Source organism: Streptomyces canus (genome assembly GCF_001514145.1).
In the GTDB taxonomy this organism is placed as follows: domain Bacteria; phylum Actinomycetota; class Actinomycetes; order Streptomycetales; family Streptomycetaceae; genus Streptomyces; species Streptomyces canus.
Genome location: NZ_KQ948658.1, coordinates 675,274 through 901,589, shown reverse-complemented (window position 1 = coordinate 901,589; position 226,316 = coordinate 675,274). Strand labels below are relative to the sequence as shown.

209 protein-coding genes, 1 tRNA gene and 5 pseudogenes (1 of these 215 running past the window's edge) are annotated in these 226,316 nt (G+C 71.0%); 114 read left to right on the top strand and 101 right to left on the bottom strand.

Going from position 1 to position 226,316, the window contains the following annotated elements:
* A protein-coding gene (locus tag AQJ46_RS13490; protein WP_059205781.1) for a DUF4260 family protein crosses the window boundary here: on the bottom strand, window positions 1-87 show its 5' end (the start). The gene continues 357 nt to the left of window position 1, outside the view; only the first 87 of its 444 coding nucleotides appear in the window; the start codon lies at window positions 85-87; the stop codon falls past the left edge of the window.
* Between the two features lie 89 nt (window positions 88-176).
* Window positions 177-1,604 (bottom strand): RNB domain-containing ribonuclease, encoded by a 1,428-nt coding sequence (locus AQJ46_RS13485; protein WP_059205780.1) that lies wholly within the window; start codon window positions 1,602-1,604, stop codon window positions 177-179.
* 77 nt (window positions 1,605-1,681) lie between these two features.
* Here AQJ46_RS13485 and yaaA point away from each other — a divergent pair, with 77 nt between their 5' ends.
* Together yaaA and AQJ46_RS13475 are read left to right on the top strand one after the other, a co-directional pair.
* On the top strand, window positions 1,682-2,464 hold the full coding sequence (gene yaaA, locus AQJ46_RS13480; protein WP_059205779.1) for a peroxide stress protein YaaA: 783 nt from the start codon (window positions 1,682-1,684) through the stop codon (window positions 2,462-2,464).
* A gap of 99 nt (window positions 2,465-2,563) precedes the next feature.
* Window positions 2,564-3,199 carry a bifunctional 4-hydroxy-2-oxoglutarate aldolase/2-dehydro-3-deoxy-phosphogluconate aldolase gene (locus AQJ46_RS13475; RefSeq protein WP_059205778.1) on the top strand — a complete coding sequence of 212 codons (636 nt, stop codon included), beginning with the start codon at window positions 2,564-2,566 and terminating at the stop codon, window positions 3,197-3,199.
* On the opposite strand, the gene AQJ46_RS13470 is transcribed toward AQJ46_RS13475, so the two are convergent.
* The 3 genes from AQJ46_RS13470 to AQJ46_RS13460 are packed head-to-tail and all read right to left on the bottom strand — an operon-like array spanning window position 3,182 to window position 5,931.
* Window positions 3,182-4,339, bottom strand: a complete 1,158-nt coding sequence (locus AQJ46_RS13470) for a bifunctional RNase H/acid phosphatase (protein ID WP_059205867.1) — start codon at window positions 4,337-4,339, stop codon at window positions 3,182-3,184. The two genes, AQJ46_RS13475 and AQJ46_RS13470, sit on opposite strands and share 18 nt — an antisense overlap.
* A 12-nt stretch (window positions 4,340-4,351) precedes the next feature.
* On the bottom strand, window positions 4,352-5,095 hold the full coding sequence (locus AQJ46_RS13465; RefSeq protein WP_208616930.1) for a zinc ribbon domain-containing protein: 744 nt from the start codon (window positions 5,093-5,095) through the stop codon (window positions 4,352-4,354).
* Window positions 5,092-5,931: a Nif3-like dinuclear metal center hexameric protein gene (locus tag AQJ46_RS13460; RefSeq protein ID WP_059205776.1), complete on the bottom strand. Its 840-nt coding sequence runs from the start codon at window positions 5,929-5,931 to the stop codon at window positions 5,092-5,094. The genes AQJ46_RS13465 and AQJ46_RS13460 overlap by 4 nt, the downstream gene beginning before the upstream one ends.
* A 197-nt stretch (window positions 5,932-6,128) precedes the next feature.
* Here AQJ46_RS13460 and AQJ46_RS13455 point away from each other — a divergent pair, with 197 nt between their 5' ends.
* Together AQJ46_RS13455 and AQJ46_RS56195 are read left to right on the top strand one after the other, a co-directional pair.
* The gene (locus AQJ46_RS13455; RefSeq protein WP_059205775.1) at window positions 6,129-7,400 is read left to right on the top strand and encodes a hypothetical protein; all 1,272 of its coding nucleotides are present in this window, start codon (window positions 6,129-6,131) and stop codon (window positions 7,398-7,400) included.
* 97 nt (window positions 7,401-7,497) lie between these two features.
* Complete coding sequence (locus AQJ46_RS56195; RefSeq protein ID WP_086724430.1) at window positions 7,498-7,650, top strand: hypothetical protein; 153 nt, start codon at window positions 7,498-7,500, stop codon at window positions 7,648-7,650.
* Between the two features lie 57 nt (window positions 7,651-7,707).
* Here AQJ46_RS56195 and AQJ46_RS13450 read toward each other — a convergent pair whose 3' ends face one another.
* Genes AQJ46_RS13450 through AQJ46_RS13440 form a run of 3 tightly spaced genes read right to left on the bottom strand, consistent with a single transcriptional unit; the run spans window position 7,708 to window position 10,644 of the window.
* Window positions 7,708-8,652 (bottom strand): 3-oxoacyl-ACP reductase, encoded by a 945-nt coding sequence (locus tag AQJ46_RS13450; protein WP_059205774.1) that lies wholly within the window; start codon window positions 8,650-8,652, stop codon window positions 7,708-7,710.
* A gap of 8 nt (window positions 8,653-8,660) precedes the next feature.
* On the bottom strand, window positions 8,661-9,737 hold the full coding sequence (locus tag AQJ46_RS13445) for a Zn-dependent alcohol dehydrogenase (protein WP_059205773.1): 1,077 nt from the start codon (window positions 9,735-9,737) through the stop codon (window positions 8,661-8,663).
* 31 nt (window positions 9,738-9,768) lie between these two features.
* Window positions 9,769-10,644 (bottom strand): MaoC/PaaZ C-terminal domain-containing protein, encoded by an 876-nt coding sequence (locus tag AQJ46_RS13440; RefSeq protein WP_059205772.1) that lies wholly within the window; start codon window positions 10,642-10,644, stop codon window positions 9,769-9,771.
* 276 nt (window positions 10,645-10,920) lie between these two features.
* Between AQJ46_RS13440 and AQJ46_RS13435 the strand changes: the two genes are divergently transcribed.
* From AQJ46_RS13435 to AQJ46_RS13420, 4 genes are all read left to right on the top strand, one after another.
* Complete coding sequence (locus AQJ46_RS13435; RefSeq protein ID WP_107117251.1) at window positions 10,921-11,826, top strand: ABC transporter ATP-binding protein; 906 nt, start codon at window positions 10,921-10,923, stop codon at window positions 11,824-11,826.
* Complete coding sequence (locus tag AQJ46_RS13430) at window positions 11,826-12,542, top strand: ABC transporter permease (protein WP_059205770.1); 717 nt, start codon at window positions 11,826-11,828, stop codon at window positions 12,540-12,542. The genes AQJ46_RS13435 and AQJ46_RS13430 overlap by 1 nt, the downstream gene beginning before the upstream one ends.
* Before the next feature lie 14 nt (window positions 12,543-12,556).
* Window positions 12,557-13,912, top strand: coding sequence for a sensor histidine kinase (locus AQJ46_RS13425; protein WP_059205769.1), 1,356 nt, complete (start codon window positions 12,557-12,559; stop codon window positions 13,910-13,912).
* 121 nt (window positions 13,913-14,033) lie between these two features.
* Window positions 14,034-14,666, top strand: coding sequence for a response regulator transcription factor (locus tag AQJ46_RS13420; protein WP_059205768.1), 633 nt, complete (start codon window positions 14,034-14,036; stop codon window positions 14,664-14,666).
* Between the two features lie 13 nt (window positions 14,667-14,679).
* Here AQJ46_RS13420 and AQJ46_RS13415 read toward each other — a convergent pair whose 3' ends face one another.
* From AQJ46_RS13415 to AQJ46_RS13405, 3 genes are read right to left on the bottom strand one after another with little or no spacing between them, the layout of a single operon-like run.
* Window positions 14,680-15,480 (bottom strand): hypothetical protein, encoded by an 801-nt coding sequence (locus AQJ46_RS13415; RefSeq protein WP_208616920.1) that lies wholly within the window; start codon window positions 15,478-15,480, stop codon window positions 14,680-14,682.
* Entirely contained in the window at window positions 15,480-16,019 is a 540-nt protein-coding gene (locus AQJ46_RS13410; RefSeq protein ID WP_059205766.1) for a SigE family RNA polymerase sigma factor, read from the bottom strand. The genes AQJ46_RS13415 and AQJ46_RS13410 overlap by 1 nt, the downstream gene beginning before the upstream one ends.
* A gap of 51 nt (window positions 16,020-16,070) precedes the next feature.
* Window positions 16,071-17,504, bottom strand: coding sequence for an MFS transporter (locus AQJ46_RS13405; RefSeq protein WP_059205765.1), 1,434 nt, complete (start codon window positions 17,502-17,504; stop codon window positions 16,071-16,073).
* A 136-nt stretch (window positions 17,505-17,640) separates the two neighbouring features.
* Between AQJ46_RS13405 and AQJ46_RS13400 the strand changes: the two genes are divergently transcribed.
* The 6 genes from AQJ46_RS13400 (at window position 17,641) to AQJ46_RS13375 (ending at window position 23,828) form a co-directional block, all read left to right on the top strand.
* The gene (locus tag AQJ46_RS13400; protein WP_059205764.1) at window positions 17,641-19,374 is read left to right on the top strand and encodes an MFS transporter; all 1,734 of its coding nucleotides are present in this window, start codon (window positions 17,641-17,643) and stop codon (window positions 19,372-19,374) included.
* 504 nt (window positions 19,375-19,878) lie between these two features.
* Entirely contained in the window at window positions 19,879-20,532 is a 654-nt protein-coding gene (locus AQJ46_RS13395) for a class I SAM-dependent methyltransferase (protein ID WP_059205763.1), read from the top strand.
* A gap of 22 nt (window positions 20,533-20,554) precedes the next feature.
* Window positions 20,555-21,457, top strand: a complete 903-nt coding sequence (locus AQJ46_RS13390; RefSeq protein ID WP_059205762.1) for an N-acetylmuramoyl-L-alanine amidase — start codon at window positions 20,555-20,557, stop codon at window positions 21,455-21,457.
* An 85-nt stretch (window positions 21,458-21,542) separates the two neighbouring features.
* A complete protein-coding gene (locus tag AQJ46_RS13385) occupies window positions 21,543-22,379 on the top strand; it encodes a DUF5336 domain-containing protein (protein ID WP_059205761.1) in 837 nt (278 codons plus the stop codon).
* 104 nt (window positions 22,380-22,483) lie between these two features.
* Window positions 22,484-23,494 (top strand): LLM class F420-dependent oxidoreductase, encoded by a 1,011-nt coding sequence (locus AQJ46_RS13380; RefSeq protein ID WP_059205760.1) that lies wholly within the window; start codon window positions 22,484-22,486, stop codon window positions 23,492-23,494.
* 40 nt (window positions 23,495-23,534) lie between these two features.
* Window positions 23,535-23,828 (top strand): hypothetical protein, encoded by a 294-nt coding sequence (locus AQJ46_RS13375; protein ID WP_059205759.1) that lies wholly within the window; start codon window positions 23,535-23,537, stop codon window positions 23,826-23,828.
* A 15-nt stretch (window positions 23,829-23,843) separates the two neighbouring features.
* Here the strand turns inward: AQJ46_RS13375 and AQJ46_RS13370 are convergent, their stop codons facing one another.
* From AQJ46_RS13370 to AQJ46_RS13360, 3 genes are read right to left on the bottom strand one after another with little or no spacing between them, the layout of a single operon-like run.
* Window positions 23,844-24,914, bottom strand: coding sequence for a prenyltransferase/squalene oxidase repeat-containing protein (locus tag AQJ46_RS13370; protein ID WP_059205758.1), 1,071 nt, complete (start codon window positions 24,912-24,914; stop codon window positions 23,844-23,846).
* Window positions 24,911-25,645, bottom strand: coding sequence for a class I SAM-dependent methyltransferase (locus AQJ46_RS13365; RefSeq protein ID WP_059205757.1), 735 nt, complete (start codon window positions 25,643-25,645; stop codon window positions 24,911-24,913). The genes AQJ46_RS13370 and AQJ46_RS13365 overlap by 4 nt, the downstream gene beginning before the upstream one ends.
* Window positions 25,639-27,039 (bottom strand): glycosyltransferase family 4 protein, encoded by a 1,401-nt coding sequence (locus tag AQJ46_RS13360; protein ID WP_059205756.1) that lies wholly within the window; start codon window positions 27,037-27,039, stop codon window positions 25,639-25,641. The genes AQJ46_RS13365 and AQJ46_RS13360 overlap by 7 nt, the downstream gene beginning before the upstream one ends.
* Window positions 27,040-27,200: 161 nt before the next feature.
* Between AQJ46_RS13360 and AQJ46_RS13355 the strand changes: the two genes are divergently transcribed.
* The gene (locus tag AQJ46_RS13355) at window positions 27,201-27,881 is read left to right on the top strand and encodes a TetR family transcriptional regulator (RefSeq protein WP_059205755.1); all 681 of its coding nucleotides are present in this window, start codon (window positions 27,201-27,203) and stop codon (window positions 27,879-27,881) included.
* Window positions 27,882-27,891: 10 nt separating this feature from the next.
* On the opposite strand, the gene AQJ46_RS13350 is transcribed toward AQJ46_RS13355, so the two are convergent.
* Both AQJ46_RS13350 and AQJ46_RS56190 read right to left on the bottom strand, forming a co-directional pair.
* Window positions 27,892-28,755, bottom strand: a complete 864-nt coding sequence (locus tag AQJ46_RS13350) for a tetratricopeptide repeat protein (RefSeq protein ID WP_059205754.1) — start codon at window positions 28,753-28,755, stop codon at window positions 27,892-27,894.
* A 13-nt stretch (window positions 28,756-28,768) separates the two neighbouring features.
* Window positions 28,769-28,942, bottom strand: coding sequence for a hypothetical protein (locus AQJ46_RS56190; RefSeq protein WP_167368210.1), 174 nt, complete (start codon window positions 28,940-28,942; stop codon window positions 28,769-28,771).
* A gap of 182 nt (window positions 28,943-29,124) precedes the next feature.
* On the opposite strand from AQJ46_RS56190, the gene AQJ46_RS13345 reads away from it, so the two are divergent.
* The gene (locus AQJ46_RS13345) at window positions 29,125-32,700 is read left to right on the top strand and encodes an NACHT domain-containing protein (protein WP_059205753.1); all 3,576 of its coding nucleotides are present in this window, start codon (window positions 29,125-29,127) and stop codon (window positions 32,698-32,700) included.
* Between the two features lie 241 nt (window positions 32,701-32,941).
* Here AQJ46_RS13345 and AQJ46_RS13340 read toward each other — a convergent pair whose 3' ends face one another.
* Window positions 32,942-33,175 carry a ferredoxin gene (locus AQJ46_RS13340; RefSeq protein WP_059205752.1) on the bottom strand — a complete coding sequence of 78 codons (234 nt, stop codon included), beginning with the start codon at window positions 33,173-33,175 and terminating at the stop codon, window positions 32,942-32,944.
* A 6-nt stretch (window positions 33,176-33,181) separates the two neighbouring features.
* Window positions 33,182-34,639, bottom strand: a complete 1,458-nt coding sequence (locus AQJ46_RS13335; protein WP_059205751.1) for an aldehyde dehydrogenase — start codon at window positions 34,637-34,639, stop codon at window positions 33,182-33,184.
* 168 nt (window positions 34,640-34,807) lie between these two features.
* Here AQJ46_RS13335 and AQJ46_RS13330 point away from each other — a divergent pair, with 168 nt between their 5' ends.
* Window positions 34,808-35,833 (top strand): MBL fold metallo-hydrolase, encoded by a 1,026-nt coding sequence (locus tag AQJ46_RS13330; RefSeq protein WP_059205750.1) that lies wholly within the window; start codon window positions 34,808-34,810, stop codon window positions 35,831-35,833.
* A 104-nt stretch (window positions 35,834-35,937) separates the two neighbouring features.
* Here AQJ46_RS13330 and AQJ46_RS52115 read toward each other — a convergent pair.
* The 3 genes and pseudogenes from AQJ46_RS52115 to AQJ46_RS13315 form a co-directional block, all read right to left on the bottom strand.
* Window positions 35,938-36,197, bottom strand: a pseudogene (locus tag AQJ46_RS52115) (IS630 family transposase); the annotation flags it as partial.
* 30 nt (window positions 36,198-36,227) lie between these two features.
* The gene (locus AQJ46_RS13320) at window positions 36,228-37,067 is read right to left on the bottom strand and encodes an NmrA family NAD(P)-binding protein (protein WP_059205748.1); all 840 of its coding nucleotides are present in this window, start codon (window positions 37,065-37,067) and stop codon (window positions 36,228-36,230) included.
* Window positions 37,064-37,492, bottom strand: coding sequence for a nuclear transport factor 2 family protein (locus AQJ46_RS13315; protein WP_059205747.1), 429 nt, complete (start codon window positions 37,490-37,492; stop codon window positions 37,064-37,066). The genes AQJ46_RS13320 and AQJ46_RS13315 overlap by 4 nt, the downstream gene beginning before the upstream one ends.
* 93 nt (window positions 37,493-37,585) lie before the next feature.
* Between AQJ46_RS13315 and AQJ46_RS13310 the strand changes: the two genes are divergently transcribed.
* Entirely contained in the window at window positions 37,586-38,188 is a 603-nt protein-coding gene (locus AQJ46_RS13310; protein WP_059205746.1) for a TetR/AcrR family transcriptional regulator, read from the top strand.
* Window positions 38,189-38,473: 285 nt separating this feature from the next.
* Here AQJ46_RS13310 and AQJ46_RS13305 read toward each other — a convergent pair whose 3' ends face one another.
* Window positions 38,474-39,451 (bottom strand): hypothetical protein, encoded by a 978-nt coding sequence (locus tag AQJ46_RS13305; protein ID WP_059205745.1) that lies wholly within the window; start codon window positions 39,449-39,451, stop codon window positions 38,474-38,476.
* 582 nt (window positions 39,452-40,033) lie between these two features.
* On the opposite strand from AQJ46_RS13305, the gene AQJ46_RS13300 reads away from it, so the two are divergent.
* From AQJ46_RS13300 to AQJ46_RS13270, 7 genes are all read left to right on the top strand, one after another.
* Entirely contained in the window at window positions 40,034-41,587 is a 1,554-nt protein-coding gene (locus AQJ46_RS13300) for an alpha/beta hydrolase (RefSeq protein WP_059205744.1), read from the top strand.
* 495 nt (window positions 41,588-42,082) lie between these two features.
* Entirely contained in the window at window positions 42,083-43,258 is a 1,176-nt protein-coding gene (locus tag AQJ46_RS13295; RefSeq protein WP_059205743.1) for a prenyltransferase/squalene oxidase repeat-containing protein, read from the top strand.
* Window positions 43,255-43,884 carry an SCO2322 family protein gene (locus AQJ46_RS13290; protein WP_059205742.1) on the top strand — a complete coding sequence of 210 codons (630 nt, stop codon included), beginning with the start codon at window positions 43,255-43,257 and terminating at the stop codon, window positions 43,882-43,884. The genes AQJ46_RS13295 and AQJ46_RS13290 overlap by 4 nt, the downstream gene beginning before the upstream one ends.
* Window positions 43,877-45,052 (top strand): energy-coupling factor transporter transmembrane component T, encoded by a 1,176-nt coding sequence (locus AQJ46_RS13285; RefSeq protein ID WP_059205741.1) that lies wholly within the window; start codon window positions 43,877-43,879, stop codon window positions 45,050-45,052. The genes AQJ46_RS13290 and AQJ46_RS13285 overlap by 8 nt, the downstream gene beginning before the upstream one ends.
* Window positions 45,049-46,779: an ABC transporter ATP-binding protein gene (locus AQJ46_RS13280; RefSeq protein ID WP_059205740.1), complete on the top strand. Its 1,731-nt coding sequence runs from the start codon at window positions 45,049-45,051 to the stop codon at window positions 46,777-46,779. Before AQJ46_RS13285 ends, AQJ46_RS13280 begins: the two co-directional genes overlap by 4 nt.
* Window positions 46,776-47,585, top strand: coding sequence for an ECF transporter S component (locus tag AQJ46_RS13275; protein ID WP_059205739.1), 810 nt, complete (start codon window positions 46,776-46,778; stop codon window positions 47,583-47,585). Before AQJ46_RS13280 ends, AQJ46_RS13275 begins: the two co-directional genes overlap by 4 nt.
* A gap of 285 nt (window positions 47,586-47,870) precedes the next feature.
* Window positions 47,871-48,290 carry an aggregation-promoting factor C-terminal-like domain-containing protein gene (locus AQJ46_RS13270; protein ID WP_059205738.1) on the top strand — a complete coding sequence of 140 codons (420 nt, stop codon included), beginning with the start codon at window positions 47,871-47,873 and terminating at the stop codon, window positions 48,288-48,290.
* Between the two features lie 13 nt (window positions 48,291-48,303).
* Here the strand turns inward: AQJ46_RS13270 and AQJ46_RS13265 are convergent, their stop codons facing one another.
* A complete protein-coding gene (locus tag AQJ46_RS13265) occupies window positions 48,304-49,554 on the bottom strand; it encodes an alpha/beta hydrolase family protein (RefSeq protein WP_059205737.1) in 1,251 nt (416 codons plus the stop codon).
* A gap of 103 nt (window positions 49,555-49,657) precedes the next feature.
* Here AQJ46_RS13265 and AQJ46_RS13260 point away from each other — a divergent pair, with 103 nt between their 5' ends.
* Window positions 49,658-50,356: a YoaK family protein gene (locus tag AQJ46_RS13260; RefSeq protein WP_059205736.1), complete on the top strand. Its 699-nt coding sequence runs from the start codon at window positions 49,658-49,660 to the stop codon at window positions 50,354-50,356.
* Window positions 50,357-50,384: 28 nt separating this feature from the next.
* On the opposite strand, the gene AQJ46_RS13255 is transcribed toward AQJ46_RS13260, so the two are convergent.
* The gene (locus AQJ46_RS13255; RefSeq protein ID WP_059205735.1) at window positions 50,385-51,218 is read right to left on the bottom strand and encodes an alpha/beta fold hydrolase; all 834 of its coding nucleotides are present in this window, start codon (window positions 51,216-51,218) and stop codon (window positions 50,385-50,387) included.
* 106 nt (window positions 51,219-51,324) lie between these two features.
* On the opposite strand from AQJ46_RS13255, the gene AQJ46_RS13250 reads away from it, so the two are divergent.
* Both AQJ46_RS13250 and AQJ46_RS55430 read left to right on the top strand, forming a co-directional pair.
* Window positions 51,325-53,568 carry an XRE family transcriptional regulator gene (locus tag AQJ46_RS13250; RefSeq protein WP_059205866.1) on the top strand — a complete coding sequence of 748 codons (2,244 nt, stop codon included), beginning with the start codon at window positions 51,325-51,327 and terminating at the stop codon, window positions 53,566-53,568.
* Between the two features lie 45 nt (window positions 53,569-53,613).
* Window positions 53,614-53,826 (top strand): hypothetical protein, encoded by a 213-nt coding sequence (locus AQJ46_RS55430; protein WP_159064021.1) that lies wholly within the window; start codon window positions 53,614-53,616, stop codon window positions 53,824-53,826.
* Here AQJ46_RS55430 and AQJ46_RS13245 read toward each other — a convergent pair.
* A complete protein-coding gene (locus AQJ46_RS13245; protein WP_059205734.1) occupies window positions 53,810-54,979 on the bottom strand; it encodes a steroid 3-ketoacyl-CoA thiolase in 1,170 nt (389 codons plus the stop codon). The genes AQJ46_RS55430 and AQJ46_RS13245 overlap by 17 nt on opposite strands.
* 241 nt (window positions 54,980-55,220) lie before the next feature.
* On the opposite strand from AQJ46_RS13245, the gene AQJ46_RS13240 reads away from it, so the two are divergent.
* Entirely contained in the window at window positions 55,221-56,459 is a 1,239-nt protein-coding gene (locus AQJ46_RS13240; protein WP_059205733.1) for a cytochrome P450, read from the top strand.
* 310 nt (window positions 56,460-56,769) lie between these two features.
* On the opposite strand, the gene AQJ46_RS13235 is transcribed toward AQJ46_RS13240, so the two are convergent.
* Complete coding sequence (locus tag AQJ46_RS13235; RefSeq protein ID WP_059205732.1) at window positions 56,770-58,776, bottom strand: bifunctional glycosyltransferase 87/phosphatase PAP2 family protein; 2,007 nt, start codon at window positions 58,774-58,776, stop codon at window positions 56,770-56,772.
* A gap of 312 nt (window positions 58,777-59,088) precedes the next feature.
* Here AQJ46_RS13235 and proP point away from each other — a divergent pair, with 312 nt between their 5' ends.
* On the top strand, window positions 59,089-60,453 hold the full coding sequence (gene proP / locus AQJ46_RS13230) for a glycine betaine/L-proline transporter ProP (protein ID WP_059205731.1): 1,365 nt from the start codon (window positions 59,089-59,091) through the stop codon (window positions 60,451-60,453).
* Window positions 60,454-60,539: 86 nt separating this feature from the next.
* On the top strand, window positions 60,540-61,211 hold the full coding sequence (locus AQJ46_RS13225; RefSeq protein ID WP_057615190.1) for an O-methyltransferase: 672 nt from the start codon (window positions 60,540-60,542) through the stop codon (window positions 61,209-61,211).
* Window positions 61,212-61,221: 10 nt separating this feature from the next.
* Here the strand turns inward: AQJ46_RS13225 and AQJ46_RS13220 are convergent, their stop codons facing one another.
* From AQJ46_RS13220 to AQJ46_RS13205, 4 genes are all read right to left on the bottom strand, one after another.
* On the bottom strand, window positions 61,222-61,614 hold the full coding sequence (locus tag AQJ46_RS13220; RefSeq protein WP_020116060.1) for a hypothetical protein: 393 nt from the start codon (window positions 61,612-61,614) through the stop codon (window positions 61,222-61,224).
* Between the two features lie 157 nt (window positions 61,615-61,771).
* A complete protein-coding gene (locus AQJ46_RS13215; RefSeq protein WP_404828426.1) occupies window positions 61,772-62,239 on the bottom strand; it encodes a hypothetical protein in 468 nt (155 codons plus the stop codon).
* Window positions 62,240-62,455: 216 nt separating this feature from the next.
* Window positions 62,456-63,151, bottom strand: a complete 696-nt coding sequence (locus AQJ46_RS13210) for a hypothetical protein (RefSeq protein WP_059205729.1) — start codon at window positions 63,149-63,151, stop codon at window positions 62,456-62,458.
* An 87-nt stretch (window positions 63,152-63,238) separates the two neighbouring features.
* The gene (locus AQJ46_RS13205) at window positions 63,239-65,281 is read right to left on the bottom strand and encodes an MDR family MFS transporter (protein ID WP_059205728.1); all 2,043 of its coding nucleotides are present in this window, start codon (window positions 65,279-65,281) and stop codon (window positions 63,239-63,241) included.
* Window positions 65,282-65,439: 158 nt separating this feature from the next.
* Here AQJ46_RS13205 and AQJ46_RS13200 point away from each other — a divergent pair, with 158 nt between their 5' ends.
* Complete coding sequence (locus AQJ46_RS13200; protein WP_059205727.1) at window positions 65,440-66,384, top strand: peptidoglycan-binding domain-containing protein; 945 nt, start codon at window positions 65,440-65,442, stop codon at window positions 66,382-66,384.
* Between the two features lie 63 nt (window positions 66,385-66,447).
* On the opposite strand, the gene AQJ46_RS13195 is transcribed toward AQJ46_RS13200, so the two are convergent.
* Both AQJ46_RS13195 and AQJ46_RS13190 read right to left on the bottom strand, forming a co-directional pair.
* Window positions 66,448-67,116: an HAD-IA family hydrolase gene (locus AQJ46_RS13195; protein WP_059205726.1), complete on the bottom strand. Its 669-nt coding sequence runs from the start codon at window positions 67,114-67,116 to the stop codon at window positions 66,448-66,450.
* A gap of 156 nt (window positions 67,117-67,272) precedes the next feature.
* Entirely contained in the window at window positions 67,273-67,860 is a 588-nt protein-coding gene (locus tag AQJ46_RS13190) for a TMEM165/GDT1 family protein (RefSeq protein ID WP_059205725.1), read from the bottom strand.
* 346 nt (window positions 67,861-68,206) lie between these two features.
* On the opposite strand from AQJ46_RS13190, the gene AQJ46_RS13185 reads away from it, so the two are divergent.
* From AQJ46_RS13185 to AQJ46_RS13165, 6 genes and pseudogenes are all read left to right on the top strand, one after another.
* Window positions 68,207-68,851, top strand: coding sequence for an HNH endonuclease family protein (locus tag AQJ46_RS13185; protein ID WP_057615205.1), 645 nt, complete (start codon window positions 68,207-68,209; stop codon window positions 68,849-68,851).
* Window positions 68,852-68,922: 71 nt separating this feature from the next.
* Window positions 68,923-70,602, top strand: a complete 1,680-nt coding sequence (locus tag AQJ46_RS13180) for an alkaline phosphatase D family protein (protein ID WP_059205724.1) — start codon at window positions 68,923-68,925, stop codon at window positions 70,600-70,602.
* Window positions 70,603-70,802: 200 nt separating this feature from the next.
* Window positions 70,803-71,117 (top strand): annotated as a pseudogene (locus tag AQJ46_RS54175) (FAD/NAD(P)-binding protein); the annotation flags it as partial.
* Window positions 71,118-71,843: 726 nt separating this feature from the next.
* Window positions 71,844-73,427, top strand: a pseudogene (locus AQJ46_RS54170) (FAD/NAD(P)-binding protein); the annotation flags it as partial.
* An 87-nt stretch (window positions 73,428-73,514) separates the two neighbouring features.
* Window positions 73,515-73,964, top strand: a complete 450-nt coding sequence (locus tag AQJ46_RS13170) for a DoxX family protein (RefSeq protein ID WP_057615210.1) — start codon at window positions 73,515-73,517, stop codon at window positions 73,962-73,964.
* A gap of 221 nt (window positions 73,965-74,185) precedes the next feature.
* On the top strand, window positions 74,186-74,749 hold the full coding sequence (locus AQJ46_RS13165; RefSeq protein ID WP_107117250.1) for a DedA family protein: 564 nt from the start codon (window positions 74,186-74,188) through the stop codon (window positions 74,747-74,749).
* A 377-nt stretch (window positions 74,750-75,126) separates the two neighbouring features.
* Here the strand turns inward: AQJ46_RS13165 and AQJ46_RS13160 are convergent, their stop codons facing one another.
* A complete protein-coding gene (locus tag AQJ46_RS13160; RefSeq protein ID WP_057615221.1) occupies window positions 75,127-75,357 on the bottom strand; it encodes a DUF2277 domain-containing protein in 231 nt (76 codons plus the stop codon).
* 117 nt (window positions 75,358-75,474) lie between these two features.
* Here AQJ46_RS13160 and AQJ46_RS13155 point away from each other — a divergent pair, with 117 nt between their 5' ends.
* On the top strand, window positions 75,475-76,389 hold the full coding sequence (locus tag AQJ46_RS13155) for a ketopantoate reductase family protein (protein WP_059205865.1): 915 nt from the start codon (window positions 75,475-75,477) through the stop codon (window positions 76,387-76,389).
* A gap of 40 nt (window positions 76,390-76,429) precedes the next feature.
* On the opposite strand, the gene AQJ46_RS13150 is transcribed toward AQJ46_RS13155, so the two are convergent.
* Entirely contained in the window at window positions 76,430-76,942 is a 513-nt protein-coding gene (locus AQJ46_RS13150; protein ID WP_059205722.1) for a GNAT family N-acetyltransferase, read from the bottom strand.
* Window positions 76,943-77,102: 160 nt separating this feature from the next.
* Here AQJ46_RS13150 and AQJ46_RS13145 point away from each other — a divergent pair, with 160 nt between their 5' ends.
* On the top strand, window positions 77,103-78,089 hold the full coding sequence (locus AQJ46_RS13145) for an alpha/beta fold hydrolase (RefSeq protein ID WP_059205721.1): 987 nt from the start codon (window positions 77,103-77,105) through the stop codon (window positions 78,087-78,089).
* Here the strand turns inward: AQJ46_RS13145 and AQJ46_RS13140 are convergent.
* Together AQJ46_RS13140 and AQJ46_RS13135 are read right to left on the bottom strand one after the other, a co-directional pair.
* Window positions 78,047-78,643 carry a dihydrofolate reductase family protein gene (locus AQJ46_RS13140; protein WP_225887313.1) on the bottom strand — a complete coding sequence of 199 codons (597 nt, stop codon included), beginning with the start codon at window positions 78,641-78,643 and terminating at the stop codon, window positions 78,047-78,049. The genes AQJ46_RS13145 and AQJ46_RS13140 overlap by 43 nt on opposite strands.
* Window positions 78,644-78,720: 77 nt before the next feature.
* Window positions 78,721-79,908, bottom strand: a complete 1,188-nt coding sequence (locus tag AQJ46_RS13135) for an MFS transporter (protein WP_059205864.1) — start codon at window positions 79,906-79,908, stop codon at window positions 78,721-78,723.
* 201 nt (window positions 79,909-80,109) lie between these two features.
* On the opposite strand from AQJ46_RS13135, the gene AQJ46_RS13130 reads away from it, so the two are divergent.
* From AQJ46_RS13130 to AQJ46_RS13120, 3 genes are all read left to right on the top strand, one after another.
* Window positions 80,110-80,793, top strand: a complete 684-nt coding sequence (locus AQJ46_RS13130) for a hypothetical protein (RefSeq protein WP_225887312.1) — start codon at window positions 80,110-80,112, stop codon at window positions 80,791-80,793.
* 33 nt (window positions 80,794-80,826) lie between these two features.
* Entirely contained in the window at window positions 80,827-81,375 is a 549-nt protein-coding gene (locus AQJ46_RS13125; RefSeq protein ID WP_059205719.1) for a YciI family protein, read from the top strand.
* A gap of 62 nt (window positions 81,376-81,437) precedes the next feature.
* Entirely contained in the window at window positions 81,438-82,403 is a 966-nt protein-coding gene (locus AQJ46_RS13120; RefSeq protein WP_059205718.1) for a YihY/virulence factor BrkB family protein, read from the top strand.
* A 232-nt stretch (window positions 82,404-82,635) separates the two neighbouring features.
* On the opposite strand, the pseudogene AQJ46_RS59455 reads toward AQJ46_RS13120, so the two are convergent.
* Window positions 82,636-82,722: pseudogene (locus tag AQJ46_RS59455) on the bottom strand (DUF6003 family protein); the annotation flags it as partial.
* Between the two features lie 31 nt (window positions 82,723-82,753).
* The gene (locus tag AQJ46_RS13115) at window positions 82,754-83,179 is read right to left on the bottom strand and encodes a DUF6003 family protein (RefSeq protein WP_059205717.1); all 426 of its coding nucleotides are present in this window, start codon (window positions 83,177-83,179) and stop codon (window positions 82,754-82,756) included.
* 225 nt (window positions 83,180-83,404) lie between these two features.
* Here AQJ46_RS13115 and AQJ46_RS13110 point away from each other — a divergent pair, with 225 nt between their 5' ends.
* Together AQJ46_RS13110 and AQJ46_RS13105 are read left to right on the top strand one after the other, a co-directional pair.
* Entirely contained in the window at window positions 83,405-84,721 is a 1,317-nt protein-coding gene (locus AQJ46_RS13110; protein WP_059205716.1) for an MFS transporter, read from the top strand.
* A gap of 51 nt (window positions 84,722-84,772) precedes the next feature.
* A complete protein-coding gene (locus AQJ46_RS13105; protein ID WP_059205715.1) occupies window positions 84,773-85,111 on the top strand; it encodes a hypothetical protein in 339 nt (112 codons plus the stop codon).
* 46 nt (window positions 85,112-85,157) lie between these two features.
* On the opposite strand, the gene AQJ46_RS13100 is transcribed toward AQJ46_RS13105, so the two are convergent.
* Window positions 85,158-85,229 (bottom strand) — tRNA-Val (locus tag AQJ46_RS13100).
* 235 nt (window positions 85,230-85,464) lie between these two features.
* On the opposite strand from AQJ46_RS13100, the gene AQJ46_RS13095 reads away from it, so the two are divergent.
* The 7 genes from AQJ46_RS13095 to AQJ46_RS13065 all read left to right on the top strand — a co-directional run bounded on the left by AQJ46_RS13095 (window position 85,465) and on the right by AQJ46_RS13065 (window position 91,724).
* Entirely contained in the window at window positions 85,465-86,235 is a 771-nt protein-coding gene (locus AQJ46_RS13095) for a DUF4097 family beta strand repeat-containing protein (RefSeq protein ID WP_059205714.1), read from the top strand.
* Between the two features lie 80 nt (window positions 86,236-86,315).
* Complete coding sequence (locus AQJ46_RS13090) at window positions 86,316-87,689, top strand: hypothetical protein (protein WP_059205713.1); 1,374 nt, start codon at window positions 86,316-86,318, stop codon at window positions 87,687-87,689.
* 140 nt (window positions 87,690-87,829) lie between these two features.
* Entirely contained in the window at window positions 87,830-88,018 is a 189-nt protein-coding gene (locus tag AQJ46_RS13085; RefSeq protein ID WP_059205712.1) for a hypothetical protein, read from the top strand.
* Between the two features lie 13 nt (window positions 88,019-88,031).
* Window positions 88,032-88,745 (top strand): hypothetical protein, encoded by a 714-nt coding sequence (locus AQJ46_RS13080; protein WP_059205711.1) that lies wholly within the window; start codon window positions 88,032-88,034, stop codon window positions 88,743-88,745.
* A complete protein-coding gene (locus AQJ46_RS13075) occupies window positions 88,742-89,716 on the top strand; it encodes a DUF6895 family protein (RefSeq protein ID WP_059205710.1) in 975 nt (324 codons plus the stop codon). The genes AQJ46_RS13080 and AQJ46_RS13075 overlap by 4 nt, the downstream gene beginning before the upstream one ends.
* Window positions 89,713-90,633 (top strand): DUF6895 family protein, encoded by a 921-nt coding sequence (locus tag AQJ46_RS13070; protein WP_059205709.1) that lies wholly within the window; start codon window positions 89,713-89,715, stop codon window positions 90,631-90,633. The genes AQJ46_RS13075 and AQJ46_RS13070 overlap by 4 nt, the downstream gene beginning before the upstream one ends.
* Window positions 90,630-91,724 (top strand): serine hydrolase domain-containing protein, encoded by a 1,095-nt coding sequence (locus tag AQJ46_RS13065; protein WP_059205708.1) that lies wholly within the window; start codon window positions 90,630-90,632, stop codon window positions 91,722-91,724. Before AQJ46_RS13070 ends, AQJ46_RS13065 begins: the two co-directional genes overlap by 4 nt.
* A gap of 38 nt (window positions 91,725-91,762) precedes the next feature.
* Here AQJ46_RS13065 and AQJ46_RS13060 read toward each other — a convergent pair whose 3' ends face one another.
* Together AQJ46_RS13060 and AQJ46_RS13055 are read right to left on the bottom strand one after the other, a co-directional pair.
* Window positions 91,763-93,127, bottom strand: a complete 1,365-nt coding sequence (locus tag AQJ46_RS13060; RefSeq protein WP_059205707.1) for a carbohydrate-binding protein — start codon at window positions 93,125-93,127, stop codon at window positions 91,763-91,765.
* Window positions 93,128-93,305: 178 nt separating this feature from the next.
* Complete coding sequence (locus AQJ46_RS13055) at window positions 93,306-94,931, bottom strand: alkaline phosphatase D family protein (RefSeq protein WP_059205706.1); 1,626 nt, start codon at window positions 94,929-94,931, stop codon at window positions 93,306-93,308.
* A gap of 102 nt (window positions 94,932-95,033) precedes the next feature.
* On the opposite strand from AQJ46_RS13055, the gene AQJ46_RS13050 reads away from it, so the two are divergent.
* Both AQJ46_RS13050 and AQJ46_RS13045 read left to right on the top strand, forming a co-directional pair.
* Window positions 95,034-95,258, top strand: coding sequence for an FmdB family zinc ribbon protein (locus AQJ46_RS13050; RefSeq protein WP_053850450.1), 225 nt, complete (start codon window positions 95,034-95,036; stop codon window positions 95,256-95,258).
* A 57-nt stretch (window positions 95,259-95,315) separates the two neighbouring features.
* Entirely contained in the window at window positions 95,316-95,948 is a 633-nt protein-coding gene (locus AQJ46_RS13045; RefSeq protein WP_057615259.1) for a DedA family protein, read from the top strand.
* Here AQJ46_RS13045 and AQJ46_RS13040 read toward each other — a convergent pair.
* The 3 genes from AQJ46_RS13040 to AQJ46_RS13030 are packed head-to-tail and all read right to left on the bottom strand — an operon-like array spanning window position 95,923 to window position 100,391.
* Window positions 95,923-96,747 carry an HAD family hydrolase gene (locus tag AQJ46_RS13040; protein ID WP_059205705.1) on the bottom strand — a complete coding sequence of 275 codons (825 nt, stop codon included), beginning with the start codon at window positions 96,745-96,747 and terminating at the stop codon, window positions 95,923-95,925. The two genes, AQJ46_RS13045 and AQJ46_RS13040, sit on opposite strands and share 26 nt — an antisense overlap.
* The gene (locus tag AQJ46_RS13035) at window positions 96,747-99,203 is read right to left on the bottom strand and encodes a phosphoribosyltransferase (RefSeq protein WP_059205863.1); all 2,457 of its coding nucleotides are present in this window, start codon (window positions 99,201-99,203) and stop codon (window positions 96,747-96,749) included. The genes AQJ46_RS13040 and AQJ46_RS13035 overlap by 1 nt, the downstream gene beginning before the upstream one ends.
* A 24-nt stretch (window positions 99,204-99,227) precedes the next feature.
* Complete coding sequence (locus AQJ46_RS13030) at window positions 99,228-100,391, bottom strand: HpcH/HpaI aldolase/citrate lyase family protein (protein WP_057615263.1); 1,164 nt, start codon at window positions 100,389-100,391, stop codon at window positions 99,228-99,230.
* A 175-nt stretch (window positions 100,392-100,566) separates the two neighbouring features.
* Here AQJ46_RS13030 and AQJ46_RS13025 point away from each other — a divergent pair, with 175 nt between their 5' ends.
* Complete coding sequence (locus tag AQJ46_RS13025) at window positions 100,567-101,364, top strand: TerD family protein (protein WP_059205704.1); 798 nt, start codon at window positions 100,567-100,569, stop codon at window positions 101,362-101,364.
* A 6-nt stretch (window positions 101,365-101,370) separates the two neighbouring features.
* On the opposite strand, the gene AQJ46_RS13020 is transcribed toward AQJ46_RS13025, so the two are convergent.
* The 6 genes from AQJ46_RS13020 to AQJ46_RS12995 form a co-directional block, all read right to left on the bottom strand.
* A complete protein-coding gene (locus AQJ46_RS13020; RefSeq protein ID WP_057615266.1) occupies window positions 101,371-102,108 on the bottom strand; it encodes a TerD family protein in 738 nt (245 codons plus the stop codon).
* Between the two features lie 89 nt (window positions 102,109-102,197).
* Window positions 102,198-103,346, bottom strand: a complete 1,149-nt coding sequence (locus AQJ46_RS13015; protein WP_059205703.1) for a DUF475 domain-containing protein — start codon at window positions 103,344-103,346, stop codon at window positions 102,198-102,200.
* 125 nt (window positions 103,347-103,471) lie between these two features.
* The gene (locus tag AQJ46_RS13010) at window positions 103,472-104,047 is read right to left on the bottom strand and encodes a TerD family protein (RefSeq protein ID WP_057615269.1); all 576 of its coding nucleotides are present in this window, start codon (window positions 104,045-104,047) and stop codon (window positions 103,472-103,474) included.
* A 126-nt stretch (window positions 104,048-104,173) separates the two neighbouring features.
* On the bottom strand, window positions 104,174-104,749 hold the full coding sequence (locus AQJ46_RS13005) for a calcium homeostasis/redox stress adaptation protein (RefSeq protein ID WP_007381726.1): 576 nt from the start codon (window positions 104,747-104,749) through the stop codon (window positions 104,174-104,176).
* Between the two features lie 96 nt (window positions 104,750-104,845).
* Window positions 104,846-105,304 carry a peroxiredoxin gene (locus AQJ46_RS13000; RefSeq protein WP_059205702.1) on the bottom strand — a complete coding sequence of 153 codons (459 nt, stop codon included), beginning with the start codon at window positions 105,302-105,304 and terminating at the stop codon, window positions 104,846-104,848.
* A gap of 110 nt (window positions 105,305-105,414) precedes the next feature.
* Entirely contained in the window at window positions 105,415-105,846 is a 432-nt protein-coding gene (locus AQJ46_RS12995; RefSeq protein WP_020116104.1) for a DUF3052 domain-containing protein, read from the bottom strand.
* Between the two features lie 343 nt (window positions 105,847-106,189).
* Between AQJ46_RS12995 and aceE the strand changes: the two genes are divergently transcribed.
* Both aceE and AQJ46_RS12985 read left to right on the top strand, forming a co-directional pair.
* A complete protein-coding gene (gene aceE / locus AQJ46_RS12990; protein WP_059205701.1) occupies window positions 106,190-108,922 on the top strand; it encodes a pyruvate dehydrogenase (acetyl-transferring), homodimeric type in 2,733 nt (910 codons plus the stop codon).
* 80 nt (window positions 108,923-109,002) lie between these two features.
* A complete protein-coding gene (locus tag AQJ46_RS12985; protein ID WP_059205862.1) occupies window positions 109,003-109,740 on the top strand; it encodes a potassium channel family protein in 738 nt (245 codons plus the stop codon).
* Between the two features lie 763 nt (window positions 109,741-110,503).
* On the opposite strand, the gene AQJ46_RS12980 is transcribed toward AQJ46_RS12985, so the two are convergent.
* On the bottom strand, window positions 110,504-110,815 hold the full coding sequence (locus AQJ46_RS12980) for a hypothetical protein (protein WP_057615275.1): 312 nt from the start codon (window positions 110,813-110,815) through the stop codon (window positions 110,504-110,506).
* A gap of 259 nt (window positions 110,816-111,074) precedes the next feature.
* Window positions 111,075-112,691 (bottom strand): MFS transporter, encoded by a 1,617-nt coding sequence (locus tag AQJ46_RS12975; protein ID WP_059205700.1) that lies wholly within the window; start codon window positions 112,689-112,691, stop codon window positions 111,075-111,077.
* A 66-nt stretch (window positions 112,692-112,757) separates the two neighbouring features.
* Between AQJ46_RS12975 and AQJ46_RS12970 the strand changes: the two genes are divergently transcribed.
* The 3 genes from AQJ46_RS12970 to AQJ46_RS12960 are packed head-to-tail and all read left to right on the top strand — an operon-like array spanning window position 112,758 to window position 115,580.
* Window positions 112,758-113,393 (top strand): TetR family transcriptional regulator, encoded by a 636-nt coding sequence (locus AQJ46_RS12970; protein ID WP_059205699.1) that lies wholly within the window; start codon window positions 112,758-112,760, stop codon window positions 113,391-113,393.
* Window positions 113,394-113,447: 54 nt separating this feature from the next.
* A complete protein-coding gene (locus AQJ46_RS12965) occupies window positions 113,448-114,665 on the top strand; it encodes an alpha/beta hydrolase (protein WP_059205698.1) in 1,218 nt (405 codons plus the stop codon).
* A 57-nt stretch (window positions 114,666-114,722) separates the two neighbouring features.
* Window positions 114,723-115,580 carry a DUF4429 domain-containing protein gene (locus AQJ46_RS12960; RefSeq protein ID WP_059205697.1) on the top strand — a complete coding sequence of 286 codons (858 nt, stop codon included), beginning with the start codon at window positions 114,723-114,725 and terminating at the stop codon, window positions 115,578-115,580.
* Window position 115,581: 1 nt separating this feature from the next.
* Here AQJ46_RS12960 and AQJ46_RS12955 read toward each other — a convergent pair whose 3' ends face one another.
* Both AQJ46_RS12955 and AQJ46_RS12950 read right to left on the bottom strand, forming a co-directional pair.
* On the bottom strand, window positions 115,582-116,598 hold the full coding sequence (locus AQJ46_RS12955; protein ID WP_059205696.1) for an aldo/keto reductase: 1,017 nt from the start codon (window positions 116,596-116,598) through the stop codon (window positions 115,582-115,584).
* Entirely contained in the window at window positions 116,595-117,059 is a 465-nt protein-coding gene (locus AQJ46_RS12950; RefSeq protein WP_057615289.1) for a MerR family transcriptional regulator, read from the bottom strand. The genes AQJ46_RS12955 and AQJ46_RS12950 overlap by 4 nt, the downstream gene beginning before the upstream one ends.
* A gap of 97 nt (window positions 117,060-117,156) precedes the next feature.
* Between AQJ46_RS12950 and AQJ46_RS12945 the strand changes: the two genes are divergently transcribed.
* Both AQJ46_RS12945 and AQJ46_RS12940 read left to right on the top strand, forming a co-directional pair.
* Window positions 117,157-117,627 (top strand): GNAT family N-acetyltransferase, encoded by a 471-nt coding sequence (locus tag AQJ46_RS12945; protein WP_059205695.1) that lies wholly within the window; start codon window positions 117,157-117,159, stop codon window positions 117,625-117,627.
* Window positions 117,628-117,646: 19 nt separating this feature from the next.
* Window positions 117,647-118,462, top strand: a complete 816-nt coding sequence (locus AQJ46_RS12940) for a serine hydrolase domain-containing protein (protein WP_059205694.1) — start codon at window positions 117,647-117,649, stop codon at window positions 118,460-118,462.
* Here the strand turns inward: AQJ46_RS12940 and AQJ46_RS12935 are convergent.
* Window positions 118,459-119,112 (bottom strand): pirin family protein, encoded by a 654-nt coding sequence (locus AQJ46_RS12935; protein ID WP_059205693.1) that lies wholly within the window; start codon window positions 119,110-119,112, stop codon window positions 118,459-118,461. The two genes, AQJ46_RS12940 and AQJ46_RS12935, sit on opposite strands and share 4 nt — an antisense overlap.
* A gap of 80 nt (window positions 119,113-119,192) precedes the next feature.
* On the opposite strand from AQJ46_RS12935, the gene AQJ46_RS12930 reads away from it, so the two are divergent.
* The 5 genes from AQJ46_RS12930 to fabF all read left to right on the top strand — a co-directional run bounded on the left by AQJ46_RS12930 (window position 119,193) and on the right by fabF (window position 124,122).
* Window positions 119,193-120,398, top strand: coding sequence for a PucR family transcriptional regulator (locus AQJ46_RS12930; RefSeq protein WP_059205692.1), 1,206 nt, complete (start codon window positions 119,193-119,195; stop codon window positions 120,396-120,398).
* A gap of 89 nt (window positions 120,399-120,487) precedes the next feature.
* The gene (locus tag AQJ46_RS12925; protein WP_059205691.1) at window positions 120,488-121,411 is read left to right on the top strand and encodes an ACP S-malonyltransferase; all 924 of its coding nucleotides are present in this window, start codon (window positions 120,488-120,490) and stop codon (window positions 121,409-121,411) included.
* Between the two features lie 16 nt (window positions 121,412-121,427).
* Window positions 121,428-122,423 (top strand): ketoacyl-ACP synthase III, encoded by a 996-nt coding sequence (locus AQJ46_RS12920; protein WP_059205690.1) that lies wholly within the window; start codon window positions 121,428-121,430, stop codon window positions 122,421-122,423.
* A 77-nt stretch (window positions 122,424-122,500) separates the two neighbouring features.
* Complete coding sequence (locus AQJ46_RS12915; protein ID WP_007381745.1) at window positions 122,501-122,749, top strand: acyl carrier protein; 249 nt, start codon at window positions 122,501-122,503, stop codon at window positions 122,747-122,749.
* Between the two features lie 101 nt (window positions 122,750-122,850).
* Window positions 122,851-124,122 carry a beta-ketoacyl-ACP synthase II gene (gene fabF, locus AQJ46_RS12910; RefSeq protein ID WP_059205689.1) on the top strand — a complete coding sequence of 424 codons (1,272 nt, stop codon included), beginning with the start codon at window positions 122,851-122,853 and terminating at the stop codon, window positions 124,120-124,122.
* Between the two features lie 65 nt (window positions 124,123-124,187).
* Here the strand turns inward: fabF and AQJ46_RS12905 are convergent, their stop codons facing one another.
* Window positions 124,188-124,682: a DUF3145 domain-containing protein gene (locus tag AQJ46_RS12905; protein ID WP_057615313.1), complete on the bottom strand. Its 495-nt coding sequence runs from the start codon at window positions 124,680-124,682 to the stop codon at window positions 124,188-124,190.
* A gap of 251 nt (window positions 124,683-124,933) precedes the next feature.
* Here AQJ46_RS12905 and AQJ46_RS12900 point away from each other — a divergent pair, with 251 nt between their 5' ends.
* Together AQJ46_RS12900 and AQJ46_RS12895 are read left to right on the top strand one after the other, a co-directional pair.
* On the top strand, window positions 124,934-125,818 hold the full coding sequence (locus AQJ46_RS12900; RefSeq protein ID WP_059205688.1) for an SGNH/GDSL hydrolase family protein: 885 nt from the start codon (window positions 124,934-124,936) through the stop codon (window positions 125,816-125,818).
* A 10-nt stretch (window positions 125,819-125,828) separates the two neighbouring features.
* Complete coding sequence (locus AQJ46_RS12895; protein WP_059205687.1) at window positions 125,829-126,800, top strand: aldose epimerase family protein; 972 nt, start codon at window positions 125,829-125,831, stop codon at window positions 126,798-126,800.
* A 73-nt stretch (window positions 126,801-126,873) separates the two neighbouring features.
* Here the strand turns inward: AQJ46_RS12895 and AQJ46_RS12890 are convergent, their stop codons facing one another.
* Window positions 126,874-129,303: a beta-glucosidase gene (locus AQJ46_RS12890; RefSeq protein WP_059205686.1), complete on the bottom strand. Its 2,430-nt coding sequence runs from the start codon at window positions 129,301-129,303 to the stop codon at window positions 126,874-126,876.
* A 104-nt stretch (window positions 129,304-129,407) separates the two neighbouring features.
* Between AQJ46_RS12890 and AQJ46_RS12885 the strand changes: the two genes are divergently transcribed.
* A complete protein-coding gene (locus AQJ46_RS12885) occupies window positions 129,408-129,989 on the top strand; it encodes a TetR/AcrR family transcriptional regulator (RefSeq protein ID WP_059205685.1) in 582 nt (193 codons plus the stop codon).
* A gap of 3 nt (window positions 129,990-129,992) precedes the next feature.
* On the opposite strand, the gene AQJ46_RS12880 is transcribed toward AQJ46_RS12885, so the two are convergent.
* Both AQJ46_RS12880 and AQJ46_RS12875 read right to left on the bottom strand, forming a co-directional pair.
* Window positions 129,993-130,316, bottom strand: coding sequence for a YrdB family protein (locus tag AQJ46_RS12880; RefSeq protein ID WP_059205684.1), 324 nt, complete (start codon window positions 130,314-130,316; stop codon window positions 129,993-129,995).
* 11 nt (window positions 130,317-130,327) lie between these two features.
* Window positions 130,328-130,717, bottom strand: a complete 390-nt coding sequence (locus AQJ46_RS12875; RefSeq protein ID WP_059205861.1) for a RidA family protein — start codon at window positions 130,715-130,717, stop codon at window positions 130,328-130,330.
* A 58-nt stretch (window positions 130,718-130,775) separates the two neighbouring features.
* Here AQJ46_RS12875 and AQJ46_RS12870 point away from each other — a divergent pair, with 58 nt between their 5' ends.
* Complete coding sequence (locus tag AQJ46_RS12870) at window positions 130,776-131,732, top strand: LysR family transcriptional regulator (protein ID WP_059205860.1); 957 nt, start codon at window positions 130,776-130,778, stop codon at window positions 131,730-131,732.
* A gap of 75 nt (window positions 131,733-131,807) precedes the next feature.
* Entirely contained in the window at window positions 131,808-133,055 is a 1,248-nt protein-coding gene (locus tag AQJ46_RS12865) for a C15 family peptidase (protein WP_059205683.1), read from the top strand.
* On the opposite strand, the gene AQJ46_RS12860 is transcribed toward AQJ46_RS12865, so the two are convergent.
* The 3 genes from AQJ46_RS12860 to AQJ46_RS12850 are packed head-to-tail and all read right to left on the bottom strand — an operon-like array spanning window position 133,003 to window position 135,178.
* The gene (locus AQJ46_RS12860) at window positions 133,003-133,485 is read right to left on the bottom strand and encodes a GNAT family N-acetyltransferase (protein ID WP_059205682.1); all 483 of its coding nucleotides are present in this window, start codon (window positions 133,483-133,485) and stop codon (window positions 133,003-133,005) included. The genes AQJ46_RS12865 and AQJ46_RS12860 overlap by 53 nt on opposite strands.
* The gene (locus AQJ46_RS12855) at window positions 133,469-134,290 is read right to left on the bottom strand and encodes an EI24 domain-containing protein (protein WP_059205681.1); all 822 of its coding nucleotides are present in this window, start codon (window positions 134,288-134,290) and stop codon (window positions 133,469-133,471) included. The genes AQJ46_RS12860 and AQJ46_RS12855 overlap by 17 nt, the downstream gene beginning before the upstream one ends.
* Window positions 134,291-134,314: 24 nt before the next feature.
* On the bottom strand, window positions 134,315-135,178 hold the full coding sequence (locus AQJ46_RS12850; protein WP_059205680.1) for a hypothetical protein: 864 nt from the start codon (window positions 135,176-135,178) through the stop codon (window positions 134,315-134,317).
* Window positions 135,179-135,353: 175 nt separating this feature from the next.
* Between AQJ46_RS12850 and AQJ46_RS12845 the strand changes: the two genes are divergently transcribed.
* Both AQJ46_RS12845 and AQJ46_RS12840 read left to right on the top strand, forming a co-directional pair.
* The gene (locus tag AQJ46_RS12845; RefSeq protein WP_059205679.1) at window positions 135,354-137,894 is read left to right on the top strand and encodes a M14 family zinc carboxypeptidase; all 2,541 of its coding nucleotides are present in this window, start codon (window positions 135,354-135,356) and stop codon (window positions 137,892-137,894) included.
* A gap of 9 nt (window positions 137,895-137,903) precedes the next feature.
* Complete coding sequence (locus tag AQJ46_RS12840) at window positions 137,904-139,055, top strand: serine hydrolase domain-containing protein (RefSeq protein WP_059205678.1); 1,152 nt, start codon at window positions 137,904-137,906, stop codon at window positions 139,053-139,055.
* Window positions 139,056-139,130: 75 nt separating this feature from the next.
* Here AQJ46_RS12840 and AQJ46_RS12835 read toward each other — a convergent pair whose 3' ends face one another.
* Entirely contained in the window at window positions 139,131-139,550 is a 420-nt protein-coding gene (locus AQJ46_RS12835; protein ID WP_059205677.1) for an organic hydroperoxide resistance protein, read from the bottom strand.
* Between the two features lie 96 nt (window positions 139,551-139,646).
* A complete protein-coding gene (locus AQJ46_RS12830) occupies window positions 139,647-140,645 on the bottom strand; it encodes an NADP-dependent oxidoreductase (protein ID WP_057615349.1) in 999 nt (332 codons plus the stop codon).
* A 91-nt stretch (window positions 140,646-140,736) separates the two neighbouring features.
* Between AQJ46_RS12830 and AQJ46_RS12825 the strand changes: the two genes are divergently transcribed.
* Complete coding sequence (locus AQJ46_RS12825; RefSeq protein ID WP_059205676.1) at window positions 140,737-141,171, top strand: MarR family winged helix-turn-helix transcriptional regulator; 435 nt, start codon at window positions 140,737-140,739, stop codon at window positions 141,169-141,171.
* Between the two features lie 48 nt (window positions 141,172-141,219).
* Here AQJ46_RS12825 and AQJ46_RS12820 read toward each other — a convergent pair whose 3' ends face one another.
* The 6 genes from AQJ46_RS12820 to AQJ46_RS12795 form a co-directional block, all read right to left on the bottom strand.
* On the bottom strand, window positions 141,220-142,251 hold the full coding sequence (locus tag AQJ46_RS12820) for an SCO2400 family protein (RefSeq protein ID WP_059205675.1): 1,032 nt from the start codon (window positions 142,249-142,251) through the stop codon (window positions 141,220-141,222).
* A gap of 146 nt (window positions 142,252-142,397) precedes the next feature.
* Window positions 142,398-143,429, bottom strand: a complete 1,032-nt coding sequence (gene yjfF / locus AQJ46_RS12815) for a galactofuranose ABC transporter, permease protein YjfF (protein ID WP_059205674.1) — start codon at window positions 143,427-143,429, stop codon at window positions 142,398-142,400.
* Entirely contained in the window at window positions 143,429-144,514 is a 1,086-nt protein-coding gene (locus tag AQJ46_RS12810; protein WP_059205673.1) for an ABC transporter permease, read from the bottom strand. The genes yjfF and AQJ46_RS12810 overlap by 1 nt, the downstream gene beginning before the upstream one ends.
* On the bottom strand, window positions 144,511-146,049 hold the full coding sequence (locus tag AQJ46_RS12805) for a sugar ABC transporter ATP-binding protein (protein ID WP_059205672.1): 1,539 nt from the start codon (window positions 146,047-146,049) through the stop codon (window positions 144,511-144,513). Before AQJ46_RS12805 ends, AQJ46_RS12810 begins: the two co-directional genes overlap by 4 nt.
* Before the next feature lie 151 nt (window positions 146,050-146,200).
* On the bottom strand, window positions 146,201-147,202 hold the full coding sequence (locus AQJ46_RS12800; protein ID WP_059205671.1) for an ABC transporter substrate-binding protein: 1,002 nt from the start codon (window positions 147,200-147,202) through the stop codon (window positions 146,201-146,203).
* Between the two features lie 123 nt (window positions 147,203-147,325).
* On the bottom strand, window positions 147,326-148,345 hold the full coding sequence (locus tag AQJ46_RS12795; protein ID WP_059205670.1) for a LacI family DNA-binding transcriptional regulator: 1,020 nt from the start codon (window positions 148,343-148,345) through the stop codon (window positions 147,326-147,328).
* A gap of 468 nt (window positions 148,346-148,813) precedes the next feature.
* Between AQJ46_RS12795 and AQJ46_RS12790 the strand changes: the two genes are divergently transcribed.
* The 8 genes from AQJ46_RS12790 to AQJ46_RS12755 all read left to right on the top strand — a co-directional run bounded on the left by AQJ46_RS12790 (window position 148,814) and on the right by AQJ46_RS12755 (window position 159,186).
* Window positions 148,814-149,974 (top strand): mandelate racemase/muconate lactonizing enzyme family protein, encoded by a 1,161-nt coding sequence (locus tag AQJ46_RS12790; RefSeq protein ID WP_059205669.1) that lies wholly within the window; start codon window positions 148,814-148,816, stop codon window positions 149,972-149,974.
* Complete coding sequence (locus AQJ46_RS12785) at window positions 149,971-150,975, top strand: zinc-dependent alcohol dehydrogenase (RefSeq protein ID WP_059205668.1); 1,005 nt, start codon at window positions 149,971-149,973, stop codon at window positions 150,973-150,975. The genes AQJ46_RS12790 and AQJ46_RS12785 overlap by 4 nt, the downstream gene beginning before the upstream one ends.
* Before the next feature lie 122 nt (window positions 150,976-151,097).
* Window positions 151,098-152,066: a glycosyltransferase family protein gene (locus AQJ46_RS12780; RefSeq protein WP_059205667.1), complete on the top strand. Its 969-nt coding sequence runs from the start codon at window positions 151,098-151,100 to the stop codon at window positions 152,064-152,066.
* A gap of 147 nt (window positions 152,067-152,213) precedes the next feature.
* Window positions 152,214-153,320: a multiple monosaccharide ABC transporter substrate-binding protein gene (chvE, locus tag AQJ46_RS12775; protein ID WP_059205859.1), complete on the top strand. Its 1,107-nt coding sequence runs from the start codon at window positions 152,214-152,216 to the stop codon at window positions 153,318-153,320.
* A gap of 41 nt (window positions 153,321-153,361) precedes the next feature.
* Window positions 153,362-154,912, top strand: a complete 1,551-nt coding sequence (gene mmsA, locus AQJ46_RS12770) for a multiple monosaccharide ABC transporter ATP-binding protein (RefSeq protein WP_059205666.1) — start codon at window positions 153,362-153,364, stop codon at window positions 154,910-154,912.
* Complete coding sequence (gene mmsB / locus AQJ46_RS12765; RefSeq protein ID WP_059205665.1) at window positions 154,909-156,153, top strand: multiple monosaccharide ABC transporter permease; 1,245 nt, start codon at window positions 154,909-154,911, stop codon at window positions 156,151-156,153. The genes mmsA and mmsB overlap by 4 nt, the downstream gene beginning before the upstream one ends.
* The gene (locus AQJ46_RS12760; RefSeq protein ID WP_404828425.1) at window positions 156,059-157,267 is read left to right on the top strand and encodes an aldose epimerase family protein; all 1,209 of its coding nucleotides are present in this window, start codon (window positions 156,059-156,061) and stop codon (window positions 157,265-157,267) included. Before mmsB ends, AQJ46_RS12760 begins: the two co-directional genes overlap by 95 nt.
* Before the next feature lie 269 nt (window positions 157,268-157,536).
* Entirely contained in the window at window positions 157,537-159,186 is a 1,650-nt protein-coding gene (locus AQJ46_RS12755; protein ID WP_059205663.1) for a pyridoxal phosphate-dependent aminotransferase, read from the top strand.
* Between the two features lie 10 nt (window positions 159,187-159,196).
* On the opposite strand, the gene AQJ46_RS12750 is transcribed toward AQJ46_RS12755, so the two are convergent.
* From AQJ46_RS12750 to AQJ46_RS12705, 10 genes are all read right to left on the bottom strand, one after another.
* Window positions 159,197-160,630 (bottom strand): family 43 glycosylhydrolase, encoded by a 1,434-nt coding sequence (locus AQJ46_RS12750; RefSeq protein ID WP_059205662.1) that lies wholly within the window; start codon window positions 160,628-160,630, stop codon window positions 159,197-159,199.
* The gene (locus tag AQJ46_RS12745; protein ID WP_059205661.1) at window positions 160,612-161,568 is read right to left on the bottom strand and encodes an arabinan endo-1,5-alpha-L-arabinosidase; all 957 of its coding nucleotides are present in this window, start codon (window positions 161,566-161,568) and stop codon (window positions 160,612-160,614) included. The genes AQJ46_RS12750 and AQJ46_RS12745 overlap by 19 nt, the downstream gene beginning before the upstream one ends.
* Before the next feature lie 127 nt (window positions 161,569-161,695).
* Window positions 161,696-163,051 carry a DUF3500 domain-containing protein gene (locus AQJ46_RS12740; protein WP_059205660.1) on the bottom strand — a complete coding sequence of 452 codons (1,356 nt, stop codon included), beginning with the start codon at window positions 163,049-163,051 and terminating at the stop codon, window positions 161,696-161,698.
* An 87-nt stretch (window positions 163,052-163,138) separates the two neighbouring features.
* A complete protein-coding gene (locus AQJ46_RS12735) occupies window positions 163,139-163,669 on the bottom strand; it encodes an SUKH-4 family immunity protein (protein ID WP_059205659.1) in 531 nt (176 codons plus the stop codon).
* Window positions 163,670-163,706: 37 nt separating this feature from the next.
* The gene (locus AQJ46_RS12730; RefSeq protein WP_225887311.1) at window positions 163,707-164,261 is read right to left on the bottom strand and encodes a hypothetical protein; all 555 of its coding nucleotides are present in this window, start codon (window positions 164,259-164,261) and stop codon (window positions 163,707-163,709) included.
* Complete coding sequence (locus AQJ46_RS12725; RefSeq protein WP_057615394.1) at window positions 164,254-165,063, bottom strand: hypothetical protein; 810 nt, start codon at window positions 165,061-165,063, stop codon at window positions 164,254-164,256. Before AQJ46_RS12725 ends, AQJ46_RS12730 begins: the two co-directional genes overlap by 8 nt.
* Window positions 165,060-165,764: a WXG100-like domain-containing protein gene (locus AQJ46_RS12720; protein ID WP_059205658.1), complete on the bottom strand. Its 705-nt coding sequence runs from the start codon at window positions 165,762-165,764 to the stop codon at window positions 165,060-165,062. Before AQJ46_RS12720 ends, AQJ46_RS12725 begins: the two co-directional genes overlap by 4 nt.
* A 550-nt stretch (window positions 165,765-166,314) precedes the next feature.
* On the bottom strand, window positions 166,315-166,770 hold the full coding sequence (locus AQJ46_RS12715; RefSeq protein WP_059205657.1) for a hypothetical protein: 456 nt from the start codon (window positions 166,768-166,770) through the stop codon (window positions 166,315-166,317).
* Between the two features lie 77 nt (window positions 166,771-166,847).
* A complete protein-coding gene (locus AQJ46_RS12710; RefSeq protein WP_059205656.1) occupies window positions 166,848-167,192 on the bottom strand; it encodes a DUF1330 domain-containing protein in 345 nt (114 codons plus the stop codon).
* Between the two features lie 96 nt (window positions 167,193-167,288).
* Complete coding sequence (locus tag AQJ46_RS12705) at window positions 167,289-168,251, bottom strand: helix-turn-helix domain-containing protein (protein WP_079072253.1); 963 nt, start codon at window positions 168,249-168,251, stop codon at window positions 167,289-167,291.
* A 176-nt stretch (window positions 168,252-168,427) separates the two neighbouring features.
* Between AQJ46_RS12705 and AQJ46_RS12700 the strand changes: the two genes are divergently transcribed.
* Genes AQJ46_RS12700 through AQJ46_RS12690 form a run of 3 tightly spaced genes read left to right on the top strand, consistent with a single transcriptional unit; the run spans window position 168,428 to window position 170,797 of the window.
* Window positions 168,428-169,273: an SDR family oxidoreductase gene (locus tag AQJ46_RS12700; RefSeq protein ID WP_059205655.1), complete on the top strand. Its 846-nt coding sequence runs from the start codon at window positions 168,428-168,430 to the stop codon at window positions 169,271-169,273.
* Window positions 169,274-169,284: 11 nt separating this feature from the next.
* Complete coding sequence (locus AQJ46_RS12695; RefSeq protein WP_059205654.1) at window positions 169,285-169,767, top strand: nitroreductase family deazaflavin-dependent oxidoreductase; 483 nt, start codon at window positions 169,285-169,287, stop codon at window positions 169,765-169,767.
* Between the two features lie 49 nt (window positions 169,768-169,816).
* Window positions 169,817-170,797 (top strand): aldo/keto reductase, encoded by a 981-nt coding sequence (locus tag AQJ46_RS12690; RefSeq protein WP_059205653.1) that lies wholly within the window; start codon window positions 169,817-169,819, stop codon window positions 170,795-170,797.
* Window positions 170,798-171,296: 499 nt separating this feature from the next.
* On the opposite strand, the gene AQJ46_RS12685 is transcribed toward AQJ46_RS12690, so the two are convergent.
* Window positions 171,297-171,602, bottom strand: a complete 306-nt coding sequence (locus tag AQJ46_RS12685) for a hypothetical protein (protein ID WP_059205652.1) — start codon at window positions 171,600-171,602, stop codon at window positions 171,297-171,299.
* Window positions 171,603-171,748: 146 nt separating this feature from the next.
* Here AQJ46_RS12685 and AQJ46_RS12680 point away from each other — a divergent pair, with 146 nt between their 5' ends.
* Complete coding sequence (locus tag AQJ46_RS12680) at window positions 171,749-172,525, top strand: intradiol ring-cleavage dioxygenase (RefSeq protein ID WP_059205651.1); 777 nt, start codon at window positions 171,749-171,751, stop codon at window positions 172,523-172,525.
* A gap of 44 nt (window positions 172,526-172,569) precedes the next feature.
* Here the strand turns inward: AQJ46_RS12680 and AQJ46_RS12675 are convergent, their stop codons facing one another.
* From AQJ46_RS12675 to AQJ46_RS12660, 6 genes and pseudogenes are all read right to left on the bottom strand, one after another.
* A complete protein-coding gene (locus tag AQJ46_RS12675; protein ID WP_057615416.1) occupies window positions 172,570-173,220 on the bottom strand; it encodes a DUF4360 domain-containing protein in 651 nt (216 codons plus the stop codon).
* Between the two features lie 166 nt (window positions 173,221-173,386).
* Window positions 173,387-173,962 carry a hypothetical protein gene (locus AQJ46_RS12670; RefSeq protein ID WP_059205650.1) on the bottom strand — a complete coding sequence of 192 codons (576 nt, stop codon included), beginning with the start codon at window positions 173,960-173,962 and terminating at the stop codon, window positions 173,387-173,389.
* Window positions 173,959-174,213: a hypothetical protein gene (locus AQJ46_RS12665; RefSeq protein WP_059205649.1), complete on the bottom strand. Its 255-nt coding sequence runs from the start codon at window positions 174,211-174,213 to the stop codon at window positions 173,959-173,961. Before AQJ46_RS12665 ends, AQJ46_RS12670 begins: the two co-directional genes overlap by 4 nt.
* Window positions 174,195-174,323, bottom strand: a pseudogene (locus AQJ46_RS57200) (RNA polymerase subunit sigma-24); the annotation flags it as partial. The pseudogene AQJ46_RS57200 and the gene AQJ46_RS12665, both read right to left, overlap by 19 nt.
* Before the next feature lie 53 nt (window positions 174,324-174,376).
* On the bottom strand, window positions 174,377-174,529 hold the full coding sequence (locus tag AQJ46_RS55425) for a hypothetical protein (protein ID WP_159064020.1): 153 nt from the start codon (window positions 174,527-174,529) through the stop codon (window positions 174,377-174,379).
* 19 nt (window positions 174,530-174,548) lie between these two features.
* The gene (locus AQJ46_RS12660) at window positions 174,549-175,007 is read right to left on the bottom strand and encodes an RrF2 family transcriptional regulator (protein ID WP_059205648.1); all 459 of its coding nucleotides are present in this window, start codon (window positions 175,005-175,007) and stop codon (window positions 174,549-174,551) included.
* Window positions 175,008-175,117: 110 nt separating this feature from the next.
* Here AQJ46_RS12660 and AQJ46_RS12655 point away from each other — a divergent pair, with 110 nt between their 5' ends.
* Both AQJ46_RS12655 and AQJ46_RS52095 read left to right on the top strand, forming a co-directional pair.
* Window positions 175,118-178,105 carry a glycoside hydrolase family 35 protein gene (locus AQJ46_RS12655; RefSeq protein ID WP_059205647.1) on the top strand — a complete coding sequence of 996 codons (2,988 nt, stop codon included), beginning with the start codon at window positions 175,118-175,120 and terminating at the stop codon, window positions 178,103-178,105.
* Window positions 178,106-178,155: 50 nt separating this feature from the next.
* Window positions 178,156-179,925 carry an endo alpha-1,4 polygalactosaminidase gene (locus tag AQJ46_RS52095; protein WP_079072232.1) on the top strand — a complete coding sequence of 590 codons (1,770 nt, stop codon included), beginning with the start codon at window positions 178,156-178,158 and terminating at the stop codon, window positions 179,923-179,925.
* Window positions 179,926-179,943: 18 nt separating this feature from the next.
* Here AQJ46_RS52095 and arfA read toward each other — a convergent pair whose 3' ends face one another.
* Genes arfA through AQJ46_RS12625 form a run of 5 tightly spaced genes read right to left on the bottom strand, consistent with a single transcriptional unit; the run spans window position 179,944 to window position 185,603 of the window.
* The gene (arfA, locus tag AQJ46_RS12645; protein ID WP_059205646.1) at window positions 179,944-181,464 is read right to left on the bottom strand and encodes an arabinosylfuranosidase ArfA; all 1,521 of its coding nucleotides are present in this window, start codon (window positions 181,462-181,464) and stop codon (window positions 179,944-179,946) included.
* A gap of 21 nt (window positions 181,465-181,485) precedes the next feature.
* Window positions 181,486-182,451 (bottom strand): arabinan endo-1,5-alpha-L-arabinosidase, encoded by a 966-nt coding sequence (locus AQJ46_RS12640; protein ID WP_059205645.1) that lies wholly within the window; start codon window positions 182,449-182,451, stop codon window positions 181,486-181,488.
* 10 nt (window positions 182,452-182,461) lie between these two features.
* On the bottom strand, window positions 182,462-183,322 hold the full coding sequence (locus AQJ46_RS12635) for a carbohydrate ABC transporter permease (protein WP_059205644.1): 861 nt from the start codon (window positions 183,320-183,322) through the stop codon (window positions 182,462-182,464).
* Window positions 183,319-184,257 carry a carbohydrate ABC transporter permease gene (locus AQJ46_RS12630; protein WP_057615438.1) on the bottom strand — a complete coding sequence of 313 codons (939 nt, stop codon included), beginning with the start codon at window positions 184,255-184,257 and terminating at the stop codon, window positions 183,319-183,321. The genes AQJ46_RS12635 and AQJ46_RS12630 overlap by 4 nt, the downstream gene beginning before the upstream one ends.
* On the bottom strand, window positions 184,254-185,603 hold the full coding sequence (locus tag AQJ46_RS12625; protein ID WP_059205643.1) for an extracellular solute-binding protein: 1,350 nt from the start codon (window positions 185,601-185,603) through the stop codon (window positions 184,254-184,256). The genes AQJ46_RS12630 and AQJ46_RS12625 overlap by 4 nt, the downstream gene beginning before the upstream one ends.
* 179 nt (window positions 185,604-185,782) lie before the next feature.
* On the opposite strand from AQJ46_RS12625, the gene AQJ46_RS12620 reads away from it, so the two are divergent.
* The 3 genes from AQJ46_RS12620 to AQJ46_RS12610 are packed head-to-tail and all read left to right on the top strand — an operon-like array spanning window position 185,783 to window position 189,091.
* The gene (locus AQJ46_RS12620; protein WP_079072231.1) at window positions 185,783-186,373 is read left to right on the top strand and encodes a toxin-antitoxin system, toxin component family protein; all 591 of its coding nucleotides are present in this window, start codon (window positions 185,783-185,785) and stop codon (window positions 186,371-186,373) included.
* Entirely contained in the window at window positions 186,370-187,662 is a 1,293-nt protein-coding gene (locus AQJ46_RS12615; RefSeq protein WP_225887310.1) for an MAB_1171c family putative transporter, read from the top strand. Before AQJ46_RS12620 ends, AQJ46_RS12615 begins: the two co-directional genes overlap by 4 nt.
* 25 nt (window positions 187,663-187,687) lie before the next feature.
* Window positions 187,688-189,091: an NAD(P)/FAD-dependent oxidoreductase gene (locus AQJ46_RS12610; RefSeq protein ID WP_225887322.1), complete on the top strand. Its 1,404-nt coding sequence runs from the start codon at window positions 187,688-187,690 to the stop codon at window positions 189,089-189,091.
* Here AQJ46_RS12610 and AQJ46_RS12605 read toward each other — a convergent pair whose 3' ends face one another.
* The 4 genes from AQJ46_RS12605 to AQJ46_RS56185 form a co-directional block, all read right to left on the bottom strand.
* Window positions 189,092-189,940, bottom strand: a complete 849-nt coding sequence (locus tag AQJ46_RS12605) for an SMP-30/gluconolactonase/LRE family protein (RefSeq protein ID WP_059205641.1) — start codon at window positions 189,938-189,940, stop codon at window positions 189,092-189,094. It lies immediately after the preceding gene.
* Window positions 189,937-190,710, bottom strand: a complete 774-nt coding sequence (locus tag AQJ46_RS12600) for an IclR family transcriptional regulator (protein WP_059205640.1) — start codon at window positions 190,708-190,710, stop codon at window positions 189,937-189,939. The genes AQJ46_RS12605 and AQJ46_RS12600 overlap by 4 nt, the downstream gene beginning before the upstream one ends.
* Before the next feature lie 240 nt (window positions 190,711-190,950).
* Window positions 190,951-192,174, bottom strand: a complete 1,224-nt coding sequence (locus AQJ46_RS12595) for a PucR family transcriptional regulator (RefSeq protein ID WP_057615449.1) — start codon at window positions 192,172-192,174, stop codon at window positions 190,951-190,953.
* A gap of 3 nt (window positions 192,175-192,177) precedes the next feature.
* Complete coding sequence (locus AQJ46_RS56185) at window positions 192,178-192,330, bottom strand: hypothetical protein (protein ID WP_167368209.1); 153 nt, start codon at window positions 192,328-192,330, stop codon at window positions 192,178-192,180.
* Between the two features lie 203 nt (window positions 192,331-192,533).
* Here AQJ46_RS56185 and AQJ46_RS12590 point away from each other — a divergent pair, with 203 nt between their 5' ends.
* The 10 genes from AQJ46_RS12590 to AQJ46_RS12545 all read left to right on the top strand — a co-directional run bounded on the left by AQJ46_RS12590 (window position 192,534) and on the right by AQJ46_RS12545 (window position 204,480).
* Window positions 192,534-193,523, top strand: a complete 990-nt coding sequence (locus tag AQJ46_RS12590) for a DUF3068 domain-containing protein (RefSeq protein WP_059205639.1) — start codon at window positions 192,534-192,536, stop codon at window positions 193,521-193,523.
* Between the two features lie 193 nt (window positions 193,524-193,716).
* Window positions 193,717-194,898, top strand: coding sequence for a glycosyltransferase family 4 protein (locus AQJ46_RS12585; protein WP_059205638.1), 1,182 nt, complete (start codon window positions 193,717-193,719; stop codon window positions 194,896-194,898).
* A complete protein-coding gene (locus AQJ46_RS12580) occupies window positions 194,895-195,635 on the top strand; it encodes a class I SAM-dependent methyltransferase (RefSeq protein ID WP_059205637.1) in 741 nt (246 codons plus the stop codon). The genes AQJ46_RS12585 and AQJ46_RS12580 overlap by 4 nt, the downstream gene beginning before the upstream one ends.
* Entirely contained in the window at window positions 195,632-199,825 is a 4,194-nt protein-coding gene (locus AQJ46_RS12575) for a DUF3367 domain-containing protein (protein WP_059205636.1), read from the top strand. The genes AQJ46_RS12580 and AQJ46_RS12575 overlap by 4 nt, the downstream gene beginning before the upstream one ends.
* Window positions 199,822-201,213: a hypothetical protein gene (locus tag AQJ46_RS12570; RefSeq protein WP_059205635.1), complete on the top strand. Its 1,392-nt coding sequence runs from the start codon at window positions 199,822-199,824 to the stop codon at window positions 201,211-201,213. The genes AQJ46_RS12575 and AQJ46_RS12570 overlap by 4 nt, the downstream gene beginning before the upstream one ends.
* The gene (locus tag AQJ46_RS12565) at window positions 201,210-201,947 is read left to right on the top strand and encodes a class I SAM-dependent methyltransferase (RefSeq protein ID WP_059205634.1); all 738 of its coding nucleotides are present in this window, start codon (window positions 201,210-201,212) and stop codon (window positions 201,945-201,947) included. Before AQJ46_RS12570 ends, AQJ46_RS12565 begins: the two co-directional genes overlap by 4 nt.
* Before the next feature lie 23 nt (window positions 201,948-201,970).
* Entirely contained in the window at window positions 201,971-202,876 is a 906-nt protein-coding gene (locus AQJ46_RS12560; RefSeq protein WP_059205633.1) for a hypothetical protein, read from the top strand.
* Window positions 202,873-203,082, top strand: coding sequence for a Trm112 family protein (locus tag AQJ46_RS12555; RefSeq protein WP_057615464.1), 210 nt, complete (start codon window positions 202,873-202,875; stop codon window positions 203,080-203,082). The genes AQJ46_RS12560 and AQJ46_RS12555 overlap by 4 nt, the downstream gene beginning before the upstream one ends.
* Window positions 203,079-203,912 carry an FkbM family methyltransferase gene (locus AQJ46_RS12550; protein ID WP_059205632.1) on the top strand — a complete coding sequence of 278 codons (834 nt, stop codon included), beginning with the start codon at window positions 203,079-203,081 and terminating at the stop codon, window positions 203,910-203,912. The genes AQJ46_RS12555 and AQJ46_RS12550 overlap by 4 nt, the downstream gene beginning before the upstream one ends.
* Complete coding sequence (locus AQJ46_RS12545) at window positions 203,887-204,480, top strand: hypothetical protein (protein ID WP_404828423.1); 594 nt, start codon at window positions 203,887-203,889, stop codon at window positions 204,478-204,480. Before AQJ46_RS12550 ends, AQJ46_RS12545 begins: the two co-directional genes overlap by 26 nt.
* A gap of 7 nt (window positions 204,481-204,487) precedes the next feature.
* On the opposite strand, the gene AQJ46_RS12540 is transcribed toward AQJ46_RS12545, so the two are convergent.
* Window positions 204,488-205,102: an O-methyltransferase gene (locus tag AQJ46_RS12540; protein ID WP_059205630.1), complete on the bottom strand. Its 615-nt coding sequence runs from the start codon at window positions 205,100-205,102 to the stop codon at window positions 204,488-204,490.
* A 4-nt stretch (window positions 205,103-205,106) separates the two neighbouring features.
* Window positions 205,107-206,174, bottom strand: coding sequence for a MerR family transcriptional regulator (locus AQJ46_RS12535; protein ID WP_059205629.1), 1,068 nt, complete (start codon window positions 206,172-206,174; stop codon window positions 205,107-205,109).
* Window positions 206,175-206,297: 123 nt separating this feature from the next.
* On the opposite strand from AQJ46_RS12535, the gene AQJ46_RS12530 reads away from it, so the two are divergent.
* Window positions 206,298-207,167 (top strand): ATP-grasp domain-containing protein, encoded by an 870-nt coding sequence (locus tag AQJ46_RS12530; RefSeq protein ID WP_059205628.1) that lies wholly within the window; start codon window positions 206,298-206,300, stop codon window positions 207,165-207,167.
* 38 nt (window positions 207,168-207,205) lie between these two features.
* On the opposite strand, the gene AQJ46_RS12525 is transcribed toward AQJ46_RS12530, so the two are convergent.
* A complete protein-coding gene (locus AQJ46_RS12525; protein WP_059205627.1) occupies window positions 207,206-207,913 on the bottom strand; it encodes a FadR/GntR family transcriptional regulator in 708 nt (235 codons plus the stop codon).
* A gap of 209 nt (window positions 207,914-208,122) precedes the next feature.
* On the opposite strand from AQJ46_RS12525, the gene AQJ46_RS12520 reads away from it, so the two are divergent.
* The 4 genes from AQJ46_RS12520 to AQJ46_RS12505 all read left to right on the top strand — a co-directional run bounded on the left by AQJ46_RS12520 (window position 208,123) and on the right by AQJ46_RS12505 (window position 213,726).
* Window positions 208,123-209,484 carry an SLC13 family permease gene (locus AQJ46_RS12520; protein WP_059205626.1) on the top strand — a complete coding sequence of 454 codons (1,362 nt, stop codon included), beginning with the start codon at window positions 208,123-208,125 and terminating at the stop codon, window positions 209,482-209,484.
* A gap of 37 nt (window positions 209,485-209,521) precedes the next feature.
* Entirely contained in the window at window positions 209,522-210,967 is a 1,446-nt protein-coding gene (locus AQJ46_RS12515; RefSeq protein WP_059205625.1) for an acyl-CoA synthetase, read from the top strand.
* Window positions 210,960-212,516, top strand: a complete 1,557-nt coding sequence (locus AQJ46_RS12510) for a carboxyl transferase domain-containing protein (protein WP_059205624.1) — start codon at window positions 210,960-210,962, stop codon at window positions 212,514-212,516. Before AQJ46_RS12515 ends, AQJ46_RS12510 begins: the two co-directional genes overlap by 8 nt.
* A gap of 172 nt (window positions 212,517-212,688) precedes the next feature.
* Window positions 212,689-213,726, top strand: coding sequence for a rod shape-determining protein (locus AQJ46_RS12505; protein ID WP_057615484.1), 1,038 nt, complete (start codon window positions 212,689-212,691; stop codon window positions 213,724-213,726).
* Between the two features lie 48 nt (window positions 213,727-213,774).
* Here AQJ46_RS12505 and AQJ46_RS12500 read toward each other — a convergent pair whose 3' ends face one another.
* On the bottom strand, window positions 213,775-214,404 hold the full coding sequence (locus AQJ46_RS12500; protein ID WP_059205623.1) for a ScbR family autoregulator-binding transcription factor: 630 nt from the start codon (window positions 214,402-214,404) through the stop codon (window positions 213,775-213,777).
* A gap of 131 nt (window positions 214,405-214,535) precedes the next feature.
* Here AQJ46_RS12500 and AQJ46_RS12495 point away from each other — a divergent pair, with 131 nt between their 5' ends.
* Window positions 214,536-215,672: a Gfo/Idh/MocA family protein gene (locus AQJ46_RS12495; protein ID WP_059205622.1), complete on the top strand. Its 1,137-nt coding sequence runs from the start codon at window positions 214,536-214,538 to the stop codon at window positions 215,670-215,672.
* A gap of 153 nt (window positions 215,673-215,825) precedes the next feature.
* Window positions 215,826-216,293 carry a hypothetical protein gene (locus AQJ46_RS12490; protein ID WP_059205855.1) on the top strand — a complete coding sequence of 156 codons (468 nt, stop codon included), beginning with the start codon at window positions 215,826-215,828 and terminating at the stop codon, window positions 216,291-216,293.
* A gap of 21 nt (window positions 216,294-216,314) precedes the next feature.
* Here AQJ46_RS12490 and AQJ46_RS12485 read toward each other — a convergent pair whose 3' ends face one another.
* Window positions 216,315-217,229, bottom strand: coding sequence for a DUF4231 domain-containing protein (locus tag AQJ46_RS12485; RefSeq protein ID WP_059205621.1), 915 nt, complete (start codon window positions 217,227-217,229; stop codon window positions 216,315-216,317).
* A gap of 206 nt (window positions 217,230-217,435) precedes the next feature.
* On the opposite strand from AQJ46_RS12485, the gene AQJ46_RS55420 reads away from it, so the two are divergent.
* The 5 genes from AQJ46_RS55420 to fxsT all read left to right on the top strand — a co-directional run bounded on the left by AQJ46_RS55420 (window position 217,436) and on the right by fxsT (window position 226,065).
* Window positions 217,436-217,609, top strand: coding sequence for a hypothetical protein (locus AQJ46_RS55420; protein ID WP_158013118.1), 174 nt, complete (start codon window positions 217,436-217,438; stop codon window positions 217,607-217,609).
* A gap of 181 nt (window positions 217,610-217,790) precedes the next feature.
* Complete coding sequence (fxsBH, locus tag AQJ46_RS12480; protein WP_059205620.1) at window positions 217,791-219,956, top strand: radical SAM/SPASM protein FxsBH, inactivated beta-hydroxylase extension form; 2,166 nt, start codon at window positions 217,791-217,793, stop codon at window positions 219,954-219,956.
* Complete coding sequence (locus tag AQJ46_RS12475; RefSeq protein WP_059205619.1) at window positions 219,949-220,725, top strand: aminoglycoside N(3)-acetyltransferase; 777 nt, start codon at window positions 219,949-219,951, stop codon at window positions 220,723-220,725. Before fxsBH ends, AQJ46_RS12475 begins: the two co-directional genes overlap by 8 nt.
* Window positions 220,726-220,819: 94 nt before the next feature.
* A complete protein-coding gene (locus tag AQJ46_RS12470; RefSeq protein ID WP_159064019.1) occupies window positions 220,820-222,148 on the top strand; it encodes a TIR-like protein FxsC in 1,329 nt (442 codons plus the stop codon).
* On the top strand, window positions 222,145-226,065 hold the full coding sequence (gene fxsT, locus AQJ46_RS12465; RefSeq protein ID WP_059205618.1) for an FxSxx-COOH system tetratricopeptide repeat protein: 3,921 nt from the start codon (window positions 222,145-222,147) through the stop codon (window positions 226,063-226,065). The genes AQJ46_RS12470 and fxsT overlap by 4 nt, the downstream gene beginning before the upstream one ends.
* Window positions 226,066-226,316: the final 251 nt, after the last annotated feature.

Here is a 226,316-nt window from a genome sequence, read left to right as displayed (position 1 = left end):
CGTACGGCGGACGACAGTGAAGACGCGGCCACCCCGACCCCGGGCGTGCGCAACGGGTGCGGCTGTGGCTGTGGCGACAGTGCTCATGATCCCCTCCGACAAGCTCGGCTAACGTCGTTAGCCAGAACAGTATGGCTAACGACGTTAGCCGTCAAGAGGTCCTCCACCGAACGCGGTCACGCAGGAGCGAACCGCACCTTCGCCCCTCCCGGACCCACGGGATCGGCCTGGGTGAGCCTGACCCTCAGCCGCTCCCCCAGCTCGACCCCCGCCCCCTCCACCCGCCCGATCACCGCCGGTGTCTCCAACTGCACGGTCCCGACCGCCGGTCGGCGTTCCTCCACGTCCACCACGCAGCCGTCGAACACCTCCCCCACCCGGTCCTTCAGCAGCGCCGCCTCAACGATGTCGACGCACTCCCGTTCGGCCGTCGCGGCGAGGCGGCCGCCCTCGGCCATCTCGCGGGGCAACGCCTCGAAAGCCGCGAGCACCCAGTCCGGTACGGCCGTCCCCGCCACCGCCGCCAGGCAGATCTCCGATGCGTACCGGTCGGCCAACCGCCTCAGCGGGGCCGTGCAGTGGGCATAGGGGGACGCCACCGCCGCATGGGTGGTGATGGCCGGCAGGACCCCGTCCCGGAAGACCGTGTAGCCGGCGCCGCGCAGCAGGGTCGTGCACTCCTGGAGGAAGGCCGCGTGGTGGGGGATCCGCGGGTCCAGGGAACGCACCAGCGCCGCGTACGACACATGGTGCGGCCAGTCGATGTGCAGGGCGTGGGCGGTACGGCGCAACCGTCCCACCGCGCCGTCCGGGGCGGCGGGCAGGGTGCGGAGGACGCCCGTGCCGTACGCGAGCATCAGGTCGGCCGCCGCCATGCCGGTGAGCAGGGAGATCTGGGCGTTCCAGCCGTCGGCGGGAACCCCGGCGCGGTACGTCAGTTCGTACGTGCCGTTCCGCTGGACGATCTCCTGCTCCGGCACGTTCAGCGAGATGCCGCCGCGCTCCACCTCCAGCCGTTCCCGGAGCTCACCGACCTCCTTGAGCAAGAAAAGTGGCTCGTCGGCGGTGCCCGAGTCGATCGCCTTCTGCACGCCCTCGTAGTCGAGCCTCGCCCGGCTGCGGACGAGGGCGCGGCGGACGTCGGCGGCGGTCGTACGGCCGTCCGCGTCGAGGTCGATCGTCCACAGGGCGGCCGGGCGGACCTGGCCCGGGAGGAGGCTCGCGGCACCCTCACTCAACACCGGCGGATGCAACGGAATCCGGGCGTCCGGGAAGTACAGGGTCAGCACGCGCCGGTGCGTCTCCGCGTCCAGCGCCGATCCGGGTACGACGAAGGCGGCGACGTCGGCGATGGCGTACCGGACTCGGTAGCCGGTGCCCCGTCGGGTCAGGTGCATCGCCTGGTCGAGGTCGGTGGAGCCGGGTGGGTCGATGGTGAAGAGGGGGATGTCGGTGGCGTCGTCGTACGCCTTCAGGAGAGGCGGCCGTTCCGCCTCCGCCGTCACCCCGGGTGGGAAGCCCGACGGCACGCCGAGTTCGGCGCGCAGGGCCGTGAAGGCGCTCCTGAAGAGGGCGTCGGTCACGCGTATGCGGCGACGGGGCATACAGCGAGCGTAGGACCGGGACCACCGAGGGGCACGCCGTACGCTGTCTCGGAGCTCAACCGAAGGAGATCGATCCCGTGCTTGTCCTGCTGCCTCCCTCCGAAGGCAAGGCGTCCTCCGGTCGTGGCGCCCCGCTGAAGCTGGAGACGCTGTCGCTGCCGGGGCTCACCGAGGCCCGTGCGGCGATCCTCGAGGAACTCGTCGAGCTGTGCGCCGGGGACGAGGAGAAGGCGCGCGAGGTGCTGGGGCTGAGCGAGGGACTGCGCGGCGAGATCGCGAAGAACACCGAGCTCAGGACCGCGGGAGCGCGGCCCGCCGGGGAGATCTACACGGGTGTCCTCTACGACGCCCTCGACCTGGCTTCCCTCGACGCGGCCGCGAAGAGGCGTGCCGGGCGTTCGCTGCTCGTGTTCTCGGGGCTGTGGGGAGCGGTCCGGGTGACGGACCGGATTCCGTCGTACCGCTGCTCGATGGGCGTGAAGCTGCCGGGGCTCGGAGCGCTGGGCGCGCACTGGCGTGCGCCGATGGCCCCTGTGCTCAACGAGGCCGCGGGGAACGGGCTCGTGCTCGATCTGCGGTCCTCCGCGTACGCGGCCGCGTGGAAGCCGAAGGGTGAGGTCGCGGGGCGGACGGCGACCGTACGGGTGCTGCACGCGCCGACGCGGAAGGTCGTCAGCCACTTCAACAAGGCGACCAAGGGGCGGATGGTGCGCAGTCTGCTGTCGGCGGGGATCGCGCCCAAGGACCCCGCGGAGCTGGTGGAGGCGTTGCGGGAGCTGGGGTACGAGGTGGAGGCCGAGGCGCCTGCGAAGGCGGGGGCGGCCTGGTCACTGGATGTACTGGTGGACGAGGTTCACTGAGCCCCCCCCCCAGACTCTCCCCAGACTCCCCCCAGACAGTAGATTGCAGCATGCGCAACGCCCTTTGCGCATGCTGCACACCGCGGGCAGGATGACGCCATGGCCCCCTCGCCCCTGGACCTTGCCCCCGTCGTGCCCGTCGTCGTCATCGAGGACGCCTCCGACGCCGTACCGCTCGCACGCGCCCTGGTCGCCGGAGGGCTGCCCGCGATCGAGGTGACCTTGCGGACGCCGGTCGCGCTGGACGCGATCCGGGCGATCGCCGGGGAGGTGCCGGAGGCCGTGGTGGGTGCGGGGACCGTCATCACGCCGGAGCAGGTGACGCAGACGGTCGCCGCCGGTGCGCGCTTCCTCGTCAGCCCGGGCTGGACGGACGTACTCCTGGAGGCGATGCAGGCGTCCGGGGTGCCGTTCCTGCCCGGGGTGTCGACCACCTCGGAGGTCGTGGCGCTGCTGGAGCGGGGTGTGACGGAGATGAAGTTCTTCCCGGCCGAGGCCGCCGGCGGTACCGCGTATCTGAGGTCGCTCGCCGGGCCGTTGCCACAGGCGCGGTTCTGCCCGACGGGGGGCATAGGTTCCGCCAACGCGCCCGACTACCTGGCCCTCCCCAACGTCGGCTGTGTGGGCGGCACTTGGATGCTTCCGGCGGACGCGATCGCCGCGCGGGACTGGGGGCGGGTGGAGGCACTGGCCCGCGAGGCCGCCGGGCTGAAAACGCTAGGGGCGCAGGTGTGAGGTGTCGTTGAGGAGCCGCACGCTCGCGTTGCCGTCGGCGTAGTACGCGACCGCCGACATGGACGCCGCCGAGAGTTCCATGCGGAACAGGGACTCGGGCGGGGCGCCAAGGGCGAGACGTACGAACGTCTTGATCGGGGTGACGTGGGTGACGAGCAGGACCGTGCGGCCCGCGTACGCCGCGACGAGCTTGTCCCTGGTCGCCGCGATCCGGGTCGCCGTGGCCGCGAAGCTCTCGCCGCCGCCGGTGGGTTCGGCCTCCGGGTCGGAGAGCCAGGTGTTCAGGTCGTCCGGGTAGCGCTCGCGCACCTCGCCGAAGGTCAGGCCCTCCCAGGCACCGAAGTCGGTCTCGATCAGGCCGTCCTCGACCGTCACCTCGATGCCAAGACGCTCGGCCACGGCGGCGGCGGTCTGCCTGGTCCGGGTGAGCGGCGAGGCGAGGATGTGCTGGATCGTGCCTCGGCGGGCCAGGGCTTCGGCGGCCCTCTCGGCCTGTTCCCTGCCCACCGCGGAAAGAGAGGGATCCGTACCGCCGCTCCCCGAGAACCGCTTCTGGGGGGTCAGCGGCGTCTCACCGTGACGCAGCAGCACGAAGGTGGCCGGCGCCCCCATGTCGGCGGGCCCCCAGCCGGAACCGGCGACTGCCGTGGCGGCACGCACATCAGCCTCGGCCTTGGCGGCACCGACAGCCTCAGCGCCGGCAGCAGGAGACAGCTTCCGTACCGAACTCGCCGATGCCCCCGAGTCCATCGCCTCGTTCGCCAGCCGATCTGCCCGCTTGTTCTGCTCGCGCGGGATCCACTCGTACGTCACCCGCCCCGGCGGAAACACCCGCCCCGCCTCCAGAGCGAGCGGCTTCAGGTCCGGGTGCTTGATCTTCCAGCGACCCGACATCTGCTCGACGACGAGCTTGGAGTCCATGCGGACGTGCACGGTGGCGGACGGGTCCAGGTCGTGCGCGGCGCGCAGGCCGGCCAGCAGACCGCGGTACTCGGCGACGTTGTTCGTGACGACGCCGAGGTACTCGTACGTCTCGACCAGCGTCTCCCCCGTCGCCGCGTCCAGCACCACGCTGCCGTAGCCGGCGGGGCCGGGGTTGCCCCGCGAGCCTCCGTCGGCCTCGACGATGAACTCCCGCACGTCCACTGCTCCTTACAGGCCGGACTCGGACGTGCGCACCAGGATGCGGCGGCAGTTCTCGCAGCGCACCACGGTGTCGGGTGCGGCCGCCCGGATCTCGTTGATGTCGGTGATGGCCAGCTCCTGGCGGCAGCCCTGGCAGGTGCGCTGGTACAGCTTCGCCGCACCGATGCCGCCCTGCTGCTCGCGGAGCTTGTCGTAGAGCTTGAGCAGGTCGGCGGGGACGGTGGCGGAGATGACCTCGCGCTCCTTGGTCACCGAGGCGATCTCGCCGTCCAGCGACTCGAGGGCCGCGTCCCGGCGGGCGGTGGCGTCCTCGATCTTCGCCTGGACGGAGGAGACCCGCCCGGTCAGCTCGGCCACGCGCTCCTGCGCGGACTCCAGGCGCTCCATGACCTCCAGGACGATGTCCTCGAGGTCGCCCTGGCGCTTGGCGAGGGAGGTGATCTCGCGCTGGAGGTTCTCCAGGTCCTTGGGCGAGGTCACGGCTCCGGAGTCCAGCCGCTGCTGGTCGCGGGTGGCGCGCTGGCGCACCTGGTCCACGTCCTGCTCGGCCTTGGTCTGCTCGCGGGCGGTGTCGCTCTCCTCGGTCTGGGCGGCCACGAGGAGGTCGCGCAGCTGGGTGGCGTCCTTGGTGAGCGACTCGATCTCGGCGTGCTCGGGCAGCGACCTGCGCTTGTGGGCGAGCTGCTGGAGGCGGACGTCGAGGTCCTGGACGTCGAGAAGTCGGATCTGGTCGGCGGGCGCGGCGTTCAGTTGGGGGCTCCAGGTGAAGGGGAGTGGCTGGTCCAGGGGTCGGTGACCGTCCTGGAGACGTGCACGCGCAGGTCCCAGCCGTGGCGGTCGGAGATCTCGTCGAGCTGGGCGGCGGCCAGCTCGCACCAGGGCCACTCGGTGGCCCAGTGCGCCGCGTCGAGCAGCGCGAGAGGACTGTGGGCGCGAGCCTCGGACACGGGGTGGTGGCGGAGGTCCGCGGTGAGGAAGGCGTCGACGCCGGCCGCGCGGACCTGGTCGAAGAGGCTGTCGCCGGAACCGCCGCTGACGGCGATCGTGCGGACCGTGGCCTCGGGGTCGCCGGCCACGCGGATGCCCTGCGCGGTGGCGGGCAGGCGTTCGGCGGCCCGCGCGGCGAGCTCGCGGACGGTCATCGGGGGGTCGACCTCGCACACCCGCCCCAGCCCCCGGCGCCCCGACGTGTCCGTCGGGTCCGGCACCAGCGGCCCTACGACCCGGAGGTCGAGCGCACCGGCGAGCGCGTCCGAGACGCCCGGGTCTGCGCTGTCCGCGTTGGTGTGGGCGACGTGCAGCGCGATGTCGTTCTTGATGAGGGTGTGGACGACCCGGCCCTTGAAGTGTGAGGCCGCCACGGTCGTCGTGCCCCGGAGGTACAGCGGATGGTGGGTGACCAGCAGGTCCGCGCCCAGCTTCACCGCCTCGTCGACGATCTCCTGGACCGGGTCGACGGCGAAGAGGACCCGCGTGACCTCCTGGTCGGGTTCGCCCACGACGGTGCCGACCGCGTCCCAGGACTCGGCCCGCTCGGCGGGCCACAGGTTCTCCAGCGCGGTGATGACTTCAGACAGACGGGGCACGGGGAAAGGCTACCTGCCTGGTCTGTCCTGCTGAACCTGTGCCGCCGGTCGACGAGAACCCGTGCCCCGGCGAGCACAGTCGCCTCGGTTTCCTCAGGCGAATCGTTCCTGGGCCACCCCTTTGTGTGAAGGGGAAGCGCGGCCGTCCCACGCCTGTGCGTGCGAAAACTACCTTCGTGGCCGGAGGTGACCGGACGATGACGGCCTGTGCCATCGAACCCGCGGCGGCGAACGACGACAACGAGGACGGGCAGACCCCGCGGACGGAGTGCGCGATCGCCGAGAACGGGAACGAGAACGGGAAGACGCCGCGGACCGAGTGCGTGATCACCGTCGACGGCTCCTACGCGGCCCGTCTCGCGCAGGACGGCGGCTCCTGGTTCCCGGAGCGCTGGACGCTGGACGGCCCGGAGCCCTACGCGGTGCCGCTGCCGGGCAATCAGCCCGAGGAGCCCGGCACCGAGGTGCAGCCGATGGGTGACGGGCGGGTGCTGATCAGGCGGTTCGCGGACGGGCGGCACAACTTCTCGCTCCTCTACCCGACCGGCCCGACGACCGGCGAGCTGCTACTGGGCGCGGTCGAGTGCCCGGAGGAGGGGGCGGTCCTGCGGCTGCTGCCGCCGGCGCCGGGCGGTGAGAAGGCGTACGCCCTCGCCGTGGGCCCGCGCTCCAGTGCCGTGTGGCTGGTGGCGGGCGGTGCCTTCGGCCCTGAGCACCTCGCGGAGATCCCGGGGCGCTGCTCGGGCGGGGTGTGGCTGGACCGGACCGGGCGGATGCTGGCCCTGGACCGGGAGCTCGGCGGGCGGACGAAGGCGGTCGTGGTCGATCTGGGGCGCGGCGGGGAGGTGTCGCCGCTGCTGCAGATCGCCGACGGCAGCGATGACCGGCTGCTGCTGGCCGACCCGGACAGCGGGCTGCTGCTGATCTCCTCGGACGCGCCCTCTCCGGGGCGCGCGCGGCTGGGCTGGGGGGTGCTGGGCAGCACGTTCCCGGTGCGGTTCCCGGAGTGCCTGCGGGTGCCGGACTGCACGGTGACGCCGTTCGCGATCCAGCCCGGGCAGGTGCTGACGCCGGAGAGCTGCGGGGTGGCACTGCGGATCGACGGCCCGACGGGCGGCTGGGTAGGGGTGTGGCGGCCCGCCGCACGGCAGGTCCAGCATCTGGCGGGGCCCGAGGGGTGGTTGGCGGGTTCCGGGCTGTGGACCGAGGCCGGTGAACTGCTCCTGCCGTACGCGACGGCCAACGCGCCGTGCGGGGTGGCGCGGTGGGCGGCGGCACCGAGGAGCGGGGCCCTCACCGGGGAGGCGGAGGGCCCGGGGGGAACGGGGGCGGGGGACGCCGGCCCGGAGGATCCGGAGAGCGGCGGCGGTACGGCCGTGCCGTCGCCCGAACCGGGTCCTCCGGAGCCTGCCGTGGCACGTCCTGTGCCCTTGCAGCAAGCCCCGTTGGGCAATCTTGTAACGAAGTAGTGCCGGTTGGCCCGGCCGCCTGGATTCGGCCCTGTGTGTGCCGGTTAAACTCGCCCCGCTGTAAAGAAAGATCATGTTGACGGGGTGAATTTCTTCCATGAGCGACGCCAGCACGAACCAGTCGACTGCAGACGTCCAGGAGTCCACGGGCCACGGTAAGCACCGGGGTCCGGTCTCGGTCCAGGACAGCGAGACGGCCCCGCGTGGCCGACACCGCAAGTCGGTCGAGCAGACCGAGGCCGCGGCCTGAGGGCAGACGACGACACACGGCCCGCTCCCCCGCTCGGGGGAGCGGGCCGTTGCGCGTCTACTCCCTCTTGAGTCCCAGCACTTCGGCCGCCGCGAACGTCTCCTCCGCCGGCCGCCGCGCGTAGTGCGGGGTGAGCAGGGCGTCCAGTTCGTCGTAGGTGAAGGTGTCCTGCTTGCTGTCGAACTTGGCCTGCACCCGCGGCCGTTCGACGACCACGACCATCCCTCCGTGGACGACCATCAGCTGGCCGTTGACGCGCTCGGCCGCCGGTGAGGCCAAGTAGCCGACAAGCGGGGCGACATGCTCGGGGGCGAGGGGATCGAGTCCCGCCTCGGGCTGCTCGAGGCCGGCGAAGACGTCCTCGGTCATCCGGGTGCGGGCGCGCGGGCAGATGGCGTTGGCCGTCACGCCGTACTTGGCGAGCGCGAGGGCCGTCGAGGTGGTGAGCCCGACGATTCCGCCCTTGGCGGCCGCGTAGTTGGGCTGTCCCGCCGACCCGGCGAGGAACGCCTCCGAGGAGGTGTTCACGATACGGCCGTACACCGGCCCGCCCGCCGCCTTGGACCGCTCCCGCCAGTGGGCGGCCGCGAACCTGGTCGTGTTGAAGTGGCCCTTGAGGTGGACCCGGATCACCGCGTCCCACTCGCCCTCGGTCATGGAGAAGACCATGCGGTCGCGCAGGATGCCCGCGTTGTTGACGAGGATGTCCAGCTTGCCGAACTCGCCGATCGCCAACTCGACGAGCCGAGCGGCCTGTTGGTGGTCGGCCACGTCCCCGGTGTGGGCGACGGCCTGTCCGCCCGCGGCCCGGATCTCGTCGGCGACCTGCTCGGCGGGGCCCTCGGAGGCCTCGCCGGAACCGTCCCGACCCGGCTGTCCGTAGTCGTTGACGACCACGGCAGCGCCGAGCCGGGCCAGCTCCAGCGCCTCGGCCCGGCCCAGCCCCCGGCCGGCGCCGGTGACGATCGCCGTGAGCCCTTCGAGGGGCAGTGGCTCGGTCATCGCGGCCCTCAGATCTCGATGCACGTGCGGAGCGAGGCCCCCGTGCGCATCTGGTCGAGCGCCTCGTTGATCTCGCTCAGCGGCACCCGGTGGGTGATCAGACGGTCCAGGTCGACGCGGCCGGCCCGCCACAAGGCGATGGTGCGCTCGTAGGAGCGCAGGACATCCCCGCCGCCGTACATGGACGGCAGGATGCGCTTCTCGTCGAAGAACAGCTCGAACATGTTGAGCTGGAGGAAGTCGTCCATGGCGCCCGCGCCGACGACGACGAGGGTGCCGCCGCGCCGGGTGGTCTCGTACGCCGTCCTTGCGGTCGCCGACTTGCCGACGACCTCGAAGACGTAGTCGAAGCCCTCGCCCGCGGTCACCTGCTGTTTGGCGTCGGCCAGTTCGTCCGGGGAGACGGCCCGGGTGGCGCCGAACTCGAGGGCGGCCTCGCGGCGCGAGGCGACCGGGTCGACGGCGACGATCTCGGCGGCGCCCTTGAGACGCGCCCCCTGGATGGCGGAGATGCCGACACCGCCGCAGCCGATCACGGCGACCGACGAACCGGCCTCCACGTCCGCGGTGTTGAGCGCGGCGCCGAGTCCGGTGGTGACCCCGCAGCCGATCAGTGCCGCGATGTCGAAGGGCACATCGTCGGGTATCGGCACCGCGCAGCCCGCGTCGACGACGACCTCCTCGGTGAAGGTGCCGGTGCCCGCGAAGCCGAACACATCGCCGCCGGGGCGCCGGAAGTTGGGGGTGCCCGCGTTCATGAACCCGGCCAGGCACAGCTCGGTCTGGCCGCGCTTGCAGGCGGGACAGGCACCGCAGGCGGGCAGCCAGCAGACGACGACCCGGTCGCCGGGCTTCAAGTGGCTGACGCCTTGCCCGACTTCGAGGATCTCGCCCGCGCCTTCGTGTCCCGGGACGAAGGGCGCCGGCTGCGGGAGGACCCCGGCCATCGCGGACAGGTCCGAGTGGCACAGTCCGGTGGCCCGGACCCGGATCCGTACCCTGCCGGGCCCGAAGCCCACCGCCTCGACGTCATCGAGGACTTCGAGTTTTTCCTGGCCGATCTCGTGCAGTACGGCTGCGCGCATGGTGCGGCTCCCCTCGTACGGCGTTCTGGGTTCAGGAGTGTTCGACGATGGTGTCGGTGAGGACGGGCGCGTCGTCCCGCTCGACCGCGCTGACGGCGACCCGGGTGGACTCCGGGGTGTGCCACATGCGGATCCGCAGGGTCTCCCCCGGGTACACGACCCCGGCGAACCGGGTGACATACGACCGCACCCGGGTCACGTCCCCGCCGAGCAGTGTGTCGACGACCGCCTTCAGCGTGATGCCGTAGGTGCACAGCCCGTGCAGGATGGGCCGTTCGAACCCGGCGACCTTGGCGAACTCCGGGTCGGCGTGCAGCGGGTTCCAGTCGCCGGAGAGGCGGTAGAGCAGGGCCTGGTCCTCGCGGATGGGGCGCTGCACGGTCCGGTCGGGCTCGCCGGCCGGGGGGTCTAGGCGGGCGGAGGGGCCTCGGTCGCCACCCCAGCCGCCTTCCCCCCGTACGAAGATCTGGGCGTCGTTGGTCCACAACGGGCCCTCGGCGTCCGCGACGTCGGTCCGCATGACCAGGACGGCCGCCTTGCCCTTGTCGTACACGGCGGCGATGCGGTTCGTGGCGGTCGCGGTGCCCTGGACGGGGAGGGGACGGTGGATGGTCAGTGCCTGGCCGCCGTGCAGGACCTTGGCGAGATCGACGTCGATGCCGGGCATGGACAGTCCGCTGATCACTCCCGGCGACCCCGAGCCGGCCACCGTGGCGAAGCTCGGCAGGACGTGCAGCCGGGATTCGAGGGTGTAGCGCAGTTCGTCGGGATCGGTGGCGGGGCTGGGCTTGTCAGGATGCGAGCCCGCCCCGATGCCGAGGTGGTAGAGCTGGACGTCCTTGGAGTTCCAGGAGATCTCGCCGGTCCGGGGCTCGGCGGCGAGGGCCTTGGCTGCGTCGATGGGCATACGGCTCCTGACAGTGGCGGATCCGACCGTGGCGGAGTCAAGACCTCGGTACGGCCGTCCGCACCGTCGGCCGCACCGAGGTCGTCGCGGGCCGATCTAGAACGCGTTCCAGTCCGGCGCCCTCTGTATAGCCGAGCTCAGCGGACTTGTGAAGGCTCCTGACGGGGTGTCAGGTGGGTCCGGTTGTTCGGGCCCGACACCCGTGACATTTGTCCTGCCCAAGTCCGTACAAGCGCATCTGCCGGGCGGGCGCCCCCGATTCGTAGCGTCGTCGGTATGACACAGGGGACAGAAGCGGCCGTGGCCTTCCGGGGCACGGTCAAGACCTTCGGCGCCGTACGCGCCGTCGACGGGATCGACCTGGATATCGCGCCCGGCGAGACCGTCGCGCTGCTCGGCCGCAACGGAGCCGGCAAGTCGACCACGATCTCGATGCTGCTCGGCCTGAACGAGCCCGACGCGGGCACGGTACGGCTCTTCGGCGCGGCCCCTTCCGACGCGGTGCGGGCCGGCCGGGTGGGCGCGATGCTCCAGGAGGCGCGGGCGGTCCCGCGGGTCACCGTGCGGGAGCTGGTCGCTTTCGTGGCCGGCCGCTACCCTGCGCCGCTGCCCGTGACCGAGGCCCTGGAGCTGGCCGGGATCACCGAGTTGGCCGGGCGGCGGGTGGACCGGCTCTCCGGCGGCCAGACCCAGAGAGTGCGGTTCGCCGTCGCGCTCGCCGGGAACCCCGCGCTGATCGTCCTGGACGAGCCCACCGCCGCCCTGGACGTGGCGGCACGGCACGCCTTCTGGGCCTCGATGCGGGGGTATGCCCGCCGCGGCCACACCGTCCTCTTCTCCACCCACCACCTGGAGGAGGCGGACGCGTTCGCCGACCGGATCCTGGTCGTCGACCGGGGCCGGATCATCGCGGACGGCACGGGCGAGCAGCTGAGACGGGCGGCGGGCGGCAGCCTCGTCGCCGTGGACCTGGCGGGCCGGGACCGCGAGGGCCTGGCGCTGTTACCGGGGGTGCGGTCGGTGGAGGTGCGGGGTGGGCGGGCCCTGCTGCGTACCGACGACTCCGACGCCACGGTGATCGCCCTGGCCGAACTGGGGGCGATCCGCGGCCTGGAGGTCGCCCCGGCCTCCCTGGACGACGCGTTCCTTGCACTGACCTCGCGCGTCCCGGAGGCGGTGTGATGCTCGACTACATACGGCTGGAGGTCCGCCGGACCCTGCGGGACACCGGCTTTGTGATCGGCGGGATCGCGATGCCCGTGATGATGTACCTCCTGTTCACCAACCTCGGCACTGACGAGTCCGGCTGGAAGACCGGCGCGATGGTGGGCATGGCCGCGTACGGCGCGGTCGGCTCGGCGCTGAACACCGGCGGCGGGGTCGCCGAGGACCGGGCGATCGGCTGGCTGCGGCAGCTGCGGGTGACGCCGATGCCGTCGCACCAGGTGGTGCTCGGTCGTGCCCTGACCGGTTCGGTGACCGTACTTCCGGCGATCGTGGCGGTGCTCGCGGCGGGCGGCCTGGTCAACGGCGTACGGCTCGCCGTGTGGCAATGGGCGGCGATCGCGGTGCTGCTGTGGCTTGGCTCGGTGCCGTTCACCCTGCTGGGGCTCGGCAACGGCTACCGGCTGACCGGGCAGACCACCGGCGTGGCGAACATGGTCTGCAACCTGGGGCTCGCGGTGATCGGCGGCCTGTGGTTTCCCGTCACCCTCTTCCCGGGCTGGCTGCGCACGCTGTCCGCGTACACCCCCACAGGCCGCTTCGCCCAGCTCGGCGGTTCGGTCGCGGCGGGCCACGCGCCCACGGCGGGCGCGGTCCTCGTGCTGGGACTGTGGCTGCTGCTGTTCGGTTCGTACGCTGTCCTGTCGTACCGGCGGCACGCCGGGAACCTCTGAGCGGAGGAACGGTCATGTTCTGGTCGCGCAAGCTCTCGTGCCGTGTGGACGAGATCCGCGAGGCGGCCCGCCAGGGGCGGGAGCACCAGCGGTACTACCAGGCGAACAAGAAGCGCCTCAACGCCGAGTACAAGGCCGCGCAGCAGGCCGGGGAGGTCCACACGAAGGCGGGCCTGGGCAGCGGGTTCGGTCTGCTGCCCTGGCTGCTGATGGGGATGGGCGCCTTCTCCAACCTCTTCCAGGGCGAGGCCCCCAACCCGTGGATCGGCGGCCTGGGACTGCTCACGTTCAACTCGCTCTACATCTACGTCGCCTTCCGCGCCTTCCACAAAAAGACCCGCGACGCGATCTCCACTCGGGTGGCCCTGGTGCTGATGGGACTGGTCACCTGCGGTCTGGCGATGGGGTACGGCGGCAACTGGCTGCTGTTCTTCCCCCTGTTCGGGCTCGCGACGGGCGCGGTCGTGCGGCTGCCTCACCTGCGGTGGGTGGGCGCGGTGGTGACCGTGGTCGCCGGCGCGGCCTCCGTCTTCCGCGACGGCTGGGGCGGACTCGACACCGCGTACGCCACCTGGATCTCCACGATGGTGACGGCCGCGATCATGTCCCTCTCCGAGGCGGTACGGCAGTTGCGGGAGGCCCGCGAGGAACTGGCCCGGCGTGCGGTCGAGGAGGAGCGGCTGCGGTTCTCCCGCGATCTGCACGACCTGCTCGGGCACACGCTGTCGGTGATCGTGGTGAAGTCGGAGGCGGCCCGGCGCCTCGCCCCCCGCGATCTGGACGCGGCGCTCGTCCAGGTCTCCGACATCGAGTCGGTGGGCCGCCAGGCACTCACCGAGATCCGCGAAGCGGTGACCGGCTACCGCGAGGGCAGCCTCAGCACGGACCTCGACCGGGCCGCCTCGGCCCTGCGCGCCGCGGGCATCGAGCCGGTCGTCCACCGCTCCGGCCAGCCGCTCGCCGCCCAGACCGAGGCCCTGCTGGGCTGGGTGGTCCGCGAGGCGGTCACCAACGCGGTACGGCACAGCGGGGCGGAGCGCTGCGAGATCTCCGTGCGGGGCTCGGCGGAACGGGTACGGCTGCGGGTCTGGGACGACGGCCGGGGAACGGCAGCGGCCACGGCGCCGACCGTGGGTGAGTGCGGGGATGAGAACGCCGGCACGGTGTCCATCCCGGTCGTCGGCGGCACCGGTCTCAAGGGGCTCGCCGAGCGGCTGGCCGCGGCCGGTGGGTCGTTGGAGGCAGGTCCGGGGCCACGGGGCGGATTCGTGGTGCGGGCCGAGTTGCCGGTCGAGTCGGTGACGCCGGAGCGGCCGGGGGAGCCGGCGGGGGCGGTGTGCGGGGCCCGGATCGATGAGGCGGCCAGGTGACGGCGTACGGGTCCGTCCCCTCTTCTGATCTTTCTGTTCTCAAGGATCCTGCGCGTCGGCGCAACGAAGTCACACCCCCACCGCTCCCGCCCGCGCGCCCTACTCTTGGGCCGTGAACGAGATGCCCCGGGAGCACCGGGCCGCCAAGTCCATCCGTGTGCTGCTCGCCGAGGACCAGGGCATGATGCGCGGGGCGCTCGCGCTGCTGCTCGGGCTGGAGCCGGACATCGAGGTCGTGGCCCAGGTCGCGGCCGGGGACGCGATCGTGGACGCGGCGCTCCTCCACCGCCCCGACGTGGCGCTGCTCGACATCGAGCTGCCGGGGATGAGCGGTCTGGACGCCGCCGCCGAACTGCGCGACCAGGCGCCGGACTGCCGGGTGCTGATCCTGACCACCTTCGGACGACCCGGCTACCTCCGCCGGGCCATGGAGGCGGGCGCCGCCGGTTTCCTCGTCAAGGACGGTCCCGTGGAGGAGCTGGCGGTCTCGATCCGCCGGGTGCTGACCGGCGAGACCGTGATCGACCCCGCCCTCGCCGCGGCCGCCCTGAGCGCCGGCCCGAACCCCCTCACCGCCCGCGAGTGCGATGTCCTCAAGGCGTCCACGGACGGCGCGACGGTCGCCGACATCGCCCGCCGGCTCCACCTCTCCGAGTCCACCGTCCGCAACTACCTCTCCTCCGCCATCGGCAAGACGGGCACCCGCAACCGGATGGAGGCGGTACGGGCGGCCCGGCAGCAAGGGTGGTTGTGAGGCCGGCGGTTCCCTACCCGATCACCTCCGCGGTCTTGTACTCGGTGCCCTTCGGTGCCACGCACACGAACCAGTTGTAGGGGGAGCCCGCCGCCGACCGGATCGCCGGGACGTCGGTGCCGGTCGCGGAGCCGGCCTTCTCCACCACCGTCGCCGTCTCGTTCGTCCAGGTGCAGTTGACGCGCTGGGCGGTCTTGGCGATGTAGCCGATGACGAGACGGACGTCCGCCTTGGCGTCGGGCCGGAGCGGGAGCGAGCCGGAGATGAGGTCCGTGCCGGTCATGGTGTCCGAGGCGGGGACCGTGTTCTCCATGATCTTCGTCGTCTTGTCGCCGTAGCCGCGGTACACGAAGTACGTGATCTTGCCGATGAGGTCGGAGGCGTTGTGGGCGTCCGGCGGGGTCTCACCGCGCAAGGCCATGGCGGCGCGCTGGGCCTCGGCCTGCTTCTCGTCGCGCGGGGCGGACCAGACGTCGATCAGGACCCGCCACTTACTGCCCTGGTCGGTACCGGTGGCCAGGGTGGTCTGCAGGACCCTGGACGGGTCGGCGTCGACCGGGACGAGCGGCTGGGTCGCCACCTGGCCCCCGTCCCCGCCCGGCAGACCCGCCACCGCGAGGGTCGCCGAGGACCCCGCGAGCACCAGTGCCGTGGCCGCGGCCACCGCCCAGCGGCGGGCCCGGCGCCTGCGGCCACCGCGGAGCACCGCCTGGTAGGGGGCTATGCCGATCTCCACCTCGTCGGCGGCGTCGGCCAGCAGGAGGGCGATGTCGCTGTCACGCATGTCGTGGCTCGTCTCCCGGTTGGTGCTCATCACTTCCGCCCTCCCTGCGTCGCCATGTCGGCCAGTCCGGGTATGGCGCGAAGTTTCGCGATCCCCTTGGCCGCGTTGCTCTTCACCGAGCCGACCGAGCAGCCCATCGCCTCGGCCGTCTGTGTCTCGGTCAGGTCCTCCCAGTACCGCAGGACCACCGCCTCCCGCTGCCGGGGCGGCAGTTGGGCCAGCGCCGTCAGCAGGGCACTGCGGTCGTCGGCCTGGGCGATGCGGTCACCGGTGTCGGCGATCTCGCGCACCAGGCCCGAGTCGTCCCCCCGCGCCAGGAACTCCCTGAGCTTCCTGCGGTGCTTGCGTGCGTGCGCGTTGATCATCACGCGCCGTACATACGCCTCCGGATCGTCCGCCGAGCCGACCCTGCGCCAGGCCACATATGCCTGTTCGAGCGTCGACTGGACCAGGTCCTCCGCGGCGTGCTGCTCCCCCGTGAGGAGAAATGCCGTCCGCATCAGCCGCGGCCAGCGGCCGATGACAAAGCTCTGGAACTCCTCGTCCCGAGCCTGTTTCCGATCCCCCATGGGCACCTCCTAGATGTCTGAAGGAGTCCATGAGCCGCCCGGACCGTTGCCTCAGTTCGCGGAGATCTTTCTCGGCAGCCAGGCCAGCATCAGCACCACCCCGCAGAGCAGCAGCCCCGTCCCCACCCGGAACGCCAGCGCGTAGCCCTCCGTCAGCGCCTCCGGCGAGGCCACACCCCCCGTCCGCGCCGCCGCCAGCGTCGACAGGACGGCGAGCCCCAGTGAGCCGCCCATCGTGCGCGAGGTGTTGACCAGTCCCGACACCAGCCCGGCCTCACCCGGCGCCGCCCCGGACGTGGCCAGCGAGGCGAGCGGGGTCACCGCGAGGCCGGCGCCCAGCATCATCAGGATCCCGGGACACATGATCGCGGTCACATAGGCGCCGTCCGCGGTCATCGTCGACTGCCAGGCGAACCCGGCGACCGCGACCGTCGTGCCGAGCACCGCCACCCACCGCGCCCCGAGCCGGCGCATGAAGAGCGGGGCGAGTTTCGAGCCGACCACGATCGCCAGCGAGGTCGGGATCAGTGCGGCTCCTGCGGCCAGGGGTGAGTAGCCGAGGACGTTCTGGGCGTAGAGCGTCATGAAGAACCACATCGAGAACATCGCGGAGCCGCTCAGGAACATCGCCGCGTTCGCCGACGCCACCGCCCGCACCCTCAGCAGCCCGAGGGGCATCAGCGGGGCGGCCGTACGGGACTCGACGAGGAGGAAGCCCCCTACCAGCGCGAGCCCGGCGGCCAGCGGGAGCAGGGTGGCGGCCGCCGTCCACCCCTCGGCCTCGGTCTGCGAGATGCCGTACGCCAGTACCGCCAGTCCCCCGGTGACCAGCAGCGCTCCCGGCAGGTCGAGGCGCCGCCCGTCCCCGCTGCGACTCTCGGTCAGCCACAGCAGCGAGCCCAGCAGGACCAGCGCGCCGACGGGCACGTTGATCAGCAGCACCCAGCGCCAGGACAGGGTGTCCACCAGGAGTCCGCCGACGAATCCGCCCGCGGCGCCGCCGCCCGCGCCGACGGCCGTCCAGGTGGCGATGGCCCGGGCCCGGGCGGCCCCCTCCGGGACGGCCGAGGTGACGATGGTCAGCGTCGCGGGCGCCAGGACGGCCGCGCCCAGCCCCTGCACGGCCCGCGCGATCAGCAGCTGGGCGTCCCCCTGGGCCAGCCCGCCGGCCAGCGAGGCCGCCGTGAACAGGCCGAGGCCGACCAGGAACATCCGCTTGCGGCCGTAGAGGTCACCGGCCCGGCCGCCGAGGAGCATGAACCCGGCGAAGGCGATGGAGTAGGCGTTCACGACCCACTGCAGGCCGGACTCGCTCATGCCCAGGTCGGCGCGCATGGACGGCAGCGCCACATTGACGACGGAGACGTCGAGCACGACCAGGAACTGGCCCGCGCAGGCCAGCGCCACCACCAGCCAGGCGGGCGGCGCCGACCGGGGACGGCGGGGTCTTCGGGCGACTTCAGCGGCTTCGAGCATGGCCGTCATGCTCTCAACCCGGCTCCGCTTCCCCAAGAGAATATAAAGAAATCGTTAGTACGCCGAAGCATCGGAATAGTTGCCCATGCATACGTAGTTCAAGCCACACGTAACCCGATCTTCCAGGCCCGGAGGCCTCGCACACATGACGCACACGCCGACCGACCAGCCCACCCGGAGAGCGTCCGGCGCTGTCGTCCCGGTGCTCGCCTTCGCGGGCATCGTGGTCGCGGTGATGCAGACCCTGCTCGTCCCGGTCATCAAGGACCTGCCGCAACTGCTGGACACCGCGCCCGCCAACGCCACCTGGGTCCTGACGTCCACCCTGCTCTCGGGCGCCGTCGCCACCCCGATCATGGGCCGCCTCGGCGACCTGTACGGCAAGCGCCGCATGCTCATCCTCAGCCTCGCCGTCATGGTCGTGGGCGCCCTGGTCAGCGCCCTCACCAGCGACCTGCTCACGATGATCGCCGGCCGCACCCTCCAGGGCTTCGCGATGGGCGCGATCCCCCTCGGCATCGGCCTCATGCGGGACATGCTGCCCCGCGAGAAGCTCGGCTCGGCCATGGCCCTGATGAGCTCCTCGATCGGCGTCGGCGGCGGCCTCGCGCTGCCCCTCGCGGCACTGATCGCCCAGCACGCCGACTGGCACGCCCTCTTCTACGGCGCCGCGGGCATCGGCGCGCTCGCCATCGCCCTCACCCTCCTCGTCGTTCCCGAGTCCCCGGCGCGTGCCGAGGGCACCTTCGACGTCCTGGGCGCGATCGGCCTCTCCGCCGGCCTGGTCCTCTTCCTCCTGCCGATCACCAAGGGCAGCGACTGGGGCTGGTCCTCCGGCACCACGCTCGGCCTGTTCGCCGCGTCGGCCGTCGTCCTCCTCCTGTGGGGCGTCATGGAGCTGCGGGTCAAGGCCCCCCTGGTCGACCTGCGCACCACCGCCCGCCCGGCGGTCCTCTTCACCAACCTGGCGTCGATCATGGTGGGCGTCTCGTTCTACGTCGTCTCGCTCGTCCTTCCCCAGCTGCTCCAGCTCCCGAAGGCGACCGGCTACGGCCTCGGCCAGTCGATGGTCGTCGCGGGCCTGCTGGTCGCTCCGCTGGGCCTGACGATGATGGTCACGGCGCCCGTCTACGCCCGGCTGTCGGCGAAGTACGGCCCCAAGTTCACCCTCATCCTCGGCATGCTGATCATCGCGATCGGCTACGGCGCCGGGCTGGGCCTCATGAGCGCGGCCTGGCAGAGCCTCGTCATCGCGGTGGTCCTCGGCGCGGGCATCGGGCTCGCCTACTCCTCCCTGCCCGCGCTGATCGTGGGCGCGGTCCCGGCCTCGGAGACGGGGGCGGCGAACGGGCTCAACACGCTGATGCGCTCCATCGGTACGTCCGTGTCCAGCGCCGTGATCGGCATGGTGCTGGCGAACACGGCGAACAACGTCGGGGGCGTCGCGATACCGACCATGCACGGGTTCCGGGTGTCCTTCCTGATCGCGACCGGCGCGGTGGCGGTCGGGCTGCTGATGGCCCTGTTCCTGCCGAAGCCGAACCGGGCGCCGCAGCTGCGTGCGAGCAGCGAGGAGGACGCGGTGATCGAGCGGGCCGACGAGGTGCTGCGTGGCTTCCGTGGCCGCGTCCTGGACGCCGCGGGCACGCCGGTGCCCCGGGCCAAGGTCACGTTGATCGACCGGCGGGGGCGGCAGGCGGGGGCGACCCTGTCCGGTGACGACGGCACGTACGTCCTCACCGTCCCCGCCCAGGGCGCCTACGTCCTCGCCGCCCGCGCCACCGGCCACGGCCCCCTGGCCTCCTCGGCCACCCACGCGGGCGACGACCGCGCGATCGACCTCGACCTGGCCCTGCCGGGCGAGACGGTCACCGCCTGACCGACACGAAGCCGGTACGCATCCCCGCCCACCCCAGGGCGGGGATGTGTCGCGTCGGGGGCGCACGGAAGGACGTAGGACCGAACAACCCACCGCCGCACTCGGCAGCGCCCTCGGAAACGGCCGCGATGCCGGGCCTCGGCCCCGGCCCGCACGACGGCCGGGCCGACCGGGACAGGCGCCCGTCCGACCGACGCCCGCCCGGCGTCCGGTGCCGGGACGACGACCTACAGCCGCCAGGTCCGGACCGGCGTACGCCGTCAGGCCCTCGCCCAGCACACGTCCTGTCGACGGCCGTGAACCCGGCCTCGGCGTAGGCGTCAGCCGTCTGCCAACCTGGCGCCGAGCGGCACCGGAACACCCACACCACGCCTCGTACGTTACGTTCCCCACCCCCTGTCCCCCGCCCGCCGAAGGGTGCGGCAGCATGGGGCGTCCGGAGAGGCGTGCGGCGGCATGGCGGTCGTACGACGTCTGCCCACACGTACGACCGAGAGGAAACCCATGGCCGCGGCCGCACCCAAGCCCGAGATCCTCGCCGCCTTCGAGGCCGCCAAGGGGTTCATGCCCCTGGGTGAGGGGCTGGCCCTCCATGAAGCCGCTCTGGACGCCGGGCGGCTCGGGCTGCCGCTCCTGGAGGTCGGTACGTACTGTGGCCGGTCCGCGATTCTGCTGGCCGACGCGGCCCGGGAGGCCGGGGTCACCGCGCTGACCGTCGATCACCATCGCGGCAGCGAGGAGCAGCAGCCGGGGTGGGACTACCACGATCCGGAGACGGTGGACGCCGAGCTCGGGCTGATGGACACGCTGCCCACCTTCCGCAGGACCCTGCACCGGGCCGGGCTGGAGGAGCACGTGGTCGCCCTGGTCGGTCGTTCTCCCCAGATCGCGAAGATCTGGGGCTCCCCTCTCGGCCTGGTCTTCATCGACGGCGGCCACACCGACGAGCACGCGAACGCCGACTACGAGGGCTGGGTCCCCCACGTGGCCGAGGGCGGCCTGCTCGTCATCCACGACGTGTTCCCCGAGCCGGAGGACGAGTTCACCGGGCAGGCGCCCTACCGGGTCTACCTCCGGGCCCTCGCCTCCGGCGCCTTCACCGAGGTCTCGGCGACCGACTCGCTGCGGGTGTTGCGGCGGGTGCGGGCGGGGATCTGAGAGCGCGGTTAGAGTCGCAGACGTGTCGTACGCAGGCCCTGAACTCGATTCCCCCCAGCCCCGCCGCCCCCGGCGCCGCCCGCTGACCCTCGCCCTCGCCGTGCTCGTGCCGGGTGCGCTGCTCGGGTGGCTGGTGTACGCGGGGGTGAGCGGGGCGGCCGACGGCGGCGGGACGACGGCCGCGGCGAGTCCGCGGGCGAGCGCTCCGCCGACTGTCTCCTCCACCACCGCCGAGGACAAGAAGCCGCTCGGCTCGCTCCGGGGCAAGGTCGTCGTCATCGACCCCGGACACAACCTCACCAACTTCCGGCACACGGCCGAGATCAACCGCAAGGTGGACATCGGTACGAACCGCAAGGAGTGCGATACGACGGGGACGTCGACCAACGACGGTTACGCGGAGGCGAAGTTCACCCTCGACGTCGCCCACCGGCTGCGCACGCTGCTGGAGAAGCACGGCGCGACGGTGAAACTGACCCAGGACGGCGACCGGCCCTACGGCCCGTGCGTGGACGAGCGGGCCAGGATCGGCAACAGCGCGAAGGCCGACGCGGTGGTGTCGATCCACGCGGACGGCGCGAGCGCCGGGCAGCGCGGCTACCACGTGATCCTTCCCGGCCGCGTCCACCAGGGCATCGCCGACACCCGTGGGATCGTCGCCCCTTCCGCCCGACTCGGCGAGCGCATCGCGCACGACTTCGGACGCGCGACGGGCACGAACCCCTCCAACTACATCGGCGACGGCACCGGACTGGACACCCGCACCGACCTGGGCGGCCTCAACCTCTCAAAGGTTCCCAAGGTGTTCATCGAATGCGGCAACATGCGCGACAGCAAGGACGCGGCCCTGCTCACGAACGGGGCCTGGCGACAGAAGGCCGCGCAAGGAATCTCTGACGGATTGGTGAGTTTCCTGCGCGGGTGAGGATCAGTGCGCTGATCCCGTCGTACGCTCCGCCGGGCGGACGATAGGGTCTACCGACGACGAGACGACCTACGAAGGACTTGAAGTGAATATCCGCTCCCTCACTCGAGGCGACGGCGTGGTGATCGGTGCAGCGGTGTTGCTGTTCATCGCGTCGTTCCTTGATCTCTACTCGGTCGACGGAGCCCCCGACGACGCCGACCTGCCCAGCGCCTGGGCGAGCGGCCCGGTCGTGATGGGGGTTGTCCTCGCGGGCATCATCGGCGCCGTTCTTGTCGTTCTGTCGCGCGGCCTGCCGCAGCTGCCCAAGGTGGCGGGGCTCGACCTCGGCCAAGTCGGTGCCGCGTTCACGGTGTTCGCCGCCTGGAGCGCGCTCGGGAACGTGTTCGACCCGCTGAGCGCCGCGGACTACGGCTCCAGTGCGGACACGGTCAGCGCCGGTATCGGACTGATCCTCGCTCTCGTCGCCACCTTGGTCATGGCCGCGGCCGCCGTCGCCACCCCGCTCGTCCCCGCGCTCCAGGCCGGCCTCGTCCCGGCCCCCAAGCCGCCCCAGCCGCAGCCCTACGGCGCCCAGCCGCCCGGTGGTTACGGCTACCCGGGTGCCCAGCAGCCGGGGCAGCAGCCCGGGCCGCAGGGTCAGCAGCCCTACGGCGGTCAGCCGCAGCCGGGGCAGCCGTTCGGCGCGCAGCCCCAGCCGCAGGCCCCGCAGCCGCCGGCCGCGGAGTTCTCGCCGTTCTGGTTCGCCGTGCCGGTGCCGCGCCCGCTGTTCGCGGAGGACGGTTCGCCGACGCCGATCGCCGAACTCGCGCCGGGCACCTGGTACCTGGCCGTCGAGCAGCGCGGTCCGGGTCTGGTCGCCCAGACGCAGGACGGCCGTCGTGGCGTGCTGCAGGACACGAGCGGCATCCAGCGCGGCTGAGCCCTTCGAGGTCGTAGGACGGCCCCTCGCCCCTTCCGGGCGGGGGGCCGTTGCCGTACATTCGCGAGCGCTCCCACGGATCTGACGTGTCGTCAGGAGGCGTCGTGCGACTCGGTCTTGCGCTCGGCTACTGGGGCCGCGGCCCCGACCCCCGCCATGTGCCGCTGGCCCAGGAGGCCGAGCGGCTCGGCTATCACTCGGTGTGGACGGCCGAGTCGTGGGGGTCGGACGTGTTCACACCGCTCACCTGGATCGCGGCGCGGACGTCGACGATCAGGCTGGGTACGGCCGTTGCCCAGATGGCCGCCCGCTCCCCCACCACGACCGCCATGCACGCCCTCACTCTGGACCATCTCTCCGGCGGGCGGGTCATGCTGGGCCTCGGGCTGTCCGGGCCGCAGGTCGTCGAGGGCTGGTACGGCCGTCCGTTCCCCAAGTCGCCGCTGACCGCGACCCGGGAGTACGTCGACGTCGTACGGCAGGTCCTCAGGAGGCAGGCGCCGGTCGAGCTGGACGGCCGCTTCCACTCCCACCCCTACCGGGGGCCGGAGGGCACCGGGCTCGGCAAGGCGCTCAAGCCGATCACCCATCCCCTGCGCGCCGATCTGCCGATCCTGCTGGGCGCCGAGGGGCCGAAGAACATCGCCCAGACGACCCGGATCGCGGACGGCTGGCTGCCGTTGTACTGGTCGCCGAACCGGCCCGAGGTCTACGAGACCTCGCTCGCCGAGGCTCCGGAGGGCTTCCTCGTCGCCCCCATGGCGCAGGTGCGGGTCTGCGACGACGTGGCCGAAGGGCTGCTGCCGGTCAAGACGATGCTGGGCTTCTACATCGGCGGAATGGGCCACGCGGCCCGTAACTTCCACGCCGATCTGATGGCCCGCATGGGGTACGAGGAGCAGGCGCGCAGGATCCAGCGGCTGTTCCTCGAGGGCCGCCGCGAGGAGGCCGTGCTCGCCGTGCCGGACGCCTTCGCCGACGAGATCTCCCTGGTCGGACCGCGCGAACGCATCGCCGAGCGGCTGGAGTCGTGGCGCAAGGGGCCGGTGACGGACCTGCTGGCGCTGGCCCCGGACCAGGAATCGCTGCGGGTGCTGGCGGAACTCAACGCGTGACGCCAGGTTTCGCCGGGGAATTCGCGGCCATTCGAACACCATGTCCGCTCATACGCGACGTGGTGCCAACTCAGCCGGGACGGTCATAGCGGTCGTCGCCGACATCATGGCCCTCATTCTGGGCCTGTGGATCCTGATGTACCTGCTGGACGCCAACCGTGCGAACGACTTCGTGCAGTTCATCCACGACGCCGCTCGCTGGCTCGCCGGCTGGTCCTACGACCTCTTCACCTTCGACGAGGCCTGGGCCCGGGTGGTCGCGGGCTACGGTCTGGCAGCGGTGGTCTACCTGTTCGTGGGCCACGCCATCGCCAACCGGGCCCACCGTCACTGAGACCCGACCGGGTTCTCAGGCGCAGCAGTCCGGGTCGAGGCCCAGCGGCAGGCGCTCCCCGCCGAACACCGTGCAGGTGGCTTCATGGCCGCCCAGCGCGGCGACGGCGAGCAGCAGTGATCCCGCCGTCCACGTGGTCAGCTCCTGTGGCCACACCGCCCCGTCCTCGAACACGTAGCCGGTCCAGTACAGGCCGCTCTCCGGGTCCCGCAGATGCTGGATCGACTGGAGGATCTCCAGCGCCCGGTCGGACTCGCCCGTCGCCCACAGGGCCAGGGCGAGTTCGGCCGACTCCCCGCCCGTGACCCACGGGTTGGGGACGACACAGCGCACCCCGAGGGCGGGCACGACGAACCGCTCCCAGCCCTCCTCGATACGGGACTTGGCCTCCGCGCCGGTCAACGCCCCGCCCAGGACCGGGTAGTACCAGTCCATCGAGTAGCGGTCCTTGTCGAGGAAGCGTTCGGGGTGCCGGCGGATCGCGTGCCGCAGCGCCCCGACCGCCAACTCCCAGTCCGGCTGGGCCTCTTCGCGCTGTTCGGCGATCGCGAGGGCGCACCGCAGCGCGTGGTGGATCGAGGAGGATCCGGTGAGCAGCCCGTCGGTGAGGGCGCTGCCGTCGTCCTCCCGCTTCCATCCGATCTGCCCGCCCTGCTGCTGGAGTTCGAGCACGAACTCCATCGCCGCGTACACCGTCGGCCACATCCGGTCGAGGAACATGTCGTCGCCGGTGGACAGATAGTGGTGCCACACTCCTACGGCTATGTAAGCGACGAAGTTCGTCTCGCGGCCTCGGTCGGTGACCTGCGCGAAGTCCCCGTCCTGGTACGCCGCGTACCAGGAACCGTCCTCGTTCTGGTGCCGTGCGAGCCATTCGTAGGCCCGCTCGGCCGCCTTGTGCTCGCCCGCCGCGTCCAGCGCCATCGCGGCCTCGGTGTGGTCCCACGGGTCGAGGTGATGTCCGCGGAACCACGGGATCGCCCCGTCCTCCCGCTGTACGGCCAGGATCCCGGCGACGGTCGCGGCGGCCTGCTCGGGGGTGAGGACCCCGGGCAGGACGAGGTGTTCTGTCCGGGGAGTGGTCACTTCGCGTCCACCCGCGGAAGGTGCGGCTTGGTCGCGTAGGCCACGAAGCTCTTGCCGATCAGCGGGTTCAGTGCCTGCTCGGCGACCCGGGTGGCCAGCGGCTTCTTCATGATGTCCCAGACCAGCAGCTTGTGGTACGCCTGCACCGGCAGCGCCTTGTCGTTGTCGACGCCGAACGCGCACTTGAGCCACCAGTACGGGGAGTGCAGGGCGTGCGCGTGGTGGGTGCCGTACGGCTTGAGGCCGGCCTCGCGGATCTTCGCGAGCAGTTCGTCCGCCTTGTAGATGCGGATGTGGCCGCCCTCGACCTCGTGGTAGGCGTCGGACAGCGCCCAGCAGACCTTTTCGGGGCCGTAGCGCGGGACGGTGATGGCGATCCGCCCGCCCGGCTTGAGCACCCGGACCATCTCGGCGAGTACGCCCTTGTCGTCCGGGATGTGCTCCATCACCTCGGAGATGATCACGACGTCGAAGGACTCGTCGGGGAAGGGGAGGGCCAGGGCGTCGCCCTCCATCGCGGTGGCGGTGGCCCCTTCCGGTGCCTCACCCGCCTCCTTCATCGCCGTGAACCACTTCGCGACCTCGCGGATCTCCTCGGCGTTCTGGTCCAGCGCCACGACCTGCGCGCCGCGCCGGTAGCACTCGAACGCGTGCCGGCCGGCCCCGCAGCCGAGGTCCAGGACGCGGTCGCCCGGCGCGAGCGGGAACCGGGAGAAGTCGACGGTCAGCACGTGGCCCTGCTTTCGGGATAGACACCGGTGTCTGTGGTCGGGGGTGCGAGCTCGACACCCTGAGAGGCCGCGGAGCGGCCGGGAAGCGTGGTGGCGGAGCCGGCGATCGCCTCGCGGTACCGGGCAACCGTGCCCTCCGCGGCCTTCGCCCAGGTGAACTTCGCCAGTACCCGCTCACGTCCGGCCCGGCCGAGTCGCGCCCTCAGGTCCGGGTCGCCCAGGAGACGGCTCAGGGCGGTCGCCAGTGCGCCCGGGTCCCCCGGCGGGACCGCCAGGCAGGTCTCGCCGTCGCGCCCCGCGACCTCGGGGATAGCGCCGCCCGTCGTGGCGACCAGCGGAGTGCCCGTCGCCATCGCTTCCGCCGCCGGGAGTGAGAAGCCCTCGTAGAGCGAGGGCACGCAGGCGACCTCCGCCGAGCGGACGAGGTCGACCAGTTCGGCGTCCGAGATGCCCTTGACGAAGTCGACGGCGCCTTCGAGGCCGTAGCGCTCCATGGCCTGGGCGACCGGGCCCTCGGCCGGCCGCTTGCCGACAACTATGAGGTGCGCCCCGGGGTGTTCGGTGCGGACCTTCGCCAGCGCCTCGACGAGGAAGACGAGGCCCTTGAGGGGGACGTCCGCGCTGGAGGTCGTGACGATCCGGCCCGGCACCACGCGCACCGACGGATCCGGCGAGAACTGGTCGGTGTCGGCGCCGATGTGGACGACGTGGATGCGGTCGTCGCGCACGCCCAGGTGGTCGACGATCTCCTGGCGGGAGGTGCCGGAGACGGTGAGCACGGACGGCAGGCGGCGGGCCACGCGCTTCTGCATCCGGGTGAAGGCGTACCAGCGGCGCTTGGACAGCCGCTGCCACCGGCCCTCGGCCGCGTCCAGCTCCAACTGCCGGTCCACGGTGATGGGGTGGTGGATGGTGGTCACCAGCGGAGCGCCGACATCGCCCAACAGGCCGTAGCCGAGGGTCTGGTTGTCGTGGACCACGTCGAACTCACCGCTGCGGGCCCGGAGATGACGTCGGGCCCGCAGGGAGAAGGTGAGCGGCTCGGGGAAGCCGCCGGTCCACATCGTGGCGACTTCCAGGGCGTCTATCCAGTCGCGGTACTCGTCGCGTTTCGGGGTGCGGAACGGGTCCGGGGAGCGGTAGAGGTCCAGGCTGGGCAGCTCGGTCAGGCTCAGACCGTCGTAGCCCGGATCGAGTACGGGGTACGGCTGGGAGCCGATGACCTCGACGCGGTGGCCGAGGCGGGCCAGTTCGCGGGAGAGATGGCGTACGTAGACACCCTGGCCCCCGCAGAACGGGTTCCCTTTGTAGGTGAGGAGCGCGATACGGAGCGGTCGCTCGCCGTCGGCGGCCGGGCCCTCAAAGGCCCCTGCCTGACTGGCCTCAGCGGTCACTCTGAGCCCCCTTCTGCCTGCACTGTCCCGCGAGATTACGACGAGAAGGTAATCTAGAACAAGTTTCAGACTTGATCGTTCAGGAGGCTCTGAATCTACCGGCAGGTAGGGGTCCTGTGAGCGGTGGATCGGGTGATTCACGCCACGGCCGGCACCCTGGCATGCTGAGTGATCACACATCCTCACGGACTGTCACGGAACCCAAGGTGGACAAGGTGGCCAAGCCCGCCAGAGTGGAAGCCGGCATCGCACGACCCGACGCACCGCCGCTGACCGAACGGCAGGAGGCGCGGCGCCGCCGCATCCTGCACGCGAGCGCGCAGCTGGCGAGCCGCGGCGGGTTCGACGCGGTGCAGATGCGGGAGGTCGCGGAGTCCTCGCAGGTGGCGCTCGGCACCCTCTACCGGTACTTCCCCTCCAAGATCCATCTGCTGGTCGCCACCATGCAGGACCAGCTGGAACACATGCACGGCACGCTCCGCAAGAAGCCGCCGCAGGGCGAGGCGGCGGCCGAGCGGGTCGCGGAGACCCTGATGCGGGCCTTCCGGGCGCTCCAGCGCGAGCCGCACCTGGCGGACGCGATGGTCCGTGCGCTGACCTTCGCGGACCGCAGCGTGAGCCCGGAGGTCGACCAGGTCTCCCACCAGACCACGCTGATCATCCTGGACGCCATGGGGCTTGAGGACCCGACGCCCGAGCAGCTCTCCGCGGTCCGCGTCATCGAGCACACCTGGCACTCGGCCCTGATCACCTGGCTCTCGGGCCGGGCCTCCATCGCCCAGGTGAAGATCGACATCGAGACCGTGTGCCGCCTGATCGACCTCACGGAACCGCGGTCCTAGCGCCCCGGCGCTAGCCGACGGCCGCCAGTCCGCTCCAGCTCCGGCCGATCGCCGTCTCCCCCGCCCACCGCTCCAGCAGCCGCCGGGCCTCCTCCTCGGGGGCCGCGAGGGAGACCTGCTGGGCGCCGGCGTCGACGGCGCGCTCCTGTTCGTGGGTGCCCTCACTGCAGCAGGCGCACAGCATGCGGACGCCGCTCGCCGGTTCGGCGCCGAAGCCGTGGTCGGTGAACAGCTCCAGGAGTGCCTCCAGGTCGGCCTTCTCGCCCGCGGCCACCGTGACCTCCAGGGTGGGCAGTTCGGACGCCTCGAAGAGCAGGAGTTCGTCGAAGACGGTGTACGTCGAACCCTCGACGACCCGCTCGCCCTTCGGTTCGCCGTCGTGGACGACGATCTCGCCGTAGCGCCGTCCGCCCGTGACGGGCACGCTGACGACCCGGCCGCGGGTCGGGCACAGCCGCTCGATCCAGACGACCTCGCGCTCGCCGCCGGTGTCGAGGCGCACGCAGGCGTACCCGAGGCGGGCGTCGATCTGCCCTTCCCCGTCGGGGAGTTCGATGCCGAAGCCGCTCCACGCGTCCCGTGCCGTCGCCCAGTCCCGCTGGATCGTGGCCGCGATGCCGAGGTTCCAGTACGCCGGGTCGCCCTCGCCGCGCGGGGAGCGGGCCGCGGCCTCCCGGCCCAGCTCGTACGCCTTGGCCCAGTTCCGCAGGAACTTGTGGGCGAGCGCGGCGTCGTACCACCACACGGCGCCGGCCTTCAGGTCCGGGAAGTGCGCGAGCACCCGCTCGTACAGCTCGGCGGCGCGCAGCCACTCCTCGGCGTCCCAGGCCGCACGCGCCTGCATGATCAGCTTCCTGGCCTCGGACTTCTCCACGCCTGCCCAGCGCTCACCGGTTCCTCCAGCGTCGCAGCGCGCCGAGCAGCTGGGTGAGGACCTTGAGGGCAGCGGTACGGCGGGCGGGCCGACGGGACCATACGGCAGGGAGGACGACCCCGACGTAGAAGGCGAGGAAGATGAGGGCGACGAGCAGGACGGGCATCTGAACGGCCTGAAAGGGCATGGGGTTTCCTCCGGAACGGGGCCAACGGCCAACTGCTTGCGCCATGACCTTCGCGCCCGGGAACACCGTCCCGGACGAACCCCGACTCACCCCGAACTCCCGGCGGATCACGCAGGTCAGGCCGTACGCTTCGGAGACGTTCGCCGAACCGCACCGAAGGGTTGGGAGAGTTGGCCACACCGATGACTGGTCCGGTCGCGGACTTCTGCGTCGCACTGGGCCGTCTCGTGAGTGACTGCCGCATACCGCAGCGGGACATCGCCGCCGCGCTGGGGCTGAGCATCAGCTCGGTCTCGGAGCTGCTCGGCGGGCGGCGACGCAAGGTTCCGGACTGGGGTGTCGTCCGGACGATCGTCAGGCTGTGCGCCGAGCAGAACACGGGTGGGGGGGCGGCACCGTCGGGCATGAGTCTGGATGTCCGGTGGTGGAAGAGCCGGCATGCGGAACTGGAGCGGACGGCGGAGAAGGCCAGGGAGCGGGTCGCGGGTGTTCCCGCTCCCGTCGCTTCCGGACCGCCCTCGGTCCCGATGCCCGACGCCATGGCCTGCGCCGGCATGGACGTCCAGGAGGCGCTGCACCTGCTGACCGAGGGGCGCGTGGAGGCGACGGTCGCGGTGGACGCACTGCTGAGTGTGCCTCAGGGCGAGCGGAACCCGCCCAGGCTCCTGACTGGTCTGCTGGCGGATTTCCCGGACCGTGTGCGAGCGGCCCAGGGTGTCCGACGCGCCGCTCTGATCCAGGCCACGCGCGTGGTGCTGACGGCGGCCGTTGTAGTGCGGAACTCGGGTCCCGCGAAGGTCCACAGCAAGATCTATGACCTGACGGAGGGCGGACATCCGCCGCACGCTCCCGTGCTGGCGGACCTCAGCGGCCTCACGGACAACGAGCGGTCACGGATCGTCAGCGACTACGTCCGGCTGTCCACCCCCTTGGCCAGGTCCTGTCCCGAATTCGCGCTCGGTGCGGGTCTTCCGGGCGTCGAACCGAGCGGCGAGGCCAACACCACAACCGGCCTGGCCGGATTGGGGAACCTTCTGTCGCAGTTCGCCGGCGAGGACGGGCTCCCCACACCCCACGGGTCACTCCTCCGCAGCCCGATCGCCGTCCTCGACTCCCCAGGACCTGCGCTGCCCAGCCTCGCGGAGGGTTACATCACACCGCGCTTCCGGCTGGTCCCCGACCTCCGGGGTACCGGACCCGGGATCGCCTCGGACAAATGGTGGGACGATCAGCCGCTGCACGACGACATCGAGCGATTCCTCGCCGCGCACCTCCTCGGTCTCCCTGCCCTGCTGGCACCGCTCGTCGTGCTCGGCCACCCCGGAGCGGGCAAGTCACTGCTCACCAAGCTGCTGGCGGCCCGGCTCCCGGCGCGTGAGTTCCGCCCCTTGCGGGTGGAACTGCGGTACACACCGGCCGAGTTGGACATACAGGGCCAGCTGGAGCACACGCTGAAGCACCTCACCGGTCGGGAGGTGAGCTGGCCGGACTGGTCGGAGCAGGAATCCGGCCCGATCCCGGTGGTCCTGCTGGACGGCTTCGACGAACTGCTCCAGGCAGGTGCACAGAAGCTCGGTCAGACGCGCCAGTGGGGCTACTTGCAGGAGGTCGAGGAGTTCCAGAAACGGGAGGCGGCGCAGGGCCGCCCACTGATCGTGATCGTGACGAGCCGCACCGTGGTCGCCGACCGGGCGGATGTGCCCGCCACCAGCCAGGTCATACGCCTGGAGCCCTTCGACGAGTCGGAGATCGACCGCTGGCTCGACGTCTGGAACACCACGAACACGGGCTACTTCGCCCGACACGCGCTGCTACCGCTGACTCCGGAGGTCGTGCTCCCCCACCGAGACCTGGCGGCCCAGCCCCTGCTGCTGCTCATGCTGGCGCTGTACGACGCGGTCGGCAACGCCCTGCACTCGCTGCGGGACCGGGACATGACCCGCACGCAGCTGTACGACCAGCTGCTGACGGAGTTCATCCGCCGCCAGGTCGACAAGGACGGCCCACTGCCCCCGGCCGAGGCGGCCACGGCCGTCGACCGCGAGGTGCACCGCCTGTCCGTGATCGCGGTCTCCATGTTCCACCGCGGCGCCCAGTCCGTCAGCGAAAAGGAAGCCGACCGGGCTCTGCGGGCACTCGGTGTGGCGGACGACGGCTTGGGGCTGCTGTTCGGCCGGTTCTTCTTCGTGCACGAGGCGCAGGCCGTGGTGACGGAAGAGCGGCTGCGCAGCTACGAGTTCATGCACGCGACCTTCGGCGAGCATCTGGCGGCGCGGCGGATCGAGGGGGCGCTCCGGCGGCTCGTCGACGGCGGAGGCCCGTGGGACGACGGAGAGTTGTACGCGCTTCTGTCCTTCGCCCCGCTCACCGACCGGGCCCAACTCGTGCAGAACCTGCGGGACATGTTGACGACGTGGCCGAGGGACCGTAGGCACAGCGGTCTGCTGCCCGCGCTCCTCAGCCTGTTCCGCGCGGTCTCGTGGGGCCCCGAGCACCGCACCGACGTCGACTACGCCCCGGTCCGGGTGCGCAGGAGGTACCGGGAAGCGGTGTACGAGATGAACCTCGTGATCATCGCGGTGGTGGTGGCGGGCGAGGTACACGTGTCGGACCTCTTCGCCGACTCCCTCGCCCCCACGGCCGAATGGCGCAGGCATGCCCTGGGCTGGCAGGCACAGTTGTCCGTGGGGTCGTGGGCGGCGTTGACCTCGGCCCTCACGCCCGAGCGGTGCTGGCGTGGCCCGGTGAAGTACACGGCAGACGTGGACCTGCGCCTCACCACGCGTCCGGCGTCACTGGTCGACCACGCCCTGAACTGGGCTATTGGTGTGTCGCCGCCCGAGACCTCCAGATCCTTGTCGGACCGGCTGGAGGAGCGGCTCTCCGACACGCCCGTCCCCCAGCTGATCAGGCAGGTCCGTTTCGTCGGCGATCGTGACACCGAACAGTTGCTGCACATCAGCTACCCGATGCTGCTCCAGTTTCCAAGCGCCATGTCCGCGTTCAGGCCCATGCCCGGCAACCTGTGCCACTCGGCGGCGCATGCGCTGATCGCCCTGCTGACCCGCGACGTGTACGAGCCAGCGGAACTACCCGGCCTCTACCTGGAGTGCCTGCGGTACGTCGGCGGCGCGCTGGAGTTCGAAGAGCGCGGCCCCTATCTGGAAGCCGTACTGCGCCAGCTGGTCCACGACGCGTCCGCCCTGACGGACGAAGCCCTCGCGGAGATCATCGACGAGTTGCGCGCGACGTACGACGTTGATGCGGTACCTCTCACCAGGACCGCTTACCAGGCGCTTCTGCTTTTCCTCCGCCACGCTGTGAACCGCAGCAGTCCCCACCTGGCCGAGCCTCTCGACAACATTCGCCCGATGCTCTCCACAGGCGACCGCCTCGGAGCGTTGGAAGGGCTCCTGGAACTGATTCACCTGAGCCACTCCACCCATACCTGGCGCTGGTCAGGCAGCCCCCCTTGGGGCATCACCGACCACCTCGACGACCTGCTGGAAAGACTCGACCTCCCCACCACAGCCACCACCCACCCCACCGCTCTCATAGACCTCCTCCGCCTCGCGGCGGAAATAGGCCTGGACGACTGGCTCGCTACCCGCACCCCGGAGATCCTCGCCGCCCTCCCACCCCACGCCATCGGCCTCCTCCGCCCCTCGGACCTCCCCCGTCTGCGCGCAGCCCTCCCGGAGGGCGCGTACGCCGAGCAGTTCGACGAGGTGGAGCAGGCGTGGCGGGGGCGCGAATGACCTACGAGACGGGTTCCCTTCGCCGGCATGGTCCGGATCAGGTTCTTGGGGTCGCCGTCGAGCCTTCCCGCTGCTCTTCGGCCTCTCAGCCCTACCGTCGACGTCGGCCCCGGCGGAAGCCTGCGCTTCTCGCCCGAGTCGGCTACGTCGGTCGGACTCCCTCACTCGCCTCGTAGGCCTATGTCCAGAGTAGAACTCTCGTCCGGGAATGAACCCCCTCAAACCAAGATTTTCCCGGCCCCTAGTCCTCCGGCGGGAACACCGGCTCCCCGCTCCCCAGCAGCGAGATCATGATGGCCTCCACCGGGCAGTTCTCCGCCGCCGCCAGGATCTTCTCGTTGGCGTCGGTCTCCGGGTCGGCGGGGTGGGACTGGCGGGCGGTGTCCAGGCGGAAGCCGTCGGGGGCGGTGTTCACACACTGCGCGGAGCCGATGCACAGGGAGCGGTCGACCTCGACGTGCCAGCGGTCTCCCATCGCCGCTCACCCCTCCCAGCCGGCCGGCAGGTGGATCATCTTGTGCTCCAGGAACTCGCCGTAGCCCTCCGGGCCGAACTCCCTTCCCAGACCGGAGTTCTTGTAGCCGCCGAAGGGGCCGAGCATGTCGAGGCTGAAGGTGTTGACGTTGTAGGTGCCGGTACGGACCTGGCGGGCGACCTCGATGCCGCGCTCGACGTCGGCCGTCCACACACTGCCCGACAGGCCGTAGTCGGAGTCGTTGGCGATCTTCACCGCCTCGGACTCGTCACCATAGGGAAGGAGACAGATCACCGGTCCGAAGATCTCCTCGCGCGCGATCCGCATCGAGTTGTCGACGTCGCCGAAGAGGGTCGGCTCGACGTACCAGCCGCGCTCCAGGCCCGCCGGACGCCCGCCGCCGGTGAGGATCTTGGCGCCCTCCTCCTGGCCGATGCGGATGTAGTCGAGGTTGCGGCGCTGCTGGCGCTCGGCGACCAGGGGGCCGACCTGGGTGGCGGGGTCGAGCGGGTCGCCGACGACCAGTGCACTCGCCGCCGCGGCAAGGGCCTCGGCGAACTCGTCGTAGCGGGAGCGGGGCAGCAGGATGCGGGTCTGGGCCACGCAGGCCTGTCCGTTGTTCATCCAGGCGGACGGGACGATCCCGGCGACGGCCGCCTCGACGTCCGCGTCCGGGAGGACCACGGCCGCCGACTTGCCGCCCAGCTCCAGGGTCACGCGGGTGAGATTGCGGGCGGCGACCTCCATGACGCGCTTGCCCGCGCCCACCGAGCCGGTGAAGGAGACCTTGTCGATCCCCGGGTGCCCGACCAGGTACTCGCTCACCTCACGGTCGGCCGGGAGGATGGACAGGACGCCCTCCGGCAGCCCGGCCTCCTTGGTGATCTCGGCCAGGATGTACGCGTCCAGCGGCGACTCGGGCGACGGCTTGAGCACCACCGTGCAGCCGGTGAGCAGCGCGGGCGCGAGCTTGGCGGCGGCGACGAACTGCGGGACGTTCCAGGGCACCACGGCCGCCACGACCCCGACCGGCTCGCGGCGCACGAGGATGCGGCCGAGGACTCCGTCGCGTGTCTCCTCGTACGTGAAGTTGCGTGCGACCGTGATCGCCGAGTCCCAGACCATCATCGCGCCGAGGGCCTGTGCGAGGACGCTCCAGGAGTACGGGGAGCCGTTCTCGGAGGAGATCACGCGGGCGATCTCCTCGTGCCGGACCGCGATGGCGTCCTTGATCCTCGTGACGACCTCGATGCGCTCGTCGAGCGACATCCGCGGCCAGGGTCCCTCGTCGAAGGCGGTGCGTGCGGCGGCGACCGCCGCGTCCACGTCCGCGCGCGAGGCGTGCGGCACCCGTCCGATGACCTCCTGGGTGTGCGGGGAGATCACCTCGATGACGTCCTTGCCCAGGGGGTCCGTCAACTCCCCGCCGATGAACAGCTGTCCGTGTTCCACGAGCTCGGTCATGGCGACTGCCTCCCCGGGGCGACTTACTGACGATCCATCAGATACGGAACTGATACCAGTTCTACTGGGAGGAGTCCACGGGCCGCACACCGCGACTGTTGGTGACCTCGGGCTACCGTCGAAACTCGTTCTAGTTATAGTGACGGGAACGCGGTGATTGGGGTGCTCATGGCGCAGGTGTACGACCATGGTGGCGGCGTCCGGTCCGTTCAGGTGCCCATCCCCGACAATCCGCTCGGCCACACGCTCGTGTACGTCGTCGAGACCGACCGGGGACCGGTGCTGGTCGACACCGGCTGGGACGACCCGGACTCCTGGGACACCCTCGCCGAGGGGCTGACCGCGTGCGGGACCGGCGTGGGCGAGATCCACGGCGTGGTCATCACCCACCACCACCCCGACCACCACGGCCTGTCCGGCAAGGTGCGGGAGGCGTCCGGGGCCTGGATCGCGATGCACGCGGCCGACTCCGCGATCGTGCGGCGCACCCGCGAGACCCGCGCCGAGCGCTGGTTCTCCTACATGACGGCCAAGTTGGTGGCCGCGGGCGCCCCCGAGGACCACGTGGCCCCCCTGCGCACCGCACGCCGCCGCGAACTGCCCGGCTTCTCCCCCGCGTTGCCCGACCGCGAGATCGTCCCCGGCGAACTCCTCGACCTCCCCGGCCGCAGGCTCCGCGCGATCTGGACCCCGGGGCACACGCCCGGCCATGTCTGCCTGCACCTGGAGGAGGAGCACCCCTCCGGACTGCCGGGGCACGGGCGGCTGTTCTCCGGCGATCATCTGCTCCCCGAGATCACCCCGCACATCGGCCTGTACGAGGACCCGGACGACGCCACCGTCACCGACCCCCTCGGCGACTACCTCGACTCCCTGGAACGCGTCGGGCGCCTCGCCCCCGCCGAGGTCCTCCCCGCCCACCAGCACGTCTTCACCGACGCGAGCGCCCGCGTGGGGCAGTTGCTCGCCCACCACGAGGAACGCCTCACCGACCTGCGCTCCCTCCTCGCCGATCCCCTCACCCCCTGGCAGCTCGCCGAGCGCATGGAGTGGAACCGGCCCTGGGACCAGATCCCCTACGGATCACGCAACATCGCGGTCTCGGAGGCCGAGGCGCATCTGCGGCGGCTGGTGAAGCTGGGCCGCGCGGAGGCGGTGACGGGGAGCGACCCGGTGACGTACATGGCTGGCTAGTGCTGTGACCGGGAAGGTTCACCGGGGCCGAGAGCGGCGAGGGAGCGGATGAGCCGCTGGAGCGGATCGGGCAGCCCGTGCGCGAGGCGTGAGAAGGTCGCGGGGTTGTCCAGGGTGACGTAGATCGGGGCGCCGTCCGGGCGGGCCGCGCGGATCGGCCGGAGGCCGACCAGGGTGTTGCCGGCACCCTTCCTGCGCCGGTTGACGCCCCCCAGGGTGTCGTCGCCGATCGAGTAGCAGCCGTGGAAGTACCGCACTCCGTGGGTGCGGTGACAGGTCGCGGGGTGTGCCGCTCGGGATGACCGGCGAGTGCCCAGCCAGAGCCTCGGCGCACCTCGGGTCGGCACGGTCTCCGACCCGTGGGTGCGGGTGTCCCCCTCGGACGCCCCGCTCCTCAAAGCATTTCCTGCTCGACGAAGGCACGGAAGCTGCGCGGTGGGCGGCCGGTGAGGCACTCGACGGTGTCGGTGGTGCGGTTCTCCGCTCCCTCGGCGATGGCGAGGTCCATGCCGGCGAGCAACTCGGCGAACTCGGCGGGCATCCCGGCGGCCAGGCGGTCGCGCATCTGCTCGTAGGTCAGCTGCCGATGGGTGACGCTCCGGCCCGTGACCTCCGAGAGGACCGCTGCGACGTCGCCGTAGCTCAACGCCTGCGGCCCGGTGATGACCAGGTCGGTGTTGGGGGCCTGAGGGGTGGTCAGGGCGTGCACGGCGACCGCGGCGATGTCGTCGGCGTCCACGAACCCGACACGACCCTCGCCGGTGGCGGTCAGCAGGGTTCCGTCCTTGCGGATGCTCTGCGCGTGCGGGTGGTCGCCGGTGAAGTTCTGCATGAACCATGAGGGCCGCAGGACCGCCCACGCGTCGAACAGGCCGGGAAGGGCCTGGTGGACCTGCCCTACGGCTGGACCTCCGGAGGGGATCGCCGACGCGCTGAGCAGCACCACGCGGCGCAGCCCGGCTGCGCGGCCCCGCCGGAGGAAGGGCAGCATGACGGCGGCCGGCTCCCGGGAGCCGAGCGGCGGAATGAGATACAGGCGGTCCACGCCGTCGAGGGCTTCGTCGAACGTCGCAGGGTCGTTCCAGTCGAATCGGACGGCCGGAGCGCCGCCCACCTCGGTGGCCTGCCGGCCGGCGGCCCTGACAGGGTGCCCAGCCGCCACGAGCCGGGAGACGACACGGCTGCCGGTGGTGCCGGTGGCTCCGATGACCAGGGTCGTACCGGGCGTGCTCATCGGCTGCTCCTCGTGAAGTCGCTCATGGATTCCTGGAGCACCACGAGCGGGTTCCAGTAGTCGCGGTAGCGGGTGATCCTGCCGTCCTCGACGGTCACCACGGCGATGTACGTCATGTCGTAGGGGCTGCCGGTCTCCACCAGCCGGCCCACCGCACGCATCTCGACCACGATGGTCTGCGCGGCAGTGGTCTGGTGTATCTCCACGTACGGGAAGTCGTGGAGGTCGATGTGGTCGGGGTAGCCGCGCATGTAGTCGGCGATCGCGGCTTTGCCCTCCAGCCGCTTGGGCCAGCCGTCGGGCGCGAACGGGAACTCGAAGACCCCGTTGTCGTCCCAGAGGTCGATCCAGGCGGCGATGTCCTTGTCGAGCAGCAGTTTCAGGCCGTGGCGGTACAGGTCCGCCGGTGCCGTATGCGTGGGCATGAGTACTCCGTCCCGTAAGATGCGGACCGTGGGTCCGGTTCACTTCGACGATACGGACCCGGGGTCCGTTTTGCAATCGGAGGAAGAAACCGCATGCCCGAACGCAGGCCACGCAAGGACGCAGTGCGCAACCGGGCGGCCGTCCTCGCGGCGGCCGACAGCCTCTTCGCCCGCTGCGAGAGCCCGGAGGCCGTCACCATGGCCGACATCGCGGCAGCGGCCGGCGTCGGCAAAGGGACGCTCTTCCGCGCCTTCGGTGATCGCACCGGCCTGATCCAGGCGCTGTACGCGGAACGGCTCGAACCGGTCAGGAACGCCGTCGAAGCGGGGCCGCCGCCCCTGGGCCCCGCCGCCCCGCCGCTGGAGCGCGTACCCGCCCTGCTCGACGCGCTCCTGTGCTTCAAGCTGGACAACCGCCACCTCGCCCTGGCTCTGGAGGAGACCGGCAGCGGCAGCCCTTACCAGGCCGAACACTACGAACGGTGGCACAGCACGCTTCAAGCCGTACTGGAACGGATCCCCGGTCTCACCGACAGTGCCTTCACCGCTCACGCACTGCTGGCCGCCACCCGCGCCGACCTCGTCGAACACCTCGTCGGCCACCAGCACATGCCCCGGGAGCAACTGCGGGCACACCTCGCGGCCTTCACCGCCAGAATCCTTCAGCCGCGTGCGGCGACGGGGGCAGTGGGCTGAGCGCCCAGGACTGCTTTGTCCAACACGTTCCGCGCCCGTTCGCGTCCGGCAGATTAGGTGAGTTGCTGCCTGGCACCGGTCCCCAGGAACGGTTCGCGAAAGCGTCAGGCTTCAGGAACGACTTCTTCGACCGCCTGACCGCGCGCGGGGACACGCTGTTCGAGCTGACCGACGCGTTTGTGCGCGCGGACAGGCCAGTGACCACGCCGGTAGACCTCGCGCTGACGGCCGCACACCGGCGCGGGCACGGCGTGAGGCCGGCCGGTCCCGAGGCGTTGACCGCCTTCAACCTGCCGGGTGCGGTGGTGCGGGCGGCTTCGGAGCGCCGGGCCAACGGACGGGATGGCCGCCGGGGCCGTCAGTGAGCCAGGATCCGTCGCCCAGGGGCACCAGCTCGTACGGGTTGCTCACCTCGACGGCGAATTCGCCGCTGAGCGTGCCTGTGCGTACGTCAATCAGGTGGTGGCGGAACCACTCCTCCTCGTCTTGGCTCTCACCGCCCAGGGTGACAACGGCCGTGTCATCGGTCAGGTAGCCGCCGCTCCATTCCACGAAGCACTCCTCCGGGTCGTACCCGAAGGCCTCGACGGGGAGGGTGAAGAGCACGTTCCCGTTGGGGTGGTCGTGAAAGGTGACGTCCGCCTGATCGTGGTCGACGGTCATGAACTGCTGCCCGGACGGCGCCAGGTCGATCAGGCAGCGGTCCGACCACGGGTACGTCACGAACTCCGGCTGGCTGTCGATGGCACCCGTACCCCGGATGATGACGGAGCCGTCCTGGCCCTCACCGATGTCGAGGTAGACGCTGCCGTCCGCGGGGTGCACGTGGTGGCTGGCGCCGTGCCCGACCGTCGCCAGCTCCCGGCGGGCGAGGATCACACCGTTCTCGGCGTCGTGTACGACCCACTCGTCTCCGCCCCCGCGTCCCGCCATCGCGTCCGGCCGGTAGACCCACACCGTTCGGCCGTCCAGAGACAGCGCACAGCCAGGCCGGTGGCCATGGCGTACGTCAGAGTGCGGCTCGAATTGCGAAGACCACACCAGGTCGCCGGCACGCGTGAGGCAGATGACACCGTTCAGCGTCGTGTACACGACCTGGTCCAGATCGTGCCGGACCGCCGACTCCACGACCTCGTCGCCGGCCCGCGGCTGGAAAATCGCGGTGGGCTCCAGCGTCCCGCGGGCACTGGAGTCCACGACGTAGGCATGGATCTGGCCGTCGCGGTGGCGCGTGACGACCTTCGGTGGCGGTGCAGGAATCATCCGCTGAGGTTAACTCCCAGGTCAGGCCGCCTGATATTCCGGGGGCGCGCACGCCGAATCTGGTATCGCAGGCCCATATCGCGCTCAGTCTCATGAACAAACCCTCGTGGCGCAGCATTTCGCGGCAGACGGCAAGGGTTCGTTCACAGCTTCTGACGGCTGACGGGGTCAGCCTGAGTACCGCATCGCCCTTATGTCGCAGCTCCAGTCGAGTAACCGCGCCGGCCGGAACGGCACTCGACCCTGCGCACACCAGCAACACCATGTATCGCCAGGCAGTGCGTACCGCCGGGCTGACCGGGCTGAAGGAGATGGCAGCCGATCTCCGGGAGCAGCTTCAACTGCCGCCTCCGCTGCGGTCCCACCAGTCGAGGTCCCGGGCGCGGGGTGCGACGGAGGGAGGGTGTCAAGGCGGCGCCAGGCGTCTCGCGAGTGTCTGGGCTATCCGGAGACGGCTCGCCAGTTGGAAATTCGCCTGTCGGAGACGGCTTGTACTCTGCATTCATTCGACGATCGGACGATCACGGACACGGACAAGCGGGCACGGGGCGGGCGTCCAGGGGCGGGAGCGCGGGGATTTCGATGAGTGACGCACATCCGATACGAAGCCGCAGAACGGGCCTTTCGGTCGGTGCGCGGATTATCGCCGGGGTCGTCCTCGCCGCGATCGGGGCCGTCGGCGCCTGGCTCCAGCACGACGCTCCCGGCCGGAGTGCGGAGCCGCGTACGGAGTTCACCGCGAACAACCCGCCCGCCGGTCTGCCCACCGCGGTCACCACCGGCCAGCACCTCCACTGGTCCCGCTGCACCTCGCCGCCCACCGCGCGCACGGGCTACGACTGCGCCGCCATGAAGGCCCCCCTCGACTACCGGAAACCAGATGGCAGGACGATTGACGTCGCCCTGATCCGCCGTAAGGCCACCGGCCCGAACGCCCGGCGCATCGGCTCGCTCGTCCTCAACTTCGGCGGCCCCGGCGTATCCGGCGTGAGCGGATTACCCGAACGCCTCAACCAGTACAAGCCGCTCCTCGACCGCTACGACCTGGTCTCCTTCGACCCGCGCGGCGTTGGCGCGACCATCCCCGTGCGCTGCGGCAAGAACGCGGACGACACCGGCTACGACGGGGCCGACGCCTGCGCCGAGCACTCCGGGGCGCTCCTCCCGTACATCGGCACCTCGCACACCGCGCGCGACCTCGACCTGATGCGCTACCTCCTCGGCGACGAGCGGCTGCACTACTTCGGCGTCTCGTACGGAACGGCGCTCGGCGCGGTCTACGCCCACCTGTACCCGTCGCACGTCGGACGGCTCGTCCTCGAAGCGTCCGTCGATCCGACCGAGGACCTCAACGAGGAACAGGTGTCGCAGGTCAAGGCGGTCCAGGCGGCGTTCGACCGGTTCGCTGCGCACTGCGCGGCCCGTATCCGCCACTGCCCGACGGGCGATGGGCCCGAGGAGGCCGCGCGACGCATGGCGCGCCTGGCCGACCGTCTGGAGAAGACGCCCGCCCCGGCCGGCGGCGGAAGGAACCTCGACGCCGACGACCTCGCGTACACCGTCAGTGACTATCTCGACCTCGGCACAGACGGCTGGTCGCCGCTCGCCAAGGCGCTCACCGCTCTGATCGACCACAACGACGGCGGTCCGCTGAGCAAGGGCGCGGACGACATCGGCTCCGCCGACCGCGCAGCGACCCCGCGCGACAGCAGCCGCGCCGCCCTGATCGCGATCACCTGCGCGGACTCCAGCCTGCGTCCTGGCTTCGAACGCCTCGACAGGGACAAGGCCCGCATCAAAGCCGCCTCACCCGTCTTCGGCGCGGCCTGGTCCACTGGCGTCTACCTCTGTTACGACTGGCCGTTCGACGGCGAGCGCGCCACGCCCCAGGTGAATGCCGACGGCGCGGCCCCCGTCCTTGTGGTCGGCGGTACCGGCGATCCGACTACCCCGTATCCCGGCGCCCGGCACATGGCCCGCGCCCTGGGCGACGGTGTCGGCGTGCTCCTGACGGCCGAGGAGGAGGGCCACGGCACATACCCGCAGAACCGCTGCGTCGCGGAGGCGGTCGGCACATACCTCCGCACGGGCCGCACTCCGGCCGTGGGGACGGTGTGCCGGGGCAGCATGTCCTGAGGCCCGCACGGATCCGCCGGGCGGTCGTCGGCACACTGGTTCGTTCGCAGGGGCCCTGGGCGTGCACCACCACACCGCCCGGTCCGAGACCGCCTTTTGGGTGGGTGCCGGTGCGGTGGTCGGGGCAGAGCGGCCGGACGATGCGCAGGCGGGTTGCGAGGTCGCTCCGGACGGCCTCGGCCACAGAGACGTGCATCCCCGGCGCACGCTCTCCTGCCGTTTCTGCCCCTCCTGGTCGGTCAGTCTGCTCACCGGTATCGAGGCTCCCCTGGCCGGCCCTCAGCCGCTTCCCTACGGGCGAGTACAGTAGCCAGGTCGTCATCACATGCCGTACGGGGGGAAGCCGGTGCAATTCCGGCGCTTTCCCCTTCCCCAGTGCCCCAAGGGCCTGGGAGACCGGCCGGTGCGCGGCACCGTCGAGGTATACGGAGCCGAGCCGCCCGGGGTCCTCCCGCGCTGTCCGGCTCTCCGCAGGGAGAAGGGCATCCGCCGATCATGAACGTCCGCCGCAGCGCCGCGGTCCTGGCCGCCACCGTCGCCATCGGCACGGCCACACCCGCCGTGGCCGCCGCGCCGTCTCCGTCACCGTCCCTGCCCTCGGGGCTGTACGGCAGCAGCGACCCCACGTACGACGGGGTCTGGCGGCAGTCGCTCACGCTCATCGCCCTGTACCGGGTGCACGCGGAGCCCGCCGCCGCGGCCGTCGACTGGCTGGCCGGGCAGCAGTGCGAGAGCGGGGCGTTCCCGGCGTTCCGCGCGAACCCGGCCAAGGCCTGCGACGCCAAGCTGATGGTCGACACCAACAGCACGGCCGCCGCCGCGCAGGCCCTGTCCGCGGTCGGCGGGCACGGCACCGCGGTCACGAAGGCGGTGACCTGGCTGAAGTCCGTCCAGAACAAGGACGGCGGCTGGGGCTACACCCCCGGCGGGGCCAGCGACGCCAACTCGACGTCAGTTGTCATCGGCGCACTCATGACCCAGCACACCCCGGTCTCGACGATCCGCAACGGCGCGAAGTCGCCCTACGACGCCCTGCTGAAGCTGTCCCTGCCGTGCGCCGACGGAGGCGCGTTCGCCTACCAGCCGGACAAGAAGGGCAAGCTCACGGCCAACGCGGACGCGACCGCGGCGGCCGTCGTCGGTGCGCTGGGCCAGAGCATGGTCTCGGTGAAGGCCGGCGACAAGAAGAACGCCGCCTGCACCGACGCGGCCCGCCCCACTCCGGGGGACGCGGCGGCCAACGGCTCGGCCTACCTGGCGAAGGCCGTCGCGAAGGACGGCCACCTGACGTCCGCCCTGCCCGGCTCCGAGAACCAGCCCGACTACGGCAACACGGCCGACGCGGTCGTGGCGCTGGCCGCGCAAGGCGGGACGGCGGCGGCCTCGGGTCCGCTGCGCTGGCTGGAGCGGAACTCCGCGAAGTGGGCCGAGCAGAACGGCCCGGCGGCATACGCCCAGCTGATCCTCGCCGCCGAGGCGGGTGGCGCCGACCCGAGCGACTTCGGCGGCACGGACCTGGTCAAGCAGCTGACCGCGACGGGACCGGCGCCGGTCACCGCGTCCCAGGACGACTCCGACACGTCCGTCTGGTGGATGGTCGGCGCGGGTCTCGCCGCCGGCGCGGGCGTCGGCTTCCTGCTCAGCAGCCGCAACAAGAGGAAGCAGCCGTGACCCGGCGGGCACTCCTCCTGTCCCTCCTGGCGGGCCTCCTCCTGGCCACCGCGAGCCCGGCCCACGCCGCCGGGTACCGCTACTGGTCCTTCTGGGACCGCACCGGCTCGACCTGGACCTACGCCACCGAGGGCCCCTCGACGGCGGTCCCCTCCGACGGCGACGTCCAGGGCTTCCGCTTCGCGGTGAGCGAGGACTCGGCGGACGCGGACACGCCCCGCGGGACGGCGTCGTTCACGGCGATCTGCGGGGACACGGCGGCGCGGGACGGCCGTAAGCGCGTGGCCCTGGTCCTCGACTTCGGTACGGCTTCGGACGCCCCGTCCGGCGAGACGCCCCCGGCCCGGCGCACCGAGTGCGCGGTGGTACCCCGCGACGCGACGACGGCGGAGGCCCTGGCGACGGCGGCCAAGCCGCTCCGCTACAACACCAACGCCCTGCTGTGCGCGATCGCGGGGTATCCGGAGACGGGGTGCGGGGAGCAGGTGACGGGAGCGACGAAGCCGGCGCCCGCCGAGAAAAAGCAGGACGACGGCCCGTCGGTGGGCCTCTGGGTGGGAGCGGCGGGCGTGGTGGCGTTGGGCGCGGCGGCGGTATGGCAGGCGAGGCGCCGCCGGCATGCGTAACGCACCCGCGCGGCCTGCCGGCGGTCGTGCCGCCGCCCCGAAAACGGGCGGCACCCGGCCGACGCCGACGAGCGCACCCGCCCCGGCTCAGGTCCACCGCCCCGCGCCCCTGCACCCCGGCGCCTGGTGGCTGTGGGCCCTCTCCCTCGGGACAGCGGCCACCCGCACCACCAACCCCCTCCTCCTCGCCCTCCTCATCACCACCTCCGCGTACGTGGTGGCGACCTGCCGCCGGACCACTCCCTGGTCCCACTCCTACGCCGCCTTCGTCAAACTCGCCCTCGCCGTCCTCCTGGTCCGTCTCCTCTTCGCGATCACTCTGGGCTCCCCCATTCCCGGCACGCACGTGCTCGTCACCCTCCCCGAACTCCCCCTCCCCGACTGGGCGCAGGGCATCCGGCTGGGCGGCAGGGTCACCGCGGAGTCCCTCGTCTTCGCCCTCTACGACGGCCTGAAACTGGCCACCCTCCTCATCTGCGTGGGCGCGGCGAACGCCCTCGCCAACCCGCACCGCCTCCTCAAGTCCCTCCCCGGCGCCCTCTACGAACTCGGCGTCGCCGTGGTGGTGGCCCTGACCTTCGCCCCCCATCTCATCGCCGACGTCCAGCGCCTCCGTTCCGCCCGCCGCCTCCGGGGCCGCCCGGACTCCGGCATCCGCGGTCTCCTCCAGGTCGGACTCCCGGTGCTGGAGGGCGCGTTGGAGCGCTCGGTCGCCCTCGCCGCGGCGATGGACGCCCGCGGCTACGGCCGTACGGCCGAGGTCCCGCCCCGAGTCCGCCGTACGACCACCGCGCTCACCCTCGGCGGCCTGCTCGGAGTCTGCGCGGGAACGTACGGACTGCTCACCGCCGAGGGCGGCACGTACGGCATCCCCGTCCTGCTCGCCGGACTCGCCGCCGCCCTCGCCGGTCTGCGTCTGGGCGGCCGCCGCACCCCGCGCACCCGTTACCGCCCGGACCGCTGGGACGTCCGGTCCTTCCTGGTCGCCGGTTCCGGCGCGGCCGTGGCGGTGGCGATGTTCCTCGCAGGCGCCTCCGATCCGGCGGCCCTGCACCCCGGCGTGGTGCCGCTCGTCGCGCCCACCCTGCCTCTGCTGCCTGCCGCGGCCGTCCTGCTCGGCCTGCTGCCGGCCTTCCTCGCCCCCACTTCCAAGGAGCCGTCGTCGTGATCCGCTTCGAGGATGTCTCCGTGACGTACGACGGTGCAGCCGAACCCACCGTCCGGGGCGTCGACTTCGAGGTGCCGGAGGGTGAACTCGTGCTGCTCGTGGGCCCGTCGGGGGTCGGCAAGTCCACGATCCTCGGCGCGGTCAGCGGGCTCGTCCCGCACTTCACCGGCGGCACCCTGCGCGGCCGGGTCACGGTGGCCGGCCGCGACACCCGTACCCACAAGCCGCGCGAACTGGCCGACGTGGTCGGCACGGTGGGCCAGGATCCGCTGTCCCACTTCGTCACGGACACCGTGGAGGACGAACTCGCCTACGGCATGGAGTCGTTGGGCCTGTCGCCGACGGTGATGCGCCGCCGGGTGGAGGAGACCCTGGACCTGCTGGGCCTGGCGTCCCTGCGCGACCGTCCCCTGGCCACCCTCTCCGGGGGCCAGCAGCAGCGCGTGGCGATCGGCTCGGTCCTCACTCCGCATCCCCGGGTCCTGGTCCTGGACGAACCGACGTCGGCCCTGGACCCCGCGGCCGCGGAGGAGGTCCTCGCCGTCCTCCAACGACTGGTCCACGATCTCGGCACCACGGTCCTCATGGCCGAACACCGCCTGGAACGCGTCATCCAGTACGCCGACCAGGTCGCCCTCCTGCCCGCCCCCGGGGAGGCACCGGTCTTCGGCACCCCGGCCGAGATGATGGCCGTATCCCCGGTGTACCCGCCGGTGGTGGACCTGGGCCGGCTGGCGGGCTGGTCCCCGCTACCCCTGACGGTCCGCAACGCCCGCCGCCAGGCAGGACCTCTACGGGACCGACTCGCCGCACAGGCACCCGCAGCCGCCGACGGCGAGACCGCCCCGCAGGGGCCACCCGCACCCGACGACGAAAGCCGCACGTGTGGTGCGGGTGGGAACAGCATCCCGGCCGAAGGCCGGGCATTCCGCCGCTGGCGTCCCCGCCGCAGTCGCCCCACGCCCAGCACGACCCACCTCACCGCCGAAGTCCAGGCCCTCTCCGTCCGAAGAGCCCGCGTCCAGGCCCTGCGCCACATCGACCTCACCGTCCACCCCGGCGAGACCATCGCCCTCATGGGCCGCAACGGCGCCGGCAAGTCCACCCTCCTCAACGCCCTGGTAGGCCTCGTCGAACCCTCCACCGGCACCGTCCGCGTAGGCGGCGCCCAGCCCCACCGCACCGTCCCGCAGGACCTCGTACGCCGCGTGGGCCTCGTACCCCAGGAACCCCGCGACCTCCTGTACGCCGACACGGTCGCCGCAGAGTGCCGAGCCGCGGACACCGACGCCCACACAACACCCGGCACCTGCCGCGCCCTCGTAGAAGACCTCCTCCCCGGCGTCACCGACGACACCCACCCCCGCGATCTCTCCGAAGGACAGCGGCTCGCCCTCGCCCTCGCCGTGGTCCTGGCCGCCCGCCCGCCCCTCCTGCTCCTCGACGAACCGACCCGCGGCCTGGACTACGCCGCGAAGGCCCGCCTCGTCGATCTGCTGAGGGAACTCGCCGCCGGCGGCCACGCGATCGTGCTGGCCACACACGACGTGGAACTCGCCGCCGAGCTCGCCCACCGGGTGATCCTGCTGGCCGAGGGCGAGGTGATCGCCGACGGCCCGGCGGCGGACGTCATCACGGCCTCCCCCTCCTTCGCCCCGCAGGTCAGCAAGATCCTCGCCCCTCAGCGGTGGCTCACGGTGACCCAGGTTCGAAGGGCCCTGACATGACCCGAGCCGTACGCCTCGGCCCCCGCTCCCTGCTCACCCTCGCCCTGGTCAGCGCCGTGGGTGTCGTCGCCTTCGGCTGGCCCTTCCTCGCCCCGCCCACCTCCCGGGTCGGCACCCACACCCAGGACGCCCCCTGGCTCTTCGCCGGACTCCTCGTCCTCCTCGTCGCGGTGGTCGCGGCGGCGATCGCGGAGTCGGGCCTTGGCCCCAAGGCCGTGGCCATGCTCGGGGTACTCGCCGCGACCGGCGCCGCACTCAGACCGATCGGCGCGGGTACGGCCGGCATCGAGCCGATGTTCTTCCTGATGGTGCTCAGCGGCCGGGTTCTCGGCCCCGGCTTCGGCTTCGTGCTCGGCAACGTCACGATGTTCGCGTCCGCCCTGCTCACGGGCGGGGTGGGTCCGTGGATGCCGTTCCAGATGCTGGCGATGGGCTGGTTCACGATGGGCGCGGGCCTGCTGCCGGGCGCTGAGCGGACGAGGGGCCGGGCCGAGGTCCGCCTCCTCGCGGCGTACGGCTTCCTCGCCGCGTTCGCCTATGGCACCGCCATGAACATGGCCGGCTGGCCCTTCATGGGCGCCCTCGCCTCGAATATCGCCTTCGACCCGAACGCCGGCGTCCCCGCCAACCTGGCCCGTTTCGTCACGTACTGCCTGGCCACGTCCCTGGGCTGGGACCTCGGCCGGGCCCTGGTGACCGTCGTCCTGACGCTCGCCCTCGGTCCGGCCCTCCTCAGGGCGCTCCGCCGGGCCACCCGGCGCGCCGCCTTCGAGGCCCAGGTCACATTCGAGGCGCTTGAGCGGTGAAGCACCCCACATGACCCAGGTCACCTACTAATGGGAACAGTAGGAGCATTTCAGACATAACACCCACCCTGCACCCCTTCTGACCTGCACTTTGAGAGCCAGGTCACACGGATACCCTTTCCCGGCGATTCGACCACAACTAGTAAAAGGGGTCATTGCGGACGCCTTCCGGGCCTGTTTCTCTGGACCACGTCGCACGGCGCCGACAAGCCCACGGGCCTCGGCGCCGCCGCATGTCCCCCGGGTCTGCGAGCGGCACCCACGTCCCCGAAGAAAAGGTTCTCCGTGTCCGTCTCCCGCATCGCCCGCCGCATCTCTTCCCCCAAGAAGGCCATCACCACCGTCGCGTTGGCCGCCGCCACCGCCGGCCTGGTCCTGACCGCGGCGCCGGCTCAGGCGGCCACCACGAACTCGCCCGCCCAGGCCAAGGCCATCGCGCACAAGATGATCCCGAACGCCGCGCAGTACGCCGCGTTCAGCAAGATCGTCGAGCACGAGAGCGGCTGGGACGTCGACGCCATGAACTCCTCCTCCGGCGCCTACGGCCTGGTCCAGGCCCTGCCCGGTTCGAAGATGGCCGCCGCCGGCTCGGACTGGAAGACCAACGCCAAGACCCAGATCAAGTGGGGCCTGGACTACATGAACTCCCGCTACGGCAGCCCGACCGCCGCCTGGTCCTTCTGGCAGGCCAACGGCTGGTACTGAGCCACCGCGCGCATCACCCCCGGACGCCGTCGAAGAACCGCACCACCTGCGGTGCCGACACGGCGAGGGAGCCGAAGTGATCCACGGCTCCCTGATCGACCACCCGCACCCTCGCTCCCTGACCTGCGAGGGTGCGGGCGCATGTCCGGGTGTTGCCGATGGGCACGTCGGTGTCGCCGGCACCGGCGTACAGCCGCACCGGCACCTCCGGCTTCCAGTCGCAGGTGTGGTCGGCGGCGCGCATCGCGTCCAGCACGGCGCCGGACGGATGCCGCAGACGCTCGTAGAAGGCGGGCGTGAGCAGCTGCTTCACCGAGGGCGCGAGTCCCCTGACGACGTCCTCCTCCTCGTGGCGTCCGTCGAAGAGGCCCTCGACCCGGCTCGCGTACGGTGCGCGGAAGACCTCGGACGGGTCCTTGTAGAGGGGGTGCAGTCGGTTCTGCGCGACCAGCCAGTAGGAGAGGTAGAGGACCCCGCTGATGTCGTTGACCCGGCCGTCGAACAGCGCGGGCATCTCCTGGCCCTCGCCGTCGTACGGGCCGCTGACCGGCGCCAGCGCCTTCAGCCGGAAGTGCCGGTCGGCGCCCCCGTCCAGCACCTTGCCGAGCGCCATCGCGACCTGGCCGCCCTGCGAGAAGCCCGTCACGTACACGTCCCCGGTGAGCGGACGCGCGAGCCGGTCCGCAGCCGTCCGCGCGGCGCGCAGCATGTCGAGGGAGGCGGTCACCGACGAGGCGGTGTCCATGTACGGATGCCGGCCCGGGCCCCTGCCGAGGCCGAGGTAGTCGGGGGCGGCCACGGCACGGCCCGCGCTCGCGTTGAGATACGACGGGACCCGCCCGAAGTCCTCGCTCGCCGAGGGCGCGTAGTCGCGGTGGACCATCGTGCCGTGGGTGTCGGAGACCAGGTCGAGGCGGTGGCCGCCGCCCTTGGGGAGCGTCAGCAGCCCCGTCGCGGTGGTGGGTGCACCCTGCGGGTCGACGGTCCGGTACGTCAGCCGGTATGCCCGTACGCCGTACTGCACGGAGTCCGTGGCCACGTCCCGCCCGTCCAGGAACGCCCGGACGGCCCCCGCGTCCCGGTCGGCGACCGGGGTGACGGAGACCAGCTCCCCGCGCCCCGTCCGGTGCGCCTGCTCACCGGTGGCAGCTGCCACCGGCGCCGCGGCGAGCGCGGCCAGCAGCAGGGCTGCCGCTCCGGCGAGCCCCCGCCGCGTGCGCCAACTCGCCCGTGTTCCCTGGGATGTGCGCGTCTCATCACTCATGTGCTCGACGCTAGGGACGCGCAGGTCATGCCGGCATCCGAGAGTCCCCCGCATCCGTGGTGGACTTGAGTGCACCCTGCCCATGCGGCCGCCCGGAGACTCGATGAGCGAACAGAGCAGCACCGACCCGAAGACGGCCGGCGATCCCGAGGCGCGCGGACTGCGCCTGGTGGTTGTGCTGTTGGGGCTGACGGTGGTCAGTGGACTGATCGACGCGGTCAGCTATCTGGGCCTGGAGCACGTCTTCACCGCGAACATGACCGGCAACGTGGTCGTGCTCGGGTTCGCCGCCGCCGGGGCGCCCGGCTTCTCGGTGGCGCACACACTGACCTCGCTGGGGTCCTTCGTCGTGGGCGCGGCGGCGGGCGGCCGGGGCACCGTACGGCTCGGCGGTGGCTCCCGGCGTACCTGGGTCCGGCTCACGCTCGCCGCCGAGGCGGTGCTGCTGGGGATCACGGCGGTGGTCGCCTTCGCCGCGCCCGGCGCCACGGCCACCGCCTACACCCTCATCGCCGTCACGGCCTTCGCCATGGGCCTGCGCAACGCCACGGTCCGCAAGCTCGGCGTCCCTGACCTGACGACGACCGTGCTGACCATGACGCTGACCGGCCTCGCCGCCGACTCCCGGGCCGGCGGCGGCCACGGCATCCGTTCGCCCCGCCGTACGGCGTCCGTGATCGCGATGGTCGCAGGGGCCACGCTGGGCGCGTGGCTGGTGCTCCATCACGGCCTCGGGATTCCGCTGGCGATCTCGGCGGGGCTGGTGGCGGTGCTGGCGGTGGTCGCCTCGGGGCGCGAGTGACCCCCTTTTTCAAGAGCTGTCCGAAGCGCTACTTGGCCAGGAAGGACAGCAGCGCCGCGTTGACCTCCTCCGCGTACGTCCACAGCAGACCGTGCGGCGCGCCCTCGATCTCGACGTACTCGGCGGAGGGCAGCAGCGCGTGGAAGGGCCGCCCGGTCGCGTCGATCGGCAGGATGCGGTCACCGGTGCCGTGCACGATCAGCGACGGTACGTCTATCTTCGCCACGTCGGCCCGGAAGTCGGTGATCCAGGTCGGTACGCAGGCCACCGAGGCGTGCGCCGAGGCCCCCGCGGCGACGTTCCAGCTGTTGCGCACGGCCGCCTCGCTGATCCGGCTGCCCAGCGTCTCGTCCAGGTTGTAGAAGTCCTGGTAGAACGCGTCGAAGTAGGCGTACCGGTCCTTGGTGACCGCGTCCAGGATCCCGTCGAAGACCGCCTGGTCCACGCCGGTCGGGTTGTCATCGGTCTTGAGCAGGAAGGGCTCGAGCGAGGCCAGGAAGACGGCCTTGGCGACCCGCCCCGAACCGTACCTGCCCAGGTAGCGGCCCACTTCACCGGTGCCCATCGAGAAACCGACGAGGACCGCGTCGGTCAGGTCCAGGCTGGTGAGCACCTTGTCGAGGTCGGCGGCGAAGGTGTCGTAGTCGTAGCCCGTGGTCGGCTGCGAGGAGCGACCGAAGCCGCGGCGGTCGTACGTGATGACGCGGTGGCCGGCCTCCAGCAGGACCGGGACCTGCTTCTCCCAGGAGTGGCCGTCGAGCGGGTAGCCGTGGATCAGGACGACGGGCTGTCCGGTGCCGTGGTCCTCGTAGTAGAGCTCGATCGGCGCGCTGTTCTCTTCCCCAACGGCGATGTACGGCATGTCGGTTCGTCCTCTCGTAGCGGAGCTCCCAGCTCACCAGGGGCGGCTGGTTCGCGCCAGGCAGAATGACAGGCGGAAGTAGGGAGCGCTTGTTCTCATTGTCATGATGACCAGTCACACTTCCTCTCTCGCGACCCCCTTCGGCGGCACCCTCCGCTCCCTGCGCCGGGCCGCCCGGCTGACCCTGGAGGAGCTCTCCGAGGCCTCCGGAGTCAGCGTCCGCGCGCTCGGCGACATGGAGCGCGGTCGCAGCCGCGGGCCGCAGCGCCGTACCGTCGACGCCCTCGCCGCGGCGCTCGGGCTCGACGGCGAACAGCGCGAGCGCTTGCAGCGGCTGGCCGACGCCGGCCGGGAGCGCGGCGGGGCGCCGACGCCGCCGTATCTTCTCCGGACCGTCCCGGACTTCACCGGCCGGGAGCCGGAGCTCGCGGAGCTGGAGTCCCTGGCCACCGGCACGCGTACGCGTGCCGTGGTGCTCTTCGGGCCGGGCGGACAGGGCAAGACCACGCTCGCCGCGGAAACGCTACGACGCCTGTCCGGCTCCTTCCCGGACGGCTGTGTCTGCGTCCAGCTGCACGGCATGAGCGACTCGCCGCTGCCGGCCGACGAGGCGCTGGTCCTCCTGCTGACGGCGCTCGGTCTTCCGACGGAGCGGATCCCGGTCGACTCCGCGGCCCGCGAGGCCGCCTACCGGGCCGCTCTCGCCACCCGCCGCGCCCTGGTCGTCCTCGACGACGCGGCCGACGAGACCCAGACCAGGCCGCTGCTGCCGGACGCCGAGGGCAGCTTCGTGCTGGTCACCAGCAGACGGCCGCTGGCCGGTCTCGAAGGCGTACGGCGGATCAGGCTCGGCGGGCTCAGCGGCGGGGAGTCGGCGACCCTCCTGGAGCGGATCCTGGGCGCCCCGCGCACCGACGGACAGTCCGAGGCGATCACCCGGCTGACCGAGCTGTGCGGACACCTCCCGCTGGCCCTGCGCATCGTCGGCAACCGCCTCTCCAGCCGACCGAGCTGGACCCCGACCCGGCTGGCGGGCCACCTCGCCGACGAGGAACGCCGGTTGAGCGGACTGGTCGCGGGCGACCTCGCCGTACGCGGCGCTCTCGCCCTCTCCTACGGCCAACTCACCGAACCGCACCGGCTGTTGCTGCGCCGGCTCTCGCTCGTCCCCGGCCATGACACCGGTCCCGACCTCGCCGCCGTCCTGACCGGCGAGGACCCGCTCACCACCGGGGACTCCCTCGACCTCCTGGTCGACCGGGGCCTGCTGGAGGAGACCGCACCCGGCCGGTACGCCCTCCATGATCTCGTACGGCTCTTCGCACGCGAGCGACTCGCCGGCGAGGAGCCCGAGTCGGTGGCCCGGGAGATCCAACCGCGCATGGCGGACTGGTTGTTGAGGTCGGCCTCGGCGGCGGGCCGGCTGTTCGAGGCACCGGGCGCGCCCGAGCCGTGGGCGGGTGAACCCGCCGTCTCCGCCCCGGAGTCCGCCGCGGACGCGGAGGAGTGGCTCGTCGCCGAGCGCTCCAACTGGGCTGGCGCCCTGCCCCTGATGTACGCGGCGGGCCGGCACGCGGAGATCCTGCACACCTCACGCACCCTGTACTGGTTCTCCGACCGCTGGACCCAGTGGCCCGAGTGGCGGACCCTCTTCTCGTACGGCGCCCGGTCCGCGGCCGCCGTCGGGGACCGGGCGGCCGAGGCCCACCAGCTCAACTGCCTCGCCTGGGCCCACGGGGTCGGCGCGTACCAGTACGAACAGGCCGAACACCTCGCCCGCAGAGCACTGGAGTTGGCGACCGAGACCGGCGACGAGGGCCAGCAGGCCTGGGCGTGGTCGTACATCACCGGGGCCCTTCTGAGCCTGGACCGGCCCGCGGAAGCCGCGGAGGCCGCCGCGAAGGCCATCCTGCTCTTCGAGGCCGTCGGCGACACCGCCGGGAAGGCGGTCTCCCAGCGGGTCCTCGGCAAGGCGCTGCGCGAATCCGGCCGTGCCGAGGAGGCGCTGGCCCTGCACCGGGCCCTGCTCGACACCTCCGCCGGGGATGTCCCCGGCCTGACCGAGTTCGTCCAGGCCCTGCTCCGCCACGAGATCGCGAACGATCTGCTGGCCCTCGAACGATGGCCCGAGGCGGCGGCGGCCTACCGCACCGTCGCCACCCCCCTGGCCCGCGGCGACCTCGACCGCTTCCAGGCCCAGGCCCTCACCGGCCTCGCCACGGCCCTGCACCACTGCGGCGAACTCCCCGAGGCTCGCGAACACCTCACCCGGGCCCACGAACTGTTCACAGCGGCCGGCGACACGGCGTCGGCGGCGAAAACGGCGACGACGATCGAGCGCCTCGGGTAGCTCGGCGAGCGGTCGACGACCTCAGCCCGGATCCACCGCCACCCGGTGAGCCGGCGGCGCGACGTCCAGATCCTCCAGGTGGTCCAGATCGAACGGCTCGTCCATCGAGTTGCGGACCTCGATCTCCTGGGCCTCGTGCCGGGTCAGCGGAAAGACGGACTCGCGCCGGGCACCGAGTCGCCGGAGGTCCTCATCCGACGTGTCGACCCCGCCGCCTTCGCCACCTTCGTCGACTGGACGTCTACAAGCGCTGAATGATCGTGCCGGTGGCCAGGCCGCCCCCCGCGCACATCGTGATCAGCGCGAACTCCTTGTCCGTGCGCTCCAGTTCATGCAGGGCCGTCGTGATGAGCCGGGCCCCGGTGGCTCCCACCGGGTGCCCGAGCGCGATCGCACCGCCGTTGACGTTGACCTTCTCCAGGTCCTGCTCGAAGACCTGGGCCCAGCTGAGCACGACCGACGCGAAGGCCTCGTTGATCTCGACGAGGTCGATGTCCCTCAGGGACATGCCCGCCTTCCCGAGCACCGCACGGGTCGCGTCGATCGGACCGTCGAGGTGGAAGTGCGGGTCGGCCCCGACGAGTGCCTGTGCCACGATCCGGGCCCGCGGCTTCAGCTTCAGCGCCCGCGCCATCCGCTTCGACGCCCACATGATCGCCGCGGCGCCGTCGCTGATCTGGGAGGAGTTGCCGGCCGTGTGGATCGCCGTCGGCATGACCGGCTTGAGGCCCGCCAGAGCCTCCATGGACGTGTCGCGCAGCCCCTCGTCCCGGTCGACCAGCCGCCACATGCCCTGCCCGGCGCGCTGTTCGTCCTCGGTGGTCGGCACCTGGACCGCGAACGTCTCCCGCTTGAAGCGCTCCTCGGACCAGGCGACGGCCGCCCGCTCCTGCGAGACCAGACCGAGCGAGTCGACGTTCTCCCGGGTCAACCCCCGGTGGCGTGCGATGCGTTCGGCCGCCTCGAACTGGTTCGGCAGGTCGACGTTCCACTCGTCGGGGAACGGCTTCCCGGGCCCGTGCTTCGACCCCGACCCCAGCGGCACCCGGGACATCGCCTCGACACCGCAGCTGATGCCGACGTCGATGACCCCGGCCGCGACCATGTTGGCGACCATGTGGGAGGCCTGCTGGGACGAGCCGCACTGGCAGTCGACCGTCGTCGCCGCCGTCTCGTACGGCAGCCCGACGGTCAGCCAGGCGGTGCGCGCGGGGTTCATGGACTGTTCGCCGGCGTGGGTGACCGTGCCGCCGACGATCTGTTCCACCGCGTCGGCGGGGATGGCGGTGCGGCCGAGGAGTTCACGGTAGGTCTCGCCCAGCAGATAGGCGGGATGCAGATTGGCGAGCGCGCCGCCGCGCCTGCCGATGGGAGTGCGGACGGCTTCGACGATCACGGGTTCGGCGGCCATGGGTGCGGGTCCTCTCCTCCGAACGGATCCATGGAACTTCCCTGGAACACGCAGAACTAGTACGTGTTCTACTTCGCGCTGCTTTGCAGTCTGCTGACGAGCCGCCCACCACCGCAAGGGTCGTGCACACAATTGAGGGCTCCGTGCCCCTTGCCACTTGTAGAACCCGTTATTACCTTCACGGCAGCTCTGTTCCTGATGGGCCGTCAGAAAGCTGTCGAACGGCTGGAGTGAGTTGCCGATGTCGTGTCCAGCGCTTCCCGACGGGTTCGACTTCACCGACCCCGATCTGCTGCAAAGTCGCGTACCGCTGCCGGAGTTCGCCGAACTGCGCCGGGCCGAACCGGTGCGCTGGATCCCCCAGCCGGGGAACGTCGCCGGCTTCCAGGACGAGGGGTACTGGGCGGTCACCCGGCACGCGGACGTCAAGTACGTCTCCACCCACCCGGAGATCTTCTCGTCGTACCTCAACACGGCGATCATCCGCTTCAACGAACGCATCGATCGCGACGCGATCGACGCGCAACGGCTGATCCTGCTGAACATGGACCCGCCCGAGCACACCCGCGTCCGTGGAATCGTCCAGCGCGTCTTCACCCCGAGGGCCATCCGCGCCTTGGAGGAACGCCTCCGCAACCGCGCCCAGTCGATCGTCGACACCGCGCGCGCCCTGCCCGGTGCCTCCTTCGACTTCGTCACCCAGGTCGCCTGCGAACTGCCCCTCCAGGCCATCGCCGAGCTCATCGGCATCCCGCAGGACGACCGGGCGAAGATCTTCGACTGGTCCAACAAGATGATCTCGTACGACGATCCGGAGTACGCGATCAGCGAGGAGGTCGGCCAGGAGTCGGCCATGGAGGTCATCGCCTACGCGATGAACATGGCGGCCGACCGCAAGCAGTGCCCGGCGAAGGACATCGTCACGACCCTGGTGGCGGCGGAGGACGAGGGCAACCTGAACTCCGACGAGTTCGGCTTCTTCGTGCTGATGCTGGCGGTCGCGGGCAACGAGACGACCCGCAACGCCATCACCCACGGTATGCACGCCTTCCTCACCCACCCCGACCAGTGGGAGCTCTACAAGGCCGAGCGCCCCTCGACGGCGGCGGAGGAGATCGTGCGCTGGGCCACGCCGGTCAACTCCTTCCAGCGCACGGCCACCCAGGACACGGAGCTGGGCGGCAAGCAGATCAAGAAGGGCGACCGCGTGGGCATCTTCTACGCCGCCGCCAACCACGACCCCGAGGTCTTCGAGAACCCGGACGTCTTCGACATCACCCGCGACCCCAACCCCCACCTCGGCTTCGGCGGCGGAGGCCCGCACTACTGCCTCGGCAAGTCCCTGGCGGTCCTGGAGATCGACCTGATCTTCAACGCCATCGCCGACGCCATGCCCAACCTCCGCGCGGCCGGCGACCCCCGCCGCCTGCGCTCGGCATGGATCAACGGAGTCAAGGAGCTTCAGGTCACCCTGAGCTGACCCCTGCCCCGGCGCCCGGGCCGACGGTCCCTCCAGGCCGCCGGCCCGTCCCGGTGCGTGCGGACCGCCCCGCGAGATGCCCGGCCGGGACCCCGGGCACCACACCACGCCGGCCACCTCGGGCAGCGACCCGTCGGCCAACTCCCGCCGCCCGAGCCGCACTTCGGCCGCCTGGGCGACACGCTTCTCCCCGGCCGGGAACTCGACGTCCCCGGCATCGAGCGGTCGTACGGCATCAGCGGCCCCACCGCGACCGGCCACCACGAACCCTCAGCCGCCGAACAACACAAAGCCGCCCCCCGAGAGGCGCTTACCGCTTCACCAGCGCCCGTTCCTCATCGACTTCCGCGGCAGCGGCCACCACCCGAGCCCGCGGCCCCTGGAACACGTACGACAACCCGAACCCACCGGCGACCACCGCCGCACCCCCCACCGCGTCCAGCACCCAGTGGTTGCCGGTGGCCACGATCGCCGAGACGGTGAACAGCGGGTGCAGCAGCCCGAGCCCCTTCATCCACCACCGGGGCGCGATGATCGCGATGACGACCCCGCACCACAGCGACCACCCGAAGTGCAGCGAGGGCATCGCCGCGTACTGATTGGTCAGGGCGGTGAGCGTGCCGTAGTCCGGCTTGGAGAAGTCCTGGACTCCGTGCACGGTGTCGATGACCCCCAGCGCCGGCATCAGCCGAGGCGGTGCCAGCGGATAGAGCCAGAACCCGACGAGGGCCAGCAGGGTCGCGAACCCGAGCGAGGCCCGGGCCCACCGGTAGTCCCCCGGCCGCCGCCAGTACAGAACGGCGAGCACGCTCAGCGGCACCACGAAGTGGAAGGACTCGTAGTAGAAGTCGAAGAAGTTCCGCAGCCAGTCGACCTTGACGACCGCGTGGTTGGCCCAGTGCTCGATGTCGATGTGCAGCCGGCGCTCGATGTCCAGGATCTGCCGGCCGTGCTCCTCGGCGGTGGCCCGCCCCGCGGAGTTGGTTCCGCCGGTGGCCGCGAGTCTGACCTGCTGGTAGGCGGCGTAGGTGACACGAATCAGCAGCAGTTCGAGGAGCAGATTGGGCCGGGTCAGCACCCGCCGCAGGATCGGCAGCAGCGGCACGCCCCGCAGCCGCGCGGGCACCGGCGCCGCGTACGCCGTGGGGATCGGCGTCTGGTAGTACGGCGAGGTCCGCGACAGGAAGGGAATCACCGTGGCGGCGGCGAGCGCGGCCAGCAGCACCACGTTGTCCCGCAGGGTGTACAGCGCCGAGATGTGCGGCAGCATCATCGACGCCGGGAGGGTCATCACCACGACGACGGCCACGGGCCACACATACCGGTCGGAGGCGCGCTTGCCGACCCGCCCGACGACCGCGAGCAGCACCCACAGCAGCTGGTGCTGCCAGGTGGTCGGCGAGACGGCGATCGCCGCGCACCCGGTGATCGCGACGGCGAGCAGCAGCTGGCCGTCGCGGGCGTAGCGCACGGCCCGCCGCAGGCCCAGCGCGGCGACGGCCGCGCCGAGGACCAGGAAGAGGGAGATCTCCAGCGGTCCGGCCACACCGAGACGCAGCAGCATGCCGTGCAGGGACTGGTTGGAGAGGTCGTCGGCGGGACCGCCGAGTCCGGTGCCCGCGATGTGGTGCACCCAGTAGGTGTACGAGTCGTGCGGCATCGCGGCCCAGGCCAGCGCGGTGCCTGCGGTGAAGGTCGCGGCCGTGGTCAGGGCGCCCCGGCGGCGGCCGGTGAACCAGAGCAGGGGCGCGAAGAGCAGGACCGTGGGCTGGAGGGCGGCGGCGAGACCGATGAGCAGGCCGCTGACCCGCTCACCCCGGACGACGAAGCAGGCGACCAGGACCAGCAGGACCGGCATGATGCTGGTCTGCCCGAGGTAGAGCGTGTTGCGCACGGGCAGCGACAGCATGAGCAGGCTGATCGCGACCGGCGCGGCGAGCAGCGAGGTGCGGCGGCCGACCGGCTGGGGGAGGGCGCGGGCGGCGACGAGGCCGAGGGCGACGACCAGGAGCAGCGTGCCGAAGGTCCAGCCCCAGCCGAGAGCCTGTTCGGCGGCCCGGGTGAGCGGCTTCAGGACGAGTCCCCCGAACGGGGTACCGGTGAACTGCGTCGAGTCGTACAGCGAACCCTTCACATGCAGGACGCCGTCCGGACCGACCCAGGTCTCCAGGTCCGTCAGCCGCTCGCCTCTGGGGGTACTGAGGACGACGGCCACCTGTCTGACGGCGAGGACGGCGGCCACCAGCCACAGGGCCAGCCTGGCCGCCCGCAGCCGCGCCTGGACCTCCGTAGTCCCACTGTGCTCCGCATTCGCCACGCCTCGTCGGCCTCGCAATCCCGGTCGTGCCATGCGTCCGAGAGGAAGGACGCAGGCAACCCCCGCTTCACCTGACGTCCGCCTCCATTTGTCCGAATGACGATAGTCCGCGGCGAGTGCCGTCGCTCGGTCAGGGCGCGAGATGGATCACACGGGACGCCGGAAGACGCGTCCCTGACCAGGCACGGGGTACCTGCATACAGCACATTTATGCACGCTCCGCGACCGGGCTTGAGCATTACGTGAACCCGGCAAGTCCACCTATGGTCGCTTTTTGCCCTTGTCCCCGTCGAAAGGCAGGCGAGCGAAGTTTTGCCGAGTGCCCCAGCCCTCACCCATCCTGTCCACGCCCCTCGTGACCCCGGCACCCCCGATGCCGTCGTCGTCGACCCCGCCCTCGTGAAGCGTGCCGTCAAGGCCGCCGCACTGGGCAACGCCATGGAGTGGTTCGACTTCGGCGTCTACAGCTACATCGCCGTCACCCTGGGCAAGGTCTTCTTCCCGTCCGGCAATCCGACCGCCCAGCTCCTGTCGACGTTCGGCGCCTTCGCCGCGGCCTTCCTGGTCCGCCCGCTCGGCGGCCTGGTCTTCGGCCCGCTGGGCGACCGTGTGGGCCGCCAGAAGGTCCTCGCCGTGACCATGATCATGATGGCGGCCGGCACCTTCGCCATCGGCCTGATCCCGTCGTACGCCACGATCGGCGTCGGCGCCCCGCTGCTGCTCCTGGCCGCCCGTCTGGTCCAGGGCTTCTCGACCGGTGGCGAGTACGCGGGCGCGTCCACCTTCATCGCCGAGTACGCGCCCGACAAGAAGCGCGGCTTCCTCGGCAGCTGGCTGGAGTTCGGCACGCTGGCCGGTTACATCGCCGGCGCCGGTCTCGTCACGGTGATGACGGCCCTGCTGTCCACCGAGGACCTGGTGTCCTGGGGCTGGCGGATCCCGTTCCTGATCGCGGGCCCGATGGGCGTCGTCGGCCTCTATCTGCGGCTGCGCCTGGAGGAGACCCCGGCGTTCGCGGCCGAGGCAGAGAAGGCCGAGTCGAGCCGCCCGAAGGTCCCGCTGCGCGAGATGATCACCGGCCAGTGGCGGACCCTGCTGCTCTGCGTGGGTCTGGTCCTGGTCTTCAACGTCACCGACTACATGCTGCTGTCGTACATGCCGAGTTATCTGACCAGCGAGCTCAAGTACGACGAGACGCACGGCCTGCTCGTCGTCCTCGCGGTGATGGCGCTGATGATGGTCGTCCAGCCCTTCGCGGGCGCCCTGAGCGACCGCGTCGGCCGCCGCCCGGTGATCGCCGCGGGCTGCGCGGGCTTCCTGCTGCTCTCGGTACCGGCCCTGCTGCTGATCCGTCAGGGCAGCCTGTTCGCGATCGCGCTCGGCATGGGCGCGCTGGGCCTGCTCCTGGTCTGCTTCACGGCGGCGATGCCCTCCGCCCTCCCGGCCCTCTTCCCGACCCGGGTGCGCTACGGCTCCCTCTCGGTCGGCTTCAACATCTCGGTGTCCCTCTTCGGCGGCACGACCCCGCTGGTGGTGACGGCCCTGATCGGCGCGACCGGGAACATGATGATGCCCGCCTACTACATGATGGCCGCGGCCGTGATCGGCGGCGTGGCGGTGTGGTTCATGACGGAGTCGGCGGGCCGGCCCCTGCCGGGCTCGCCGCCGCAGCGGTAATCCGCTGACAGCGACCGGGTGCCGGACTATATTCGTTAGAGCAACTAGTTAGCCGCTCTAACTAGACATATGAAAGGCACAGGTGCATGAGCCAGTCGCAGCTCTGGGACGACGTCGACGACTACTTCACCACCCATCTGGCCCCGGAGGACGACGTGCTCCGGGCGGCCTTGCGCGACAGCGAGGCCGCCGGCCTGCCGTCCATCGCCGTGACGGCACCACAGGGCAAGCTCCTGCAGCTCCTGGCCCAGATCCAGGGCGCCCGTACGATCCTGGAGCTCGGCACGCTCGGCGGCTACAGCACGATCTGGCTGGCCCGCGCCCTGCCCGCCGACGGCCGTCTGGTCTCACTGGAGTACAGCCCGGTCAACGCCGAGGTCGCGAACCGCAACATCGCCCGCGCGGGCCTCGACAAGATCGCCGAGGTGCGGGTCGGCCCCGCCCTGGAGTCCCTGCCCCAGCTGGCCGACGAGAACCCGCCCCCCTTCGACCTGGTCTTCATCGACGCCGACAAGGCCAACAACCCGCACTACGTGGAGTGGGCGCTCAAGCTCACCAGCGCGGGCAGCCTGATCGTGGTGGACAACGTCGTACGGGGCGGCCGGGTCGCCGATCCCGGCAACCCCGCCTCCGACGTTCAGGGCACCCGCACCGCGCTCGAACTGATCGGGCAGCACCCGAGGCTGAGCGCCACGGCGATCCAGACGGTGGGCAGCAAGGGCTACGACGGCTTCGCGCTGGCGCGCGTGCTGCCGTGACCCGGCACGCTCACACCTCGTGGTAGAAGCCGACGTTGACGCTGCGCGGGGCGGTGCGGTCCCGGATGACGATCTCGCCGTTCCCGCCCCGGGGCAGCGTCACGGAGCCGCCGTAGACCAGCGGCTGCGCGTAGGCCCCGGCCACCAGTTGTACCTCGGACGAGGGATCGGGCTGCGAGCCCTGGAGCCAGGTCACCTGCCAGACGCCCTCGGGCCCGCACAGGAACTCCAGGTGCACCCGGGAGACGAACAGCCAGTCGTCGGGCGTCGCGAGCCGGCACACGGACTTGTCGCGGCCCACCCGCAGCACGGTGCCCGGGTCACTGGGCGCGTCGGCCATCTGCATCCCGGCCGTGGCACCCTCCTCCGCCGCGGTGACGACGGCCATGGTGAGTTCGAGCACGTGCGCTCCTCCTGAAGGGTCCTTGCGCGGCAGCCCCGTTGGCCCACCGCCGCCGCATGATAAATCGCCCGGCACGGCCGTGTCCGGTGCAAGGCACCCAAGACCGGCCTGCCACCCGACTCCGGGCGGCAGGCCGGTCGTACGCATGGACGATGCGTCAGCTGTGCAGCAACCGCTCCGTCAGCTCGCGGTAGTCCCGCAGCGCCAGCCGGAGTTGCTCGGTGTCGCCGACGCCGACGGACTTGTCGTCCCGGCCGCCGTCGCCGGTCTGCCAGGAGTTGCGCAGTGTGCGCCGACGCTGCGTCACCGCATCGGTGAACCGGGCGGCGACCTCCTCCAGCACGTGGTCGGCCTCCTCGACGGCGGACCGGGGCTCGTCCACGAACCCGGCGACGGCGTGCTGGAGCCGCGTGCTGAGCTTGTCGGTCTCCTCGTGCGGCAGCAGCCGGGCCTCGTGGCTCTCGGGGCTCGAGGCCCCGCCCACACCGGTTCCGACGCCACCGACGGTGTCGGAACCGGCGTCCCGCCCCCGCTCGGTCCCACGACCGAGGCCGGAGGCCTTGTCGCGGCCGGGAACCGAGTCGGCGCCGAAGCCGCCCTCGTCACCCCGCCCGGGAGGCGTCATCGCGCCCGGTATGGACTCACGACGCTCCCCACGGCCCCCACGGTCCTCTTCCGCACCACGAGGCACACCCGCCGGGCGTCCCGTCGCGGGCCCCCGGGCGTCCGGTGCCCCGGTCTCGGTGGGGGTCACCATGGGGCTGCGAGCGTCCGAGGGGTCGCCTGTGCTCCGGCCCTTCCGTTCCTCGCCCGCCCCGCTCACGGCATCCGTCATTGTCGCTCAACTCCCCTTCGCGTGACGCCTGTTGAATGCCCACGGCAGATGCCCCCGGCCGTCACTGCGACCGTCGCGGGCCTGGCCCGCGCGCACGTGGGACTCGTCGGTGGGTGTACGGGACTCCTCGCGGCTCCGCGGCGGGCCGACGAGGTCCTCGAAGAGGGCCCGCGCCTCCACCATGGCGGCGCGCATCTCCTCCGTGTTCGTCCGGCCGTCGCCGTCCTGCCCGGCGTCCGTGCGGGCACCCGCCACCGCGTGCACCCGCCGGTAGCCGTGCACGTGGTCCGCGTGGTGCACGGACAGCGCGTTGAACTGTTCCTCGTACTGCCCGCCGTCCGGGAAGCCCCGGTCCTTGGCGAGCTCGGCGAGCAGCCGGTCCGCCTCGGCAACGGCCTCCTGAGGAGAGTCGACGAAGCGTTCCTGGGCGGCCGCCCAGCGGTCCTCGTACCGCTGGCGCTCCGCCGGTTCCAGTGGCTGCTCGCGCAGGGATCCATGCCGCTCGACGCGCTCGGCGAGTTCGCGCTCGGCGGCCTTCTCGTCCCCGTCGTGCCGGGCCACGGCGCGGTCGTACTCGGGCCCGAAGCGTCGCTTCAGGCCCCGGCCGTGCTGCGGGCCCCGGCCACGCAGGGTCAGGACGGCCGCCACAACTACGACGGCCGCCACGATCACGATCAGAGCGATGATCAGGCCTGTTGACATGTCTGCCGGGTTGCCCTGAACCGTTTGTTCAAACCGTCTGCGCATGTGTGGAGGCGGCAATCAGGCCATGACCAGGGAGGCACTTCATCACAACCGGGCCGCGGGCCCCTCGTGCGGCTGTTCCCGGTCGGAGCCGCACAACTCGTCGTTGAGATCCTTCACCAGCTGGGCGAGATCAGTGGGCCGATCGGGTCCCCACCAGTCCCCCAGCAACTCCCCCAACGACGCCTCCCGAGCCGCCGCGAGCCGCGCGGCGACCTCCTGGCCCGGCTCGGTGAGCAGCAGATCAAGCCCCTGCCGCGTCCCCAGCCCCCGCTCCTCCACCTGCCGTGCCCCCTCGATGATCGCGCCCAGCGGCACGGACGTGCGCTCGGCGAGCAGCGCCGGCTCCACCCACCCGTACTTCCGCATCCGCAGCACCAGCCAACTCGCCGCGGGCAACAGGTCGTACCCGGCCCGCGCGGTGATGTCCCGGTAGACCTCCCGCCGCCCCTCCCGGGTCCCGAGCACCGACAGCGCCCGGCACACCTCGTCGTACGACGACCGCTGCACGGGATTGCTGGCCAGCGTCTCCGTGACGTCGGGTGCCGTGACCGACCCCCGCAGCGGGTCCTCCTTGAGGAACCACGCGAGCACGAACCCGAGAAGCGCAACGGGCGCGGCGTAGAGGAAGACGTCGGTGATCGACGAGGCGTACGCGTGCAGTGCCTCGGGCCGCAGCGAGCCCGGCAGCTCCGCGAGCCCCCGGGAATCGGCCTCGAGCCCCGAGACCGAGACGCCGGGCGGCAGTTGAGCGCCCCGCAGGGCCTCGGCCAGCTTGTCCCCGAGGCGGTTCGCGAAGACGGTCCCGAAGATGGCGACGCCGAAAGACGCCCCGATGGACCGGAAGAAGGTCGCGCCGGACGTGGCGACGCCGAGGTCCTCGTACGACACGGCGTTCTGCACGATCAGCACGAGCACCTGCATGACCAGCCCGAGCCCCAGCCCGAACACGCAGAAGTAGAGGCTCATCACCCAGGTGGAACTGCTCTCGTCGAGCCGGTGCAGAAGCAGCAGCCCGAGCGTGGTGACCCCGGTCCCGGCCACCGGGAACACCTTCCAGCGGCCGGTACGGCTGACGATCTGCCCCGACACGGTCGAGGACAGCAGCAGCCCGAACACCATGGGCAGCATGTGCACACCGGACATGGTCGGTGAGACTCCCTGCACCACCTGGAGGAAGGTGGGCAGATAGGTCATGGCCCCGAACATGGCGAACCCGACGATGAAGCTGATGACGGCGGACAGGGTGAAGGTCCGCACCCGGAACAGTTTCAGGGGCAGCACGGGCTCGGCGGCCCGCCGCTCGACCCCGACGAACGCGACCCCCAGCAACACCCCCAGCACCGCGAGCCCGACGATCTGGGGCGACCCCCACGCCCAGGTGTTGCCGCCCAGCGAGGCCACCAGCACCAGGCAGGTGGCGACGGCGGCGATGAGAAAGGTCCCCAGGTAGTCGATGACGTGTTTCGTCGACTTACGGGGAATCCGCAGCACCACGGCGATCACGGCCAGCGCGACCACGCCCACCGGAAGGTTGACGTAGAACACCCACCGCCAGCTCAGATGCTCGGTGAACAACCCGCCCAGCAACGGCCCCAGCACGCTCGTCGCGCCGAACACCGCCCCGAACAGCCCCTGATAGCGACCCCGTTCACGCGGCGGAACGAGATCGCCGACGATCGCCATCGACAGGACCATCAACCCGCCGCCGCCCAGCCCCTGCAGGGCCCGGAACGCGATCAGCTGGGGCATGTCCTGGGCCATGCCGCACAGGGCGGACCCGATCAGGAAAATCACGATCGCGGTCTGGAACAACCGCTTGCGCCCGTACTGGTCCCCGAGCTTGCCCCACAGCGGCGTGGCGGCCGTGGACGCCAGCAGATACGCGGTCACCACCCACGACAGATGCTCCATACCGCCGAGATCGCTGACGATCGTGGGCAGCGCGGTGGACACGATCGTCTGGTCGAGCGCGGCGAGCAGCATCCCGAGCAGCAGGGCCCCGATCGAGACGAGGACGTTGCCGGAGACGTGTTGTTCTTGTTCGTCTCTCACATTCCCCGTCATACCGTGCGGGTGCGCGGCCATGAAGACCTCCTGTGGCTCTCGTTACGTCCATCGTGATCGGTGTGACCGGTTATGGCCTGTTGAGTCCTGTTGGAAGCCGGTATTCCGGGGGCTTCCGAAAGACGGCTGTGGAGGGGGTCTGCATAATCGCTGGAGTTTGTGAGGGGAGGGACGAACACATGGCGGAGTCGAACGGCCATCTGTGCCCGGAGTGCCGGGCACCGAGAGGGGCCGACAACACCCCGTCCTGCGGGTGCACCCAGCGCGCGTCGGACGCATTGCGGGACGCACGTACGGCGGAGGCGGCCGCGGCGGAGGACTTCGATCCGCTACGCATACGGCCGTACGTGGAGCTGGACGACGAGACCGCACCGGTGCCGAAGGCGCCCGCGCCGGACGCCACGATGCCGCTGCGCGTGCCGGCCCCGCCGCCGGCCACCCCGAGCCGCACCGACCTGAACCTGTTCGAGGTGGAGGCCAACGCCTCCGCACCCGACGGGACCGCCGACGGGCCGCCGCGCCGCACCCGACGCCGTACCGTCCTGCTCGCCACCGCCGGGGCGGTCGTGACGGTGGCCGCCGCGGCCGCGTTCGCCGGTGGGATGTTCACGTACGAGTCGCCGGTGCGGGACGAGGCGGCACGGGGGGACGTACGGCCGGCGGTCCCGGATGCGACGACGACCGCGGCGTCGGCGTCCGCGGCCACGGCCGCGGCGTCCGTACGGCCGTCCTCCGCACCCCCGTCCGCCACGGCGAGCGCGAGCCCGTCGGCCTCCCCGTCCCCGTCGAGGTCCAGCGCCTCGCCCAGCCCGTCGCTGTCGACCGAGCCCTCGGCGACCCCGACGGCCTCCGCCGCGACGGAATCGGCGGCCGGGTCCGACGCGGCACGCGAGGCGGCTCCGCAGGTTCTGCGGCGCGGGTCCGAGGGGCCGGAGGTCGTCGAGCTCGAGCTGCGGCTCACCCAGGTGGGGCTGTACGCGCGCAAGGCGAGCGGGCACTACAACGAAGGGGTGGAGGACGCGGTCTCCGCGTATCAGTGGCAGCGGGGGCTTCAGGTGGCGGAGCACGGGGTGTACGACCTGGTGACCCGGCAGCGGCTGGAGTCGGAGACCACTGAGCCATAGGTGGTTTTGCGGGTGCGGGGCGGTGGGGGCTGGTCGCGCAGTTCCCCGCGCCCCTGAAAACTCCTACCTCACGCAGATCTGGAGCATGCCGTCCGCCCGCGCTTCCACCCTCACCCGCGTCAGATCCTCCACCACCACATCCGGCCCGTGCACCGCGGCTCGCGCCCCGACTCCCACGACCCTCATCCCGGCCGCCTTACCGGCGGCGATTCCCGCCCCGGAGTCCTCGAAGACGATGCAGTCGGCGGGCGCGACACCCAGCTCCGCCGCTCCCTTCAGGAAGCCCTCGGGGTCCGGCTTGCTCGCCCCCACGGACTCGGCGGTGACACGGACCTCGGGCAGCCCCAGCCCCGCGGCCGCCATCCGGGCCGTGGACAGCGGGACGTCGGCCGAGGTCACCAGCGCGTGGGGCAGGTCCCGCAGGGCGGCCAGGAACGCGGGCGCCCCCGGTATCGCCACGACACCGTCCATGTCGGCGGTCTCCTCCGCGAGCATGCGCGCGTTGTCCGCGAGGTTCTGCTCCATGGGCCGGTCGGGCAGCAGGATCGCCATCGACGCGTGCCCCTGGCGGCCGTGGACGACCTTCATGACCTCGTCGGCGTCCAGCCCCTGGCGTTCGGCCCAGCGGCGCCAGATGCGCTCCACGACGGCGTCGGAGTTGACGAGGGTGCCGTCCATGTCGAGCAGGAGGGCGCGGGCGGTGAGGACGGTGGGGGCGGCGGTGGCCGTCATCGGCAGCTCCAAGCACAGACGGAAGAGACAAGGTGGCCCCGCCCGCCGGTCAGGGAAAACGAGCGGGAGCCACTTTGTTTCTCCACGGTACAAAATCGGGCGGGTTCCCGCCACCCTCCCCGGAGACCGCCCGGAACAGTTCACTCGCCGTTCAGCTCATCCGGTCACGGCCTCCCACAGGCTCCAGAGCCCGAGCGCCAGCATCAGCAGCGCCGCGACCTTCGTGACGATCTTGAGCGGGACCCGCTTCATCAGGGCCTTTCCGCCGACGATGCCGAGGCCGGCCACCGCCCACAGCGCGAGCACCGCGCCGAGACCGACGGAGAGCGGGTCGTCGTAACGGGCCGCGAGGTTCGCCGTCATGATCTGGGTCAGGTCCCCGAACTCGGCGATCAGGATGAGCATGAACCCGGCCCCGGCGACCTTCCAGAACGACTGGTCCTCGGGCCTGCGGATCTCCGCATCTCCATCGGCCCCGCCCTTCGTCAGCAGCAGGACGGCCGCGCCACCGAGGAAGAGCACGCCCGTCAGCGCCTGCACGATCTGCTGCGGCAGCAGGGTCAGCACGCTGCCGGCCGCGACAGCGAGCGCGACATGCAGCGCGAAGGCGGCGGCGACGCCCGCGAAGACGTAGGAGGCGCGGTAACGGGTGCCGAGGACGAGGCCGGCGAGCGCGGTCTTGTCCGGCAGTTCGGCGAGGAAGACGACGCCGAAGACGACGGCCGTCACGGTGAAGCTGATCAAGGGTCCTCAATCGGTCGGGGCCGCCCCACCGAGAGTGTTCCTGCGAAACGACGCCTCGGCACGGCAGCACACAGTCAGTGCACTACTGGCCGAAGGTCTCGCTGGCGGGCCGCACGCGACCTGCCTCCGGGCGCCGGCTCAGACGAGCTGAGCAGTATGTCGACGGTCCGGCGAAGAGCTACTCCCCTTCAACGCCGTCCATCGTACGTGATCGTTTTCGCCATACATCTTGTCGTGTCATGTACGCGTCACTAACTTCTTACCGAACGCACACCTCCCCGCAACGCGGAGCCGCGAGCATTTCCACGCCCGCGCTCCAACATCCCCGTCCCCCAAGGGAGTTCGCATGTCGAAGTTCTACGCGCGTCGACGGCTCAGCATACTCGGGGCGCTCACCGCCCTCATAGCCTCCGTCGCGGTCCTCAACGGCCCGACCGCCTCCGCCGCCCTCCCCACGCCGGTCAGCGCGGCCACCGCCCGCACCTACCTCGCCTCGCTCACCGTGGCCACCGAGAACCGCACCGGCTACGACCGCGACCTGTTCCCGACGTGGATCACCATCAGCGGCACCTGCAACACCCGTGAGTACATCCTCAAGCGCGACGGCTCGAACGTCGTCACCAACTCCGCCTGCACCGCCACCAGCGGCAGCTGGTACTCCCCGTACGACGGCGCCACCTGGACCGCCGCCTCCGACCTCGACATCGACCACCTGGTCCCGCTCGCCGAGGCCTGGGACTCCGGCGCGAGCGCCTGGACCACCGCCCAGCGCCAGGGCTTCGCCAACGACGTCACCCGCCCGCAGCTGATCGCCGTCACGGACAACGTGAACCAGTCCAAGAGCGACCAGGACCCGGCCGAGTGGATGCCGTCGGTCACCTCGTACCGCTGCACCTACGTCCGCGCCTGGGTCCAGGTGAAGTACTACTACGACCTCTCCGTCGACTCGGCGGAGAAGAGCGCGCTCACGAGCTACCTCGCCAACTGCTGACGATTCCGTAACGGAACCTCCCCGCGGACCTCCGCCGTTCCGTACCGTACGGGGCGACGGAGGAGGATCACGTGGCCGAACTGCGGCTGGGACCACTGCTCAGGTACGTCGACGGCTCGTCCGCGACCGTATGGGTCGAGACGAGCCGTCCGTGCACCGCCGAGGTGCGCTGCTCGGACGGCACCGGCGGCGAGGCACCCACGTTCCAGATCGCGGGCCACTACTACGCCCTCGTCCCGGTCGACGGCCTGGCTCCGGGCACCGAGCGGTCGTACGAGGTGTTCCTGGACGGCACGCGCGTGTGGCCGCTGCCCGACGCCCCCTTCTCAGGGTTTCCGCCGTCCGTCATCCACACGCCCGCCGCCACGGACACCGTCCGCGTCGCCTTCGGCTCCTGCCGCTGGGCCGCGCCCCCGAAGGGCGAGAAGGACCCCGTGGGCCCCGACGCCCTGGACACCCTCGCGGCCCGTATCGCCGCCGAGCCGGAGGGCGAACGGCCGGACGTCCTCCTGCTGCTGGGCGACCAGGTCTACGCCGACGAGACCTCCCGGGCCACCCAGAGCTGGCTGGCCGCACGCCGCGATCTGAGCGACCCGCCGGGCAACCAGGTGGCGGACTACGAGGAGTACACCCACCTCTACTACGAGTCCTGGCTCGACCCCGAGGTGCGCTGGCTGCTGTCCACCGTGCCCAGCTGCATGATCTTCGACGACCACGACGTCATCGACGACTGGAACACCTCCGCCTCCTGGGTCGAGGACATGCGCGAAGTCTCCTGGTGGCGGGAGCGGCTGCTGAGCGGCCTGATGTCGTACTGGGTCTACCAGCACCTGGGCAACCTCCCCCCGGCCGAGCTGGCCGCCGACCCGCTCTACGCCGTCGTACGCCAGTCCCCGGACGGCACCGACGAGTTGCGCGCCTTCGCCTGCCGGGCCGAGGCCGACGCGGCCTCCGTGCGCTGGAGTTACCGGCGTGACTTCGGCCGGGTGCGCCTGCTCATGGTGGACTCCCGCGCGGCCCGCGTCCTCGACGAGGAGAACCGCTCGATGCTGGACCCCGGCGAGGCCGAGTGGCTGCGCGGACAGGTCCTGGAGGAGCGCGCCTCCTACGACCACCTCCTGATCGGCACCTCGCTGCCCTGGTTGCTGCCGCATCTGGTGCACCATGCCGAGGCGTGGGACGCCGCGCTGTGCCGGGGGGACCGAGGGGCGCGCTGGGCCCGGTTCGGGGAGGATCTGCGGCGGAAGGCGGACCTGGAGCACTGGGCGGCGTTCCCGGAGTCCTTCGCTGCGCTGGCGGACCTGATCGCCGAGGTGGGCTCGGGGCCGGAGGCGCCGGCGACGGTGCTGGTGCTGTCGGGGGACGTGCACCACGCGTACGTGGCCGAGCCGAAGTGGCACTCCGGCGGACCGGAGGCCCGCGTCCTCCAGCTCACCTGCTCCCCCGTCCACAACTCTGTGCCCAGCTATATCCGGTTCGGCTTCCGCTTCGGCTGGAGCGCGACCGCGCGGGCGCTCGGGCGGCTGCTCGCCCGGCACGGCGGCTGTGAGCAACCGCCGGTCTCCTGGCGGCACACGGGCGGCCCGTGGTTCGGCAACCAACTCATGACGCTGACGCTGAACGGGCGTTCGGCACGGCTGCGGCTGGACCAGGCGCGGGAGTCTCGCGAGGGACGGACCCGGCTGGTGACGGTCTCGGAGTCCGAACTCACCGGCGGAAGCGGGCGCGAGGCGTCCCGGCTCGCCCGGTAATCGACTCATTCCAGCCCCTTCCGGCTGCTTGTTGTACCCGTGGCACGGGATGCTCGTGATGCATCCCACAGTCCAGGCCCTCCCGGCCCTTCAGGCTCGGCACCCCGTACTCCCGACGGCATGATGAGGCGGACCGTCCGCTTCCGGTGGAGCTCCACGGCTCCGCCACGCGCGCCCCCACACGCCCGGGAGTCCCGCTCTTGCCCGCACCGACCACGGACCACGCGCCCGTCTCCGTCGCCCTGGTCGGCGCGGGACCCCGCGGCACCAGCGTCCTGGAACGCCTCTGCGCCTCCGCCCCCGAACTCCTCCCGCCCGGCGCCCACTTGACGGTCCACGTCATCGACCCGTCCCCACCGGGCCCCGGCCGCGTATGGCGCCCCACCCAGTCCCCCGACCTCCTGATGAACACGGTGGCCTCCCAGGTCACCCTGTTCACCGACGAGAGCGTGGACTGCGCGGGACCGATACGCCGGGGGCCGAGCCTGCACGAGTGGGCGTGCGGGCGGTGGGGGGTGAAGGAGGGGGCGGGGTGCGGTGCCGAGGGGGAGACAGGGCCCGGCACCGAGAAGGAGCCACGACGGCACGCCGGTCCGGAAACCGACCCCGGACGGGCAGGACTTGGCGGGACGCCCGACCCCGGACGGGCAGGACTTGGCGGGACGCCCGACGCCGGACGGGCAGGGCCCGGAGGGAAGCCCGACCCCGGCAGCGTGCCGGGCCTCGACGAAACGTCACGCGCGAGCCACAAGCCCGGAAGCGGCGATGGACGACCGGGAGCGGGCGGGGCGCCCGACTCCGGCCAGGTGGCGGGGTCCGGCACCGAGAAGGAGCCACGACGGCACGCCGGTCCGGAAACCGACGCCGGACGGGCGGGGGTTGGCGGGACGCCCGACCCCGGACGGGCAGGACTTGGCGGGACGCCCGACCCCGGACGGGCAGGACTTGGCGGGACCCCCGACCCCGGACGGGCAGGACTTGGCGGGACCCCCGACCCCGGACGGGCAGGACTTGGCGGGACCCCCGACCCCGGACGGGCAGGACTTGGCGGGACCCCCGACCCCGGACGGGCAGGGCCCGGAGGGAAGCCCGACCCCGGCAGCGTGCCGGGCCTCGACGAAACGTCACGCGCGAGCCACAAGCCCGGAAGCGGCGATGGACGACCGGGAGCGGGCGGGGCGCCCGACTCCGGCCAGGTGGCGGGGTCCGGCACGGATTCGGGGCTTGGCACGGATTACCCGCTCGGGCCCGATGACTATCCGAGCCGTGTTCAGTACGGGCGTTACCTGGAGTGGGTGTTCGCGCGGATCGTGCGGCAGGCACCCGCGGTGGTGAGGGTCGAGGTGCACGCCGCGCGGGCCGTGCGGGTCGATGACGCCGTCGACGGGCGGCAGACGGTGACGCTGGACGACGGGACCGTGCTGTACGGACTGTCGGCCGTGGTCCTCGCGCAGGGGCATCTGCCGGTCGTCGCCGACGCGCCCCAGCGCAGCCACACCGCCCACGCCGAACGCCACGGTCTGCGCCACGTCCCGCCCGCGAACCCCGCTGACGTGGACCTGTCCCGCATACGACCGCACGAGCCGGTGCTGCTGCGCGGCCTGGGCCTGAACTTCTTCGACCACATGGCCCTGCTGACCACCGGCCGCGGTGGCCGTTTCGTCCGCTCGGACACCGGCACCCTGCGCTACCTCCCCTCCGGCGACGAACCGCGCCTGTACGCCGGTTCACGCCGCGGCATCCCCTACCAGGCACGCGGCGACAACGCCAAGGGCCCCTACGGCCGCCACCTCCCCCACGTCCTCACCGACGAGACGATCGCCCGCTTCCGCAAACGCGCCGACTCCGGCGAGGCCCCCGACTTCCTCACGGAGATATGGCCGCTGGTGGCAAAGGAGGTGGAGACGGTCTACTACGAAGCCCTCGTCGAAGACAGGGAGTTCAGGGACCGCTTCCTCGCCACGGACCACCGCTGCCCCGAAGAGGCCGCCGTACTGGACGAGTTCGGCATCCCGCACGCCGACCGCTGGTCCTGGGACCGCATGTCACGGCCGTACACCGGACAGACCTTCACGGACCCCGGCACGTGGCGGAACTGGCTCCTCGGCCATCTGCGCCAGGACGCCACCGAGGCCGCGCTCGGCAACGTCGCCGGCCCTCTGAAGGCGGCCCTCGACGTCCTGCGGGACCTGCGCAACGAACTGCGGCAGATAGTCGACCACTGCGGCCTCGCGGGCCCGTCCCGCCGGGACCACCTGGACCGCTGGTACACGCCTCTCAACGCCTTCCTCTCCATCGGCCCGCCCCGCCGCCGCATCGAGGAACTGACCGCGCTGATCGAAGCGGGCACCGTGGACGTCCTGGGCCCTCGCCTGGAGGTCCGCGAGGCGGACGGCAGTTGGGTGGCCCGCTCGCCCGAGGTGCCGGGGTCCGCCGTACACGTGACGACCCTCATAGAGGCGCGCCTTCCGGAACCGGATCTGCGGCGCACCGCCGACGACTTGCTCGCCCGGCTGCTGAAGACGGGCCAGTGCCGTCCACACACCGTCGACGGTTACGAGACCGGCGGCCTGGACGTCACCCGGCGGCCGTATCACCTGATCGACCGTCAAGGGCGGTCCCACGCAAGGAGGTTCGCCTTCGGTGTGCCCACCGAGGGGGTGCACTGGGTGACCGCGGCCGGCGCCCGGCCAGGGGTGGATTCGGTCACGCTTTCGGACGCCGATGCAGTGGCGAGAGCCGTTCTACGTGCGACGGCGGGCGAAACAGGAGGGACCAGAGAGGCAAACGAGTGGCCAAATGTTGAACTTGCAAGCATAGATTAGGGGCACCTAACGTGGATGACTCACTCGGTTCCATCCCCCTGGGGCGACCCCCCTGTGGGACCGACCCGACCGAAGGAGTCCCCCACAATGACCGGACGCCTGAACAGCGCCCAGCCATACGCCCTCGGCCTCTACCGCATCGTCGTCGGCCTGCTCTTCCTCTGTCACGGCGCCGCTTCCCTCTTCGGTGTCCTCGGCGGCGCCTCGGGCACCGACGGCGGCACCCTCGAAGCGGGCACCTGGCCCGGCTGGTACGCGGCCGTGATCCAGCTCGTCGGCGGCGGCCTCGTACTGCTCGGCCTGGGCACCCGCGTCGCCGCGCTCATCGCCGCGGGATCCATGGCGTACGCGTACTTCAAGGTGCACCAGCCCATGGCCCTGTGGCCCATGGAGAACGGCGGCGAGGCCGCGGCGATGTTCAGCTGGGCCTTCCTGCTGCTGGTCTTCACCGGGTCCGGCGCGTTCGGCCTGGACCGGCTGTTCGCGAAGCGCTCGGCCGAGGAGCGGAAGCCGGCGGCGGAGCCCGTGGCCGTCTGAGGCGAATTGCGTACGGTGCCCTCCCCCGCGTCCGTGGGGGAGGGCACCGGCACGTTCGGACGCGGCAGCCGGGTGAACATGCCGCACCCATCTCATGAGCCCCCCGTGAATCTCCTGTCCCGGCCCAGGCGTACGCTGTATGGCTGTCTACGGGGGAATCACGGGGAGTCGCGGTGCTGGAGAATCTGGGGTTTTTGACCGGCAGTCCATGGATCTACGCCATGGTCGCGCTGTCGGTGCTCCTCGACGTGTTCGTGCCGTTGCTGCCCAGCGGGGTGCTGGTCATCACGGCCGCGACGGCCGCGGCCGCGGGCAGCGCGGCGACCGGCAAGGTCCCGGACGTGATGGCCCTGATCCTGTGCGCGACGACCGCCTCCGTCCTGGGCGACCTGGCGGCCTACCGCCTCGCCTTCCGGGGCGGTGCGCGCCTCGACCGCGCGATCGCCCGCTCGCGTCGTCTCACCACGGCGCAGGAACGTCTCGGCGACGCGCTTTCCGCGGGCGGCGGGGCCCTGGTGGTCCTCGCCCGCTTCGCCCCCGCCGGCCGCTCGGTGGTCTCCCTCCTCGCCGGCACCGCCCACCGCCGAGCCCGTGACTTCCTCCCCTGGTCCGCCCTCGCGGGCCTGTCCTGGGCCGCGTACAGCGTCGCCCTCGGCTACTTCGGCGCCCACTGGCTGGGGGCGACCTGGCTGGCGACGGGGGTCTCGGTAGCGGCGCTGTTCGGGGCGGGAGCGGGAGCGGCGTATGTGATGCGACGACGTCCGGTGACAGCGGAAGCGCGATAGCGGCGGCGGGACGTATGTCGGCTGCGGACCGATGAGGCTGGTCGCCCCCTCGGCGAAGCCGCACCTGAACACAGCACCGCGCCCGGGCAGTTCCAGCCGACCCGGCACAGGACGCGCGTCGGCCACAGGCCGATAGGGGCTGGTCACGCCGCCTCGGCGAGCCGCACGGACACAGCGCCGCGCGCGCCCGCACAGAACGTGCGTCGGCCCGGGGACAGTGAGGGCCGGTCGATGGGGGCTCTGGTCGCGCTCTCGCGGCGGAGCCGCACCTACACACCACCCCGCGCCCCCGGACAGGTCCAACCGAGGCGACACCCGCCCGGCGGCGAGCACGGCCTACCCCGGCCGGAGGCCCCCGCACCCGGCGCCCGCCCAGGTCACCCCGCCTCGCGGCGAGCCGCTCCGCGGACTTCCAGGCCCGCCAGCAACTCCGCCGTGGCCTCCGCGATCACCTCCACGGCCCGTTCGAACACCTCCTGGTTGTGGGCGGCGGGGGCCCGGAAGCCCGACACCTTGCGCACATACTGAAGCGCGGCGGCCCGGATCTCCTCCTCCGTCGCCTCCTCGGGCAACACGGGCGGACGAAGCGTCTTGATACTGCGGCACATACCGACAGTCTCCCTCCCCGAGCGGATCGGCGCTTCCGTCCGCCCGTTCCGAATGTCATGATCCTCGACGAGGCGGCCACCGGTTCCGGGGCCGACCGACGAGAGGAACAATCCGACATGGCGCACGACTCGGCGCACCAGAAACTCACCGTGGCCGTCCTGGGCCCGGGCGGCACCGGCGGCCTTCTCGCCGCCCTCCTCGCCCGCGCCGGACACCGCGTGATCTGCCTGGCGGGCGACGCCACGGCGACCACCCTGCGCACGGCCGGACTCCAGGTCCGCAGCGGCACCTTCGGCGACTTCACCGTCCCCGTGGAGGCCGACACCGAACTGCGCGAACCGGTCGACGCCTGCCTGATCGCCGTCAAGCACACCTCCCTCCGCCCCGCCCTCGACCGCGTCCCGCCCACCGCCCTGGGCGACGGCCTGGTCGTCCCCCTCCTGAACGGCGTGGAACACCCGGACTCCCTGCGCACCCGCTACCGCCCGGACCGGGTCGCCCCGGCGGTGATCCGCGTCGAGTCGACACGGATCGAGCCGGGTGTCATCGAGCACGGCAGCCCCTTCGCCGAGATCGACCTGACCGGCGACGGCGTCCCCCGCGAGCGCCTCGACGCACTGGCCTCCGCCCTGGCCGATGCAGGCCCCAGGACCCGTGTCCTGGACGACGAGTCGGCCGCCCTGTGGGCCAAGATGTCCTTCCTCGCTCCCTTCGCCCTCCTCACCACCCTGCACGGCCTCCCCCTCGGCGAGGTACGCACCCGCCACCGCGAGGAGCTGACCGCCCTGGTCGAGGAGACCGCCGCGGTCAGCGCGGCCTGCGGCGGCCCCGCCGACCCGGCCCAGGCCCTTGCCCGCTACGACGCCTTCCCACCCCGGACGAAGTCCTCGATGCAGCGCGACGCGGAGGCGAGCCGCCCTCTCGAACTGGACGCGATCGGCGGGGCGTTGCTGCGCGCGGCGGACCGGCACGGGGTGAAGGTGCCCGTCGCGACCCGGGTGGTGGGCGAATTGGCGGACGCCACCCGCTGACGGCCCACCCCGACCGCCACCGCCCGCCCTCACGCCCCCCTCAGCCGCCGTCGCCGCCCGTCAGGTCGTACCGCCAGTCGTTCGACGTGAGCCAGTGTCCCTTCGGGTACTCGAACTCGGCCTGTCCGAGCAGCGTGAAGCCCGCCCGGCGACAGACGCTGTTCGACGCGGTGTGGTCCACGCTCGGGAACGCGTGCAGATACCGGTGCTCTCCGGCGGCCCGTGCCTCTTCCACGATGGCGCGGGCCGCCTGCGCGGCCAGTCCCCGTCCCTGGAACTCCGGCAGGATCCCCCACCCGGTCTCCCATATCAGGGAGTCCCGCCACTCGCGCTGCCAGAACCCGACCGAGCCCGCGGTCTCCCCGCCGTCCGCGAACGTGACGCGGTACATCCGCCCCGACGACAGCTCGACGTACCGCCGATGCCGTGCGACGAGCTTCTCCTCGCTCTCCGGCCCGCCCAAGTGATCGGTCATCTCGGGGCTGTTGGTCCGCTCCAGCAGCCAGAAGTCGCCCTCCGCCCAGGGCACCAGCCGCACCTGTTCCGTATCCATGCCAGCCACACTAGGCGCCAGGTCTGACAACGCCCCCGGCCTGCGGTTTTGCCGAACCGGCAACAGACCTCGCGCCATCCCGCCGTACGTTGGCAGGATCGCCGTGAGCCGCAGTCCGTGAGCCGTCACCGCACCGCATCGCCGTACGCACGGAGGACACATGCCGCACCGCACCCACCGTCTGGTCCCCGGTCCCGCCGGCCGGATCCACCTCGTGGAGCAGGGCAGCGGGCCCCTGGTCCTGCTGCTGCACGGCTTCCCGGAGTCCTGGTACTCGTGGCGCCACCAGCTTCCGGTGCTGGCCGCGGCCGGATACCGCGCGGTCGCGGTGGACGTACGCGGATACGGCCGCTCCTCGAAGCCCGAGACGGTGGCGGCGTACCGGATGACCGAGCTGGTGGAGGACAACGCGGCCGTCGTGGAGGCTCTCGGCGAGCGTTCCGCGGTGGTCGTCGGGCACGACTGGGGTGCGACGATCGCCGCGCACTCGGCGCTGCTCAGGCCGGACGTCTTCCACGCGGTCGCCCTGCTGAGCGTGCCGTACACCCCGCCCGGCGGCCCCCGCCCCAGCGAGGTGTTCGCGCGGCTCGGCGGGGAGGAGGAGTTCTACGTCTCCTACTTCCAGGAGCCCGGCCGGGCCGAGCGCGAGATCGAACCAGACGTCCGCGGCTGGCTGGCCGGCTTCTATGCCGCGCTCTCGGCCGACACGATGCCCACGGCCGACGCCCACCTCATGCCCGCCGACCCCCACTTCGTCGCACCCGGCGGCCGGCTCCGCGACCGCTTCCCCGCCGACCGCCTCCCGGGCTGGCTCACCGAGGACGATCTCGACGTCTACGCGGGCGAGTTCGAGCGCACGGGCCTGACCGGTGCACTGAACCGCTACCGCGCGATGGACCGGGACTGGAAGGATCTGGCCGCCCACGCGGGCGCGGCGATCCGCCAGCCCTCTCTCTTCCTGGGCGGCACCCTGGACGCCTCCACCACCTGGCTCTCCGACGCCATCGACGCGTTCCCCAGCACCCTGCCCGGTCTGCGCGGCGCCCATCTCCTAGACGGCTGCGGACACTGGATCCAGCAGGAACGCCCCGAGGAGGTCGGCCGTCACCTGACCGACTGGCTGGCATCGGTCGTGGCCGGTCGGTAGCGCACGTTCACCGTGGCCGCGCGGTCGCCGCCGTTGAGGAGTTCGAGGCGGAGGGGAGCACCGCCGGGGTTGTCGAACAGCCGGATGCCGTCGCCGAGCAGGACGGGCGCGATGTGGAGGTCGATCTCGTCGATCAGTCCGCGTTCGAGGAGTTGGCGGCCGATCGTGGGTGAGAGGACCTCGACGTTCTTGCCGCCGGCAGCCTTGAGCGCGATCCGGACCGCTTCGGCGACGTCACAGCTCAGGAAGGTCACGCCGTCGGCACTCGGCGCGTCCTTGGGGTGGTGTGTGAGGACGAACACCGCTCCCTGCCACGCACCGCCGTAGACACCACCAGCGTCGGGAAAGGCGTCCCAGCCGTCCCGCCCGCCCAGCACGGCCCCGGTCGTTCCGGCGTACTCCTCGACGAGACCGGGCCGGAACGAGAACCCCGTCATCCAGTCCATCCCGTGCCCGGGGCCCGCCACAAACCCGTGCAGCGACATCGTGAAGTGCCAGAGCACCTTGCCCGCGGCGGTCTGCGGCTCCATGTCCGCCGCAGGCCTCGTGTTCACGTGCTGAGGGTTCTCCATGGCTGGTCCTCTCTCAGGGCGCTCCTCGTCCCCCTTGAGACCGGCCCCGCGCGCGAAAGTCATCGCCGGGCCGCCGACGCGCGGGCCTGCCTTCCGGCCGGCCTCGCTCGATGGGCGGCGACGGTCATGACGAGGACGGAGGTGAGCACGATGCCGGCGCCGACGTAGAGGGGTGCGGTGTAGCCGAGGCCCGCCGTGATCGCGAGGCCTCCGGCCCAGGCTCCGAGCGCGTTGCCGATGTTGGACGCGGACACGTTGGCACTGGCGGCCAGGGCGGCCCCGTGCGCGTGGTCGGTGACGCGGGTGATCATGCCGGGCACGCCGGCGAACCCGAATACGCCCATGAGGAACACCAGCACCACCGAGGCCGTGGCGCTGGTGGCGAGCAGCCCGAACACCGCCAGGGTGACGGTGAGCCCGGCCAGGGCGAGGACCAGCGCGCGGTCACGGTCGTGGTCGGCGGCCCGCCCGCCGATCAGGTTCCCGACGACCAGGCCGACGCCGTACACCATGAGCAGCCAGGCGACATCCGCCGAGGAGAAGCCGGAGACCTCGGTCAACGTGTAGGCGATGTAGCTGAACGCGCCGAACATCCCGCCGTAGCCCAGCGCGGTGGCCACCAGGGTCAGCCACACCTGCCCGGACCGGAACGCGCCGAGCTGGGCGCGCAGGCTGGCGGGGGCCGTCGACGGTGTCTGTCCGGCGCGGCTCGGCACGAACGCGACGATTCCCGCGAGCGCGAACAGGCCGATCACGGTGACCGCCCAGAACGCGGCCCGCCAGCCCCAGCGCTCCCCCACCAGCGCACCGAACGGCACACCGAGCACGTTCGCGACGGTCAGCCCGGCGAACATGACGGCCACCGCGCGGGACGCGCGCTCGGGTACGACCAGGCTGCGCGCGACCAGGGAGCCGATACCGAAGAACGAGCCGTGGCACAGCGCCGCGACGATCCGCCCGAGCAGCATCACCGGATAGCTCGGCGCGATCGCGGACAGCAGGTTGCCGAGGACGAACAGGACCACCAGTCCGACCAGGACGTGTTTGCGGGGCAGCGTGGCGGTCGCCGCGGTCAGGGCGATCGCACCGACCGCCACGCTCAACGCGTATCCGGAGATCAGCCGCCCCGCGGCCGCCTCGGACACCGCGAAACTCGCCGCCACCTGGGGCAGCAGCCCCGCGATCAGAAACTCGGTCAGCCCGATCCCGAACCCACCGACGGCCAACGCGACCAGCCCCCTTGGCATCCGCGACCGTCCGATCACCGGGCTATGCACGACAATCCTCAAGATCCGCCTTCATGAACTGACCCTCGCGTCCCGGCCGCGCATCGGTCCATGGACAAAGAAACGACGACGCTTGGACGAAAGCGGGGACGATGTTCACGGTCGAGGAACGGGACCGCCTCCGCGAGCGGCTGCTCGCGCGCGGAGGCCGACGACACCGTCGTGGGCGCCGCCTTCACCGGCTCGTACGCCGTCGGGGAGGGCGACCGCTGGTCGGACACCGACCTGGCCCTGTCCGTGCGCGGCGACCTGACGGCGACGCTGGAGCGGTGGACCGGCTGGCTCTACGACGAACTCGGCGCGCGGCACCACTGGGACCTGCACGTCGGGGCCGGCGTCATCCGGGTGTTCCTCCTGCCGGGCTGGCTGGAGATCGACCTGACGTTCGCCCCGGAGACCGAGTTCGGCCCGCGCGGCCCGCAGTGGCGGACGGTCTTCGGCCGGTCCCGTCCCCTCGAACCCTTCGCTCCCCCGGACGGCGACACCCTGGTCGGCCTCCTGTGGCATCACGCCCTCCACGCGCGCGTGTGCGTCGAGCGGGCCCGCTGGTGGCAGGCCGAGCACTGGATCAGCGCCCTGCGCGAGCACGTGATCACCCTGGCCTGTCTGCGACTCGGCCATCCGGCCGCGCACGCGAAGGGTGCCCACCTGCTCCCCGACGACCTCTCGACCGCACTGGAGACGACTCTCGTCCGCTCGCTCACCGCCGCGGAACTCCACCGCGCCCTGGGCGCCACGGTCGGCGTCGTCACCGCCGAGCTCGAACGCTTCCGTCCCGAACTCGCCACCCGTCTGGCCCCGATGTTCACCGAGCTGACGAACACGCCGTCCGCGAAATGCCGTTGAGATGAGGCCGCCCGTGGACAAGGCTCCGTGGTCATGGAGTTCTTCTGTTACCACCGTGACCGGCCCGGCTCCCTGCCGCTGCGCGAGGAGCTGACGGAAGCGCACTGGTCCTACATGGACCGGTTCGCGGCCGAACTGATCGCCCGTGGGCCGACGTTCGCCGCCGACGGCGAGACGCCGACGGGAAGCGTGCACATCGTCGACCTGCCCGATCCGGCGGCGGCCCGCGCGTTCGCGTTCGACGAGCCCAATTATCAGGCGGGCGCGTACCGGGACGTACTGCTGCGCCGTTGGCGCAATCTGCTGGGCCGCACCATGTGGGACTTCCCCGGCGGCCGGGCCGGTGGCAACCGGTATCTGGTGCTCGGTCTCGGCGCGGGAGAGGCCGTCGACCTCGCCGTACCGGCCGCCAGGGACGACCTGATCGCCTACGGCCCCCTCCTGTCCGACGACGCCGGCGCCTGGCTGGGCACGGCGGCCCTCGTCCGTGCCCCGGACCCGGAACGGGCACGAGCCGTGCTGACCGCGGACCGGTACGCGGCCGTGGAGGTCCACGAGTGGGAGTTCGGCGGGCGACGCTGACAACGCTGGTTCTCGGGGCAACCGCACAGGGACCAGCCGTCCGAGCAAGGAGCGTCCACGCCATGGGTACCGCCGTCCGCGTCCCGCAGACCAGGGACATGATCGGGGACGAGCTCTCCGGAGACGAGGCCTTCACCGCCCTGCGCCACTACGGCGGGCTGCGGCTGCTCACCGACTCCTTCGCGCGGTTCCGTTACGCCGACGGCTTCACGAACGCCCGGGCCCTCGCCTTCCAGGTGGTGCTCGGGCTCGTTCCGTGCACCGTGGCGCTGGTCGGCCTTGCCACGTCGGTGCACACGGAGGGCGTGGGCCGGATCATCGAGCTCACCCTCGGCCGGATCGTGCCGGGCGCGAGCGCCGACATCGTGGAGGACGCCTTCGACGGGACGCGGCGCACCGCGCACGGCGATGTCTGGAGCACGCTCGCCCTGTGGCTCGGTCTGGGTTTCGCGCTGCTGAACCTCGCCTCGGCCATGGGTCAGATCGAACGTGGCGCGAACCGTATCTACGGCATCGAGCGCGACCGGCCCTTCCCGCGCAAGTACGCGCGCGGGCTCGTGCTCGCGCTCGCCGCCGGTCTGCCCCTGGTGCTGGGGTTCGTCGCGCTGGTGGCCGGTGAGGCCGTCGGCGACGCGGTGGCCGAGTCCGCAGGCCGGGACGGGGGCGGGCCGCGCTGGTGGGGTGTCCTGGACCTTCCCGTGGGGCTCGCGCTGGCCTGGGTGGCCTCCGCGGTGATCTTCCGCTGGTCGCCGCGCCGTGTGCAGCCCGGTTACACCTGGCTGGCCTTCGGCTCGGCCGTACATCTGCTGCTGTGGGTGGCGGCCACCTGGCTGCTCGCCCTGTACGTCGAGGAGAGCGGTGCCTTCGGCGCCGTGTACGGGCCGCTCACCGCCTTCATCGCCCTGCTGCTGTGGGCCAACCTCACCGCCGTCGCGCTCTTCCTCGGCATCGCCTTCGCCGCCCAGCTGGAAGCGGCCCGCGCCGGCATCGAGTCGGCCGTCCACCCGGATCCCGGCCCGGGCGTCTGAAGCCAGAACGGTCAGCCCTCCGCCGCCGGGTCCACCCCGGTCAGCTCAACGCCCCGGTGCGGCGGCACCCCGGCGCCCAGCGCAGGCGTACAAGGCCGGACGACCGTCTCGTCGTCAGCCCTCCACGGCCGAGCGGACCGCCGCCGGGTCCACCCCGGTCAGCTCAACGCCCCGGTGCGGCGGCACCCCGGCGCCCGGCGCAGGCGTGCAAGGCCGGACGACCGTCTCGTCGTCAGCCCTCCACGGCCGCGGTGACCGTCGCCGGGTCCACCCCGGTCAGCTCAACGCCCCGGTGCGGCGGCACCCCGGCGCCCAGCGCAGGCGTGCAAGGCCGGACGACCGTCTCGTCGTCAGCCCTCCACGGCCGCGGTGACCGTCGCCGGGTCCACCCCGGTCAGCTCGACGATGCGGTGCGGCGGCACGCCCGCGGCCAGTGCGCGGCCGATCAGGCCGTCCCGGCCGTCCGTGGAGTCGCGGTAGGCGAGCAGCTCCTCCTCGACCCCGGCGAGTGACTCCGGTGCCAGGTGGTGGCGGAGCCGGTTCAGTTCCTCGTCGCTCAGCGGCACGGGCAGCCGCTCGGCCCCCTCGGGCACGGCGGCGGTCTCCTCAGGTGGCAGCAGACGCAGGTGCGGGGAGGTCGCCGTGGTTCCCTGCGCGTCCAGCCACGCGCGCACCGCGGGAGTCTCCATACACGCGAGATCACCGACGGCGGCGGGGGGCACGCCGAGTTGCGCGGCCGCGTCGTCGAGCAGGAACAGATAGGCGTCGTCGGTCATCCTCGGCTCCTTCGCGACACTGACTCCTCAACCTCCTCAACGGGGGCTGATCGACTCCCATTACCCCGCCTCGCCCGGCTAATGTTCTGGTTCGGCGAGTGACCCAAGAGGAGCGAGGACATGCCCGGTCTTCCGAGCGCGCGTTGACGTCCTAGGCCGTCCGGCCTGTCATCGCGTGCTGCCCCTGACGGTGTGGCACAGCAAGCCTTCGATACGAGGTTCTCCGTGCCGTCCCCTTCCTCCGCCGTGTCCGATTCCGGTCGCCCCGCCCCGTCGAGCCTGTGGCGGGACCGTGACTTCCGTCGCCTCTGGGTGGGCCAGACGGCCTCCCAACTCGGCGAACACACAAGTATGTTGGTGTTGCCGCTCTTCGCCGTCCTGACACTCGACGCCACTGCCGGCCAGTTGGGCGTCCTCCGCGCTGTGGGGCAGGCGCCGATCCTGTTGCTCTCGCTCTTCGCCGGCGCGTGGGTGGACAGATGGCGGACCCGCACGGTGATGGTGCTGACGGACGCCGGCCGGACCCTGGCACTGGGCGCCGCCGCCCTGGGCGGTCTTTTCGGCCTGCTCGGCCTGCCCGCGCTGCTCGTGGTCGCCTTCACCGTGGGCGCCCTGTCCGTGTTCTTCGACGTGGCGTACCAGGCGTCTCTCGTGCGGCTGGTGAGACGCGATCAGCTGGTGCGGGGCAACAGCGCGCTCGAGGGCAGCCGGTCCGCGGCGCAGATCGGCGGCCCCGCCCTCGGCGGTGCGTTGGTGTCCCTGTTGTCGGCGCCGATCGCCGCCGCCGGCAGCGCACTGTTCTTCGCGCTGTCGTTCCTGTCGATCCGGCGGATCCGTCGCCGCGAAGTGATCCCGGAGCGCTCGGAACGTCCTCCTGGCATAAGGCGGCGCATTCACGAGGGCCTCCGTTTCGTCGTCGGCGACACCTCGCTGCGGACCGTGTGCCTGGCCTCGGCCGCCTTCCAGTTCTGCTTCGCGGCCATGATGACCGTCTATCTGCTCTTCCTGCCGCGGGAGCTGCACCTGTCGGGCACCGCCGTCGGGCTGGCGCTCGCGGCGACGGGGCCGGGCGCGCTCCTGGGCTCGGTGCTGGCCGCCCGGCTGCCGGGCCGGTTCGGTTACGGCGTGGTGCTCGTGTCCGCGGCGGCACTCGGCGACGGCGCGTTCCTGTGCGTGCCCGCGCTGCACGGCTCCGCCGCGGTGACGCTCCCCGTGCTCCTCGCGGTCGGCTTCGTGTTCGGGACGGGCGGCCAGTTGGTGAACGTCATGGTCATGGCCGTCCGGCAGGCGGCCACCCCGGACGGGATGCAGGGCCGTGCGGCCGCCACGATCACGTTCGTCGGCATGGGGATGACCCCACTCGGCTCCCTGCTCGGCGGTTTCCTCGCGCAGGAGTGGGGGTTGCGCGCCAGCCTCCTGGTGACGGCCGTCGGCATGCTGCTGTCCCCGGTGGTGCTGGCCCTGTCCCCGCTCGCCCACCTGGGGCGGACGCTGCCGGCATGTGCAGGAGAGGGGAGGGACCGAACGCCCCCGTTCGCATGAACCTCCCGAAGCCACTCGCCACCCAAAATCGAACAGGCGTAGCATTGCGGCGTGGCTACGACCTATGACTTTCCGAGTGACCTCCTCGCCGGTCAGGAGGAGCTGCATCAGGTCCGGGCCGAGCTGTCGGCCCTGCTCAAGCGGCTTCCCTGGTCGGTCGCGCCGCTGGACGGCTTCAGCGACAGCACCGGCTGGCGGAAGGTGGAGCGCCCCGCGTCCCCCGGCTGGACCCCCGACGAACAGGCCGAGGTGGAAAAGCTCCGGCAGCGCGAACACGAACTCGCGGTCTTCGTCACCACCCACCGCTTCTGGACGGACGTGGCGACACCGGAACGCGTGGACGCCCGCACCAGGCTGAAGCACGCGTCCCGCGGGCCGGAAGCCGGCTGAACGACGAAGGACCCCGGCCGAGATCGGCCGGGGTCCTCTTCCGGTGTGGGCGCGGACGGTTTCGAACCGCCGACATCCTGCTTGTAAGGCAGGCGCTCTACCCCTGAGCTACGCACCCGAGACAAGTCGACAGCCTACCTTGCCCGGGACCCTGTCCTGCAAACCCTTTGCCGGGGACCCGGCGGAGTCGGAGCAGGAGTCAGGGCAGGCGTCAGGGTTGATACGGGGGAAAACCCCACCCCCGATCCGGGAGCGACCCGGATCCCCCGCGGGGGCCCCGGTCCCTAGCCTCGAACCAGGGTCGCGGACTGCCCGCGGCCGCCCGCTCAGGGCTAGATCAGGGGGAGATCGTCATGGTCCGTTCCGTTCCCGTACGTGCCGCCGCCGCGGCCGGGGTCGTCGCGCTCGTCGTCGCGGGGGCCACCGCCTGCGGCGCCTCCGCCGGGGACGACAAGACCCCCGACCACAAGTCCTTCGCCGTCCATGGCAACACCCTCACCGTCGACTCCGACGACTCGGCGCTGGAGATCGTCGCCGCCGATTCGAACAAGAAGGGCACGGTCGAGGTCACCCGCTGGTTCCAGGGGACCGTCGCCATCGGCAAGGACCCCGAGGTGACCTGGTCGATGAAGGACGACCGGCTGGTGCTGCGCATGAAGTGCAGCGGTGTCATGGCCGACTGCGCCGCCAAGCACCGCATCGAGGTGCCGCGGGACATCAGCGTGAAGGTCCAGGACGGCGACGGCAGTGTGCGGGCCCGTGGGTTCACCCGGCCGCTGAGCATCAGCACCGGCGACGGTTCCGTGCGGGTCACCGACTCCAGCGGGCCGCTGGAGCTGCACACCGGTGACGGCTCCATGAGGGCGGACGTCACCTCCCGCCGCGTCACCGCCCGTACCGGCGACGGCTCGCTCCACCTCGAACTGGGCGCCGTACCGGACCGGGTGGAGACCCGCAGCGGCGACGGCTCCGTGACCGTCGAGCTGCCGAAGGCCACCTACCGCGTGGACGCCAAGACCGGCGACGGAGGGATCGACGTGTCCGTGCCCCGGTCCGACTCCAGCGACCACGTCGTGTCCGCTCAGAGCGGAGACGGCAAAGTCACTGTTCGAACCGCGAACTGATCGGCCCGTGTGTTCGTCCTCTACCGGTGGGAGAATGACACCGGGCACCGCCAGGACGGAACACAGCACGGGAGAGGGATGTGACGGCGACACCATCGCAGCCGTACTCGTCGTCGGTGCCGCGCGCACACCGCCAGGCGCTCAAGGACACCCTCACCCTCGTCGGCCTGCCCCTGCTCGCCGCCCTCGCGCTGCCGGCCTCGTTCGCCGGCGGCGGCACCCGGCGCTGGTTCGGCGGACGGGCGGAGAGCCAGCGGGCCGAGGCGCAGGCCGCGAAGGACGCCGCCGCGGCCGCGTTCTACGAACTGGACACCGCCCAGCGGGATCTGCGGATCTCGATCGAGACCATCACGGCCGTCGACGCCTCCCCCGCCGCCCGGCGGGCGGTCGCCGACTTCCAGGCGGTCAGCGGGCGGATCGACGAGGCCAGTCAGCGCTATATCGAGGCCGTCGACGCCCACGACCTCGACCGGGACGACCTGGAGGCCTCGGCCGCCGCACACGCGCGTACCGAGCTCACCCGGGCCAAGGACGACCTCGGCAACGTCAAGCGGGAGCTGGATCGTTTCGGCGACAGCCTCGGACCGCTGCTCGGCAAGGCCGAGACCCAGCTCGCCCGCCTCGCCCCGGCCGTCGAGCGGGCCCGGCAGGGGCTGCTGGCCGCCTCCAACGCCCTGGACGCCGTACGGGAGTCGGGCCTGACGGCGGACGACCTCGCCGCCCGGCTCGCCGCCCTCGGTCCCGAACTGACCAAGCTCAACCAGGGCGCGGGACAGCACGGCGTGCCGCAGACCCTGGAGCGGGCCGAACGGGTCGCGCGGGAGGCCGAGTCGATCCGGGTGGAGGCCGAGCGGCTGCCGGAGCGGGCCGCGGAGATCGACCACCGGCTCGTCTCCCTGCGCACCCGCGCCGAGGCCCTCACCACCCGCGCGGGCCAGGTCGACCCGGTGCTCAGCGAACTGCGCCGCCGGTTCACGGCCGCCTGCTGGCAGGACCTCCAGCACGTCCCGGACCAGGCCACGGAGAACGTACGGCAGGCCGAGCAGAAGCTCCGCGAGGCCCGCGCCGCGCGGGACGAACAGCGCTGGCCGGACGCGACCTCTCTGCTCTCCACGGTCCGCGCCCTGCTCAACACCACTGACGAGTCCGTCTCCGCCGCCGGCGACCGGCTGCGCCAACTGAACGCCGTGCAGAAGGACCCCCAGCAGGAGATCGACCGCACCCGCTTCGCCATCCGCGACGCCCAGCGCCTCGCCATGAGCGGCCGCACCACCCCCGACCCCAGGCACGCGCGCCCGTTGGACGACTCCGTGGCCCGCCTTGACCGGGCGATCGCCACCCTGGAGGGCAGCCACCCCGACTACTGGCACTTCCTCACCGAGACGGAAGCGGTACGGCAGACGGTGGCGCGGGTCGTCTCCCAGATCCGCGAGGAGCGCGGGGGCTCGCACTGAGAGTGCGTCACTCGTCAACTACTCGCGAGCGGGAGATTGAATCTCGCACGAGATAGACAAATCGCCCCTTTTTGCATAGATCGCTCGAATGGGGTGACATGGAGTGAGACCCGCATATCTCTCATAAAGGAGATGGTGGTATGTCTTCCACCGAGTTCCTGCTCGACGACCTGACCGACGCCCCCGGCATCGACGTAGAAGCGGCTCTCGACCCCGTCGAGGCCGACGGCTACTACCGCGACAGCCGCCAGTGCGCGGCGCTCGCTCTGGTGTCGTCGTCGAGCCAACTCCTGCTCTCGCCTCCGACGCCACGGCCGAAGAAGGGCTGACGGGAGAACCCGAATGGAGCAGTCAGGCACTTCGACCCGCCTCGCGGGCGCGGTGCAGGGCCTCATGTCGGAACTGGTCTCCGCTCTTCGGAGCGGAGACCGCTTCCGGCTCGCAGGCACGGTCGCGCAGGGGAACGGCCCCCGGGCGACCGCCGACCCGGCCCTCGCCGCCGTACGGGTGGTCGGAGCCGATGTCGTCCTGCCGAGCGTCCTGCTGCGCTGCGCGCCCCCCGCCTCGGACGATCTCACCGTGTTCAGCAGGGCCTTGCACGCCTACCCACCCCCCGCCGGTGCCCCTCCCACCTCGGTGTGGAGCCATTGGGCCATGCGGCGGGCGCTCCTGCGGCTGGACGCGTCCCTCGACGGCGCGTCGGGCGACGACACCGAGCCCGAGGCAGCCTGGCTCGACGACGCGCCGTGGCAGTTCCTGACCCACCAACTCGCGGTGCTCGCCCCGCTCGCGCTCCCCGGCGAGGACTGCGCGGTGGCCCGTGCGGCGCGCCGCCGACCGGTCGACGTCGCCCGGGGATTCGTCCGCGCGGTCCGCCGCCGCGACTGGCTCCAGGCAGCCGGAGCGGGACGCTGGCTGGTCCTCCTCGACGAGGTGCCGCAGACGCTGGGCCTGGACCCCGGGCTGGAGTTCGTGGCGCAGATGGGCGGCGAGGACGCCCGCGTGGCGTTCCAGGTCGAGGCCGCTCAACTGATGCGCGCCGGAGTGCCGGTGTGACGGCCCAAGAGGTCGCGGCGACGCGCGAGGTCCGGGCTCTGGGCGCGGCCGCGTTGGCCTGGGTGTCCGCGCACCGCGAGGGATTCGCGCTCGGCGACGACGCGCTGGCCGAGCACGGCAACGTGAACACCACATGGAAGCCCCTCGGCGAACTGGCCCAGGTGTGCGTCTGTGTACGACGGCACACCGATCCGGCCGACCCGCTCCACGTACTGGCGTCCGACCTGCTGTCGTTCGCATGGCAACAGACCGAACGCGGCGCCCTCTTCGTGGAGTTGCAGCGCCTCGAACCCTTCGCGACCTATCCGCTGGAGATCTACGCGGCGTTCGCGTCGGCGGGCCTGCGCCACGCCGGCTACGAGAGCGCCAGCGCGACGGTGGCCGGTACCCGCGGCTGGCACCTGACGGAGCAGGAACCGAACCGACGCATGAGTGTGCTCAACTCCGAGCGCCGCAGCGGCCTCCCGGAACACGAGGACATGCCGCGGGCGCTGCGCCGCACCTGGCTCGCCGGCCTGCCGGAGCCGTGGACGTTCGAACTGGCCGCCGGCTACACGCTCACCCATGTGATCTTCCATCTCACCGACTGGGGCCTGACCCCGCGGGCCGTACCCCCGCCCGTCGCGGCCTACCTCCGGCACTGGCTCGCGCCCTGGCTCGACACCTGTCTGGAGGACGAGCAGTGGGACCTGAGCTGCGAACTGCTGGCCGTGGCGAGCAGTCTGCCCGGCCCGCCGGACCTCGCCCTGTTCCAGGAGGCCTGGGCGAGACTCTCGGTGGCGCAGAACGACTCGGGCGCCGTCCCGGAGGTGGGCGGCCGGGGCAGCCGTACGACTGCACCCGACTTCATCGACTGTTACCACTCGACGCTGATGACGGTCTTCGCCGCCGTGCTGACCGTCAACCGGCTGCGCGAGGCGGCCGCGGAGGCGGAGGCGGCCGTGGCGGACGGACAGGGAGTGCCGGGATGAACCACACGCGTCTCGTCCACCACGTCGGAGTCGGCGCCCTCGAGTGGCTGCACGCCCATCGGGACGGATTCCGGCTGGAGTTGGACGTCGACCCGGAGATCGGCTTCCTGGAACGCTTCAAACCCGTCGGCGAACTGGCGCTCATCTGCAAGGTGTTGTTCCGCGAGGGCGTGGCCGGATCCCGACAGGCCACGCTGGCACGGCAGTTGATCGACCACGCCTGGTGTCACACCCTGGACGGCGGCCGGATGCTGGTGCGCGGACAGCGCGCCGAGCCCCTCTCGCCCATCCCCTTCGAGGTCTACCTGCCCTTCAAGGAGCTGGGCTACAGCAGCCCCGAGGCCGAGCGGGCCTTCCGGCTCAACCAGCGCCTGGACAGCTACGCCGCCCTGGAGATGTCACCGGTCCGGCGCCTGGGCCTGTCCGCCTTCCAGCGCCGCTTCGGCCTGCCGCCCCGGGTGCCGGAGGCCGACGTCGTCGGCGCCACGTGGCTGGGGCGTTCACCCGAACCCTGGACGGTGGAAGGGCACATCGCCTACGACATCACCCACACCGTCTTCCACCTCACCGACTGGGGAGAGAACCCCGACGGTCTGCCCGCCGAGGTCGCCGGCTACCTCGCGGACTGGCTGCCCGCCTGGCTGGACGACTGGCTCGACCTGCAACGCTGGGACCTGCTCGGTGAACTGCTCGTCGTCGATGCCTGTCTGCCCCGCCCCACGCTCGACGAGCGGGCGTGGGAAGGCTTCGCCGCCGCCCAGCAGCCCGACGGCGCGATGCCCGCCGTGCGCACGATGCCGCAGGGCGAACCCGACGAGGTCTTCGACGTCGTCTACCACCCGACGCTGGTTGCCGCCTTCGCCTCCGTCCTGGCCACGTCCCGCGCCCTGACGCAACTGGTGCGCACACCGTCATGACGGTCGGCGCACACCCCGCGCGTCCCGCCCCCTGGCCGGGCCTTCCGCCCGACGTCACCGGCGTGACGTGGAGCGAGGCACCCGGTGACGACGAGGCGGTGCGGCGGCGGCTCGACGAGGCCGTCGACGCCGTGGCCGCGCCCGACGTCGTCTTCGCCCTCTCCCGGCACGGTCGCCGCACCGTGCGCACCGGGGGCACCGCACCGCCCCCGCCCGTTCCCCGCGAACAGCTGCGCTACGAAATGGGCTCGGCCTCCAAGACGTTCACCGGCCTGCTGCTGGCCCATCTGACGCAGACGGGCCGGCTGACCGCGGGCGAGCCCGCCGCCACCCTGCTGGATCCGGCTCGGCGGCCCGGTGACGATCCCGTCACCCTCGCCCACCTGATCACCCACACCTCAGGACTGCCCGCCCTGCCCGCCGACTTCTTCGTCCGGGCGCTGCCGACGTGGCACACCAACCCCTACGCCCGCTATCCGGCCGAGCGCGTGATCGACGCCTTTCTGCGCCACCGGCAACGCCACCGGCCCGGCACCCGCTGGCACTACTCCAACTTCGCCGTCGCCGTCCTCGGCCACGCCCTCGCGGCGGCGACCGCCACCCCATGGGACGAACTGCTCACCGGTCAGGTGCTGGATCCGCTCCGGCTGGGCGGCGCCACGCTCGCGCCGGGTGGCCCGGACACCGATGCCACCGGACACCGCAGGGACGGCACCACGCCCGTTCCGCCGCTGACCGTCGGCGGCTTCCAGGCGGCCGGCGCCGTCCGGGCCACCCCGCACGACCTGCTCACGTTCCTGGAAGCACATCTGGATCCGGCGGGCGGGCCACTGACCGCCGCCCTGCGGGCGGTACGTCGCCCGGTGCTCCGGCGCGGTCTCGGGCACCGGCATGTGCACACGGTGGCCTGGTTCCAGCACCCCACGGAATGCGGTCCGATGTACTTCCACGGCGGGGCGACACTCGGTCAGCAGGCCTTCCTGGGCTTCAGGCCCGACATCGCAACGGCGTTGGCCGCCGTGTGCACCCGCCGCTTCCGCACCGGCGATGCCTTCGTGCCGACCGCGTACTCCCTGCTGGCAGAGATGTAGCGGGCCGACGCTCAGGCATCGCCGACGTCACCGCGTCCTCAGACGCGCTGCCACAGGGCGGGAGCGAGGGCCGGCTGCCACGCGGCCTGCGCCTGATGGGACTGCAGGCACTCGTACGAGACGCCGTCGAGGGTCACCCGCGCGCCCACCTCGTAGACCCGACCCGCGGCCCAGCCACCCGTCTGGCCGTCCTCGGGGGCGGTGGTACCGCTTCCGCCGGTGCTTGTCCTGAGAGTGAGGCCGTAGTTGCTGAGCAGCGGGTTGATCGGCTGGTAGAAGGTCGTACCGCCGCTCGTGCAGTCACCGGATCCCCCGGACGTGACGCCCTGGGCCTGGGCTCCCGAGATGTACGAGCCACCGGAGTCGCCCGGCTCCGCACACACCGACGTACGGGTCACGCCGTCGATGGTGCCCTCGGCGTAGGTGACGCTCGTGTCGTGCTGCTCGATCGTGCCGCAGTGCCAGCCCGTGGTGGAACCGGACCGGCACACCGCGGCGCCCGTCAGGGCCTGCACCGAGCCGGCGGTCTGAACGTCCTGGCCGCCCTCCCCCTTGACGGCGGGCGTGGCGGTCCAGTCACTGTTGACGCCCACCCACGCCATGTCCCGCCCGGGGAAGACGGACGCCTGGAAGGTGCCCTGGGCGACCTGGTTGTACCCGGTGGTCTTCGCCCCCGCCTTCCCGCAGTGGCCGGCCGTAGCGAACCCCTGCTGGGCGCCCTTGGTGACGCCGAATCCCACGGAACAGCGGGCCGTGCCGTCGATGTAGAAGGCGTCACCGCCCCGGATGTCGTACAGGGCACGCGGCTGGTCGGCCGACACCTTGACGTCCACGATCGCGCTGTCGACGCGGGCGGCCGCGATGAGCGTGTTGGCGGCGGCACGGCTCTTCGCCTGCACCGTCACCCGGTTGGTCCGTACGTCGATGTACCGGACCGGCGTGTCCAGGGCCTCGCCGGTCACGGCAGCGTCCAACCTCGCCTTGGCGGTCTTCAGGTCCTGCAGCGGGGTCCTGACGACCACTGGCCGCGCTCCACCGGCCTCGATGGCGGGGCTGTCCGCGGCGTCGGTGGTCGCCACCGTCAGGTCCGCGGAGGTGGCACCGCTCACCCATGCTCCCGCGAAGCGCTGGCCCAGCGCGTTCTGGAGGCGGCCCGCGCGCGTGCCCGCCTCGGCCTCGTTGACCAGGCGCGTCCTGGCCTGATCCTCGGTCAGGCGCAGATCACGCTTCAGCGCCCGCAGGACCGCGGGCGAGGGATTGTTCGCGCCGAGCATCTCGGCGGCGGAAGGCGCGGGTGTCGGCGCCGGGGGCTCGACGGCCGCGGCCGCGGGCAGCGCCGTGAGCACGAGCGCACTGAGCAGCGTCAGCGCGGCACAGCCGGCCGAAGCGTGTCTGTGGACCATCAGGCATCTCCTCGGGTGTGAGTACAAAAGGTCTCGAATCCCTAGGTTTTTCCGATAACCGGACAGTCGATGTCCGCTTCCTGCCCGTTCCACGCATCGGACGACAAGAAAGGGCCGCCCGGCGGAGCACGGGATGCCGACGGGCCGTCACACCGGATACCGGTGCCCCGGCAGTTCCTCAGGCGGGCTGGAGGCCCGGGTTGCCGGCCTCCGTCACGAAGGAAGCGGCGGTGGTGATCGGCGCACCCGGCTTCGTCACGGCGGACACGGTCCTGAAGTCGGCCTGCGCCTGCTGCCGGTCGAGTGTGACCCTCACATAGCCGCGGCGCCCGTCGTAGAACTTCAGATGCGGGTTGGCCTTGAGGTACGTGTCCCAGGTGGGAGGCCGCTCGGCGCCGTCCCGTCCGCTCGTGACCGACGTGGCGGTGAACTCCGCGCCCAGGGTCTTGGAGGCCGGGTCGTCGAAGTCGTCCTTGATGTCGAAGGCGTAGCCGACGTGCACGTCCCCGGTCATCACCACCAGGTTCTCGACCCCGGCCGATTTCGCGCCGTCGAGGATCCTGCGGCGCGAGGCCCGGTAGCCGTCCCAGGCATCCATGGACATCAAGGGCTCCGACGTGAGGTCGAGTTTGCGCTGCGAGAAGCAGACCTGTTGCGGCATCACGTTCCACAGGGCCTGCGAGTCACGCCAGCCGTCGATCAGCCAGCTCTCCTGCTCCGTCCCGGTCATGGTGCGCGCCGGGTCGTCCTGGAGCGGACCGCCGGAGTGCTTGGTGGACGCGTACACCTGGTCGGAGCGGTACTGCCGGGTGTCGAGGATGTCGAACTGGGCGAGAGTGCCCCACTGGAGCCGTCGGTAGAGCCGCGCGTCGGGACCGTTCGGCAACTGCGCGCCGCGCAGCGGCTGGTTCTCCCAGTACGCCCGGTAGGCGGCGGCGCGGCGCAGCAGGAACACCTCCGGCGGATCGTCGTTCTCGCTGATGGCGTTCGCATAGTTGTTCTCGGTCTCGTGGTCGTCCCAGGTGACGACGAAGGGGTGCGCGGCATGGACCGCCCGCAGGTCCGGGTCGCTCTTGAAGAGCGCGTAGCGCAGCCGGTAGTCCTCCAGGGTCATGGCCTCCCGGTTGAAGAGGGCGGGCAGCTTGCGGTCGGTGTAGGCGCGCTGGCCGCCCGTGGCGTTCACGGCGTACTCGTACAGGTAGTCGCCGAGGTGGAAGACCACGTCGACGTCGTCCTGGGAGAGATGGCGGTGCGCCGTGTAGTACCCGTCGTGGTAGGCCTGGCAGGAGACGGCGGCGTAGGTGAGCGACGCGGCGGCGGCCGTGGTGACCGGCGCCGTGCGCGTACGGCCCGTCTCGCTGATCCAGGTGCCGGTCTTGAACCGGTAGTAGTAGACACGGTCGGGCTCGAGGCCCGCGACGTCGATGTGCAGGGTGTGGTGGTACTCGGGGTAGGCGATGTCGACGCCACTGCGGACGGGCGCGCTGAAGCGCTCGTCGAGGGCCATCTCCCACTGGACGGTGACGTACTGCGGGGGCAGACCGCCGTCCGGCTCGAACGGGGCGGGGGCGAGCCGGGTCCACAGCAGCACGGAGTCGGGCAGCGGGTCGCCGGAGGCGACGCCGAGGGTGAACGGATCGACGGCGATCCTCGCCGCGTCGAGTTCGGTGGAGCCCGCCGCGCCCCGGGCCGGCAGGTGGGTGCTGAACGCGAGAGCGGCGGCCGCCGCGGTGACCGTGAGAAAGCGGCGCCGCCCGAAGTGCCGGGCGACGGCGAGCAGTTCGGGATGGTGTCGCACAGCCAAGGGGTCCCCCCAGGGTTGATCGTCGGCAGAGAACCCCCGTATGCTAACCGGACAAAGGTAATAATTAGGGCACCCCGCCGGGCCGCCGGTTAACCTGTGCTCATGCCTCGCTACGAGTACCGCTGCCGGACCTGCGGCGACACCTTCGAACTGAGCCGTCCCATGGCCGAGTCCTCCGCCCCCGCCGACTGCCCGGCGGGCCACGACGACACGGTGAAGCTGCTGTCCACGGTGGCGGTGGGCGGCTCGGCGTCCGCGTCGGCCCCGGCCCCCCAGGCGGGTGGCGGCGGTGGAGGCGGCTGCTGCGGCGGAGGCTGCTGCGGCTGACCGCCGTACGAAGACCGCTTCAGGCTGCCTTCAGGTCCGCCTCCCTAGCGTGGGCCCATGTCAGCCATCGACTGGGTCAACGGCCTCATGGACACGCTCGGCGCGCCCGGTGCCGGGATCGCCATCGCCCTGGAGAACCTCTTCCCGCCCATCCCGAGCGAGGCGATCCTGCCGCTCGCGGGCTTCGCGGCGAGCACCGGCCGGATGAGCCTGGTCGCCGTGCTGCTGTGGACGACGGCGGGCTCGGTGATCGGCGCCCTCGCGCTCTACGGCGTCGGCGCGCTCCTCGGCCGGGACCGCACGGTGGCACTCGCGGCCCGGCTGCCCCTCGTCAAGGTCTCGGACATCGAGCGGACCGAGGCCTGGTTCCTGCGGCACGGCACCAAGGCGGTGTTCTTCGGCCGGATGATCCCGGTCTTCCGCAGCCTCGTCTCCGTCCCGGCCGGCGTCGAACGCATGCCGCTGCCCGTGTTCCTGACGCTGACCACCGTGGGCAGCGCCCTGTGGAACACGGCGTTCGTCCTCGCGGGCCACGCCCTGGGCGCCAACTGGACCCAGGTCACCGACATCGTGTCCGCGTACTCGAAGGTCGTCCTCGCGGTCGCCGTGCTCGCTCTCGTGGCCTTCATAGCCGTACGACTGCTGCGGCGAGGCCGACCGAGCCCTACTGAGGTGTCCGAGCCGTCCTGAGGAGCTCCCGCAGGATCCGCTCCCCCGCCGCGACACCCCGCTCCGGCAGCGCGGTGATCGCCGGAGCCGTCCAGCCCACGTCCGCCAGCTCCCCGTGTCCGGGCCGCCAGCCCCGGTCGGCCGCGAGGAGCAGGTCGGCGTCGAGCAGGGAGTCACCCGCGGCCAGCGTCAGGGAGGCGCCGGTGCGACGGGCCACCTCGCGCATGGCCGCGCTCTTGGTGAGCGGCTTGGGGACGGCATAGATCTTGCGGCCCTGGAGGGAGACCGTCCAGCCGCGGTTCTCGGCCCACACCGCGAGCTCCTTCACCCAGTCCTCGGGCAGCAGTTCACGCTCGACGACGAGGTAGACGAAGAGATCCTCGGCGATCCGGTGCTTGCGCACCCACAGGGGATCGGCCGTCTCCTGGAGGTGCGCGCGGATCTCCTCCAGGGGTGCGCACTCGTCGGCGAGGCGGGCCGTGACGCGGGTGTGCCAGTCGAGGTCGGTGACGCCGTCGACCAGCAGGTGGCCACCGTTCGCACAGATCGCGTACGTGGGCGCGGGGCCCGGCAGGTTGATGCGCTGGTACTGCTTGCGGGTGCGGGTCGTCGTCGGCACGAAGACCGCCGCGTCCCCGAGCTCGGAGAGCAGCCCGGCCGCGGTCTCCGTCATGTACGACAGCGGCCTGCTCTCGTGCACCTCGACGCAGAGCAGCCGGGGCGCCCGCGCGTCCGGCATGGTGAGCGCCAGGGCGGCGGCGGAGTAGATGAGCGTACGGTCGAGGTCGCTCGCCACGAGCACCGGAGGCTGCGTCGGCATCAGAGGGTCACCGCCCTGCCGTCGGCGCCCGTCGCGCCCCGCGTGTACTTGGGGTGGATCAACCCCAGGCAGGTGTACGGGAGTTCGGCGACCTCTTCCACCGGGACACCTCTCTGCTCGGCCAACAGGCGTACGTGGTCCAGGTCGGCGCCCGCCCCGGCCCGCGCCAGGATCTTCCAGGGCACCCGGCGCAGCAGCACCCGCGTGGTCTCGCCGACGCCCGGCTTGACGAGGTTGACGTCGTGGATGCCGTACTCCTCACTGATGCGCTCGACGGCCGCCCAGCCCTCCCAGGTGGGCTCCCGGTCACTGGAGAGGAGCTCCTTGACCTGTGCGCCGACCGCCTCGGCGACCTCCGGGAAGCGGGCGGCGACGGCGTCCAGGAATTCCACCGACACGTCCCCACCGGCGAGTTCGCGGTAGAACTTCGCGCCGTGGAAGTCGTCCGGGCCGACCAGGTCCGCGCGCAGGACCGTGCGCGAAATCAGGCCGGACACCGTGGAGTTGAGACACGCGGAGGGGATGAGGAAGTCCTCGCGGGTGCCGTACGTCTTCACGCACGAGCCCGGGTCGGCGAGTACGGCGATCTCCGGGTCGAAGCCGACGGCACCGCCCTCGGCCTCGAACTGCTTTATCGCTTCGGTCAGTTCACGCGTGATCGCGCCCTTGCCGGTCCAGCCGTCGACGAACACGACGTCGGCGGGGTCGTGGTGTCCGGCCAGCCAGCGCAGGGCGTTGGCGTCGATGCCGCGGCCCCGGACGATCGAGACCGCGTAGTGAGGCAGTTCGAGGCCGTGGCGGAACTGGGCCCAGCGGCGCATCAGGACGCCGACGGGGGTGCCGGCCCGGGCGAGGGAGACCAGGACGGGGCGGGGCGAGCGCTCCTGGAGCACGATCTCCGTCACCGCGCCGACCGCCTGGGCGAGCCTCGCGGAGGACTCCCGCAGGGCCGTCCGGAACAGCTCCTGGTACTGGTCGCTCGGCTGGTACTCCACCGGCAGCGACTCCGCGTAGTGCGCGCCGCCGCTCTGGATGGCCTCCTCGCGCTCCTCGGTCGGCGCCTCCAGCGTGACGTCCGAGAGGTCCTGGAGCAGCCAGCCGACCTCCTCGGGGGCGTACGAGGAGAAGGCGGGGCCGCGGAGGGGCTCGGAGAGCATGGGGAGCCTTTCGGGGGTGTAGCTGGGGACGACGGCGAGGACGACCTGCCGGGTGTGCGCGGCGAGTTGGGCCAGGAGGCCGTCGGGGGCGTGCAGTTCGGGGGTGTCGGCGGTGGAGTCGATCACGGCGACGATCGCGTCGAAACCGGCGCCGGCGACGTTGTACGCGTAGCGGTCGCCGGGACCGTCGGCGGGGGTGTCGTGGGCGGGGAAGACGATCCGGCTGCGGATGGCGTAGCCGGGGTCGTCGACGGCGAGCACCGGTGAGCGGGTGGTGGTGGAGTAGGTCACGTCGACGCCTTCAGCGACCTGTTCGAGTTCTCGGGCGAGTCTCAGGGGGGCGTACATGAACTCTTCGAAGCCGAGGATGTGCACGCGGTGCGCGTCTGCCGGGAGGGCCTCGGCAAGCCTTGCGGCCATGGCGGGGAGGGCGGATTCCAGGCGTATTCGGTGTGCCGGGGTGAATCCGTGGCGGCCTCCGTCCGGGAGGTATCGGGGCCACGAGAGGTCTATGCGGTTGATTGCCGGGTGCGGGCGGGTGGGGGCTGGGCGCGCAGTTCCCCGCGCCCCTGGGTGGGACACCTCATGCCTCGCTACAAGGTCCTGGCCCCTTTCCAGGACCCCCTCCGGCAGGCGTACGGTGCCCGAAGCCGCTGCCACCAGGTCCACCCGCGCGTCGATCTCCCGCGCGAAAGCGTCCAGCCGGCCGGCGTCCTCCTCCGACCGCATGTCCACCAGGGCGACCACCACGTACCGGCTCCGCGGATACCGTCCGTGCAGATCCCTGATCGTGTTCAGGACCGTGTTGCCCGTCGAGAACTCGTCGTCCACGAGGACCAATGGGCCGTCCCCGGCCAGCAGGGCCGGGTCCTCCGGCAACAGCAGATGACTCGTGGCGTGGGAGTGGGACTCCTCGAAGCCGCCCGCCGGGGTCACGCCGGGGACCGGGCGGCGGGTGGAGTGGAGGTAGGGGGCGAGGGCGATGCCGTCGGCGACGGAGTGGCCGAGACCTGTCGCCGTCTCCGCGTAGCCGAGGACGACCGCCCTGGCCGCCTCCTCGTCGCCCAGCAGGTCGCGGACCCTGCGGCCCAGCGCGAAGCCCTGGCCGTAGACCACCGACGGCGACTGCGGGACGTGCTTGCCCAGCACGTTGGAGACCAGCAGATGGGCCCGCTTGGGGTTGCGGCGCAGCGCCAGTCCCAGCAGGTCGGTCAGCCGGCTGTCGCCCACGAGTTCGACGCCGAGCCGGTCGGCGACCCACGTCCCCGACCAGACCCGGTCGTTCACTGCCTTGTTCATGCGTCCCTTGGTGTCCACGGATGGTCAGCCGGAGATTCCGGCGGCGAGCAGCTCCACGAAGCCGATGTCCTCGTTGGCCACCCCGAAGACCTCGGCGCGCAGCAGGGTCCGCTCGGCCCAGGCGCGATGCGGCTTCACTTCATTCATTTTGTTCGTGTACTGCGACCTCAGCACCCCGCCGCCGCCGCGCTCGGGCCGCAGGATGTCCTGCGCGTCACTGAACTCCTCGTGGCTGACCACGGACAGTGCGTGCACGGGCAGCACGTGAGAGGGGTGGATGCAGGTCTTGCCGAGCAGGCCGTTGGCCTGGTCGAGGGTGATCTCGCGCAGCAGGCCGTCCATGGCGTGCTCGATGAGCGCCTCGCGCAGTTCCTCGGCCTGTCCCTCCAGGAAGGGGCTGCGGCGCAGCTGCGGCTTGAACATGCGCTCCTGGACCCGGAAGTACTCCCAGACCGGCCCGGTCACGGTGAAGCCGGTGCCGTCGGCGCGGCCCAGCATGTTCACCACGTCGGCGATCACGGAGGCGACGATCTGGACGTCCCAGGCGGTCATGTCGGGGGCGCGGCGCAGGCCGTAGGAGGAGCAGAAGTCGGTGACGCCGAGGCGCAGCGCCAGGACCCGGTCGCGGTACTTGTCCACCGCGCGCGCGATGCCCTCCAGGGTCTCTACGCGCGTCTCCCGGTAGAGCAGCTCCGGAGACTCCAGCACGGGCATGGCGAAGAGCCGGTGTCCGCTCGCGACCTCGGCGCCGGAGAGTGCCTCCAGGAAGGGGATGCCGCGTTCCTCGGTGAACTTCGGGAGCACGAATCCGGACAGCAGCCGGACGGCGGGGCCGAGTCGTCGTACGAGATCGGGGATCTGCTCGGGGTGGCGGACCCGGATGAAGAGCAGGGGCGGGTCCACCTGCCGGTCCGCGAGGTCCGTGAACTGCCGGACGAGGTTCTCCTCGCCCTCTGCGACGTCGTCGTCACCGATCGAGTCTTCCAGGCACAGCACCATCGAGACCACGCCGCGTCCGGTCTGCTTGACGATGTCGTCGGCGAGCCGCGGCCGCGTGGCCGGACTGTAGAGCGTGGCACCCAGGGCCGCGGAGAGCAGCCGGGCCGAGGAATCCGCGGTGAACTCGCAGGGCTCCTGGTGGAAGAGGCGCTGACGCACCTCAGGGGCGATGTGCCCGAAATGACGCATATGACTCCCCCGTGGCAGTTGTGCCGCCTGTGAACCGATCACAGGTGGCCGGTAATAGTACGTAGGTACCCATGTCCGAGGTTCCCACCGGGCATGAATTTCAGGTAACGCAGACAAACCGCTATCCCGCACCCCCGCGTTGTCGTGACCAGGACCGAGAGGGCAGGATGACCGCATGACGCACGCCATGCTGAAGGGATCGAACGTCCCGCTGGAAGCCACCACGGTACGCGCCGTGCTGCGCTGGGCGCCCGGGCAGGGGGTCCCGGTCGTCGATGCCTCGGCGCTCCTCCTCGGCCCCGACGGTCGTGTGCGATCCGACGAGGACTTCGTCTTCTACAACCAGCCCCGGCACCCCTCCGGGAAGGTCTGGCTCCTCGGCAAGAAGCGCGTCGCCGAGGGTCCCACCGACACGATCCAGACAGATCTGGCCGGTGTCGAGCCCGACGTCAGCCAGATTCTCCTGGTCGCGTCGGTGGACGAAGAGTCGGTGGGCAACCCCACCTTCGGCCGCGTGCAGGGCCTGCGCATCCTGTTGTACGACGCTTCGGTCGCCGACGGCGAGCCGCTGCTCTACTTCGACATCAAGCCGGAGACGGGCGAGGAGACCGCCCTGATCTGCGGCGAGCTGTACCGCCGCGGCGAGGGCTGGAAGTTCCGCGCCCTGGGCGAGGGCTACGCGGAGGGCCTCCAGGGCCTGGCCACCGACTTCGGCATCGTGGTGGACGAGTCCGACTCCGCGGAGACCCCGTCCCAGCCCGAGGCCACGTCGTTCCCCCTGCCCCCGGAGCAACCGGCCCAGTCGGCCACCTCGGTCCCCACCCAGCCGGCCTACGGCTACCCCCAGCAGGCGACCCCGGCGACAGCCCCCGTGGCGGCGTCGGGCTACGGCTACCCGCAGCCGGTGACTCCGGTACCGGCTGCGGCGGAGTTCCGTATGCCTCCGCAGGGGCCGCAGTTCATCGGACGGTAGCGACCCTCACCGGTCCGCCTTGGCCTTGTAACCCCGCCCCCACTGGAGCCCCCACCCGTACAGCCGGTCCAGCTCGCCCTGGAACCCGTACACGAACTGCACCTCGCGCCGCACGATGAGCTCGCCCTTGATGTTCTCGATCATCACGACGGCACAGGAGCGGGCCTGAGGGTGCCGCTCGTCGAGACCTATCTCGATCCGCGGCCCATTGCTCGGGTACAGCGTCACGATGGCGTGCGTACGGTCGAACGCCGGCGTCTGGTCGTAGATGTACACGAAGACCAGCAGCCGCTTGATCTGGTCGCGGTGATCGAGGTTGACGTACATCGTCTCGCCGGACGCCGACCCGAACCGGTCGTCCCCGCTGAGCTTCACGTACGGCGGTGCGTTGACGTCCCCCAGCAGTCCACCGAGCGGTTGGACGACGCCCTTCGTGCCGTCGGCCAGCTCGTACAGGCAGCCCAGGTCGAGGTCGACGTTGACCATGCTCTGGCTGTGGCCGAGGACCTCCGGCGGCTTGAGCGCCTTGAAGGGGTGCCGCAGCAGCGACTCCCGCTGTGAGCCCCCGATGTCGGAGGTCCGCATCCGCCAGGTCAGGTTGACTCGGAGGTTCCCGGTCGCCGCGCCCTGCTTGGTGAGGGAGACCCGGTTGTGCCGCTTGGTCAGTTCGATCGCGTTGCTGGCCGCGCTGCCCGAGTCGAAGTCGACCTCGCGGCCGCCCCGGAGTCCGTCCAAGAAGCCCATTCCCGCCCCCCATGTTCACTTTGGAGAAAACCGGCGGGGCGGCCGGAGGCCGGCCGCCCCGCTCAGAGCGTTCCTCACCAGGAAGGGTGTCACACCCCGGACGAGACCTCAGTCTTCTCGTCCGAGCCCTGGGCTTTTCCCTCGGCGGCCGCCAGTGCCCTGTTGCGGCGCACGGAGGACAGGAAGGACCAGCCGATCAGGAGGACGCCGACGAGACCCGTGATGATCTCGTGGATCTCGTACTGGATGGTGACCATGAGGATCACCGCGAGGGCGCCGATCGCGTAGTGGGCGCCGTGCTCCAGGTAGACGTAGTCGTCGAGGGTGCCCTGACGGACCAGGTACACGGTCAGGGACCGGACGTACATCGCGCCGATACCGAGGCCCAGCGCCATCAGGACGATGTCGTTGGTGATGGCGAACGCGCCGATCACGCCGTCGAAGGAGAACGAGGCGTCGAGAACCTCCAGGTAGAGGAACATGAAGAACGCCGCCTTGCCGGCCATCAGGACCGCCGACTTGGGCTTGCCCTCACGCTCGGCCTGTTCCTCCTCCTCGTGCTCGCGTTCCTCGTCCTCTTCGAGCTTGTCCTCGAAGTAGCCGGAGAGGCCGCCGACGACCATGTAGGTGATCAGACCCGCGATACCAGAGATCAGGACGGTCTGCGCCTTGTCGACATGCGCGCCGCCGTGCTGGTGGGCGTGGGTCGCGAAGGTGAACGCGGTGACCAGCAGGACGACCAGGGCGATGCAGACCGACAGCATGTCGACCTTGCCGAGCTTGGCCAGCGGCCGCTCCAGCCAGGCCAGCCACTTGATGTCCCGGTCCTCGAAGATGAAGTCCAGGAAGATCATCAGCAGGAACATGCCACCGAACGCGGCGATCGCCGGATGCGCGTCGGTGACCAGCTCCTGGTAGTGGTCCTTGTTGTTGAGGGCGAGGTCGACCGCCTCGATGGGCCCCATCTTGGCGCTGATCGCGACGATCACGACGGGGAAGACCAGCCGCATGCCGAACACGGCGATCAGGACGCCGATGGTGAGGAAGATGCGCTGCCAGAAGGCGTTCATCTTCTTCAGGATTCCGGCGTTGACCACCGCGTTGTCGAACGACAGGGAGATCTCGAGGATGGAGAGGATCGCCACGACACCGAAGCCCTCCCACCCCCCGTAGAGGACCGCAGCGACCAAGCCGAGCGCGGTGACCGCGAACGACCAGCCGAAGGTTTTGAGAACCACTGGCTACCCAATCCGTACGTGTACGGGATTCCCCCGTGCCGCACTCGGCTTTACGAAACTTTGAAGCGAAGTGTAGTCGGGCGCCCTCGGGGCCCCACCCTGCCCCGGCTTTTGCTCATATCGCGTTATGAGACGTTGACTCCGAAGTCGAGCGCGATGCCCCTGAGGCCCGACGCGTACCCCTGCCCCACCGCCCTGAACTTCCACTCGCCCTGGTAGCGGTAGAGCTCGCCGAAGATCATCGCGGTCTCGGTGGAGGCGTCCTCGGAGAGGTCGTAGCGGGCCAGTTCCTGGCCGTCGGCCTGGTTGACCACACGGATGAAGGCGTTGCTGACCTGGCCGAAGGTCTGGCCGCGGTTGTCGGCGTCATGGATCGACACCGGGAAGACGATCTTGTCGCACCGGTCGGGCACCTTGGAGAGGTCGACCAGGATCGACTCGTCGTCGCCCTCGCCCTCACCGGTGAGGTTGTCGCCGGTGTGCTCGACCGAGCCGTCCGGGCTCTTGAGCTGGTTGTAGAAGACGAAGTATTCGTCACCCAGGACCCGGCCGCTGCTGCACATCAGGGCGCTGGCGTCGAGGTCGAAGTCGGCTCCGGTGGTGGAGCGCGCGTCCCAGCCGAGTCCGACCATCACCTGGGTGAGGTTGGGGGCGGCCTTGGACAGGGAGACGTTCCCTCCCTTGGCGAGCGTGACGCCCATGTGCTGTTCCCTCCCCGAGAGTGTGCTTCTGTGCTTGTCCTGCACATCCGGCGCCGCACGCAAACAGTGCGGCGCCGGACGAAGAGAGCCGGGGCCGGTCCGAGGGCCTGCCCATGGGACAGGTGCCTAGACGTTGACGCCGAAGTCCTGGGCGATGCCGCGCAGGCCCGAGGCATAGCCCTGGCCGATGGCGCGGAACTTCCACTCGGCGCCGTTGCGGTAGAGCTCGCCGAAGACCATGGCGGTCTCGGTGGAGGCGTCCTCGGAGAGGTCGTAGCGGGCGATCTCCGCCTCGCCGGCCTGGTTCACGACGCGAATGAACGCGTTGCGCACCTGGCCGAAGGACTGCTGGCGGTTCTCGGCGTCGTAGATCGAGACCGGGAATACGATCTTGTCGACGTCGGCTGGGACCGCGGCGAGGTTGACCTTGATCTGCTCGTCGTCGCCCTCGCCCTCACCGGTGATGTTGTCGCCGGTGTGCTCGACGGAGCCGTCCGCGCTCTTGAGGTTGTTGAAGAAGACGAAGTTGGCGTCGCTGGCGACCTTGCCTGCCGCGTTCAGCAGCAGTGCGCTGGCGTCCAGGTCGAAGTCGGTGCCGGTCGTGGTGCGGACGTCCCACCCCAGACCGACGATGACCGCGGTCAGGCCCGGGGCCTCCTTGGTCAGCGATACGTTGCCGCCCTTGCTGAGGCTGACTCCCACGAGTCCTCCATAGGTTTGCTGGTTGAGATGCTGCCGGATCAACGATTCGATCCTAGTGACGGGTTCCCGGACCACGCAGTCCCTGGAGGCGAACAATCACAGGGTGTCGAGCGCCTTGACGTACTCGTTCAGGTCACGGGCGTCCGGCAGGGCGTTGACGACGGTCCAGCGGACCACGCCCTCCTTGTCGATGACGAAGGTGCCGCGCACCGCGCAGCCCTTGTCCTCGGCGAAGACGCCGTAGGCGCGGGAGACCTCGCCGTGCGGCCAGAAGTCGCTCAGCAGCGGGTACTCCAGGCCTTCCTGCTCGGCGAAGACGCGCAGGGTGTGGATGGAGTCGTTGGAGACGGCGAGCAGCTGGGTGTCGCGCTCGGAGAACTGCGGCAGGTTGTCACGCAGCTCGCACAGCTCACCGGTGCACACGCCGGTGAAGGCGAAGGGGTAGAAGAGCAGCACGACGTTCTTGCTGCCACGGAAGTCGGACAGCTTCACGGCCCGGCCGTGGTTGTCCTTGAGCTCGAAGTCGGGGGCCTTTTCGCCGACCTGGATCGCCATCGCGTGGATGTCCCTTCGGGGGGCTGTTCGAGTGACGCAACCACCCTACGCAGCGATCACCACGGGTATGCGGACGGGCCGGTCGCGCCGGCCCGTCCGGTCCCACAGGGCTACTTCTTGGACTTGGCCGCCTTGGGCGTCACCAGCCGGCTGCCGCTCCAGTCCTTGCCCACGCTGACGCTCTTGGAGGCGGACAGGCCTGCCGTCGTCGCGGCTTCGGAGATGTCGCTCGGCTCCACGTAGCCGTCCCGGCCGGTCTTCGGCGTCAGCAGCAGGATCGAGCCGCCCTCCTCGATGTACGTGGTGGCATCCACCAGCACATCGGTCAGGTCGCCGTCCTCGTCACGGAACCAGAGCACCACGGCATCGGCGACGTCGTCGTAATCCTCGTCCACAAGGTCGCTGCCGATGACTTGCTCGATGGCCTCGCGGAGTTCCTGGTCTACGTCGTCGTCGTAGCCGATCTCCTGGACCACCTGCTCGGGCTGGAACCCCAGCCTCACGGCAGGGCTCGTCTCCGCGTGGTCCGCGGTCGCGCTCACGGGTTGCCTCCTGATCATGTCTTGATGAGTGTTCTAGCCACGCGCGTGCGCGAAGCGTTGGCCGTAGTCCACACGGGCGGGACGGATCGCGCAAGTACCCGGCGTTTCAGACCGCCGAAACGGTGACGTTCCGGAACGTGTCGACGCAACTCCAGGCACATCATCGCGGTTGCGTCGTGACGCATGCCACACCTTTCTGCCCTCTTTGCGTGTTTGGGAACCATACCCGGGCCCGGAGCCCCGGGTTACCACGGAGTAGAGATGACGTTTGGCCCCCCGAGGTACACGATGGGGAGCGGTGCAGACGTACAGAAATACGGCCCTCTGACAGGTAAGGAACAGCGTGGCTTCCGGATCCGATCGCAACCCGATCATCATTGGCGGCCTTCCGAGTCAGGTTCCTGACTTCGACCCCGAGGAAACCCAGGAGTGGCTCGACTCCCTCGACGCCGCCGTGGACGAGCGCGGCCGGGAGCGGGCCCGCTATCTGATGCTGCGACTCATCGAGCGGGCCCGCGAGAAGCGCGTGGCCGTGCCCGAGATGCGCAGCACGGACTACGTCAACACGATCCCCACCAGGGCGGAGCCGTTCTTCCCGGGCAACGAGGAGATCGAGCGGAAGATCCTGAACGCCACCCGGTGGAACGCGGCCGTGATGGTCTCGCGTGCCCAGCGTCCCGGGATCGGCGTCGGCGGCCACATCGCCACCTTCGCCTCCTCCGCGTCCCTCTACGACGTCGGCTTCAACCACTTCTTCCGTGGCAAGGACGAGGGCGACGGCGGCGACCAGGTCTTCTTCCAGGGCCACGCCTCTCCGGGCATCTACGCGCGCGCGTTCCTGCTGGACCGGCTCAGCGAGGACAACCTCGACGGGTTCCGCCAGGAGAAGTCGAAGGCCCCGCACGGACTGTCCTCGTACCCGCACCCGCGGCTGATGCCGGACTTCTGGGAGTTCCCGACCGTGTCGATGGGCCTCGGCCCGATCGGCGCGATCTATCAGGCGCGGATGAACCGTTACATGCACGCGCGCGAGATCGCCGACACCTCCAAGTCCCATGTGTGGGCGTTCCTCGGCGACGGTGAGATGGACGAGCCGGAGTCGCTCGGCCAGCTGACCATCGCCGCGCGCGAGGGCCTGGACAACCTGACCTTCGTCGTCAACTGCAACCTGCAGCGCCTCGACGGCCCGGTGCGTGGCAACGGCAAGGTCATCCAGGAGCTGGAGTCGGTCTTCCGCGGCGCCGGCTGGAACGTGATCAAGCTGATCTGGGACCGCACCTGGGACCCGCTGCTCGCGCAGGACCGCGACGGCATCCTCGTCAACCGGATGAACACCACCCCGGACGGCCAGTTCCAGACCTACGCCACCGAGTCCGGCGCCTACATCCGCGATCACTTCTTCGGCGACGACCAGCGCCTGCGCGCGATGGTCGAGGGCATGACCGACGACCAGATCCTGCACCTGGGCCGCGGCGGTCACGACCACAAGAAGATCTACGCGGCGTTCAAGGCGGCCGTGGAGCACAAGGGCCAGCCGACGGTCATCCTCGCCAAGACCGTCAAGGGCTGGACGCTGGGGCCCAACTTCGAGGGCCGCAACGCCACGCACCAGATGAAGAAGCTGACGGTCGACGACCTCAAGGGCTTCCGCGACCGGCTGCACCTGCCGATCTCCGACAAGGAGCTGGAGTCGGGCGCGCCGCCCTACTACCACCCGGGCCGGGACTCGGAGGAGATCCAGTACATGCACGACCGCCGGCTGGGTCTCGGCGGTTACGTCCCGACGCGTGTCGTGCGCTCCAAGCCGCTCGCGCTGCCGGGCGACAAGACGTACGCGTCCGTGAAGAAGGGCTCGGGTCAGCAGTCGATCGCCACGACCATGGCGTTCGTACGACTGCTCAAGGACCTCATGCGGGACAAGGAGCTCGGCAAGCGGTTCGTGCTGATCGCGCCGGACGAGTACCGCACCTTCGGCATGGACTCGTTCTTCCCGAGTGCGAAGATCTACAACCCGCTCGGGCAGCAGTACGAGTCGGTCGACCGTGAACTGCTGCTCGCGTACAAGGAGTCGCCGACCGGGCAGATGCTGCACGACGGCATCTCCGAGGCGGGCTGCACGGCGTCGCTGATCGCGGCGGGTTCGGCGTACGCCACGCACGGCGAGCCGCTGATCCCGGTGTACGTCTTCTACTCGATGTTCGGTTTCCAGCGCACCGGCGACCAGTTCTGGCAGATGTCGGACCAGCTGGCGCGCGGTTTCGTGCTGGGTGCGACCGCGGGCCGTACGACTCTGACCGGTGAGGGTCTGCAGCACGCGGACGGGCACTCGCAGCTGCTCGCCTCGACCAACCCGGGCTGTGTGGCGTACGACCCGGCGTTCGGGTTCGAGATCGCGCACATCGTGCAGGACGGTCTGCGTCGGATGTACGGCCCGGACAGCGAGGACGTCTTCTACTACCTCACCGTCTACAACGAGCCCATCCGGCACCCGGCCGAGCCCGCGAACGTGGACGCCGAGGGCATCATCAAGGGCGTCTACCGGTTCTCCGAGGGCACGTCGGGGTCGATCCCGGCGCAGATCATGGCGTCCGGTGTGGCCGTGCCGTGGGCGGTCGAGGCGCAGAAGATCCTCGCCGAGGAGTGGAACGTCAAGGCGGACGTCTGGTCGGCCACCTCCTGGAACGAACTGCGGCGCGAGGCCGTGGCCTGCGAGGAGTACAACCTGCTGCACCCGGAGGAGGAGCAGCGGGTGCCGTACGTGACGCGGAAGCTGGCCGGGGCGCAGGGGCCGTTCGTGGCGGTGTCCGACTGGATGCGCGCGGTTCCCGACCAGATCGCGCGGTGGGTGCCGGGCACGTACCAGTCGCTGGGAGCGGACGGGTTCGGCTTCGCGGACACCCGGGGCGCGGCGCGGCGGTTCTTCCACATCGACGCCCAGTCGATCGTGGTGGGTGTGCTGACGGAGCTGGCGCGGGAGGGCAAGGTGGACCGTTCGGTGCTGAAGCAGGCGATCGACCGGTACCAGCTGCTGGACGTCTCGGCGGCGGACCCGGGGGCCGCGGGCGGCGACGCGTAACCGCTGCGCTCGGCCGGAACGGACGAAGGGCGGTGGAGCTGTGGCTCCACCGCCCTTCACCGTTTCCCTACGATGCGGTCATGAAGGAACAGTCGGCGCAGGTCCGTTGGGAACAGCACACCCAGCGGCCCCTTCTGGCGCTCGCGGTGCTGTTCGCCGTCGCCTATGCCGTGCCGATCGTGGACACCTCGGCGGGACGGTCGTTGACGGCGGTGTGCACGGTGGTCGAGTGGGTGGTGTGGGGGGTCTTCGCCGTCGACTACCTCGTGCGGCTGTCGCTCGCGCGGGACCGGCGCGCTTTCGTACGGCGGCACTGGATGGACCTGTGTGCCGTGGTGCTGCCGCTCATACAGCCGCTGCGGCTGCTGCGCCTCGTCTCCACGCTCCTGCTGGTGGGGCAGCGGGCGCGGATGGCCTCGCAGATCCGGGTGACGACGTATGTGGCCGGGGCGGTCGTGGGACTGCTGATGTTCGGGTCGCTGGCGGTGCTCTCGGTGGAACGGGACGCGCCGAACGGGAACATCCGCACGTTGGGTGACGCGGTGTGGTGGTCCTTCACGACCATGACGACGGTGGGCTACGGCGACCATGCCCCGACCACCGGACTGGGCCGGATGGTCGCGGTCGGGCTGATGCTCTCCGGGATCGCCCTGCTGGGTGTGGTGACCGCGAACATCGCCGCCTGGTTCATCGAACGGTTCGAGAAGGACGACGTGGAGGAACGACGGCAGACGGAGGCGATCCAGTCCCTGACGGAGGAAGTACGGGCCCTGCGCGCGGAGGTCGCGGCCCTACGGAAGACGTCCGTCGGCGGTTGAGGGAGGCTCTGGCCCGTTAGACGCGGGGGGGGGCCGCCGGCTTGTCGCCATGCGCAGACCGGCACGCTCCGGGGACACCCGGGCGGGGATGCCCCGCCACCACGGCCGCGGGCCACCGCCCCGACCACGGAGCCGCGCGAGCCGCCCGAGCGCGCGACATCGCCCCGGCGCACCCCGGCGGGCTGCCCCGCCGCCACGCCGCGAACGTCCGCACCTACCGCAACCACGGTCGCCGGCCACCGCCCCCAACCACGCAGCCGCGCGAGCCGCCCGAGCGCGCGACATCGCCCCGGCGCACCCCGGCGGGCTGCCCCGCCGCCACGCCGCGAACGTCCGCACGCGGGTTTGCAGCGTCGGCGTGAACGAACGCGCAGACCTGGGCCACCGCAATCACGGTCGCGGACCGCTGCCCCCGACCACCGAACCGCGTGAGACCACCCGAGCGTGGGGCGTCGCTCCAGCGCACCCCGGCGGGCTGCCTCGCCGCACGACGCGGACGTCCGCACCTACCGCAACCACGGTCGCCGGCCACCGCCCCCAACCACGCAGCCGCGCGAGCCGCCCGAGCGCGCAGCATCGTCCCGGCGGGCTGCCCCGCCGCCACGACACGGACGTCCGCACCCGGGTCGGCGCGAACGAACGCGCAGACCTGGGCCACCGCGACCACGGCCGCGGACCACCCCAGCGCCGCGCACCTCAGTCGGCAGCGCGAGAGCGGGCCCCCGGTCGTCCCACCGGGGGCCCTTCCCTCACGCGCCCCGGGTCAGAACAACCCGCTGCCCGGGGTGGCCGCTCCGACGAGCCAGATGATCGCCAGGAGCGTGTCGATGGCGCCCAGTACGAAGGCGACCAGAGCAGGCCAGGCACGGTTGCCGCCCGACCAGGTGCGGCCCATGGCGAGCCAGCCGCAGACGATCGCGACGGGGCCGAGGATGATCCCCAGCACGAAGAATCCCGCGATCGCGCAGATGACTCCGATGATTCCGAGCGTCGCGCGATCCGGCCCGGTCCGTGACCACGTCCGGCCACGTGATCGGGGGTACCTGCGCGTTCCGTGTCCGAAGCCCGCCATCATCAACTCCCTGACACCCTTGGTTGGTTGGGTTCGTCTCGGGTTCAACGATGCGAGTACCCCCGGCACAGCAGTTAATCCTCCGGCCTTGCGGCGCGCCGCCCCCCTCCGGCAGCGCGCCGCAGCGCCGTCCGTCCTCCCATGTCGTGCGGAGGACTTGACCCACTGTGACCTGCGGCGCGTACCGAGGGCGAGAAATCTTTAGCCTCTTCACCCTGATAGGCGAAGAACCCTGAAGTCCCGTCAGGTGCCGGACCAGGCGTCAGACGTGCCCCACGCCCGCGCCCGCCTCCGCGTTCTCGCCGCGCTTGGTGAGCAGGGCGACGAACACCGCCACCACCGCGACCCCGGCGGCGACCAGGGACGCCAGGCTCATGCCGGAGATGAAGGTGTCGTGGGCGACGTCGGTGATCTTCGCGACGACCGCCTCCGGGGTCCCCTTGGCGACCGGGGCCACGCCCACCTGGACGGCCTCGGACGCCTGGTCCAGCTGGGCCGGCGTGAGCGCCGGCAGACCCGCGCCCTTCCAATTGGCCGCGAGGTCGCCATCCACCTTGGAGGCCATCACGGCGCCGAGGACGGCCGTACCGAGGCTGCCGCCGATCTGCATCGCGGCCTGCTGGAGACCGCCGGCCACACCGGAGAGCTCCATCGGCGCGTTGCCCACGATGACCTCGGTGGCGCCCACCATCACGGGCGCGAGACCGAGACCCAGCAGGGCGAACCAGAGCGACATCACGGCGCTGCCGGTGTCCGTCTCCAGCGTGGACATCCCGAACATGGCGATCGCGACGGAGGCCATGCCACCGGCCAGGGGCACCCTCGGGCCGAGCTTGGTGATCATGGCGCCCGCGAGCGGGGAGCCCACGATCATCATCCCGGTGAGCGGGAGCAGATGGAGACCGGCGTCGATCGGGCTCATACCGTGCACGTTCTGCAGGTAGAAGGTCACGAAGAACAGGCCGCCCATGAACGCGATCGCCATCAGGACCATGAGGACCACACCCGCCGACAGCGCCACCGAGCGGAACAGCGCGAGCGGGATCAGCGGCTCCTTGACCTTCGTCTCCCAGACGGCGAACAGGACGAACCCCACGAGGGAGACGGCGATGAAGGTCCAGGTCAGTCCGTCGCCCCAGCCCCAGGTCGGGGCCTTGATGAGCGCCCACACCAGGCAGAACATGGCGGCGGACAGCAGGGCTATACCCAGGATGTCGAAGGAGCGCGGGGCGTTCTCGGCGCGGTGGTCGAGCAGGATCAGCACGCCGAGGACGAGGGCGAGGACACCCACCGGCACGTTGATGAAGAACACCGACTGCCAGTTGACGTGCTCGACGAGGACACCGCCGAGGATCGGGCCGCCGGCGGTGGAGGCCCCGATGACCATGCCCCAGATACCGATGGCCATGTTGAGCTTCTCGGCCGGGAAGGTGGCCCGCAGCAGACCGAGCGCGGCCGGCATCAGCAGGGCGCCGAACAGTCCCTGGCAGACGCGGAAAATGACGACCGCGCCGATGCTGCTGGACAGTCCGATCGCACCCGAGGCGGCGGCGAAGCCGACGACACCGATCAGGAAGGTCTGGCGGTGGCCGAAGCGGTCACCGAGCTTGCCCGCGGTGATCAGGGCGACCGCCAGGGCGAGGAAATAGCCGTTGGTGATCCACTGGACGTCCGCGAAGCTCGCCTTGAGGTCGGCCTGGATGGCCGGGTTGGCGATGGCCACGATGGTGCCGTCGAGGGCCACCATCATGACCCCGACGGCCACGGTCAGCAGGGTGAGCCAAGGGTGGCCGCGCAGCCCGGTGGCGGGCGGCTGATCCGGCGAGGCTGATGACGCCCCGTCCCCCGGGCCCGTCGTGTCGATCGTCTGACTAGTCATGCGATCGAGGCTAATGACAGCCACTGACAATTGACAAACCAATTCACAAGTCGGTAACTGACACCAATGGAAACACTCCGCGAACGCAAGAAGCAGCGCACCCGAGAGGCACTGCTGCGGGCCGCCATCGAGCTCTTCACCACCGAGGGCTACGAGCGGACGACCGTCGACGACATCGCCGACGCGGTCGAGGTCTCGCAGCGCACCTTCTTCCGGTACTTCGCCGGCAAGGAGGATGCGGCGCTGGCTCTCGACGAGATGACGGTGACGCGCTTCGTCGACGCCGTACGCGCGCGTCCGTCGCACGAACCCCCGCTGGAGGCGCTGCGCCAGGCCGTGCTGGAGGGCTGGGACACCCTGCACGAGGTCGTCGAATCGGTCGTGCCGGTGGAGCGGTTCCTGGCGATGTACCGGGTGATCGAGTCGACACCGGTCCTGCTCGCCGCCCATCTGCGGCGCTCGGCGGAGGTCGAGGAGGTGCTCACGCGCGTGCTCGCCGAACGCGAGGGCCTCGACGCGGCCACCGACCCGCGACCCAGGCTGCTGGTGGCCGTCTTCAGCGGTGTGATGCGGGTGACGGAACGGCAGTGGCTGACCGACGGGGAGTTCAGTGTGGAGGCCATGCGCGAGCTGACGGTCTCGCACCTGGAACTGCTCGGCCCCGCGCTGACCGGCAAGTGGTTCCCTTACACCAAAACGTGATCCCCGTCACTGGATTAACCCGAGACCGTCCCGTTCTCCTAGTGTGTCCTTTCAGTGACTTCCTTCGACACCTCCCCGCAACTCAACGTCTGGCGCGCACTGCTCGCGCTGGCCGTGGTGTTCGTGATGCTGGCGACCACCGGCTGGACCGCGCTGCGCAACCAGAGGGAGGCCACTCCCCTGCAGGCCTCGCTCGAATCCTGGGCGCACGGTCGCCTGCACGGACATCCGCTGCCCGACCCGGACACCGCTCCCGACCGGCTCACGCACTTCTTCGCGTCGCTCACCTCCCAGGAGCGGGTCCGCCTCGCCCAGCGCTACCCGCTCGCGGTCGGCAACATGAACGGCGCCCCCGTCAAGCTGCGCTACCAGGCCAACCGCCTCGCGCTCCTGCGGGCCCGTGCCGTGGAGCGCACCCGCATGCACGACCCCCGGCTCACGCCGGCCGGTCAGCAGGAGGCGGGCCGCCGTATGCACCGCTTCGAGTCGCTGACGGCCCCGGAGCGCCACATCCTCGCTTTCGACCCCGACGGCTCCGGCCGGGTCGCCGAGGTCTTCGGCGATCTCGGCACGGCGGAGCGGATCTCCCTCGTCGTGCCCGGCGTCGACACCGACCTGCTCACCTTCCAGCGCACCAGCCGCAGCTACTCCGCGCCGGTCGGCATGGCCAAGGCCCTCTACCGGGCCGAGCGTGCGGCGAGTCCTGCCACGCGTACGGCGGTGATCGCCTGGGCCGACTACACGGCACCCGCAGGACTGGGCATCGACTCGGCCACCGCGATGCGCGCCGAGACCGGCGCCGTCCGGCTGAACGCGCTGGTGCGCGCACTGCCCGGCGCCTCGCCGGTCTCCCTGTTCTGCCACAGCTACGGCTCCGTGGTGTGCGGGGTGGCCGCGCACACGCTGCCCGACCGGGTGGCCGACATCGCGGTGGCCGGCAGCCCCGGGATGCGGGTCGCCAACGCCTCCCATCTGCGCACCACCGCCCATGTGTGGGCGATGCGGGACGCCGACGACTGGATCCAGGACGTGCCGTACATGGAGGTCGGCGGGCTCGGCCACGGCGCCGACCCGGTGTCCTCCGCGTTCGGCGCGCGCGTGCTGTCCGCGCGGGGTGCGGACGGTCACGCCGGTTACTTCGAGCCCGGAACGGAGAGCCTGCTCAACTTCGCCGAGATCGGCATTGGCGCGTACCGCTCGGTGCAGTGCGCCCACGAGGACGAAGCCTGTCGCGCCGGTTTGTCCGGCACGGCCACGGCCGGACGCGCGTAGAGACTGCAGGAACTGCGGTCTGCGCGAGGAGGGACGAAGGAGCTCGTGCCGAATACGATGACCCGCATGGGTGACGTACTGGCCGGATTTCATGCCGCCTGGGAGTTCGAGTCCGACTCCGTGCTCATCCGCTACGAACGGGGAATTCGAACACCGAAGCTCTTCCAGGCGCTGGGTGAGCGGCGGATCCCCCTGGAGGCGATCTCCGGGGTGACGCTGACTCCCGGCAAGCGGGGCACGGTGGTGTTGCACGCCGAGCCGCGACCGGGGGCGGACCCGCTCATGGAGGCGGCGGCGGGGCAGCTGAAGGAAGGGTGCGATCCGTACCGGCTGGTGCTGCCGGGCGACAAGGAGACGCTCGCCGAGTACTACGCGGACGAGTTGCGCACGCTCCTGAAGGAGGACGACGAGCCTGCGGAACGGTTCCTGGTGCCGGCGCCCGAGGTGCCGTTGCAGTTCAAGGCGTACGACGGGAAGGCGTCCTTCGACGGCCGTACCGTGCGCTTCCGGTGGTTCTGGACGGGAGCGTCCTCCGCGAAGTGGAAGGCCGGCGACCAGAGTTTCCCGGTGTCCGAGCTGACCGGGGTGGAGTGGCGGTCGCCGGAGGTCTTCGAGGGTCATCTGCGGCTGCTGCGCGGGGAGCCGGGGCCGGTGCAGGCGGATCAGGATCCGGCGGCGGTGGTGTTCGGACTGGGGTACGGGCCCGTCCATGAGTCGCTGCCGTTCGCGGCGGCGGTCCTGTCGGCCGTACGCCAACGGGGGCCCGCGGCGGTGGTCCCGGCCGCGACCGCGCCGCGCCGGGACCCCGCGGATATCGCCGAACGGATTCGCCATCTCGGGGAGCTGCATCAGGCCGGACTGGTCACCGACGAGGAGTTCTCCGTGAAGAAGGCGGAGTTGCTGGCGGAGCTCTAGCTCACTCCCGGCCCGCGGACGAGAACCGCATGTCCGCGTACCGGTCCCCGGCCACCTGTGCCGCGATCGGCTCCAGGAGCTCCAGCTCCTCCTTGGTGAGCTCGATGCCCGTCGCCGCCGCGTTCTCCTCCACCCTGGCGGGCTTGCGGGTGCCCGGGATCGGGATCACCGGGAGGTCGTGCACCGTCGTCTGTTGCTGGACCCAGGCCAGGGCGATCTGGCCCAGGGAGACGCCGTGGGCCTCGGCGACGGTACGGATCGGCTCCAGCAGGGCCGCGTTCGCCGCCGCGTTCTCGCCGGTGAAGCGGGGCTGCTGGCGGCGGAAGTCGTCGGCGGTGAGGTCCTTGTCGGCGTTGGTGAAGGACCCGGTGAGGAAGCCGCGCCCGAGCGGTGAGTACGGCACGAGCGCCACGCCCAGCTCGCGGGCCGCCGGGACCACCTTGGCCTCGATGTCCCGGCTGAACAGGGACCACTCCGACTGCACGGCGGCGATGGGGTGCACCGCCTGCGCCGCACGCAGCTCAGAGGCGGTGACCTCGCTCAACCCCAGGTGCTTGACCTTGCCCTCGCGCACCAGCTCGGCCATGGTGCCGACGGACTCCACGATCGGCACGTGGAGATCGCGCCGGTGCATGTAGTAGAGGTCGATCGCGTCGACGTCGAGGCGCTTCAGGCTCGCCTCGACGGCCTGGCGGATGTACGGCGGGTCGTTGCGGATGATCCGCCGGGTCGGGTCCTCCGGAGGGATCGACAGGGCGAACTTGGTGGCGATCACGACCTCGTCGCGGTGGGCCTTGAAGAACGGCGACAGGAACTTCTCGTTCTCCCCGTTGCCGTAGGCGTCCGCCGTGTCGTAGAGCGTGATGCCGAGTTCCAGGGCCCGCTCCAGGGTGGCCCGGGACTCCTTCGCGTCCGTGGGGCCGTACGCGAAGCTCATGCCCATGCAGCCGAGTCCCTGGACGCCGACCTCGGGACCGGTGTCGCCGAGCCGTGCGGTCGGGATCGTGCCGTCCGTCATCCTGCTTTCTCCGTTTCATAGGTGCGACCGGCGTCGGCGTAGAAGCTGATCTTCCGGTCGAGCACGGCGAGCGTGTCCTGGAGCTCCGCGATCCGGGACAGAACGTCCCGGCGGGTCGTCTCCAGGAGCTCGAACCGTTCGGTGAACGTGTGGTCGCCCTCCCGCACCAGTTCCGCGTAGCGCACCATGTCGGCGACCGGCATGCCGGTGAGCCGGAGCTTGCCGACGAGGTCGAGCCAGTCGAGGTCGCGGTTGCTGTAGCGACGCTGGCCGGTGTGCGAGCGGTCGATGTGCGGCATCAGCCCGATGCGCTCGTACCAGCGCAAAGTGTGCGCGGTCAGGCCGGTGAAGTCGACGACCTCGCTGATCGTGTAGCTGTCCTGTCCCGCCGGACGCCGGTGGGGGTGCGGCGGAGCCGCGCAGCTGTCGGTCCTGGTACCTGTGGTCTCCATCACCGTCATGACCCCAACGCTATGGCCTTGGAGTGCACTCTAAGCAAGCGGAACCGGTAAGAAATCGGCAGGACGGCTCTCGGATGCGATCGCTACCGTGCGGTGCATGAGTCTCGTACGCCGTGCCACGACCGAGGACGCCGAAGAAGTACTGCGGCTGCGCCAGGTGATGATCGATGCTCTGCCCGGCGGCGACAGCTCCACAGCGTGGCACACCGAGGCGCTGCCGTCGCTGCGGGGGAGGCTGGCCGCGGCCGACGGGGACTTCGCGGCCTTCGTCGTCGACCACCCGGACCGGCCGGGGACGCTGGCGGCACTGGTGGTGGGGACGGTCGACTACCGGATCGGGAAGGCGGCCAATCCGCACGGCCTGGCCGGGTACGTCTTCAGCGTCGCCACCGACCCGGACGCGCGTCGGCGCGGCTACGCGCGCGCGTGCATGGACGAACTGCTGGCGTGGTTCCGCGAGCGGGGCGCCGGTCAGGTCATGCTGACCGCGTCCCCGGAGGCCGAGCCGCTCTACGTCTCCCTCGGGTTCGTCCACAAGCCGGACCCCACGATGATGCTGACGCTCTGAGCGGCTTAGGCTCGACGGCATGTCCTTGCAGAGCCTCGCGTTGATCGAAAACTGGCCGGTTCCCACCGCTGCGGCGGGGGTGGTGCGCGGCGACGGGACGGTCCTCGGGACCCATGGCCCGGTCGGCCGGCGCTTCCCGCTGGCCTCGGTCACCAAGCCGCTCGCCGCGTACGCCGTCCTCGTCGCGTACGAGGAGGGGGCGATCGAGCTCGACGAGCCGGCCGGGCCGAGCGGATCGACGGTGCGTCACCTGCTCGCGCACACCTCGGGGCTGGCCTTCGACGAGCACCGGGTGACGGCTGCTCCCGGGGAGCGGCGGCTGTACTCGAACGCGGGTTTCGAGCAGCTCGGCGACCATGTCGCCAAGGCGGCGGACATTCCGTTCGCGGAGTATCTGCGGCAGGCGGTGCTGGAGCCGCTGGGCATGGCGTCGACGTCCCTGGAGGGCTCCCCCGCGAAGGACGGCGTGTCGACGGTCGAGGACCTTCTCAGGTTCGCGGCGGAGGTGCAGGCGCCACGGCTCCTGGACCCGCGCACGGTCGCGGAGGTGATGACGGTCCAGTACCCGGGCACGAAGGGCGTACTGCCCGGCTACGGCCACCAGAACCCCAACGACTGGGGCCTCGGCTTCGAGATCCGCGACGGCAAGTCCCCCCACTGGACCGGCTCTTCGTCCTCGCCGCGCACCTTCGGGCACTTCGGCCAGTCCGGCACGTTCCTGTGGGTCGACCCGGACGCGGGGGCGGCCTGTGTGGCGCTGACGGACCGCGCGTTCGGACCGTGGGCGGTCGAGGCGTGGCCGGCGTTCACCGACGCCGTCCTGGCCGAGCTCTAGGACATCTCCCACACCAGCAGCTCGGCCGGGGTCGCCGCCATGACGTCCAGCTCCTTGGCCTCGGTGACCCGGGCCGCGTCGCCCGGCCCCAACTCCTCGCCGTCCAGCCGCACTTCGCCCCGCACGACATGGACGTACAGGTACCGCCCGTCCGGCACCGCGGTCCGCTCCCCCGCGGCCAGCCGCCGCACGTGGAGCATCGCACCCGCCTCCGAAACGGCGTACGGCGTCGAGTCGGCGATCCCGCGGACGATCTCGTACGACGGCTCGCCGCCCGGCTCCAGGGGCGCCAGCCAGGTCTGCACGAAGGTCAGCGGAGTCTCGGCGTCGTTGCGCTCGACGTGCCGGACGCCGGCCGCGGCGCTGAGCCGCTGGACGTCACCGGCCCGTACGACGGTCTCGTGCCCCGTCGAGTCCCGGTGCGTCAGCTCCCCCTCGACCACCCACGTCACGATCTCGGTGTGGCTGTGCGGATGCTCGTCGAACCCGGCGCCGGGCACGAGTCGCTCCTCGTTGCAGGCGATCAGCGCGCCGAAGCGGAGGTTGTCGGGGTCGTAGTGCGGCCCGAACGAGAAGGCGTGCCACGACTCGATCCCGGCCCCGGGATCCCCGCCTGGGTAACGCTCCGTCGCGCGCCGTACGTCCGTCACGGGACCACGGTAGTCCCCGGGCGGTCCGCAGTCGGTACCCGGCGGCGCGCGTCGACGTCCGGATAAGGCAGTCTTGTCCCGTGCCCGAACCCGAACACCGCAAGTCCGACCCCGACGCGCCCGGCGTCCACGCCCATGTCGCGACCCTGAAGCGGCTGGAGAAGTCGTCCGGGTCTCTCGCGCAGCAGGCCATCGCGCGCATGGACGAGACGCTGCCGTGGTACCGGGCCATGCCTCCGGAGAACCGTTCCTGGATCGGGCTGGTCGCCCAGGCCGGTATCGCCGCCTTCACCGAGTGGTTCCGGCATCCGGACGCGCCGCAGGCCATCTCCACCGACGTGTTCGGGACCGCTCCCCGTGAGCTGACCCGGGCCATCACGCTCCGGCAGACCGTGGAGATGGTGCGCACCACCATCGAGGTCATGGAGAGCGCGATCGACGAGGTCGCCGCACCCGGCGACGAGTCCGTGCTGCGTGAGGCCCTGCTCGTGTACGCCCGCGAGATCGCCTTCGCCACCGCTCAGGTCTACGCCCAGGCCGCCGAGGCACGCGGTGCCTGGGACGCCCGGCTGGAGTCGCTCGTCGTGAACGCCGTGCTCAGCGGTGAGGCCGACGAGGGGGCCGTGAGCAGGGCCGCCGCGCTGGGCTGGAACGCTCCCGAGCATGTGTGCGTCCTCCTCGGCACGGCTCCCGACGGTGACTCCGAGCTGACCGTCGAGGCCATCCGGCGGGCCGCCCGACACGCCAAGCTCCAGGTGCTGACCGGGGTGCTCGGCTCCCGGCTGGTCGTCATCGCGGGCGGCAGCGACAACCCCCTCGCCGTGGCCAAGTCGCTGATCGGGCCCTATGCGGCCGGACCCGTGGTCGCGGGGCCCGTCGTACCCGATCTGCTCGCCGCCACCCGGTCCGCGCAGGCCGCCGCCGCGGGGCTCAAGGCGTGTTCCGCCTGGCAGGACGCCCCGCGCCCGGTCCTGGCGGACGACCTGCTTCCGGAACGCGCGATGGCCGGGGATCCCGCTGCGCGCCAGCAGTTGGTGGAGGAGATCTACAGACCACTGGAGGAGGCCGGTTCCGCGCTCCTCGAGACGCTCTCCGTCTACCTCGAACAGGCGTCCAGTCTGGAGGGCGCGGCCCGGATGCTCTTCGTGCATCCCAACACCGTGCGCTACCGGCTTCGACGTGTGACTGACGTCACCGGCTGGTCGCCCTCCGATGTACGTTCGGCGTTCACCTTGCGGATCGCGCTCATCCTGGGGCGTCTGGCCGACGGGGATCCCCAGCCCTAGGCTTTTGTCGGGGCCCCACAAAACCCCTCCATGTTCTTCGTCCCTGTCCCCACGGGCGGCTTGGGCCGCCCTCAAGAGAGAGTGTGAGAGTGCTCGTACTCGTCGCTCCCGGCCAGGGCGCCCAGACGCCCGGCTTCCTGACCCCCTGGCTCGAACTCCCCGGTGCCGCGGACCGCGTCGCCGCGTGGTCCGACGCCATCGGCCTGGACCTTGCCCACTACGGCACACAGGCCGACGCGGACGCCATCCGTGACACCGCGGTGGCCCAGCCGCTGCTGGTCGCGGCCGGGATCCTGTCCGCCTCGGCACTCGGTGCCATCACCGACATCGCCCCCGGCGCGGTCGCGGGGCACAGTGTCGGTGAGATCACCGCCGCCGCCTTCGCGGGCGTTCTGGACGACACCGCCGCCCTCACCCTCGTACGCAAGCGGGGGCTGGCCATGGCCGACGCCGCCGCGATCACCGAGACCGGCATGTCGGCGCTGCTCGGCGGCGACCCCGAGGTCTCCGTCGCGCACCTGGAGAAGCTCGGTCTGACCCCGGCGAACGTCAACGGCGCGGGGCAGATCGTCGCCGCGGGCACGCTGGAGCAGCTCGCGGTCCTGAACGACGACAAGCCCGAGGGCGTCCGCAAGGTCGTCCCGCTCAAGGTCGCCGGCGCCTTCCACACGCACCACATGGCTCCCGCGGTCGACGCGCTCGCCAAGGCCGCCGCCGACCTGACGCCGGCCGACCCGACGGTCACCTACGTCTCCAACAAGGACGGCCAGGCCGTCGCCACCGGCGCCGAGGTGCTGGAGCGACTGGTCGGGCAGGTCGCCAACCCGGTGCGCTGGGACCTGTGCATGGAGACGTTCAAGCAGCTCGGCGCCACCGCGTTCATCGAGGTCTCCCCCGGCGGCACGCTGGTCGGCCTCGCCAAGCGCGCGCTGCCCGGCGTCAAGACGCTGGCACTGAAGACCCCCGAGGACCTCGACGCTGCTCGCGAGCTCATCGCCGAGCACGGTGCCTGAGAAGGAGCACGAGAGCATGTCGAAGATCAAGCCCAGCAAGGGCGCCCCGTACGCGCGCATCCTAGGTGTCGGCGGCTACCGCCCGACCCGGGTCGTGCCGAACGAGGTGATCCTCGAGACGATCGACTCGTCCGACGAGTGGATCCGCTCGCGCTCCGGCATCGAGACCCGGCACTGGGCGAACGCCGAGGAGACCGTCGCCGCGATGTCGATCGAGGCGTCCGGCAAGGCGATCGCCGACGCCGGGATCTCCGCCGAACAGATCGGCGGCGTGATCGTCTCGACCGTCTCGCACTTCAAGCAGACGCCGGCCGTGGCGACGGAGATCGCCGACAAGCTGGGCACGAACAAGGCCGCCGCGTTCGACATCTCGGCGGGCTGCGCGGGCTTCGGCTACGGCCTCACCCTCGCCAAGGGCATGATCGTCGAGGGCTCGGCGGAGTACGTCCTCGTCATCGGTGTCGAGCGGCTGTCCGACCTGACCGACCTGGAGGACCGCGCCACGGCCTTCCTGTTCGGCGACGGTGCCGGCGCGGTCGTGGTGGGCCCCGCCCAGGAGCCGGCCATCGGCCCCACCGTCTGGGGCTCCGAGGGCGACAAGTCCGAGACGATCAAGCAGACCGTGGCGTGGACCGAGTACGACTCCACGGGCAAGTTCCCTGCGATCACGCAGGAGGGCCAAGCGGTGTTCCGCTGGGCCGTGTTCGAGATGGCGAAGGTCGCCCAGCAGGCGCTGGACGCGGCCGGGATCAGCCCGGACGACCTGGACGTCTTCATTCCCCACCAGGCCAACGAGCGGATCATCGACTCGATGGTGAAGACGCTGAAGCTGCCGGCGCACGTCACGGTCGCGCGTGACGTGCGCACCACCGGCAACACCTCGGCCGCCTCGATCCCGCTCGCCATGGAGCGGCTCCTGGCGACCGGCGAGGCGAAGAGCGGCGACACCGCGCTCGTCATCGGATTCGGGGCGGGTCTCGTCTACGCCGCCACTGTCGTTACCCTCCCCTAGGCACTCCGTGCCGGATCGATCGGTCCGGGACGGGAAGCACTGCCAACCCTCTGGATAAGAAAACGAAGGAGCGCCCAATGGCCGCCACTCAGGAAGAGATCGTCGCCGGTCTTGCCGACATCGTGAACGAGATCGCCGGCATCCCGGTTGAGGACGTCCAGCTGGACAAGTCCTTCACCGACGACCTGGACGTCGACTCGCTGTCCATGGTCGAGGTCGTCGTCGCCGCTGAAGAGCGCTTCGACGTCAAGATCCCGGACGACGACGTCAAGAACCTCAAGACGGTCGGCGACGCGACCGACTACATCCTCAAGCACCAGGCCTGAGTCTCCCGGGCTCCCTCCGGAGCCCTCCAGGCCGGACGTGCCGGCCCCGCCACCCGGCGGTGGCGCCGCTTAATCCTCGTAACGTTGGAGAAAGATTTCCCGTGAGCCCGACCAATCGCACCGTGGTCGTCACCGGTATCGGCGCAACCACACCGCTGGGTGGCGACGCAGCCTCTACCTGGGAGGGTCTGGTCGCCGGCAAGTCCGGCGTCAAGCCCCTGGAGCAGGAGTGGGCCGCTGAGCAGGCGGTCCGCATCGCCGCGCAGATCGCGGTGGAGCCGACCGAGGTGATTCCCCGCCCGCAGGCCCGCCGTCTCGACCGCTCGGCGCAGTTCGCGCTGATCGCGGCCAAGGAGGCGTGGGCCGACGCGGGCTTCGAAGCCAAGGCCGGCGAGGACGACAAGGTCGACCCCGACCGTCTCGGCGCCGTCATCGCCTCCGGCATCGGTGGCGTGACGACCCTGCTCGACCAGTACGACGTGCTCAAGGAGAAGGGCGTCCGCCGCGTCTCCCCGCACACCGTGCCGATGCTGATGCCCAACGGCCCGTCCGCCAACGTGGGTCTGCTGGTGGGCGCCCGCGCGGGCGTGCACACCCCGGTCTCCGCCTGTGCGTCGGGCGCCGAGGCCATCGGCTACGGCATCGAGATGATCCGTACCGGCCGCGCCGACGTCGTCGTCGCCGGTGGCACGGAGGCGGCGATCCACCCGCTGCCCATCGCCGCGTTCGGCAACATGATGGCGATGTCCAAGAACAACGAGAACCCCGAGGGCGCCTCGCGGCCCTACGACATCGCCCGGGACGGCTTCGTCCTCGGCGAGGGCGCCGGTGTCGTCGTCCTGGAGTCCGCCGAGCACGCCGCCGCGCGCGGTGCGCGGGTGTACGCCGAGGCGGTGGGTCAGGGCGTCTCCGCCGACGCCCACGACATCGTGCAGCCGGAGCCCGAGGGGCGTGGCATCTCGCGCGCGCTCGAGAACCTGCTGGCCAGCACCGACCTGGACCCGGCGGAGATCGTGCACGTCAACGCGCACGCCACGTCCACCCCGGCCGGTGACATCGCCGAGCTCAAGGCGCTGCGGAAGGTGTTCGGCGACGACGCCGACCACATGGCCGTGTCCGCCACCAAGTCGATGACCGGTCACCTGCTGGGTGGCGCGGGCGGCGTGGAGACGGTCGCGACGGTGCTCGCCCTGTACCACCGGGTGGCTCCGCCGACCATCAACGTCGAGAACCTCGACCCGGAGGCCGAGGCCAACGCCGACGTCGTCCGCGGCGAGGCCCGCAAGCTGCCCGTGGAGGGCCGTATCGCCGCGCTGAACGACTCGTTCGGGTTCGGCGGGCACAACGTGGTGCTGGCGTTCCGTACGGTCTGAGATCGTTCGTACGCAACTGAAGGGCCCCCACCGGTCGGTGGGGGCCCTTCACGTGTGCGGAGACCTCAGACGACCTGGTGCAGCCAGCGGACCGGGGCGCCCTCACCGGCATACCTGAAGGGCTCCAGTTCGTCGTCCCAGGGCTTGCCGAGGAGCTTGGCCAGCTCGGCCTCCAGGTCCGTCTCCCCGCGCTGCGAGCGGGTCAGGGCCGCGCGCAGACGGTCCTCCGGGATCAGGATGTCGCCGTGGATGCCCGTGACGGCGTGGAAGATGCCCAGTTCCGGAGTGCAGCTGTAGCGCTCGCCCTCGGCGGTGGCGCAGGGCTCGGCCGTGACCTCGAAGCGCAGCAGGTGCCAGCCTCTGAGGGCCGACGCGAGCTTGGACGCCGTGCCTGCCTCGCCCTTCCAGGAGAACTCCGAGCGCCAGGTGCCCGGTGCGGCCGGCTGCCGGATCCAGTCGAGGTTGACGCGCGTGCCGAGCACCCCGGCGACGGCCCACTCGACGTGCGGGCACAGCGCGCGCGGCGCGGAGTGCACGTACAGAACTCCACGTGTCGTCACCGGGACCTCCGGGCAGAGCGGGACAAGTCTTGCTGGCCGGCATGGCGGCGATGCCGGCCAGCCACGTTGATGGCGAGGCTACCGTGCGGCGGGGCAAGGAGTGTGACGTACCGTCGGTCCCAGTGCCCCGAAACGCCCGGCATTCACCCGGCAGGACGCTAGTACGGGTGTCGATCGTTCCCTCGCGGTCACCGGGAACTCTTATGCGTTGTTATGAGAGGACCATCATTTTCACGAGGGGAACACCACGGATGCGCAAGCAGGGCCCCCGTTCACGGGCCGTCGTCGCCGTCCTGACGGCGGCTCTCCTGGGCGTCACCGGGTGTGACGCGGTGGGGGGCGACTCGGCGGGACCCACCCAGAAGGCCAAACCCTCACCGAAGCCCACTCCGGCGTGGGACAGCAGCCCGGCTTCGATAGCCGCTGTCGGCGACTCCATCACGCGCGGTTTCGACGCCTGCGGGATCCTGAAGGACTGCCCCGACGTGTCCTGGGCCACCGGCGCCAGCACCCAGGTCGACTCTCTCGCCGTACGGCTGCTGGGGCGGGCGAAGGCGGCCGAGCGCAGCTGGAACTACGCGGTGTCCGGGGCCCGGATGGCCGATCTCTCCGGGCAGATGGCACAGGCGGCGGCGCGGACGCCCGCTCTGGTGACGGTGATGGTGGGCGCCAACGACGCCTGCCGGGACTCCACGGCGGCGATGACCTCGGTGTCCGCGTTCCGGTCCGGCTTCGAGGACGCGCTGAGCGTGCTGCGCAAGCAGGCGCCCAAGGCGCAGGTGTACGTGGCGAGCGTGCCGAACCTCAAGCGGCTGTGGTCCGAGGGCCGCGCCAATCCGCTGGGCAAGCAGGTGTGGAAGCTGGGCGTGTGTCCGTCGATGCTGGCCGACGCGGACGCCCTGGACGCGGCGGCGACCGAGCGGCGGGACACCGTGCAGGACCGGGTGGAGGCCTACAACTCCGTACTGAAGGACGTGTGCGCCGAGGACGAGCACTGCCGGTACGACGGGGGCGCGGTGTACGACTACCGGTTCGGCACCGACCAGCTCAGCCACTGGGACTGGTTCCACCCGAGTGTGAACGGACAGGCGCGTCTGGCGGAGATCGCATACCGCAAGGTCAGGTCCGTGACTTAAAGTTCCGCACATGAACGAACTCTTCGCCACACTTTCCGACGGCACCCCGGTTCACCGCTGGACCCTGGAGCGCGCGGGCGTCCGCGTGCGGATCCTGTCGTACGGCGGGATCGTGCAGTCGGTCGAGGTTCCGGACCGGGACGGGCGGACGGCGGACGTGGTGCTGGGGTTCGCCGAGCTGGAGGGGTATCTGGAGCACTCCGGTCCGTATCTCGGCGCCTTCATCGGGCGGTACGCCAACCGGATCGCGGGCGGCCGCTTCGAGCTCGACGGGCTGACCTACGCCCTCGCCCCCAACAACGCGCCCAACTCCCTGCACGGCGGCGAGCGCGGTTTCGACAAGCGGGTGTGGGACATGGAGCCCGCCGGCGAGCACGGGGTGCGGCTGAGCCGGGTCAGCGCGCACGGCGAGGAGGGCTTCCCGGGGCGCCTCGAGGTCTCGGGGACGTACAGCCTGGACGAGTCGGGCGCGCTGCGGATCTCGTACGAGGCGGTCACCGACGCGCCGACCATCGTCAACCTGACCAATCACAGCTACTTCAACCTGGCCGGCTCCGGGAACGCGGGCGGGCACGAACTGCGGATCGACGCCTCGCGGTTCACCCCGGTCGACGCCGATCTGATCCCGACCGGGATCGAGGAGGTCGCGGACACCCGCTTCGACTTCCGTCGGACGCGCAAGGTCGGCGCGGGCTACGACCACAACTTCGTGCTCGACAAGGGGATCACCGAAGGGGCCGTCGAGGTCGCCGAATTGTCCGACCCCGCATCCGGCCGGGTGCTGACGGTGGCGACCACCGAGCCGGGTCTCCAGCTGTACACCGCGGACCATCTGCCCGAGCCCTTCGCGCCCGGCGACGGCATCGCGCTGGAGACCCAGCACTTCCCCGACTCCCCGAACCGGCCGGAGTTCCCGAGCACGGTGCTGCGGCCGGGAGAGACCTATCGCTCGGAGACGGTCTACGGATTCACGACCCGGTAGACACGGACGAGCCCCGGCCCAGGGGTCAGGTCCCGGGCCGGGGCTGCTTGTGTGAGGGCTGTGCCCTCTCGGATCAGACGTTAATCGTCGCGGTGACCCGGCGGTCGCCGATCGAGCGCCCCACCTGGATTTCGTACGAACCCTTCACATACGACCACGATGAGGTCTTCTCGTCCCAGATCTCGAAGGCCCGGCGCGGGATCTCCACGGTGACCTCGACGCTCTCGCCGGGACCGGCCGCGGTCCCCGCGAATCCGGCGAGCCGGCGGGCCGGGCGCTCGGCGTCGGGCCCGGCGGGCGCCAGATAGACCTGGACGACCTCACGGCCCGCGCGGGAACCGGAGTTGCGCAGCCGGACCCGGACGGTGGTGCCGCGGACCTCGACGGACTCGTAGGTCCAGTCGGTGTAGCCGAGGCCGTGGCCGAAGGGGTAGGCCGGGGTGCGGCCCTCCTTCTCCCAGGCCGTGTATCCGATGAACACGCCCTCCTTGTAAGGGAGTTCGCCGTCCGCTGGATCGACCCGGGTGACCGGGGCGTCGGCCAGGGTGCCCCAGGTGGTGGGGAGGCGGCCGCCTGGCTCGTGGGCGCCGGTCAGCACGTCGGCGAGGGCCGCGCCCCCTTCCTGGCCGGGGAACCAGCCGAGCAGGACGGCGGCGACGTCCTCGCGCCACGGCAGCTCCACCGGGGAGCCGGAGTTGACGACCACGACGGTGTTCGGGTTGGCGGCGGCGACCGCGCGGACCAGCTCGTCCTGGCGGCCCGGCAGCGCGAGGTCCTTGCGGTCGTAGCCTTCGGACTCGACGCGCTCGGTGGTGGCGACCACGACGACGGCCGTGTCGGCGTCGCGCGCCGCCTCGACGGCCTCGGCGATCAGTTCGTCGGGGTCGCGCCGTGGGTCCTGGTGGGCGAGGGAGAACGTGACGACCTTCATCGGGATGTCCTCGGGGAGGACGACGACGTGGGTGAGGGAGACCTCGATCGGCTCGCCCGCGGTCAGTTCGACCTGGGCACGGGGCTCGGGGGCGCCGAAGAAGGTGACGAAGGGGTCGTCCGTGTCGGTGCGCTGGACGTCGTCGTAGTACGTCGTGCCGTCGACGGCCAGCTTGAAGGCGCCGAGTCCCTTGATGCCGAAGGTGTGGGTGCCGCTCTCGCGCGGGGTGAAGGTGCCCGTCAACTCGACCGTGTGCAGCCGGTCGTGGGTGACACCCTCGGGGAGGTCCGAACCCATCCACTGGATCTGGCCGCTGGGCACCGAGGTCGCGCCGATGACCTCGCCGGCCGCGTCCCGGCAGACCGCTTCGAGGCTGAACCCCTTGTCGGCGGCGGCGAGTTCGGTGTTGGGGTCGGCGCCGACGGCGTAGCTGAGGGTGCCCTCGGGGAGGGCGGCGGTGAGGCCGTCGAGCGGGGAGACGATCCGGTCCGGGAAGACGGTGGCGGAGCCGCCGCCGAGGACACGGGCGTCGCGGGCGGCGGCGCCGATGAGGGCGACCGTGCCGGCCTTCAGCGGGAGCGCGCCCTGGTTGCGGACCAGCACGAAGGAGCGGCGGGCGATCTCGCGGGCCAGTTCGATGCCGTCGACGGTCTCCGGAAGCTCGGTGACGACGGGTTCGGCACCGTCCAGGATGCCGACGCGGGCGGTGAGCCGCAGCACATTGCGTACGGCGGTGTCGACCGCGCTCTCCTCGACCTCCCCGTCCCGCACGGCCTGGGCGAGAGCCTCGCCGTAGACGGTCGTCGGGCCGGGCATGGCGACGTCGAGGCCGCCCTCGATGGCGGCCTTGGTGGAGCGGGCGGCCATCCAGTCGGAGACGTTGTAGCCGTCGAATCCCCATTCGCCGCGCAGGACTTCGTTGACCAGGTGGTGGTGCTCGGTCATCGTCGTGCCGTTGACCGTGTTGTAGGCGGTCATGATGCCCCACGGGTGGGCGTTCTCGACGATGAGCTCGAAGGGCGCCAGGTACAGCTCGCGCAGGGCGCGTTCGGAGACCAGGTTGTTCACCGTGAAGCGGTCGGTCTCGGCGTCGTTGGCGACGAAGTGCTTGACGGTGGTGCCGACACCGCCCTCCTGTACGCCGGTGACGTACCCGGCGCCGATCCGTCCGGTCAGGTACGGGTCCTCGCTGTAGGCCTCGAAGTGGCGGCCGCCGAGCGGGGAGCGGTGGAGGTTGACGGTGGGGGCGAGGAGGACGTGGACGCCCTTGCGGCGGGCCTCCTGGGCGAGCAGCACCCCTGCGCGGCGGGCGAGTTCCGGGTCCCAGCCGGCGGCCAGCGCGGTCGGGGAGGGCAGGGCGATCGACGGGTCGTCGGCGCTCCAGCGCACGCCCCGGACACCGATCGGGCCGTCCGACATGACGAGGGAGTCCAGGCCGATCTCGGGGAGCGCGGGCAGGGTCCACATGTCCTGGCCCGACAGGAGCCTTGCCTTGGCATCGAGGTCGAGCCCTGCCAGCGCCGCCTCGACGGCCGCCTCGCGGGCCTGGTCGGCGGGAGTGGGTGCCGCCATGTCGGTGCCTCCTCGTTGAAGTCCGTGCGGGGCCTCTCATCGTGCATCGATTACCTGGTGAGTGGTAGGTTTCGTTATATTGCTGTTACATATCGCTTATCCGGATGTCGTACGGTGACGCCATGAACGCCAGGACCAGAAGCGAGGAGCGCCGGGCCGAGATCGTCCGGGCGGCCCTGGAGGTCATCGCCGAGCGCGGCTACCGGGGCGCGAGCCTGGCCGCGGTGGCCGACCGGGTCGGGCTGACCCAGCAGGGGCTGCTGCACCACTTCCCGACGAAGGACGCGCTGCTGGTCGCGGTGCTGGAGGAGCGGGACAAGTGGGACGCGGTGCCGAACGGCAGCTGGCGGGTCGACCTGCTCGCCTCGCTCGTCGAGTACAACGCGATGCGGCCGGGGATCATCCAGACCTTCTCGGCGCTGCTCGGCGAGAGCGTGACGGAAGGGCATCCGGCACGGGAGTACTTCACCGACCGCTACACCCGGGTGCGCGCGTCGATGACGGTGGCCCTCCGCGCCGAGTACGGCGACCGGCTCCCCAACGGGCTGAGCCCCGAACGCACCGCGCCGCTGCTGGTCGCGGTCATGGACGGCCTGCAGTACCAGTGGCTGCTGGACCCGGAGTCGGTGGACATGCCCGGGGCGTTCCGGGACTTCCTGCGACTGCTGGGCGAGACGGCGGAGTGAGGGTCACCGACTCCAGGCGACGGCTAGTGTCTTGCTCACCACGCAGACGACGGCGAAGGCGAACGCCCAGACGTGGGCTCCGGCGGCGAACAGGGCGAGCGCGCCCGCCCCGAACCAGAACACCTCGAAGCCGACGCGACCGGCGCCCCTGGCCTTGTACTTCGCGCGCGGTGAGCCGAACAGCGCCCACAGGGCGACGAGTACGGCGGGTGCGGCGAGACCGAGCAGCCAGGACGCGCCGACGTCCTGGGTGAAACCCCAGTACGCGGCACCCGCCAGGGCACCGAGCTCGATCAGGAAGAGAACGCCCAGGTTGGCTGCCTTCATGGGCGGAAGTATCACCCGCCCGTCGGCACCGCCGCCACGATTTCGATCTCGATCCGCGCCTCCGGCCGAAAGAGCCGGGACACCTCGAAGGTCATGCTGGTGGGCGGGGTGCCGGTGAGGAACTCCCGTCGTACCGCGCCGTATTCCTCCAGTTCGGAGATGTCGGTGAGACAGGTGCGGATGTTGATCACGTCGGACAGGCTCGCCCCGTGCGCCTCCAGCAGCGCGGCGAGGGTCTCGAAGACGCCCCGGGACTGCTCGGCGAGCGTGGCACCCTCGGCGATCTGGCCGGAGACGAACAACAGGGCGCTGCCGTCGGCCTGTTCGACGCGGGCGACCTGGGAGTAGTAGGGGCTGAGCGGCTGGGGCGCGCCGGCGGGGTTGTCGAGGGTGATCTGCATGCCGTCGACGCTAGGTCCGCCCTTGCGATGCGACAAGCGAATGTCCAGCATGGCTGCCATGCCGAACCCGCATCGCACCGCTCTTCCTCCCGACCTCGCCACCGTCTGGCTGCGGGTCTTCCTGGAGGTCGCCCGGCACGAGTCGTTCACCGTGGCCGCGCGCACCCTGGGCTGGACGCAGTCGGCGGTGTCCCGGCAGATCTCCTCGCTGGAGGCGGCGCTGGGCGGGGCGCCGCTGTTCGACCGGCTGCCGCGGGGCGTACGGCTGACGGAGGCCGGGCGGGCGCTCGTGCCGTACGCGCAGACCGTCACCGGGGCGCTGCACGCGGCCGCGCGCGAACTGGCCGCGCTGCGTGAAGTGGCGGGCGGGCGACTGCGGTTCGGGGCGTTCCCGACGGCGGACGCGGCGCTGGTCCCGCACGCCCTCGGCGCCTTCCGCACCCGCCATCCCGGTGTGCGGGTCTCCCGCGAGGAGGGGCTCACGCCGTCACTCCTCGACCGGCTCACCGAGGGGCGGCTGGATCTCGCGGTCGTCTCCACGACGGGCGGCGCACCGCTGTCGGCATACGAACTGCGCCATCTGCTCGACGAGTCGCTGTACGTCGCCGTCCCGGCCGGACATCCGCTGGTGGGTGAGGGCGGCGGCCCGGTGCGGCTCGGGCGGCTCGCGGACGCCGACTGGATCTCCGGGAGCCCTCGCCCCGAGGGGACGCTTCTCGACGCGGCTCTGCGGCAGGGCTTCCGGCCGCGGATCGCGCATGTCGTCGGCGAGTGGACCGCCAAGCAGGGGTACGTCGCCGCGGGGCTCGGCGTGACGCTGGTACCGGCGCTCGCCGCGGAGTCCGTGCGGCCGGACGTCGTGCTGCTGCCGGTGCTCGACGAGGGGGCTCCGGCGCGGGCGGTGTACGCGGCGGTGCTGCGGGGCCGGTCGCCGTCGCCGGCCGTGGAGGCGTTCGTCGGAGTGCTGCGGGAGGCGGCGGGGCGGATTCCCGGTACGTCGGCCCCTATGGCGTAGACCACTTCCGTCACGCGATACTGCCGTCGTCCGGCACCACTCGCGCCCCACAGCGACGGAAGGACCTGAACTCCCTTGACATCCCTACGTGTTCGGATCGGCATCCTCGGCATGGTCCTGCTGGCCGGGTCGGCGGTCCCCGCGAGCCCGGCGGCGGCCGCGACCACGCCCTCGCCCACGGTGGAGGAGCAGCGGCTCGACCGTGCCGTGCCGCGGGAGATCCTCGAACGGTCCGGATTCGACGCCGTGCCGCTCCGCTTCACGCGGGCGCTCGGAACGGCGCGTTCCTACGCGGAGGCGCGGAAGGTCGTCGTACGGCAGGGGTCCGCGCTGTGGAAGCGGGCCGTCGACCGGGCGCAGGGGCGGGGGCCGGCCGGCGGGGATCTGAGCCGGGACGACGATCGGCCCCTGTACTGGGCGCGGTTGGGGATGACCCGTGAAGTGCGCACCTGGGAGCCGTCCTTCGGACTCTCCGAAGAACAACGCGCCGCCCTGCTGGGTGAGTTGGAGCGGACCTCGCGGGGGCAGACCGCTGTGCGGTATCCGGGCGGGGACCGGCTGAAGCGGGTGCTGGTGACCGGATTCGATCCGTTCACGCTGGACCGGGACATACGGATCTCGAATCCGTCCGGGGCGAGTGCGCTCGCGCTCGACGGGACGGTGATCGAGACGGCGGAGGGTCCTGCGCGGGTGGAGACCGTCGTCTTTCCCGTGCGGTGGCAGGACTTCACGGACCGGACCGTGGAGCGGGCGCTGCGGCCGTATCTGAAGAAGGTGGATCTCTTCACGACCGTGAGTCAGGGGCGGGTGGGGCGGTTCGACGTCGAACGGACCAACGGGGCCTGGCGGGGCGGCTTTCCGGACAACGACAACGTCGGGGTGACGGGGGTGGTGCCGGTTGCGGATCCGGCCTCGCAACCGCAGTGGACGACGACGACGCTGCCGTACAAGGCGATCGTGGACGCGGACACCGGGCGTTTTCCCGTCTACGACAACACGAGCGTGACCGAGATCCCGGCGGGCGGGACCCTGCCTGTCGTACGGGCGGACGGGCCGACCGCGGGGTCCACGGCGCGGGCCGGGGGCGGCGGGAACTACCTCTCCAACGAGATCGCGTACCGGGTCACGCTGCTGCGGGACCGGCTCGGACTGCACGACGTACTGCCGGGTGGGCATGTGCACACGCCTGTGCTGGAGTTCGGGGCAGGGAACACGGATCCCGCGACGGGGACGGTGACCGATCCGGGGTTCGTGCAGAACCGGCTGGACATCATCGCGCAGGTGCGGACGATTCTGGTGGTGGCGGTGGAGAAGGCCACTTGAGGTAGGTCGCCGTCTCGGTGAAATCCAGGCGGCGATAGAAGTCGGCAGCCCTGCGCGTCGGCACGGTGATCTCCACGTCCTGGGCGTGCCGCGCGCGGTACTGCATGGCCCGGACGAGCCGGGAGCCCGTACCGCGGCCGCGCCGGGGCGTGTCCACGGCGAGTTCGAGGAGTTCGAGCACCGTGCCGCCCGCGAACAGGGTCGGCATCCGGGCCGCGTAGGCGTAGCCGATCACCTGGGTGTTCCGCTCCGCCACCAGGAACTCGGCGCGGCCCTCGGCGGCGGCGCGCAGGACCTCGGGAAAGGTGACGGTCGTGAAGCGGTCGGGGTCGGGGCGGTAGGTGGTCGCGAAGTCGGCGAGGAGGCGGAAGACGGCGTCCGCGTCCGAGGCGGTAGCCGAGCGGACCGTCGGCTCAGGTGCCGAGCCCACCGGACACCGTCTCATCGTCGGACTCGTCGGACCCCTCGGACTCGTCCTCCCCGTCCCGGGTCTCCTCCCCCAGCAGCTCCCGCGCCATCAGCGTCGCCCCCGCCACCGCGCCCGGCATCAGGAACACCGCGACGAAGGGGACCACGAAGGCCAGGGCGAGGGGGGTGCCGAAGCCCCAGATGAGGGTTTTGCGGGAGCGGAGGAGGGTGAGGCGGGCCCGGAGATCGACGCCTCGGCGCTGGAGGGCCACCGCGGTGAGCTCCTCGGTGAGGAAGAAGCCCGTCACGAAGAAGCCGAGCACCGGGATCAGGGTCTGGCCGACCACGGGGATGAAGCCCAGGGCGAAGAGCAGGACCGCCCACAGGACGGCCCGGACGACGATGCGGAGGCTGTCCCGCGCCGAGATCCACAGCTCGCGCCAGAGCGGGAGGCCGGACTCGGGGGCCGTGCCGTCCGGGGAGACGTCCCGGTCGACCTTCTCGGAGAGGTTCTCGTAGAAGGGCTGGCCTATCAGGAGGGTGACCGCCGTAAAGGTCAGGACCGCGAGGAGGAGGGCCAGCGCGAACAGGACCACCGTGAGGAAGCCCCGGAACAGGCCCTGCCACGGGCTCGACCAGTCGTCGGCGAACGGCGTCGCCCAGGACACGAAGTCCTCGCCCCAGGTGGCCAGGGCGACCAGTGCCGCCACATACAGCACCAGGGTGATCAGGCCCGGGATCAGGCCGAAACCGTACTGCTTGCCGTGCCGGGCCACCCACCGCTGGCCCTTCAGGAGATAGTGGAAGCCCGCCCCGAGATCACGCATGTCCCGAACCCTACCGGGTGCCCGTCAGGCCGGGGATACGGCCACCACCACCCCCTGTTCCGCCGCCGGGGACACCGCCGCCGACACCCTGACCGCCACCGCCCGTGCCACGCTGCCCGCGCGGGAGGCCGCGGTCATCAGCGCCGGCTGGAGCCGCTCAAGGCCGGACACGAACAGTTCCTCACCGGCGATCAGCACCGGCCCGGCCGCCTTCGCCGTGGCCGCCGCCGCGTCCGTGAGGTCGGCGAGGGGCGGGAGAGTCGCCCGTACGGCCCCCGCACCGGCGGCGGCCGCGCGTTCGGCCAGAGTCACCTGCAAGGGCAGCAGCGGTGCCAGCGCCGCCGTCAACGCGTCGGCGATCCGCCGGAGTTCGGGGGTCGAGTCGCGCATGACCCCGGTCGCCGCGCGGATCAGGGGAGTCAGGGCCAGGAGTGTCCCCGCGGCCACGCCCGCCGCCGCGGGGAGCAACGGGGAGGTCGCCTCGACCAGTTCGCCCAGCGCGGTCGCGAACTCCTCCACCGCCGGCTCCACCGCGTCCAGGAGGGGCAGCAGACTGTCGCCCAGCGCCGCCAGCAGCGCCCGCGCCGGTTCGCTGACCGGGTGCACGGCCAGTGGAGCGCCGGTGGTGCCGAGCCGGGTGAGGGTGTCGACGATCCGGTAGAACGCCTCCTGGGCCTGCGGGGACGCGCTCGCCTCGGCCAGTTCCGCCGTCGTCTCGCGCAGGACGCGCAGCACCTCCGGGCCCGAACCGTCCCGGGGATCGAAGGTGTTGATCGCGATCCTGGTGATGTTCTGGGCCGTGTCCAGGAGCTGGCCGGTGATGTCGGTGGTGTTCCGTGCCATGCGCAGTACTTCGTCCCTGCTGGGGAGCGAAGGGATCGTTGCCATGGGCCTCTCCTGTGGACTCGCTCGCCGCCCGCTTCCGCCGCTCTCAGCATGCCCCGTCCGGGCACCCGAGTTGCGCCATCCGTGGCATCCGCGCCACGAACTCCCTCTTGTTGCGGTTGAGTCGAACAGGTACATCTCGCCGTACCGATCTCAGGAAGCCCCTCGGGAGGTACGCGTGCACACCACGAGAACCGTTCCTGCGAGACCTGTCCTGCTCATCGCCCTCACCGGCTCGCTGCTGCTCACCCCGAACAGCGCGAGCGCCGACCCCGAGCCCCCCACCCGCGAGCGCGCCGGCGACCGCGGCGTGGCCCGGGCCCCGGAGAGCGCCACCCGGCGGGCGCTCACCGCCCCCACCACCGGCTTCACGGACACCACCCGCGGCTATCCCCGCGAGCAGGTCCTCACCCCCGACCCCGTGAACCCGGCGGACAAGTCCGTCAAGCTGGGCCTCACCCCGTACCACGCGATCGCCCCGCGGCTGAACGCCCTCCAGCGGCTGGGCGACCGGGTGAGCGTCGAGGTCGCCGGGCGTTCGGCGGGCGGGCACCGGCTCTACCTGGTGACCGTGACCGCACCGGAGACCACCGCCCAGGCCCGCGCCCAGGAGCGGATGCGCGAGCTGATCGAGAACGCGCCCGCGAGCGCCGCCAAGTCCGGGGAGATCAAGGCCGGTTACAAGGCGCCCGTCTTCTTCAACAACAACATCCACGGCAACGAGTGGGAGGGCACGGACGCCTCCCTGAAGATCATCGAGCAGCTCGCGACCGCCGAGGACACCCGCACGAAGAGCCTTCTCGCGCACTCCCGCCTGTACTTCAACATCACCGCGAACCCCGACGGCCGTATCGCCGGAACCCGTGCGAACGCGGGCGGCTTCGACCTGAACCGGGACTTCGTGACCGCCTCGCAGCCCGAGGTGCGGGCGATGCGGCAGATCGAGATCGACAAGCAGCCGGCCGTGATGCTCGACCTGCACGGGTACGTCAACGGCACGCTCATCGAGCCCACCACTCCCCCGCACGGCGAGAACTACGAGTACGACCTGTTCCTGAAGAACACCTACGCCAATGCCCTCGGCATGGAGGCCGCCGTCAACGGCCTCGGCTACACGCCCGCGAAGGACGGTGTCGAGCCCGCGCAGATCCCCTTCCGGGACCAGGAGGAGGGCTGGGACGACTGGCCGCCGATCTTCACCCCGCAGTACGCGGCCTTCCACGGCACGGTCGCCGCGCACACGGTCGAGATCCCGCTGGCCGTCAACAACTCCCTCTACGACAGCCTGCCCGTCGCGGAACTGCGGCGCCGGTCCGCGATCAACACGGCCGTGGCGGGCGCGGCCATCAGGGCGACGCTCGACTTCGTGCAAAAGAAGCGCACGTCGCTGATCGCGGACCAGATCGAGGTCTTCCGGCGCGGGGCGGCGGGTGCCGCACAGGTACCGGTGTCCGAAAAGACCGTCCCCGGGGTGCCGGGCATCGGGCCCGAGGACGTGTACACCACCGGCTTCCCCCGCGCGTACGTGATTCCCTCGGGCTCGACGGCCGCCGCCCGGCTCGCCGACCACCTCCTCGCCAACGACGTCCGCGTCAGCCGCGCGAGCCGCGACCTGCGGCTCGGCGGACGGACGTATCCGAAGGGCTCGTACGTCGTCGACATGCGCCAGCCGAAGCGGGGGCTGGCGAACGTGCTGCTCGCGGACGGCCGGGACATCAGCGACAAGGTCTCGGTGATGTACGACATCTCGGGCTGGAGTCTGGGCCGGCTGTGGGGCGCGACGGTCACGCCGGTGACGTCGGGGAGCCTCGCCGGTGCGCCGCTGAGGCCAGTCCGGGCCGCCGCGCACGTCGGTCACGTCGCGCCACGCGGAGATCTGCGGCTGCGGCTGACCGACCCGCAGGAGATCGCGGCGCTCAACTCGCTGCTCCGGCAGGGCGTTCCGGTACGGCGGGCCGCCGACGGCAGTGCGATCGTGCCCGCGTCCGCGCGGGACCTTGCCGCCGAAGCCGCTCGCACCTACGACGTCGTCCTCGACGCGACCCGGCAGACCGGCACGGCCGCACTGCACCGCACTCGCGTGGCCGCCGCCGTGACCCCCGGCGAGCTGTTCGCGCTGCGGGAGATGAACTTCGAGGTCACCCCGGTGTCGACGGCCGTCCTGAACGCCGGTTTCGACTGGTCGTCGGTGGACGTGCTGTTCGTGTCGGCGGGGCTGGACCGCGATGGCCTCACCACCAGTGCCCGCACCGCCCTGGACACCTTCCTGGGCGCCGGGCACGGGCTCGTCGGCCGGGGGGTCACCGGGGCCGAACTGAGCGCGGCCACGGGGCTGCTGGCCGTGAAGCCGGTGGAGGGCAACGGGGACGCCAACGGCGTGGTGCGCGTGGTGAATTCGGGTCTGGTGACGGCCGGGGCCCCGGGCTCTCCCGATCACGGGTTCGTCTACGCGCCGGTCTGGTTCACCGATCTCGGGCCGGGGGTGCGGGTGGAGCAGTCGTACGCCACCGGCAGTCCGCTGGTCTCCGGGCACTGGCGGCCCTTGCCGGACGGCTCCGGTGGGCCCGCCGACGCGGCTGGGCAGGCCTCGGTCGTCAGCGGCCGAAGCGCCGTCCTGTTCGGCACCGAGCCGCTCTTCAGGGATCACCCGAAGGGGGAGTTCGCCCAGGTCGGGCGGGCATTGTTCACCATGGCACACGCGAGCAGCGGCAGAGGTTGAGGAGAGCGGATGACGCAGGAGATCCACGGCACCGTCGCGGACGGCTTCGAGGCGGTGCGCGAGCAGTTCGCCGCCTTCGTGGCGGGCGAACGGCCCGACTACGAGGGGCAGTTGAGCGCGTATGTGCACGGTCGGCGGGTCGTCGACCTGTGGGCGGGCGAGGGCGTCGGACCGGACTCCCTCTACGGCGTGTTCTCGTCGACCAAGGGTGCCGCCCATCTGGTGGCCGCCCTCCTGGTCCAGGAGGGAACGCTGGAGCTGGACCGCAAAGTGACCTACTACTGGCCGGAGTTCGGGGCCGAGGGCAAGGGCCAGCTGACCCTGCGCGATCTGCTGGCGCACCGGGCCGGGGTGATCGGGCTGGACGCCGGGTTCAGCGCGCAGGAGCTGACGGACGACCGGGCGGTGGCGGAACGGCTCGCGGACCAGAAGCCGTTCTGGCGCCCCGGCACGGCCTTCGGGTATCACGCGCTGGTGATCGGCGCGCTCAGCGGTGAGATCGTGCGCCGGGCGACGGGCCGTTCGCTCCAGGAGGTGTACGAGGAGCGGATCCGGGCGCCGTACGGGCTGGACTTCCACCTGGGGCTGCCCGAGGCGCTGGAACCCCGTTACCGCTCCGTGCAGCCGATGGCCACCACCGCCGAGCAGCAGGCCCTGCTGGACGCGGCGCCTACAGGTCCGCACACCCTGGCCGCGATCGCCTTCAACCAGCAGGTGCCGGACCCGGGTGACCTGGTGGGCTACGCCAACTCCCGTGCCGTACGGGCGAAGGGGCCGGCATCGGCGGGCGGAGTGGCGGCCGCCCGCGGGCTGGCCGGGATGTACGCGGCGGCGATCAGCGAAGTGGCCGACCGGCCGCCCTTGCTGAAGCCGGACACCATCGCGGAGGTGGGCCAGATCCAATCCGTCGGCTACGACCTGGTGGCCCGCGCCCACAAGTCCTACGGACTGGGCTTCCAGGCCACGGCCGACATGTGGCACCCCTTCCTCGGTGCCGGCGCCTTCGGACACAGCGGCGCCGGCGGCTCCCAGGCCTTCGCCGATCCCCGCAGCGGCCTGGCCTACGGCTACACCCGGCGCCGGATGGCGTTCCCGGGAGGCGCGGCGCCGGAGAACGAGCGGTTCGTGCGGGCCGTACACCGGGCGGCGCTGTCCGTATGAGTCATCGGGCATGAGCGGAGGCGGCACCCCACGTCCAGGAGTGCCGCCTCCGCCCTGTACGACCAACGAGCTCCGTCAGGCGAACGTCACGGAGATGTTCCCGCGGGTCGCCTTCGAGTACGGGCAGACCTGGTGGGCCTTCTCAAGGAGGGCCCGGGCCGTGGCCGCGTCGAGGTTCGGGAGGGTCGCGGAGATCTCGACGATCAGCCCGAAGCCGTCGCTGTTCCTCCCGATGCCGACCTTCGCGGTGACCGTCGAGCCGGAGATGTCGGCCTTCTCCTGGCGGGCCACGACGCCGAGGGCGCCCTGGAAGCAGGCGCTGTACCCGGCGGCGAAGAGCTGCTCCGGGTTGGTGCCGCTGCCGCTGCCGCCCATCTCCTTGGGCGGGTCGACGACCACGTCGAGCCTGCCGTCGTCGGTGGCGACACGGCCGTCGCGGCCGTTCTCGGCGGTGGCGACGGCCGTGTAGAGGACATCGGCCTGCTGGATGGACATGCGGTTGTCTTCCTCCTCGGTCCACCGCGACTCGCGCCCACGATCGGCGGCGGAATTCGGAAAGAAGTTACCGCATGTCGGAAATCCAGCACAGGGCTACAGCTTGACGATCATCTTTCCGGTGTTGTCGCCGCGCAGGACCCCGAGGAACGCCTCCAGGTTGTTCTCGATGCCCTCGACGACCGTCTCGCGGTACTTGAGCTCCCCGGACGCCACCCAGGGGCCGACCTCGGAGACGAACTCCGGCTGGAGGTCGTAGTGGTCGCCGACCAGGAAGCCCTCGATACGGCCGCGGGTCTGGATCAGACGGGCGAGGTTGCGCGGACCGGGGGCAGCCTCGGTGTTGTTGTAGACGGAGATCATGCCGCAGACCGCGATCCGGCCGCCCTGGTTGAGGGAGCCGATGGCGGCCTCCAGGTGGTCACCGCCGACGTTGTCGAAGTAGATGTCGACGCCGTCCGGGGCCGCCTCGCGCAGCTGGTCGCTGACCTTGCCGCTCTTGTAGTTGAAGGCCGCGTCGAAGCCGTACTCCTCGACGAGCAGCTTGACCTTCTCGTCCGAGCCGGCGGAGCCGATGACCCGGGAGGCGCCCTTGAGCTTGGCGATCTGACCGACCTGGCTGCCGACGGCACCCGCGGCGCCGGAGACGAAGACCGAGTCGCCCTCCTTGAAGGAGGCGGTGCGCAGGAGGCCGGCATAGGCGGTGAGGCCGGTCATGCCGAGGACGCCGAGGTACGTCGACAGGGGCGCGGCGTCCGCGTCCACCTTGACGGCGCTCTCGGCGCGTACGACCGCGTACTCGCGCCAGCCGAAGAAGTGCAGCAGGTGGTCGCCCACGGCGATGCCCTCGGCGTTGGACTCCACGACCTCGCCGACCGCGCCGCCCTGCATCACCTTGCCGAGCTCGAAGGGCGCGGTGTACGACTTCGCGGCGCTCATGCGGCCGCGCATGTACGGGTCGACGGAGAGGTACTTGTTCCGGACCAGCACCTGGCCCTCACCGGGGGTCGGGACCTCGGCTTCGACCAGGGCGAAGTCCTCCGGCTTGGGCCAGCCGACCGGGCGGGAGAGGAGGTGCCATTCGCGGTTGATCATGATGCCTGGACCTTTCCATTTACTTCAGTACCTGAAACAACCATGCCTCTGAATATTTCAGGTTGTCAAGTAAAGGGGTACCCTGGATCCCATGCCCACACCTCACAAGACCCGGCCCGACGCGCTGACCATGGAAGTCGTGGAGCTCATCGGGGACGTGGTGGCCCGCTTCTACTCGGACTACGAGGACGCGGCCGCGGAACACCTCCTCACCGGGGCGCAGGCGCGGCTGTTGAGTCTGCTGTCCCTGGGGCCGCTGCCCATGCGCAAGCTGGCCCAGAAACTGAAGTGCGAGCCGTCGAACGTCACCGGGATAGTCGACCGGCTGGAGGCCCGCGGGCTGGTGGAGCGGCGGCCCGATCCCGCGGACCGGCGCGTCAAGGTGGCGGCGGCGACGGAGGCGGGGGTCCAGGTGGCCCGGGAGCTGCGGGAGGGGCTGCGGTTCGCGCGGGAGCCGCTGGCCGGGCTGTCCCACGGGGAGCGGGAGTCACTGCGGGATCTGTTGCGGCGGATGCGGGACGCGTAGGGGCCGACGGGTCCGGACGCATGCCTTCGCTTCACATGAGCGAAGGCGTCAGGTGCACCACCACAGGAAGCGGTCGCACTCCGTCGGGGACGGGTCCGGGCTCGGGGCCGCGGTGGTGGGGGTGGCCGTGGGGGCCGAGCCACCGCTCGTGGACGTGGGCGTGGCGGTGGGGGTCGACGCGCCGGGGGGCTTGCCGGTCGCCGACTGGGTGTCGGGGCTTCTGCTCGCGTCGGCGTCCTCGCTCTTGGACGCGGAGGGCGACGGGGACGCGGAGTCCGACGGGGAAGTCGAGTTCGAGGGAACGGTTCCGCCGGAGTCGGTCTCCCTCGACGCCGACGCGCTCGCCTCCGGGGAGGCTCCGCCCTCGGCCGACTCCCCGCCCGCCGCGGCCGGCTTGGGGGAGGATCCCGGCGCGTCCATGCCCAGCTCCGCGAGGCTCAGACCGCCGGCCGCGAGCACGAAGCCGGCGGCGATCAGCAGGGTCCGGCGGCGACGCCGACGGTGAGCTGCGGCTTTGCGATCACGACGACTCGCTCCGCCGGTGGGGTCATCGGAGTCACCCTCGTCGAACTCGTCGGCGTCGTGGTCGTCCTCGGGGTCGGCCTGCGCCGGCGCGGCCCGGCCCCCACGGCCTCGGGCACGTCGCCGCGCCGCCCGGCCGCCGCCCACGGGCTCGGCCGCCCCGGCCGCCTCCGGCCGCTCGGTCCCGTCGCGGCTCTCCCCGGCCTCCGCCGCCGCGCCGGCCTCGGCCTGATCGCCGTACGCGGCACTCCCCCGACCACTCTCGTACGAGGGGGGCACTTGAGCGGCCCTGGACGAAGGGTCCGCGACCTGAGCCTCGTACGCCTCGCCCGCGCCCTGGCTCCCGTACACGACGGCGTATGCGCCGCTGCGCGCCCCCTCGGTCCCGTACGCCTCGTGCACGCCGCCGTCGGCGGGAACCGCGGCCGCCTCCTGCAGGGGAGGGATGGCGGTGTACGGCTGGGCCGCGTACGCGTGCAGTTCGTGGGTGGGGGTGCCGCAGCCCGGGCAGGCGAGGGCGCCGTTGAGGTGCCGTCGGCACGGGAGGCAGAAGTCCATGACGCGGGAAGGTTAAGTTCCCAACCGGTAGCGTTCCTAGAGACAGCTGTGAAGGTTGTGTGGGGAACCGGCCGTTCCGGCGCGGCGGGTGGAGGATGTTCCACTCCCATCGCATCGAAACCGACATCGCCGGTTCCCCGGTCGGCTCAGGTTTTCTTACGGGTCGTCATCACGCGCTGGATCAGGATGAACGCGCAGAGCAGCACACCGGTGGCGATCTTCGTCCACCAAGAGCTGAGCGTGCCCTCGAACTGGATGATGCTCTTGATCAGGCCGAGGACGAGGACGCCGAAGAGGGTGCCCAGGACATAGCCGGAGCCGCCCGTCAGCAGGGTGCCGCCGATGACCACCGCGGCGATCGCGTCGAGTTCCATGCCCACGGCGTGCAGCGGGTCACCGGACTGGATGTAGAGCATGAAGAGCAGCCCGGCCAGCGCGGAGCAGAAGCCGCTCATCGTGTAGACCGCGATCTTCGTGCCGCCCAGCGGGAGGCCCATCAGCAGGGCCGACTGCTCGTTGCCGCCGATGGCGTACACCCGGCGTCCGAAACGGGTGTAGTGGAGGACGTAGAAGGCCGCGGCCAGGACGACCAGGGCCACGACGGCGCCGATCGACAACTCCCCCACGCCCAGCGGCACTCGCGTCTGGGCGAGGCTGCTCACCTCGGAGTCGTCGATGGCGATCGACTCCTTGCTGATGACCAGGCACAGACCCCGGAAGAGGAAGAGACCGGCGAGCGTCACGATGAACGGCTGGATCTCGAAGTTGTGGATCACATAGCCCATGAGGAAGCCGCCGAACGCTCCCACGGCCAGGGATATGGGGATCACCAGGAGCAGGGGCAGGCCCACGTCCTGTACCAGCCACGCCGTGAGCATCGTCGTGAAGCCGATCACCGAGCCCACCGACAGGTCGATGCCGCCGGACATGATGACGAAGGTGGCCCCGACGGCGGCGACCAGCAGATAGCCGTTGTCGATGAACAGGTTGAGGAACACCTGCGAGTCACCGAAGCCGTAGTTCTGGTAGCGGCTGAGGCCGGCGATGTACATCGCGAGGAACAGGGCGGCCGTGACGAGGACGGGCAGCCGTCGGTCGCCGAGCAGGCGGGCGGACCTGGACGGCGTACGGCGCTCCGGCGCGCCCGGTGCCGCGGGAGTCTTGGTGGTCGTACTCATCACGACACCTCCATCTTGGGAGCGGGGTCGGCGGGCTCGGCGGCCGCAGCGGGCACTGCCGGGCCCGCGGCCTTCGCGCGGGCGCCGAAGACCTTGGCGCGGAACTTCGGGGACTGGAGCAGGCACACGACGATGACGACGGCTGCCTTGAAGACCAGGTTGGTCTGGGTGGGAACACCGATGGTGTAGATCGTCGTGGTGAGGGTCTGGATGACCAGGGCGCCGATGACCGTGCCGCCGATGGAGAAACGTCCGCCGAGCAGCGAGGTGCCGCCGATGACGACGGCGAGGATCGCGTCGAGTTCGATCCACAGGCCGGCGTTGTTGCCGTCCGCGGCCGAGGTGTTGGAGCTGATCATCAGGCCCGCGATGCCCGCGCACACCGCGCAGAACACGTACACCATGATCTTGATGCGCATCGACCGGATGCCCACCAGACGACTGGCCTCGGCGTTGCCGCCCACCGACTCGACGAGCAGGCCGAGGGCCGTGCGGCGGGTCAGCAGGACGGTGACGGCCACGACCGCGGCCACCACGAAGATGGAGAAGGGCAGCGTCAGCCAGTAGCCGCCGCCGATGAGCTTGTACGGCTCGCTGTTGATGGTGATGATCTGGCCGTCGGTGATCAGCTGGGCGACACCACGGCCGGCGACCATGATGATGAGGGTCGCGATGATGGGCTGGATGCCCATCCTGGCGACGAGGAAGCCGTTCCACAGACCACAGACCACCGCGGCGATCAGGCCGAGGCCCATCGCGAGCAGCACCGAGGACAGGGCGCCCTGGTCGGCCTGGTCGCTGATGTACGAACAGGTCAGGGCCCCGGTGATGGCGACCACGGCGCCGACCGAGAGGTCGATGCCGCCGGTGGCGATGACCAGGGTCATGCCGACCGCCACCAGGATCAGGGGCGAGCCGAACAGCACGATCGACACGAGGCTGCCGTAGAGGTGGCCGTTCGTCATGTGGATCGCGAAGAAGTCGGGCGTGAAGGGGACGTTGACGAGCAGCAGGGCCACCAGGACCGCGACCGGCCAGAACAGGTTGTGGCGCGTCAGTGCTCGCCAGCGGGAGGTGGTGGTCACTGGTGTTCTCCGCTCGCGATGGTCTCGAGGATCTTGCTGGGGGTGATCTCGGGCCCGTTGGTGAGCTGTGCCACCAGCTTGCGGTCGCGCAGCACCCCGATGGTGTGGCTGAGGCGGAGGACCTCCTCCAGCTCGGCCGCGATGTAGAGCACGGACATGCCGTCCTCGGAGAGGGAGACCACCAGCTTCTGGATCTCCGTCTTGGCACCGATGTCGATGCCGCGCGTCGGCTCGTCCAGGATCAGCAGCTTCGGCTGGGTGATCAGCCAGCGGGCGAGAAGCACCTTCTGCTGGTTTCCGCCGCTCAACTGGCCGACCCTGGCCTCCGGGTTGGCGGGGCGGATGTCCAGCGCCTTGATGTACTTGGCGACGAGTTCATCGCGCTGCGCGGTGGGGATGGGCCGGGTCCAGCCGCGGGCCGCCTGCAGGGCGAGGATGATGTTCTCACGGACCGTCAGATCCGGGACCAGACCCTCGGTCTTGCGGTTCTCCGAGCAGAACGCGACCCCGGCGCCGATGGCGTCGTTCGGGGCGCTCATGGAGACCTGCTTGCCGCCGATGGTCACCGTGCCGCTGTCCGGCTGGTCGGCGCCGAAGAGCAGCCGGGCCAGTTCGGTGCGGCCGGAGCCGAGCAGGCCCGCGAGGCCGACGACCTCGCCCTTCTTGATGTCCAGGTCGAAGGGGGCGATGCCGCCGGTCCTGCCGAGGCCCTCCGCCTTCATCAGCGACTCGCCCACGTCCGCGTGGAGTTGGTGGTCGTGGAGCTCCTCCAGCTGGTCCAGGGCCTTGCCGATCATCAGCTCGATCAGCCCGACCTGGTCGAGGTCGCGGACCATGTGCTCGCCCACCAGGGTGCCGTTGCGCAGCACGGTCATGCGGTCGCAGATCTCGTAGATCTGGTCGAGGAAGTGGGAGACGAAGAGGATCGCCACGCCCTCGTCCCTCAACTGCCGCATCAGGCGGAACAGTTCGAGGACCTCGTCGCGGTCGAGGCTGGAGGTCGGCTCGTCCAGGACCAGGACCTTGGTGCCGGAGCCCTCGCCGTCGCTGTCACCGGTGCCCACCGACCGTACGATCGCGACCAGTTGCTGCACCGCGAGGGGGTACGAGGACAGCGGCGCGGTGACGTCGATGTCGAGGCCGAGGCGGTCTACGAGCTCCGCCGCCTCCTTGCGCATGCGCTTCCACTGGATGCGGCCCGCGCGGGTGGGTTCACGTCCGATGAAGATGTTCTCCGCCACCGACAGGTTGGGGCAGAGGTTGACCTCCTGGTAGACCGTGCTGATGCCGGCCTGCTGCGCCTGCAGCGGGCTGCCGATCCGCACGGCCTTGCCGTCGAGGGTGATGGTGCCGCCGTCCAGGGAGTAGACCCCGGTCAGCACCTTGATCAGGGTGGACTTCCCTGCCCCGTTCTCGCCCATCAGGGCGTGGATCTCGCCGGGGAAGAGCCGGAAGTCGACGCCCGACAGAGCCCTTACCCCCGGAAACTCTTTGACTATGCCCGTCATCTCCAGGACGGGCTGCGGCTCTGCCATGGCAGCGCTCCTCATGGACTCGTCGAATCTCGTTCACGGCCCGCGGGGAGCCTCCTTGAGCCGAGGTGTGCTCGGCCTGCCGGAGGCTCCCTGCCGGTGAGTGCGGTCGGTCGGTACCGCGGTGCCGCGGTCGGTCAGTACGTGCGGTCGCTCAGTACTTGCGGCTGGGGAGCGCGGCCTTGGCCTGGTCCTGCATGTAGTCGCCCTCCTTGGTCTTGATCCAGCGCTCGACCGACTCGCCGTTCTTGACCTTCTTCACGACGTCCATCAGCTGGGGGCCGAGCAGCGGGTTGCACTCGACGATGGCGTTGATCTTGCCCTCGGACATGGCCACGAAGCCGTCCTTCACGCCGTCGATCGAGACGATCAGGATGTCCTTGCCGGGCTTCTTGCCCGCCGCCTCGATGGACTGGATGGCGCCGATGGCCATGTCGTCGTTGTGCGCGAAGAGCACGTTGACGTCCGGGTTGGACTGCAGGAAGGCCGCCATGACCTGCTTGCCGCCGGCGCGGGTGAAATCACCGGTCTGGCTGACGACGATCTTCCAGTCGTCCGCGTGGTCCGCGTCCATGACTTCCTTGAAGCCCTTGGCGCGCTCGATGGCGGGGGCGGCACCGGTGGTGCCCTCCAGCTGGGCGATCTTCACGGCGCCCTTGTGGCCGGCCTTCGTCAGGACCTTCTCCAGGATCCTGGCGGCGCGGCGGCCCTCGTCGGTGAAGTCGGAGCCGACCAGGGTGACGTACAGGGACTGGTCGGAGGTCTCGACGGAGCGGTCGGTGAGGACCACCGGGATCTTCGCGGCCTTGGCCTCCTTGAGCACCGCGTCCCAGCCGGTGACGACGACCGGGGAGAAGGCGATGACGTCCACCTTCTGCGCGATGTAGCTGCGGATGGCGGAGATCTGGTTCTCCTGCTTCTGCTGGGCGTCGGAGAACTTCAGGTTGTAACCCGCCTCCTTGGCCGCGGACTTCACCGAGTCGGTGTTGGCGCTGCGCCAGCCGCTCTCGGAGCCGACCTGGGAGAAGCCGAGGGTGATCGTCTTGCTGCCGCCGGAGGAGGTGCTGGAGCCCCCGTCCTCCTTGGCACAGGCCGCCAGGGTGCCCGCCGCCGCCACGCCGATCGCCGCAGTGAGGAAGTTCCTTCTGTTGAGCATGTTTCTTCTCCTTTGAAGAGCCAGTACCGATCGCACCGCGTCCAGCCTGTCGATCATTATTCGAAATACCGGTCACACTGGTGTGCGAATGTTGCTGATTGGTTGCTGCTGCTCGGCGCCGCGTCAGTCGGGTGCTGTGCTGGCCCGGACGACGAGTTGGGGTTCGATGGCGACTCCGGGCGTCCCGGAGGGCTCCCGACCCTCGATGAGATCCAGCAGCAGGGAGATGCTCCGCTTGCCCACCGTCGCGAAGTCCTGCCGGACGGTGGTGAGCGGTGGAGCGAAGAACTCCGATTCCGGGATGTCGTCGAAGCCGACCACCGCGACGTCCTGGGGAGTGCGTACGCCCGCCTCACGCAGCGCCCGCAACACCCCCAGTGCCATCTGGTCGTTGGCGACGAAGACGGCGGTCAGTCCGCGGCCCACCCAGCCGGCCAGCTCCTGGCCCGCACGGTAGCCCGAGAGCGGACTCCAGTCCCCCCGCAGCGGCATCGGCGGCTCGACGCCCGCCGCTTCGAGGGTCGCTCGCCAGCCGGCGGCCCGGTCGGCCGCCTCCTGCCAGTCCTCGGGCCCGGCGAGATGCCAGACCGTGCGGTGGCCGGCGGCCAGCAGATGACGGGTGGCCAGCCGCCCGCCCAGCCACTGGTCCACGTTGACGCTGGGGATCTCCGCGCCGGAGCCGGTCCCCACGGCCACCACCGGGAAGGGATGACGGAGTTCGGCGAGAGCCTCGACCGCCGACCGCTGCGGAGCGAGGGCGATCACCCCCTCCACCCCGCCCTCGCTGAGGTGGTCCAGGGCCCCGGAGAGGGTCTCCACCGCGAGCCTGCGCAGACTGACCGTCGAGACGGTGTACCCCTTGGCGCGCGCCGCCTCCTCGAGCGCGAACAGTGTGCTGGCCGGTCCGTAGAGGGTGGTGCTGGAGGCGACCACACCCAGGGTCCGGGTGCGCCGGGTCGCCAGGGCCCGCGCCGAGGAGTTGCGGCGATAGCCCATCTCCTCGATCGCACGCAGCACCCTGGCACGCGTCTCGTCCCGCACATTGGGGTGATCCCCCAGTACGCGGGAGACGGTCTGGTGGGACACCCCGGCCAGGCGTGCCACATCGGCCATGGTGGGCGGCCGGAGCTGTAAGTGGTTCACGGTCGCACCTCCTTGGCGATCGCTTGCCGACAAGTCCTGTGGGTGGGTGGACGACACCGCGCCGTCCGGGTCACGCAGGGGTACCGGACAGCCCCGTGACCTCGACCGGTAAGGCGGCTGGGAGCACTGCCGACACGACGCTCGTACCTCCCTGGATGCCAGTGGGCATCGATCGATGAATGCGGAGGTCATTGTGAGCGCTAACAATTCGCGGCGGTCAAGAGGGCTGCAGCGGCAAGTGTCGTTACGGTTGAGTAACGCGCCTAGCTGCGAGAGTTCGGGAGGAGGGCGGTTTCGCGCGGCTGCGCACCGCCGATGTGCGGCCATGTGGGCGCCACATGGAAACCGTTACTCGTTCGACCACCCGACCCATTGACACTCCGACCGCCGCATCCTTACGGTCGGGCCAGCATTTCGAACGTGAGCCGAAATTTCGAACAAGCACAGAGAGCCTAGGGAGTAGCTGACGTGCGCATCACGGGAATCAGCACGCACGTGGTCGGGACGCCATGGCGGAACCTGACCTACGTCCAGGTGCACACCGACGAGGGACTCACCGGAGTCGGCGAGACCCGCATGCTGGGCCACACCGACGCCCTGCTCGGCTATCTGCATGAGGCGAAGACCAACCACATTCTCGGGTCGGATCCCTTCGCTGTCGAGGACCTCGTCAAGCGCATGAAGTACGGCGACTACGGCCGGGCCGGCGAGATCGTGATGTCCGGTATCGCCGTGATCGAGATGGCCTGCTGGGACATCAAGGGCAAGGCCCTGGGGGTGCCCGTCTGGCAACTGCTCGGCGGCAAGGTCACCGACAAGGTCAAGGCGTACGCCAACGGCTGGTACACCACCGAGCGGACCCCGGAGGCCTACCACAAGGCGGCCCAGGGGGTCATGGAGCGCGGCTACAAGGCGCTCAAGATCGACCCCTTCGGCACCGGGCACTTCGAGCTCGACCACGAGCAGAGCCTGTACGCCGTCTCGCTCATCGAGGCCGTCCGTGACGCCATCGGGCCGGACGCCGAGCTGATGCTGGAGATGCACGGCCGTTTCTCCCCCGCCACGGCCGTCCGCCTGGCCAAGGACCTCGCGCCCTTCAAGCCCGCCTGGCTCGAGGAGCCGGTGCCGCCGGAGAACCTGAAGGCGCTGGAGAAGGTCGCCGCCAAGGTGGACATGCCGGTCGCCACGGGTGAGCGGATCCACGACCGCATCGAGTTCCGCGAGCTCTTCGAGAGCCAGGCCGTGGACATCATCCAGCCCGATGTCGGCCACATCGGCGGCATCTGGGAGACCCGGAAGCTGGCCGCGACCGCCGAGACCCACTACGTGCTGGTCGCCCCGCACAACGTGGGTGGCCCGGTCCTGACCGCCGCCTCGCTGCAGGTCGGTTTCACCGCTCCGAACTTCAAGATCCTGGAGCACTTCAACGACTTCGCCGACGCGGAGATCAAGAAGGTCGTCAAGGGCGCCCCGCAGGTCGTGGACGGCTACTTCCACCTCTCCGACGCCCCCGGACTCGGTGTCGAGCTGGACGTCGACGCCGCCGCCGAGTTCCCGCAGCAGCAGGCCCGGTTCGACCTGTGGGCCGACGGCTGGGAGCAGCGCAAGCCGAAGAGCACCGAGAAGTGAGGACCGCGGTCGTCATCGAGGCGCCCGGCGAGCACCAACTCGTCGAGCACACCCCTCGTGAGCCCGCCGCAGGCGAGGCGCTGGTCCGCGTCCACGCCGTCGGCATCTGCGGCAGCGACCGCGAGGTGTACCAGGGCAACCGGCCCGAGGGGTACGTCCGCTACCCACTCACGCCCGGCCACGAGTGGTCCGGCACGGTCGAGGCGGTGGGCTCCGGGGTTCCGGTGTCGCTCCTCGGCCGCAAGGTGGTGGGCGAGGGCTTCCGGAACTGCCAGGTCTGCGACCGCTGCCACGCGGGCGAGACCACGCTGTGCACGGCCGGCTACGAGGAGACTGGCTTCACCCAGCCCGGCGCCATGGCCGCCACGCTCACCCTGCCGGCCCGGCTGCTGCACGCCCTCCCGGACGACGCCGACCTGACGGCGGCCGCTCTCCTGGAGCCCGCCGCCTGCATCGCCGCCGCCGCTCTCAAGGCGAACGCGCGGCCCGGCGAGCGGGTCGCCGTCGTGGGTACGGGGACGCTCGGGATGTTCGCCGTCCAGCTGCTGAAGGCGGGTTCTCCGTCGGAGCTGCTGGTGGTGGGCACCCGCCCGGACCGTGCGGAGCTCTCGAGGACCTTCGGCGCCACCGACTTCCGCACCCGGGACCAGGAGCTGCCGGACGACTTCGACGTCGTCATCGAGACCGCCGGATCGGCGTCCGCCGCCAACACCGCCGCCTCGCTGCTCAGACGCGGTGGCCGGCTCGTCCTCACCGGTATCCCGGCCGCGGGCGCCGACGGACTCGACCCCACCGATCTCGTCGTACGGCAGTTGGAGGTGCACACCGTGTTCGGGGCGCCGCCGGACGCCTGGGCACACACGGTGCGGGTCTTCGGGGCCGGGCTCCTCGATCCGCTGCCGCTCGTCACACACGAGTTGCCGCTGGACGAGTTCCCCCAGGCCATCGAGCTGGTGGGGTCCGGCGACCCGAAGGTCGGGAAGGTCCTCCTACGGCCATGACACACCGCTGAGCCGTACGCCGGTACGGGGTTACCTGACGACTTCGTACCGGCGTACACCCAGAGCCTTGCGTACCCAGAGCCGCGAATGTCGTCCGAAATACCGAACATGAAGGACAGCTTGTGACCGAGACCACCGCCAGCGCGGCCCGACGACCCGGCGAGCGGGCACTCGCCGCGCTGGGCCTGAACGCGCCCGCCCTCGACCCCTCCGACGCGTCCCCGCACACCTTCCCCGGTGGTGGACGCTGGCGCACCGAAGTGCCCTCCGTGGAGGGCCCCGAGGCCCTCGGCGTGGTCCTCAAGGAGGCCTCGCGGCTCGATGTGCCGATCCACCGGATCAGCCAGGGCTCGGGGGTATGGATGCTCACCGACGCCGAGATCACCGAGATGGTGGAGGCGACCTCCGAGCGCGACATCGAGCTCTGCCTGTTCACCGGCCCCCGCGGCACCTGGGACATCGGCGGCTCCACCCGCACCGACTCCCGGGGGGCCGGGTTGCGCGCCCGGGGCCACGACGCGGTCGCCGGGTGCGTCGAGGACGCCGTCCGCGCCACCGAGCTCGGTGTGAAGTGCCTGCTCGTCGCCGACGAGGGTGTGCTGTGGACGCTGCACCGGGCGCGGGCCGCCGGGATCATCCCGGCCGACACGACACTGAAGGTGTCGGCGCTGATCGGGCCGGTGAACCCGGCCGCGTACGCCGTCTACGAGAACCTCGGCGGCGACTCGATCAACGTGCCCAGCGATCTGACGCTCGATCACCTCACCGAGATCCGGCGGGTGTCGGCCGCCCCGATGGACATGTACATCGAGGCCCCCGACGATCTCGGCGGCTATGTGCGGATGTACGAGGTCGCCGAGCTGATCCGGCGCGGCGCCCCGCTCTATCTGAAGTTCGGCCTGTCCAAGGCCCCGGGGATCTACCCGTACGGGCACCACATGCGCGATCTCACACTGTCCACCGCCAAGGAGAGAGTGCGGCGCGGACGGCTCGCCCTGGACCTGCTCGCGCGGCACGGGGCGGACGGCGACATGGCGCCACTCGGCTCCCGGCTGCCGGGCACCCTGAAGCGGTTCGAAACGCCTGCATAACGTTCCGGACAACTCCCCTTCACAAAACCCGACGCAGTCGCACAGACTCCGACACGACCCCGCCTCTCCCGGTCGCTCCCCCGCACCGCCCCCAGGCACCCTTCCCGCCGGACCGCACCCGGCCTCCCGATATCAAGGATGATGATCATGCGTACTCGTCGAGCCGCACTCACCGCCATAGCCGGCGCCGCCTCCCTCGCCCTGACCCTCTCCGCCTGCGGCCAGGACAGCAAGGGCGGCAGCGAGGAGTCGACCGGCAGCGCCAAGGGAGGCACGATCGGCATCGCGATGCCGACCAAGTCCTCCGAGCGCTGGATCGCCGACGGCAACAACGTCGTCAAGAACCTCCAGTCCAAGGGCTACAAGACCAAGCTGGTCTACGGCGAGGACGACCCCGACCAGCAGGTCTCCCAGATCGAGAACCTGATCACCCAGGGCGTCAAGGGCCTGATCGTCGCGGCCATCGACAACAAGTCGCTGAACAACGTGCTCCAGCAGGCCAAGGACGCCAAGATCCCGGTCATCGCCTACGACCGCCTGATCCTCGGCACGCCGAACGTCGACTACTACGCGTCGTTCGACAACACCAAGGTCGGTGAGCTCCAGGCCAGCTACATCGTCGACAAGCTCGGCCTGAAGAGCGGCAAGGGCCCCTTCAACATCGAGCTGTTCGCCGGCTCCAACGACGACAACAACACCAAGTACTTCTTCGGCGGCGCGATGAGCGTGCTGCAGCCGTACATCGACAGCAAGAAGCTCGTCGTCAAGTCCGGCCAGACCAAGATCAACCAGGTCACCACGCTGCGCTGGGACGGCGCCACCGCCCAGAAGCGCATGGAGGACATCCTCACCTCGACGTACGGCAGCGGCAAGGTCGACGCGGTCCTGTCGCCGTACGACGGCATCTCCATCGGCATCCTCGCCGCGCTGAAGTCGGACGGCTACGGCTCCGCCAGCAAGCCGCTCCCGGTCATCACCGGTCAGGACGCCGAGCTCGCCTCGGTGAAGTCGATCATCGCGGGTCAGCAGACGCAGACCGTCTACAAGGACACCCGCAAGCTCGCCGAGGTCGCCTCGACCATGGTGGACGACGTCCTCAACGGCAAGAAGCCCGAGGTCAACGACACCAAGACGTACGACAACGGCTCCAAGGTCGTCCCCGCCTACCTGCTGCAGCCGGTCAGCGTCGACAAGAGCAACTACACGAAGGAACTGGTCGACACCGGCTACTACAAGGCCAGCGAGCTCAACTAGTCAGCTCTGTCGGCACATTCCTCTGATTGAAAGGCACGACCATGGCGGGACCCGTCCTGGAAATGCGCTCGATCGTCAAGACCTTTCCCGGCGTCAAAGCGCTGTCGGACGTCACACTGACCGTCCGTCAAGGCGAGGTCCATGCCATCTGCGGCGAGAACGGCGCCGGGAAGTCCACCTTGATGAAGGTGCTCTCCGGCGTCCATCCGCACGGCACGTACGAGGGCGACATCCTCTTCGAGGGAGACGTCGTCCAGTTCAAGGACATCCGGGCGAGCGAGCAGCACGGCATCGTGATCATCCACCAGGAACTGGCCCTGGTGCCGTTCCTGTCGATCGCGGAGAACATCTTCCTCGGCAACGAACACGCCTCCGGCGGGTTCATCAACTGGAACGACACGCTGAAGCACGCCACCGAGCTGCTGCGCCGGGTGGGTCTGAGCGACCACCCGGAGACCCGGATCACCGACATCGGTGTGGGCAAGCAGCAGCTGGTGGAGATCGCCAAGGCGCTCTCGAAGAAGGTGAAGCTGCTCATCCTCGACGAGCCGACCGCGGCTCTCAACGACGAGGACAGCGGCAAACTCCTGGATCTCATCCTGGAGTTGAAGAAGCAGGGCATCACCTCGATCATCATCTCCCACAAGCTCAACGAGATCCGCCGGGTCGCCGACTCGGTGACGATCATCCGCGACGGGAAGTCCATCGAGACGCTCGACGTGAAGGCCCCGGAGACCACCGAGGACCGGATCATCTCGGGCATGGTCGGCCGCGACCTCGACCACCGCTTTCCCGACCGCACGCCGTACGAGGGCGAGGCGGACGCGGCCCCGGCGCTGGAGATCCGCAACTGGACCGTCCACCACCCGATCGACCAGCAGCGCAAGGTGGTCGACGACGTGTCGATCAACGTGCGGCGAGGGGAGATCGTCGGCATCGCGGGCCTGATGGGCGCGGGGCGTACCGAGCTCGCGATGAGCGTGTTCGGGCGCACCTACGGCCGGCACGCGGGCGGCCAGGTCTTCAAGGACGGCAAGGAGATCCGTACGAAGACCGTCGCGGAGGCGGTCGAGCACGGCATCGCGTACGTCACCGAGGACCGCAAGCACTATGGCCTCAACCTCATCGACAACATCAACCGGAACATCTCGCTGACCGCCCTGAACAAGGTCGCCAAGCGCGGTGTGGTCGACGAGCACGAGGAGCGGAAGGTCGCCGAGCGCTTCCGCAAGTCGATGAACATCAAGGCGCCGAACGTCTTCGAGACGGTGGGCAGGCTGTCCGGCGGCAACCAGCAGAAGGTCGTCCTCAGCAAGTGGATCTTCGCGGGTCCCGAGGTGCTGATCCTGGACGAGCCCACGCGCGGCATCGACGTGGGCGCCAAGTACGAGATCTACACGGTCATCGACCAACTGGCCGCCGAGGGCAAGGCGGTCGTCTTCATCTCCTCCGAGCTGCCGGAGCTGCTCGGCATGTGCGACCGCATCTACACCATGGCCGCCGGACGGCTCACGGGTGAGGTTCCGCGGGCCGAGGCCACGCAGGAAGTGCTGATGCGCCAGATGACGAAGGACAAAGAGGTAACGCGATGAGCACCGAAGTGACGAAGGTTCCGGCCGCGGCGCCGCCGGGCAAGGGCGGGGGATCGTCCTCCGGCGGGGGCCTGCTCCAGCTGATGCTGAACGGGCTGCGCCGCAACATGCGGCAGTACGGCATGCTGATCGCGCTCGGCCTGATCGTCGCGCTGTTCGCCGTGTGGACCGACGGAGACCTGCTGCTGCCGCGCAACGTCTCCAACCTGGTGCTCCAGAACAGCTACATCCTGATCCTCGCGATCGGCATGATGCTGGTGATCATCGCGGGGCACATCGACCTGTCGGTCGGTTCGCTGACCGCGTTCGTGGGCGCCTTCGCGGCCGTGCTGACCGTGCAGCACGACGTGGCCTGGCCGGTCGCGCTGGTACTGACCCTGGTGGTGGGCGCGGTCGCGGGCTCGGTCCAGGGCTATCTGATCGCGTATCTCGGCATACCTTCGTTCATCGTCACCCTGGCGGGCATGCTGCTCTTCCGCGGTCTGACGGAGATCCTCCTGGAGGGCCAGACCCTCGGCCCGTTCCCGAACGGGCTGCAGAAGCTCGGCAACGGCTTCCTGCCCGAGGTCGGCCCGAACACCAACTACCACAACATCACCCTGCTGCTGGGCTTCGCGCTGCTGGCCTTCGTGGTCTACCAGGAGGTCCGCGACCGCAAGCGCCAGCAGGAGTTCGCGCTGGACGTGCTGCCCAGGAACGCCTTCCTGCTCAAGCTCCTCGCGATCGCCGCCGCGGTCCTCGCGGTCACGATGCTGCTCGCCAGCTACCAGGGCGCGCCGATCATCCTGCTCGTCCTCGGTGTGCTGGTGGTCGGCTACGGCTACGTCATGCGCAACGCGGTCTTCGGCCGGCACATCTACGCGATCGGCGGCAACCTGCCGGCCGCGAAGCTGTCCGGCGTCAAGGACAAGAAGGTCACCTTCCTTGTCTTCCTGAACATGGGCGTGCTCGCGGCCCTGGCGGGTCTGGTGGTCGCAGCCCGCCTGAACGCGGCCTCCCCGAAGGCGGGCCTGAACTTCGAACTCGAGGCGATCGCCTCGTCGTTCATCGGTGGCGCGTCCATGAGCGGCGGTGTGGGAACCGTCCTCGGCGCGATCATCGGTGGTCTCGTCCTCGGTGTGCTGAACAACGGCATGAACCTCCTCAGTGTCGGCACCGACTGGCAGCAGGTCATCAAGGGCCTCGCCCTGTTGGCGGCGGTCGGCTTCGACGTGTGGAACAAGCGCAGGGTCGGTTCGTAGACCGGGGCGACCGGATCGGGCCCCGCCGGACGGCGGGGCCCTTCCCATGGGAGGAGAGGACAGACCGGTGAAAACGCTCTTCGGCAGGCTCGCCGACGGGACCGAGATCCACCGCTGGTCGCTGGAGAACGCCGGCACCCGGCTGAAGGTCCTGTCCTACGGCGGGATAGTGCAGTCCCTGGAGGTCCCCGACCGGGACGGCCGGTACGCGAACGTCTGCCTCGGCTTCGACCGCGTCGAGGACTACGTCGCCTCCAGCCCGTACTTCGGCGCGCTGATCGGCCGTTACGGCAACCGCATCGCCGAGGGCCGGTTCACCCTGGACGGCAAGAGCTACCAGCTCTCCGTCAACGACGGCGTCAACAGTTTGCACGGCGGCACCCAGGGCTTCGACAAGCGGGTGTGGGACGTCGAGCCGTTCACCAAGGGCTCGGACGTCGGCCTGCACCTGTACTACACCTCGGTCGACGGCGAGATGGGCTACCCGGGCACCCTCAAGATGAAGGTGACGTACACCCTCACCCGGCGCGGCGAGTGGCGGATCGACTACGAGGCCACCACCGACAAGGCCACCGTCGTCAACCTCACCAGCCACGTGTACTGGAACCTCGGCGGCGAGGGCACCGGCACCATCGAGGACCACGAGCTGCGGATCGCCGCCTCCCGCTACACGCCCACCGACTCGGGCCTGATCCCCACCGGTGAGCCGGCGAAGGTCGCGGGCACGCCCTTCGACTTCCGCAAGGGCAAGCAGATCGGCCGGGACATCCGGGCCGGCCACCAGCAGCAGGTCCTCGCCAAGGGCTACGACCACAACTGGGTGCTCGACAAGGGCATCACGGCCAAGCCCGAGCACGTGGCGACCCTGCGCGACCCGTCGTCGGGCCGCACGCTGAAGATCTCCACCGTCGAGCCGGGGCTGCAGTTCTACTCCGGCAACTTCCTCGACGGCACGCTCACCGGCACCGGCGGTCTCACCTACCGCCAGGGCGACGCGCTGTGCCTGGAGACCCAGCACTTCCCGGACTCGCCGAACCACCCGTCGTTCCCGTCGACGGTGCTGCGTCCCGGCCAGACATACCGGACGACGACAATTCACTCGTTCGGTGCCTAGACACTCCGCTGAGAAGGCCGTGGGAAGCTGCGGGCCGGCTGTGGCTGGTCGCGCAGTTCCCCGCGCCCCTTTGGGGCGCGCCCAGGGCCCCTGACATGGGAAGATGCGAGAAGTGGGCCCTCCGTTCCCGGACTCACACTTCTTTCACACCCGTTGAACAGCGCCACGCAGGCATCCGTATGTAAGGGCGGCCCGTGCTCCCCCGCGCGGGCCACCCAATGACGACGGACCCGGTCGTCCCCGCCGGGTCCGCCCCATACGGAGGTTCGATGGCCGACAACGTCACCTCGTTGTTCCGCAGCACGGCTGCGCACAGCCCGTCCATGGCGGCGCTGGCGCGCGAGGGCGGCGACGGGACGGGGCCGGTGGACTTCTGTATCCCCTGCAATCCCTACTTTCCCACTCCGGCGATGATGGACACCATGGCCTCGCGGCTGAAGGACATCATCACGTACTACCCCAGCAGCGCCGACACGATCACCGCCGAGCTGTGCAACCTGCTCCAACTCCCGCCGCAGGCCGTGGCGATGGGCAACGGCTCGACCGAACTGATCACCTGGATCGACCACCTGCTGGTCCGTGAGTCCCTCGCCATCCCGGTCCCCACCTTCGGCCGCTGGACCGACCAGCCGATGGAGACCGGCAAGCGGGTCGACATGTTCCCGCTCCAGGAGTCCAGCGGATTCGCCCTGGACCTCGCGCAGTACGCCGAGTTCATACGCACCCGGGGCACGCGGGTCGCGGTCATCTGCAACCCGAACAACCCCGACGGCGGCTTCCTCCACAAGCACGCGCTCGTGCAGTTCATGGACGCCATGGCCGACCTGGACCTCATCGTCATCGACGAGTCGTTCCTGGAGTTCGCGGACGCCGAGCAGGAGCCGAGCGTCGTCCAGGAGGCGATGATCCGGCCGAACGTCATCGTGCTGCGCAGCCTCGGCAAGAACTTCGGCCTGCACGGCATCCGCTTCGGCTACATGGTCGCCAACCCCTCCCTCGCGGGCCGGGTCCGCTCGATGCTGCCGAAGTGGAACCTCAACGCCTTCGCCGAGTACGTGGTGTTCATGCTCAAGGAGCACGGCGCCGAGTACGCGCAGAGCCTCCACCAGGTCCGCCGGGACCGCCTCGACATGGCGAGCCAGCTCGCCGCGCTGCCCGGCCTGACCGTCTACCCCTCCCAGGGGAACTTCCTCTTCGTGCGCCTGCCCGTGGGCGCCGAAGGCACCGTGGTCCGGGACCGGATGCTCACCGAGCACCGGATCCTCGTCCGCGAGTGCGGCAACAAGATCGGCTCTTCAAGCCGCTTCCTGCGCCTCGTGGTGCGCCCCCAGGTGGACGTGCGTCGCCTGGTGTCCGGCCTGGAACAGGTGCTCTACGGGACCAGGAGGGGAGCCGCCGTGCCCGAGCTCGCTCAAGGGACCAGCTACAGCTCGGGTACGGCGGCAGTGGACCGGTTGGTCGGCCAGACCAACGGGGCCGGCATGCAGGACCTGGCCGCGATGGCCGTCGGCGGTGGAGGGATGGGCGGAGGCGTCGGCATGCCGATGCCGGTCGCCCAGCCGATGGCGGTGGCCGCGGCGGCGCCCATGGGCGTGGCTGCTTCCATGGGGACGGCTTCTTCCATGGGGGCGGGGATGCCGATGCCGGCCCAGATGCCGGCGCCGGCTCCGATGCCTGCCCCGGCCCCTGCCCCGATGCCGACGCCTCCGCCGGCTCCTGCGGCTCCGGCGCCCTTCGCGGCGCCCAGCGGGCCGACTCCGGTGGGAGTGCCGGCCCGTGGCGGGCTTACGGCCGCGCAGGTGCGGGGCATGACCGCGCCGGCGCCCGGGGCTCCCCAGGAGTTGTCCCAGGCGCCCGCCACCGGGTGGCCCAACGCTCAGAGCTGGCCCAACGCGGCGGGCATGGGGCAGACCGGCTGACGGGCGTCGGCTAGACCGGGTTCAACCTCCATTGCTGGCAGTTGTTGGACAGCCATGACCACTGGCGTACGTCCGCCGCGTCCGCCGTCGAGCAGTTCGCCACGTCCGCCACCTTGCCGGTGGCCTGGTTGACGATCCGCACGTAGCCGCTGTCCGTGACCAGGAAGCGGAACCGCTGGCAGGTGTTGTTCAGCCAGGTCCACTGGCGCAGGTCCGCGCCGTCGGCCGTCGAGCAGTCCGCCGTGTCCAGGACCTTGCCGCCGGCCACGTTGACCAGGCGGCTGGTGTCGTCGCCCTGGTCCTCGATGCGCCAGCGCTGGTTGGCACCGCCGTTGCATGTGTACTGCTGGACGTTGGCCCCGTCGGCGGTCGAACCGCCCGCCACTTCGAGGCACTTGCCGCTGTTGCGGTTGGTGAGGGTGTACGTCGTCGAGGCCGAGGAGGGTTCGCCCGCGGGGCCCGTCAGGGAGGCGCCCAGGGCGACCGGGGTGCCGAGGTTCGGGGTGCCGTCGGAGTTCCAGGTGAACTTCTGGGCCCTGGTCGTACGGCCGTTGTCGCAGCCGTCGGACGCCGAGTCGTTGGCGTGGTAGACGATCCAGTTCTCGGTGCCGTCGGGCGAGGTGAAGAAGCCGTTGTGGCCGGGGCCGTAGACGCCGGCGGAGTCGTTGCGCTGGAAGACCGGCGTGGACTTCTTCGTCCAGGAGGACGCGGAGAGGGGGTCGGAGCCGGTGAGGGTGAGCTGGCCGAGCTTGTAGTCGGGGGTCCAGCAGCCGCTCGCCGAGTAGATCAGGAAGGTCTTGCCGCCCCGCTGGAGGATCTCCGGACCCTCGTTGACCGAACCTCCGGATTTCTCCCAGGAGTTGGTGGGCGTGGAGATGGTCGAGAAGCCGGTGGCGAGGGTGTACGGGTTGGACAGGCGGGCCGCGACGAGGTTCTGCGTGCCGCCGCTCGCGCTGCCGAACAGATAGAGCTGACCGTTGACGGTCGCGACGGTCGGGTCCAGCATCCAGGCGGAGTTGAGCTGGTTCTTGTAGGTGTACGGCCCCATGGGGTCGGACCCGGCGCTCTCCAGGACATGCGTCCGCTGGGTCGGGTTGTAGTCGGAGACGTTCTGTCCGGCCACGTAGTACAGGTACCAGCGGCCGTTGACGAGGTGGATCTCCGGAGCCCAGATGTTGCAGCACCGGCTCGCGGCGTCCCCGGTCCACACCTGCACGCTCGGCGCGGTGGCGAGACCCGCCATGGTGGCCGACTTGCGCATGGTGATGACGTTGGTCCAACTCGTCGTCACCAGGTAGTAGTTGCCGGCGTAGTAGGAGATCCAGGGGTCGGCGCCCTTCTGCGCCTTGACCGGGTTCGAGAACGAGGCCGCGCTCGCGGAGGACTGTCCGAGCCCGAGGGCGAGAAGCAGCGCGGCCAGCAGGATCAGTAGGCGACGGGCCATCCGCTGCTCCAGTTCAGGAGGTTGATGCCGAGCTTGGGCGTGCCGTTGTCGTTGCCGTCGTAGTAGTGGTAGACGATCAGGTCGCCGTCGGAGTCGTTCATGATCGACTGGCCGCCGGGGCCGATGTACCGGCCGTGCGACTCCAGGACCGGGGTGCCGCCGTTGTTCATCATCGAGACGCCGTTCTTGTCGACGTACGGCCCGGTGACGCTGGTGGCGCGGCCGACCTTGACCTTGTAGGTCGAACTGGTGCCGGCGCAGCAGGTGTCGTAGGACGCGAAGAGGTAGTAGTAGCCGTTCCGCTTGACGATGTACGGCGCCTCGACGGCCTTGGTCCCGGTCGGGCGGGAGGCGATCGAGTAGCGGGTGGTGTTGGTGGAGAGCTGCTTGCCGGTGGACGGGTTGATCTGGATCATCTTCAGGCCGGTCCACCAACTGCCGAAGGACAGCCACCACTTGCCGTCGCCGTCGACGAACAGGTTCGGGTCGATGGCGTTGTAGTCGCTGGAGGTCGTGGAGGTGTAGACGGTCCCCTGGTCGGTCCAGGAGCCGGGCAGGCCGGTGCCCGAAGTGGCGAGGCCGATGGCGGACTTGTTGGAGCCGAACGTGGAGACGGCGTAGTACATCAGGTACTTGCCGCCCTGGTAGGAGATGTCCGGTGCCCAGGCCTCGGTGGCGTACGCCGACCACCAGCCCGGCTTGGTGGTGAAGGCGTCGCTGCCGGCGGTGAACGCGATCCGGTCGGTGGAGGTGCGGTAGCCGAGGCCGCCGCCGGTGCCGTACAGCAGGTAACGGCCCGCCGACGTGCGGATCATCGTGGGGTCGTGGATGGTGGTGGCGCCCGTGACGGTCCCGGGGTTGGGGTAGGCGGATGCCGTGCCCGGGATCAGGGCCAGCAGGAAGGCGACGGGAACGGCCAGAAGTGAGGTGCGGCGCACGCTGACGCTCCTTGGGAGGATGCGAGTGGGGGGATGTTCGACATACCGATCGCCGATCAGAGCTTCGGACGGGACCGTAGAATCGAACCCCTTGCGCGTCAATGGTCCGGGCACACCTCACTGGTCGTCAGTGGTCGTTCTCCAGGTGCAGTTTGAGGAGATCGATCCCGTAGTCGCCGCCGTTCGGGGTGCGGATGATGGTGTGGATGTGCTCCTGGGAGGGGGTCCCGCCGCCCATGCCCATGCCGCCGCCCGGGCCGCCGGCGTCCGAGCTCGCGCTCGCGCTGGGGGTCGCTGAGGAGTCGCCCTTGTAGAAGAGCGGGGCCTGGGCGTCGTACTCGATGAGGACCACCGGGCTGTGCACGCGGTAGTAGAAGGCGGAGTCGTCCTCCGTCTCACCCATCCAGTAGAGGTACGTGTCGTCCAGGTGCTTCCTCACCTCGGTCATCTTGACCTCGGCGTGCCCCTCGTTGAGGTAGCCGACGTACACACCGACGAGGTCCAGCAGCTTCTCCTGCTGTGCAGAGGTGAGGTCGGAGCCCTTGAGCCCCTCGTAGCCGAGCTTGAGGTTGTCCTGGCCGGCGCCGGCCTTCATGTCCTCGTTGCCGTTCGACTGCGAGGAGACCGCCTCGGCGCGCTGGGCCGTGGTGAGGGAGCGGATCATGGCCAGGCCCGCCGTGGTCTCCGGCCGGAAGAGGGTGATCCTCTCGCCCTTGTACGTGCCCGTCGTGGGCTCCGAGCCCATGAAGGTCGGCGTCATCACGACCTGGTCGCCCAGGACGAAGTAGTTGATGGCGACGTGGTGGCCCTCGTACTGGAAGCCCCAGGGCTGGGTGGTCGACGGGGTGCCCATGAAGGTGAAGAAGTAGTGGCCCTCGGTCAGGGTCTTCTGGTTGCCGCCGTTGGAGTCGCCCAGGAACGCGTTGAGCTTCATGATGCCGCGGGTCCGGGTCAGGCCGTCGGCGGACAGGGCCTTGCCGAGCAGGGCATAGCCGAGGTTCCGCTGCTTCTCGGTCAGGTCGCCCATCCGGACGCCCTTGCGGTCGTAGCCGTCGACGTTGCTCCAGGCCGTCCATTCGTCGGCGTCGATGTCGAACACGCAGGACGTGCGCTCCTTGGTGGAGAGCCCGTCCAGGAACGTCTGCGCCGCCTTGACCAGCGCGTCCGTGGAGACGTCCGTGGAGTGGATCGAGTACAGGTCCTCGACGACGGTGCCGTCGGTGGTGACGCCCTTGACGTCCGCATATTTGACCTGGGAGGCGCCGGGCCCCATTCCGCCCCCGCCGCCACCGGGCCCGCCGGAGGGCATGCCGCCGGCGGCACTGCCTGAGGAGGAGGAAGAGGAGCTCGCGGTGTCGGCGGAGTCCGAGGAACAGCCGGTCATGGTCGCCATGGCGGCGACTCCGCCGGCGAGCAGCGCCTTGTTCATGAACCAGCGGCGGCTGCGTGCGGTTTCGGGGGTGCGTGGTCGGTGTCCGTGCATGCACAGCAGACTCCATGCCGTACCTGAAGCCTTGCTGGGACAAGCCTGTGAGGGGCCGCCGGAGTGACGGCGACGGCGCCGTAGGGCTCAGCCGACCTGCTCGAAGACCAGCGACCACCAGCTGTCCGGCTGTGCGAACGCGTACGGGTCGCGGGCCTTGAGGTATTCGACGAGCTTGTCGGTGTACGGGGCGCGGTCCTGCGGCGCGGCCTGTTCCAGGTGCTTGGTGCGCAGCGCGAAGCGGTACAGGAACTCGACGAGGTCGGCGAGGGTGCGGTTCACGATCTCGGCGCGCGGCTCCGCGTCGAAGGACATGAGGATGACGTAGCCGCGGTCCATGTCGAGGCAGTACCGCATCGCGGGGTCGTCGGTGGGGCCACCGAGCACGAGGATGTGGGTCTCCTCGCCGCCCGCGGCCACCGGCACCACGGTGAAGGGATCGGGTCCCTCCTCGGCGGTGTCGAGGGTGAACAGCACGTCGACGAAGACGGGCACACCGACCTCGCACAGCACCTCGGCGTCGGCCTCGGACAGTCCGCGCTCCTCGGCGACGGCACGGTCCAGCGTGACCACGCGGTCCGCGCCGAACAGCTCCGTCATCTCGTCATGGGTGGCCATGCGTCCTCTGTTTTCCCTTCGTGAGCGGGTAGGCGGATCAGTCGGCGAGACCGGCCCGTCGCAGCAGCTTCAGCCAGTCGTCGTACTCCAGCAACTCGTCGTCGATCAGAGCGAGCCGGGCGTACTCGGCGGGAGCGGCCAGCCGCTCCAGGAAGAACGTCTCGAGGCCGGGCGCGAGCGCGTCGAAGCGCTCCGCATCGACCCAGTCGGGGCCTGCTTCCGGGGCGCCGAGGACTCCGCCGCCCGCGCGGTCGAGGTAGACCGGGGCCTCCTGGATCATTCCGACACAGTAGAGCTTCTCGGGGGACAGCGGCAGCGGGGAGTCGACCACCGGCTCGCAGTAGAACTGGTGCTCCTCCGCCTCCTCCAGGCCGAAGAGCTGCACGGACGGCCCGCAGCTCGCGCCGTCCAGCACGCGGCAGAAGTCCAGGAACTCCCGCGGCACCCCGTCGGCCTCCGCGGCGGAGGCCGTCTCCTCGTCGATCGTCCCGCCGAGCGTGAACGACAGCACGTCCGGGCTCTCCGCCAGTGCCGTCCGCAGGGCGTCCACCGTCGCGATCAGACGGGCCGACGCCGGGCTCGCGTTAGTCATCCGGCCACCACTTGATGTCGATGTTGATGGGATTGCCGTCCGGAAGATCCTTGATCTGCGGACGTATCTGCTGCGTACCGATGTCGTAGTTCGTCGTCCGGTCGAGCATCCGCAGGTTACGCCACGCGTCCGGACCACCTGTCTGGAGCTCGTTGACGTGGTCGGGTTGCATTTTACGGGCGGCCACGGCGGCCTCTTCGGCGAAGTCGGGGTCGTCCTTGTGGTTCCTGCGGATCAGTGCTTCCAGTGCGCCCTTGTACTGCGCGGTGATCTGCTTGTCGCGGTAGTCCTCCGTCTTGCCCTTGAACTTGAAGAGCTTGCCCTCCTCGCCGAGCCGCTGCAGGGCCCGGGCCTTCCGCTCGAAGGCCTGCTTGGGCATGCCGGGCTTCCACTCCAGGGTGACGGTGTGCGGGTCCTTGGTCGTGTCCGGCTGGTTCTTGCCGATCCCGCCGGCGTCACGGACCGCGTCCTGGTCGTTGGAGCGCTTGACGATGCTCTGCAGCATCGTCTCGATGTTCTTGTCGTTGCGCGCGTGGTTGTCGCCCATCGCCCGCACGCCCTGGGACACGTCCTGGAGGTGCTTGTGCAGCTGGTCCTCGGCCTCCTCGATGGCCCTGAGGATCTTCTCCGCCCCGGTCTCGACGGCCGCCGCCAGGGCGCCCTTGCCGCGCGTCCGGTCCAGCCCTGCGCGGCTGCGGCGCAGGTGGGGGCGGGCGCCGGACTCGTGCTCGTCGGCCTGGGAGGTGAGCCGGTCGGCGAGCTGCTCGTGGAGCTCCTTGTCGCTGCGTACGGTGTCGCTCACGCGGCGCCTCCCTTGGGGGTGAAGGTCCCCGTGGTGCCGTCGGCTCCCGTGACGGCGTCCAGCCCCTCGGAGAAGCCCTCGCTGCCGGCGTGCAGGGTCTTGCCCGGGCTGTAACCGTCCTGCAGTCCCACGGCGTTGGCGCCGAGCTGGAGGACGAGGTCGGTGGCCATGTTGCCGAGGGCGGAGTAGACCGGGCCCATCGCGACGGACATGAGCTCCTCGATGAGGAGTTGCTCGGCCTCCTTCAGCAGCCGCCGCACGATGAGGCGGGTGGCCTGGGTGGCACCGAGTGCGCCGACTTCGGAGAGCCCGAGGGTGAACGGCGCGGCGGCCTGGGCGGCGATGATCTCGGCGGCGAGGATGCCCAGTTGGACGATGGCGGCGACCTTGGCACCGGCCACGGCCACGGCGGCGCCGTCCAGGGCCATCGCCCCGAGGTCGGCCGCTTCGCCGAGCCGTTCCAGGTGTACGTCGCTGACCTTGCCCCAGTGCTGCTGGAAGGCCGCGGTCGCGATGCCCTCGTTGCCCGCCAGGAACTCCCGCACGACACCGGCCGTGGCGTCCTTGCCCGCCCGCATCTGCGAGGCGAAGGACCGCAGGCCGTCGGCCATGTCCCGGTAGTCGTCCTCGTCGACGTTGGGCCACTCGACGCCGATGAGGTCCAGCACCCAGGCCGCCTCGTCGGGCAGCACGACCCCCATGTCCGTTCCCCCTTTGTCTTGGCAGGACCATTTCAGGTCACGCGTACGACGGCCGAACTTTACTACGGGAGGCGGGATTTGCTGGGGGTGTGGGAGGGAGTGGAGTGGGGGGTTCGTCGGTGGGACGGGTTGCGGCGGCTGGAATTCGGCGGTGCGGGGACGAGGTTGGGCGGGGGCGTGTTCGGCTGAGGGGGGAAGGGACCCGGGGTCGGCGGGGGTGCTCGACCGTGGACCAAGAGGTCCGGGGCCAGGGCAGCGCTGGACGGCAGGCCGGTGTTCAGCCGTAGCGGGAAGGTCCCGAGCGCCGGAAATGCCCGACGGTGGACGAAGAAGTCCCGGGCAGGGCAGCGCTGGACAGCGGGCCGGCGTTCAGCGGCAGCGGGAAGGTCCCGGGCGCGCGGGAAGTGCTCGACGAGAGGCCGGTCGTACGACGACGGAGTGGGCGGGGGTCGTGCTCGACCAGAACGGAAGTGACCCAGGACGGGCGCGCCGCGCCGCTCAACAGCGCCTGCCGGGCGGGAGCCGAGGCAGCCCGATGCAGACGCGGTACTCAGCGGTGGCCGAACCCGCCTGCCGCGCGGGAGCCGCCCAGGCCGCCCGGGCCGCCCGTGCCGGAGTGCCGCCAGGGTCCGGTGGGCTGCTGTCCCGGAGCCGTACGTGACGTGCCCTGGTCCTCGCCCTGATCCTCGCCCTCGTCCTCGGTGCGACGCGCTTGCTGCCACTCCCCGAAACGCTCGCCGGCCTCGCGGGCCTCTGCTTCGGAACGCTGCTCCCCCGCGCGGCGGACCTTGGCGGCGCCGGAGAACAGGGCGGCGGTGTACTCGGGGTCGGTGAAGGCCTGTTGGGCGGTGAGGTCACCGCGCAGCACGCCGCGCGCCATCTCCCGCAGCTTGGGATCGGGCCCGGTGCTCAGGGTGCGCAGCGCGCGGAGCAGGCTACGAGCCCGGTCCTCGTCCTTGGCGACATCCAGCAACTCCGCCTGGTCCACCTCACGTCCGTCCGGCACGCGAACCTCCCCCTTCCGTACGCCAGTCGCCCCAGTATCCAACAGCCCCGTCGGTCACGGGAGTCGGCGGCACGTCCTCAGGAAGCGAGCGCGCCCCGCATCGTCCTCGCGGTGACCGCAGGGTCGTAACCGTCGGGAACGCCCTCGACGAGGATGATGTCGCCCTCGATGTGCCGCGAACGCAGCGGCGCGATCTCCTGGTACGCGGCGGAGTCCCACCAGGCCCGCGCCTCGGCGATCCCCGGGAAGCCGATCACCACGACATGCCCCGGCCAGCCGCCCTCCTTCACCTCGTGCCCAGCGCCGTGCACGAGGAAGCGTCCGCCGTACGGCTCGAAGGTGGCGGGGATGCGCTCGATGTACTCGGCGATCTCCGGATGCGGCGCGGCTTCCCGCAGGTGGGCTATGGCGTAGGCGGTCATGGTGTCCTCCCGGTCGGTAGGGCTCCGTACGCCGACGAGCCTGGCACGCGGGGCGAACCGGGGTCGATTACCCGGGAGGTAAGCGGTCAGGGTCGTTCAGTCGGGCCTCTCGGCCGGGTCGGCCGGCTCGGAGTAGTCGTCGTCCGGGGCGGACCGCTCGATGTCGTCGTTCGTCGCGGCCCAGCTGGCCAACAGGTTCAGGGCGTCCTGTGAGGGGGACGCGGGCTCGGCGGTGTAGGTGAGGAGGAACTGGCTGGGGCCGTCGCCGAGCGGGAAGGTCTCGAAGGGCAGGTCGAGGTCGCCGACGACCGGGTGGTGGAGGAGCTTTACGCCGGTGGTGTGCATCCGGACGTTGTGGGCGGCCCAGCGGCGCCGGAATTCCTCGCTGCGGGTGGACAGTTCGCCGATCAGGTCCGTGAGCCGCCGGTCGTAGAGGTCGCGGCCGGCCTCGGCGCGCAGCATGGCGACGGCGTCATTGGCGACCTGGTTCCAGTCGCGGAAGAACTCGGTCGCGTGCGGGCTGAGAAAGACGAACCGGGCGTTGTTCGGCGGCCGTACCGGGTCGGCGTAGACGGGGGAGAACAGGGCGCGCCCGAGGTGGTTGGCGGCCAGGATGTCCCCGCGTCCGCTGAGGACGAACGCGGGTGTCCCGGCCATCGAGTCGAGGACGCGCTGCACCGCGGGCCGGACGCGTTGTTGAGCGGGTCGGCGGCGTGGCGGACGGGTCGTGCCCGCGCCGCGCAGGAGGTCGTTCAGGTGGATGCGTTCGGCCTCGTCGAGCTGCAGTGCTTGCGCGATGCCCTCGATGACGCTTTCGGAGACACCGGTGGCGTTGCCGCGCTCCAGCCGCGTGTAGTACTCGCTGGAAATGCCCGCGAGCAGGGCGACCTCCTCGCGGCGCAGCCCGGTGACCCGTCGGCGCTCTCCGCCGTACACGGGCAGCCCGGCCTGCTCGGGCGTGACCCTGGCCCGTCGCGTGCCGAGGAATTCCCGGATCTCCGCGCGGAAATCCTCACGGATGTCGCGGTTGCCGCCTTGTGGGTCGTTTCTGCCTGCTATGCGCCTCACTCTACGAGCGCTGCCGCCGGGAAGGGGGTCCCTGTCAGTGACCCCCTCATCAGGGACTCCCACCCTCGCGTGACAGCGGGTTTTGTTTTGGAGATGCACCGCCCACGGCGGTGCGAACCCCCGCACACACCAGGTGCCGGATCACGGCGTCTGAAAGGAAACTCCTCATGAGCAAGGTCATTCTCGTCACCGGTGCCGGACGCGGCCTGGGCACCGACATCGCCCGCGAGGCCCTCGCCTCCGGCCACCAGGTCGTCGCCACCGGCCGCCGCCCCGAAGAGGTCGAGAAAGCCCTCGGCGGACCGCAGGACAACCTGCTGGTCACCAAGCTCGACGTCACCAGCCTTGAGGACGCCGAGGCCGCCGCGCAGGCCGCCGTCGACCGGTTCGGCCGCATCGACGTCCTGATCAACAACGCCGGCAACCTCTTCACCGGCTACTTCGAGGAGATCTCGCCCGCGCAGATGCGCCGGCAGTTCGAGACGAACGTCTTCGGTCCGATGAACGTCACCCGCGCCGTGCTGCCCGTCCTGCGCAAGCAGCGCGTCGGCCACGTCATCACCATCACCTCGACCGCCGGCCTGGTCGGGATGGAGTTCACCTCCGCCTACGCGGCCTCCAAGTTCGCGGAAGAGGGCTGGATGGAGTCCCTGCGCCACGACGTCGAGCCGTACAACATCCACACCACGGTCGTGGAGCCCGGCTACTTCCGCACCGAACTCCTCGTGGACGGCTCCACCATCTGGCCCGAGCTGTCCATCGAGGACTACGCCCCGCGCACCGCCCCGCGGATCGAGGGCATGAAGAGCATGAACGGCAAGCAGCCCGGTGACCCCGCCAAGCTCGCCCGCGCCCTGCTCACCATCGTCGGCCAGGACAAGCCCCTGCAGCGCTTCGTCGCCGGCGCGGACGCCATCGAGGCCGCCGAGGCCAAGGCGAAGGAACTCCTCACCCAGGCCGAGGCCTCCCGCGAGCTGGGCGGGAATCTCGCCCACGACGACACCACCGTCTGAGGGGGGGCAGCATGCCACTGAATGGCGAGTACGAGCCGAGCACGGCGCAGTTCGTACGTGACCAGGTGGAGCTGTACGAGAACTCCGGCGGCACGGAAGGCACGACGCTGAGTGTCCTGGTCACACGGGAAGAGGACGAGGGGCTACGGGACCTGCCCGTCGTCATCCTGACCACCCTGGGCGCCAAGAGCGGCAAGATCCGCAAGTCCCCGCTCATTCGGGTGGAGCACGACGGCAACTACGCCGCGGTCGCCTCCGCGGGAGGAGCCCCCAAGCACCCGGTCTGGTACCGCAACACGATGGCCGATCCCCGGGTCGAGCTGCAGGACGGCCCGGTGCGCCGGGACATGCTGGCACGCGAGGTGGCGGGGGACGAGAAGGCCGTGTGGTGGGCCCGAGCCGTCGAGGCGTTCCCGGACTACGCGGAGTACCAGAAGAACACGGACCGTGAGATCCCGGTCCTCGTCCTGGAGCCGGCTGCCCAGCCGCACTGACACCCACATCCGGCCCTCCCGGGGCCGCCTACACCTTATGGAGTACCTGATGAAGCACGTATCACTGGGCGGGCTCGATGTCTCGCGCATCGGCCTGGGAGCCATGACCATGGCCGGCGTCTACACCACCGGCGGAGGGCTCGACGACGCCGCGTCGATCCGCACCATCCACCGGGCCCTGGACCTCGGGGTCACGCACATCGACACCGCCGAGATCTACGGTCCCTTCCACAGCGAGAACCTCGTCGGCAAGGCCATCAAGGGCCGGCGCGACGACGTCGTCGTGGCGACGAAGTTCGGCCTGGTCTCCCACGCCGGCGGCGGCCCCGGCGTCATCGACAGCAGCCCCGCCAACGTGAAGGCCGCGGTCGAAGGCTCACTCGTGCGGCTCGGCACCGACCACATCGACCTCTACTACCAGCACCGCGTCGACCCGAACACCCCCATCGAGGAGACCGTCGGCGCGCTGGCCGAGCTGGTCTCCGAGGGCAAGGTGCGCCACATCGGGCTCTCCGAGGCCGGCCCTGCCACGATCCGCCGCGCACACTCCGTACATCCGGTGGCCGCGCTGCAGACCGAATACTCGCTGTGGACCCGTGACGTAGAGGCCGACATCCTCCCGCTGCTGCGCGAGCACGGCATCGGGTTCGTGCCCTACTCCCCGCTCGGCCATGGCCTGCTGACCGGACAGATCCGCACCGTCGACGACTTCACCGACGACGACTGGCGCAAGACCAACCCCCGCTTCACCGGCGAGAACTTCCAGCGCAACCTGGCCATCGTCGACGAAGTACGGGCCATCGGCGCCGAGATCGGAGCCACCCCCGCCCAGACCGCACTGGCCTGGCTGCTGACCCGCGGCGACGACATCGCCCCCATCCCCGGCACCCGGCGGGTCTCACGCGTCGAGGAGAACACCGCCGCCGACGCCGTCGAACTCAGCGCCGCCCAGCTCGACCGCCTGAACAACCTCACACCCGCCGCGGGCGAGCGTCACGACGAGGCCAACATGGCCGGCATCGACCGCTGACCGCCTGCGCCGCGCCCGGCCGGGGCCGCCCACCTCCCAGCGGTCGGCGAGAGTGGGTGTCGGTGACCTCGGCGACTTCGGCGACGATCACGGCGACGGCGTCGACGGTCGGGCTGTCGTGCGGGATGCCCCAGACCGCGCCGGGGGTCCGGTACCAGGACCAGAAGCTGTACGGGGCAAGCTCGACCAGGCCGCACCGCCCCGGAAACCTCGGCCGAGACCGGGCCGCTCACCCCGGGCCCAGCAGGCTCCGCAGCTCGCTGATCTTCAGGATTCGTGCGGACAGCACGAACACCAGAAGCATCGTGAGGCCGCCCGCGGCGAGTCCCAGAGCGGGTGTCGCCAATGGCTTCCACCTCGGCTGATCCGGCCCGACCCAGCCGTGCCGAGGGACGGCCATCGCCACAACCCGCACCGTCCGGGAGCGGAAGAGCGGGCGGCCCCACAGCCACGTCGAGACCAGCGGTCCGACAGCCGCGGTGGGGCTCACACCCGTGTATCAGCCGGAGGCAACCGCCGGCCCGAAGTCCGCCTCCAGCCGCTCCCTCCACCCCGCGTCCGCCAGCCCCGCTCCCACCAGCACGTCCCGCCAGTCCTCCTTGGCCAGCTGGACGGCGTCGAGGAGCCGGTCCACCCGGCCCTGTCCGCACAGCAGCGTCGCTGCGGCGATCCGTTCCTTGTCCTCCCGGTCGCCGCGGTCGGTCAGGTGGTTGACCAGTTCGGTGAGGAGATCTCCCACCACCTCGCCGTCCCGGCCGGGGAAGTCCTCCGCGATGCGCCGTTCGACCCGCATGGTAAGCCCCATTTACCCTCCTTGTCGGCATACGCCCCGGTACGGTACCGCGCCCACCCCTCCCGACACCGCAACCTGTCCCGCAAGAAACTTGACGATCCCTCATTTTGCCGAACTGACAGCCCATCAACAGCGACCGCTTTTAGGGTGCCGTGTTCATGACAGACACCCCCATGAACGAGACCCCCACGAGAGACACCATCGCCCGCCGCACCGTCCTGGTCGCCACGGGCGCCACCGCGGCGACCCTGGCCGTGGGCGCCGCGGCGCCCGGGACCTCCACGGCTCCCACCACCGACACCGCCCCCGTGGCCGCCGCGGCCATCTGCACCCTCACCAAGGAGATGACCGAAGGCCCCTACTACCTCGACGGCCAGTACGTCCGCGCCGACATCACCGAGGGCAAGACCGGCTTCCCGCTCAAACTCGCCCTCACCGTCGTCGACGACGACACCTGCGCCACGATCAGCAACGCCCTCGTCGAGATCTGGCACTGCGACGCGCTCGGCGAGTACTCGGGCTACGTCGGCAACAACGGCCACAACGAGCCCGACAGCGGCACCTTCCTGCGCGGCGGCGTGCTGACCAACGCCGGCGGCGTCGCCAACATCACCACGGTCTACCCGGGCTGGTACCGGGGCCGCTGCGTCCACATCCATGTGAAGGTGCACGTCGGCGTCACGCTCACCTCCGACGGCTCCTTCACCGGCGGCACCGAGCTCCACACCGGCCAGCTCTTCTTCGACGAGACGGTCACCGCCAAGGTCGGCGCGCTCTCGCCGTACTCGGCCAACACGGTCACCCGCACCACCCTCGCCCAGGACGGGATCTACGACGACGGCGGCGCCGCGTCCGGCCTCCTGACCCTGACCGCCCTGGGCAGCAGCCCCTCGGCCGGTTACTCCGGCACCCTGACGCTCGGCGTCGAACGCTGATCACGCGTCGCCCGCCGCCCACAGGAGCGGCGGGCGACGCCCGTTCACTTGCCCGGGCACTCCTTCCACGCCATGTGGTACACGGTGCTGATGTCACCGTCGGTCGAGTCCATCGTCATGAAGCTGACCTTGGACGGCGAGGAGGTGCCCGCGTTCACCCGGACCTCGGTGTTGATGTTGAAGTTGCGCTGAACCCCGCAGGGCGCCCACACCAGCTGGGCCCAGTCCGTGGTGTCGGTCGCCTGCCAGTTGTCGTTGTAGGCGCCGGGGAAGGTGTGGGTCTTGGCGGCCGTCTGCGAGGAGCCCTGGAAGTAGTACGAGGCCCGCTGGACGCCGCTCGCGCCGGCCTGGAGCGAGGCGAAGCCCCGGTAGTCCGCCTCGGCGATGGCGTACGTGAAGCCCTGGGGGACATGGACGATCAGGTTGAGCTGGCAGTTCTTGCGGAACGCCGTGGGGTCGGAGTTGCCGCCGACCTGGGCGAGGTAGTCGCTGTAGGTCACGGTGAACGCGGTGTTGTCCTCGGAGACCGCGACGGCCGCCGTACCCGCGGGACAGCCGGAGCCGTTCACCGTGGCCACGTTGATGACGATCTTGTCCGGGGGCGGGTCGACGAAACCGCCGGACGGGTTGTGCGCGGGCACCGCCGCGGTGACCAGAGCGGCGACGGCGCCGCCCAGAAGAAGTCCACTTGCCATGGGGGGTCTCTCCTCTGCGCTGTAGTTGAAGCGTGGAGAACCTGTGTGGTTTCTGTGAAGCACCGCGGCGATCGAATCGTAGGGAGCGCCCTGTGACACCGCCAGAGCGAACTCCAGCCATTCCGGTGATGGCCGAACTCACGTGTGAACAGCGCCAGTTGGGCGACTACCGCCTCGGACCGGCGACGGCGCACGCCGTGCTGCCGACGACGGTGAGGACCAGGGCCGTCCAGGTGCCCGCCGCCGTGCGGGGAGGCAGCAGCATCCACATCGCCACATGCATCGGCGCACCCGTCGGGGGCGGGGCGAAGAACACCAGCGAGAGCCAGGCGAACGGCAGCGTCCATGCGTACTGGCCGCCCGAGAGCGCCGCGCCGAGGGCGACCAGACCCATCAGGCCCGCGCTGTCGCGGACGACGAACGCGGTGGTGGCCATGGACACGCCCATGGTCTGCACCGTCAGCAGCGACGCGGCGACGGCCACACCGGCGAGCAGCACGTGTGCCGCTCTGCGGGGAATCCAGCGGATCGCGGCCGTCCGGTCCAGCGCGAGGTCCTGCCCGCCGAGCCCTACCGAGACCGCCATCGCCCCCGTGGTGAGGACGAGCACGGGCATGCGCGGATCACCGGGCCCCGTGTTCCCGTCCCGGGCGAGTGCCCACACCGTCACCGCGCCGATCAGCACCGCGGCGAGCGCCGCGGGTACCTGACGCGAACGCGCGTACAACGTCAGCCATCTCACCGGGACGCACCGCCGGACAGGACGTCGAACGGGTCGCCCTTGCAGGAGAGGGCGGCAGCGCGCATCGCGTTGATCCGCGAGAGCTGCTCGGCCCGTGGCAGCGCCTTGAGTTCCTTCCCCACCGGGCGGGCCTCGGCTTCGACCTCGCGGCGCAAACCTGCTGACAACGTGCCGGGAAGCGGCTTGAGGTCCCCGAGGACCCAGCCCAGCGCGACGGCCTGCGCGAATTCATCAGCCGCACCACCATCCACGGCGACGTACGCCGGTACAGCTCCTCGAACGCGGCACGGTCGCCTTTGGCCACCAGCCGGACGAGACGCTCCTCGTCCATCTCGTGCAGCGCTGCTCTGACTGATCTCACACCTGCTAGACGCCCGGCCCCGGCGACAGGTTTTCCCCTCGCCGTGATCCACGTCACATAGTCAGGCGGAGTTCACCGACGGGCCGCTGCGGCCCACAGCGCGTACAAACCGGCAGCGGTGTCCGGGCGTTGAGCAGCACGATGAGGAAGGCGAGCACCGAGGAGCAGTTCGCTCGCCCCAGGGCGAGCAGGATCAGCGTGCTCATGGGTAGCGCGAACTGAGAATCAGGGGTTCTCCCACGCCGCCGGTTCGGCCGCGAGCCGTTGGACCGGCTCGGGGAGCGCGTCGCCCGCGATGTCGGCGATGGTGACGCCCTCCAGGATCTTGCGGACGTTGGCCCGCAGGGCGATCCACAGCGGGAGCAGCGGCTGTGCGGAGCCGGTGTACTCCAGACCGGTGGGCCGCTCGCCGCGCACCGACACGATCGGCCCGTCGACCGCGCGGATGACGTCCGCGACCGTGATGGCCGAGGCCTCCCGGGCGAGCCGGTAACCGCCGCCCCCGCCCCGCCTGCTGTCGACGATCCCACCGCGCCTCAGGTCGCCGAGAATCCCCTCCAGGAACTTGTGCGGAATGTCCTGGACCGCGGCGATGGCCTCGGCCTTCACCGGCTCCGCGTCCTGCCTCACGGCAAGCTCCAGCACCGCCCGTACCGCGTAGTCCGCCCGTGCAGAGATCCTCATACGACAATTGTGCGGCGTTGGGGCGTGGACGATGGCCACGTCACAATAGGCACACCACTCACACCCACGGACGGACTGGCGCTAGCGCGGCACGACCAGGAGGCGCTCCCTTGGAGCTGAGCAGACGTACATTCAGCGCCCTCGCCGGCACCACGGCGCTCGGCTTCGCGCTGAGCGGCAGTGGTGGGGAGACCACCCGGGCGTACGCCTCCCACAGCGTGCCCACCGGGCCCGCACCGGGCGCGCCCGCCGCCGACCGGGTGCGGCACAAGGTCGGCTACGACAAGTACTCGCTGCTGGTCGACGGCCGGCGTCTGGTGCTGCGATCGGGCGAGATGCACCCCTTCCGGCTGCCGAGTCCGTCGCTGTGGCGGGACGTCCTGCAGAAGATGCGCGCCCACGGCTTCAACGCGGTGAGCCTGTACGTGGCCTGGAACTACCACTCCCCCGGCCCCGGCCAGTACGACTTCACCGGCGTCCGCGACCTGGACCTGTTCCTGCGCACGGCCGCCGAGACCGGCCTGTACGTGATCCTGCGCCCCGGCCCGTACATCAACGCCGAGGTCGACGGCGGCGGCTTCCCGGGCTGGCTCGCGGCGACCGCGGGCCGGGCCCGCACCTCTGACCCGACGTATCTGTCCCACGTCGACGAGTGGCTGACCGAGGTGAACGCGATCGCCGCCCGGCACCTGTTCACCAAGGGCACGGGCACGGTCCTGCTCTACCAGATCGAGAACGAGTACGACGCCCTCGTCGACGAGAGCCCCGGCCGCGACTACATGTCCCACCTGTACAAGAAGGTGCGCGCCGACGGGATCGACGTACCGCTCTTCCACAACGACAAGGGCAGGAACGGCTACTGGACTCCGGGGTCCTTCAACACCGGGGGCGAGGAGCGCGGTTGGCTGTACGGCTTCGACGGGTACCCCGATCCGGCCGAAGTGCCGCCCGACTGGGGCGACTTCGGCGTGGGCGGGCTGAAGGGCGGGGCGACGGCCAGCCCCAGGACACCCGGGTTCATCCCGGAGTTCGGCGGCGGCTGGTTCGATCCGTGGGGCGGCGCCACCTTCGACGGCAAGGGGTACGCCGAGGCGCGGTACACCCGGGACGCTGCCTACGAGCGGCGTTTCCAGCTCACCAACCTCGCCAACGGCATCACCGTGCACAACGTCTACATGACCTTCGGCGGCACCTCGTGGGGCTGGCTGCCCGCGCCGCAGGTCTACACGTCGTACGACTACGGGGCGGCGATCGACGAGGCACGCCGGCAGACACCGAAGCTCGCTCCGATCCACCAGCTCGGCCATCTCCTGGGGACCGTGCCGGACTTCGCCAAGCTGGACCGGGCGGACGCGGTGCGGGCCGAGGACCAGCGGCTGAAGGTGTACCACCTGACCAATCCGGACACCGGCTCCCATGTGTACGTCGTGCGCAACGACACCGACGCGCCGATCACGACGACGATCCCGGACGCCGGGATCGACGTGGCCTTCACCGTCGCCGCCCATGACGCCCGACTGCTCGCCGCGAACCTGCAGTTGGGCGGACGCACGCTCAAGTACGCCACCGCGCAGCCCATGATGTACCTGAAGGTCGGGCGGCTGGACGTCGCCGTGTTCACCGCCCCGCACGGCGAGATGGCCCAGGTCCTGCTGGAGTGCCCGGAGGAACCGCTGGTCACCCGGGGCGACTCGGACCCCGCCTGGAACTACGACCTCGGCGTCCTCAGGATCACCGTGCCGGTGGGCGTCGGCGGCCCGGCCCGGGTGCGGGTCGAGGGCGGCGGCAGCGACACCCCGCTGCTGCTGATCTTCGCCGACGACCCCTGGTCGCTGCGGCTGTTCCCGGTGGACACCCCGACCGGACCGGTGCTGGTGTACGGGCCCTCGCTGGTGCGCGGGGCCACCCTGGACGGCCCGACCGCCCATCTCACCGGCGACACCGTCAAGGGGACGGGCATGGAGGTGTGGGCCCCGCGCGGCATCGGCCGGATCACCTGGAACGGACGCCCGCTGCGTACCTCGGTCAGCACCATGGGCAGCCTGCGCGCCGACATGCCGGCCACGCCCGGACAGCTCCCCGTGCCCGCCGTGGGCGAGGTGCGGCTGCCCCCACTGAGCGGCTGGCGGCGCCGTACCGAGAACTTCGAGTCCCTTCCGGACTACGACGACTCCGGCTGGACGGCGGCCGACCGCACCGGTTCGTACAGCGTCACCCCGGTCCCGAAGGGCGGGCCGGTGCTGTTCGCCGACGACTACGGATTCCACTACGGCGACGTCTGGTACCGCGGACGTCTGACGGACGCGGACGACCTGGAGTCGGTGTCCCTCGCCTACAGCACCGGCACGCAGGGGCTGCTGATGGCGTGGCTGGACGGCGAGCCGCTGGGCACGCACCGGATGCCCGTGCCAGACAAGCGCACTGCGCGCAAGGGGAGTTGGGCGGCGACGGCCACCTTCGACGCGCCGCCGCCCTCCGGGTCCTCGCCCCGCGTCCTGTCCGTCCTCGTCCGCCGGATGGCACACGACATGGACGGCGGATCCACCGATTCCCACAAGGTGGCCCGCGGGTTGACGGAGGTCACCTTCAAGGGTGGTTCACCGAAGGTGAGTTGGCGCATCCGGGGCGAGACGACACCCGACCCGGTGCGTGGTCCGCTCAACAACGGCGGACTGTACGGGGAGCGCAAGGGCTGGCATCTGCCGGGCTTCGCCGAAGAGCACTGGGAACCCACGGAGTTGCCGCGCGCCGACCGGCGCCAGGGGGTCACCTGGTACCGGACGACGTTCCGGCTCGCCGTCGACGCCGGCATCGACGCCCAGGTCGGCCTCACCCTCGACGACGATCCGCGGCGCGCCTACCGCGTCCAGATCTTCCTCAACGGCTGGAACATGGGCCAGTACGTCAACGACGTGGGCCCGCAGCACACCTTCGTCCTGCCGAACGGCATCCTGCGCACCCGTGGCACCAACACCCTGGCGCTGGCGGTGCTGTCCGACGGGACGACGGAGTCGGGGCCGGGGGTCGTACGGCTGACGGCGATGGGGGCCTCGGCCGGAGGTGTACCGGTCACGCAGGTGGATTCACCCGGCCGTTAGCCTGATGTCGTTGAACTTTCGAGCACCCGTACTTGGGAAGGTGACCGGCGATGTCGCTGAGCCCCGGCGATCCTGAGTCCATCGGCGGTTACACGCTGGTCGACCGGCTCGGCAGCGGCGGCATGGGGGTCGTCTACCTCGGCCGCTCGGACTCCGGGCGGCAGGTCGCGGTCAAGCTCGTGCACCCCGCATACGCGCTGGACGAGGAGTTCCGCACCCGCTTCCGGCAGGAGGTCGCGGCCGCCCGCCGGGTGAGCGGTGCGTTCACGGCCCCGGTGGTGGACGCCGACCCGGACGCCCCGCAGCCGTGGATGGCGACGCTGTACGTCCCGGGCCGCACCCTCGCGGACATCGTGGCCCAGGACGGCCCCCTGCGCGGCAGCGCGCTGCGGGTGCTCGCGCTGGGCCTCGTCGAGGCGCTGCGGGACATCCACCGGGTCGGCATGGTCCACCGGGACCTGAAGCCGAGCAACGTCCTGATGGCCGAGGACGGGCCTCGTGTCATCGACTTCGGCATCTCGTACGCCGTCGACAACGAGGCGCTCACCATGACCGGGCGGCTGATCGGCACCCCGCCCTTCATGTCCCCGGAGCAGTTCGCCGCGCCGCGCGAGGTCACCGGGGCCTCGGACGTCTTCTCGCTGGGGTCGCTGCTGGTCTACGCGGCCACCGGCAGTCGCCCGTTCGACGGCAGCAGCCCGTATCTGACGGGCTATCAGGTGATGTACGAGCCGCCGGCCCTGGAGGGGGTCGCGGAACCGCTGCGCAGCGTCGCCGAACGCTGCCTGGACAAGGACCCGGCAGCCCGGCCGGAACTCGGTGAACTGCGCGAGCTGCTCAGGGCGTTGCCGGACACCGACGCGCCGGCCGTCTCGGCCACACCGGTGTCGCCCGGGCCGTCCGGCCCCGCGGCGACCAGCCACCAGCGGGAGAGCCGAGGTGATCGGGGAGGCCGCGGGTCCCGGCGGCGGGTCCTCGTCGGTCTGGTCGCGGCCCTGGCCGTCACCGGGCTGAGCATCGCGGCGGTGCGGGCCGGGTCGGACACTGAGGGCGCGTCCCCGTCACCGGCCGAACCGTCGTCCACCTCGCCCGGGTCCACCGGCCCCGCCGCCGTGACACTCCCGCCCAAGCACGTGCCCTGGGACTACCAGATCGGCGGCGCGTACCCCCCGGCGAAGGGGGTCCGCGTGGTGAGCCGCAGCTACGAGGACGCCCCCGCACCCGGGCTCTACAACATCTGCAACATCAACGCCTACCAGGCGGAGTCGGACGCGGAGAGCGACTGGGACGCCGACCTGCTGCTGCGCGACGCCGACGGGAAGGTCGTCCACGACACGGACTGGGGCGAGGCCGTCCTGGACATCCGTACGGCCGCCAAGCGCGAGCGCATCGCCGCCGAACTGGACACCAGGATCGACGCCTGCGCGGCCAAGGGCTACCAGGCCGTGGAGCCCGACAACTACGACTCCTTCACCCGCTTCCCGTCGTATCTCAAGGCCGCCCAGGCCGAGGCCCTGATGAAGCGGCTGGCGGCGCGCGCCCATGCCGAAGGCCTGGCCATCGCGCAGAAGAACACCGCGGAGCTCGTTTCCGACCGCGCGTCCCTGGGCCTGGACTTCGCCATCGTGGAGGATTGTGCGGAGTACGACGAGTGCGGCGGGTTCGCCGACGCCTTCGACGACAACGTCCTCATGGTCGAGTACACCAAGAAGGGCCTGACCACGGCGTGCGCCACCTGGAGCAGCACCCTCAGCGTGGTGCGCCGGGACGAGGAGGTCGTGCCCGAGGGCGCCGACGGTTTCCTGCGCGAAACCTGCTGACACCCTCGGGCACCGAGTTCAGCCGAGCCGGATCACGTTCCAGGACAGCGGCTCCAGTACGGCGGTGAGGGTGCCGTCCTTCAGCGCGGTGCCCTCGGCCGCGTGCGGGGCGACCCGCTCGGGGGCGTCGAGGGTGTTGCGGGCGTCCGGGTCGGCGTCCGCGAGGACGCTGTGCTCGACGACACTCGTCAAGTCCAGCCCGCTCAGGGTGACTTCGAGCGTCAGCTCCTCGTTCTGGCTGCGGTTGACGGCGAAGACGGTGACCGTGCCGTCCTCGGCGCGCACGGCCGTGGCGTGCAGGAGGTCCGTCTCGCCGAACTTCTTCGTCTCGTGCGTCGGCGAGTCGACCCGTACGTCGAGGACCTCACCGCGGCCGTACTTCGAGGCCTGCGCGAACGGGAAGAACGTCGTCTGGCGCCAGGCCGGGCCGCCCGGCTCGGTCATGATCGGGGCGATCACGTTGACGAGCTGGGCGAGACAGGCGACGGTGACGCGGTCGGCGTGCCGCAGCAGGGCGATGAGGAGCGAGCCGAAGACGACCGCGTCCACGACGCTGTAGTTGTCCTCCAGGAGACGGGGAGCCTCGGGCCAGTCGTCCCGCTCGAACTCCTTGGCGCGCTTCTCCCACTCGGGCAGGTACCAGACGTTCCACTCGTCGAAGGAGAGGTTGATCTTCTTCTTCGACTTGAGCTTCGCACCCACGTGGTCGGCGGTCGCGACGACGTTGTCTATGAACGACTCCATGTCGACGGCGGAGGCGAGGAAGGAGTCGATGTCACCGTCCTCGGGCCAGTAGTAGGCGTGCAGGGAGACGTAGTCGACGAGGTCGTACGTCTCCTCGAGGACCGTCGCCTCCCACTCGGCGAAGGTCGGCATGGACTGGCTGGAGGAGCCGCAGGCGACGAGTTCGACGCCGGGGTCGATCTGGCGCATCGCGCGGGCGGTCTCGGCCGCGATCCGGCCGTACTCCTCGGCCGTCTTGTGGCCGGTCTGCCAGGGGCCGTCCATCTCGTTGCCGAGGCACCAGAGGGTGATGCCGAAGGGGTCCTTGTCGCCGTGGGCGACCCGGAGGTCCGACAGGGCGGTGCCTTCGGAGTGGTTGGCGTACTCCTGGAGTTCGAGTGCCTCGGCGACGCCCCTCGTGCCGAGGTTCACGGCCATCATGGGTTCGGCCTGGGGGCCGACCTTGCGGAGGAAGTCGATGTACTCCGACAGGCCGAAGCGGTTGGTCTCGGTGGAGTGCCAGGCGAGGTCGAGGCGGCGGGGGCGGTCGGCGGCCGGGCCGACCGAGTCCTCCCACTTGTAGCCCGAGACGAAGTTGCCGCCGGGGTAGCGCAGAGCGGTGACGCCGAGTTCGCGGACGAGGTCAAGGACGTCCTGGCGCAGGCCCTTGTCGTCGGCGGTGGGGTGGTCCGGTTCGAAGATGCCCGTGTAGACGCAGCGGCCGAGGTGTTCCACGAAGGAGCCGAAGAGGCGGGGGTTGACGTCACCGACCTTGAAGGCGGGGTCGAGGGTGAAGCGGGCGGTGGGCTTGCTCATGGGGACCTTTCAGGAACGGAGTTACTTGACAACGGGCCAGTCACGCACCCAGCCGAGCCTGTTCAGGCCCAGCTTCGGTGTGCCGTTGTCGTCTGCGTCGTAGTAGTGGTACGCCAGCCAGTCCTGGCCGCGGGTGCGGAAGACCGACTCGCCTCCCGTGCCGATGTACCTCCCGTGTCCTGCCAGCAGCAGGTCGCCGCCGCCCTCCAGCAGCGGCTTGCCGGTGCTGTCGACGTACGGGCCCGTGATCGTCGTGGATCTTCCGACTCTGATCTTGTACGTGGAGTTCACTCCCGCACAACAGGCGTCGTAGGACGCGAAGAGGTAGTAGAAGCGGCCGTGCTTGACGACGTACGGGCCCTCGACGGCGTACGGGGCGTCGGGGCGGGTGGCCAGGTGGTGGACGGTGGCACCGGGGAGGGCCTTCCCGGTGACCGGGCTGAGCTCGACCATGCGGATGCCCGTCCAGTACGAGCCGAACGACATCCACAGCCTGCCGTCCGCCCGGACGACCGCCGGGTCGATGGCGTTCCAGGAGTCGGTGGTCTCGGAGGTGAAGACCTTGCCGTGGTCGGTCCAGGTGCCGGGGAGGCCGGACGGGGAGGTGGCCACGCCGATCGCGGAGTGGTTGGTGCCCCAGGAGGAGACGGCGTAGTAGAGCCAGTACCGGCCGGCGCGGTACGTGACGTCCGGCGCCCAGGGGTCGCCGGTGTCGTTGTACTCGTACCACCAACTCGGCGGCTCGGCGAAGGCGTTGCCCGCGTCGGTCCAGTGCCGAAGGTCCTTGGACAGCCGGGCGCCGATCACACCGCCGGTCGAATAGGCCGCGTAGCCCCCGGACTTGAGCTGGACGACCGTCGGGTCGTGGATGATCTGCTGCCCGGTGATCGGGAGCGGGTCGGGGTAGGTGACGTCCGCCTGCGCCGTGGTCGGGAGCAGGGCGATGAGTGCGGCGGTCAGGAGGGTCACGTATCTCAGGCGCTTCAACTCGGACTCCTTACTGACCGGCCAGCCCCGTGTGGGCCACGCCCGCCACGATCTGGCGCTGGAAGAAGACGAACACGATGATCAGCGGCAGGCCCGCCATGAGGCCGCCGGCCATGAGCTGGGCCCACTGGATGCCGTAGGAGTTCATGACGGTCGCGATGCCGTTCGGCATGGTCATCAGGTCGGGGTTGTTGGTCACCATGTAGGGCCACAGGAAGTTGTTCCAGGAGGCGATGAAGGTGAAGATGCCGACCGCCGCCAGGGACGGCCTCGCGAGCGGGACGACGATCGTGAAGAAGACCCGCCAGCGGCCCGCGCCGTCGATGAAGGCCGCCTCCTCCAGTTCGCGCGGGACGCCCTGGAAGAACTTGTAGAGGATGTAGACCATCGCGGCCGGCGCGCACTGGGGCAGGATCATGCCCCAGTACGTGTCGACCATCCCCATCTGCTGGACCGTGGTGAACAGCGGCACCCCGAGGACCGCCGGGGAGATCATCAGGCCCGACATCACGATGCCCATGAGCACGCTCTTGCCGCGGAACTCGGTGCGGGCGAAGCCGTATCCCGCCAGCGCGCTGACCGTCAGCACGACGGAGGTGACGCAGACCGACACCACCAGCGAGTTGATGAACCAGTTGGTGATGTTGCCGGTCTCCCACAGCGCCTTCCACGCCTGGACCGTCCAGACCTTCGGCAGCCAGTGCGGCGGGATCTCGGCGGCCTCCGCCTCGGACTTGAGGGAGGTGAACAGGGCGGCGGCGATCGGCGCGACGAAGACGGCGGAGACGGCGACGCCGAGGAGGGTCAGGATGATCTGGCTGGGCGTCCAGGGTTTACGGGTGCTCTTGCGGACCTGTACGGCGGTGGTCATCGGCCGCCCTCCTCACGGGTGCGCAGCAGCCACATCCGAGCCAGGGCGACGACTGCGATGATCACGAAGAAGATGATGGACATCGCGGAGGCGTAGCCCACGCGGTAGCTGGTGAAGCCCTGTTCGAGGGTGTACTGGACGAAGGAGCGGGTGCTGACCTCCGGCCCCGGCCCGAAGTCCATCATCACGACGGCCTGGTCGAAGAGCTGGAGCGAGGCGAGGATCTGGAGCGCGATCACCAGACCGGTGATGTTGCGCAGCATCGGCAGCGTGATGTGGACCATGCGGTGCCAGGCGTTCGCGCCGTCCAGCTTCGCGGCCTCGTAGAGGTGGTCGGGGATGCCCTGGAGGGCGGCGAGGTAGAGCAGGAAGCTGAAGCCGACGGTCCACCACAGGGTCTCGATGACGATGGCGAGCATCGCGTACGACTTGTCGGTCAGCCAGGGTGTGTCGAGCCCGAAGGTCTCGTTGATCAGGCCGATGCCCTGGGTGAACAGCCACTGGAACATGTTGGCGGCGACCGTCGAGGGCAGCAGGAACGGCACGAAGAAGCACAGCCGCCACAGCCACTTGCCGCGCTCGATGTGGTGGGCGAGCATCGCGAGCAGGAAGGCGAGGACCGTGATGCACGGGACGACCAGCAGCGTGAAGTAGGCGCTGTGGCCGAGCGCGTCCCACATCGCCGAGTCGTTGAGGGCCTCGCGGTAGTTGTCGAGGCCGACGAAACTCGCGCCGTCGCCGGAGATGTTGGCGTCCGTGAAGCTGAGGTAGATGCCGCGCAGCAGCGGCCAGATCACGAACAGTGCGAAGAGCGCGAGGAAGGGGGCGACGAACCAGCCGCCGTGCTGGAAACCCTGCTTGCGGCGGACGGTCGCCGTGGCGGTCGCGGTCCTGGCCCGTGCCGGTGCGGCGACGGTCTGAGCGCTGGTCGTCATGCGACCGCACCTCCCTGCGCGGCGGTCCTGCCGTCCATCGGGTTCTTCGAGGCGAGGAGCTTGGTGAGATGGCTCTTCATCGTCTGCGCGACCTTGTCCGGCTTGGCGGAGCCCATCGTCGAGGAGACGACGACCGGGCCGAGGTCCTGGGCGAGCACGCCGGTGGAGCCCGCGAACCACACCTTCGGCTCGGTGGCCTGGTGGTCCATGGCGCCGGCGTACTCGTTCTGCGGGGTGAGCTTCTTGTACGCGGCCGTGGAGAGCGTCGGCGTGTACGCGGGGATGTGCCCGCCGGCCGCCCACTGGAGGGCGTGCGTCACGACGTAGGCGGCGAGTTGGTGCGCGCCCTCGTTGGTGGCGCCGCCGCGGCCCGCCTGGTGCGGCAGGACGAAGGCGTGCGACTCGGCGTGGGTGGCCGGCCTGCCGAAGACGGGCGGCAGCGGGGTCGCGCCGTAGTCCAGCTTCGCGCCGGAGAAGACCGGCACGGACCAGTTGCCCTCCCAGGTGAAGGGGGCGCCGTTGATGAACTGTTCACCGGTGGGGGCGCCGGGGATGACGTACCCGTCGGTGACGTGCCTGCGGAGGAACTCCAGTACCTGGGTGGCCTTGTCGGGGTCGAAGAGGACCTCGGTGTCGGCGTCGTTGAACCACTTGCCGCCGAGCTGGGTGTAGAAGGCGACGAAGAACCACCACTGGAAGTTCTGGTCGTTGGTCCACAGGCCGATCGTCTGGAGCCCCTTCTTCTGGGCGGCCTTGGCCTTCTTCAGGACGTCGAACCACTCGTCGGTGGAGGTGACCGGGATCATCCGGCCGTCGTCGCCGAGCAGACCCGCCTTGCCCAGGACGTCCTTGCGGTAGAAGCAGAGCTGGACGTGGATGTCGAGCGGGAGGGCGTAGAGCTTGCCGTCGATGACGCCGCGCTTCCACAGCGCGGGGTTGTAGTCCTGCTCCCGTACGCCGTACTTGGCGAGCAGGTCGACGTCCCACGGATCGAGGAGCCGGCCGGGCGAGAAGCCGGTGACCCGGCCCATGTGCATGACGCCGAGGTCGGGTGCGCGGTTGCCCGCGGCCGCCATGGCGAGCTTGGTGTAGAAGGGGTTGCCCCACTGGAGGGTGGAGTCCTTCACGTCGATGTCCGGGTTGGCCTTGCGGAAGGCGTCCAGCATCGTGATCATGTTCGCGCCGTCGCCGCCGCTGAAGAGGTTCCAGTAGCGCACCCGGGTGTCCGCGCCGGAGGCGAGCGCGTCGGCGCCGGTGCCGAGGGCCGCGAAGCCGAAGCTCGCGGCGACGCTCAGTCCGCCCGCCGCGGCGAGAAGTTGCCTGCGGCTCAGGTCAGGTCGTCCCATTCCCTGCCCCATCTGTTCGATATCTCGAATTGCGCTCGTAACTTCGAACGGGACCGTAGGCAGGAAGCGCTTTCCAGTCAATGGGCCCGGCAGCAAAATCGGATCGCGTGACGGGACAGTTCAGGGCGCGTACTCTCGAACAGCCCGTCCTACGGCGGCGGGAGAGCTCAGGGGGTGGGATGGACATCGCGGGCGCGCGCAGGAGTGCGGCCCGGATCGCCTCGGCGCTGCGGCGCACCCGTGCGACCTCGGCCATGCGCGATCTGGTCTCCCACCTCACCTCCGCTGTCCGGGCCAGACCCCGCCCCCCGGCCGACGTGCCCGAGCTGTGCCGGGCCCTGTGCCAGGAGATGAGCGCGCGCCGCGGCGGCCGGCCGGTGGACCTGCGCTTCGAGCGGTTCCCCGACGAGATCGCGGTGACCGGACTGTGGGTGGAGTTCCAGGACTTCGACCTCGTCATCGTGGAGGAGCGGGCCGAGGAGATGCAGCAACTGGTCATCCTTGGCCATGAGTTGTGGCACCTGCACGCGGGCCACTCCCACCATCACGCGGCCGCGGCGGACGCGCTGGCCGGCCGGCCCGGCTGGGACTCCGTCGCCCTGACCGTGGCGGCACGCAACGGCTCCCGCGAGGCGGACGAGGCCGAGGCGGACGACTTCGGGCACCGGCTGGCGGCCGCCTTCCGGCCGTTCGTCTCCGCACGCGGTTCCGGCGTACGGCCCGACCCCGTCCAGAGGTCCCTCGGCTACCGCGGAGGCCGAGGGCGGTGACCCACCCCGAACCGGCACCCCAACTGGCCGCCTCCATCACCGGTCTGTACGTCTCCTTCTGGCTCCCGGGACTGGTCCTCACCGCCGCCCTGGTGATCAAACTGCCCAGCATCCTCAAGCTGTGGCGGGACCCGCTGCTGCGTGCCGTGGGCGGTCTGCTGCTGTTCGCCTGCGCGGTGTTCGTCTTCGCGGCCCCCAGCACCATCGCCTGGACCAACCGGGTCACCGGCGTCCCGAACATCGCGGCGCCCTGGGTCTACTCCCTCATCACCGCGCTGTCCGCGTCCTGGCTACTGCTGGTCGTGCACTGGCGCAACGGCCTCACCGAGCGGTCGGCCGAGACACGGCGCGCGACCCGGTGGGTGGTCTACGCGTACGCGACGGTGGTGGTCGCGCTGTGGACGCTCTTCGCGCTCGCCGACGTCCCCGTGGAGCGGATCGAGGACCTGGACACGTACTACGCCAGTACGCCGTTCATGCGCGAGGAGATCCTGCTCTACCTGTTCGCACAGGCCCTGGCCTGCTCCATCACGACCCGGCTCGTGTGGAACTGGATCCGCACCGACGGCCTCAACGCGTGGCTGCGCTGGGGGCTGAGGTTCCTGGGCATCGGCTTCGCTACCAACCTGCTCTTCAGCGCGGCCAAGCTCACGGCCGTGGTGGCCCGGTGGACCGGGCACGACCTGGACTGGCTGAACACCAACATCGCGCCGTCGGCCGCCTGCATCGCGGCGACGCTGGTCGCGATCGGCTTCATCGTCCCGCACGCCGGCCAGTACCTGCACGAGCGCTGGCTGGTCCGCCGCCGCCACCGGGAACTGGGGCCCCTCGCCCGGCTGATGCGGACCGTCGCGGGCGGCCGCGAGCCGCTCGCCCTGCGCACCACCCCCGAGATGCGCCTCATCCGCCGCGAGACCTTCATCCGCGACGCGCTGCTCCAGCTGTCCCGGTTCCTCGACGAGGACCTGCGCACCCGTTCCTACGGCGCGGCCGTCGCCCTCGGCTTCGAGCGCGGCCGCGCCCAGGCCCTCGCCGCCGCCGTGACGATCCTGGACGCCGTCGAGACCCGCCGGCGCTCCCCGGACGCCGACGGCGACGGGGACCCCGACACCACGTACCTGCTGCAGGAGATCGCGGCCGTGTCCGACGTCCTGCACAGCCCCGACGAGATCAAGGCGGTACGCGCCCGCGCGGCCGTCCCGGCAGAGAGCAAGTCCACGCATGAGCACTCCGTCTTCCCGGGGGACAACCTCCGGGTCCCCGGCAGAAAAGCAGGTCGTCGAGGGTGACCGGCGTGGACAACGCGAGGCGGACCTGAGCGGGCGCCCCTCCCCCGCCAAGGTCGCCGTCGTCCTCGGGGGATCCCATACGGGGATGCTCGCGGCGGCCGCGCTGGCGGACCTCGCCGACCGGGTCGTCGTGGTGGAGCGGGACGAGCTGCCCGGGAAGCCCGCGCCCCGCAAGGGCCTGCCGCAGGCCCGGCACGCCCACATGCTCTGGTCGGGCGGGGTACGGGCCATGGAGGACCTCCTGCCGGGCGTCACCGGCACGCTGACGGACGCCGGGGCCCGCCGGGCGCCGGTCACCACCGACATGGTCGTCCTCTCGGCACACGGCTGGTTCCGGCGCTGGCCCGAGTCCCACCACGTGATCCTGGCCGGGCGGGACCTGCTGGACGCGACGGTCCGGGCCCGGGTCCTCGCGGACGACCGGATCGAGGTGCTCGGCGGCACGGAGGTACTGGGGCTGGCGGGGGACGAACGGGCGGTCACCGGGGTCCGGGTACGGGAGCGCGACGGCCGCGAACGGACCATCGACGCGGGCATGGTCGTGGACGCGACCGGGCGGGCCTCCGGGACGCCCCGCTGGCTGACGGAGCTCGGGCTGCCGGCACCGGAGCGGCGCGAGGTCGACTCCGGCCTGGCGTACGCGAGCCGCCTCTACCTCGCGCCCGAGCAGGCCCGCGACGGCTTCCCCGTCATCAACGTGCAGCCGGACACGCGGGCGGCCGGACCGGGCCGGGCGGGCTTTCTGCTGCCGATCGAGGACGGCCGGTGGATCGTCACCCTCAACGGCACGCGCGGAGGCGAACCGTCGCCCGCCGACGAGGACTTCGTACGGTTCGCCCGCGAGGAGCTGCGGCATCCGCTGATCGGCGACCTGATCTCCCGGGCCGAGCCGCTGTCCGGCGTCTCCTTCACGCGTACGACCGTCAACCGACGGTACTTCTACGAGCGGATGGCGGCCTGGCCGGAGAACTTCACGGTCCTCGGCGACGCGCTGGCCGCGTACAACCCGGTCTACGGGCACGGCCTGGCCGTCGGCGCCCAGAGCGCGCTCGTCCTGCGGGATCTGACGCGGCGGTACGGGTGGGGGAGCGCCGGGTTGTCGCGTCGGGTGCAGAAGGCGGTGGCCCGGCCGGTCGAGGCGGCGTGGGAGCTGGCGACCGGGCAGGACGTGTTCTATCCGGGGGCCACGGAGAACGGGCCGACGGCACGGGACCGGGCCGTGGCCGCGTACGTCTCCCGTCTCATGTACACGGCGACGGGCAACGGGCGGATCGCCCGCCGCGTCACCGACGTGACGTCGCTGGAGCGGCGGGCGGAGGTCCTGCTGGCGCCGGGTGTGCTGCTGGCGGCGGCGGTGGGCCCGTTGAAGCCGACTCTGGCCGAACCGCCCTTGACCGCGGAGGAGTTGAAGAAGGCGGAGCTTCGGTAGTCAGCCCGCGAACGGCTGTTGCGCCACGCCCTTCCCGGCCCCCGGTACCACCAGCAGTGAGCCCGCCACCGGGTGCGGGGCGTCCAGCCCCACCCGTGCGGTCGTGATGTACAGGTCGGTCAGGTCCGGGCCGCCGAACGCGCACGCGGTGACGCGCGGGGTCGGGAGGGTGATCACGTGGTCGAGGCTGCCGTCCGGCGTGTAGCGGCGGACCGCTCCCCCGTCCCACAACGCGACCCAGACGCATCCGTCGGCGTCGACCGTGAGCCCGTCGGGGAAACCGGCGCCGTCCTCGATCCCGACGAAGGGCCGGCGGTCCGAGAGCCGCCCGCTCTCGTGGTCGAAGACGTCGACGCGGCGGGTGGGCGAGTCGATGTAGTACATGAGCCGGCCGTCCGGGCTCCACCCGGTGCCGTTGCTGACGGCCACGTCGTCGAGGACGGTGCGGTGCGTGCCGTCACCCGTGATCCGGGACAGGGTGCCGCCGCCCGGGGCCTCGTCGTAGCGCATGGTGCCCGCCCACAGGGAGCCGTCGGGGGCCACGGCGGCGTCGTTGGCCCGGCGGCCGGGGACGGGCTCGTGGTGGAGCCAGCGGAAGGAGTCGTCGGGGTCCAGCAGGGCCACGCCGTCCCGGAGGTTGAGGACGAGTCCGCCGCCCGCGCGCGGCTTGACGGCGCCTATGTGCTGGTCCAGGACGCGGACCGTGCGGTGGCCGGAGAGCGGGTCGTAGGTGTGCAGCCGGGCGCCGAGGATGTCGATCCACAGGAGCCGCTCGCCGTCCCACGTGGGCCCTTCGCCGAGGGTGGCCTCGGCGCGTACGGCGACGTCGTACGTCGTGAAGCGGGTCATCCCACGCTCCGGTGGCCGAGGCGCTCGGACAGCTCGGCGGCGCCCTTGGCGGCGAGCTGCTCCAGCTCGGAGCGGCGGTCGTCGCTCCAGCGGATCATCGGCACGGAGATGGAGAGCGCGGCGACGACCTGCCCGGTGCGGTCGCGGACCGGGGCGGCCACGCAGGACACGTCCGGGTTGGACTCGCGGTTCTCGACGGCGACCCCTCGCTGCCGGATCTCGTCCAGGGCCTCGCGCAGGGCAGCGGGGTCGGTGATGCTGTTGGGCGTCATACCGGGGAGCGGAGTGTCGTCCGGGATGCGGGAGGCGAGCTGCGGCTCCGGGAGGGAGGCGAGGAGCATCTTGCCGACGGAGGTGCAGTGCGCGGGCAGCCGCCGGCCGGCGGCCGACACCATCCGCACCGCGTGCGTCGAGTCGACCTTGGCGATGTAGATGACGTCGGTGCCCTCGAGGATCGCCACGTGTACGGTCTCGTCGCAGGTCTCGGCGACGGACCGGGCGACCTGCTGACCCTCGGCGGCGAGGTCGAGCTGCTCGGCGTACCGGCTGCCGAGCTGGTAGGGCCGCACCCCGAGCCGGTAGCGTCCCGGCTGGCCCGGGACCTGGACGATGTACGACCGGGCGGCGAGAGTGGTCACCAGCTCGTGCACGGTGGTGCGCGGCAGCTGCAGCCTGCGCACGATGTCGGGGGCGGAGAGCGTCCCGTCTCCGTCGAGGAAGAGCTCGAGAATGTCGAGAGCCCGGGTCACGGCAGGTACGAGGCGTCCCACAACCGGCCCCCTCTCTTTGTGTCTAAGGCGTCTGCGTTCGAAATTTCAACAGACGATCGGCATGACGAACACAGGCTAGCGACAGGCTGTTTCCTCCGGCAATGGCCATGCGGGTCACGAACTCCCCATCCGGCCCGTTTCCGCAGGAAGGGCAGGGGTGCGAGCTGCCGGTTCCCGTGTGTTCGTGTGCGACACGTCACATTGCGTGGTGGGTTCACCGGTGGCCGGGGTGGCCGCCTCTCACGCCAGCTCTCCCCGCAAGCGCCGGGCCCGCAGCACCAGCTCCAGCTCGAACCGCCGGTCCGGGTCGTCGATCTCGTCGCCCCACAGCTCCCGGATCTGGCGGAGACGGTAGCGGACGGTCTGGGGGTGGACGCCCAGGCGGGCCGCTACCTCCGGGGCGCCGCCCCTCGTCTCCAGCCAGGCCAGCAACGTCTCCGCGAGGCGGCGGCCGTGGGTGGGGCCGCAGTGCCGCAGGGGGGCCAGGCAGCGCAGGGCCAGATCGTCGATCAGCTCCTCCGGCTGGAGCAGGACCAGGGCCTCGGTGTGTTCGGTGCAGTAGAGGACGTCCCCGGCGGGGAGCAGATCGCGTTCCATCAGGCGTACGGCGGCCTCGGCCCAGCGGAGGGACTTCGCCGCGTCGGCGAGCGGGACCGGGGGTCCTATCGCGCCCGCCCAACCGGTCAGGGCCCGGTGCAGGAGTTCGGGGCGGCCCGCCGCGCCCGGTTCCGGGACGACCATGCGGGGCTGTTCGTAGTCCATGTCCAGGAGGACGCCCTGGCCCACCGCGGGGGGCACCGCCTCACGGGCCGGACGGAGCAGGACGCCGACCGCCACCTTCTTCGGGAGGGGCCAGCCGATGCGGGCCGCGCGCTCCGTCAGCGCGTCCGCCGGATCGCCCCGGTGGCGTTCGGCCAGGAGTAACTCCATCAGGCGGCGCTGCAGGCGCAGACGCTCGCCCGCCTGGCGTGCCGCCGCCTCCGCGTAGCCCCGGACCGACTGGTCGACCAGGCCGTCCAGGTACTCGTAGCCCGCGTCCACCAGCTCGTACATAGCCGGCGGCGGGATCTCCACGCGCTGGCCGATGTCGGCGAACCGGCGCCAGGCCAGGCGGACGCCCATGCGGTAGATCGCCTGGAGGGAGTCCAGGCTGCGTCCGTTCAGACCCTCGCCGCGGCCGAACTCCTGGAAGACACCCGGGGGGACCGTCGGGCGACCCTCAGCCGTTTCCAGGTGCTGGACGAAGACCTCGATCGCGCGGCGGATGCCGACCAGGGCCATCGGCTCGCCGGACTCGTCGAGGATCACCGGCAGATGAGGGTACTCGCGGCGGATCTCGCGCAGGATCTCCTCCGCGAGGGCCGGCGCCTCGGCCATGGCGATGGCCGCGAAACGGCGGACCTGGAGGCGGGGGACGTCGTGCCAGGCCGAGCGGGCGTTCACAGTTGCCGGGCGGGCGGGCACGGGTCAACTCCCCTGGTCCGTCTGCTCGTAGGTGATCAAGGGGGTGTTGGGCTGCTCGGGCGTCGCCTCCAGCAGCGCGACGATGCCGAGCGCGGCACCCAGGGCGAGCAAAGCGGAGACCACGACGGTCAGTGCGGCGGCGAGCAGTCTGGACATCGCAGGGGCAGCCTCTCTCGAGCGGCTCGATCCGGCGTACGTCCCCACCCGGAACCCGTCCGGTACCCACCCTGCCTGTCACCCCAGTGTCGACAGGACCTTGACAATCCGTCAAGACATTGACACCCCGTCAAGAGACGCATACGGTCTCCGGCCCATAGAGCGGCCCGAACTCCGTCATCTCACGCCCCTGGAGTGTCCGGATGCGCCGTACAGCCTCTCCAATCTCCCTGATTCTGCTGGGACTCGGCACGTTCTTGCTGGTACTGGCGCCGTTGCTCGCGTGGTACGTGGCACCGCGAGCGGCCGTGAATCCGATCGACATCGACCAGACCGCGGTCTACCGCGGGACAGGCAGCGTCTTCGACACCGAGGAACTGGAGACGGTTCCCGGACAGCGGATCACCGTCACCCAGCGGGTGCGCGCCGACGTCGAGGACAGTGAACGCAGCGGCCGGGCCGCGGTGTGGGACGTCACCACCACCGTCGACACCGACAAGTCGCTCCCGGCGGCCGACCCTCACGACGCCCTGGAGTTCGTCCCGCACCGCTGGGTCATGGACCGCAAGACCACCAGGCCGGTGCACTGCTGCGGCGAGAAGCCGTACATCGAGGGCGAGGCCTATCTGAAGTTCCCCTTCGACGTGCAGCGGCGCTCCTACCAGTGGTGGGACAACTCCCTGGGTTCGACGGTGACTTTGCGTTACCAGGGTACGAAGAAGGTTCAGGGGTACACGGGTTACCGGTTCACCGGCACGGTCGCCCCGGCGAAGGTCGGGACACGGCTGGTGCCGGGCACGATCGTGGACCAGCCCGGCCGGCCGCAGGTGCTGGCCGAGGAGTGGTACTCCAACCACGGCATCGAGCTGGTCGTCGACCAGCGCACCGGCCGGGTGGTCTACGCACAGGTGGGCCCGAAGCGCACCCTGCGCGCTCCCGGCGCGAAGAAGGACGCCGTGGTCCTGCTGGACAGCCCGAAGATCGCGTTCACCACCGCGACCCAGAAGGACGCGGTGCGGCTGGCCAAGCGGGACAGCGGCCAACTGCGCGCGGTGGGTGAGACGTTGCCCATCGGGGCGGCTGTGGCCGGATTCGCACTGGCTGCCGTGGGGGGCGTTTTGGTGGTACGGGGACGCAGGCGCCCCGAGTCCACCGATATGAGCGATACGCCCGAGCCCGTTCTCACGATGTGACTGGACGTCAGCTCTAATAAGCCCGGAAATTGTCACGTGGGTGAGTAGCCACGGCGTACGGGTGGGCGAAAACTGTGCCACCCCACCTGAACACAGCCCGTCCACATCCTCCCCCTGAGAAGCGCTCAGTCCCCCCACAACCAGCCGGAAAGACACTGCTGAGTTCCGCACCCTGAGACGAGTTGGAGCACCCATGCCCCAGCACGTGCCCCATCCGTTGCACACGCCTCCCCAGGCGTCGCAGCGGCAACCCTCATCGCACAGCCCACAGCACTCCTCGGCGCTCCCCCCACCTCCGCGCCGAATCGTTTTCCTCGCCCATCGTGACCTGGACAACCCCGCGGCCGGCGGCTCCGAGCTGCTGGTCGACCGGCTCGCCGACGGACTGACCCGGCTCGGCCACCAGGTGACCCTCCTGTGCGGCGGCCCGGCCTCCTACCGGGACTACCGCGTCGTGTCGGCGGGCGGCGAGTTCGGCCACTACCTGCGCGCCCGTACGGCCTTCGCCCGCCAGGTCGGCGAGACCGACCTGCTGGTCGAGGTGTGCAACGGCATGCCGTACCTCGCGCCCCTGTGGCACCACGGCCCCACCCTGTGCCTGGTCAACCATGTGCACACCGACCTGTGGAAGATGCGGTTCGGCGGGCCCCTGGCGCCGGCCGCCCGGATCGGCCGAAGACTCGAACACTGGGCCCTGGCCGGTGCGGCGGCCAGACACCGGAGCCTGCTGGTCGCCGTGTCTCCGTCGACGGCCCACGCCCTGCGGGCGATCGGAGTCGAGCGGGACCGTATCCGCGTCGTGCACAACGGCGTCGAGGAGCCGGAGCCACTCGTCCGCCGCTCGCCCGAACCGCTCTTCGTCGCCGTGGGCCGGCTGGTCGAGTACAAGCGGATCGATCTGCTGCTGAGGCTCTGGGAGCGGGTGCGGCCGGTGACCGGTGGCCGGCTGGTGATCGTCGGAGACGGACCCGAGCGGTCCCGGCTGGAGCAACTCGCCGGTCCCTGCGTGGAGTTCACCGGGCATGTCTCCGAGGCCGAGAAGCACCGGCTGCTGTGCGAGGCGTGGCTGCTGCTTCATCCCTCGGCCGTGGAGGGCTGGGGGCTCGTCGTCACCGAGGCCGCGACCCGTAAGACGCCGACCATCGCCTTCGACGTGCCCGGACTGCGGGACTCCGTCGTGGACGGGGAGACGGGGGTGCTCGCGCGGGGCGAGTCCTCGTTCGCCGCCGCCTGGTGCACGCTCGCCCTGTCGGGGCATCGCCGTGAGCTGATGGGCAAGGCCGCCCGGGACCGGGCCGCCCGGTATCGCTGGCATCGGACCGTCAGACAGTTCCGGGCTGTTGCCGCCGAGGCGGTGAGGGGCTGGGGACCGTGACACGGCCTCGGGCGAAGGACCCCTCCCTTCGGCGTTCCCTCACTCTCTTCCGGGCCTTCCTCCATGAGCAGGACGACCCCGAGTCCTGCTACGCGCTGCTCGCCCGCGACGCCGTGGACCAGGTCGAGGCCTACGACGGTCCCGTCGCCGGCCGTACCGTCGTGGACGTCGGCGGCGGCAGCGGGTACTTCACCGAGGAGTTCCGCAGACGCGGTGCCGACGCCTTCCTCTTCGAGCCCGATCCGGGCGAGCTGGGAGCGAAGCCACCCGACTCCACCGTGATCGCCGACGGCTATCTGCTCCCCCTGCGGGAAGCGGTCGCCGACGTCACCTTCTCCTCCAACGTGCTGGAGCACGTGGCCGATCCGGAGACCTTCCTCAGTGAGCTCGTGCGGGTCACCCGGCCCGGTGGGCTGATCTACGTGTCGTTCACCAACTGGCTGTCCCCGTGGGGCGGTCACGAGTGGGCGCCCTGGCACTACCTGGGCGCCGAACGGGCCCGTGCCCGCTATCGGCGCCGTACCGGAAAGGCCGCGAAGCACACCCTCGGCGAGAACCTGTTCGCCGTGCATATCGGCCCGACCCTGCGGCAGGTGCGTGCCCGGGACGACGTCACGGTCGTCTCGGCGCGCTCCCGCTACTGGCCCTTCCTCGCGGAGACCGTCGTGCGGGCTCCCGGCATCCGCGAGGTGGCCACCTGGAACCTCCTCCTCATCCTCCGGCGGTGTCCACCATGACGACGTCCACGGTCCAGGCCCCTCCTCCGGCAGCCGTTCCCACCACCGCGAGCATGTCGGGCCCCCCGGAGGGCCCGCGGTCGCGGCGCTGGCTGCTGGGGTTCTGGGCCGTGGTGTTCGTGCTGTTCCTCGTGGTGCACCCGGGCCGGCAGACCTTCGACACCAAGCTGGGCGTCACCACGGACCCGGGGCGCTTCCTCGCCGATCTCGGGCAGTTGTGGCACGACCAGGGCTCCTTCGGCGGGATCCAGGACCAGTACGTCGGCTATCTGTGGCCGATGCTGCCGTTCTACTGGCTGGGCCACGCCCTCCAGCTGCCGGTGTGGCTGGTGGAACGGCTGTGGCTGTCGCTGATCGTGTCGGTCGCCTTCTGGGGCGCGCTGCGGCTGGCCGAGCGGCTGCGCGTGGGCAACGGGGCGTCCCGGCTGCTCGCCGCCGTCGCGTACGCGCTGTGGCCGACCTTCACCATCGTCATCGGCTCGACCTCCGCCGCCGCGCTGCCCGGCGCCTTCCTGCCGTGGGTGCTGCTGCCGCTGACGAACGAGCGCCACAGCGCCCGGATCGCCGCCCTGCGCTCGGCGCTGATCATCCCCTTCATGGGCGGGGTGAACGCGGCCTCCACACTGGCCTCTCTGCTGCCCGTCGGCCTGTATCTCCTCTCCCGGCCACCCGGACCCCGGCAGCGCAAGCTGATCGCCTGGTGGGTACCGGGCGTGATCCTGGCGACGGCCTGGTGGGTGATCCCCCTGCTGCTGCTCGGCCTCTACGGCGAGAACTTCCTGCCGTACGTCGAGAGCGCGCGGACCACGACCGAGACGATGTCGGCGACGGAGGCCCTGCGCGGGGCCGGGAACTGGGTCGCCTATCTGCACCTCGGGGAGGCGTGGCTGCCGGCCGGCTGGACCGTGGCCTCCTCGGTGATCGTGATCCTCTGCTCGGCACTCGCGGCCGGGCTCGGACTCGCGGGTCTGGCGCGGCGGGACATGCCGGAGCGCCGGTGGCTGGTGCTGACCGCACTGACGGCCGTCCTGGTGCTGCTCGCGGGATACGGCGGCGCGTTCGGCGCGCCCTTCCACGGGCTCGTGCAGGACTGGCTGAACGGCGGCCTCGCCCCCTTCCGCAACATCTACAAGTTCCAGCCGGGCCTGGCGCTCGCGCTGGTGCTCGGCCTCGCCCATCTGGTGGGCGTGGCCGCCGAACCGCGCGGGGCACGTGCGATGAGAGGCCGCCGGTACGCCCCGCTGATCGCGGCGGTCCTCGTCCTGCCCGGGCTGATGTGGCCGTATCTCAACGGCACGATCCTCAACCCGGGCTCCTTCCAGCAACTGCCCAAGTACTGGCAGTCCACGGCCGACTGGCTGGAGAAGTACTCCCCCGACTCGCGCGCCCTCGTCGTCCCCGCGACCGCGCACGGCATCTACACCTGGGGCTCCCCCATCGACCAGCCGCTCGACGTGCTCGCCGAGTCCCGGTGGGCGCAACGGGACTACGTCCCCTTCGGCACCCCCGGCAACCGGCGCGCGACGGACGCGGTCGAGCAGGCGCTGCTGACCGGCGGTGAGATCCCGGGACTCGCCGACTACCTGAGCCGGGCCGGGGTCCACTACGTCGTCGTCCGCAACGACCTCGACCCGGACCAGATCGGCACCGTGTCGTCCTCGGTCGTCAAGCGGGCCCTCGAACAGTCCGGCTACGAGCGGGTGACGGGCCTCGGGCCGCTCATGACGGGCGGGAAGATCGCGCACGACACCCCGCTCCAGATCGAAGGGCTGTACCCGAGGCAGCGGGCGGTGGAGATCTTCCGTCCGGCGAGCGAGGACGTGCCACGGCCCGGTCAGGCGGGGCTGCTGCCGGTCGCCGACACCGTCCAGGTGTCCGGCGGACCCGAGTCGCTGCTGCCGCTGGCGACCGAACTGCGGGGCCGGGCAACGGTGTTGACCGGAGACAACCACCCGGGGCTCGGCACCCCGCCGCTCCAGATCGTCGGCGACGGACTGCGGCGCGCGGACACCCGGTTCGGGCTCGTCAACGCGAACACCTCGTACACGTACACCGACGACGAGCGGAACGCCTCCGGGGCCGCCCAGGACGCCGGTGAGAAACCGCACCAGATCCTGCCGACCAAGGGACTCTCGCACCAGACGGTGGCCGAACTGCGCGGCGCCCGCAGGGTGACGGCGTCGTCGTACGGCAACTGGCTGTTCCACCTGCCGCAGTTCGACCCGGTCAACGCCTTCGACGGCAACCCGGACACCGCCTGGGCGGAGGGCGTGGCGGGTTCGCCGGACGGGCAGTGGCTGCGGATCGGGTTCTCCGACCCCGCGTACGACATGCCCTCGTCGTTCAAGGTCACGCCGTTGCCGCAGGAGAGCGTGCGGTCGGCGGCGACCAAGGTGCGGGTGGAGACGGAGAACGGTTCGCGCACCAGTTTCCTGCGGGCCGACGGATCGACGCAGAGCATCAAGTCCCCTCCGGGTACGACGGGTTGGATGAAACTGACGATCGTCGACTCGGTCGCGCGCCGGACCGGTCTCGCCGGGGCCGGGTTCTCCGAGATCGATCTGCCGGACGTGCAGGTGACCCGGCTGCTGCGGCTGCCGGCCGACGCGGACTCCTCCGACGCGCCCGCCGAGATCGTCTCCCTGCACCGGGTCCCCGACCCGGCCGGGATCTCCCCGACCGGCACCGAGGCCGGCCTGCACCGCCGCTTCGACACGGCGGCCTCGGGAACGTACTCGGTCAAGGCGAGCGCGGTGCCGGTGGCCGGGGAGGAACTCGACAGGCTGCTGTACGAGGTCGCCCCCGACCAGCGCAACCGCATCACCGCGACCGCCGACTCCACGGCCACCCTCGGCACGGGCCTGTCCGCCCGCAACCTCACCGACGGCGACCTCACCACGGCCTGGATCGCCGGCGACCGGCCCACCGTCCACCTCAGCTGGAACGGCAAACAGCCCATCGGGGAAGTGGTGCTGGCGCCCGCCGGCGGACTCTCCTCCCGTCCCACCGAGGTCGACATCACCTCGCCCGACGGCGCGACGGTCGCCGGTGTCGACGAGAACGGCGCGGTGCGCTTCCCGCCGATCACGACCGACCGCCTCGACATCACGATCACCAAGACGGCCCCGCTGACCCTGCACAACCCGGTCGCGGACGAGGACCTCCAACTCCCGGTGGGGCTCACGGAGGCCTACCTCCCGGCCCTCGACCAGTACCGGACCCCGCAGCCGAAGGCCACGCGGAAGTTCTCCCTGCCGTGCGGCAAGGGGCCGGTGCTGGCGGTCGACGGGAAGCTGTACCAGACCGGCGTGTCGGGCCGGATCCGGGACCTCACCGACCGGCGGGAGCTGACGGTGACGCTCTGCCAGTCGGGCCGCTCCGATGCCGAGTTGTCCCTTGCTTCCGGTGAGCACGTCGTCGAGGGCGGGGACGCCGGGCCGCTCGCCCTGACCGGCGTCACGCTGACCCGCGGCACTGTCGCCGAACCGACCTCCCTCGCACGGGAGTTGCGGATACGGGACTGGCTCGGCGACAAACGCGCGGTGACCGTGGGGTCGGGCGCCGCCTCGTACCTCACGACGTACGAGAACTACAACGACGGCTGGAAGGCCACCCTGAACGGGAAGTCACTGTCGCCGCTGCGGCTCGACGGCTGGCAGCAGGGGTGGCGCATCCCCGCGGGCGCGGGCGGCACGGTGAAGCTGTCGTACGAGCCCGCGACGACCTACGACGGCGCGCTGATCGGCAGCGGGGTCGCACTGGCGGTGCTGGTGGGCCTGGTGCTGTGGCGCAGGCGCTCCCCGAACCCCGACGAGCCGCAGCGGGTGCCCCCGGCGCCGGGAGTGTGGCTCGGGGTGGTGGCCCTCACGGTGGTGGGCGTGGTCATCGCGGGCTGGTTCGCCCTGCTGGTCCCGGCGTTGGCGCTGCTCGCGTCCCGGCGCCATGCACTCCTGGTGCCGATCGCCTTCGTGGCACTGGCCGGGGCGGGGATCGCCGCGGCGGTGGGAGCCGGTGAGCCGGTGGGCGCATCGGACGGGGCATTCGGTCACGTGGCCCAACTCCTCGCGCTGATCGGGCTGTACGCGGCCTTGGTGAGTGTGGGTGAGCGGGAGACACCCCCCGAGTCCGAGGCACCGACACAGCAACTGCCGCCGGTCGAGGTGAGCAAGGGGAGGACGGAACCCACATGACCCCACCGACACGCATCCCGTTCCCGGTGGTCGACGAGGTCTCCCGCCACTGCCTCCAGGAGGAGGAACCGGAGACGGTCCACATCGAGGTGCACCTGCCGGGCCGGCTGGACCAGTCCCGCCTCCGGAAGGCGTTCCTGGAGGCCCTGCACCGCCACCCACGGATCCTCATGCGGGAGGCCCCGGGGGGTTGGTACCGCCGCCGCTACGAGTGGGAACTGACGGCGGAGCCGGATGTGGAGGTGGTGACCTTTCCGGAGCCGGGTCCGAACTCCTTGCGGGACGCGAGGACGAGGGCACTGGTCGAGGCACCCCCGCTGTCACTGTCCCCGCCGATACGACTGGAGGTGGTGGAGGGGGCGGGGCCGGCAGAAGGCAGCGAGGCAACAGACATGGTCGGCCTGCACCCACCTCTTGAGGGGCGCGGGGCTGTATCGATAAGCGGCTCCGCCGCGGGGCGCGACCAGCCCCCACCGGCCCGCGCCCGAAATACGACCGTCCTCTTCCTCACCATCAACCACACCGCCCTGGACGGCCCCGCCTGCCTCCGCATCCTCGCCACAGCCGCAGAAATCTACGGCGGTAAGGACAACTCCCCGACACCCGCGCCCACTCGCCCACGAGAACCCCCCGCACCCCCCGAGAACACCCCCTCCAACTGGACCCGCCCGGCCCGCGTAGCGCAAGGCACACCCGAGAACTCCCCCGGCAACGGCCTCCTCGTCACCGAACTCGCCCTCCCGCGTCGCCCCAAGGGCTCCCCCTACACGGTCAACGACCAGCTCATGGTCGCCACGGCCCTGACGATCGCCCACTGGAACAGGGAGCACGGAGAAGCCCCCCGCCCCCTGCGCATCACCATGCCCGTGGACGACCGCCCCAGGGACATGACGATGGAGATAGGAAACGGCACCCGACTAGTCGAAGTTCCCTTCTCACCAGAGGAGTTGGCGAAGAAACCGAAAGACATGCCGGAACTCCTGAGCCGCACGGCACAACGAACCCGCGCCCTCAAATCCCTCAGCCGTCCCCAGCTCGGCCACGGCGCAGGCGTCCTCACCGCCCCGGTCACCCCGGTCGCCTGGCGGGCCGCCCTCACCCGCGGTCTCCGCAGGGCGGCGGCCCCCTGGACCTCCACCACCCTCCTCAGCAACATCGGCCGCATCCCGTACCCCTTGGACTTCGGCGAGGAGGCCGGCCGCGCGCACGCCGTGTGGTTCTCGGCGCCCGCGAGGATGCCCCGCGGCCTCACGGTCACGACCGCCTCCACCGCGGGCCGGCTGCACCTCGCGCTGCGCTGGTCACGCGCCCTGCTCAGTCACGGCGACGGCACCCACCTGCGGGACCTGTTCGAGCACTACCTGCACGCCACGGAGGTGGCCCCGTGAACACCACCGCGCCCCCGCGCCGCGGCGGCCTCAGAGACTTCTACGAGGACCCCGCCGTCCCCGTCGCCTCCGGCGCCCCCCGCTCACTGCGCCAGGCCCGTATGCTGGCCACGGCCCTCGGAGCGCCCGGAAAGACCCGGCGCACCGTGCTGGACATCGGCTGCGGCGACGGCACCGCGGCCGCCACGGCGGCGCCGCTCCTCACCGGCCACACGATCGTCGGCGTCGACTGGTCCCAGGACGCCCTGAAACGCGCCCGCACCCGACTGCCCTACGCCGTCCGGGGCGAACTCACCGGTCTGGGACTGCCGTTCGGGTCCGCGTCCGTCGACGCCGTGCTGTTCAGCGAGGTCGTCGAGCATCTCGTCGACCCGGACGCCGCGCTCGACGAGATCCGCCGCATCCTGCGCCCGGGAGGTCATCTCATGCTGTCCACACCGAACCTGGCCGCCTGGTACAACCGCGGACTGCTGCTGGCCGGCGTCCAGCCGGTGTTCTCGGAGGTGAGCCTGCGGGCGATCCACGGCAGGCCGGGGCGGGAGGTCGTGGGGCATCTGCGGCTGTACACGGCCCGTGCGCTGCGGGAGTTCGTCGCGGCGGCCGGTTTCGAGGTCGTACGACTGGAGGGGGCGCCCTTCCACGGTGTGCCGCGTCCGCTGCGCGCACTGGACCGGCTGGCGTGTGCCAGACCGTCGCTCGCGTCGATCCTGCTGCTGCACGCGCGCAAGACCTAGGGGGCGGGACGATGTGGTGGGGAGTGGCGGCGGCCCTGTTGGCGAACACCCTGTACAGCGTCGGATTCGTCCTGGAGAAACGGGCGCTCACCTCGCTGCCCGAGGTGTCGATCCGGCAACCGGCGCGGCTGCTCGGGCTGGTCCTCAGAAGTCCGCTGTGGATCGGCGGCTCGCTCTCGCTGGCGGCCGGGTTCGGGGCGCAGCTCGCGGTCTACCGGACGCTGCCGATCGCGGCCGCGCAGGGCATCTTCGTCTCCGGTCTGGTGCTGCTCGTGCTGCTGTCGGCCCGGCTGCTGGGCGAGGAGACGACCGGCCGGGAGCGGTACGCGCTGGGTGCCATCCTCGCCGCGCTCCTCATGGTCGTGCTGTCGCTGAAGGAGGGGTCGGACCAGGTCAGCCAGGACGCCCCGTACCAGCTGATCCTGCTGGTGTGCGTGCCGTCGCTGGCGGCGGGCGTGTGGCTGTACGGCTCCGCCGAGCGGCGCACGAGGCACCGGCACCGCATGCCGACGACCGGCGTCGAGTACGGCGTGGCGGTGGGCCTGCTGTACGGGGTCAGCTCGCTCGCGATCAAGGGCGTGTCGAGCTATCTGACGTCAAGTGGACTCGGCAGCACGGTAGTTGAGCTCTTGGCCTCCCCGTATCCGTATCTCCTGTTGTTCACCGGGGCGTTCGGCCTGGTGATGTCGCAGGCGGCGCTGCAACGCTGCCGGGCCTCGCTGATCGTGCCGGTGTGCACGACGGTGACCTGCCTGTACACGGCGGTGCTCGGCACGCTCTCGTTCGGCGAGTCCCTGCCCCACGACCCGCTGCGCCTCGCGCTGCGCCTCGCGGGCACGGTGCTCGCCGTCGCCGTACTGCTCAGCATGCCCAAGCACGATCCGGCGCCCAAACCCCCCATCGGTGCCAAGGAGTTGACGCCCCCATGAACCCCGACGACCCGCTGCTGCAGATCCTGGCCTGCCCGCTCGACAAGGGCCCCCTGCATCTCGTACCGCCGGACGAGGCCCTGTACAACCCGCGGCTGCGCCGTCGCTATCCGATCGTCGACGGCATCCCGCAGTTGCTGCCCGCCTCCGGCGAGCAGGTGACGGACGACGAGCACGAAGACTTACTGAAACGGATGACTCCATGACCGGACCGGCTCGTACCTGGGCTGCCCGAGTGGCCCCCCTTCTGCCCACCCGGCTGGTCGCGGCGGCCGCCCGGGCCGTGTACCCGCGCTTCGAACCGGAGCTGGCGCGCCTTGCCGACCTGTGCCCGGCGGACTGCCGGACGGCGGTGGACGTGGGCGGCTGGTACGGGCCGTGGACCCGGCGGCTGGCCGGGCGGGCGCGGCGGGTGGTGACCGTCGAGCCGGTACCCCATCTGGCCCGGCTGCTGACCTCGGCGGCCCCGGCGAACGTCCAGGTCGTGCAGGCCGCCGCCACGGACCGGCCGGGCACCGCCCGGCTGTGGCTGCCGCCCGGTGACGAGGGCGACCGGGGGGTGTCCTCCCTGGTCCGGCGGGACATCCATGGCCGGGCGGTGGACGTCCGCTGCGTCACGCTGGACGAACTGGACCTCAAGGACGTCGGCTTCATCAAGATCGACGTGGACGGGAGCGAGCTGGCGGTGCTGCGCGGGGCCACGGGAATCCTCGCGCGCGACCGGCCCGCGCTCTTCGTCGAACTGGAGTCCCGGATCCAGCCGATCGCTCCGGTGGTGACGTACTTGTCCCTCCTCGGCTACGACGGCTGGGTGCTGCCCCGCGCCACCTGGGTCCCGCTGTCCGGCTTCCCCCTGGAGGCCCACCAGGCGACGGCGTCGTACGTCGTCAACCAGGGTCTCCTCCGTCGCGTCCTGCCCTTCCTCCACCGCCCGCGGTACATCAACTCGGTGCTCTTCCTCCCTGACGGGCGCCGTCCCGGTGTCAGTGCTGTAGGGGACGATGGGGGGCATGCCCTCCGGAAAGCAGGCGGCTAGCGCGCCCTTCACCCCGCTCGACTTCCAGCTGGTCCTGCTGCGCCGCATGGCCGACCACAACCCCGGCCTGGTGGAGGACGCCCGGCACGCGCTGGGTGTCTCGATCGCGGACATGCGGGAGGCCAACAAACGCTGGCAGGCGATGGTCCGTTCTCCCCGGGCCCGCACCCCTGCGTCCCGCTACCGCTCGGTCCTCGGTGCCCCCGAGACCGTCCTGACCCGCAAGGTCGGCGACCTGGAGTGCGAGGCCTGGCTCTGGCCCGTCCCCCTCTGGCCCGACCTGCGCTTCGAGGCACTCCTGGCGCCGAACGGCTCGACAGTGTGGAACGAGTGGCTGGTCAGGGCACCGGACGCCGAAGGCCCTGACCTGCGCACCCTCGACGACCTCACCCCATGGTCCTGCACCGTTGACGAGGCGGCCCGGGCCTTCCCCCCGGCCCGCCCCCTGGAGGGCACGGCCCCGACGCGCTGGGGCCTGACGTTCACGGCCCCGGACGAGAAGGGCGTGCGCCGGGAGGTGGTGGCCGAGTTCACATGGGGCCTGCTGCAAAGGGTTGCGGTGCGCTGATCGCGCCCTACCGCCCCGCGCTCCGACGCCGCGTCCCCACCAGCGTGGCCAGGTCCTCGGCCAGGGGGAGTTCGACCGTGTCCAGGTCGGGGTGCTCCAGCCAGAAGACGCGGGGGCGGTCCACGGAACCGCCGTGCCGGGGCGGCCAGTCCGACGCCGGGGTGAAGTCGTCGATCACGATTCTGCCGCCCGGGGCGAGGAGGCGGGCCGGGTCGGCCGGGGTGTCGTCGGGGGTCTTGCCGGTGCCCCCGCCGTCGAGGACGAGAAGGTCGTAGGGGCCGTGGTCCTCGATGCGCCGCCAGTCGCCGTGGAGGATCCGCACGCCGGGACGGTCGGTGAACACCTCGGCGGCGACGCGGGCGCGCTCCGGGTCGCGCTCGACGCTGAGGAGCCGTACGCCGTCCCGCGCCCCCGAGGCCAGCCAGGCCAGGCCCACCCCGCAGCCCGTGCCGGTCTCCCCGATGAGACTCCGGGCTCCGCCCGCCAGGACCTGCAGCAGCCGGCCCTGTTCGGGGCGGCAGGAGTAAGGGAAGCCGTGGGTGCGGGCCGCGGCGAGGGCTCGTTCGACGAGCGGTGGGAGGTGGGGTTCCCCCTCGTACGCGTCGGTTCCGGACATCGACATGGCGTCATGATGCAGGGGGCCGGGCCGCCGTCTCCACCACGTCCGCCACCACGCAGCTGACGTTGTCCGGGCCACCCGCGGTGTTCGCCGCGTCGACCAGGGAGTGGACGGCCGTGTCGGGAGCGGTGGCGGTGGTGAGCAGGTCGCGGATGGTGGTGTCGGGGACGACGCCCGAGAGGCCGTCGGAGCACAGCAGATAGCGGTCGCCGGGTTCGGCGTCGTGCAGTTTCAGGTCCGGGGTGCCGGTCGTGAGGGCCTTGAGGAGCAGGGCCCGCTGGGGGTGGGTGCCGGCCTCCTCCGCCGTCAGCCGGCCCTCGTCGACCAGCGACTGGACCACCGTGTGGTCGTGGGTGATACGGAAGAGGGCGCCGCCGCGCAGGAGATAGGCGCGGGAGTCGCCGATGTGCACCAGGGCGAGGCGGGAGCCGGTCCACAGCAGGGCGGTCAGGGTCGTGCCGTTCTCGTCGGTGCCCGCGGCCACGTCCCGTACCGCCTCGGTGGCCCCGTGCACGGCGTCCGCCAGGAGGTTGAGGACGCTGCCGGCCGGGAGGTCGGCGGTGTCCAGGAACCGCAGCGCCGCCACGGCCGCGCTGCTGGCGGGGGCGCCCGCCGGGCCGTATCCGTCGGCGACCGCGAGCAGACGGGCGCCCGCGTGGGCCGTGTCCTGGTTGGCGGGGCGGACCAGGCCCGGGTCCGAGTGGGCGGAGTACCGCAGTTCGAGCACGGTGGTGTCCTTCCTCGGCGTCGCCGTCAGCTCGTCGACGAGGAACGCGGCGAGATCCCGCCGTACGGCCGTCTCCGCCTCGACCTGCGCCCAGTACGCGCGGATCTCGTCGGCGGCGGCAGCGGGCGGGAGCGCGCACACCGTACGGATCCGGGCCAGCGGCATACCCAGCCGCCGTAGCCACGCCACCAGCCGGGCCTGTTCGAGCTGGGCCGGCGTGTAGTAGCGGTAGCCCGTCGCCACGTCGACGCGGGCCGGACACAGCAGTTCCAGCTCGTCGTAGAGCCGCAACGCCTTCGGCGACAGACGGCACGCCCGCGCGAAGGCCCCGATCGTCAGCCACTCCATACGGCCTCCTCCGTTCCTCGCCCTCGATGGTGGGGCTTGACCAAGGGGGAAGGTAAACCGTTTGCCGCACGTTCCCCTGCCGCAGTTAGCCTGCCGGACGACCCCCATGGGAAAGGACCCGCCGTGCCCCGCATAGCCCTCGTCACCTACGACCCCCGACCCGAACCCAGCAAGGACGCCGATCTGCCCATGCTGGTGGCCGCGCTGCGCGAGGCCGGGGCGGAGGCGGAGGCCGTGTTCTGGGACGACGGTGACGTCGTCTGGGCCGGGTACGACCTGGCCGTCATCCGGTCCACCTGGGACTACAGCTGGCGGGCGGCCGAGTTCGTGGCGTGGGCGGAGCGCTGCGCCAAGGTGACGCGGCTCGCCAACCCGGCGGAGGTCGTGCGCTGGAACACCGACAAGCGGTACCTCGGAGAGCTCGCGGAGGCGGGGGTGCCGGTGGTGCCGACCCGGTATCTCGCACCCGGCGACCCGGCCGACCTGCCCCCCGACCACGAGTACGTCGTCAAGCCCACGTCCGGGGCGGGCGCGCGGTATGCCGCGCGGTACACGCCCGAACAGCACGACAGTGCCGTACGGCAGTTGGAGCGCATGCACGCCGAGGGGCTGACCGCGATGGTGCAGCCGTACATGCGGGGCATCGACGCGGGCGGTGAGCGGGCGCTGCAGTTCTTCGGGGGCCGGCTGCTGCACGCCAGCCGCAAGCGGGCGGTCCTCGCTCCCGGTACCGCCTTCGACGCGGCCAAGGTCGCCCACCCGGGCCTGGAGCCCTGGACGCCGACTCCGGCCGAACTCGCGGTCGCCGAGCGCGCCCTGACCGCCGTACCGGATGCGCCGGAGCTGCTGTACGCGCGCGTGGACCTCGTCGACGGGGAGGACGGGCGGCCGCGGGTGATGGAACTGGAGCTGGTCGAGCCGAACCTCTTCCTGTTCCTGCACCCGGCGTCGGTGCAGACGGTGGTGGAAGCGGTGCTGCGGGCCGCGCGATAGCGCGATCCCGGGTCACCCTCGACGCGCGGCGGTCGCCGCTAATCGTCTTCCTCCGGCTCCCAGTCCAGCAGCCGTACCTTCGCCACCGTACGGACATGGCGGCGCATCGCCGAGGCCGCCTGGCCCGGCCGCTGGAGGGCGATCGCGTCGAGGATCGCCCGGTGCTGGGCGAGGGAACGCTCGGGGCGGTGCGGCTGGCGCAGGGACTCGGTGCGGCTCTCGGCGATCTGGTCGGCGATGGAGCGCATGAACTCCGCGAGCAGTCCGCTGTGCGCGGCGGCGGTGACGGCCGCGTGGAACTGCCGGTCGCCCTCGATGCCGTGACCGCCGTCCTCGATCTCCCCGGCCATCTTGGCGAGGGCCATGCGCATGGCGACCAGGTCCTCGTCCGTGCGGCGTTCGGCGGCCAGTTCGGCGAGCTTGGTCTCCAGGGCCTCGCGGGCGTCGAGGACGTCGGGCAGGCGCCGGCGCCGCTCGACCATCTTCTCGACGGGCTCGACGTCGAGGCTGTCCCGGACGAGATACGTCCCGCCGCCGTGCCGTGCCTCGACCAGCCCCTGGACCTCCAGCACGACGATCGCCTGCTTCACGGAGGCCCGGCTGACGCCGAGGCGGGTGGCCAGGTCGCGCTCGGGCGGGAGCCGGTCGCCGGCCCGGAGCCCGCCCTCGGCGACGTACTGGCGCAGCCGGTCGAGCACCTGCTCGTAGAGCCGCGGCTTGGTCATGGGGCGCAGGGCGTCGGTCACGGGTCCCCCTCTCGTTCGTCGGGAGAGTAACACCCCATAGGTGGCCAATTGGCCAAGTGGCTGAGCCAATTTTGCGCGCCCTCTTGACGGGCCGCGCGGTCCGCACCACGCTAACCAGCCATCCCCCCATGTGGCTGAGTGGCTCAGCCAATTGACCACTGAGCCAGTCGGCCACCCCACCGCTCCGGGGCCCAACGACGGGAGCCCGTATGTCCCCAGAACTCATCTCGATCCTCGTCCTGGTCGTGGTGTTCGTCATCGCCACCACCCGTTCCGTCAACATGGGCGCTCTCGCCTTCGCCGCCGCCTTCGCCGTGGGCGAGCTCGTCGCCGACCTCGACGCGGACGGCATCTTCGCCGGCTTCCCCGGCGACCTGTTCGTCGTCCTCGTCGGCGTGACGTACCTGTTCGCCATCGCGCGGGCCAACGGCACCACGGACTGGCTGGTCCACGCGTCCATCCGACTCGTGCGCGGGCGGGTGGCGCTCATCCCCTGGGTGATGTTCGCGATCACCGGCGCGCTGACGGCGATCGGCGCGGTCAGCCCGGCCGCGGTCGCGATCGTCGCGCCGATCGCGCTGAGCTTCGCCGCGCGGTACGGGATCAGCCCGTTGCTGATGGGCGCGATGGTCGTGCACGGCGCCCAGGGCGGCGGTTTCTCACCGATCAGCATCTACGGGACGATCGTCAACGGCATCGTCGAGCGCGAGCACCTCCCGGGCAACGAGGTGTTCCTCTTCCTGGCCTCGCTCATCGTCAACCTCGTCATCGCGGGCGTGATGTTCGTGCTGTTCGGGGGGCTGAAGCTGTGGGCGCAGGGTGCGGTCCCGCTGGACGAGGCCGCCGGGTCCGGGGGTGCTCCCGACAAACGGGACACACCCGACGACGGCACCGGCACCGCCCCCGCTCCCTCCTCCGGCACCGGCACCGCGACCGCCGTGGCCACCCGCACCGAGGCCCCCGACACCACCCGTCTCACCCCCGCCCGGATCGCCACCCTCACCGCTCTGGTCGCCCTCGTCGTCGCCGTCCTCGCCTTCGACCTCGACGCCGGACTCACCTCCATCACCCTCGCGGTGATCCTGAGCGCCGTCTGGCCGGAGGACAGCCGCAAGGCGGTCGGGCAGATCGCGTGGTCCACGGTGCTGCTGATCTGCGGTGTCCTCACCTACGTCGGCGTGCTGGAGGAGATCGGCACGATCAAGTGGGCCGGTGAGGGCGTCGGCGGCATCGGTGTCCCGCTGCTGGCCGCCGTACTGCTGTGCTACATCGGCGCGATCGTCTCCGCGTTCGCCTCGTCCGTGGGGATCATGGGCGCGCTGATCCCGCTGGCGGTGCCGTTCCTCGCGCAGGGCGAGATCGGGGCGGTCGGGATGGTGGCGGCGCTGGCGGTGTCGGCGACGGTCGTGGACGTGAGCCCGTTCTCGACGAACGGCGCGCTCGTGCTGGCCGCGGCACCGGACGTGGACCGCGAGCGTTTCTTCCGGCAGTTGATGATCTACGGAGGCATCGTGGTGGCGGTGGTACCCGCGGTGGTGTGGCTGGTGTTGGTGGTTCCGGGCTTCGGGTAGGACCGACAGGCGACAACAGGTTTAGGAGTTGTGAAGCGTGACCTCTCTCTTCCCGGCCCTCAGGGGCGCCACGGCGGACCGTCCCGCCCTGCGGTTCGGCGACCGCTCACTCACCTACGGGCAACTCGCGGCCGCGACCGGCGCCCTGGCGGGCCGTCTCGCGCGGTACGACCGCGTGGCCGTCTGGGCGACCGCGGAACTGGAGACCGCGGTGGCCGTGGTGGCGGCGCTGGAAGCCGGTGTCGCCGCGGTGCCGCTCAACCCGAAGTCCGGGGAGAAGGAGCTCGGGCACATCCTGAACGACAGCAGGCCGGGCCTGCTGCTCGTCCCGCCGGGCGCCGAACTGCCCGCGGCCGTCGGGGGCTTGGAGCGCGTCGACATCGACGTGCACGGCACCGGCGGCATCGCCCCCGACAGTGCGGCGCAGGACGGCGACCCCGCCCTGGTCGTCTACACCTCCGGCACCACAGGCCCGCCCAAGGGCGCCGTGCTCCCCCGCCGGGCCATCGCCACCACCCTGGACGCCCTCGCCGACGCCTGGCAGTGGACGTCGGACGACATCCTGGTGCACGGCCTGCCCCTCTTCCATGTGCACGGTCTGGTCCTCGGCATCCTCGGCCCGCTCCGCCGCGGCGGCTCGGTCCGTCACCTGGGCCGGTTCAGCACGGACGGGGTCGCCCGCGAGCTGAACGCCGGAGCGAGCATGCTCTTCGGCGTCCCCACGATGTACCACCGCATCGCCGAAACCCTGGCGGGGGATCCCGAGTTGGTGAAGGCCCTGGGCGGGGCCCGGCTGCTCGTCTCCGGTTCGGCGGCGCTCCCCGTGCACGACCACGAGCGCATCACGGCCACGACCGGCCGCCGGGTCATCGAGCGCTACGGCATGACGGAGACCCTCATGAACACCAGCGTGCGCGCGGACGGCGTGCCACGCGCCGGGACCGTGGGCGTACCGCTGCCGGGCGTGGAGCTGCGGCTGGTGGAGGAGGACGGGTCGCCGATCACGTCGTACGACGGCGAGACCGTCGGCGAGATCCAGGTGCGCGGGCCGAACCTGTTCACCGAGTACCTCAACCGGCCGGACGCGACGGCGGCGGCGTTCACGGCGGACGGCTGGTTCCGCACGGGGGACATGGCGGTGCGGGACGCCGACGGATACGTCCGGATCGTCGGCCGGAAGGCCACCGACCTGATCAAGAGCGGGGGTTACAAGATCGGGGCGGGCGAGATCGAGAACGCGCTGCTGGAGCACCCGGGGGTGCGGGAGGCCGCCGTGACCGGGGAGCCGGATCCGGACCTGGGCGAGCGGATCGTGGCGTGGATCGTCCCGGAGGATCCCGAGTCCCCGCCCGCTCTGGACGAGTTGGCGGACCACGTGGCCGCCCGCCTCGCCCCGCACAAGCGCCCGCGGGTCGTCCACCACCTGGCCGCCCTCCCCCGCAACGACATGGGGAAGATCATGAAGCGGGCGCTGCATGACTGAGCGGCCGTCAGCGCGCGAGGTCGTGGCCCTGGTGTCCGACGACTTCTCCGAAATCCCGTACCCCGCACGGCAGTCGAAGCCCGACGGCCCCCTCGCCTGGCAGGGCTACGACGCCTCGCGCGCCCGTGCCGCCGAACGCACCGGCGAGGACGAGTCGGCCATCTGCGGCACCGCGCGCGTCGAGGGCACCCGAGCCGTCCTGATCGCCTTCGAGTTCGGCTTCCTCGGCGGCTCGCTGGGCGAACGCACCGGCGACCGTCTGGAGGCGGCGTACACGTACGCCCGCGAACACCGGCTTCCCGTCGTCCCGTTGGTGGCGACGGGCGGCAGCCGTATGCAGGAGGGCATGCTCGCCCTGACCCAACTCCAGCGGGTGGCACGCCAGTCGGCCCTCACCCGGGAGGCCGGTCTCCCTCAGATCGCGGTACTGCGCGACCCCACCACGGGCGGCGGCTGGGCCACCCTGGGCGCCGGCGCGGACGTGATCCTCGCCCTCCCGGGCGCCCAGGTCGGCTTCGCGGGCTCCCGGGTCCGTCCCCCGGACGCCGACCCGTCGGCGTACACGGCGGAGGCCCAGGTGGCGGCGGGCGCGGCGGACGCGGTCGTACGACCGGAGGAACTGCGGCGGACGCTGGGGATGTGGCTGCGGTTGCTGACGAGGCCGTCGGCCGGCACCACCGACGCCCCCACGGACGGCCACACCACCGAGGCGGCCCCCGTCCACCGACACCCCGCGCCCGCCGGCACCGGCTCCACGCCCCCGGACCCGACCGGCGAGGCCCACCCCACACGCACGGGCCCAACCGGTGCAGCCCACCCCACACCACGCGCCGAAACCGGCAGCACCCACCCCACACCCCCAGACACGACCGGCGCAGGCCACCCGCCTCCACAGACCGGATCCGCCCCCGTCCCGGCCCCCCTCGGCACCACCGATCTCCCCGCCGCCGGGTGGGACGCGGTCCGGCGTGCCCGTTCCGTGGAGCGACCGCGCGCCGCCGCCTACCTGGACGCCTACTTCAGTCACCGCGCGGCCGTCTCCGGCGACCGCTGCGGCGGCGTCGACCCGGGCATGCTGTGCGGCTTCGGGGAGCGCGAGGGCCGCACCATCGCCTACGCCGCCCAGACCGGCACGGCGACCCGGCCCGCCGGCTACCGCACCGCCACCCGTCTGATCCGCCTCGCGGAGCGGCTGGGCATCCCGGTGCTCACCCTGGTGGACACCCCGGGCGCGGCCAACGACGCGGAGGCCGAACGTCAGGGCGCGGGCGCGGCCATCGCCGACCTGTTCACCACGGTCGCCTCCGCCCGCATCCCGATCACCACCCTCCTCATCGGCGAGGGCGGCTCCGGCGGCGCCCTGGCCCTGGCAGCACCCGGCGCCACGTACGCCACCCCGGACAGCTACTTCTCCGTCATCGCACCGGAACTGGCGGCGGCGATCCTCAAGCGACCACGGGAGGAGGTCGAGGCGACGGCGGACCAACTGCGGATCCGGCCACAGGACTTGGTGGAGCTCGGGGTGATCGTCCACCCCGAGGGGATATAACTGGCATAACTTCACAAAAAACCCACATCAGGCATAAACGACAAAACCGCCCATTTAGCCGCACCCCACCCGGCCCTTCAATAAGGGCCCCTCCTCCCCCACCGCCGCACAATGCCACTAAGCCCCGCCACCCGGCGCGGCCCCACGGTCTGTGCTCTCGGGAGGACCTGCGATGACCGCCAGTCTGGAGCAGCTGCGCCGCTGCCACTTCGCCGTCGACCTGGGCGCGGCGAGGACGCGGGTGTACGTGAAGGGGGCCGGGCTCGTCGTCGACCAGCCCTCGGCCGCCGCCGTGAACACCCGTACCGGTGCGCTGATCGCGGTCGGCGAGTTCGCCGAGAAGATGACGGGCCGCACCCCCGACTACATCCGTGTCGTACGGCCCGTGTCCGGCGGCACCGTCGTCGACATCGAGATGGCCCAGCGCATGCTGCGCCATCTGCTCGGCGACAAGATCCGCCGCAATCTGCGCCGCAAGCCCCGTCTGCGGGCCGCCGCCTGCACCCCGCACGACGCCGACCCGCTGGCCCAGCGCGCGGCGATCGAGACCCTCGTGGGACTGGGGGCGCGGCGCGTGGAGCTCGTGGACACCCTCATCGCCGCCGCCGTCGGCTGCGGACTGCCCGTCGAGCGGCCTGAGGCCACCATGATCATGGTGTGCGGGGCGGCCGCCACCCAGGTCGCCGTGCTCTCGCTCGGGTCGATCGTGACCGCCGAGCGCGTCCCGGTCGGCGGTGAGGCCGTCGACCACGCGATCGTGCAGCACCTGCGTCACGAGCACGAGCTGATGCTGCCCAGCCAGTCCGTACGACCGCTGCAGCTCGCCCTCTCCGGCAACGGCCTCACCCCGCAGGGCCCCGCCTCCACCGAGATCCACGGCCGGGACGTCGCCACCGGCCTCGCGCGTTCCGTGCAGGTCGACACCGCCGCGGTACGGGACGCGATCGAGACCCCGCTGACCGCCGTCCTGGACGGGATCGGCCGGGTGCTGCGCAACTGCCCGCCCGACCTGGTGGCCGACCTCGCCGACCGCGGGATCATGATGGTCGGCGGTTCCGCCCTGCTCCCCGGGCTCGACCAGATGCTGCGGCAGGCGACCGGGATGCCGGTGCACATCGCCGAGCGGCCCGACGTCTGCGCCGTACAGGGACTGGGGTACATGCTGGAGGGCCGGATCGAGCCGATGTCGCTCGACCCGCTGTCCACCTGAGGCACGGCACGCACCACGGCGCTCCTCGCGCGCCCCCGTGAGACCCCGTCAGACCATCTCCGGCATGAGCGCCGTCCCCTCGGGACGGAACCGCTCCAACCGACGCGGCGGCACGATGCTCGGCAGCAGCATCTCCCACATGAGGGTGGTCTCCTCGGTCAGGTCGGCCCGCCCGCTGAGGACCTGGGAGCTGAGCTGCAGCCCGGTCCAGGAGCCGACGATCAGCCGGGCCACCCGCCCGGGGTCGAGGTCCGCCTTGACGTCCCCGCGCTGCTGCGCCTGGACCAGGCACTCCCGGAAGAGCTCGATCCACCGGGTGTACGGCTCGCTGACGAGGCCCGTCTTGGAGCTCTGATCGATGACCAGGCGGATGCCGGCCCGCACCCGGACGTCCACCACCAGCAGCCGGGCCATGGTGTGCACGATGTCGATGACGGTCTGCACTCCGGGCTTGCCCGTGTCCGTCACCGACTCCAGGGCGGAGAACTGCTCGCCGACGAGGGCCTGGGCGAGCTCCTCCTTCGAGCCGAAGTGGAAGTAGAGCGCGCCCTTCGTCACCCCGGCCTCCTTGACGATGTCCCCGAGAGACGTCCCGTGGTACCCCTCGGCGTCGAAGGCGCGGGCCGCCCCGTCGAGGATGGCCGACCGGGTGACCTCCGCGCGTTCCTGCCTGACCATGCGTCCAACCCCTGCCTGTGTCGCGACGAGCTCTCGGGATCAGTTTGCCTTCCCGACGCATAAAAAAACCAACCGACTGGTACTTTTATCGACGGACCAGGGAACCACCCTGGAAAACGTGGGGAGTTGGCATGGCGGACAGGATCCGGGTGGGAGTCGTCGGCGCGCACGCCGAGCGGGGATGGGGTCGCCACATCCATCTCCCGGCACTCAGGGCGCTAAACGACTTTCAGGTCACGGCAGTTGCCGGTACGACCGCCGCGTCGGCGCGGGCCGCCGCCGAGGTGTGGGGCGCACAGAGGTCGTACGACGACGCCCGGGCGCTGATGGCCGACCCGGACGTCGACCTGGTCACCGTCGCGGTCCAACTCCCCTCCCGCGACGGGCTGGTGGAGGCGGCGATCGCCGCGGGCCGGCATGTGTACAGCGAGTGGCCGCTGGCCCCGGACGCGGCGACCGCCGAGCGCTTCGAGTCGGCGGCGCGGGCGGCGGGCGTACGGCACGCGGTGGGGCTGCAGAGCCGGCACCACCCCGAAGTACGGCTGCTGCGGGAGGTGTTGGCGCAGGGGCTGATCGGGGAGGTGCTGTCGGCGTCCCTGCTGTACTCGCTCGCCACGCCCGAGGTGTGGTCGACGCGGTACGCGGCGTTGTTCGACGAGACGAAGGGCGTCAACCATCTCGCCGTGGTGGGCGGTCACTCGCTGGACATGTTCCAGTACGCCGTCGGGGAGTTCACCGAGATCTCGGCGACCCTGGCGACCCGGATCGACCGGATCACGATGGAGGAGACCGGCGAGCCGATCGAGGTGACCTCCCCGGACCAGATCGTGCTGGGCGGTCCGCTGGAGTCGGGCGCCGCGGCCTCGGCGCACTTCATGACGGGCGGTCCCCGCGGCGACGGCTTCCGGATCGAGGTGCACGGGCGGACGGGCCGACTGGTCCTGGTCTCGTCGGACGACTCGCTGGTCGGACCCCGCTTCACCCTGACGCACGCCCCGGCCAACGGCTCCCCCGCCCGGGAGCTCGCCGTGCCCGACGCACACCGCCCGCTGCTGGGCACCCCGTCCGCGGTCAGCAACGTCGCTCAGGTCTACACGGACCTGGCCCGGGCGATCCGCACGGGAGACGACTTCGGGCCGGACTTCACCACCGCCGTCCGGGTGCACCGGCTGCTGGACGCGGTCAGGTCCTCGGCCGGGAGCGGCCGTCGGGTGCGGCTGAACCGAGTGGCCGGGCCGAGGGGACGTCGCCCGACGAGCCCGGTGTGAGCAGGTGCGCCCCTGTGTGCTCCCCGCCGACGGCGTTACGGTGTAGTTCCGACGGCTGTGGGAGGCTCTCTCGTGACGAGCGGAACCGCGACGACCCGACAGGCCGGAACCGATTCCACCGCGACCGCACCGGCTTTCACCTCCGTCACCCGGATCGGCGTGACGGGGCACCGCTCGATCCCGGGCTCCGTCCTGCCGGGTGTGCGTGCGGAGATGCGCAGGCACCTCAGCGGAGGCGCCCTGGAGGCCTTCACCTGTCTCGCGGCCGGCGCCGACCAGCTGTTCGCGGACATCGCCCTGGCCGGCGGCGTCCCGGTGACGGCGGTGATCCCGGGCATGGACTACGAGGCCCACCTCGACGACGACGCGGCGCGGGCCGGGTACCGCAGGATCCTGCGCGCCTGCGCGAACCGCGTCGATCTGCCGCCCGAGCCGACGCACGAGGAGGCGTACTTCGCGGCGGGCCGCTGGATCGTCGACCACTGCGACCGCCTGATCGCCGTGTGGGACGGCCGGCCGGCGCGGGGTCTGGGGGGCACCGGGGATGTGGTGGCGTATGCGCGGAGGACGGGGGTGCCGGTGACCGTGCTGTGGGAGCCGGACGTGCGCCGCGCGCCATGACACCCGTCTCGTGACCAGCCGTCAGCCACCGAACCTGCCGAGCCAGTCGGAGTGCTGCGGCGACACCAGCCGCTCCGCCTCGCCGACCGCCAGGGCCCACCGGTCCTCGGTCACGGTCGTGCTCATCTCGACCCGCAGGGTCTCCAGATCCTGCTCGACGAGCGAGTGCGCGTAGGTCAGCGGCCGGTGCCGGCGCACCTCCTGCCAGGCGACCCCGGCCGCCGCGGCCGCGCTGAGCACCCCTGTCAGGTCCCAGGCGCCGAGCATCCCGGCCGCCCTGAACACGGCCGCGAGCAGGGCCAGGAGGGTCAGTACGGCGGTCACCGAGGACCACTGCACGGAGGCGCGGTGGGCCTGGGCGGCACGCCGCCGGTACCAGGCGTGCTGCTCGAGTAATCGCTCACGCAGGTAGATGTCCCGCCGTACCGAGAAGGCCTTCGCCCGTACCTGACGCATCGCCGGGGTGATCTGGCCCTCGCCGCGGGCGTGGGCCCCGTTCCTGGAGTCCTCCCAGCCCACCTTGCGCATCTCCCGGAGCCGTTCCTCGACCCGCTCGGCGAACAGCGCGTCCGCGTTGGCCACCTGGGAGTGGAAGATCCCGCCGTGCACCATGTACTGCCACGCCAGGGACTTCAGCAGCTCGGCGACGGCACGGTGGGCCTGCCAGCGCGCACGGGCACGGCGGCGTGTGGTGCGCAGTCCGATGCCGATGGTCAGGGCGTACAGCAGCGCGGCCAGGAGCGCGGGGACATGGCTGTCGAGGCGTTCGGCCAGCATGGCGGAGGTGGTGGCCGCGAGCAGGACGATCAACTGCGCGCGGACCGCGCGAAACGATTCACTCTGATGGGTGATCGCGAGTTGATCGTTAACGCGGAAGAGCGGAGGCAGGTCGTGATCGCTCCATGTCGTTCCAGGACCCGGAATTGCGGCGCTCATGAACCACCCCCGACGGCATGCTCACCCGGACCATCGAGTATGAGCGTGTACGCGCCCCCAAGCCATGCTCCGGGCATGGTCTCCTGAGGTATCGTCCGCCTAAACCCGGGCTGTCTCTGCCTCATGGATCGCGAAGCGACACCGGACCCTCTGGTCCCCTTGGGCCGGGGGCAGACCGGTGCCCTCGAGAGGAGACATCAGCACACATGAACGCACAAACCACCACGGAGCGCGGACCGGTCTCCGGTCCCACGTCCCGTCGACTCACCCCGCTCGGGACGATCGTCCCCAGCGAGTCGGCCAGGACCGAGGCCGCTCGGGTTCTGGACGTCCCGGAAAGGCGTCCCGCCAAGCCCATCACGTTCGACAGTGCACTGTAGGTCGCGCTGTCGGGCAGTCGCTTGACAGAAGTGGGCTGTAAGTCGGCCTCGTCGGGCTTGCCCAGCCCACTTCTGAGTCAACCTCACCGGTGCACCGCTCCCCCGTCAACCCCTGTGGTTCACCTGGGAGTTGTCCTGAACCGGGGAGTCAGGGGTGGCCGCAGGTACTAATCTGTGGTAAATGACCGACCCCGCAGCGGACACCCCGCTCCAGCAGCTCGTCTTCAAGGTGCACAGCCGCTGCGATCTGGCGTGCGATCACTGCTATGTCTACGAGCACGCCGACCGGAGCTGGAAAGCGCGGCCGGTCGTCATCCAGAAGGGGACGGTCACTCAGACGGCCCGTCGGCTCGCCGAATACGCCGGAGCCGTCGGACTGGAATCCGTCTCCGTCATCCTGCACGGTGGAGAACCCCTTCTCGCGGGCCCGGCCCGACTGCGCGAGATCTGCGCGGAACTCACCACCGCACTCACCGATATCACTCCGCTGGACCTCCGAATTCACACCAACGGAATTCAGCTGAACCGACGCCATCTGGACGTGTTCGCGGAATTCGGCGTCCGGGTGAGTCTGAGCCTGGACGGCGACAGGCTCGCCAACGACCGGCACCGGCTCGACCGTCGCGGCAGGAGCAGCTACGACCGGGTGCTGCGTGCCGTCGACCTGTTGCAGACACCGCCGTACCGGCACCTCTTCGGCGGACTGCTGTGCACCGTCGACGTCCGCAACGATCCGGTCGCCGTCCATGACGCGCTGACCGCGCTCGATCCGCCGCGCATCGACTACCTCCTGCCGCACTCCACCTGGGACAATCCACCCCCACGCGGCGACTCCGGGTCGCAAACACCGTACGCCGACTGGCTGTTGGCCATCTTCGACCGCTGGACCGAGCAGGGTCGCAAGGTGCCCGTACGGACCTTCGACTCGGTACTCAGCACCCTGCACGGCGGCCCCAGCCTGACCGAGGCCATGGGGCTCGCCCCGTCCGATCTCGCGGTCGTGGAGACCGACGGCACCTTCGAGCAGGCCGACTCGCTGAAGACCGCCTACGACGGGGCCCCCGCCACGGGGTACGACGTCTTCCGGAACGATTTCGCGGAACTCGCCCGGCATCCCGGGGTGCGGGCCCGCCAGACGGGCCTCGCGGGAGTCTCCGAGACCTGCCGTCGCTGTCCCGTGGTGGAGTCCTGCGGCGGTGGCCTCTACGCCCACCGCTACCGCACGGAGAGCGGCTTCGACAATCCCTCCGTGTTCTGCGCGGACCTGCGGGCCCTGGTCGACGGCATCGCCGACCGGATCACCGAGCGCGGCCTCTTCCCCGGCGTCCACGACCCGGACGAGCTGTCCTTCGCCCTGCTCAAGCGGGACCGGGAACGGCTGGCCGCCGCCAACGAGCGGCTCGCCGGACGCCCGGACTGGGACGAGACCTGGCACGCCCTGCTGCGACTAGACGCGGACGACGACGGCGCCACCCACCTCAACCGACTGCTGGCCCACCCCTATGTGCGGTCCTCACTGCGCCGTTCGGGCCGGTCCGGCACCACCACGACCGCCCGCATCGCGTCCGTCGCGGTCGCCGCGGCCGTTCACGCCCGGGCCCCCCTGCGGCTGTCCTGGGAGCAGCCGTCCCGGGAGCTGCACCTTCCGGCGCTGGGCACCATGACCCTGCCCGCACCCGGGCGCGTGGAGGCGACCGTCACCGGCCGCACGGTGAGCGTGCGTCTCGCCGACGGCAGCACGCTCGCGACGGACACGGTTCCCGGCCCGTGGTGGCGGCCGCTGACGACGCTGGAGACGTCCGACGGCGACGGCACACCGCCGCTGCTCATCGACGACGCCGACCCCTGGCGTGCGGTCTACGCGGTGGAGGTCTCGGCGCCTCTGGCCCCCGGCCCGCTGGCTGCCTTCGAGGAGCGTGTCCGCGCCGCCCTCGCATCACAGGCCCGGACCCCCTTGGGCCTCGCCGTCGTCACCCCGCTCGCCGCCGGGACGGGCGTCCGCGGCGACGAGCACGGGCTGGGTGCGCTGGGTGTCGCGGTCGACGCCGAACCCGCCGTACTCGCAAGGGAGTTACCGCGTCACCTGCGCCGGGCCCGGCTGGCCGCGCTGCGCGAGGCGACGCATCTGCACGTGCCCGGAAGCAGGGCCGGCGAGCTGTTCGCCGACGCCTCCGACGGCCTCGGGGACGCCGAACACGCGGGGCCCTCGCGTGCCGCGGCGACCCCGGCGCTGGCACGCACGGAACGGGCACTGACCCGGCTGGCCGGACTGCCCGCGCGGGAGCTCACCGAGAGCGGCGCCGCCCTCCTGGAGGAGCTGCGCACGGAGTGGCGGCGTCTTGTCTGAGCTGTCGCGACTGCGCCTGCTGCTGGGTGAGTTGGGCATCCGCCCCGGCGGCGTCCTCATGGTGCACACCTCGCTGAGCGGCACCGGCCTGCCCCCCACCCTGGTCCGGGACGCTCTGCTGGCCGCCCTCGGACCCGACGGGACCCTCGTGGTGCCCGCCTTCACCCCGGAGAACTCGGACACCTCCCGCGCCCACCGGGCCCGTGTCGCCCACCTGAGCCCGGAGGAGGCCGACGTGTACCGGGCGAGGAAGATGCCGCCCTTCGACCCGGACACCACGCCCTGTCCGTCGATGGGCGCGCTCGCCGAGTGCGTGCGCACCACGAGGGGAGCCGTGCGCAGCGCGCATCCGCAGACCTCGCTGGCCGCAATCGGCGCGCGGGCCGCCGAGTTGCTGTCCGGACACGACCCGCACTGCCACCTCGGTGAGCGCTCCCCGCTCGCGCGGCTGTACGCGGCGGACGCCGAAGTGCTGTTGCTGCGCGTGGGGTTCGAGGTGTGCAGCGCCTTCCATCTCGCCGAGTACCGCATGACCCCGGCACCCCCCACACGCGTGTACCGGTGCGTGGTCGGAGCGCCGGGCAACTGGTATCCGTACGAGGATGTGGCCCTGGACGACCGGGACTTCGCGGAGATGGGCGCCCGGCTGCCGCGCAAGCTCCTCACCCGGGGACAGTGGGCCGGAAAGACGGTCACGCTCTTCGGTATGAGGGCCGCCGTGGACGACGTACGCGATCAACTGTCCAGATATCGCTCCGAAATGACCTGAATTAAGTGAACCGTCCAGGCCCTTGGTCAGGCACATTGTTCTTCCGGTTCCAGGTGGCTCCGGCTACGGGGTCATCGACGCGCAGGGGGGCGTGTTGGACACACCTGACGGAGAGTGGGGGCAGGCCCCGGCCGAGGGGCAGCCCTATTTCTTCCTCAGCTACGCCCACACCCCGCCGTGGGGGTCGGGCGGCGGCGACCCCGATCACTGGGTGCACCAGCTCTACCGGGACCTGTGCAACCACATCATGGCGCTGACCGATCTGCCCGCCGGTGCCGAAGTCGGCTTCATCGACCGGGAGATGGGCTCAGGCGTGGGGTGGCCGAGGAAGCTCAGCGAGAACCTGGCCCGCTGCCGGGTCTTCGTACCGCTGCTGTCACCGCGCTACTTCACCAGCGAGATGTGCGGCCGGGAACTGTTCGCGTTCAACGAGCGCCTCCTGCACGCCAGGGCCGCCGGCGGACGCGAGGTGTCCGCCATCGTCCCGGCCCTGTGGACGCGCGTCGACTTCCACCAACTGCCGGACTCCATACGCCACATACACCTCGACCGCACGACCTTCGGCGACCGTTACGCGACCAACGGCTTCTACGGGCTCATCAAACTCAGCAGGCTGCGCGACGAGTACGAGGAGACCGTCCTCACCCTCGCCCAGCGGATCGTCCAGGTGGCCGAGGAGTGGCCGCTGCCGCCCGGTCGGCTGCGGGACTACGAGTCGACACCGAGTGCGTTCCGGCCGCGCGGCGAGGAACCGCGGCACATCCATCTGACGGTGGCCGCGCCCACCCGCGACAGCGTCCCCGAGGACCGGGACCCGCGCCCCTACGGCGAGGACGCGCTGGACTGGAACCCGTACCACTCCGAGTCGACGCGCCCGCTGCCCGCCCTCGCGGAGGAGCTGATTCGCTCGCTGGACTACCGGCCCACGGTCTCCTCCTTCGACGACGAGGACACCGACGGCCCTCTCTCCCCCGGCACCGGCGAGGAGAGCGGCAAGACCGGCCGGCCGCGCATCCTGCTCGTCGACCGGTGGACGCTGACCGACGAGGAACGCCGGCGCAGACTGAAGGTGTTCGACGCCCAGGCCCAGCCGTGGGTGAGCGCGGTCGTCCCCTGGAACCGGGCCGACCTGCAGTGTCACGGCGACGAGGGACAGCGCCTGACCACGGAGTTCGAGCGCACGCTCCCGCTGCTGCTGGAGCGCGGCAGACGCACCGACTGCCGTACCGCGGTCAACGGCGTCCCCACACTCAAGGCGTTCACCGATGTGCTGCCCGCCGTCGTGGCGCACACCACCCGGCAGTACCTCAAACACGCGGAGGCCCATCCGCCGCCGGGTCCGCACGTGCCCAGGCCCCGTCTGCTGGGCCCCATCCAGCCGCCGTACCCGGAAGGCGGACCCGACCACGGAGGAGACGCATGACGGGCCCGCGCGACGGACGTGTCATCACTTTCTATTCGTACAAGGGGGGTACGGGCCGCACCATGGCCCTGGCCAACACCGCCTGGATCCTCGCGGCCAACGGCAAACGCGTGCTCGCCGTGGACTGGGACCTGGAAGCACCGGGCCTGCACCGCTTCTTCCACCCGTTCCTGGACCCGAAGGCGCTGTCCGCGACCCCCGGGGTCATCAACATCATCCAGGACTACGCCTGGGCAGCGACCACGGGCACCCAGCGCCCCGACGACTGGCACCTGGCCTACGCCCAGGTCGAACAGCACGCCGTGTCCATCCGGCCCGAGCGCTTCGACCTGCACTTCCCCGAGGGCGGCTCCCTCGACTTCCTCTCCGCGGGCCGCCAGGACCGGGCCTACTCGGCGGCGGTGACCTCGTTCGAGTGGGACAACTTCTACGAGCGGCTGGGCGGCGGCACCTTCCTCAGGGCGCTCAGGGCCAGCATGAAGGGGACGTACGACTATGTCCTGATCGACAGCCGCACCGGTCTTTCGGACAACGCCGACATCTGCACCATGGAGATGCCCGACGTCCTGGTGGACTGCTTCACCCTCAGCGACCAGGCGCTGGAGGGGGCGGCTGTCGTCGCCCGCGGTGTCGAGGAGGGCTACCGGCCGCGCCGGATACGGGTGCTGCCAGTGCCGATGCGCATCGACGAGGGCGAGAAGGAGAAGGTCGACGCCGGCCGCGCGCTGGCCCGGATGCGGTTCGAGGGGCTGCCCAAGGGGGCGGACGGCCGGCCGCTGAGCCAGGAGGAGCTCAGCGCCTACTGGGGCAACGTCGAGATCCCCTACCGCCCGTACTACGCCTACGAGGAGACCCTCGCCACCGTCGGCGACGAGAGCGGCATCGCCAACTCGCTGCTGTCCGCCTTCGAGCGGCTCACGGCCGTCATCTCCGACCGCGAGGTCACCTCGCTGCCGCAGATCCCCGAACCGGTCCGGCTGCGCTGCCGGGACGCCTACCTCAGGCGCCGGCCGCTGACCAGCGTGGCCGATGTCGTGGTCGCGTACGCGGCGGAGAAGCGGATGTGGGCCGACTGGGTCGAGTACCTCCTCAAGCGGGCCGGCTGCGAGGTCACGCTGCACGAGATCTCCACCGGTCCGGTCGAGCCGGCGGAGACGACCGCCCACACCGTGGTGCTGCTGTCGAAGACCTTCCAGGAGTCCCGGTACGCCGACTCCGTCTGGCGTGCCCTCGGCGAGCGGTCCCCGGAGGGCACCCGCAGCTCGGTGGTGCCGCTGCGTGTCGAGGAGGTCCCGCTCCCGGAGCCGTGCACCGACCTGCACCGGCTCGACGAGACGGAGTGTGTGGCCGCGCTCCAGCGCGCGCTGGAACTCCCGCTGCAGCCGGCCGAGAGCAGCCCGTCGGCCCCCCGCTTCCCCGGCATCACCCCCGGCATCTGGAACGCGCCCCAGCGCAACACCACCTTCACCGGCCGGGCCCCGATCATGGACCGGATCCGCACCCAGCTGGGCGACCTGTCCGGCCCGCCGCAGCCGCAGGCGCTGTTCGGGCTGGGCGGCGTGGGCAAGACCCAGCTCGCCATCGAGTACGTGCACCGCTTCATGGCCGACTACGACCTGGTCTGGTGGATCTCCGCCGAACACATCGACGACGTGGTCGCCTCGCTGGCCGAACTCGCCCCGCTGATAGGCGCGACGGGCCCCGAGGACGACATGACGAAGGCCAGCCAGGAAGCCGTGCAGCGGCTGTCCCGGGGGCTGCCGACCAAGCGCTGGATCCTGGTCTTCGACAACGCAGGCGATCCCGCGGAGCTGGCCCGCTACTTCCCCACCGGGGACGGTGGGCACATCCTCGTCACCTCCCGCAACCAGGCCTGGTCCCAGCACGGGGCGTCCCAGCAGATCGACGTCTTCGAGCGCAAGGAGAGCGTCGAGCACCTGACCCGGCGCCGCGAGGACGGCCTGACGGCCGAGGACGCCGACCGGGTGGCGGAGGCGCTCGGCGATCTGCCGCTGGCGGTCGAACAGGCGGCGGCCTGGCTGGCCGAGACCGCCACCCCGATAGAGGACTATCTGCGGCAGCTGGCCCGGCAGACCACCGAGGTGCTGGACCTCAACCAGCCGCCCGACTACCCGCGGACGGTCGCGGCCACCTGGAACGTGTCGATCCAGCAGCTGGAGAAGCGATCACCCGCGGCGGTACGGCTGCTGCAGCTGTGCGCCTTCCTCGCTCCCGAGCCGATCTCCCAGCAACTGCTCTACAGCAAGGAGATGATCACGGCGCTCAAGCCGTACGACCCCTCGCTCCAGGAGAGTCTGCTGCTCGGCCGGGTCATCCGGGAGATCGGCCGGTTCGCGCTCGCCAAGGTCGACCAGAAGACCAACAGCCTCCAGGTGCACCGGCTGGTGCAGGCGGTGATCCGCGCCCAGATGCCCGAGGAGAAGCAGCGGGAGGCCCGGCACGTCGTGCACACCGTCCTGGCGGGCGCCCGGCCCGACGGCGACGAACCCATCGACGACCCGGCCACATGGCCCCGCTTCGCGGTCATCTGGCCGCACCTGTCCGCTTCCGACGCCCGCAACTGCCGTGAGGCCGACACCCGTCGACTGCTCATCGACCGGGTCCGCTACCAGTGGAAACGCGGTGACTTCCTGGCCGCGAGGCGCCTCGCGGAGGACCTGCTCGAGCACTGGAAGCCGGTGCTCGGGGAGGACGACGTCTACTACCTCTACCTGCGTTTCCACCTCGCCAACGTGCTGCGCTCGCAGGGGCGTTACGTGGAGGCCCGGGAGATCGGCGAGGACCTGCTGGAACGGCAGCGCCGGGAACTCGGCGAACAGCACCCGCACACCTACGCCACCATGTCCGCGCTCTCCAGCGACCTGGCGGCCCTCGGCGAGTACACGAAGGCGGTCGGTCTGGCCGAGAAGGCGCACGACGGCTTCAGCGAGATCTTCCACGAGTCGCACCGGCGCACTCTCAGCGCGGCCAACAACCTCGCTCTCGCCCTGCGGATGGTGGGCAACTACGGCCAGGCGCGCGGCATCGACCAGGACACGCTCGACCGGCGCACGGCCGTCCTCGGCCCCGACCATCCCTACACGCTGGCCTCGGCCGAGCGCCTCGGCCGTGACCTGCGGGAGGTGGGGCGGTACGCGGAGTCGGTGTCCATCCTCTCGCGGGCGTACGCGGCCCACAAACGGATCCTGGGCAGGGAGTTCCCCGGCACCCTGCGCTGCGCCAAGTCCCTGGCGGTGTCGCTGCGCCGCAACGGCCAGCTGGATGACGCCCGTCGGCTGACGGAGACGACCCGCAAGCAGTACAAGGACCAGTACACGGCCCCGACACCCGACTCGCTGGCCTGCGACCTCAACCTGGCGGCAGACTTGTTCGCGGCCGACGAACGGGACCGGGCCCGCGAGGTGGCCCAGGAGGTGCTCGCCGAGTACATGAAGGTTCCGGGCGAGGCGCATCCGTACACCCAGGCGGCCCTGAACAACCTGGGGATCTTCCACTGGGGCTGCCGGGACCTGGACGAGGCGGAGGCGGTGTTCCTCAAGGTGCTGCCCCGCATGGCGGAGGTGCTGGGCGAGCACCATCCGCACGCCGTGTTCAGTAGCGTGAACTTCGCCAACGTCCTCTACGACCAGGGCCGCTTCGAGGAGGCGCGGGAACGGGACGAGGCGGCGCTGCCGGTGCTGCGCGAGGCCCTCGGCCGCCACCACCCCGAGACGCTCGCCGTGGTCACCAACCTGGGGCTCGCCCTGCGGGCCCTCGGCCGTGACGGCGAGGCACGCGCCCTGCGCGACGACGCGCTGGCGGAACTGCGCCTGCTGCTCGGGGAGGACAACGGCATCACCCTGCTGGCGAGCCGTGACCGGCGCATCTACCGGGACCTGGAGCCCCTGTCCGTGTGATCCCGCGCGGGGCGGCACCGCCGACTGAAGCGGCGCCGCCCCCCGTCATACGTCCGCCCCGTCCGACCACCCCTCCGGCCGCCCACCCGCTCCTCCGCGAGCCGGTGGCCGCGCGCCCACCGGTCCGCCGGCCCGAGCGTCTGTCCGCGCCTGCGCCGGACCCGCCCATGCGTCCACAGGTCCGCCAACCCATCCGCGCCTCGATCAGCCCGTCCGCGCCGCCACCAGCCCGCCAGCCCGCGCTTCTGTCC

Bases quoted from the DNA above. Each gene is read 5' to 3' on its own strand.
- AQJ46_RS13485 (WP_059205780.1), bottom strand. From the start codon at position 1,604: ATGCCCCGTCGCCGCATACGCGTGACCGACGCCCTCTTCAGGAGCGCC.
- AQJ46_RS13475 (WP_059205778.1), top strand. From the start codon at position 2,564: ATGGCCCCCTCGCCCCTGGACCTTGCCCCCGTCGTGCCCGTCGTCGTC.
- AQJ46_RS13455 (WP_059205775.1), top strand. From the start codon at position 6,129: ATGACGGCCTGTGCCATCGAACCCGCGGCGGCGAACGACGACAACGAG.
- AQJ46_RS56195 (WP_086724430.1), top strand. From the start codon at position 7,498: ATGAGCGACGCCAGCACGAACCAGTCGACTGCAGACGTCCAGGAGTCC.
- AQJ46_RS13450 (WP_059205774.1), bottom strand. From the start codon at position 8,652: ATGACCGAGCCACTGCCCCTCGAAGGGCTCACGGCGATCGTCACCGGC.
- AQJ46_RS13445 (WP_059205773.1), bottom strand. From the start codon at position 9,737: ATGCGCGCAGCCGTACTGCACGAGATCGGCCAGGAAAAACTCGAAGTC.
- AQJ46_RS13440 (WP_059205772.1), bottom strand. From the start codon at position 10,644: ATGCCCATCGACGCAGCCAAGGCCCTCGCCGCCGAGCCCCGGACCGGC.
- AQJ46_RS13435 (WP_107117251.1), top strand. From the start codon at position 10,921: ATGACACAGGGGACAGAAGCGGCCGTGGCCTTCCGGGGCACGGTCAAG.
- AQJ46_RS13430 (WP_059205770.1), top strand. From the start codon at position 11,826: ATGCTCGACTACATACGGCTGGAGGTCCGCCGGACCCTGCGGGACACC.
- AQJ46_RS13425 (WP_059205769.1), top strand. From the start codon at position 12,557: ATGTTCTGGTCGCGCAAGCTCTCGTGCCGTGTGGACGAGATCCGCGAG.
- AQJ46_RS13420 (WP_059205768.1), top strand. From the start codon at position 14,034: ATGCCCCGGGAGCACCGGGCCGCCAAGTCCATCCGTGTGCTGCTCGCC.
- AQJ46_RS13415 (WP_208616920.1), bottom strand. From the start codon at position 15,480: ATGAGCACCAACCGGGAGACGAGCCACGACATGCGTGACAGCGACATC.
- AQJ46_RS13410 (WP_059205766.1), bottom strand. From the start codon at position 16,019: ATGGGGGATCGGAAACAGGCTCGGGACGAGGAGTTCCAGAGCTTTGTC.
- AQJ46_RS13405 (WP_059205765.1), bottom strand. From the start codon at position 17,504: ATGACGGCCATGCTCGAAGCCGCTGAAGTCGCCCGAAGACCCCGCCGT.
- AQJ46_RS13400 (WP_059205764.1), top strand. From the start codon at position 17,641: ATGACGCACACGCCGACCGACCAGCCCACCCGGAGAGCGTCCGGCGCT.
- AQJ46_RS13395 (WP_059205763.1), top strand. From the start codon at position 19,879: ATGGCCGCGGCCGCACCCAAGCCCGAGATCCTCGCCGCCTTCGAGGCC.
- AQJ46_RS13375 (WP_059205759.1), top strand. From the start codon at position 23,535: ATGTCCGCTCATACGCGACGTGGTGCCAACTCAGCCGGGACGGTCATA.
- AQJ46_RS13355 (WP_059205755.1), top strand. From the start codon at position 27,201: ATGCTGAGTGATCACACATCCTCACGGACTGTCACGGAACCCAAGGTG.
- AQJ46_RS56190 (WP_167368210.1), bottom strand. From the start codon at position 28,942: ATGCCCTTTCAGGCCGTTCAGATGCCCGTCCTGCTCGTCGCCCTCATC.
- AQJ46_RS13345 (WP_059205753.1), top strand. From the start codon at position 29,125: ATGACTGGTCCGGTCGCGGACTTCTGCGTCGCACTGGGCCGTCTCGTG.
- AQJ46_RS13340 (WP_059205752.1), bottom strand. From the start codon at position 33,175: ATGGGAGACCGCTGGCACGTCGAGGTCGACCGCTCCCTGTGCATCGGC.
- AQJ46_RS13335 (WP_059205751.1), bottom strand. From the start codon at position 34,639: ATGACCGAGCTCGTGGAACACGGACAGCTGTTCATCGGCGGGGAGTTG.
- AQJ46_RS13330 (WP_059205750.1), top strand. From the start codon at position 34,808: ATGGCGCAGGTGTACGACCATGGTGGCGGCGTCCGGTCCGTTCAGGTG.
- AQJ46_RS13320 (WP_059205748.1), bottom strand. From the start codon at position 37,067: ATGAGCACGCCCGGTACGACCCTGGTCATCGGAGCCACCGGCACCACC.
- AQJ46_RS13315 (WP_059205747.1), bottom strand. From the start codon at position 37,492: ATGCCCACGCATACGGCACCGGCGGACCTGTACCGCCACGGCCTGAAA.
- AQJ46_RS13310 (WP_059205746.1), top strand. From the start codon at position 37,586: ATGCCCGAACGCAGGCCACGCAAGGACGCAGTGCGCAACCGGGCGGCC.
- AQJ46_RS13305 (WP_059205745.1), bottom strand. From the start codon at position 39,451: ATGATTCCTGCACCGCCACCGAAGGTCGTCACGCGCCACCGCGACGGC.
- AQJ46_RS13300 (WP_059205744.1), top strand. From the start codon at position 40,034: ATGAGTGACGCACATCCGATACGAAGCCGCAGAACGGGCCTTTCGGTC.
- AQJ46_RS13295 (WP_059205743.1), top strand. From the start codon at position 42,083: ATGAACGTCCGCCGCAGCGCCGCGGTCCTGGCCGCCACCGTCGCCATC.
- AQJ46_RS13285 (WP_059205741.1), top strand. From the start codon at position 43,877: ATGCGTAACGCACCCGCGCGGCCTGCCGGCGGTCGTGCCGCCGCCCCG.
- AQJ46_RS13275 (WP_059205739.1), top strand. From the start codon at position 46,776: ATGACCCGAGCCGTACGCCTCGGCCCCCGCTCCCTGCTCACCCTCGCC.
- AQJ46_RS13265 (WP_059205737.1), bottom strand. From the start codon at position 49,554: ATGAGTGATGAGACGCGCACATCCCAGGGAACACGGGCGAGTTGGCGC.
- AQJ46_RS13260 (WP_059205736.1), top strand. From the start codon at position 49,658: ATGAGCGAACAGAGCAGCACCGACCCGAAGACGGCCGGCGATCCCGAG.
- AQJ46_RS13255 (WP_059205735.1), bottom strand. From the start codon at position 51,218: ATGCCGTACATCGCCGTTGGGGAAGAGAACAGCGCGCCGATCGAGCTC.
- AQJ46_RS13250 (WP_059205866.1), top strand. From the start codon at position 51,325: ATGACCAGTCACACTTCCTCTCTCGCGACCCCCTTCGGCGGCACCCTC.
- AQJ46_RS13245 (WP_059205734.1), bottom strand. From the start codon at position 54,979: ATGGCCGCCGAACCCGTGATCGTCGAAGCCGTCCGCACTCCCATCGGC.
- AQJ46_RS13240 (WP_059205733.1), top strand. From the start codon at position 55,221: ATGTCGTGTCCAGCGCTTCCCGACGGGTTCGACTTCACCGACCCCGAT.
- AQJ46_RS13225 (WP_057615190.1), top strand. From the start codon at position 60,540: ATGAGCCAGTCGCAGCTCTGGGACGACGTCGACGACTACTTCACCACC.
- AQJ46_RS13215 (WP_404828426.1), bottom strand. From the start codon at position 62,239: ATGACGCCTCCCGGGCGGGGTGACGAGGGCGGCTTCGGCGCCGACTCG.
- AQJ46_RS13210 (WP_059205729.1), bottom strand. From the start codon at position 63,151: ATGTCAACAGGCCTGATCATCGCTCTGATCGTGATCGTGGCGGCCGTC.
- AQJ46_RS13205 (WP_059205728.1), bottom strand. From the start codon at position 65,281: ATGGCCGCGCACCCGCACGGTATGACGGGGAATGTGAGAGACGAACAA.
- AQJ46_RS13200 (WP_059205727.1), top strand. From the start codon at position 65,440: ATGGCGGAGTCGAACGGCCATCTGTGCCCGGAGTGCCGGGCACCGAGA.
- AQJ46_RS13195 (WP_059205726.1), bottom strand. From the start codon at position 67,116: ATGACGGCCACCGCCGCCCCCACCGTCCTCACCGCCCGCGCCCTCCTG.
- AQJ46_RS13185 (WP_057615205.1), top strand. From the start codon at position 68,207: ATGTCGAAGTTCTACGCGCGTCGACGGCTCAGCATACTCGGGGCGCTC.
- AQJ46_RS13170 (WP_057615210.1), top strand. From the start codon at position 73,515: ATGACCGGACGCCTGAACAGCGCCCAGCCATACGCCCTCGGCCTCTAC.
- AQJ46_RS13165 (WP_107117250.1), top strand. From the start codon at position 74,186: ATGGTCGCGCTGTCGGTGCTCCTCGACGTGTTCGTGCCGTTGCTGCCC.
- AQJ46_RS13160 (WP_057615221.1), bottom strand. From the start codon at position 75,357: ATGTGCCGCAGTATCAAGACGCTTCGTCCGCCCGTGTTGCCCGAGGAG.
- AQJ46_RS13155 (WP_059205865.1), top strand. From the start codon at position 75,475: ATGGCGCACGACTCGGCGCACCAGAAACTCACCGTGGCCGTCCTGGGC.
- AQJ46_RS13150 (WP_059205722.1), bottom strand. From the start codon at position 76,942: ATGGATACGGAACAGGTGCGGCTGGTGCCCTGGGCGGAGGGCGACTTC.
- AQJ46_RS13145 (WP_059205721.1), top strand. From the start codon at position 77,103: ATGCCGCACCGCACCCACCGTCTGGTCCCCGGTCCCGCCGGCCGGATC.
- AQJ46_RS13135 (WP_059205864.1), bottom strand. From the start codon at position 79,908: ATGCCAAGGGGGCTGGTCGCGTTGGCCGTCGGTGGGTTCGGGATCGGG.
- AQJ46_RS13125 (WP_059205719.1), top strand. From the start codon at position 80,827: ATGGAGTTCTTCTGTTACCACCGTGACCGGCCCGGCTCCCTGCCGCTG.
- AQJ46_RS13120 (WP_059205718.1), top strand. From the start codon at position 81,438: ATGGGTACCGCCGTCCGCGTCCCGCAGACCAGGGACATGATCGGGGAC.
- AQJ46_RS13115 (WP_059205717.1), bottom strand. From the start codon at position 83,179: ATGACCGACGACGCCTATCTGTTCCTGCTCGACGACGCGGCCGCGCAA.
- AQJ46_RS13095 (WP_059205714.1), top strand. From the start codon at position 85,465: ATGGTCCGTTCCGTTCCCGTACGTGCCGCCGCCGCGGCCGGGGTCGTC.
- AQJ46_RS13085 (WP_059205712.1), top strand. From the start codon at position 87,830: ATGTCTTCCACCGAGTTCCTGCTCGACGACCTGACCGACGCCCCCGGC.
- AQJ46_RS13080 (WP_059205711.1), top strand. From the start codon at position 88,032: ATGGAGCAGTCAGGCACTTCGACCCGCCTCGCGGGCGCGGTGCAGGGC.
- AQJ46_RS13070 (WP_059205709.1), top strand. From the start codon at position 89,713: ATGAACCACACGCGTCTCGTCCACCACGTCGGAGTCGGCGCCCTCGAG.
- AQJ46_RS13065 (WP_059205708.1), top strand. From the start codon at position 90,630: ATGACGGTCGGCGCACACCCCGCGCGTCCCGCCCCCTGGCCGGGCCTT.
- AQJ46_RS13060 (WP_059205707.1), bottom strand. From the start codon at position 93,127: ATGGTCCACAGACACGCTTCGGCCGGCTGTGCCGCGCTGACGCTGCTC.
- AQJ46_RS13050 (WP_053850450.1), top strand. From the start codon at position 95,034: ATGCCTCGCTACGAGTACCGCTGCCGGACCTGCGGCGACACCTTCGAA.
- AQJ46_RS13045 (WP_057615259.1), top strand. From the start codon at position 95,316: ATGTCAGCCATCGACTGGGTCAACGGCCTCATGGACACGCTCGGCGCG.
- AQJ46_RS13040 (WP_059205705.1), bottom strand. From the start codon at position 96,747: ATGCCGACGCAGCCTCCGGTGCTCGTGGCGAGCGACCTCGACCGTACG.
- AQJ46_RS13035 (WP_059205863.1), bottom strand. From the start codon at position 99,203: ATGAACAAGGCAGTGAACGACCGGGTCTGGTCGGGGACGTGGGTCGCC.
- AQJ46_RS13030 (WP_057615263.1), bottom strand. From the start codon at position 100,391: ATGCGTCATTTCGGGCACATCGCCCCTGAGGTGCGTCAGCGCCTCTTC.
- AQJ46_RS13025 (WP_059205704.1), top strand. From the start codon at position 100,567: ATGACGCACGCCATGCTGAAGGGATCGAACGTCCCGCTGGAAGCCACC.
- AQJ46_RS13020 (WP_057615266.1), bottom strand. From the start codon at position 102,108: ATGGGCTTCTTGGACGGACTCCGGGGCGGCCGCGAGGTCGACTTCGAC.
- AQJ46_RS13010 (WP_057615269.1), bottom strand. From the start codon at position 104,047: ATGGGCGTCACGCTCGCCAAGGGAGGGAACGTCTCCCTGTCCAAGGCC.
- AQJ46_RS13000 (WP_059205702.1), bottom strand. From the start codon at position 105,304: ATGGCGATCCAGGTCGGCGAAAAGGCCCCCGACTTCGAGCTCAAGGAC.
- AQJ46_RS12985 (WP_059205862.1), top strand. From the start codon at position 109,003: ATGAAGGAACAGTCGGCGCAGGTCCGTTGGGAACAGCACACCCAGCGG.
- AQJ46_RS12980 (WP_057615275.1), bottom strand. From the start codon at position 110,815: ATGATGGCGGGCTTCGGACACGGAACGCGCAGGTACCCCCGATCACGT.
- AQJ46_RS12975 (WP_059205700.1), bottom strand. From the start codon at position 112,691: ATGACTAGTCAGACGATCGACACGACGGGCCCGGGGGACGGGGCGTCA.
- AQJ46_RS12970 (WP_059205699.1), top strand. From the start codon at position 112,758: ATGGAAACACTCCGCGAACGCAAGAAGCAGCGCACCCGAGAGGCACTG.
- AQJ46_RS12960 (WP_059205697.1), top strand. From the start codon at position 114,723: ATGACCCGCATGGGTGACGTACTGGCCGGATTTCATGCCGCCTGGGAG.
- AQJ46_RS12955 (WP_059205696.1), bottom strand. From the start codon at position 116,598: ATGACGGACGGCACGATCCCGACCGCACGGCTCGGCGACACCGGTCCC.
- AQJ46_RS12950 (WP_057615289.1), bottom strand. From the start codon at position 117,059: ATGACGGTGATGGAGACCACAGGTACCAGGACCGACAGCTGCGCGGCT.
- AQJ46_RS12945 (WP_059205695.1), top strand. From the start codon at position 117,157: ATGAGTCTCGTACGCCGTGCCACGACCGAGGACGCCGAAGAAGTACTG.
- AQJ46_RS12940 (WP_059205694.1), top strand. From the start codon at position 117,647: ATGTCCTTGCAGAGCCTCGCGTTGATCGAAAACTGGCCGGTTCCCACC.
- AQJ46_RS12920 (WP_059205690.1), top strand. From the start codon at position 121,428: ATGTCGAAGATCAAGCCCAGCAAGGGCGCCCCGTACGCGCGCATCCTA.
- AQJ46_RS12915 (WP_007381745.1), top strand. From the start codon at position 122,501: ATGGCCGCCACTCAGGAAGAGATCGTCGCCGGTCTTGCCGACATCGTG.
- AQJ46_RS12900 (WP_059205688.1), top strand. From the start codon at position 124,934: ATGCGCAAGCAGGGCCCCCGTTCACGGGCCGTCGTCGCCGTCCTGACG.
- AQJ46_RS12895 (WP_059205687.1), top strand. From the start codon at position 125,829: ATGAACGAACTCTTCGCCACACTTTCCGACGGCACCCCGGTTCACCGC.
- AQJ46_RS12890 (WP_059205686.1), bottom strand. From the start codon at position 129,303: ATGGCGGCACCCACTCCCGCCGACCAGGCCCGCGAGGCGGCCGTCGAG.
- AQJ46_RS12885 (WP_059205685.1), top strand. From the start codon at position 129,408: ATGTCGTACGGTGACGCCATGAACGCCAGGACCAGAAGCGAGGAGCGC.
- AQJ46_RS12880 (WP_059205684.1), bottom strand. From the start codon at position 130,316: ATGAAGGCAGCCAACCTGGGCGTTCTCTTCCTGATCGAGCTCGGTGCC.
- AQJ46_RS12875 (WP_059205861.1), bottom strand. From the start codon at position 130,717: ATGCAGATCACCCTCGACAACCCCGCCGGCGCGCCCCAGCCGCTCAGC.
- AQJ46_RS12870 (WP_059205860.1), top strand. From the start codon at position 130,776: ATGCCGAACCCGCATCGCACCGCTCTTCCTCCCGACCTCGCCACCGTC.
- AQJ46_RS12855 (WP_059205681.1), bottom strand. From the start codon at position 134,290: ATGCGTGATCTCGGGGCGGGCTTCCACTATCTCCTGAAGGGCCAGCGG.
- AQJ46_RS12850 (WP_059205680.1), bottom strand. From the start codon at position 135,178: ATGGCAACGATCCCTTCGCTCCCCAGCAGGGACGAAGTACTGCGCATG.
- AQJ46_RS12840 (WP_059205678.1), top strand. From the start codon at position 137,904: ATGACGCAGGAGATCCACGGCACCGTCGCGGACGGCTTCGAGGCGGTG.
- AQJ46_RS12835 (WP_059205677.1), bottom strand. From the start codon at position 139,550: ATGTCCATCCAGCAGGCCGATGTCCTCTACACGGCCGTCGCCACCGCC.
- AQJ46_RS12830 (WP_057615349.1), bottom strand. From the start codon at position 140,645: ATGATCAACCGCGAATGGCACCTCCTCTCCCGCCCGGTCGGCTGGCCC.
- AQJ46_RS12825 (WP_059205676.1), top strand. From the start codon at position 140,737: ATGCCCACACCTCACAAGACCCGGCCCGACGCGCTGACCATGGAAGTC.
- AQJ46_RS12820 (WP_059205675.1), bottom strand. From the start codon at position 142,251: ATGGACTTCTGCCTCCCGTGCCGACGGCACCTCAACGGCGCCCTCGCC.
- yjfF (WP_059205674.1), bottom strand. From the start codon at position 143,429: ATGAGTACGACCACCAAGACTCCCGCGGCACCGGGCGCGCCGGAGCGC.
- AQJ46_RS12805 (WP_059205672.1), bottom strand. From the start codon at position 146,049: ATGGCAGAGCCGCAGCCCGTCCTGGAGATGACGGGCATAGTCAAAGAG.
- AQJ46_RS12800 (WP_059205671.1), bottom strand. From the start codon at position 147,202: ATGCTCAACAGAAGGAACTTCCTCACTGCGGCGATCGGCGTGGCGGCG.
- chvE (WP_059205859.1), top strand. From the start codon at position 152,214: ATGCGTACTCGTCGAGCCGCACTCACCGCCATAGCCGGCGCCGCCTCC.
- mmsA (WP_059205666.1), top strand. From the start codon at position 153,362: ATGGCGGGACCCGTCCTGGAAATGCGCTCGATCGTCAAGACCTTTCCC.
- mmsB (WP_059205665.1), top strand. From the start codon at position 154,909: ATGAGCACCGAAGTGACGAAGGTTCCGGCCGCGGCGCCGCCGGGCAAG.
- AQJ46_RS12755 (WP_059205663.1), top strand. From the start codon at position 157,537: ATGGCCGACAACGTCACCTCGTTGTTCCGCAGCACGGCTGCGCACAGC.
- AQJ46_RS12750 (WP_059205662.1), bottom strand. From the start codon at position 160,630: ATGGCCCGTCGCCTACTGATCCTGCTGGCCGCGCTGCTTCTCGCCCTC.
- AQJ46_RS12740 (WP_059205660.1), bottom strand. From the start codon at position 163,051: ATGCACGGACACCGACCACGCACCCCCGAAACCGCACGCAGCCGCCGC.
- AQJ46_RS12735 (WP_059205659.1), bottom strand. From the start codon at position 163,669: ATGGCCACCCATGACGAGATGACGGAGCTGTTCGGCGCGGACCGCGTG.
- AQJ46_RS12730 (WP_225887311.1), bottom strand. From the start codon at position 164,261: ATGACTAACGCGAGCCCGGCGTCGGCCCGTCTGATCGCGACGGTGGAC.
- AQJ46_RS12720 (WP_059205658.1), bottom strand. From the start codon at position 165,764: ATGGGGGTCGTGCTGCCCGACGAGGCGGCCTGGGTGCTGGACCTCATC.
- AQJ46_RS12710 (WP_059205656.1), bottom strand. From the start codon at position 167,192: ATGACCGCCTACGCCATAGCCCACCTGCGGGAAGCCGCGCCGCATCCG.
- AQJ46_RS12700 (WP_059205655.1), top strand. From the start codon at position 168,428: ATGAGCAAGGTCATTCTCGTCACCGGTGCCGGACGCGGCCTGGGCACC.
- AQJ46_RS12695 (WP_059205654.1), top strand. From the start codon at position 169,285: ATGCCACTGAATGGCGAGTACGAGCCGAGCACGGCGCAGTTCGTACGT.
- AQJ46_RS12690 (WP_059205653.1), top strand. From the start codon at position 169,817: ATGAAGCACGTATCACTGGGCGGGCTCGATGTCTCGCGCATCGGCCTG.
- AQJ46_RS12685 (WP_059205652.1), bottom strand. From the start codon at position 171,602: ATGGGGCTTACCATGCGGGTCGAACGGCGCATCGCGGAGGACTTCCCC.
- AQJ46_RS12680 (WP_059205651.1), top strand. From the start codon at position 171,749: ATGACAGACACCCCCATGAACGAGACCCCCACGAGAGACACCATCGCC.
- AQJ46_RS12675 (WP_057615416.1), bottom strand. From the start codon at position 173,220: ATGGCAAGTGGACTTCTTCTGGGCGGCGCCGTCGCCGCTCTGGTCACC.
- AQJ46_RS55425 (WP_159064020.1), bottom strand. From the start codon at position 174,529: ATGAGCACGCTGATCCTGCTCGCCCTGGGGCGAGCGAACTGCTCCTCG.
- AQJ46_RS12660 (WP_059205648.1), bottom strand. From the start codon at position 175,007: ATGAGGATCTCTGCACGGGCGGACTACGCGGTACGGGCGGTGCTGGAG.
- AQJ46_RS52095 (WP_079072232.1), top strand. From the start codon at position 178,156: ATGTCGCTGAGCCCCGGCGATCCTGAGTCCATCGGCGGTTACACGCTG.
- arfA (WP_059205646.1), bottom strand. From the start codon at position 181,464: ATGAGCAAGCCCACCGCCCGCTTCACCCTCGACCCCGCCTTCAAGGTC.
- AQJ46_RS12635 (WP_059205644.1), bottom strand. From the start codon at position 183,322: ATGACCACCGCCGTACAGGTCCGCAAGAGCACCCGTAAACCCTGGACG.
- AQJ46_RS12630 (WP_057615438.1), bottom strand. From the start codon at position 184,257: ATGACGACCAGCGCTCAGACCGTCGCCGCACCGGCACGGGCCAGGACC.
- AQJ46_RS12625 (WP_059205643.1), bottom strand. From the start codon at position 185,603: ATGGGACGACCTGACCTGAGCCGCAGGCAACTTCTCGCCGCGGCGGGC.
- AQJ46_RS12620 (WP_079072231.1), top strand. From the start codon at position 185,783: ATGGACATCGCGGGCGCGCGCAGGAGTGCGGCCCGGATCGCCTCGGCG.
- AQJ46_RS12605 (WP_059205641.1), bottom strand. From the start codon at position 189,940: ATGACCCGCTTCACGACGTACGACGTCGCCGTACGCGCCGAGGCCACC.
- AQJ46_RS56185 (WP_167368209.1), bottom strand. From the start codon at position 192,330: ATGTCCAGACTGCTCGCCGCCGCACTGACCGTCGTGGTCTCCGCTTTG.
- AQJ46_RS12590 (WP_059205639.1), top strand. From the start codon at position 192,534: ATGCGCCGTACAGCCTCTCCAATCTCCCTGATTCTGCTGGGACTCGGC.
- AQJ46_RS12585 (WP_059205638.1), top strand. From the start codon at position 193,717: ATGCCCCAGCACGTGCCCCATCCGTTGCACACGCCTCCCCAGGCGTCG.
- AQJ46_RS12575 (WP_059205636.1), top strand. From the start codon at position 195,632: ATGACGACGTCCACGGTCCAGGCCCCTCCTCCGGCAGCCGTTCCCACC.
- AQJ46_RS12570 (WP_059205635.1), top strand. From the start codon at position 199,822: ATGACCCCACCGACACGCATCCCGTTCCCGGTGGTCGACGAGGTCTCC.
- AQJ46_RS12555 (WP_057615464.1), top strand. From the start codon at position 202,873: ATGAACCCCGACGACCCGCTGCTGCAGATCCTGGCCTGCCCGCTCGAC.
- AQJ46_RS12550 (WP_059205632.1), top strand. From the start codon at position 203,079: ATGACCGGACCGGCTCGTACCTGGGCTGCCCGAGTGGCCCCCCTTCTG.
- AQJ46_RS12545 (WP_404828423.1), top strand. From the start codon at position 203,887: ATGCCCTCCGGAAAGCAGGCGGCTAGCGCGCCCTTCACCCCGCTCGAC.
- AQJ46_RS12540 (WP_059205630.1), bottom strand. From the start codon at position 205,102: ATGTCGATGTCCGGAACCGACGCGTACGAGGGGGAACCCCACCTCCCA.
- AQJ46_RS12535 (WP_059205629.1), bottom strand. From the start codon at position 206,174: ATGGAGTGGCTGACGATCGGGGCCTTCGCGCGGGCGTGCCGTCTGTCG.
- AQJ46_RS12520 (WP_059205626.1), top strand. From the start codon at position 208,123: ATGTCCCCAGAACTCATCTCGATCCTCGTCCTGGTCGTGGTGTTCGTC.
- AQJ46_RS12510 (WP_059205624.1), top strand. From the start codon at position 210,960: ATGACTGAGCGGCCGTCAGCGCGCGAGGTCGTGGCCCTGGTGTCCGAC.
- AQJ46_RS12505 (WP_057615484.1), top strand. From the start codon at position 212,689: ATGACCGCCAGTCTGGAGCAGCTGCGCCGCTGCCACTTCGCCGTCGAC.
- AQJ46_RS12500 (WP_059205623.1), bottom strand. From the start codon at position 214,404: ATGGTCAGGCAGGAACGCGCGGAGGTCACCCGGTCGGCCATCCTCGAC.
- AQJ46_RS12495 (WP_059205622.1), top strand. From the start codon at position 214,536: ATGGCGGACAGGATCCGGGTGGGAGTCGTCGGCGCGCACGCCGAGCGG.
- AQJ46_RS12485 (WP_059205621.1), bottom strand. From the start codon at position 217,229: ATGAGCGCCGCAATTCCGGGTCCTGGAACGACATGGAGCGATCACGAC.
- AQJ46_RS55420 (WP_158013118.1), top strand. From the start codon at position 217,436: ATGAACGCACAAACCACCACGGAGCGCGGACCGGTCTCCGGTCCCACG.
- fxsBH (WP_059205620.1), top strand. From the start codon at position 217,791: ATGACCGACCCCGCAGCGGACACCCCGCTCCAGCAGCTCGTCTTCAAG.
- fxsT (WP_059205618.1), top strand. From the start codon at position 222,145: ATGACGGGCCCGCGCGACGGACGTGTCATCACTTTCTATTCGTACAAG.